The sequence below is a fragment of the Pseudomonas sp. SWI7 genome (genome assembly GCF_006351945.1).
GTDB lineage: Bacteria > Pseudomonadota > Gammaproteobacteria > Pseudomonadales > Pseudomonadaceae > Aquipseudomonas > Aquipseudomonas fulva.
Genome location: NZ_CP040930.1, coordinates 2,229,321 through 2,460,006, shown reverse-complemented (window position 1 = coordinate 2,460,006; position 230,686 = coordinate 2,229,321). Strand labels below are relative to the sequence as shown.

At 62.3% G+C, this 230,686-nt stretch carries 195 protein-coding genes, 17 tRNA genes and 2 pseudogenes (2 of these 214 only partly in view); 137 read left to right on the top strand and 77 right to left on the bottom strand.

Annotated elements, in window-relative coordinates; all coding sequences use genetic code 11:
* The 7 genes from FH041_RS11305 to FH041_RS11275 all read left to right on the top strand — a co-directional run.
* Window positions 1-728, top strand: partial view of a GDP-mannose 4,6-dehydratase gene (locus tag FH041_RS11305; RefSeq protein WP_132579060.1) — the 3' portion only. 169 nt of this gene lie to the left of the window's left edge; only the last 728 of its 897 coding nucleotides appear in the window; its start codon lies beyond the left edge, outside the window; its stop codon occupies window positions 726-728.
* Window positions 725-1,867: a glycosyltransferase family 1 protein gene (locus FH041_RS11300; RefSeq protein WP_049696400.1), complete on the top strand. Its 1,143-nt coding sequence runs from the start codon at window positions 725-727 to the stop codon at window positions 1,865-1,867. Before FH041_RS11305 ends, FH041_RS11300 begins: the two co-directional genes overlap by 4 nt.
* Window positions 1,864-2,973, top strand: a complete 1,110-nt coding sequence (locus tag FH041_RS11295; RefSeq protein ID WP_140174582.1) for a glycosyltransferase family 4 protein — start codon at window positions 1,864-1,866, stop codon at window positions 2,971-2,973. The genes FH041_RS11300 and FH041_RS11295 overlap by 4 nt, the downstream gene beginning before the upstream one ends.
* Window positions 2,974-3,048: 75 nt before the next feature.
* Window positions 3,049-4,020, top strand: a complete 972-nt coding sequence (locus FH041_RS11290) for an SDR family oxidoreductase (protein WP_140174580.1) — start codon at window positions 3,049-3,051, stop codon at window positions 4,018-4,020.
* A complete protein-coding gene (locus tag FH041_RS11285) occupies window positions 4,017-5,021 on the top strand; it encodes a glycosyltransferase family 4 protein (RefSeq protein ID WP_049696398.1) in 1,005 nt (334 codons plus the stop codon). The genes FH041_RS11290 and FH041_RS11285 overlap by 4 nt, the downstream gene beginning before the upstream one ends.
* A gap of 102 nt (window positions 5,022-5,123) precedes the next feature.
* On the top strand, window positions 5,124-7,142 hold the full coding sequence (locus FH041_RS11280) for a nucleoside-diphosphate sugar epimerase/dehydratase (protein ID WP_023535319.1): 2,019 nt from the start codon (window positions 5,124-5,126) through the stop codon (window positions 7,140-7,142).
* 562 nt (window positions 7,143-7,704) lie between these two features.
* Window positions 7,705-8,040: a helix-hairpin-helix domain-containing protein gene (locus FH041_RS11275; protein WP_128610731.1), complete on the top strand. Its 336-nt coding sequence runs from the start codon at window positions 7,705-7,707 to the stop codon at window positions 8,038-8,040.
* 55 nt (window positions 8,041-8,095) lie between these two features.
* Here FH041_RS11275 and FH041_RS11270 read toward each other — a convergent pair whose 3' ends face one another.
* On the bottom strand, window positions 8,096-8,263 hold the full coding sequence (locus tag FH041_RS11270; RefSeq protein ID WP_023535343.1) for a DUF2897 family protein: 168 nt from the start codon (window positions 8,261-8,263) through the stop codon (window positions 8,096-8,098).
* A 216-nt stretch (window positions 8,264-8,479) separates the two neighbouring features.
* Here FH041_RS11270 and pyrF point away from each other — a divergent pair, with 216 nt between their 5' ends.
* Complete coding sequence (gene pyrF, locus FH041_RS11265; protein WP_027914290.1) at window positions 8,480-9,181, top strand: orotidine-5'-phosphate decarboxylase; 702 nt, start codon at window positions 8,480-8,482, stop codon at window positions 9,179-9,181.
* Between the two features lie 69 nt (window positions 9,182-9,250).
* On the opposite strand, the gene FH041_RS11260 is transcribed toward pyrF, so the two are convergent.
* Window positions 9,251-10,252, bottom strand: a complete 1,002-nt coding sequence (locus tag FH041_RS11260) for an NADP-dependent oxidoreductase (RefSeq protein ID WP_027914291.1) — start codon at window positions 10,250-10,252, stop codon at window positions 9,251-9,253.
* A gap of 175 nt (window positions 10,253-10,427) precedes the next feature.
* Between FH041_RS11260 and FH041_RS11255 the strand changes: the two genes are divergently transcribed.
* From FH041_RS11255 to FH041_RS23235, 3 genes and pseudogenes are all read left to right on the top strand, one after another.
* Window positions 10,428-11,189, top strand: a complete 762-nt coding sequence (locus tag FH041_RS11255; RefSeq protein WP_027914292.1) for an SDR family oxidoreductase — start codon at window positions 10,428-10,430, stop codon at window positions 11,187-11,189.
* 481 nt (window positions 11,190-11,670) lie between these two features.
* Window positions 11,671-12,702 (top strand): annotated as a pseudogene (locus FH041_RS23240) (methyl-accepting chemotaxis protein); the annotation flags it as partial.
* 27 nt (window positions 12,703-12,729) lie between these two features.
* Window positions 12,730-13,611 carry a methyl-accepting chemotaxis protein gene (locus FH041_RS23235; RefSeq protein ID WP_373682149.1) on the top strand — a complete coding sequence of 294 codons (882 nt, stop codon included), beginning with the start codon at window positions 12,730-12,732 and terminating at the stop codon, window positions 13,609-13,611.
* Between the two features lie 54 nt (window positions 13,612-13,665).
* Here the strand turns inward: FH041_RS23235 and FH041_RS11245 are convergent, their stop codons facing one another.
* Window positions 13,666-14,856, bottom strand: coding sequence for a benzoate/H(+) symporter BenE family transporter (locus tag FH041_RS11245; protein WP_049696393.1), 1,191 nt, complete (start codon window positions 14,854-14,856; stop codon window positions 13,666-13,668).
* 145 nt (window positions 14,857-15,001) lie between these two features.
* Here FH041_RS11245 and FH041_RS11240 point away from each other — a divergent pair, with 145 nt between their 5' ends.
* Complete coding sequence (locus tag FH041_RS11240) at window positions 15,002-15,604, top strand: glutathione S-transferase family protein (protein WP_028687830.1); 603 nt, start codon at window positions 15,002-15,004, stop codon at window positions 15,602-15,604.
* Between the two features lie 69 nt (window positions 15,605-15,673).
* Here FH041_RS11240 and FH041_RS11235 read toward each other — a convergent pair whose 3' ends face one another.
* The 5 genes from FH041_RS11235 to FH041_RS11215 all read right to left on the bottom strand — a co-directional run bounded on the left by FH041_RS11235 (window position 15,674) and on the right by FH041_RS11215 (window position 18,537).
* Entirely contained in the window at window positions 15,674-16,045 is a 372-nt protein-coding gene (locus FH041_RS11235; RefSeq protein WP_140174576.1) for a glutaredoxin, read from the bottom strand.
* A 61-nt stretch (window positions 16,046-16,106) separates the two neighbouring features.
* Window positions 16,107-16,652: a GTP cyclohydrolase I FolE gene (folE, locus tag FH041_RS11230; protein WP_023535356.1), complete on the bottom strand. Its 546-nt coding sequence runs from the start codon at window positions 16,650-16,652 to the stop codon at window positions 16,107-16,109.
* 69 nt (window positions 16,653-16,721) lie between these two features.
* Window positions 16,722-17,282 carry a Smr/MutS family protein gene (locus FH041_RS11225; RefSeq protein ID WP_023535332.1) on the bottom strand — a complete coding sequence of 187 codons (561 nt, stop codon included), beginning with the start codon at window positions 17,280-17,282 and terminating at the stop codon, window positions 16,722-16,724.
* A gap of 262 nt (window positions 17,283-17,544) precedes the next feature.
* On the bottom strand, window positions 17,545-17,865 hold the full coding sequence (locus FH041_RS11220; protein WP_140174574.1) for a hypothetical protein: 321 nt from the start codon (window positions 17,863-17,865) through the stop codon (window positions 17,545-17,547).
* Between the two features lie 81 nt (window positions 17,866-17,946).
* On the bottom strand, window positions 17,947-18,537 hold the full coding sequence (locus FH041_RS11215) for a cysteine hydrolase family protein (RefSeq protein WP_027914297.1): 591 nt from the start codon (window positions 18,535-18,537) through the stop codon (window positions 17,947-17,949).
* 181 nt (window positions 18,538-18,718) lie between these two features.
* Between FH041_RS11215 and prmB the strand changes: the two genes are divergently transcribed.
* Complete coding sequence (gene prmB / locus FH041_RS11210) at window positions 18,719-19,627, top strand: 50S ribosomal protein L3 N(5)-glutamine methyltransferase (protein ID WP_027914298.1); 909 nt, start codon at window positions 18,719-18,721, stop codon at window positions 19,625-19,627.
* Window positions 19,628-19,717: 90 nt separating this feature from the next.
* Here prmB and FH041_RS11205 read toward each other — a convergent pair whose 3' ends face one another.
* Complete coding sequence (locus FH041_RS11205) at window positions 19,718-20,500, bottom strand: hypothetical protein (RefSeq protein WP_104925938.1); 783 nt, start codon at window positions 20,498-20,500, stop codon at window positions 19,718-19,720.
* A gap of 63 nt (window positions 20,501-20,563) precedes the next feature.
* Window positions 20,564-21,523 carry an alpha/beta hydrolase gene (locus FH041_RS11200; protein WP_027914300.1) on the bottom strand — a complete coding sequence of 320 codons (960 nt, stop codon included), beginning with the start codon at window positions 21,521-21,523 and terminating at the stop codon, window positions 20,564-20,566.
* A 182-nt stretch (window positions 21,524-21,705) separates the two neighbouring features.
* Here FH041_RS11200 and aroC point away from each other — a divergent pair, with 182 nt between their 5' ends.
* The 3 genes from aroC (at window position 21,706) to FH041_RS11185 (ending at window position 24,566) form a co-directional block, all read left to right on the top strand.
* Window positions 21,706-22,797: a chorismate synthase gene (aroC, locus tag FH041_RS11195; protein ID WP_028687835.1), complete on the top strand. Its 1,092-nt coding sequence runs from the start codon at window positions 21,706-21,708 to the stop codon at window positions 22,795-22,797.
* Window positions 22,798-22,878: 81 nt separating this feature from the next.
* Entirely contained in the window at window positions 22,879-24,033 is a 1,155-nt protein-coding gene (locus tag FH041_RS11190; RefSeq protein ID WP_028687836.1) for an MFS transporter, read from the top strand.
* Window positions 24,030-24,566 carry an oxidase gene (locus tag FH041_RS11185; RefSeq protein ID WP_028687837.1) on the top strand — a complete coding sequence of 179 codons (537 nt, stop codon included), beginning with the start codon at window positions 24,030-24,032 and terminating at the stop codon, window positions 24,564-24,566. The genes FH041_RS11190 and FH041_RS11185 overlap by 4 nt, the downstream gene beginning before the upstream one ends.
* Window positions 24,567-24,738: 172 nt before the next feature.
* Here FH041_RS11185 and FH041_RS11180 read toward each other — a convergent pair whose 3' ends face one another.
* Window positions 24,739-25,011 carry a DUF3509 domain-containing protein gene (locus FH041_RS11180; protein WP_023535336.1) on the bottom strand — a complete coding sequence of 91 codons (273 nt, stop codon included), beginning with the start codon at window positions 25,009-25,011 and terminating at the stop codon, window positions 24,739-24,741.
* Between the two features lie 271 nt (window positions 25,012-25,282).
* Between FH041_RS11180 and FH041_RS11175 the strand changes: the two genes are divergently transcribed.
* Window positions 25,283-25,816 carry an ankyrin repeat domain-containing protein gene (locus FH041_RS11175; RefSeq protein WP_028687838.1) on the top strand — a complete coding sequence of 178 codons (534 nt, stop codon included), beginning with the start codon at window positions 25,283-25,285 and terminating at the stop codon, window positions 25,814-25,816.
* A gap of 60 nt (window positions 25,817-25,876) precedes the next feature.
* Window positions 25,877-26,407 carry a hypothetical protein gene (locus FH041_RS11170; protein WP_104925940.1) on the top strand — a complete coding sequence of 177 codons (531 nt, stop codon included), beginning with the start codon at window positions 25,877-25,879 and terminating at the stop codon, window positions 26,405-26,407.
* Between the two features lie 31 nt (window positions 26,408-26,438).
* Here the strand turns inward: FH041_RS11170 and FH041_RS11165 are convergent, their stop codons facing one another.
* Window positions 26,439-27,377, bottom strand: a complete 939-nt coding sequence (locus tag FH041_RS11165) for a ZIP family metal transporter (protein ID WP_027914306.1) — start codon at window positions 27,375-27,377, stop codon at window positions 26,439-26,441.
* Window positions 27,378-27,507: 130 nt separating this feature from the next.
* Between FH041_RS11165 and FH041_RS11160 the strand changes: the two genes are divergently transcribed.
* From FH041_RS11160 to FH041_RS11145, 4 genes are all read left to right on the top strand, one after another.
* Window positions 27,508-27,699, top strand: a complete 192-nt coding sequence (locus FH041_RS11160) for a PLDc N-terminal domain-containing protein (protein ID WP_027914307.1) — start codon at window positions 27,508-27,510, stop codon at window positions 27,697-27,699.
* 153 nt (window positions 27,700-27,852) lie between these two features.
* Entirely contained in the window at window positions 27,853-29,910 is a 2,058-nt protein-coding gene (locus FH041_RS11155; RefSeq protein WP_023535377.1) for an LTA synthase family protein, read from the top strand.
* 138 nt (window positions 29,911-30,048) lie between these two features.
* Window positions 30,049-30,285: a hypothetical protein gene (locus FH041_RS11150; protein WP_023535304.1), complete on the top strand. Its 237-nt coding sequence runs from the start codon at window positions 30,049-30,051 to the stop codon at window positions 30,283-30,285.
* A gap of 173 nt (window positions 30,286-30,458) precedes the next feature.
* Window positions 30,459-30,791 carry a ribonuclease E inhibitor RraB gene (locus FH041_RS11145; protein WP_023535326.1) on the top strand — a complete coding sequence of 111 codons (333 nt, stop codon included), beginning with the start codon at window positions 30,459-30,461 and terminating at the stop codon, window positions 30,789-30,791.
* 30 nt (window positions 30,792-30,821) lie between these two features.
* Here the strand turns inward: FH041_RS11145 and FH041_RS11140 are convergent, their stop codons facing one another.
* Window positions 30,822-31,622, bottom strand: coding sequence for a cytochrome c (locus FH041_RS11140; protein ID WP_028687840.1), 801 nt, complete (start codon window positions 31,620-31,622; stop codon window positions 30,822-30,824).
* Between the two features lie 527 nt (window positions 31,623-32,149).
* On the opposite strand from FH041_RS11140, the gene FH041_RS11135 reads away from it, so the two are divergent.
* Entirely contained in the window at window positions 32,150-32,881 is a 732-nt protein-coding gene (locus FH041_RS11135) for an amidotransferase (protein ID WP_104925941.1), read from the top strand.
* Window positions 32,882-32,914: 33 nt separating this feature from the next.
* Here the strand turns inward: FH041_RS11135 and FH041_RS11130 are convergent, their stop codons facing one another.
* From FH041_RS11130 to FH041_RS11120, 3 genes are all read right to left on the bottom strand, one after another.
* Window positions 32,915-33,886: a magnesium and cobalt transport protein CorA gene (locus FH041_RS11130; RefSeq protein ID WP_023535321.1), complete on the bottom strand. Its 972-nt coding sequence runs from the start codon at window positions 33,884-33,886 to the stop codon at window positions 32,915-32,917.
* 68 nt (window positions 33,887-33,954) lie between these two features.
* A complete protein-coding gene (locus FH041_RS11125) occupies window positions 33,955-34,668 on the bottom strand; it encodes a 1-acyl-sn-glycerol-3-phosphate acyltransferase (protein WP_027914310.1) in 714 nt (237 codons plus the stop codon).
* A gap of 102 nt (window positions 34,669-34,770) precedes the next feature.
* Complete coding sequence (locus tag FH041_RS11120; RefSeq protein ID WP_027914311.1) at window positions 34,771-35,460, bottom strand: crotonase/enoyl-CoA hydratase family protein; 690 nt, start codon at window positions 35,458-35,460, stop codon at window positions 34,771-34,773.
* 198 nt (window positions 35,461-35,658) lie between these two features.
* Between FH041_RS11120 and FH041_RS11115 the strand changes: the two genes are divergently transcribed.
* Window positions 35,659-35,748, top strand: a tRNA-Ser gene (locus FH041_RS11115).
* Between the two features lie 180 nt (window positions 35,749-35,928).
* On the opposite strand, the gene FH041_RS11110 is transcribed toward FH041_RS11115, so the two are convergent.
* Entirely contained in the window at window positions 35,929-38,061 is a 2,133-nt protein-coding gene (locus FH041_RS11110; protein WP_140174572.1) for a TonB-dependent siderophore receptor, read from the bottom strand.
* A 136-nt stretch (window positions 38,062-38,197) separates the two neighbouring features.
* Window positions 38,198-39,388, bottom strand: a complete 1,191-nt coding sequence (locus FH041_RS11105) for an MFS transporter (protein ID WP_140174570.1) — start codon at window positions 39,386-39,388, stop codon at window positions 38,198-38,200.
* A 106-nt stretch (window positions 39,389-39,494) separates the two neighbouring features.
* Here FH041_RS11105 and FH041_RS11100 point away from each other — a divergent pair, with 106 nt between their 5' ends.
* Window positions 39,495-40,385 (top strand): LysR family transcriptional regulator, encoded by an 891-nt coding sequence (locus tag FH041_RS11100; protein ID WP_028687846.1) that lies wholly within the window; start codon window positions 39,495-39,497, stop codon window positions 40,383-40,385.
* Here the strand turns inward: FH041_RS11100 and FH041_RS11095 are convergent.
* The gene (locus FH041_RS11095; protein WP_049696384.1) at window positions 40,382-40,852 is read right to left on the bottom strand and encodes a GreA/GreB family elongation factor; all 471 of its coding nucleotides are present in this window, start codon (window positions 40,850-40,852) and stop codon (window positions 40,382-40,384) included. The two genes, FH041_RS11100 and FH041_RS11095, sit on opposite strands and share 4 nt — an antisense overlap.
* Window positions 40,853-40,854: 2 nt before the next feature.
* On the bottom strand, window positions 40,855-41,244 hold the full coding sequence (locus tag FH041_RS11090; RefSeq protein ID WP_027914316.1) for a hypothetical protein: 390 nt from the start codon (window positions 41,242-41,244) through the stop codon (window positions 40,855-40,857).
* Window positions 41,245-41,373: 129 nt separating this feature from the next.
* On the opposite strand from FH041_RS11090, the gene earP reads away from it, so the two are divergent.
* Window positions 41,374-42,507 carry an elongation factor P maturation arginine rhamnosyltransferase EarP gene (gene earP, locus FH041_RS11085; protein WP_027914317.1) on the top strand — a complete coding sequence of 378 codons (1,134 nt, stop codon included), beginning with the start codon at window positions 41,374-41,376 and terminating at the stop codon, window positions 42,505-42,507.
* Window positions 42,508-42,555: 48 nt separating this feature from the next.
* Window positions 42,556-43,125, top strand: coding sequence for an elongation factor P (efp, locus tag FH041_RS11080; protein ID WP_023535349.1), 570 nt, complete (start codon window positions 42,556-42,558; stop codon window positions 43,123-43,125).
* 144 nt (window positions 43,126-43,269) lie between these two features.
* Here the strand turns inward: efp and FH041_RS11075 are convergent, their stop codons facing one another.
* Together FH041_RS11075 and FH041_RS11070 are read right to left on the bottom strand one after the other, a co-directional pair.
* Window positions 43,270-43,725 (bottom strand): MarR family winged helix-turn-helix transcriptional regulator, encoded by a 456-nt coding sequence (locus FH041_RS11075; RefSeq protein ID WP_027914318.1) that lies wholly within the window; start codon window positions 43,723-43,725, stop codon window positions 43,270-43,272.
* Window positions 43,726-43,782: 57 nt separating this feature from the next.
* Window positions 43,783-44,736 carry a LysR family transcriptional regulator gene (locus FH041_RS11070; protein WP_028687849.1) on the bottom strand — a complete coding sequence of 318 codons (954 nt, stop codon included), beginning with the start codon at window positions 44,734-44,736 and terminating at the stop codon, window positions 43,783-43,785.
* A 114-nt stretch (window positions 44,737-44,850) separates the two neighbouring features.
* Between FH041_RS11070 and FH041_RS11065 the strand changes: the two genes are divergently transcribed.
* On the top strand, window positions 44,851-45,600 hold the full coding sequence (locus FH041_RS11065) for a sulfite exporter TauE/SafE family protein (RefSeq protein WP_027914320.1): 750 nt from the start codon (window positions 44,851-44,853) through the stop codon (window positions 45,598-45,600).
* A gap of 11 nt (window positions 45,601-45,611) precedes the next feature.
* Here the strand turns inward: FH041_RS11065 and FH041_RS11060 are convergent, their stop codons facing one another.
* Window positions 45,612-46,463, bottom strand: a complete 852-nt coding sequence (locus tag FH041_RS11060; RefSeq protein WP_027914321.1) for a LysR substrate-binding domain-containing protein — start codon at window positions 46,461-46,463, stop codon at window positions 45,612-45,614.
* Window positions 46,464-46,560: 97 nt separating this feature from the next.
* On the opposite strand from FH041_RS11060, the gene FH041_RS11055 reads away from it, so the two are divergent.
* A complete protein-coding gene (locus FH041_RS11055; protein ID WP_027914322.1) occupies window positions 46,561-46,779 on the top strand; it encodes a DUF1127 domain-containing protein in 219 nt (72 codons plus the stop codon).
* A 40-nt stretch (window positions 46,780-46,819) separates the two neighbouring features.
* Here the strand turns inward: FH041_RS11055 and FH041_RS11050 are convergent, their stop codons facing one another.
* A complete protein-coding gene (locus FH041_RS11050; RefSeq protein WP_140174568.1) occupies window positions 46,820-48,166 on the bottom strand; it encodes a class II 3-deoxy-7-phosphoheptulonate synthase in 1,347 nt (448 codons plus the stop codon).
* 113 nt (window positions 48,167-48,279) lie between these two features.
* On the opposite strand from FH041_RS11050, the gene FH041_RS11045 reads away from it, so the two are divergent.
* Together FH041_RS11045 and FH041_RS11035 are read left to right on the top strand one after the other, a co-directional pair.
* The gene (locus tag FH041_RS11045) at window positions 48,280-49,035 is read left to right on the top strand and encodes a spermidine synthase (protein ID WP_027914324.1); all 756 of its coding nucleotides are present in this window, start codon (window positions 48,280-48,282) and stop codon (window positions 49,033-49,035) included.
* Window positions 49,036-49,477: 442 nt separating this feature from the next.
* On the top strand, window positions 49,478-51,148 hold the full coding sequence (locus tag FH041_RS11035) for a DEAD/DEAH box helicase (RefSeq protein ID WP_027914325.1): 1,671 nt from the start codon (window positions 49,478-49,480) through the stop codon (window positions 51,146-51,148).
* Between the two features lie 64 nt (window positions 51,149-51,212).
* Here the strand turns inward: FH041_RS11035 and FH041_RS11030 are convergent, their stop codons facing one another.
* Window positions 51,213-51,980, bottom strand: coding sequence for a class III extradiol ring-cleavage dioxygenase (locus FH041_RS11030; RefSeq protein WP_027914326.1), 768 nt, complete (start codon window positions 51,978-51,980; stop codon window positions 51,213-51,215).
* 100 nt (window positions 51,981-52,080) lie between these two features.
* Between FH041_RS11030 and FH041_RS11025 the strand changes: the two genes are divergently transcribed.
* On the top strand, window positions 52,081-52,731 hold the full coding sequence (locus tag FH041_RS11025) for a thiopurine S-methyltransferase (protein WP_104925943.1): 651 nt from the start codon (window positions 52,081-52,083) through the stop codon (window positions 52,729-52,731).
* A 77-nt stretch (window positions 52,732-52,808) separates the two neighbouring features.
* Here the strand turns inward: FH041_RS11025 and htpX are convergent, their stop codons facing one another.
* Both htpX and FH041_RS11015 read right to left on the bottom strand, forming a co-directional pair.
* A complete protein-coding gene (gene htpX / locus FH041_RS11020; protein ID WP_023535364.1) occupies window positions 52,809-53,696 on the bottom strand; it encodes a protease HtpX in 888 nt (295 codons plus the stop codon).
* 268 nt (window positions 53,697-53,964) lie between these two features.
* Window positions 53,965-55,176: a pyridoxal phosphate-dependent aminotransferase gene (locus FH041_RS11015; protein WP_049696379.1), complete on the bottom strand. Its 1,212-nt coding sequence runs from the start codon at window positions 55,174-55,176 to the stop codon at window positions 53,965-53,967.
* Between the two features lie 167 nt (window positions 55,177-55,343).
* On the opposite strand from FH041_RS11015, the gene msrB reads away from it, so the two are divergent.
* Both msrB and FH041_RS11005 read left to right on the top strand, forming a co-directional pair.
* Complete coding sequence (gene msrB / locus FH041_RS11010; RefSeq protein ID WP_025338187.1) at window positions 55,344-55,739, top strand: peptide-methionine (R)-S-oxide reductase MsrB; 396 nt, start codon at window positions 55,344-55,346, stop codon at window positions 55,737-55,739.
* Window positions 55,740-55,752: 13 nt separating this feature from the next.
* A complete protein-coding gene (locus FH041_RS11005) occupies window positions 55,753-56,241 on the top strand; it encodes a glutathione peroxidase (RefSeq protein ID WP_028687853.1) in 489 nt (162 codons plus the stop codon).
* On the opposite strand, the gene FH041_RS11000 is transcribed toward FH041_RS11005, so the two are convergent.
* A complete protein-coding gene (locus tag FH041_RS11000) occupies window positions 56,231-58,585 on the bottom strand; it encodes a response regulator (protein WP_027914330.1) in 2,355 nt (784 codons plus the stop codon). The two genes, FH041_RS11005 and FH041_RS11000, sit on opposite strands and share 11 nt — an antisense overlap.
* A 194-nt stretch (window positions 58,586-58,779) precedes the next feature.
* Here FH041_RS11000 and FH041_RS10995 point away from each other — a divergent pair, with 194 nt between their 5' ends.
* Together FH041_RS10995 and FH041_RS10990 are read left to right on the top strand one after the other, a co-directional pair.
* The gene (locus FH041_RS10995; RefSeq protein ID WP_028687854.1) at window positions 58,780-59,670 is read left to right on the top strand and encodes an ATP-binding protein; all 891 of its coding nucleotides are present in this window, start codon (window positions 58,780-58,782) and stop codon (window positions 59,668-59,670) included.
* The gene (locus tag FH041_RS10990; protein WP_059183212.1) at window positions 59,667-60,149 is read left to right on the top strand and encodes a GAF domain-containing protein; all 483 of its coding nucleotides are present in this window, start codon (window positions 59,667-59,669) and stop codon (window positions 60,147-60,149) included. Before FH041_RS10995 ends, FH041_RS10990 begins: the two co-directional genes overlap by 4 nt.
* A 55-nt stretch (window positions 60,150-60,204) precedes the next feature.
* Here the strand turns inward: FH041_RS10990 and FH041_RS10985 are convergent, their stop codons facing one another.
* Window positions 60,205-60,972, bottom strand: coding sequence for a hypothetical protein (locus FH041_RS10985; RefSeq protein ID WP_027914333.1), 768 nt, complete (start codon window positions 60,970-60,972; stop codon window positions 60,205-60,207).
* 325 nt (window positions 60,973-61,297) lie between these two features.
* Between FH041_RS10985 and FH041_RS10980 the strand changes: the two genes are divergently transcribed.
* The 5 genes from FH041_RS10980 (at window position 61,298) to FH041_RS10960 (ending at window position 61,860) form a co-directional block, all read left to right on the top strand.
* A tRNA-Glu gene (locus FH041_RS10980) sits at window positions 61,298-61,373 on the top strand.
* Window positions 61,374-61,377: 4 nt separating this feature from the next.
* Window positions 61,378-61,453, top strand: a tRNA-Gly gene (locus tag FH041_RS10975).
* A gap of 92 nt (window positions 61,454-61,545) precedes the next feature.
* Window positions 61,546-61,621: transfer RNA gene (locus FH041_RS10970), tRNA-Glu, on the top strand.
* Between the two features lie 2 nt (window positions 61,622-61,623).
* Window positions 61,624-61,699 (top strand) — tRNA-Gly (locus FH041_RS10965).
* Between the two features lie 85 nt (window positions 61,700-61,784).
* Window positions 61,785-61,860, top strand: a tRNA-Gly gene (locus FH041_RS10960).
* A gap of 180 nt (window positions 61,861-62,040) precedes the next feature.
* On the opposite strand, the gene FH041_RS10955 is transcribed toward FH041_RS10960, so the two are convergent.
* The 4 genes from FH041_RS10955 to FH041_RS10940 all read right to left on the bottom strand — a co-directional run bounded on the left by FH041_RS10955 (window position 62,041) and on the right by FH041_RS10940 (window position 72,896).
* On the bottom strand, window positions 62,041-63,522 hold the full coding sequence (locus FH041_RS10955) for a hypothetical protein (protein ID WP_050587307.1): 1,482 nt from the start codon (window positions 63,520-63,522) through the stop codon (window positions 62,041-62,043).
* 74 nt (window positions 63,523-63,596) lie between these two features.
* Window positions 63,597-65,645 carry an autotransporter outer membrane beta-barrel domain-containing protein gene (locus FH041_RS10950; protein ID WP_225806677.1) on the bottom strand — a complete coding sequence of 683 codons (2,049 nt, stop codon included), beginning with the start codon at window positions 65,643-65,645 and terminating at the stop codon, window positions 63,597-63,599.
* Window positions 65,646-65,983: 338 nt separating this feature from the next.
* Window positions 65,984-67,987, bottom strand: a complete 2,004-nt coding sequence (locus FH041_RS10945; RefSeq protein WP_080992894.1) for a hypothetical protein — start codon at window positions 67,985-67,987, stop codon at window positions 65,984-65,986.
* A 37-nt stretch (window positions 67,988-68,024) separates the two neighbouring features.
* Complete coding sequence (locus tag FH041_RS10940; protein ID WP_104925945.1) at window positions 68,025-72,896, bottom strand: RHS repeat-associated core domain-containing protein; 4,872 nt, start codon at window positions 72,894-72,896, stop codon at window positions 68,025-68,027.
* Window positions 72,897-73,090: 194 nt separating this feature from the next.
* Here FH041_RS10940 and FH041_RS10935 point away from each other — a divergent pair, with 194 nt between their 5' ends.
* Genes FH041_RS10935 through FH041_RS10910 form a run of 6 tightly spaced genes read left to right on the top strand, consistent with a single transcriptional unit; the run spans window position 73,091 to window position 86,967 of the window.
* Complete coding sequence (locus tag FH041_RS10935; RefSeq protein WP_140174566.1) at window positions 73,091-74,872, top strand: hypothetical protein; 1,782 nt, start codon at window positions 73,091-73,093, stop codon at window positions 74,870-74,872.
* 28 nt (window positions 74,873-74,900) lie between these two features.
* Entirely contained in the window at window positions 74,901-77,303 is a 2,403-nt protein-coding gene (locus tag FH041_RS10930) for a hypothetical protein (RefSeq protein WP_104925947.1), read from the top strand.
* A gap of 52 nt (window positions 77,304-77,355) precedes the next feature.
* A complete protein-coding gene (locus FH041_RS10925) occupies window positions 77,356-79,641 on the top strand; it encodes a hypothetical protein (RefSeq protein WP_104925948.1) in 2,286 nt (761 codons plus the stop codon).
* A gap of 3 nt (window positions 79,642-79,644) precedes the next feature.
* On the top strand, window positions 79,645-82,533 hold the full coding sequence (locus FH041_RS10920) for a hypothetical protein (RefSeq protein ID WP_140174564.1): 2,889 nt from the start codon (window positions 79,645-79,647) through the stop codon (window positions 82,531-82,533).
* Window positions 82,534-82,549: 16 nt separating this feature from the next.
* Window positions 82,550-83,068 carry a hypothetical protein gene (locus FH041_RS10915; protein ID WP_132578882.1) on the top strand — a complete coding sequence of 173 codons (519 nt, stop codon included), beginning with the start codon at window positions 82,550-82,552 and terminating at the stop codon, window positions 83,066-83,068.
* A gap of 38 nt (window positions 83,069-83,106) precedes the next feature.
* Window positions 83,107-86,967, top strand: a complete 3,861-nt coding sequence (locus FH041_RS10910) for an RHS repeat domain-containing protein (protein WP_104925950.1) — start codon at window positions 83,107-83,109, stop codon at window positions 86,965-86,967.
* 36 nt (window positions 86,968-87,003) lie between these two features.
* Here the strand turns inward: FH041_RS10910 and FH041_RS10905 are convergent, their stop codons facing one another.
* The 6 genes from FH041_RS10905 to FH041_RS10880 form a co-directional block, all read right to left on the bottom strand.
* Window positions 87,004-88,023 (bottom strand): fimbrial protein, encoded by a 1,020-nt coding sequence (locus tag FH041_RS10905; RefSeq protein ID WP_162179779.1) that lies wholly within the window; start codon window positions 88,021-88,023, stop codon window positions 87,004-87,006.
* Between the two features lie 115 nt (window positions 88,024-88,138).
* Complete coding sequence (locus tag FH041_RS10900) at window positions 88,139-90,622, bottom strand: fimbria/pilus outer membrane usher protein (RefSeq protein ID WP_049696358.1); 2,484 nt, start codon at window positions 90,620-90,622, stop codon at window positions 88,139-88,141.
* A gap of 27 nt (window positions 90,623-90,649) precedes the next feature.
* Window positions 90,650-91,405, bottom strand: a complete 756-nt coding sequence (locus tag FH041_RS10895) for a molecular chaperone (RefSeq protein WP_088523028.1) — start codon at window positions 91,403-91,405, stop codon at window positions 90,650-90,652.
* A gap of 91 nt (window positions 91,406-91,496) precedes the next feature.
* Window positions 91,497-92,039, bottom strand: a complete 543-nt coding sequence (locus tag FH041_RS10890; RefSeq protein ID WP_104925953.1) for a fimbrial protein — start codon at window positions 92,037-92,039, stop codon at window positions 91,497-91,499.
* A 366-nt stretch (window positions 92,040-92,405) separates the two neighbouring features.
* The gene (locus tag FH041_RS10885) at window positions 92,406-92,816 is read right to left on the bottom strand and encodes a PA2817 family protein (RefSeq protein ID WP_027914343.1); all 411 of its coding nucleotides are present in this window, start codon (window positions 92,814-92,816) and stop codon (window positions 92,406-92,408) included.
* 66 nt (window positions 92,817-92,882) lie between these two features.
* Complete coding sequence (locus tag FH041_RS10880) at window positions 92,883-95,330, bottom strand: acyl-CoA dehydrogenase (RefSeq protein ID WP_028687690.1); 2,448 nt, start codon at window positions 95,328-95,330, stop codon at window positions 92,883-92,885.
* Between the two features lie 199 nt (window positions 95,331-95,529).
* Between FH041_RS10880 and FH041_RS10875 the strand changes: the two genes are divergently transcribed.
* The 3 genes from FH041_RS10875 to FH041_RS10865 all read left to right on the top strand — a co-directional run bounded on the left by FH041_RS10875 (window position 95,530) and on the right by FH041_RS10865 (window position 98,007).
* Window positions 95,530-96,153 (top strand): glutathione S-transferase, encoded by a 624-nt coding sequence (locus FH041_RS10875; RefSeq protein ID WP_059183203.1) that lies wholly within the window; start codon window positions 95,530-95,532, stop codon window positions 96,151-96,153.
* Window positions 96,154-96,298: 145 nt separating this feature from the next.
* Window positions 96,299-97,231: an ABC transporter ATP-binding protein gene (locus FH041_RS10870; RefSeq protein ID WP_027914346.1), complete on the top strand. Its 933-nt coding sequence runs from the start codon at window positions 96,299-96,301 to the stop codon at window positions 97,229-97,231.
* Window positions 97,228-98,007: an ABC transporter permease gene (locus FH041_RS10865; protein WP_023533108.1), complete on the top strand. Its 780-nt coding sequence runs from the start codon at window positions 97,228-97,230 to the stop codon at window positions 98,005-98,007. Before FH041_RS10870 ends, FH041_RS10865 begins: the two co-directional genes overlap by 4 nt.
* Here the strand turns inward: FH041_RS10865 and FH041_RS10860 are convergent.
* Complete coding sequence (locus FH041_RS10860) at window positions 97,891-98,523, bottom strand: DUF2062 domain-containing protein (protein WP_115933573.1); 633 nt, start codon at window positions 98,521-98,523, stop codon at window positions 97,891-97,893. The two genes, FH041_RS10865 and FH041_RS10860, sit on opposite strands and share 117 nt — an antisense overlap.
* Before the next feature lie 142 nt (window positions 98,524-98,665).
* On the opposite strand from FH041_RS10860, the gene FH041_RS10855 reads away from it, so the two are divergent.
* The 8 genes from FH041_RS10855 to murB all read left to right on the top strand — a co-directional run bounded on the left by FH041_RS10855 (window position 98,666) and on the right by murB (window position 105,477).
* The gene (locus FH041_RS10855; RefSeq protein ID WP_140174562.1) at window positions 98,666-100,882 is read left to right on the top strand and encodes a DNA internalization-related competence protein ComEC/Rec2; all 2,217 of its coding nucleotides are present in this window, start codon (window positions 98,666-98,668) and stop codon (window positions 100,880-100,882) included.
* Between the two features lie 61 nt (window positions 100,883-100,943).
* Window positions 100,944-101,579 carry a MotA/TolQ/ExbB proton channel family protein gene (locus FH041_RS10850; RefSeq protein WP_104925955.1) on the top strand — a complete coding sequence of 212 codons (636 nt, stop codon included), beginning with the start codon at window positions 100,944-100,946 and terminating at the stop codon, window positions 101,577-101,579.
* Complete coding sequence (locus FH041_RS10845) at window positions 101,576-102,010, top strand: biopolymer transporter ExbD (RefSeq protein WP_028687688.1); 435 nt, start codon at window positions 101,576-101,578, stop codon at window positions 102,008-102,010. The genes FH041_RS10850 and FH041_RS10845 overlap by 4 nt, the downstream gene beginning before the upstream one ends.
* A complete protein-coding gene (lpxK, locus tag FH041_RS10840) occupies window positions 102,010-103,011 on the top strand; it encodes a tetraacyldisaccharide 4'-kinase (RefSeq protein WP_104925956.1) in 1,002 nt (333 codons plus the stop codon). Before FH041_RS10845 ends, lpxK begins: the two co-directional genes overlap by 1 nt.
* 42 nt (window positions 103,012-103,053) lie before the next feature.
* Window positions 103,054-103,239, top strand: coding sequence for a Trm112 family protein (locus FH041_RS10835; protein ID WP_003247142.1), 186 nt, complete (start codon window positions 103,054-103,056; stop codon window positions 103,237-103,239).
* Window positions 103,236-103,997: a 3-deoxy-manno-octulosonate cytidylyltransferase gene (kdsB, locus tag FH041_RS10830; RefSeq protein WP_023533083.1), complete on the top strand. Its 762-nt coding sequence runs from the start codon at window positions 103,236-103,238 to the stop codon at window positions 103,995-103,997. Before FH041_RS10835 ends, kdsB begins: the two co-directional genes overlap by 4 nt.
* Window positions 103,997-104,461, top strand: coding sequence for a low molecular weight protein-tyrosine-phosphatase (locus FH041_RS10825; RefSeq protein WP_027914351.1), 465 nt, complete (start codon window positions 103,997-103,999; stop codon window positions 104,459-104,461). Before kdsB ends, FH041_RS10825 begins: the two co-directional genes overlap by 1 nt.
* Window positions 104,458-105,477, top strand: coding sequence for a UDP-N-acetylmuramate dehydrogenase (murB, locus tag FH041_RS10820; protein ID WP_104925957.1), 1,020 nt, complete (start codon window positions 104,458-104,460; stop codon window positions 105,475-105,477). The genes FH041_RS10825 and murB overlap by 4 nt, the downstream gene beginning before the upstream one ends.
* 112 nt (window positions 105,478-105,589) lie before the next feature.
* Here the strand turns inward: murB and rne are convergent, their stop codons facing one another.
* Complete coding sequence (gene rne, locus FH041_RS10815; protein WP_104925958.1) at window positions 105,590-108,946, bottom strand: ribonuclease E; 3,357 nt, start codon at window positions 108,944-108,946, stop codon at window positions 105,590-105,592.
* Between the two features lie 794 nt (window positions 108,947-109,740).
* Here rne and rluC point away from each other — a divergent pair.
* Genes rluC through FH041_RS10795 form a run of 3 tightly spaced genes read left to right on the top strand, consistent with a single transcriptional unit; the run spans window position 109,741 to window position 112,357 of the window.
* Entirely contained in the window at window positions 109,741-110,697 is a 957-nt protein-coding gene (gene rluC, locus FH041_RS10805) for a 23S rRNA pseudouridine(955/2504/2580) synthase RluC (RefSeq protein ID WP_023533098.1), read from the top strand.
* The gene (locus tag FH041_RS10800; RefSeq protein WP_049696349.1) at window positions 110,687-111,361 is read left to right on the top strand and encodes an HAD family hydrolase; all 675 of its coding nucleotides are present in this window, start codon (window positions 110,687-110,689) and stop codon (window positions 111,359-111,361) included. Before rluC ends, FH041_RS10800 begins: the two co-directional genes overlap by 11 nt.
* A 6-nt stretch (window positions 111,362-111,367) precedes the next feature.
* A complete protein-coding gene (locus FH041_RS10795) occupies window positions 111,368-112,357 on the top strand; it encodes a S49 family peptidase (protein ID WP_049696402.1) in 990 nt (329 codons plus the stop codon).
* Window positions 112,358-112,400: 43 nt separating this feature from the next.
* Here FH041_RS10795 and FH041_RS10790 read toward each other — a convergent pair whose 3' ends face one another.
* Entirely contained in the window at window positions 112,401-112,979 is a 579-nt protein-coding gene (locus tag FH041_RS10790) for a nucleoside triphosphate pyrophosphatase (RefSeq protein WP_027914356.1), read from the bottom strand.
* Between the two features lie 95 nt (window positions 112,980-113,074).
* On the opposite strand from FH041_RS10790, the gene FH041_RS10785 reads away from it, so the two are divergent.
* The 13 genes from FH041_RS10785 to FH041_RS10725 all read left to right on the top strand — a co-directional run bounded on the left by FH041_RS10785 (window position 113,075) and on the right by FH041_RS10725 (window position 123,861).
* Entirely contained in the window at window positions 113,075-113,602 is a 528-nt protein-coding gene (locus tag FH041_RS10785) for a YceD family protein (RefSeq protein WP_027914357.1), read from the top strand.
* Between the two features lie 13 nt (window positions 113,603-113,615).
* Complete coding sequence (gene rpmF, locus FH041_RS10780; protein ID WP_008096416.1) at window positions 113,616-113,798, top strand: 50S ribosomal protein L32; 183 nt, start codon at window positions 113,616-113,618, stop codon at window positions 113,796-113,798.
* 3 nt (window positions 113,799-113,801) lie between these two features.
* Window positions 113,802-114,812: a phosphate acyltransferase PlsX gene (gene plsX / locus FH041_RS10775; protein WP_080992891.1), complete on the top strand. Its 1,011-nt coding sequence runs from the start codon at window positions 113,802-113,804 to the stop codon at window positions 114,810-114,812.
* A 147-nt stretch (window positions 114,813-114,959) separates the two neighbouring features.
* Window positions 114,960-115,898, top strand: coding sequence for an ACP S-malonyltransferase (fabD, locus tag FH041_RS10770; RefSeq protein ID WP_080992890.1), 939 nt, complete (start codon window positions 114,960-114,962; stop codon window positions 115,896-115,898).
* A 15-nt stretch (window positions 115,899-115,913) separates the two neighbouring features.
* A complete protein-coding gene (fabG, locus tag FH041_RS10765) occupies window positions 115,914-116,654 on the top strand; it encodes a 3-oxoacyl-ACP reductase FabG (RefSeq protein WP_027914360.1) in 741 nt (246 codons plus the stop codon).
* 203 nt (window positions 116,655-116,857) lie between these two features.
* A complete protein-coding gene (acpP, locus tag FH041_RS10760) occupies window positions 116,858-117,094 on the top strand; it encodes an acyl carrier protein (RefSeq protein ID WP_027914361.1) in 237 nt (78 codons plus the stop codon).
* A 187-nt stretch (window positions 117,095-117,281) separates the two neighbouring features.
* A complete protein-coding gene (gene fabF / locus FH041_RS10755; protein ID WP_023533084.1) occupies window positions 117,282-118,526 on the top strand; it encodes a beta-ketoacyl-ACP synthase II in 1,245 nt (414 codons plus the stop codon).
* A complete protein-coding gene (pabC, locus tag FH041_RS10750) occupies window positions 118,526-119,341 on the top strand; it encodes an aminodeoxychorismate lyase (RefSeq protein WP_027914362.1) in 816 nt (271 codons plus the stop codon). Before fabF ends, pabC begins: the two co-directional genes overlap by 1 nt.
* A gap of 4 nt (window positions 119,342-119,345) precedes the next feature.
* The gene (gene mltG, locus FH041_RS10745; RefSeq protein WP_042139780.1) at window positions 119,346-120,539 is read left to right on the top strand and encodes an endolytic transglycosylase MltG; all 1,194 of its coding nucleotides are present in this window, start codon (window positions 119,346-119,348) and stop codon (window positions 120,537-120,539) included.
* Window positions 120,540-120,548: 9 nt separating this feature from the next.
* On the top strand, window positions 120,549-121,181 hold the full coding sequence (tmk, locus tag FH041_RS10740; RefSeq protein WP_140174560.1) for a dTMP kinase: 633 nt from the start codon (window positions 120,549-120,551) through the stop codon (window positions 121,179-121,181).
* Complete coding sequence (locus FH041_RS10735) at window positions 121,174-122,160, top strand: DNA polymerase III subunit delta' (protein ID WP_028687679.1); 987 nt, start codon at window positions 121,174-121,176, stop codon at window positions 122,158-122,160. Before tmk ends, FH041_RS10735 begins: the two co-directional genes overlap by 8 nt.
* A 27-nt stretch (window positions 122,161-122,187) precedes the next feature.
* On the top strand, window positions 122,188-122,970 hold the full coding sequence (locus FH041_RS10730) for a TatD family hydrolase (protein WP_104925991.1): 783 nt from the start codon (window positions 122,188-122,190) through the stop codon (window positions 122,968-122,970).
* Between the two features lie 735 nt (window positions 122,971-123,705).
* The gene (locus FH041_RS10725; RefSeq protein ID WP_168199536.1) at window positions 123,706-123,861 is read left to right on the top strand and encodes a hypothetical protein; all 156 of its coding nucleotides are present in this window, start codon (window positions 123,706-123,708) and stop codon (window positions 123,859-123,861) included.
* 147 nt (window positions 123,862-124,008) lie between these two features.
* Here FH041_RS10725 and FH041_RS22785 read toward each other — a convergent pair whose 3' ends face one another.
* On the bottom strand, window positions 124,009-124,167 hold the full coding sequence (locus FH041_RS22785) for a hypothetical protein (RefSeq protein WP_154665224.1): 159 nt from the start codon (window positions 124,165-124,167) through the stop codon (window positions 124,009-124,011).
* A gap of 68 nt (window positions 124,168-124,235) precedes the next feature.
* On the opposite strand from FH041_RS22785, the gene FH041_RS10720 reads away from it, so the two are divergent.
* From FH041_RS10720 to FH041_RS10705, 4 genes are all read left to right on the top strand, one after another.
* Window positions 124,236-124,871, top strand: coding sequence for a TetR/AcrR family transcriptional regulator (locus tag FH041_RS10720; RefSeq protein ID WP_023535859.1), 636 nt, complete (start codon window positions 124,236-124,238; stop codon window positions 124,869-124,871).
* A gap of 100 nt (window positions 124,872-124,971) precedes the next feature.
* Window positions 124,972-125,577: a DUF4823 domain-containing protein gene (locus FH041_RS10715; protein ID WP_028688125.1), complete on the top strand. Its 606-nt coding sequence runs from the start codon at window positions 124,972-124,974 to the stop codon at window positions 125,575-125,577.
* Window positions 125,578-125,586: 9 nt separating this feature from the next.
* Window positions 125,587-126,153 (top strand): DUF1285 domain-containing protein, encoded by a 567-nt coding sequence (locus FH041_RS10710; RefSeq protein ID WP_028688126.1) that lies wholly within the window; start codon window positions 125,587-125,589, stop codon window positions 126,151-126,153.
* Window positions 126,154-126,273: 120 nt separating this feature from the next.
* Entirely contained in the window at window positions 126,274-129,210 is a 2,937-nt protein-coding gene (locus FH041_RS10705) for a membrane-targeted effector domain-containing toxin (protein WP_104925992.1), read from the top strand.
* Window positions 129,211-129,429: 219 nt separating this feature from the next.
* Here the strand turns inward: FH041_RS10705 and FH041_RS10700 are convergent.
* Together FH041_RS10700 and FH041_RS10695 are read right to left on the bottom strand one after the other, a co-directional pair.
* Window positions 129,430-129,505 (bottom strand) — tRNA-Asn (locus tag FH041_RS10700).
* Window positions 129,506-129,566: 61 nt separating this feature from the next.
* Complete coding sequence (locus tag FH041_RS10695; RefSeq protein ID WP_028688127.1) at window positions 129,567-130,763, bottom strand: amino acid aminotransferase; 1,197 nt, start codon at window positions 130,761-130,763, stop codon at window positions 129,567-129,569.
* A gap of 283 nt (window positions 130,764-131,046) precedes the next feature.
* Between FH041_RS10695 and uvrB the strand changes: the two genes are divergently transcribed.
* Window positions 131,047-133,062 (top strand): excinuclease ABC subunit UvrB, encoded by a 2,016-nt coding sequence (uvrB, locus tag FH041_RS10690; protein ID WP_023535858.1) that lies wholly within the window; start codon window positions 131,047-131,049, stop codon window positions 133,060-133,062.
* Window positions 133,063-133,079: 17 nt separating this feature from the next.
* On the opposite strand, the gene FH041_RS22780 is transcribed toward uvrB, so the two are convergent.
* The gene (locus tag FH041_RS22780; RefSeq protein ID WP_157852874.1) at window positions 133,080-133,232 is read right to left on the bottom strand and encodes a hypothetical protein; all 153 of its coding nucleotides are present in this window, start codon (window positions 133,230-133,232) and stop codon (window positions 133,080-133,082) included.
* Window positions 133,233-133,250: 18 nt separating this feature from the next.
* Here FH041_RS22780 and gltX point away from each other — a divergent pair, with 18 nt between their 5' ends.
* From gltX to FH041_RS10640, 10 genes are all read left to right on the top strand, one after another.
* Window positions 133,251-134,732 carry a glutamate--tRNA ligase gene (gltX, locus tag FH041_RS10685; protein WP_049696344.1) on the top strand — a complete coding sequence of 494 codons (1,482 nt, stop codon included), beginning with the start codon at window positions 133,251-133,253 and terminating at the stop codon, window positions 134,730-134,732.
* A gap of 273 nt (window positions 134,733-135,005) precedes the next feature.
* Window positions 135,006-135,081: transfer RNA gene (locus FH041_RS10680), tRNA-Ala, on the top strand.
* Between the two features lie 73 nt (window positions 135,082-135,154).
* Window positions 135,155-135,230 (top strand) — tRNA-Glu (locus tag FH041_RS10675).
* 51 nt (window positions 135,231-135,281) lie between these two features.
* A tRNA-Ala gene (locus FH041_RS10670) sits at window positions 135,282-135,357 on the top strand.
* A 42-nt stretch (window positions 135,358-135,399) separates the two neighbouring features.
* Window positions 135,400-135,475 (top strand) — tRNA-Glu (locus tag FH041_RS10665).
* 51 nt (window positions 135,476-135,526) lie between these two features.
* Window positions 135,527-135,602: transfer RNA gene (locus tag FH041_RS10660), tRNA-Ala, on the top strand.
* A gap of 42 nt (window positions 135,603-135,644) precedes the next feature.
* Window positions 135,645-135,720: transfer RNA gene (locus FH041_RS10655), tRNA-Glu, on the top strand.
* A 160-nt stretch (window positions 135,721-135,880) separates the two neighbouring features.
* Window positions 135,881-136,315, top strand: coding sequence for a thioesterase family protein (locus FH041_RS10650; protein WP_027916481.1), 435 nt, complete (start codon window positions 135,881-135,883; stop codon window positions 136,313-136,315).
* A 50-nt stretch (window positions 136,316-136,365) separates the two neighbouring features.
* Window positions 136,366-137,337 carry a tRNA-dihydrouridine synthase gene (locus tag FH041_RS10645; protein WP_104925994.1) on the top strand — a complete coding sequence of 324 codons (972 nt, stop codon included), beginning with the start codon at window positions 136,366-136,368 and terminating at the stop codon, window positions 137,335-137,337.
* A gap of 132 nt (window positions 137,338-137,469) precedes the next feature.
* Window positions 137,470-137,913 carry an Hsp20 family protein gene (locus FH041_RS10640; RefSeq protein WP_027916483.1) on the top strand — a complete coding sequence of 148 codons (444 nt, stop codon included), beginning with the start codon at window positions 137,470-137,472 and terminating at the stop codon, window positions 137,911-137,913.
* Between the two features lie 66 nt (window positions 137,914-137,979).
* Here the strand turns inward: FH041_RS10640 and FH041_RS10635 are convergent, their stop codons facing one another.
* On the bottom strand, window positions 137,980-141,264 hold the full coding sequence (locus tag FH041_RS10635) for a bifunctional diguanylate cyclase/phosphodiesterase (RefSeq protein WP_104925995.1): 3,285 nt from the start codon (window positions 141,262-141,264) through the stop codon (window positions 137,980-137,982).
* 56 nt (window positions 141,265-141,320) lie between these two features.
* Window positions 141,321-142,199, bottom strand: a complete 879-nt coding sequence (locus tag FH041_RS10630) for a LysR family transcriptional regulator (protein ID WP_028688130.1) — start codon at window positions 142,197-142,199, stop codon at window positions 141,321-141,323.
* 130 nt (window positions 142,200-142,329) lie between these two features.
* On the opposite strand from FH041_RS10630, the gene leuC reads away from it, so the two are divergent.
* The 21 genes from leuC (at window position 142,330) to FH041_RS10525 (ending at window position 162,382) form a co-directional block, all read left to right on the top strand.
* Window positions 142,330-143,763: a 3-isopropylmalate dehydratase large subunit gene (gene leuC, locus FH041_RS10625; protein WP_027916486.1), complete on the top strand. Its 1,434-nt coding sequence runs from the start codon at window positions 142,330-142,332 to the stop codon at window positions 143,761-143,763.
* The gene (gene leuD, locus FH041_RS10620) at window positions 143,760-144,404 is read left to right on the top strand and encodes a 3-isopropylmalate dehydratase small subunit (RefSeq protein WP_027916487.1); all 645 of its coding nucleotides are present in this window, start codon (window positions 143,760-143,762) and stop codon (window positions 144,402-144,404) included. Before leuC ends, leuD begins: the two co-directional genes overlap by 4 nt.
* 139 nt (window positions 144,405-144,543) lie before the next feature.
* Window positions 144,544-145,308: a class I SAM-dependent methyltransferase gene (locus tag FH041_RS10615; RefSeq protein ID WP_028688131.1), complete on the top strand. Its 765-nt coding sequence runs from the start codon at window positions 144,544-144,546 to the stop codon at window positions 145,306-145,308.
* A 54-nt stretch (window positions 145,309-145,362) separates the two neighbouring features.
* Window positions 145,363-146,445 (top strand): 3-isopropylmalate dehydrogenase, encoded by a 1,083-nt coding sequence (leuB, locus tag FH041_RS10610; protein ID WP_049696341.1) that lies wholly within the window; start codon window positions 145,363-145,365, stop codon window positions 146,443-146,445.
* A gap of 62 nt (window positions 146,446-146,507) precedes the next feature.
* Window positions 146,508-147,620 carry an aspartate-semialdehyde dehydrogenase gene (asd, locus tag FH041_RS10605; protein ID WP_027916490.1) on the top strand — a complete coding sequence of 371 codons (1,113 nt, stop codon included), beginning with the start codon at window positions 146,508-146,510 and terminating at the stop codon, window positions 147,618-147,620.
* A gap of 193 nt (window positions 147,621-147,813) precedes the next feature.
* Window positions 147,814-148,818, top strand: coding sequence for an aspartate-semialdehyde dehydrogenase (locus FH041_RS10600; protein WP_049696340.1), 1,005 nt, complete (start codon window positions 147,814-147,816; stop codon window positions 148,816-148,818).
* Between the two features lie 71 nt (window positions 148,819-148,889).
* A complete protein-coding gene (locus FH041_RS10595; RefSeq protein WP_027916493.1) occupies window positions 148,890-151,508 on the top strand; it encodes a FimV/HubP family polar landmark protein in 2,619 nt (872 codons plus the stop codon).
* Between the two features lie 111 nt (window positions 151,509-151,619).
* Window positions 151,620-152,474: a tRNA pseudouridine(38-40) synthase TruA gene (gene truA, locus FH041_RS10590; RefSeq protein WP_027916494.1), complete on the top strand. Its 855-nt coding sequence runs from the start codon at window positions 151,620-151,622 to the stop codon at window positions 152,472-152,474.
* Window positions 152,475-152,532: 58 nt separating this feature from the next.
* Window positions 152,533-153,153, top strand: a complete 621-nt coding sequence (locus tag FH041_RS10585) for a phosphoribosylanthranilate isomerase (RefSeq protein WP_027916495.1) — start codon at window positions 152,533-152,535, stop codon at window positions 153,151-153,153.
* A gap of 221 nt (window positions 153,154-153,374) precedes the next feature.
* Window positions 153,375-154,268 (top strand): acetyl-CoA carboxylase, carboxyltransferase subunit beta, encoded by an 894-nt coding sequence (gene accD, locus FH041_RS10580; RefSeq protein ID WP_023535975.1) that lies wholly within the window; start codon window positions 153,375-153,377, stop codon window positions 154,266-154,268.
* The gene (gene folC / locus FH041_RS10575; RefSeq protein ID WP_132578961.1) at window positions 154,268-155,575 is read left to right on the top strand and encodes a bifunctional tetrahydrofolate synthase/dihydrofolate synthase; all 1,308 of its coding nucleotides are present in this window, start codon (window positions 154,268-154,270) and stop codon (window positions 155,573-155,575) included. The genes accD and folC overlap by 1 nt, the downstream gene beginning before the upstream one ends.
* A complete protein-coding gene (locus FH041_RS10570; RefSeq protein ID WP_028688136.1) occupies window positions 155,559-156,215 on the top strand; it encodes an SPOR domain-containing protein in 657 nt (218 codons plus the stop codon). Before folC ends, FH041_RS10570 begins: the two co-directional genes overlap by 17 nt.
* Window positions 156,216-156,373: 158 nt before the next feature.
* A complete protein-coding gene (locus tag FH041_RS10565) occupies window positions 156,374-156,931 on the top strand; it encodes a CvpA family protein (RefSeq protein ID WP_027916498.1) in 558 nt (185 codons plus the stop codon).
* 42 nt (window positions 156,932-156,973) lie between these two features.
* Complete coding sequence (purF, locus tag FH041_RS10560; protein ID WP_023535974.1) at window positions 156,974-158,479, top strand: amidophosphoribosyltransferase; 1,506 nt, start codon at window positions 156,974-156,976, stop codon at window positions 158,477-158,479.
* 17 nt (window positions 158,480-158,496) lie between these two features.
* On the top strand, window positions 158,497-159,708 hold the full coding sequence (locus FH041_RS10555; RefSeq protein ID WP_027916499.1) for an O-succinylhomoserine sulfhydrylase: 1,212 nt from the start codon (window positions 158,497-158,499) through the stop codon (window positions 159,706-159,708).
* Window positions 159,705-160,478 (top strand): SDR family oxidoreductase, encoded by a 774-nt coding sequence (locus FH041_RS10550; protein WP_027916500.1) that lies wholly within the window; start codon window positions 159,705-159,707, stop codon window positions 160,476-160,478. The genes FH041_RS10555 and FH041_RS10550 overlap by 4 nt, the downstream gene beginning before the upstream one ends.
* A gap of 208 nt (window positions 160,479-160,686) precedes the next feature.
* Window positions 160,687-160,762 (top strand) — tRNA-Val (locus FH041_RS10545).
* A gap of 66 nt (window positions 160,763-160,828) precedes the next feature.
* Window positions 160,829-160,905, top strand: a tRNA-Asp gene (locus tag FH041_RS10540).
* Window positions 160,906-161,003: 98 nt separating this feature from the next.
* Window positions 161,004-161,080 (top strand) — tRNA-Asp (locus tag FH041_RS10535).
* Window positions 161,081-161,212: 132 nt separating this feature from the next.
* Window positions 161,213-161,289, top strand: a tRNA-Asp gene (locus FH041_RS10530).
* 196 nt (window positions 161,290-161,485) lie between these two features.
* Window positions 161,486-162,382, top strand: coding sequence for a DUF2242 domain-containing protein (locus FH041_RS10525; RefSeq protein ID WP_140174558.1), 897 nt, complete (start codon window positions 161,486-161,488; stop codon window positions 162,380-162,382).
* Between the two features lie 49 nt (window positions 162,383-162,431).
* Here the strand turns inward: FH041_RS10525 and FH041_RS10520 are convergent, their stop codons facing one another.
* The 4 genes from FH041_RS10520 to FH041_RS10505 form a co-directional block, all read right to left on the bottom strand.
* Window positions 162,432-163,091, bottom strand: a complete 660-nt coding sequence (locus FH041_RS10520; protein ID WP_028688138.1) for a 3-oxoacid CoA-transferase subunit B — start codon at window positions 163,089-163,091, stop codon at window positions 162,432-162,434.
* Window positions 163,092-163,100: 9 nt separating this feature from the next.
* On the bottom strand, window positions 163,101-163,793 hold the full coding sequence (locus tag FH041_RS10515) for a 3-oxoacid CoA-transferase subunit A (RefSeq protein WP_028688139.1): 693 nt from the start codon (window positions 163,791-163,793) through the stop codon (window positions 163,101-163,103).
* Window positions 163,794-164,233: 440 nt separating this feature from the next.
* Window positions 164,234-165,274, bottom strand: coding sequence for an AraC family transcriptional regulator (locus FH041_RS10510; RefSeq protein WP_088523040.1), 1,041 nt, complete (start codon window positions 165,272-165,274; stop codon window positions 164,234-164,236).
* Window positions 165,275-165,278: 4 nt separating this feature from the next.
* A complete protein-coding gene (locus FH041_RS10505) occupies window positions 165,279-166,397 on the bottom strand; it encodes a nitrilase-related carbon-nitrogen hydrolase (protein WP_059184105.1) in 1,119 nt (372 codons plus the stop codon).
* 186 nt (window positions 166,398-166,583) lie between these two features.
* Between FH041_RS10505 and FH041_RS10500 the strand changes: the two genes are divergently transcribed.
* Both FH041_RS10500 and FH041_RS10495 read left to right on the top strand, forming a co-directional pair.
* Window positions 166,584-168,620 carry an NADPH-dependent 2,4-dienoyl-CoA reductase gene (locus tag FH041_RS10500; protein WP_140174556.1) on the top strand — a complete coding sequence of 679 codons (2,037 nt, stop codon included), beginning with the start codon at window positions 166,584-166,586 and terminating at the stop codon, window positions 168,618-168,620.
* Window positions 168,621-168,662: 42 nt separating this feature from the next.
* Window positions 168,663-169,553: a 1-aminocyclopropane-1-carboxylate deaminase/D-cysteine desulfhydrase gene (locus FH041_RS10495; RefSeq protein ID WP_140174554.1), complete on the top strand. Its 891-nt coding sequence runs from the start codon at window positions 168,663-168,665 to the stop codon at window positions 169,551-169,553.
* On the opposite strand, the gene FH041_RS10490 is transcribed toward FH041_RS10495, so the two are convergent.
* Both FH041_RS10490 and FH041_RS10485 read right to left on the bottom strand, forming a co-directional pair.
* Window positions 169,544-170,089 carry a cytochrome b gene (locus FH041_RS10490; protein WP_027916507.1) on the bottom strand — a complete coding sequence of 182 codons (546 nt, stop codon included), beginning with the start codon at window positions 170,087-170,089 and terminating at the stop codon, window positions 169,544-169,546. The two genes, FH041_RS10495 and FH041_RS10490, sit on opposite strands and share 10 nt — an antisense overlap.
* A gap of 128 nt (window positions 170,090-170,217) precedes the next feature.
* Complete coding sequence (locus tag FH041_RS10485) at window positions 170,218-171,150, bottom strand: DUF1853 family protein (protein ID WP_236165962.1); 933 nt, start codon at window positions 171,148-171,150, stop codon at window positions 170,218-170,220.
* Between the two features lie 87 nt (window positions 171,151-171,237).
* Between FH041_RS10485 and FH041_RS10480 the strand changes: the two genes are divergently transcribed.
* From FH041_RS10480 to FH041_RS10435, 10 genes are all read left to right on the top strand, one after another.
* On the top strand, window positions 171,238-172,128 hold the full coding sequence (locus FH041_RS10480) for an NAD(+) kinase (protein WP_027916509.1): 891 nt from the start codon (window positions 171,238-171,240) through the stop codon (window positions 172,126-172,128).
* Window positions 172,128-173,099: a metallophosphoesterase gene (locus FH041_RS10475; protein ID WP_027916510.1), complete on the top strand. Its 972-nt coding sequence runs from the start codon at window positions 172,128-172,130 to the stop codon at window positions 173,097-173,099. Before FH041_RS10480 ends, FH041_RS10475 begins: the two co-directional genes overlap by 1 nt.
* Entirely contained in the window at window positions 173,096-173,983 is an 888-nt protein-coding gene (locus FH041_RS10470) for a rhomboid family intramembrane serine protease (protein WP_027916511.1), read from the top strand. The genes FH041_RS10475 and FH041_RS10470 overlap by 4 nt, the downstream gene beginning before the upstream one ends.
* A gap of 13 nt (window positions 173,984-173,996) precedes the next feature.
* Window positions 173,997-174,257, top strand: a complete 261-nt coding sequence (locus FH041_RS10465) for a YeaC family protein (RefSeq protein WP_023533690.1) — start codon at window positions 173,997-173,999, stop codon at window positions 174,255-174,257.
* Window positions 174,254-175,084, top strand: a complete 831-nt coding sequence (locus tag FH041_RS10460; RefSeq protein ID WP_027916512.1) for a DUF2797 domain-containing protein — start codon at window positions 174,254-174,256, stop codon at window positions 175,082-175,084. Before FH041_RS10465 ends, FH041_RS10460 begins: the two co-directional genes overlap by 4 nt.
* Window positions 175,085-175,097: 13 nt before the next feature.
* Window positions 175,098-177,755: an aminopeptidase N gene (gene pepN / locus FH041_RS10455; protein ID WP_132578962.1), complete on the top strand. Its 2,658-nt coding sequence runs from the start codon at window positions 175,098-175,100 to the stop codon at window positions 177,753-177,755.
* A 281-nt stretch (window positions 177,756-178,036) separates the two neighbouring features.
* A complete protein-coding gene (locus tag FH041_RS10450; RefSeq protein ID WP_027916514.1) occupies window positions 178,037-179,062 on the top strand; it encodes a YCF48-related protein in 1,026 nt (341 codons plus the stop codon).
* Window positions 179,063-179,082: 20 nt separating this feature from the next.
* A complete protein-coding gene (locus FH041_RS10445; RefSeq protein WP_027916515.1) occupies window positions 179,083-181,458 on the top strand; it encodes an RND family transporter in 2,376 nt (791 codons plus the stop codon).
* A 76-nt stretch (window positions 181,459-181,534) separates the two neighbouring features.
* Window positions 181,535-181,825 carry a DUF5629 family protein gene (locus FH041_RS10440; RefSeq protein WP_088523044.1) on the top strand — a complete coding sequence of 97 codons (291 nt, stop codon included), beginning with the start codon at window positions 181,535-181,537 and terminating at the stop codon, window positions 181,823-181,825.
* Window positions 181,791-182,921: a lactonase family protein gene (locus FH041_RS10435; RefSeq protein WP_132578964.1), complete on the top strand. Its 1,131-nt coding sequence runs from the start codon at window positions 181,791-181,793 to the stop codon at window positions 182,919-182,921. The genes FH041_RS10440 and FH041_RS10435 overlap by 35 nt, the downstream gene beginning before the upstream one ends.
* 24 nt (window positions 182,922-182,945) lie before the next feature.
* Here FH041_RS10435 and FH041_RS10430 read toward each other — a convergent pair whose 3' ends face one another.
* From FH041_RS10430 to FH041_RS10390, 9 genes are all read right to left on the bottom strand, one after another.
* The gene (locus FH041_RS10430; protein WP_132578970.1) at window positions 182,946-183,539 is read right to left on the bottom strand and encodes a glutathione S-transferase; all 594 of its coding nucleotides are present in this window, start codon (window positions 183,537-183,539) and stop codon (window positions 182,946-182,948) included.
* Window positions 183,536-187,180 carry an AAA family ATPase gene (locus FH041_RS10425; RefSeq protein ID WP_132578965.1) on the bottom strand — a complete coding sequence of 1,215 codons (3,645 nt, stop codon included), beginning with the start codon at window positions 187,178-187,180 and terminating at the stop codon, window positions 183,536-183,538. The genes FH041_RS10430 and FH041_RS10425 overlap by 4 nt, the downstream gene beginning before the upstream one ends.
* The gene (locus FH041_RS10420) at window positions 187,177-188,412 is read right to left on the bottom strand and encodes an exonuclease SbcCD subunit D C-terminal domain-containing protein (RefSeq protein WP_028688152.1); all 1,236 of its coding nucleotides are present in this window, start codon (window positions 188,410-188,412) and stop codon (window positions 187,177-187,179) included. The genes FH041_RS10425 and FH041_RS10420 overlap by 4 nt, the downstream gene beginning before the upstream one ends.
* Before the next feature lie 132 nt (window positions 188,413-188,544).
* On the bottom strand, window positions 188,545-190,173 hold the full coding sequence (locus FH041_RS10415; RefSeq protein ID WP_027916521.1) for a BatD family protein: 1,629 nt from the start codon (window positions 190,171-190,173) through the stop codon (window positions 188,545-188,547).
* Complete coding sequence (locus FH041_RS10410; RefSeq protein WP_128610648.1) at window positions 190,170-191,888, bottom strand: tetratricopeptide repeat protein; 1,719 nt, start codon at window positions 191,886-191,888, stop codon at window positions 190,170-190,172. The genes FH041_RS10415 and FH041_RS10410 overlap by 4 nt, the downstream gene beginning before the upstream one ends.
* Window positions 191,885-192,961 (bottom strand): VWA domain-containing protein, encoded by a 1,077-nt coding sequence (locus tag FH041_RS10405; protein WP_027916523.1) that lies wholly within the window; start codon window positions 192,959-192,961, stop codon window positions 191,885-191,887. The genes FH041_RS10410 and FH041_RS10405 overlap by 4 nt, the downstream gene beginning before the upstream one ends.
* Window positions 192,954-193,448 carry a DUF4381 domain-containing protein gene (locus FH041_RS10400; protein ID WP_027916524.1) on the bottom strand — a complete coding sequence of 165 codons (495 nt, stop codon included), beginning with the start codon at window positions 193,446-193,448 and terminating at the stop codon, window positions 192,954-192,956. The genes FH041_RS10405 and FH041_RS10400 overlap by 8 nt, the downstream gene beginning before the upstream one ends.
* Window positions 193,445-194,389 carry a DUF58 domain-containing protein gene (locus FH041_RS10395; RefSeq protein ID WP_027916525.1) on the bottom strand — a complete coding sequence of 315 codons (945 nt, stop codon included), beginning with the start codon at window positions 194,387-194,389 and terminating at the stop codon, window positions 193,445-193,447. Before FH041_RS10395 ends, FH041_RS10400 begins: the two co-directional genes overlap by 4 nt.
* A gap of 4 nt (window positions 194,390-194,393) precedes the next feature.
* Window positions 194,394-195,353, bottom strand: a complete 960-nt coding sequence (locus FH041_RS10390) for a MoxR family ATPase (protein ID WP_023533720.1) — start codon at window positions 195,351-195,353, stop codon at window positions 194,394-194,396.
* Between the two features lie 398 nt (window positions 195,354-195,751).
* On the opposite strand from FH041_RS10390, the gene FH041_RS10385 reads away from it, so the two are divergent.
* Complete coding sequence (locus FH041_RS10385) at window positions 195,752-196,978, top strand: MFS transporter (protein WP_140174552.1); 1,227 nt, start codon at window positions 195,752-195,754, stop codon at window positions 196,976-196,978.
* Window positions 196,979-197,082: 104 nt separating this feature from the next.
* Window positions 197,083-197,355, top strand: a complete 273-nt coding sequence (locus tag FH041_RS10380) for a PepSY domain-containing protein (protein ID WP_027916528.1) — start codon at window positions 197,083-197,085, stop codon at window positions 197,353-197,355.
* Window positions 197,356-197,415: 60 nt separating this feature from the next.
* Here FH041_RS10380 and FH041_RS10375 read toward each other — a convergent pair whose 3' ends face one another.
* The 8 genes and pseudogenes from FH041_RS10375 to lysA form a co-directional block, all read right to left on the bottom strand.
* Window positions 197,416-197,664: a CsbD family protein gene (locus FH041_RS10375; protein ID WP_023533700.1), complete on the bottom strand. Its 249-nt coding sequence runs from the start codon at window positions 197,662-197,664 to the stop codon at window positions 197,416-197,418.
* Between the two features lie 120 nt (window positions 197,665-197,784).
* Entirely contained in the window at window positions 197,785-198,249 is a 465-nt protein-coding gene (gene soxR / locus FH041_RS10370) for a redox-sensitive transcriptional activator SoxR (RefSeq protein ID WP_088523048.1), read from the bottom strand.
* Window positions 198,250-198,283: 34 nt separating this feature from the next.
* Window positions 198,284-199,048, bottom strand: coding sequence for a GntR family transcriptional regulator (locus FH041_RS10365; RefSeq protein ID WP_059183183.1), 765 nt, complete (start codon window positions 199,046-199,048; stop codon window positions 198,284-198,286).
* Between the two features lie 85 nt (window positions 199,049-199,133).
* On the bottom strand, window positions 199,134-200,645 hold the full coding sequence (locus FH041_RS10360) for an MDR family MFS transporter (RefSeq protein ID WP_104926006.1): 1,512 nt from the start codon (window positions 200,643-200,645) through the stop codon (window positions 199,134-199,136).
* Window positions 200,635-201,780 (bottom strand): HlyD family secretion protein, encoded by a 1,146-nt coding sequence (locus tag FH041_RS10355; RefSeq protein ID WP_028688155.1) that lies wholly within the window; start codon window positions 201,778-201,780, stop codon window positions 200,635-200,637. The genes FH041_RS10360 and FH041_RS10355 overlap by 11 nt, the downstream gene beginning before the upstream one ends.
* Before the next feature lie 71 nt (window positions 201,781-201,851).
* A pseudogene (locus FH041_RS10350) lies at window positions 201,852-203,156 on the bottom strand (efflux transporter outer membrane subunit).
* Window positions 203,157-203,373: 217 nt separating this feature from the next.
* On the bottom strand, window positions 203,374-204,084 hold the full coding sequence (locus tag FH041_RS10345) for a helix-turn-helix domain-containing protein (protein ID WP_088523051.1): 711 nt from the start codon (window positions 204,082-204,084) through the stop codon (window positions 203,374-203,376).
* 251 nt (window positions 204,085-204,335) lie between these two features.
* Complete coding sequence (gene lysA, locus FH041_RS10340) at window positions 204,336-205,568, bottom strand: diaminopimelate decarboxylase (RefSeq protein WP_027916535.1); 1,233 nt, start codon at window positions 205,566-205,568, stop codon at window positions 204,336-204,338.
* A 124-nt stretch (window positions 205,569-205,692) separates the two neighbouring features.
* On the opposite strand from lysA, the gene FH041_RS10335 reads away from it, so the two are divergent.
* Window positions 205,693-206,598 (top strand): LysR family transcriptional regulator, encoded by a 906-nt coding sequence (locus tag FH041_RS10335; protein ID WP_027916536.1) that lies wholly within the window; start codon window positions 205,693-205,695, stop codon window positions 206,596-206,598.
* Between the two features lie 40 nt (window positions 206,599-206,638).
* On the opposite strand, the gene FH041_RS10330 is transcribed toward FH041_RS10335, so the two are convergent.
* The gene (locus FH041_RS10330; RefSeq protein ID WP_027916537.1) at window positions 206,639-206,992 is read right to left on the bottom strand and encodes a hypothetical protein; all 354 of its coding nucleotides are present in this window, start codon (window positions 206,990-206,992) and stop codon (window positions 206,639-206,641) included.
* 77 nt (window positions 206,993-207,069) lie between these two features.
* Between FH041_RS10330 and FH041_RS23010 the strand changes: the two genes are divergently transcribed.
* Window positions 207,070-207,204: a hypothetical protein gene (locus FH041_RS23010; protein WP_255212324.1), complete on the top strand. Its 135-nt coding sequence runs from the start codon at window positions 207,070-207,072 to the stop codon at window positions 207,202-207,204.
* A gap of 61 nt (window positions 207,205-207,265) precedes the next feature.
* Entirely contained in the window at window positions 207,266-212,131 is a 4,866-nt protein-coding gene (locus tag FH041_RS10325; protein ID WP_059183180.1) for an NAD-glutamate dehydrogenase, read from the top strand.
* A gap of 260 nt (window positions 212,132-212,391) precedes the next feature.
* Here the strand turns inward: FH041_RS10325 and FH041_RS10320 are convergent, their stop codons facing one another.
* A complete protein-coding gene (locus tag FH041_RS10320; RefSeq protein WP_027916539.1) occupies window positions 212,392-213,210 on the bottom strand; it encodes a pyruvate, water dikinase regulatory protein in 819 nt (272 codons plus the stop codon).
* Window positions 213,211-213,387: 177 nt separating this feature from the next.
* Between FH041_RS10320 and ppsA the strand changes: the two genes are divergently transcribed.
* The 9 genes from ppsA (at window position 213,388) to FH041_RS10275 (ending at window position 222,763) form a co-directional block, all read left to right on the top strand.
* On the top strand, window positions 213,388-215,763 hold the full coding sequence (gene ppsA, locus FH041_RS10315; protein WP_140174550.1) for a phosphoenolpyruvate synthase: 2,376 nt from the start codon (window positions 213,388-213,390) through the stop codon (window positions 215,761-215,763).
* 103 nt (window positions 215,764-215,866) lie between these two features.
* Window positions 215,867-216,859: a lysophospholipase gene (locus FH041_RS10310; RefSeq protein ID WP_257225427.1), complete on the top strand. Its 993-nt coding sequence runs from the start codon at window positions 215,867-215,869 to the stop codon at window positions 216,857-216,859.
* A 95-nt stretch (window positions 216,860-216,954) separates the two neighbouring features.
* Complete coding sequence (gene rraA, locus FH041_RS10305; RefSeq protein ID WP_023533704.1) at window positions 216,955-217,446, top strand: ribonuclease E activity regulator RraA; 492 nt, start codon at window positions 216,955-216,957, stop codon at window positions 217,444-217,446.
* A gap of 27 nt (window positions 217,447-217,473) precedes the next feature.
* Window positions 217,474-218,469 (top strand): zinc transporter ZntB, encoded by a 996-nt coding sequence (locus tag FH041_RS10300; protein WP_140174546.1) that lies wholly within the window; start codon window positions 217,474-217,476, stop codon window positions 218,467-218,469.
* 87 nt (window positions 218,470-218,556) lie between these two features.
* The gene (locus tag FH041_RS10295; RefSeq protein ID WP_023533663.1) at window positions 218,557-218,829 is read left to right on the top strand and encodes a hypothetical protein; all 273 of its coding nucleotides are present in this window, start codon (window positions 218,557-218,559) and stop codon (window positions 218,827-218,829) included.
* 2 nt (window positions 218,830-218,831) lie between these two features.
* The gene (locus tag FH041_RS10290; RefSeq protein WP_027916543.1) at window positions 218,832-219,656 is read left to right on the top strand and encodes a mechanosensitive ion channel domain-containing protein; all 825 of its coding nucleotides are present in this window, start codon (window positions 218,832-218,834) and stop codon (window positions 219,654-219,656) included.
* Between the two features lie 114 nt (window positions 219,657-219,770).
* Window positions 219,771-220,337 (top strand): RNA polymerase sigma factor SigX, encoded by a 567-nt coding sequence (gene sigX, locus FH041_RS10285; protein WP_023533721.1) that lies wholly within the window; start codon window positions 219,771-219,773, stop codon window positions 220,335-220,337.
* A gap of 110 nt (window positions 220,338-220,447) precedes the next feature.
* Window positions 220,448-221,485 carry an OmpA family protein gene (locus FH041_RS10280; RefSeq protein WP_023533705.1) on the top strand — a complete coding sequence of 346 codons (1,038 nt, stop codon included), beginning with the start codon at window positions 220,448-220,450 and terminating at the stop codon, window positions 221,483-221,485.
* A gap of 252 nt (window positions 221,486-221,737) precedes the next feature.
* Window positions 221,738-222,763: a quinone-dependent dihydroorotate dehydrogenase gene (locus FH041_RS10275; protein ID WP_027916545.1), complete on the top strand. Its 1,026-nt coding sequence runs from the start codon at window positions 221,738-221,740 to the stop codon at window positions 222,761-222,763.
* A 96-nt stretch (window positions 222,764-222,859) separates the two neighbouring features.
* Here FH041_RS10275 and rmf read toward each other — a convergent pair whose 3' ends face one another.
* Window positions 222,860-223,075 (bottom strand): ribosome modulation factor, encoded by a 216-nt coding sequence (rmf, locus tag FH041_RS10270; RefSeq protein WP_023533691.1) that lies wholly within the window; start codon window positions 223,073-223,075, stop codon window positions 222,860-222,862.
* Window positions 223,076-223,632: 557 nt separating this feature from the next.
* Here rmf and rlmKL point away from each other — a divergent pair.
* Window positions 223,633-225,825 carry a bifunctional 23S rRNA (guanine(2069)-N(7))-methyltransferase RlmK/23S rRNA (guanine(2445)-N(2))-methyltransferase RlmL gene (rlmKL, locus tag FH041_RS10265; RefSeq protein ID WP_027916546.1) on the top strand — a complete coding sequence of 731 codons (2,193 nt, stop codon included), beginning with the start codon at window positions 223,633-223,635 and terminating at the stop codon, window positions 225,823-225,825.
* A 43-nt stretch (window positions 225,826-225,868) separates the two neighbouring features.
* Here the strand turns inward: rlmKL and dacB are convergent, their stop codons facing one another.
* The 3 genes from dacB to FH041_RS10250 all read right to left on the bottom strand — a co-directional run.
* Complete coding sequence (dacB, locus tag FH041_RS10260) at window positions 225,869-227,326, bottom strand: D-alanyl-D-alanine carboxypeptidase/D-alanyl-D-alanine-endopeptidase (RefSeq protein ID WP_027916547.1); 1,458 nt, start codon at window positions 227,324-227,326, stop codon at window positions 225,869-225,871.
* Between the two features lie 241 nt (window positions 227,327-227,567).
* Window positions 227,568-227,912, bottom strand: a complete 345-nt coding sequence (locus tag FH041_RS10255) for a YggL family protein (protein WP_023533709.1) — start codon at window positions 227,910-227,912, stop codon at window positions 227,568-227,570.
* Between the two features lie 41 nt (window positions 227,913-227,953).
* A protein-coding gene (locus FH041_RS10250; RefSeq protein WP_140174544.1) for an ATP-binding protein crosses the window boundary here: on the bottom strand, window positions 227,954-230,686 show its 3' portion. It continues 900 nt past the right edge of the window; only the last 2,733 of its 3,633 coding nucleotides appear in the window; the start codon falls outside the window, past its right edge — the gene reads right to left on this strand; its stop codon occupies window positions 227,954-227,956.

Genomic DNA, 230,686 nt, shown 5'->3' with positions numbered 1-230,686 from the left:
GTGCGTTGCTGGCCGAACTGCAGCCGGATGTGATCGTGCATCTGGCTGCCATTGCGTTTGTCGGGCACGGCGCTGCCGATGCCTTCTATCAGGTCAACCTGATCGGTACGCGCAACCTGCTCGAAGCCATTGCGGCCTGCGGCAAAACGCCAGAGTGCGTACTCATTGCCAGCAGTGCCAATGTCTACGGCAATGTTTCCGAAGGGATGCTGGACGAGCACACCCCGCCTGCACCTGCCAACGACTACGCCGTCAGCAAGCTGGCGATGGAGTACATGGCAAAGCTGTGGTGCGACCGGCTGCCGATCGTCATCACGCGTCCGTTCAACTACACAGGTGTTGGGCAGGCCGAGAACTTCCTGCTGCCCAAGATCGTTTCGCACTTCCAGCGCAAGGCCCCAGCCATCGAACTGGGCAACCTGGATGTGTGGCGTGACTTCAGCGACGTGCGCGCCGTGGTGCGTGCCTACCGTGGCCTGATCGAGGCGCGGGCAGTGGGCCAGACCGTGAACGTGAGTTCCGGCATCACCCATTCGCTGCGCGAAGTCATCGCCAAGTGCTCGGCCATCACCGGGCACACGCTTGACGTGCAGGTAAACCCTGCGTTCGTGCGCGCCAACGAGGTCAAGACCTTGTGCGGCGACAACGCCCGCCTGCGGGCGCTGGTGCCGGGTTGGGAAACACCCGATCTGGACGAAACGCTGGGTTGGATGCTCGCCGGTCAATGAAGGTCATTCTTTCCGTCGAGTCGGTTCGCTTCCCGCTGACCGGTATCGGGCGTTACACCTACGAGCTGGCCTCGCGGCTGCAGCAGTGCGATGACATCGACGACCTGCGGCTGTTTGCCGGGCGCAGCTTCGTGCCAGCGCTTCTCAAGCCAGCAGACCAGTCCGATGCCGTGCATGGGCTCAAGCGTTTCGTCCAGAAAAACGCCTTGGCCGTCGAAGCCTACCGGCGGCTGATGCCGTTTCTGCGTAAGCGCGCATTGCGTGGGCATGATGACTTCATCTACCACAGCACCAATTTTTACCTGCCGCCCTTCGCAGGCCGCAGCGTCGCCACGTTCCACGACTTGTCGCCTTTCACCTGGGCCCATTGCCATACCCCGCAGATCGCCCGGTACTTGCAAAAAGAGCTCCTGCTGACCCTTGAGCGGGCCGATGCGCTGATCACGGTGTCCCATTACATTCGCCAGGAGCTGGCCGATTACTTCAACTGGCCGCTTGAGCGCATTCATGCGGTTCCCCTGGCCAGCTCGCCGCAGTTCCACCCCCGTAGCCCGCAGGCGCTCACACAAACGCTGGCGCGTCATGGTCTCGAACCTGGTGGCTACAGCCTGTTCGTGGGCACGATCGAGCCGCGCAAGAACATCGAAAACCTGCTCGACGCTTATGGCCGCCTACCGCTTGCCCTGCGCCAACGCTGGCCGCTGATCCTTACCGGGTACCAAGGCTGGCGCAGCGAGGCCATCCATGCCCGCATCGCCCAGGCGCAGCAGCAGGGCTGGGCCCGCTACCTGGGCTTCGCCCCCAGTGAAGACTTGCCGTTGCTGTTCGCCGGCGCTCGGCTGTTCACCTTCCCGTCCCACTACGAAGGCTTTGGCCTGCCCGTGCTCGAAGCCATGAGCTCCGGTGTGCCGGTGGTGTGCTCCAACAGCTCTTCGCTGCCTGAGGTCGCAGGCCATGCAGCGCTCATGTGCGCGCCCGATGACGTGGACGGCTTGACCGCACTGCTGCAACGGGGCCTGGAAGACGAAGCCTGGCGCGCCACGGCCATTGCCCAGGGCTTGCAGCATGCCGGTGGTTTCTCGTGGGAACGGTGTGCCCAAGGCACCCTTGAGGTGTATCAAGCGGTCAAGCAACGATGATCAAGGTTCTGCATTTTTTCAAAACCTACTACCCCGATTCCATGGGCGGTATCGAGCAGGTGATCTTCCAGATCGCCGAAGGCACCCAGGCCCACGGTATCGAACCTGAGGTGCTGTACCTGAGCTCACGTGGCGCTGCCCGCAACGAGCCGGTGGCCAACCACCTCACGCACCGTGCCAAGCTGGACCTGCATGTCGCCTCCACCGGCTTTTCGCTGTCGGCCTTCAAGGACTTTGCCGAACTGGCCCGCAAGGCCGATATCGTGCATTTCCACTTCCCTTGGCCGTACATGGACCTGGTGCACTTCGCCACCCGGCTGAACAAGCCGACCGTGGTCAGCTACCACTCCGACATCGTCAAGCAGAAGTGGCTGCTCAAGCTGTACCAGCCGCTGATGAACCGCTTTTTTTCCAGCGTCGACCGCATTGTGGCGTCTTCACCCAACTATGCGGCGCACAGCCCGGTATTGACCCAGTTCAAGGACAAGGTGTCGATCATCCCCTATGGTCTGGACCGGTCCACGTACCCCAAAGCCAGCGCCGAAAAGCTGGCGTACTGGCGGCAACGGTTGGGCGAACGGTTCTTCCTGTTCGTCGGGGCGCTGCGTTATTACAAGGGGCTGGACTACCTGCTGGAGGCCGCGCGTATCAGCGGCTTGCCCGTGGTCATCATGGGCGGCGGCTTCCTGGAGCAGCAGCTGCGCCAGCATGCCAGCGACGCGGGCCTGAGCCAGGTGCAGTTCCTGGGTGGCTTGCCGGACGAAGACAAGGTGGCGCTGCTGGAACTGTGCTATGCCTTTACCTTCCCGTCGCACCTGCGTTCGGAGTCCTTCGGCATCTCGCTGCTGGAAGCGGCCATGTACGGCAAGCCGCTGATCTCCTGCGAAATGGGCTCCGGCACCACCTTCATCAACCTGGCCGACCAGACCGGGCTGGTGGTACCGCCGCGCGATGCACCGGCGCTGGCCCAGGCCATGCAGCAGCTGTGGGACGACCCGGCCCAGGCCCAGGCCATGGGTGCCGCCGCCCAGCAACGCTTCGAGAACGTCTTTACCGCATCGGCCATGGCCAATGCCTACGCCGAGCTGTATCGCAGCCTGTTGTAGCCCGGTCAGTCAGGCACAACGGGCGCGAAGATCGCCGCATGCCGGCCTTGCCGGTGTGAACCGAGAACGGATTTCATGGAACGACGCACGTTATTGATCACTGGGGCCTCGGGCTTTGTCGGCAGCGCCCTGTGCCAGCGCCTGGCGACGGTCGAAGGCCTTACGCCCCGCGCCGCCTTGCGCCACGGCAGCCAATCGCCCCTGGCAGGCATTGACGCGGTCACCGTTGCGGGCCTGAGCGCCGAGACCGACTGGCAGGCGGCCCTTGTCGATGTAGACGTCGTGGTGCACGCGGCGGCGCGTGTGCATGTGATGAAGGAAACCGCCACCGACAGCCTGGCCGAGTTTCGCCGTGTGAACGTGCAAGGCACGCTCAACCTGGCCCGCCAGGCGGCGGCTGCGGGCGTGCGCCGCTTCATTTTCATCAGCTCGATCAAGGTCAATGGCGAAACCAGCCAGCCGGTCCGGCCCCTGCATGCCGATGATGCCCCCGCGCCCCAGGACGCCTATGGCGTTTCCAAGCACGAGGCCGAGCAGGGGTTGCGGGCGGTAGCCGCCGAAACGGGCATGGAGGTCGTCGTGATCCGGCCGGTGCTGGTCTACGGCCCGGGCGTCAAGGCCAACTTCCTGAGCATGATGCGCTGGCTGGAGCGTGGCGTGCCCCTGCCGCTGGGGGCGGTACACAATCGCCGCAGCCTGGTCTCGCTGGGCAACCTGGTCGATCTGATCATCACCTGTGTGGATCACCCAGCGGCAGCGGGCCAGACGTTCCTGGCCAGTGATGGCGAGGCTGTATCCTTGAGCGAGCTGCTGCGGGCCCTAGGCCGGGCGCTGGGCCGTCCAGCCCGCCTGGTGCCGGTGCCCGCCGCGCTGTTGCAAACGAGCGCCGCACTGCTGGGGCGACGTGACCTGGCCCAGCGCCTGCTGGGCTCGCTGCAAGTGGACATCACCAAGAACCACCAGCTGCTGGGCTGGCGACCGCCCTACACGCTGGAGCAAGGCCTGGCCGCCACCGCGCACGCCTTCAAGGAGAACCACCGCCCATGACCGCCATCCTCATCGTGGCAGGCATCGCCACCTGGCTGATGACGGCCGCACTGCGCCGCTACGCGCTGTCGCGCAGCCTGCTGGACATTCCCAATGCCCGCAGCTCGCACACCTTGCCCACGCCCCGGGGCGGCGGGGTGGCCTTCGTCGTGGCGTTCATGGTCGGTGTGCTGGTGCTGGGCTGGGCCGGGTACGTGGCGCCGTCTGTACTGGTTGGCATCCTCGGGGCAGGGGGCCTGGTGGCCGTGATCGGGTTCATGGACGACCACGGGCACATTGCCGCGCGCTGGCGCCTGCTGGGCCATTTCGCCGCAGCCGCCTGGGGGCTGGCCTGGCTGGGTGGTCTGCCGCCGATCAGCGTGTTCGGCTGGCCGTTGCATGCTCTGTGGCTAGCCGCGCCGCTGGGGCTGCTGTACCTGGTCTGGCTGCTGAACCTCTACAACTTCATGGACGGCATCGATGGCATTGCCAGCATCGAAGCCATTTGCGTGTGCCTTGGCGGCACCGTGCTGTTCTGGCTGGCGGGTGCGCCGGGTGCTGCGTGGTTGCCGCTGCTGCTGGCCGCCACCGTCACCGGTTTCCTGATCTGGAACTTCCCGCCTGCCCGCATCTTCATGGGCGATGCGGGCAGTGGTTTTCTTGGCATCGTGCTGGGTTTGCTGGCAATCGTGGCAGGTTGGATAGATCCGCTACTCTTCTGGGGGTGGTTAATACTTTTGGGTGTATTCGTGGTAGACGCTACCTTCACCTTGGCGCGCCGTTTGCTACGCGGTGAAAGGGTCTACGAAGCACATCGTAGCCATGCCTACCAGTACGCCTCGCGGCGCCACGGTCGTCACCGGCCGGTGAGCCTGGCGGTGGCGGCCATCAACCTGGGCTGGCTGCTGCCCGTCGCGTTGGTCGTCGTGGTGCTCAAACTTGATGGGGCAACCGGAACCTTGGTGGCCTATGCCCCTCTGATACTGTTGGCAGTTGCCTACCGGGCAGGGGAGAAGGAATAGCATGCTCCAGCAAGGCGGGCGCAATCAGGGTTGTACAGGGCTGTATGTTCGGCAGTCGCTCTGGTCATTTTCACAAGATGGCGTAGCCATGAGGAAAACCCGATGAGCAATGCGAAGAACGACAGGCTGCGGCAATTTCTGGTCACCCTGTCACGCCGGCAGAAACGCCTGATCCAGGTGTGTGCCGACATTGCCCTCATCTGGTTCGCGCTGTGGCTGTCGTTCATCGTGCGGCTGGGCGTGGAGGAAATGTACAACCCCATCGTCGAGCACACCTGGCTGTTCATGGCCGCGCCGTGCGTGGCCATCCCCTTGTTCATCCGCTTCGGCATGTACCGGGCGGTGATGCGCTACTTCGGCAACGATGCGCTGGTGGCGATCATCAAGGCGGTGACCCTGTCTTCGCTGATCCTGGCGGTGGTGGTGTACTGGTACAGCAACCACGAGGTGGTGGTACCGCGCTCGATCATCTTCAACTACTGGTGGTTGAGCATGGTGATCATCGGCGGCTTGCGCCTGATCATGCGCCAGTATTTCCTGGGCGACTGGTTCACCGGCGCCCATCAGATCCCTTTCGCCAACCGCGACGACGGGCAGATCAAGGTAGCCATCTATGGTGCAGGTACCGCCGGCAACCAGCTGCTGGCGGCGTTGCGCATGGGCCGGGTGATGCGCCCGGTGGCCTTCCTCGACGATGACGGCGACCTGGCCAACCGGGTCATCTCCGGGCTGCAGGTCTACAAGCCCAAGCACCTGCAACAGATGCTCAAGGAAACCGGCGCCCAGGAAGTGTTGCTGGCACTGCCGTCGGCCACCCGCGCGCGGCGACGAGAGATTCTCGCCCTGCTCGAACCGTACCCCCTGCACGTGCGAAGCGTGCCGGCCTTTGCCGACCTGGCCACTGGCCGGGTAAAGGTGGACGATATTCAGGACGTGGACATTGCCGACCTGCTCGGGCGCGACCCGGTGCCCGCGCAGGAAGGCTTGCTGGAGCGCTGCATTCACAAGCAGGTGGTGCTGGTGACCGGTGCCGGCGGCTCCATTGGCGCCGAGTTGTGCCGGCAGATCATCGGCCTTGGGCCCAAGACCTTGCTGCTGCTGGACCATGCCGAATTCAACCTGTACAGCATCCTCAGCGAGCTGGAGCAGCGCGTGGCCCGCGAATCGCTGTCGGTGCAGTTGCTGCCGATCCTGGGCTCGGTGCGCAACCAGCAACACTTGGTCGATGTGATGAGCACCTGGCGCGTGGACACCGTCTACCATGCAGCTGCCTACAAGCATGTGCCGATGGTCGAGCACAACATCGCCGAAGGCATTCTCAACAACGTCTACGGCACCTTGTGCACGGCCCAGGCGGCATTGCAGACCGGGGTGGCCAATTTCGTGCTGATCTCCACCGACAAGGCCGTGCGCCCGACCAATGTGATGGGTAGCACCAAGCGACTGTCCGAGTTGATTCTGCAGGCGCTCAGCCGGGAAGCGGCGCCGGTGCTGTATGGCGATTGCAACAAGATCGCGCGGGTGAACAAGACCCGCTTCACCATGGTGCGTTTCGGCAACGTGCTGGGTTCGTCCGGTTCGGTGATTCCGCTGTTCCACCAGCAGATCAAGACAGGTGGCCCGCTGACGGTTACCCACCCCAAGATCACTCGTTACTTCATGACCATCCCGGAGGCGGCGCAACTGGTGGTGCAGGCCGGGGCCATGGGGCAGGGCGGGGATGTGTTCGTGCTGGACATGGGCGAGCCGGTGCGCATCGTCGAGCTGGCGGAGAAGATGATTCACCTGTCGGGCTTGAGCGTGCGCAGCTCGTCCAATCCTCAGGGCGACATCGCCATCGAGTTCACGGGTTTGCGGCCGGGTGAGAAGTTGTACGAGGAGCTGCTGATCGGCGACGACGTATCCCCCACCGCGCACCCGATGATCATGGCGGCCAACGAGGACTACCTGGCGTGGGAACGGTTGCGCGAAGGGCTGACGCTGTTGCTGGCGGCGGTGGCCGAGGACGACTTCACCCGCGTGCGGCAGTTGCTGCGCGAGATGGTGAACGGGTATTCGCCGCAGGGCGATATCGTGGACTGGGTTTACCTGCAGCGTCGCCAGGGGCCGGTGGAGCGGTAAGTGCTTGAGCCGTCGATTGGGCTCGGTGCCCCGGGGCCGCTTTGCGGCCCATCGCGGCACGAGGCCGCTCCCACCCCGGGAGGCGTTAGCCTTCAGATGCGGTGCTAGGCAGGCGATGACACGGCGTGAAGCACAGGCCTACCCGGACCTGTGGGAGCGGCCTCGCGCCGCGATGGGCCGCAAAGCGGCCCCAAGATCTAAAGCGCGCCTACCATCTCCGCGGCTCTTACCCCGTAGGGCACCCAGCACCCCCGCATTCAGCACCACATCACACACCCTAACCCCCAAGCGACTACCCCGACACGCTTGTCAGACTCAAGACCCCCACCACGTCAGCCCCATTTTCCATCGGCCATCCCCCTGCCCATAAACCCTGCACGCCCCGGCCAACCCAGGCAAAACCACCTCTCCAACCACCCCCCACCCTAAGCCCACCCCCGACCAATCCAGTAACCATTACCCCACCCCCAACCCTGTCCCACCCCCCACCTCCAGCGCTAGGGTTAACCCCGCAGCCCAAGGAACAGGCTGCCAGAAACGACCAACCCTAGGAGTCTTCATCATGCGTAAAAACCTGCTCACCGCGCTGCTGCTCCCACTCATCGCCAGCCTTTCGTTCACCGCAAACGCAGCACCAGGCAATGCCACAACCATGGTCGAACCCATGGCGATGGTCGCCCAGGCAAGCCAGTCAGCAACCCCGCTGGTCGATCTCAACAGCGCAGATGCCCTGACGCTCCAGAAAGAACTCAACGGCATCGGCAAGGCAAAGGCCGAGGCAATCGTCGCCTACCGCGAAGCCCACGGGCCATTCGCGTCGGTCGATGAATTGCTCGAGATAAAAGGCATCGGCAATGCGCTGCTAGAACGCAACCGCGACAAGCTGAAAGTGCAATAAGCACAGGGGGGCGGGCCTTCGACAGGCCCGCTCATTGAAAGGCCATCAACCGCATTCAGCGGTCTTGAGCATCCCGGGCATCGGCCTCGGCGTTGCGTTCATGAACCTTGCGCAACTGCTCGTCAGTCAACGGCAGCTTCTTGGCCGTGTCGCGCAGCATCATCAAACCGCCGACGATCGAGCCAATGGCAACGATGAGTATCAGCCAGGCATACCAAGGCATTTTCCTTCTCCTGTTGCGAATGTAAGCGGCTTGCTCACCTGTTTTGAGCCAGGCGCCGCTTCGTTGGTTCAATGGTACGGCGCCTCACGCAGGCCCAGCACCCACCGGCCCACATCCTGGCCCACCGTCCGACCAATTCCTGGGCCAGCGGCCCCCCCAGCCTGCGTCACATCGTTTACAATGCGCGCCGTTTCCGACTTGCCAAGAGACCCTGCCATGCCTGCTTGCCAGACGCCCCTGATCGTCGCCCTGGACTTCCCTACCCGCGAAGCCGCCCTGAAGCTGGCTGACCAGCTGGACCCTGCGCTGTGCCGCGTCAAGGTGGGCAAGGAGCTGTTCACCAGCAGCGCGTCGGGCATTGTCGAAACCCTGTGTGACAAAGGCTTCGAAGTGTTCCTGGACCTGAAATTCCACGACATCCCCAACACCACGGCCATGGCCGTCAAGGCCGCTGCCGAGATGGGCGTGTGGATGGTGAACGTGCATTGCTCCGGCGGCTTGCGCATGATGGCTGCTTGCCGTGAAGAACTGGCCAAGCGCAGCGGCCCGCAACCTCTGCTGATCGGCGTGACCGTGCTCACCAGCATGGAGCGCGAAGACCTGGCCGGTATCGGCCTGGATGTAGACCCGCAAGAACAGGTGCTGCGCCTGGCGGCGCTGGCCGAAAAGGCCGGTATGGACGGGCTGGTGTGCTCGGCGCTGGAGGCCCCGGCGCTCAAGGCCGCTCACCCTGGCCTGCAGCTCGTCACCCCCGGCATTCGCCCGGCAGGCAGCGCCCAGGATGACCAACGTCGCATCCTCACGCCGCGCCAGGCCCTGGACGCCGGCTCGGACTACCTGGTAATCGGCCGCCCCATCAGCCAGGCCGCCGACCCGGCCCAAGCGTTGGCAGCGGTAGTGGCCGAGATTCGCGGCTGAGCCTGAGCCGCACGCCTTTCAGGCACCGTCATCGGATCGGGACCTGAAAGGCGTGCGTCCAGTCAGTCATTACACCTTCAACACCAGCTTGCCGAAGTTCTGCCCGTTGAACAGTTTCAACAGGGTGTCTGGGAAGGTTTCCAGGCCGTCCACCACGTCTTCCTTGCTCTTGACCTGCCCATTGGCCAGCCAGCCGGCCATTTCCTTGGCCGCTTTGCCGTAGTCCTTGGCGTGGTCCATCACCACGAAGCCCTCCATGCGCGCACGGTTCACCAGCAGCGCCAGGTAGTTGGCCGGGCCTTTGACCGCTTCCTTGTTGTTGTACTGGCTGATCGCACCGCAGATCACGATGCGCGCCTTGAAGTTGATGCGCGTCAGCACCGCATCCAGAATCTCGCCCCCGACGTTGTCGAAGTACACGTCCACGCCTTTCGGGCATTCGCGCTTAAGGCCTGCCTGTACGTCCTCGGCCTTGTAGTCGATGACGCCGTCAAAGCCCAGTTCATCCTTGAGGTACTGGCATTTCTCGGCACCGCCCGCGATACCCACGACGCGGCAGCCCTTGATCTTGGCGATCTGCCCCGCAATGCTGCCCACCGCACCCGCGGCGCCGGAGATCACCACGGTGTCGCCGGCTTTAGGCTGGCCCACTTCCAGCAAGGCAAAGTACGCCGTCATGCCGGTCATGCCCAAGGCCGACAGGTAGCGGGGCAGGGGTGCAAGGCTCGGGTCGATTTTCTGCAGGTTCTGGGGCTCGCCGGTGAAGTAATCCTGCACGCCCAATGCGCCGTTCACATGGTCGCCAGGCTTGAAGTCCGGGTGGTTGGACGCAACCACTTCGCCCACGCCCAGGGCGCGCATCACCTGCCCCAAGGCAACCGGCGGGATGTAGGACTTGCCCTCGTTCATCCAGCCGCGCATGGCCGGGTCCAGGGAAAGGTACAGGTTGCGCACCATCACTTGCCCTTCACCGGGTTGTTCGGCAGGCAGGGTCTCGAACTTGAAGTCTTCACGCGTTACCGCCCCGACCGGGCGTTTGACGAGCAGGAAGCGGCGATTGGTCTGGGTCATGACGGGTCCTTGAAGAATGGGATGTGCACAAGAGGATAAATCTACCTTGTTGATGAAAGCAGGTCCTCAACATCACTGACAAGCATGGTCCTATAAATGTCCATGTGATGATGCTGCGGCCTTACCAGCGGCTGGCTATGCTCGTGTGCCTCACAGGCCCTGACAGGAGCGCGGCATGAGCATGAGTTTTTCGGGCCAGGTAGCACTGGTCACCGGGGGCGGGGCGGGCATCGGCCGGGCAACGGCGCTGGCCTTTGCCGGCGAGGGCCTGAAGGTGGTGGTCGCCGACCTGGACGCCGTGGGCGGCGAGGAAACGGTCGGGCAGATTCGGGCCGCAGGTGGCGAGGCGTTGTTCATCGCCTGCGACGTGACCCGCGAAGACCAGGTCCGCCAGCTGCACGAGCACTTGGTCGCCGCCTATGGCCGGCTGGACTATGCCTTCAACAATGCGGGCATCGAGATCGAGCAGGGCAAGCTGGCCGACGGCAGCGAGGCGCAGTTTGACGCCATCATGGGCGTGAACGTCAAAGGTGTGTGGCTGTGCATGAAATACCAGCTGCCGCTACTGCTGGCCCAGGGCGGCGGCGCTATCGTCAATACCGCCTCGGTGGCGGGGTTGGGCGCAGCGCCGAAGATGAGCATCTACAGCGCGTCCAAGCATGCCGTGATCGGGCTGACCAAGTCTGCCGCCATCGAATATGCCCGCAAGGGCATCAGGGTCAATGCCGTGTGCCCGGCCGTGATCGATACGGACATGTTCCGCCGTGCCTATGAAGCCGACCCCCGCAAAGCCGAGTTCGCTGCCGCCATGCACCCGGTAGGGCGCATCGGCACCGTGGCCGAAATCGCCAGTGCGGTGTTGTACCTGTGCAGCGATGGTGCGGCGTTTACCACTGGGCACTGTCTGACGGTGGATGGAGGGGCCACGGCAATTTGAATCGGTGAGGTTGTGGTGGATGAAGCCCAAAGGCTGCCAGGGGCTGAGCACTTGTCTGAAGAGGCATTATTACGCTGACATCCTGGGGCCGCTGCGCGCCCCATCGCGGCCGGTCCGGCGCCCCGGAAAGGCCGCTCCCACACGGGGCTCAGTAGCCTGTAGATTGCACTTTTGTGGGAGCGGTCTTTGTGCCGCGATGGGCTGCGCAGCGGCCCCAAGTTCTCCGCCCCGAGCCGCAAATCTTCATCCCTCGCGCACCCCCAGCGTGCCGCCACCATGTCCCTCCACCAACCACCGTCGTTGCCAGACAACATCCGGCCACCCATCCCTGCCTTTCATACGTAGGACGACTCCTACAAACCCATTACCGACATACTCATAGCTATTTGACACTATTCTGACGTCAGGCCCTTGTTCAGGGGTTGGCAACGTTGCCACCCTTGGCGTTCGGGATAACCTGACACCCACAAGGGGAATCGGCATGGGCGCGAGCAAGCACGGTGTGTTGGCCAACCTGGGCATGGCGCGCAAACTCGCGCTGGGCTTCACCCTGGTGTTGCTGCTGACCCTGGCGGTGGCTGCCATCGGTATCGCGGCGTTGCACAGTGTCGGACAGCGCTTTGACAGCCTGCGCGCGCTGGCACAATTCAATACCGACCTGTTGCGTCTGCGCCAGCACGAACAGGCATTTGCACTGCGCTCCGACATCAAGCAAGCCGAAGCCTTGCGCGCCGGGTTGCAAGGGTTGGTCGAGCGCGCTCGTGCACTGCCGGCCCTGGCCGCAGCCGAGCCCGAGCTGGCCGCCTATGGCCAGGCATTCGAAGCGTTCGTCGGCGCGGTGCAGGCCAAGGAACTGGCGCTCGATACCGCCAGCTGGTCGGTCTCAAGCGTTGCCAACAACCTCGACGTGCTGCAATCCGGCCTGGCTGATGACGGGGTGTATACCCTCAAGCAATCACAAGGCCAGCAGGGCGGTGAGTTCCTGGAGCAGGCCGCGCAGGTGGCGCAGGTCTCGCGGTTGATGCTCCAGGCCATGGATGAAGCCCGAGTGCGCCTTGAGAAAAGCCGCAAGGGCGAAGACGACGTCAGCCAGGCGCGCATCGCGCAAACGGTCGAGGCCGCCAGCCTTGTGGGCCAGTTACAAGCGGCTGTCACCGACAGTGGCTACCAGAGCGTACTCAACGAGGTGGCGGGGCACATTGGCAGCTTCTCCGAAAAACTCAACGAATACACCGACCAACTGGCCAGCGAACAAGGCCTCAAGGCGCAGCTGCAGGCCTCGGCCGAGCACGTCACAAGTCGCGTCGATCAGGCCTACCTCACCGAAGAGCACGTGCTGCAAGGCGACTTGCAGCGCAACACGGTGGCCATCGCCATCGCCACCGCGCTGGCCTTGCTGGTGGGCGTGCTGGCCGCCTGGCTGATCACCCGCGCCGTAGTTGGCCCGCTCAAGCATGTGATTGCCCGTGCGCAACGCATTGCCGACGGCGAACTGGCGTTCGAGCCCGTCGCCCCGCGCCGCGATGAAGTGGGGCAACTGATGCAGGCCATGCAGCAGATGGCCGCCGGCCTGTCAGGCATCGTCAGCGGTTTGCAGCAAGGCATCGAGCAGTTGGCCGGCAACGCCCAGGCGCTGTCGGCCGTGACCGAGCAGACCAACCGCGAAGTCGGCAGCCAGAAGGAAGAGACCGAGCAAGTGGCCACGGCGATGCAACAGATGACGGCTACCGTGCACGATGTGGCGCGCAACGCCGAGCAAGCCGCGCAAGCGGCGCAGGCTGCGGACGAGAAGGTCGATTCGGGGCAGCATGTGGTGCGCCAGAGCATGCAGCGCATCGAGCAGTTGGCCGCCGCGGCCGAAACCGCCAGCGCGGGCATCGAGAGCCTCAGCTCTGAAATCCATACCATTGGCGATGTGCTCGAAGTCATCAAGAGCGTTGCCGAGCAAACCAACCTGCTGGCCCTCAACGCGGCCATCGAAGCGGCCCGGGCCGGCGAGCAGGGGCGCGGCTTTGCAGTGGTGGCCGACGAGGTGCGTGCACTGGCCAGGCGCACGCGCCAGTCCACCGAGCAGATCGAAACCCTGGTGGCCAGCCTGCGCGGCAATGCGCAGCAGTCCGTCGCGCAGATTCGCGGCAGCACGGAGCTGGTGCGCCTGGCCGTGGCCGATGCCCTGCACACCGAAAGCGCATTGGGCAGTATTGCCGCAGCGGTGTCGTTGATTCAGCAGATGAACCAGCAGATCGCCGCCGCCGCCGAACAGCAAAGCTCGGTCGCAGAAGAAATCAGCCGCAGCGTCACGCAAATTCGTGGCAGTGCCGACCAGGCTGCGTTGGCCATGCAGGACAGCGCCCGGTCCAGCGTCGAGCTGGCGCAGCTCGGCACCGACCTCAAGGGCATGGTGGGGCACTTCAGGCTGTGATGGCGCCGCCCTGGCAGGGCTCCGCCGGCGAGGAGCCTGCCATGGGCGGGTGTCTTACGCCTTGCGTGGGTTCAGGATCAGCAGGGCCAGTACACCGGCCACGATGCCCCAGAAGGCCGAACCGATGGAGAACAGCGTAAGCCCCGAGGCCGTGACCATGAAGGTGATGACGGCCGCTTCACGCTCGCGCGCTTCACTCATGGCTACCGTCAGGCCATTCATGATCGAGCCAAACAGGGCCAGCGCCGCAATCGACAGCACCAGTTCCTTGGGCAAGGCCGCGAACAGCGCTGCCAGGGTCGCCCCGAACACGCCGGCTACACCGTAGAACACGCCGCACCACACGGCCGCGGTGTAGCGCTTGCTCGGGTCTTCATGGGCATGCGGCCCGGTGCAGATGGCCGCGCTGATGGCGGCCAGGTTCACCCCGTGCGAGCCGAACGGCGCCAGCAGCAACGAAGCCAGGCCGGTGGTTGAAATCAACGCAGAGGCCGGCACCTGATAACCGTCTGCCCGCAGCACGGCAATGCCCGGCATGTTCTGCGAGGTCATTGCCACCACGAACAGCGGAATGCCGATGCTGATGGTGGCTGCCAGCGAAAAGTGCGGCGTGGTCCATACCGGCGTTGCCATTTCCAGGGCGAAGCCGCTGAAGTCCAGCAGCCCCAAGGCACCGGACAGGGCCGTGCCCACCAGTAGAGCGGCCAGTACGCAGTAGCGCGGGGACAGGCGCTTGACCAACAGGTAGCTGAAGAACATGCCCAGCACCAGCAAGGTGCGGTGCTGGGCGGCGACGAAGATTTCGCTGCCGATCTTGAACAGGATGCCTGCCAGCAGCGCCGATGCCAGCGAGGCAGGAATCCGCTTGACCAGGCGCTCGAAGCTGCCGGTCAGCCCACAGATCAGCACCAGCGCAGCACAGGTGATGTAGGCCCCGATCGCCTCCCCGTAGCTCACCCCGCCCAGGCTGGTGATCAGCAGCGCCGCGCCGGGCGTGGACCAGGCCACGGTCACGGGCGTGCGGTAGCGCAGGGACAGGCCGATGCTGCAGACCGCCATGCCGATCGAGAGCGCCCAGATCCACGATGATATCTGCGCGTTAGTCAGGCCAGCCGCTTGCCCGGCCTGAAACATCAGCACCAGCGAGGAGGTGTAGCCGGTGAGCATGGCGATGAAGCCTGCAACCACCGCCGAGGGCGAGGTATCTGCCAGGGGGCGAAGACGAGCGGAAGTGGCATCGGTCATGAAAAATCCTTGTAAGGGTGTACGCCGTGGTTTTCAGACTAACGCCAGGCGAGGTGACAGCAGCGATACAGCGATCATTGCTTTTAACCGTACAGTCGTTAACTATCAGGCGCTCTGGTATGACGGCATTGCAGGGGTAGGGGTGATGTACAAGGTTTACGGCGATTATCAATCGGGTAACTGCTACAAGGTCAAGTTGATGCTCAGCCTGTTGGGGCGGCCCTACGAGTGGCACGCCGTGGACATTCTCAAGGGCGAGACCGAGACGCCCGAGTTCCTGGCCATGAACCCCAACGGCAAGGTGCCGGTGTTGCAACTTGAGGACGGTAGTTACTTGTGGGAATCCAATGCCATCCTCAACTACCTGGCCGACGGCAGCGAGTTCCTGCCCGCCGAGCCGCGCCTGCGCACCCAGGTCTTGCAGTGGCAGTTCTTCGAGCAATACAGCCATGAGCCGTATATCGCCGTGGCCCGCTTCATCCAGTTCTACCTGGGGCTGCCGGATGATCGCGTGGAGGAGTACCGCAAGTTGCACAAGGGCGGGTACAAGGCGCTGCGTGTGATGGAGCGGCAGTTGCAGGTGACGCCGTACCTGGTGGGTGACCAGTATTCCATCGCCGATGTGGCGTTGTATGCCTACACCCATGTGGCACAGCAAGGCGGTTTCGACTTGGCGGACTACCCGGCCGTGCGTGCCTGGCTGGAGAGGGTGAGCAGCCATCCGCGGCATGTGCCGATGGTGGGCTGATTCACGAGCAACATGTAGGAGCGACCTGGCTCGCTGGCGGGTGCCAAGGCTGCACCCGCCACCGCTGAATCAACCCTTGCCAAACCGCTCATCCAGGTAGGCAATGATGGTCTTGGACTCATACATCCAGGTCACCTTGCCCGCTTCCTCGATGCGCAGGCAGGGCACCTTTATCCGGCCACCGCCTTGTTCCAAGGCCTGGCGGTGCACAGGGTCGTTCTTGGCATCGCGCAACGCCACCGGCACGTTCAGGCGGTGCAAGGTGCGGCGGGTCTTGACGCAGAACGGGCAGGCATGGAACTGGTAGAGCGCCAGGCCCTTGGCCGCCTCGTCCACGCGGGCCTGGGCCGCCGGGTCGCGCTTGCGCTTGGCCGGGCGGCTGGCCCAGTCGCCGAATACGATAAGCTGGCCGAGGCCAACCCGCAGGGCTTTGACGATCATGTACAAACTCCTGAAATGAAAAAGGCCGACCGGCAGGGGTCGGCCTGGGTGACGCAGCCGGTTACTTGATCAGGCTGAGGAACTCGCTGCGGGTGGCCGCGTTGGCGCGGAACTCACCCAGCATCACCGACGTGATCATGCTCGAATTCTGCTTCTCCACACCGCGCATCATCATGCACATGTGCTTGGCCTCGATGACCACGGCAACGCCGGCGGCACCGGTCACCTGCTGCACGGCATCGGCGATCTGGCGGCTGAGGTTTTCCTGAATCTGCAGGCGGCGGGCGTACATGTCGACGATACGCGCCACTTTCGACAGGCCCAGCACCTTGCCCTTGGGCAAGTAGGCCACGTGGGCCTTGCCGATGAAGGGCAACATGTGGTGCTCGCACATCGAATACAGCTCGATGTCCCGGACCAGCACCATTTCGCTGTTGTCGGAACTGAACAACGCGTTGTTGGTCACTTCTTCCAGTGTTTGCTCATAACCGCGGCAAAGATACTTCATCGCCTTTGCAGCCCGCTTGGGCGTGTCGAGCAGGCCCTCACGGGAGACGTCCTCGCCAATCTGGCTGAGGATCTCGGTGTAGTTCTGTTCCAGGGACATGGATCTACCTGTGGGAAAAATCGCAAAAACGAAGGTTACGGCGGCAAGGGCGGCGCTGCAAGCGCGGCGTTACTCGTCGCGGCCTTCGAGCATGGTTCGTTTGAGCATCACATAGACCGCGCCGGTGCCACCGTGGCGGGCACTGCAGGAGGCAAAGCCGAGCACTTGCGGGTGCTGGCGCAGCCAGGTGTTGACGTGGCTCTTGATCATGGGGCGCTTGCCGTCCAGGCGTGCCGCCTTGCCATGGGTGACCCGCACGCAGCGTACTTCAAGGCGCGTCGCCTCGGCGATGAAATCCCAAAGCGTCTCGCGCGCCTTTTCCACGGTCATGCCGTGTAGGTCCAGGCTGCCTTCGAACGGTATCTGCCCAAGCTTGAGCTTGCGCAGCTGGGTTTCCTGAACACCGTCACGGCGCCACATCAGTTCGTCTTCGGCGCCCACGTCGATGACGAACTGGTCGGACATGCCATCGATGACCAATGCCTTGTCGCTGGACACGGTCGCCGACTGGCGCAGGCCGGCCAGTTTCTGGCGATCGGCCTTGGGCTTGCCGACCTCGGCACGGTCGTGCGTGATCGGCTTGACGCCGCGCACTTCGGCCTTGAACAGGGAAAAATCGTCGTCTTGCATGATGCCTCCGCGTGGGCGGCATAGTTTACGCGAGTGCGCGGCGGTGTGCAGCCATGGTGGTCGGGTGGGGAAGGGCGACGGCGGGCTACTAAGGGGGACGGTGAGCTAAGGGAGACGGTGAGCTAATGTAGGAGCGGCCTAGTGCCGCGATGGGACGCGCAGCGGCCCCGGCGATCTAGGCGGCCAAGCTGAAATCCTGGGGCCGCTGCGCGCCCCATCGCGGCTAGGCCGCTCCTACAGGGGGGCTGCGGTTGCAGGAACCTCACTCATGCTTCTTCATCAAGTGGGGCGACATGTTCAGCTCCCGAGCACGGCGCATGCGAATGCGGCTCAGGCGCCAGAAGCGTACGCCAAGCCACAGCATCAGCAGCCCCACCACCGACAAGGTGGCGGCAAGCGGCTTGTTGGCGTTGAGTTCGGCCAGGGCAGGGTAGTTGCCCAGCAGCCCGGCCACGCCGGCCATGGCCAGTAACACACCAAGGGTGGCCAGCAGCGCGGCAAGCGCAGCACCCAGGCGTGCGCCCCAGCTGCGCGGTTGGCGCGGGCGCAGGCGCTTGGCGTCGATACTGCCTTTAAGCTTCATCCTGCTCTCCTGTTGGGGTCTGGGCCCTTGGACCCACAAACACACCTCGGGTTCCTGCCTGCCGCCACCCTCCTGATCGGATCAGATCAGGCTGGCCGTCGGCGCCACGCAGGCGAAGTTGTCGGCCATCACGGCCATTTCACACCGGTGGATCTGCGCCGCTGGAATCACCTCATTGTTGAAAGCCAGGTCGCGAGTGGCCGACGCGTCTTCCACCAGGGTGCACCGGTAACCATAGTCCTTGGCACGGCGCACGGTGGTGCTGACGCTGGAGTGGCTCATGAAGCCGCAGACGATCAGGTCGAGATGGCCGAGTGCCTGCAACGTCTCGTGCAGCTTGGTGTTCTTGAAGGCATTGGGCATGCGTTTTTCGATCACGGTCTCGCCTTCCAGCGGTTCGAGCCCCGGAATGAACTGACCTGCAGGGCCCTGGGGGTCGAAGCGCCCGCCAACGGTGCCCAGATGGCGAACATGGATGATCGGACGGCCGCTCTTGCGCGCGGCGTCGAGCAACCTGGCGATGTTGGCCACGGCCTCATCCATGCCCGACAGCGCCAGGGGCCCGGTCAGGTACTCCTTCTGCGCATCAATGATGATCAGGCTGGCTTGGCTCAGCTTGGCCGGCGGGTAATCGCGGCCAGTGAGGCGGAACATCGTGGTTGGAACGGACATCAAGGGCTCCTTGGTATAGGGCTTTTGTACGCCTATTCTCCCCTGCCTTGGCGACAATGGGAATGGTTGACAACGCAAGCGGCGTGGTTGCTGGCCTGTGGCTACCGTACAGGCGATTGCAGGGAACAAATCCAGGGCCTGGGCTGTTAGACTTTCGGCCAGTCTGAATTAGGAGTTTCCCGTGATCACATCCCGTCTGCGCACGCTGCGCGACTACATCCGTTGGGCGGTCAGCCGCTTCCATGAGCACGACCTGTTCTTCGGCCACGGTGCCGACAACGCCTGGGATGAAGCCCGGTTGCTGGTGCTGGGGGCAGTCCACCTGCCGTGGGAGGTGGCCGACAGCTACCTGGACTGCATGCTCGAGGATGCCGAGCGTGTACAGCTGCAGCACCTGCTCAAGCGCCGCATCGAAGAACGGGTGCCCACCGCCTACCTGTTGGGCGAGGCCTGGTTCTGTGGCATGTCGTTCATCGTCGACGAGCGCGTGCTGGTGCCGCGCTCACCCATTGGCGAGCTGCTGGAAAAGCGTGTTGAGCCGTGGCTCGGCGCTGAACCAGCCCGCATTCTGGACCTGTGCACCGGCTCCGGCTGCATCGGGATCGTCGCCGCCGACGTCTTCCCGCAGGCCGAGGTGGTGCTGGCCGACCTGTCGTTCGAAGCGCTCGAAGTGGCCAACCAGAACATCGAGCGCCATGGCCTCGATGGCCGGGTGTACACCGTGCAGGGCGATGGTTTCGAGGGGTTGCCGGGCCAGCGCTTCGACCTCATCCTGTCCAACCCGCCCTACGTGGACGCCGAAGACTTCGGCGACATGCCGGCCGAGTACCACCACGAACCGGAGCTGGGCCTGGCCTGCGGTGCCGATGGTCTGGACCTGGTACGGCGCATGCTGGCCGAAGCGGCCGATCACCTGACCGAAAAGGGCTTGCTGATCGTGGAGGTGGGCAATAGCCAGGTTCATGTCGAGGCGCTGTACCCGGAAGTCGACTTCGCCTGGCTCGAATTCGAGCGCGGCGGGCATGGGGTATTCATGCTCACCGCCGAGCAGTGCCGTCAGCATCAGGCGTTGTTCAAAGGCCGCGTCTGAGGCCGAGTGGGGGGCACGGGTGCCAGGCGCCCGTTCCGCCCAAGCCGTCTTCACACCACCTGAGGCTCGCACAACGCCGGCCCCAGGCTTTCAACGCGTGGCGATCCAGATCAGCAGCCCGGCCTGAAACAGTGCAAAGGCCACCAGGCAGGTGATGGTGAACCGCAAGCCGCTGTCTTCGCGCTGGTACTTGGCCACACGCTCGTCGCGCTCGCGCAAGCGGGCTTCGCCTTCCTGCAACTGCTGGTCTGCCTGCTGCAGCAACTGCGCTGCATCCAGAAGGCCCAGGCGCTGCACGCGCTCGCTGTTCCAGCCTACCTCCAACTGGTCTACCCGGGTCTCGGCCGTTCGGCCCTTGAGCACCTGCCCGTCTTCGTATTGCACCTCAAGGCCTACCCCACGCAGGCACTGGTCCCGGCGCAGGCGCGAGTCCTCCTCCAGCGCATCCTTGCTCGGCAGCGCAAAAGCCTCTACTCGGTAATTCGGCCATTTGCGCTGCAGCCACTGGGCAGCCTGGGCCAGCAAAAAGCGGCCCAGGCCGCGATTGACCGGCTCCAGTTGCAGGCCATGTTCATCCCCCAGGTACACGCGCTTCGTCTGGTGATCTACGCGTATGTCCACCTGGTTATGGCCCTTGTGCACCTTCTGGCCGGGCAACCCAATCTGCATGCGCAGCAGGCTGTGGGCCGGGTCGTGGCGCTCGGCATAGCCGAACTGCACGAAACGCAGGGGGCGGGCGCCGGTTGCGCGGTCGCCAGGCAGGGGCGCCAGGCGCAGCAACTGGTGATGTTCGACGGCCAGGTCCGCCCAGGGCAGGGCGGGGGTGTGTTGGGGCTCTTCAGCCGGCTCTGTGGCAGCAGGTGGTGTGGTCATCAGGGCATGTCCTTGGCTATGCACGCTGTATCGGCCGCCTGCGCGCAGACCTGAGCCCGTCGATCAGGCCGGTGGCAACTGGCGAATGAACGCGACGATCTGCTCGCCCAGCTCCCGTGCCAGCGGCAACTGGGGGTTCTGGTAACTCTCGCGCTGTTCGCTCATGTCCTTGGGGCTGATGCGCAGCATATGGTTCATGCCCTCGATCAGCACCAGGTGGGCATCGGGTTTGGCGTCCTTGAGCTTCTGCGCATCCGCCACGTCCACCTGCACGTCGTTGCGCCCCTGCACGATCAGCGCCGGCATGGACAGCCGCGCAAACGCGGCTGCCGGGTCCTGCCGGAACAAGGTGATCAGGTAGGGCTGCACGCTGGGGCGAAACACTTGGCGCAGTGGTGCGGGCACGTCCAGGCTGGTCTGGCCAGCTTCCAGGCGGTCGAGCAGGGCGCTGCCACGGGCCAGCTGCGCAGGCGGCAGGCGCTCGGCCAGCTGCTCACGCACCACCTCGGCCATGGGCCTGCCGCTGCCGGCCAGGCTGATCACTGCGCTGGCCCCGGCCTGCTCGGCGGCCAGGCTGGCGATCAGCGCACCTTCGCTGTGGCCGATCAGGATCAAGGGGCCGAAGCGGGGGTCGGCCTTGAGCTTGTGGCCCCAAGCCACCACATCGGCAACGTAGCGTTCCACGCTCAGGTCGCGCTCATCGGGCGTGGCCGGTTGGCTGGCGGCCACGCCGCGCTTGTCGTAGCGCACGCTGGCGATGTTTGCATTGGCCAGCAGCAGGGCCAGGCGCTTCAGGTTGTCCACGCGCCCGCCGGCCGGGTTGTTGCCGTCGCGGTCGGTGGGCCCGGAGCCTGCGATGATCAGCACCACCGGCGGCGGCGTGTCCTGCTGGGGTAACAGCAGGCTGCCGTGCAGTACCCCCTGACCGGTGTCCAGGTCGATGGGGCGGTGCAGGACGGTGGGGGTGGCGGCATGGCAAAGGCTGGTCAACAGCAGGCAAAACAGGGCAATGAAACGCGGCATCGTGCGCAACTACACAGGGGGAGATAGCACTTTGACCCACAATGGCCAATGAAGGTTCTAGGGCCAGGTCCAAGGCCCTGTATCGTCCGTAACGATGCGCTTGCCAACCGGCCCGCACAGGCAGGCAATCCATCTGTATACTGCCGCTTTCGTTCACTTCAGGCAGATCTCGCGGAGCGTCCATGTCCGGCAATACCTACGGCAAGCTGTTCACTGTCACCACCGCTGGCGAAAGCCATGGCCCGGCGTTGGTCGCCATTGTCGATGGGTGCCCGCCAGGCCTTGAGATCTCTCTCGCCGACCTGCAGCGTGACCTGGACCGGCGCAAGCCCGGCACCAGCCGCCATACCACCCAGCGCCAGGAGCCCGATGAGGTGGAAATCCTCTCGGGCGTGTTCGAAGGGCGCACGACCGGTTGCTCCATTGGCCTGCTGATCCGCAACACCGACCAGAAGTCCAAGGACTATTCGGCCATCAAGGACCTGTTCCGCCCGGCCCATGCCGACTACACCTACCACCACAAATACGGCACCCGCGACTACCGTGGCGGCGGGCGTAGTTCGGCCCGCGAAACGGCCATGCGCGTGGCTGCCGGCGCCATCGCCAAGAAGTACCTGGCCACCCAGGGCATCACCGTGCGTGGCTACATGAGCCAGCTGGGCCCGATCGAAATCCCTTTCAAGACCTGGGACTCGGTGGAGCAGAACGCTTTCTTCAGCCCCGACCCGAGCAAGGTGCCGGAGCTTGAGGCGTACATGGACCAGCTGCGCCGCGATCAGGATTCGGTAGGCGCCAAGATCACCGTGGTGGCCGAGGGCGTGATGCCGGGCCTGGGCGAGCCGATTTTCGATCGCCTGGACGCCGAGCTGGCCCACGCGCTGATGAGCATCAATGCTGTGAAGGGTGTGGAAATCGGCACAGGCTTTGCCAGCGTCGCGCAGCGCGGCACCGAACACCGCGACGAGATGACCCCGCAGGGTTTTCTCAGCAACAACGCGGGCGGCATCCTGGGTGGTATCTCCTCGGGCCAGCCGATCGTTGCCCACCTGGCACTCAAGCCCACCTCCAGCATCACCGTGCCGGGCCGCTCGGTGGACGTCGACGGCAACCCTGTGGACGTGATCACCAAAGGCCGGCATGACCCCTGTGTAGGCATTCGCGCCACCCCGATCGCCGAGGCGATGATGGCCATCGCGCTGATGGATCATCTGTTGCGCCACCGTGCCCAGAACGCCGAGGTGAAGGTGAGCACGCCGGTGCTGGGCCAGCTCTGACCCACCTGGGCCTGTTTTCTCGCGGCGGTGACTCAAGCGGCTGAGTCACCGCCAGCAGGCCCTGCTTTCCAAGGCAACCCCATGCAGCCAATACCCTACTGGCGATTGTCCAGTTTCTACCTCTTCTATTTCGCCTTGCTGGGGTCCACGGCGCCGTTCCTGGCGCTGTACTTCGACCACCTGGGCTTTTCGCCCGCGCGGATCGGCGAACTGGTGGCCATTCCCATGCTGATGCGCTGCATAGCGCCCAACCTGTGGGGCTGGCTAGGGGACCGGACCGGCCAGCGCCTGCTGATCGTGCGGCTTGGGGCGCTGTGCACGCTGGCAACGTTCAGCCTGATCTTCTTCGGCAAGAGCTACGCTTGGCTGGCGATGGTCATGGCCTTGCATGCGTTCTTCTGGCACGCGGTGCTGCCGCAGTTCGAGGTCATTACGCTGGCGCACCTGCACGGCCAGACGTCGCGCTACAGCCAGGTAAGGCTGTGGGGGTCGATCGGGTTCATCCTCACCGTGGTGGGGCTTGGGCGCCTGTTCGAGTGGCTGAGCCTGGACATCTACCCTGTGGCCCTGGTTCTGATCATGGCGGGTATCGTGGCCGCCAGCCTCTGGGTACCCAATGCCCAGCCCGTCGAGCACGGTGAGCGGCAGGCGGCCGGCGGTTTCCTCATGCAGCTGCGTGCGCCTGGGGTCCTGGCGTTCTATGCCTGTGTGGCACTCATGCAACTGAGCCATGGGCCGTACTACACCTTCCTTACGCTGCACTTGGAGCACCTGGGTTACAGCCGAACGGCCATTGGCCTGCTGTGGGCGCTCGGGGTGGTGGCGGAGGTGGTGATGTTCATGCTCATGAGCCGGCTGTTCGCGCGGTTCAGCGTGCGCCGGGTGCTGCTAGCAAGCTTCGTACTGGCCGCGGTGCGCTGGCTGTTGCTGGGTAACCTGGCGGCGGAGCCCAGCGTACTGGTGGGCGCGCAGGTGCTGCATGCGGCCACCTTCGGCTGCTTTCACGCCGCCAGCATCGCCTTCGTACAGGCCAGTTTCGGCGCCAGGCAGCAGGGGCAGGGCCAGGCCCTGTATGCCGCGCTGTCGGGTACCGGCGGCGCCCTGGGCGCGTTGTACGCCGGCTACAGCTGGAACATGCTGGGCCCTGGGCTCACCTTTGGTATGGCCAGCGCCGCAGCACTGGCAGCAGCCGTTATCATGGCCTTTCATTCGCAACCGAACAGGACCTTACGATGAGCATCCTCTGCGTATTCGATCCCTCCACCCCGCAGTTGCCCAACAAGGTGCTGACCCACGCCGAAGACATCACGGCCGCGCTCGCCGAGCATGGGGTGACGCTGACCCAGGCTGAGCACGGGCTGCGGGTGCGTCCGGGCACTTTGCACGATGAGATGATGGAAGCTTGCCAAGCCCATCTGGATCACCTGATGACTACGCACGCCTGCCGGGCATATGCGGTGATCAACCGTGACGGCATCGAGGCGCAAGGCCCTGATCTGCGCGATGAGCATGTGCTCGAGACCAACGAAGTGATCGCTGTGGTGAGCGGACGCGTGCAGGTCGGCTTGCGCCTGGGCGCTGGGGTGTATTCGGTGATGTGTGAGAAGGGCGACCAGTTGCGCGTGCCGGCGGGGACGCGGCGCTGGCTTGAGCTGGGTGAGGCGCCGTTTTGCCTGGCGTTCAGGCTATTTGCAGCGCAAGCGGGGAGTCAGCCGATCTTCACCGGCGATGCGAGCGCGCGAGCGTTTTTGGGGATAGACGAGCTGTAGCATTGCGCCCAAGACATGTGACGCCCGGGTAGGAGCGGCCTTGTGCCGCGATGGGTCGCGTAGCGGCCCCGGCGGTATTAGCTTTTACGCCGAAATCTTGGGGCCGCAGTGCGGCCCATCGCGGCACGAGGCCGCTCCTACCTGGAATGGTCGCTTTCGGGCAGTGAAAGAATCAGCGATACGTCGGCAACGCAAAACGCTGTTGGCTCTGCAGCATCGAAATCACCGGCAGCTCGCTGGCTTGCTCGGCCAGGTCACGGCGGATGGCGCTGATGGCCCAGGACAATTGCTCGGCGCTGTGCAGTTGGGTGTAGGTCAGTACACGGCGGGTAACCTTGCCGTCGGCCGCACGCAGAGTCAGCAAGATGCCGCCGTCAGGACGTGGTTGAGTCGCTACTTGGTAAGCAGGGAACACCGAGACGAATTTTTCCTGGATAAGGTTCATGACTACTCCTGACAAGGTGTGTGGCAATCGATGTCTAGATAGATTGCAGCGACCGTGCCAGAAACAGCGTGTAGAAAAAATCCAATAAAATCAGGGGCTTGGGCTACTTTTGGAGAATGCTTTCCATGCAAGCTGCAAGGTCATGCATTTTGCACAGTGCATTTTGCACGGCGAGCCGATCAACACTATGGGCTCGATAGAAACGGAACCTTTGACGCGCAGGAAGGGCCTGACAAACACTTGGGCAACGATTTCTACCAGGAGGTTCCTTATGTCCACCCAGACTGCGCCCGCTCAGCCTGCTCAAATGTCTACCGATGAAGCGGCGGCCTTCGCCGCACAAGTATTCGACAAGGCCCGTCAAGGCGATGCCCCGATGCTGGAGCGCCTGCTGCAAAGCGGTCTGCCGGTGAACCTGCGTAATCACAAGGGCGACACCCTGCTGATGCTGGCCAGTTACCACGGCCACCATGACGCCGTTCAGGTGCTGCTCAGCCACGGGGCCGATCCGCTGATCGCCAACGACAATGGTCAGTTGCCCATTGCCGGTGCCGCCTTCAAAGGGGACATGGCCATGATCCGCCTATTGCTGGAAAACGGTGTACCGGTCGATGCCGCTGCCCAGGATGGACGCACGGCACTGATGTTGGCCGCCATGTTCAACCGTGTCGAGATCCTCGAGTACCTGCTGGCCCAGGGTGCCAACCCCGCCTTGCAAGATGCCCGTGGTGCCAACGCACTGATGGCAGCCCAGACCATGGGCGCAGTGGACGCCACCGCACGCCTGCAAGCGCTGGCAGGCTAACGGGCAGGGGGCGTTTGCGGCTATCCTTGGCGACTTTGCCATCGCCACAGGCCCCCCCTCATGAAAACTCAGCTGCTCGAATTCATCCGCCTCATCGGTGCAGGCTGCCTGCGCGAAGAAGACATCGAGCGCATTGCCGACGAGGCTGCCCAGGCCTACGCCGACCCCGACGCCTTCCTGGTCGCCAACCCCGACATCAACTACGACGACAGCTTTCCCATCCCACTGGGCGAATGGATAGTGCTCGGCAGCCTGCCCGATACCGTGGTATTCCAGGCCGACACTTATCAGGAGCTGTTCCAGCAGATCAGCGACTCTTTCGACAAGAGCGTGCCGTTCACGCTCAAGCCCAAGCAGCTGGCACGCACCGAACCGCTCGTTGCGCTCAACCGCATCCAGGTGCAGATGGGAGCGCTCAACAAGGAAGCCGGTGGCTACGTACTGCTCGATTTCAGCCAGTTGCTCGATGATGAGTTGCAGATGGTCATGGTGGGCCAGCAGGATCTGGAACGGGTCCAGGCGCTGGCCGCTGAACTCGGCATCAAGGCCGAGCCAGCCCTGGAGGCCCTGAAAATCGCCCTGCACGCCTGACCGTTTCGTACACGGCCGCACACCGGCGCTGTCAGCCCAGTGCGGTGTCCAGGAACATCATCACCGCAAAACCACCCATCAGGCCGAGCGTGGCTGAGGTCTGGTGGCCGTGACGGTGGGTTTCAGGAATGACCTCGTGGCTCACCACGAAGATCATCGCGCCCGCCGCCAGCCCCATGCTGATGGGGTAGGCCACGGCAAAGCCGGTGGAAATGCCCAGGCCGATGATCGCGCCCAAGGGTTCCATCACCCCTGAACCAATCGCCACCAGTGCGGCCTTCAGGTTGGACAGCCCGGTCGCCCGCAGCGCCAGCGCCACGGCCAGGCCCTCCGGGATGTCCTGGATGGCGATGGCGGTAGTCAGTGGCAGGCCGATGTTCATGTCACCGTTGGTGAAGCTCACGCCGATGGCCATGCCCTCGGGCAAGTTGTGCAGGGTAATGGCCAGCACGAACAGCCAGACCCGGCTGAACCGTTCGGTTTCTGGCCCAACCACGCCGACGCGTTCATGTTCGTGGGGTGTGAAACGGTCAAGGCCCAGCATCAGCAGCACGCCCAACCCCATGCCGACGACCACGATCAAAGCCGCACCCGGCCCACTGCCGGTGATTTCCCGCGCCGCGTCCAGACCCGGCAGGATCAGCGAAAACGAACTGGCCGCCAGCATCATGCCGGCAGCGAACCCCAGCATCACGTCCTGGTTACGGCTACTGACATCACGCAAAACCACGGCCAGCACCGCGCCCAGTGCGGTGGCGCCAAACCCGGACAGGCCACCGAGCGCGGCCAGGTGCAGGTTTTCGGAATGATCGCCGTTGACCGCGTTCCACAGGCTTGCACCCAGCAGGATCACGACGGCCACCAGGCTCAGCGCAAGGCCTGCTCCGACCCAGGGGTTGTTGGCTATCTGTTGCCGCCACACGCTGAACGGCGAGGGCGGGGTGGCGCTGTGGCTGTGGGCAGGTGGCATGCAGAACCTCTGATCGAAATGACGATGCATCATAGGCAGTGACCTGCTGGCCAGGCCAAGGATTCCCTTCTATTGAACCGATAGGGGGCTATGCTATGCAGCAATACACTCATCAACTGGAGTACGCGGTATGGGATCGATGTTCAACAGCCTGGTAGGTCTGATCATTCTTGCCCTGGATATCTGGGCCATCATCAACGTCTACAAGAGCGACCGCGAAGTGGGCGTAAAAGTGTTGTGGATTCTCCTGATTGCCCTGCTGCCAGTCGTGGGGCTGGTGATCTGGGCCATCGCCGGGCCGCGCGGCTCGGGCCGGCTTTGAAGTCAGCACAACTACACCCCTGGCGCCACAGGCGCATCCAGGCCGTGACAAAATTTTCACAATGAATTAAACAGAATCCGCACCCGCACAATGCCGCGCTGGTCTTGCGCCAGCGCCTTCTTCGCAAACCGCATTTCTAGGACCTTCCTGTTCATGGCCAACCCGGACGCCTTGAAGCAACGGCGCGCGCGAGCGCCGTTCTCGCCGACCCTCAAATCCCACCTGGCCTATACGCTGCTCAGCGCGCTGGTCATCATGCTGATGCTCAGCCTCGTGCGCCTGGCACTGCTGGTCTACAACAGCGACATGATTGGCGACACGCCAGCGGCCACGGTCGCCGAAGGGTTCGTCAACGGCCTGCGCTTCGACCTTCGGGTGGTGGTGTACATCAGTATACCGCTGCTGCTGGCACTGCTGAGCCCCTGGGCCATGGCCCGCCGGGGTGTGTTCCGGTTCTGGCTGACGCTCACCGCCAGCGTGGTGATGTTCCTGGGCCTGATGGAGCTGGACTTCTATCGCGAGTTCCACCAGCGTCTGAACGGCCTGGTGTTCCAGTACATCAAGGAAGACCCCAAAACCGTCATGAGCATGCTCTGGTACGGCTTCCCAGTGGTGCGCTACCTGCTGGCCTGGGTGTTCGGAACCTGGCTGCTCAGCCTGCTGTTCAAGGGTGTGGACCGGCTGACCCGCGGGATTGGGACCCAGCCGGTGGCTGCCTGGTATTACCGCCTGGCAGTGTTCATGGTGATCCTGCTGGTGGCCGTGATCGCCGCCCGTGGCACCCTGCGTCAGGGCCCGCCCATGCGCTGGGGTGACGCGTTCACCACCGACTCGAACTTCGTCAACCAGTTGGGCCTCAACGGCACCCTGACCCTGATCGACGCCGCCAAGAGCCGCTTTGGCGAGGACCGCGCCAACATCTGGAAGCCGGTGCTGGAGCAGAATCTGGCGACCCAGACCGTACGCCAGCAGCTGCTGACCCCCCATGACACCCTGGTCGATGCCGACGAAGCTGCCGTGCGCCGCGATTTCGTGCCGCCAGCCGAGGGCACCCTGCCCATCAAGAACGTGGTGGTGATCCTGATGGAGAGCTTCGCGGGCCATTCGGTCGGCGCGCTGGGCAGCCCCAACAACATCACCCCTTACTTCGACAAGCTGGCCAAGGAAGGGCTGTTGTTCGACCGTTTCTTCTCCAACGGCACCCACACGCACCAGGGCATGTTCGCCACCATGGCGTGCTTCCCCAACCTGCCAGGCTTCGAGTACCTGATGCAGACCCCGGAGGGCGGTCACAAGCTGTCCGGGCTGCCAGCCTTGCTCAGCGCCCGTGACTACGACGACGTGTACGTCTACAACGGCGATTTCGCCTGGGACAACCAGTCCGGCTTCTTCGGCAACCAGGGCATGACCACCTTCATCGGCCGGCAGGACTTCGTCGACCCGGTGTTCTCTGACCCGACGTGGGGCGTGTCCGACCAGGACATGTTCGACCGCGGCAATCAGGAACTGGCCAAGCACGATGGTAAAAAGCCGATCTATGCCTTGCTCCAGACCCTGTCCAACCACACGCCGTACGCCCTGCCCAAGGACCTGCCGGTAGAGAAGGTGACCGGGCAAGGCCGCCTGGACGAACACCTGACGGCCATGCGCTACTCGGACTGGGCCCTGGGCCAGTTCTTCGAGAAGGCGCGCAAGGAGCCTTACTTCAAGGACACCCTGTTCGTGATTGTGGGTGACCATGGTTTCGGCAACCATCAACAGGTCACCGAACTGGACCTGGGACGGTTCAACGTACCGCTGCTGCTGATCGCTCCAGGCATCCAGGAGAAGTTCGGTGCGGTCAACCACACCGTGGGCACCCAGGTCGATATCGTACCGACCATCATGGGTCGCCTGGGCGGCCAGACGCGCCATCAGTGCTGGGGGCGCGACTTGCTCAACCTGCCTGAGGGCGACCCAGGCATCGGCATGATCAAGCCTTCGGGCAGCGAGCAGATCGTGGGCCTGGTGCAGGGCGACCGTATCCTGATCGAGTCCAAGGACATGACCCCGCGCCTGTACCGCTATCAGTTGGGTCGCGAGTTCAAGGCCGAGCTCATCGAAAGCCCGGACCAGCCGCAGTTGCTCAAGCAGCTCGAAGCCTATATTCAGACGGCCACCAAGAGCTTGCTGGACAACACGGCAGGGGTAGTGCACGGCACGCCGAAGTAACCGTGTCCACATCCCCGACCAGGGCCGCTCCCGGGCGGCCCTGGTCGGGGGTGTTCAACTTTCTGAACATTCCCCAAGGGCCAAGGTCAGTTATTCAGGCATCGCGTAAGGTGTCGTTTGATTGAGAGGGCTCGTTCGATGAAAGAGTGGGAAGTCATCTTTGCCGACCAGAAAGGCGCACCGACCTCGATCGTGCTGCAGGCAGAACATCGCCCCAGCGAGGAAGACGCCGCCCGTGCCATCCGCACGCGGTTGTTCCCGGTCATGGATGAGCTGGACCTCAACGATTTTCAGGATCGCGCGGTTTCCCCCACGGCGCGCTGGCTGAAAGAACACAGCGGCGTCACCATCACCAGCATTGAAGAGGCGCCCTGATTCACGGTTTGCGTAGCGTCCGCCTGGGCACTACGCTGCATGAAGGTGCCCGCCGGCTGCGCAGGCGGCACCGTTCCCACCCGCGTCTTGTATCAGCTCGAACTGCCCGACGATTTGGGGCAGGTGCCCGTGCACGGAAAGTCTATCCACTGCGTTATTCAGGAGGACGATTCATGAGCAGCCAACACGACGATATCAGCAGCAACGTCCTGCGCCAGATGAAGGCAGGCGGTTTCGATTTCACCCAGATTCACCCTATCGAGTTCTATGCCGTTTTCCCGGATGAAGCCGCTGCGCGTCGCGCAGCCGGGGAGTTTCGTGGCGAATCGCTCAACGCTCAGGTGACCGAGCTCGATGACGGTGCCTGGCACCTGGAACTCAGTAAAATCATGTTCGCCACCCACGGTGGCATTGGCGATTTCGAGGAGGCCTTCGAGCAGGTGGTCACGCCTTATGGCGGCGAAGTGGAGGGGTGGGGGGTCAAGCACGAGCGCCTCACGGCCTAGGCCATTGGGCCGTCCTGCGGCCCAATTTTCTCAGGATTTGCGCGTGGCCATGTGCCGCAGATACGCCAGCAGCGCATCGAGTTCCTTATCACTCAGCACACTTGGGGCAAAGCCCGGCATTTTCGCCTGGGGCCATTGCCGCAAGCTTTGTGGGTCCCGAATCAGCCTGCGCAGGTAACCTGGCTGGAAGTACTCGGTCGGGTTATGCGGCACGTTCAGATCAGGTCCTACCTGAGCATCCCCTGCACCGTTAAGGCGATGGCAGGCCAGGCAGTTTTGCTGGAACAGTGCAAAGCCTTGTCGCACGGGACTGCCGCTGGGCAGCTTCGGGTCCGGCAGCAACGCCGGAAACCGCTGCTCGACAGGCGCCAGCTTACGGATCGTGGAAATCTGAAAGGGCCATTGTTCGGGGCGAATGCCGCTTGCTTGCGGCGCGGTCCACACGAGGTAGAACGGCCCTGCACTCGGTTTGCCCTTGCTTAGGGGCGGCCATGGGTCGCCCGGGTCTTCAACGGCTAGCCAGGCCTGCGCCGGGCCGGATTGAAGCAAAGGGCCAGCGGGCATTTCTGCCGCAAAGCCATCGGCTGCAATGGCCTGCAGATGGTCTTCTGGCCCCACACCGTCCAGCAGCACCGCCAGGGGCACTGCGCGATAGCGCATGGGGCGCTTATAGGAAACGTCCTCGCTGATATCTACCGCTTTGGCCTGGGAATGCGCGAGCAGCTGTTCGCTGTTCCACTGTGTTTGGCCAGTGCCCAGTTCAAGGTGCAGTTGGGCCGCCGACAGCGGCAGGCATGACAACAGGGCTGCCAAGGCAATGCATGGGCGCATGGGATACTCCGGCCATCAGGGGCCAGCAGGTTACCGCTATGCAGCCTGCTCCCGCTACCACTGGCCTTAACCGAACACCCGTGTCAGGTTCGGCAGTATCAGCAACAGCGTGGTCGCGAAAAGAATGAGCCCAGCTTGGCGAAGTTTCGATTGTCTGAACATGGCGGACCGCCTTCTTGTTGTTATTCCTCAATACCCGTTGGCTTCCTTGTCACACGTCGGGTCGATCGCAATGGCCCCTACCGGCACCTGTACCGCTTGCCTCATGAATGTGGACATACCTGCAACATTAGGGTGTACACGATTCAGGCTTGAGAACCCTTTGTTCTAACTACCAACGCCTATAAAGCATTTCGATTTAAAGCATCAAGCCATCGCGCTGATAGGCTTCAGCTAGACAGGCTCGCTGTTTTTGTACTGCCTCTACCCTGCGTGCACCGTTCGTCTGCGCGACCCTCTTGCTTGTACGTGCCTTTCGCGTCACGCTCTATAGCTGTTTTCCATCCATGTCGTTCAGGACTATCCCTATGTCGTTACGCATCTGCATCCTTGAAACCGATGTTCTGCGACCGGAATTGACGGCGCAGTACGAAGGCTACGGCAGGATGTTCGAGCAGCTCTTCGCCCGTCAGCCGATCACAGCACAGTTCAGCGTCTATAACGTCATGAACGGTGAATATCCGGCAGAGGATCTCACGTTCGATGCTTACCTTGTGACGGGCAGCAAAGCCGATTCGTTCGGTTCCGATCCTTGGATCCAGACGCTCAAGGCTTACCTGCTCAAGCTGTATGACCAGGGTGAGAAACTGCTGGGCGTGTGTTTCGGTCACCAGTTGCTGGCACTGACCCTGGGTGGCAAGGCGGAGCGGGCCGAGCAGGGCTGGGGCGTCGGCGTGCACCGTTATTCACTGTCTGCACGGGCACCCTGGATGCAACCTCAGGTGTCTGAGCTGACCTTGCTGATCAGTCACCAGGACCAGGTGACCGAATTGCCCAAAGGCGCCACGGTCATCGCATCCAGTGATTTCTGCCCCAATGCGGCGTATTGCATCGGCGATCAGGTACTGTGTTTCCAAGGTCACCCAGAGTTCGTGCATGACTACTCCCGGGCCCTGCTCGACGCTCGACAGGCGCATCTGGGCGATGAGGTCTACCACAAGGCCGTCGCCAGCCTCGCCACCGAACATCAGGGTGACGTGGTAGGCGAGTGGATGTTGCGCTTCATCCAGCAACCGGCCAGCAAGCACAACGCGGCCTGACAGGGCAGGGGGCGCCGGGTGCCCCTTGCTTGGTTACAACCAGCCGGATTTCTTGAAGCTGGCGAACAGCCCTGTGCATCCGGCCGCAATCACCCCCAGCACCACGTAATAGCCGTAGTGCCAGCTCAGCTCCGGCATGTTCTGGAAGTTCATGCCGTAGATGCCGGCAATGGCAGTGGGGAAGGCCAGAATGGCCGCCCAGGCGGCGAACTTGCGCTGCACGATGCTCTGGCGAGACGCTTCGAGCAGCATGCCGATCTCGATGGTCTGGCTGGCAATGTCGCGAATCCCGGCCAGGTCTTCCATCTGCCGGGTGACGTGGATCTGGACGTCGCGAAAGTAGGGGCGCATGTTCTTGTCGATGAAGGGAAAGCTCAGGCGCTGCAATTCCTCGCTCACTTCCACCATGGGCGCCACGTAGCGGCGCAAGCGCAGCAGATCGCGTCGCAGGCTGTGCAGGCGACGGATGTCGGCTTCGAGCAAGGATCCGCCGAGCACGCTCTGCTCCAGCGCTTCGATCTCCCCATGAATCGCCTCGCTGACGGGCTGGTAGTTTTCGGTAACGAAATCCAGCAGCGCATACAACACGAAGTCCTCGCCGTGTTCGAGCAGCAGCGGCCGCGCTTCGCAGCGTTGGCGCACCAGGGCATAGGATTTGGAATGGCCATTGCGACAGGTGATCACGTAGCCATTGCCGGCGAAGATGTGGGTTTCGATGAACTCCAGCCGCCCCTGCTGGCGTACCGGTGAATAGGTGACGATAAACAAGGCGTCGCCGAAGGTTTCCAGCTTCGGCCGGCTGTGTTTCTCCAGAGCGTCTTCGATGGCCAGTTCGTGAAGGTTGAACTGGCGTTGCAGGTTGGCCAGCGCTTCGGCGTCGGGCTCCTCCAGCCCGATCCAGACGAAGTGGCCTGGCTTGCGTGCCCATTCGCTGCCTTCATCGATACTGATGTTGGTGACCTTCCTACCGGCGCTGTACACCGCCGCTGCCACGACTCGCCCCATGATTGCCCGCTTTTTTGTGGTTGAACACGGCCTACAGCTTGGGCTGTAGTGGGCGGGAGAGCAACGGGTCAGGGCAGTTCGTGTTCCATCCGGTCGATGCACTGCTGCATGTGGGTGCGGCACTGCTCGATCAGCGCAGGCAGGTCCTGTTGCGTCATGCCGGTGGTGGCGATGGGAGGCAAGGAGCGTACGATCACCGTCCGGCGCCGCCAGCTGTTGAGGTTCAGCCGGTGGGCATAGCGGCTCACGCACACGGGCACGATGGGTACCCCGGCCTCGATGGCCATGTGGAATGCGCCTTTCTTGAACGCCAATAGCTGTTCACTGGCGTTACGCGTGCCTTCAGGGAATATCCAGATGGAGGTGTCGTTCTGCAGGACGCGGGTGGTCTTTTGCAGCGCCTTGCGGGCCTGGTAGGCGTTCTTGCGGTCGACCAGCACGTTGCCGCCCAGCCAGAACAACTGCCCGAACAGCGGAATCCAGCCCAGGCTCTTCTTGCCGATGGCCACGGTGCGTTGCGGGACCACCTGGCCCAGGACGAACAGGTCGAAGTTGGATTGGTGGTTGGCGATGATGACGCAGCCCGGTGGCTGGTCCCACAAAGGCCCCACCTGCTTCTGGACCTTCAGGCCCATGAGCCAGGTAGCCGGCACGCTGTAGAGCCGGGCGAACACGCGGCTGTTGTCGGGGTTGAACGGGCGGCACAGGCCAATGATCAGCCCCACGGCGCCGACGGCGAGAAAATGCAGCGCCAGCAGGAACATGCGAAGAACGTAAAGCATGGTACGACTCACACCAGACAGTCGCCCGGCAGTGTACGACTGTGCACTGGCCGGGGCAAACCCTGGTGGAGGCGCTCTGGTCGATCTGTGCAGGTGGTGAGGTCACCCCATGTGTTGCTGGTCCAGCTCGATAGCCTTGTCCAGGGCTTCGAGCAGGCCCTTGCGGACCTTGAGCTTGGTGTTCTTGTGGGCCAGCATGTTCAGCTGCTTGAGCGCTTGCGCTGTAGCCAAGGCGGTCTCCATCAGTTGCTCGGCGGGCACCACCTTGTCCAGAAAGCCTGCATCCACCGCCCCCTGGGGGTCGAACACTTCGGCGTTGATCACCGAGCGGTGGAAGGCCGAGCGGCGCAGACGGTCACGGGCCAGTTCGATCCCGGCATGGTGCATGGTCATGCCGATCTGCACTTCGTTCAGGCACACCTTGTACGGGCCTTCGACGCCAATGCGGTAGTCGGCCGACAGCAGCAGGAACGCCCCTTTGGCTACGGCGTTGCCTGGGCAGGCCACCACCACTGGAAACGGATGCGACAGCAGGCGGCGCGCCAGGGTGGAGCCTGCGGTGACCAGCGCTATGGCCTCTTTGGGGCCGCGGGTCATGACCTTCAGGTCGTAGCCGCCCGACAGAATGCCCGGCTGCCCGGTGATGATCACCACTGCCCGGGCCTCGAGGGCGCGATCGAGCGCGGCATTGAACGCGTCGATGACGTCCGGCGAGATGGCATTGACCTTGCCGTTGTTCAGGGTCAGGGTGGCGATGCCGTCTTCGGCATGGTAGGTGATCAGCTCGCTCATGGCAGAGTCCTTTTGTTGGCGTGGCGCCGACGTTACCCAGCAGCGCAGGCCAGGTAAAGCAGCAAGGCTGACTGGCCAGTCAGGCGCTGCCGACGGCGAGATGCAAATGCATGAAAAAACTGAAAAAAATGCTTGCCAAAGGAAACGTCTTTCACTAAATTAGCGCACCTCGACAGGCCATACGGCTTGAAGAGAAACGGTGAAGTGTCCGAGTGGTCGAAGGAGCACGCCTGGAAAGTGTGTATACGAGAAATCGTATCAAGGGTTCAAATCCCTTCTTCACCGCCACATTCTACGAAGAGCCCCTGTGCTGCAAAGCATGGGGGCTTTTTGTTTTTGGGGTGTTTATTGATGGCGCTGCCGACGGTGTGTGAGGCACGGGCTGCAGCTTTGCAGCGGTAATCGCCGGGGCCGCGCCGCGGCCCCGGCGATTCCTGCTGCGAAGCGAGTAATCTCAGCCACTACAACTCAAAAACTCACCGAAGCCGACAACCGTGCCGTACGCGGTGCCCCCTGGAACAGGTAGTTATCCCCCAGATAATCCCCCACATCCCGCCAATAACGCTTGTCGAAGACGTTGTCCACTGTCAGCCGCAGCGCCGTGTCATACCCCCCGACGCGCGTCTGGTAGCGCCCGCCCAGGTCGAACACGGTATACCCACCCACCGCCACGTTGCCGGCATGATCAGCGTACTTGCGGGCGCTGTAGCGTACCCCGCCCAGTATCGCCAGCCCTGGCACCGGCAGGGTGTACTGCGCCTGCAGGGCTGCCCGGAACCTTGGCACGTTGATGGCCTGGTGCCCCTCACGCTCAGCCGTACCACTGCCGACCACCCGCGCATGAATGGCGGCCGCGCTGGCCTGCAACTGTAAGTTGGAGGTCACCCAACCGCTGGCCCCGAGTTCCAGCCCCGTGTTTTTCTGCTGGCCTTGCTGCACATAGGTGAAAGCGCCGTCGCCGTCAGGGCGGGCGTACTGGTACGCCTGACGAATCTGGAACAACGCAGCGCTCACGCTCAGCGCCTCCCAGTCATGCTTGAGGCCCACTTCCAGCTGGTGCGAGAGGGTGGGCGCAAGGATCTGCGCAGCGTTACGGGCAAACCACGGTGCAGTGCCGCCCGCCGAAAGGCCTTTGGCGTAACTGGCGTAGAGCGTCGTGTCTGGTGCAGGTTTGAAGACCAGCGCCGCGTTGGGCAGCAGTTGATACTGGCGAGTGTGCCGCCCGGCGGTGCCGGTTTCATCCCAGGTGCGTTCATCCAGGCGCACTTCCCGGGCGCCGACGATGGCTTGCCAGTGTTCACTGAACGTCACCCGATCAGTGACGAAGAGCCCATACTGGCGGCTATCCAGACGCCTTTCGCGAGCGCCGACGGGTTGGTCCGAGGGGGCAAGGTCGGGCGCGGCTTCATCCAGGTTGCCGGTGCCGAGCCACGCGTTGTAGTACGGACGCTGGTCCAAGGTGCGGCGCTGGACGCTGGTGCCCAGGGTCAACGCGTGGCCCACGCCCAGCGCATCGAAGCGCCCATCGAGCGTGGCCTGCGCCTCGTCGATACGCCGGGTATCGTCGGGGCTGCGAAAATCATAGATGTCGTAGTCGCCGGTGCTGCTGAAGAAGGCGCCTTCCCCAGAGCCCCAGGCAAAGGCACTGTAGTCGTCGATCACCGCCTGGCTGCGTGAGGCGCTGACCGTGCCTGTCCAGGCCTCGCTGAAGCGGTACTCCAGGCGCCCGCCCAGGTTGAGCGAATCGTTCTGCACAGGCTTGGCCCACTGCTGGTAGGCAAGGTGGTTCTCAGGGTCTACGTCGTGGGGCAGGCGCGTGCCGCCCAGCAACTGGTAACCCGGTACCGAGCGCTGCTGGCGGTGCTGGTAGTCGGCGTCCAACTGAAAGGTGGCGTTCGGGCTGATCTGCCAGTCGAAGGCCAGCGCCGCGAAATCACGCTGGCCGTCGGCATGCGCGACATAGGAGCGAATGTCCTCATGCGCCAGGTTCACCCGCAGGCCGAACTGCTGCTGGTCGCCGAACCAGCCGCCGACGTCGGTGGCCAGGTAACGTTCGCCCTGCGCGTTGGTGGACAACGTGACCCGGCGCACAGGCTCGGCCCGCTTGGTCACATAGTTGACCAGGCCCCCGGGCGCCGACACGCCGCTTTGCAGCCCCGACAAACCCTTGAGCAGTTCCACCTGCTGCTTGTTCTCCAGGGCCACGTTCTGCTCACCGACCATGGTATGCCCGTTGAGGCGATAGCTGCTGGCGGCATTGAGCTCGAAGCCGCGCACGTTGAAGTTTTCGTAGTAGCCGACCGGTGCGTAGCTTTCCCCCACCGAAGCGTCGCCTTGCAGCACTTCGCTGAGCAGGCGCACCTGCCGATCCTCCAGCAAAGGCTGGCTGAAAACGCTGATCGATGCCGGGGTGTCAAGCAGGGGGGCAGCCTGAAAGCTGCCTACGGCAGCCTCACGTGCCTGGTAGCCGTCGTTGCCGTAGGTATCAGACACCTCAAGCGGGTCCAGTTGCACCCCGTGGTCTGCGAACACCGCAGGGCATTGCAAGGCCAGGCCCAGGCTTAGCAGGCGAAAGGGCAGGCGAGGGTGACGCGGGGGCATGCGTGGGGCTCCTGAAGGCGCGGCACAGGCCGTGAAAAAGGCCGCATAGTATCAGTCGCTTCAGGTATTGGGCGCGGACAAAAGCCCGGGAGCCCCGACTTGGGGGCTGCGCACCACGCAGCCCCCGTAGGCACGGCTATTGGCGCACCAAGGCTTCGGGTTTGGCTTTACGCGCTGCCACCCACCACACTACCAATGCCAGCGCGCCAATCACCAGGCCTGCCACCACGATCCCTGGCCAGCCCTGGCGCTGGAACAGTTGCGTGCCCAACAGTGACCCCAAGGCGCCACCGATGAAATAGCACGTGATATAGCCCGCATTGAGTCGGGTGCGCGCTTCGGGGCGCAGCGCGATGACCGCGTTCTGGTTGCTCACATGCACCAGTTGCACGGCTAGGTCGAGCATCAGCACGCCCAGCAGCAGGGCCAGCAAGGACTGCTCGGCAAAGCCCAGCGGCACCCAGGACAGCAGCAAGACCACCAGCCCCACCGTGGTCCCCAGCGAGCCTTTGCCATGGTCAGCCAGCCGACCGGCCCAGTTGGCCGAAAGCGCCCCGGCCGCACCTGCCAGGCCGAACAGGCCGATCACCGCATCGGAGTAATGATACGGCTCGTTGGCCAGCAGAAATGCCAAGGGCGTCCAGAACAGTGCGAACAGGCTGAACGCCAACAGGCCGAGCAGCGAGCGCAGGCGTAGCACCGGCTCTTCGATGAACAGGCGGAACACGGAGCCAATCAGGGCGGGATAGCGCAGGCCTGCATGGCTGTGATGCTCCGGCAGGCTACGATGCAGCGCCAGGGCCGTGATCGCCATCAGCACCGCGGCCAGCACGTAGATGCTGCGCCAGCCGCCCAGTTCGGCCATGAAGCCTGCGGCCGTGCGCGCCAGCAAAATGCCCAGCAGCAGGCCGCTCATCAGGGTGCCGATGGCACGGCCCCGTTGATTGGGCTCGCTCAATGAGGCGGCCATGGGCACCAAAATCTGCGCCACGACGGAGAACGGCCCAGTCAATGTGGTGCCGAGTATCAACCAGGGCAGGCTGGGGGCACAGGCACTGATGACGAGGCCAAGCGTGGCGATCACGGTCATCACGGTGATCAGCCGGCGTTGTTCGAACAGGTCGCCCAGCGGTGCCAGCAGCAACAGGCCGGCCCCGTAGCTCAGTTGCGCGGCAATCACGATGCTGCCGGCGCTGGCGGTGCTCAAGCCGAACTGCTGGGCGATGCTGTGCAGCAGCGGTTGAGCGTAGTAATTGCTGGCCACGGCCAGGCCAGTGGCCGTGGCCATCAGCAGAATCAGGGCACGGCTGAGGGTTGGGGTGTGCATGGTGGTTCTCGTGACGGGCAGTGAAGTAGGGAAGATTATCGACGCCCTCGACGCATGACACCAATGTATAGTTCTCACGCCATCCATCTTGAAAGCAGATTGATCCATGAATCTCAAGCAGCTCGAATATGCATTGGCGGTGGCCGAGACAGGTAGCTTCACCCGTGCCGCCGAACGCTGCCATGTGGTGCAGTCGGCGCTCAGTCATCAGGTGGCCAGGCTGGAAAGCCAGCTGGGCGTGAGCCTGTTCGAGCGCACCTCGCGCCGGGTGTTGTTGACCCTGGCAGGGGAGGCGTTCGTGCTAAGCGCCCGGCCAGCGGTGGAGGCCGCGCGACGCATTGCCGACGATGTGGCCGCCGCCTGTGGCCAGGTTCGCGGTCGGCTGACCATCGGTGAAATCAGTTCGCTGACGGCGCTGGACCTGGTCGACCTGCTTGCCGAGTTTCACGTGCACTATCCGGATGTGGATGTACGGTGGCTCACGGCCAAGAGCGAACGGTTGGTCGCCGATGTGCTCGAGCGTCGCCTGGATGTGGGTTTCATCGGGTTGTGGGAAGGCGAGGGCGTGCAGGGGGTACAGCATCGTCTACTGGCTCGGGAGGCTCTGGTCGCCGTGCTTCCACCCACCCACCGCCTGGCCGGACACGGGCAATTGACGCTTGCCGACCTGGTCCAGGAGGTGCTGGTGGATTTCCCGGAAGGCACCGGTGCGCGCCGGCAGACCGACGAAGCGTTCCAGGCGGCAGGGCTGCAACGTCGGGTGCAGTTCGAGATCGGTCATGTGCGGCTGGTGGAGAAGTTCGTGCAGCGCGGCATGGCGATCGGCCTGGTGCCGGAGCGAGTGGCCCAGGGCTTTGACGGCGTGGCCAGGGTACAACTGCTCGATGCGCCGGTGCGGCACCTGTACGCGATCTGGTCCGCCCACCCGACACCCGCCGCCCGGGCTTTTCTAGCGCTCATGGAGCAGCGCCTGGGGGCGCTTGAGCACAGGCGCTAGATCACCTCGACGAGGGTCCAGCCTGTGGCATTGAGACTGACCTCCTCGTCAATGCGCTTGCCCATCAGTTGTTGCCCCAAAGGTGAGCGCGGCGTGATCACCATGACCAACTCATCGCCCAGGCCGATCTTCAACCCAGCCGCCTCGGGCCCGATGATCAGCCTGCGGCATTGGCCCTGTTCATCTTCCAAGGTGACCACCTGGCTTACCTGCACCCCTTGCTGAGGGTCGTAGTCGCGCAGCTTCAGCTGTCGGTAGGTCTGGAGTGCCTGGCGGATCTCGGCGCTGCGCCGGGCCTGGCCCGTGGCCAGGTAGGAGGCTTCCAGGCCCAACGTGTCGTACTTGTTCTCGGCGATGTTTTCTTCGGCAGTGGCAGCTTCATAAGCGCTCTGCGCTGCTCGGGTTACCACATCCAGGTCGTGTTCGAGGGCCGCGATGATCTGCGCTATCAGGTGGGTCTTGTTCATGATCAGTAACAGAACTCCAGCACGTTGGCCTGGCTTTTGTCTGTGGGGGCCGTGCGGTTCTGCTGTAACCAGAACTGGCATTTGGGGGTGTTGAGGTTGCGGGGGTTGCCTTCGGCGGCTTGCTCCAGTTGCTGCTTGTGCAGCGTGTCCTTGTAGCGCTCGAACATTTCGGCCTGGGCGTTCGGTGGCTGCGTCGAGGTCGGCGGCGTAGCGCCGCGGGGGGCGTCCTGCGCGGTGGCTGGCTCCGGTGCCTCGACCGGGGTGGGCATCAGCTGGTCCACAAGCCACAGGCTGGCAGCAATCGCCACAGCGCCCAGCCATAGGCCCAGCGCGATGCTCAGTATCAGTGGCAAGGGTTTGAGCGTGATCGTCAGTTCGCGGCGACGGGGCATGGTTGCTTCCTGGCAAGGTGGGCGTTGGCGCATTGTTGCATGCGCGTTGGCATTTTTACGCGCACGGCTGTCTTTGGTGACAATTTATGCGCAGAATCCGCAGCTTTGGCACGGGTTAGGGAGCCGAGCATGACAGCCACGTGGGACATCTTTTGCAGCGTCGTGGACAACTACGGCGATATCGGTGTGACCTGGCGCCTGGCTCGGCAACTGGTGGCCGAGCACGAGGTCGCCGTGCGCCTGTGGGTTGATGACCTCAATGCCTTCGTGCCTTTGTGCCCGGGCGCAGACGCCACTGCGGCGCAGCAATGGCTACGAGGTGTGCAGGTGCGTCAGTGGTCGTCTACCTGGGTGCCGGTGGAGCCGGGTGATGTGGTGATCGGTGCGTTCGCCTGCCAGTTGCCGGATGCATTTGTCCAGGCCATGCGAGCGCGCCACACCCCGCCTGTGTGGCTGAACCTTGAATACCTGAGTGCCGAGCCATGGGTGGAGGGCTGTCACGGGCTGCCGTCACCGCAGCCAAACGGGCTGCGCAAGGTATTTTTCTTCCCGGGCTTCACCGAAAAAACCGGTGGGCTGCTTCGCGAGCATGACCTGTTGCCAAGGCGTGATGCCTTCGAGCGATCCAGCCGAGCGCGCACAACGTTTCTCGAGGCTTTGAAAGTAACGCCCGCGCAGGGTGCCCTGTTGATCATGCTATTTGCCTATGAGAACCCGCAGCTTGCCAGCTGGCTGCAAGCGCTGGCCACCGACCCGCAGCCGTCTCATGTGCTGGTACCGCAAGGGCGCAGCATCGCCGGGCTTGGGCAGTGGCTGGGGGTAACGCACCTTGAGGCGGGCGATGTGCATGTGCGCGGATCATTGACGGTGCAGGTGTTGCCTTTCGTCAGTCAGGACGATTTCGACCGGCTGTTGTGGAGCTGTGATTTCAACGCCGTACGGGGCGAGGATTCCTTCGTTCGCGCCCAGTGGGCGGCCAAGCCCATGCTTTGGCACATCTACGTGCAGGAAGAAAACGCGCATTGGGAAAAACTCGAAGCGTTCCTGGCGCTTTATCGACGCGGCTTGTCGGACGAGGCGCAAGCGGCCCTGCTCGGGTTATGGCGTGCCTGGAACAGGGATCAGGACATGGGGCAGGCCTGGCGCGCAGCCCGCCCGCATTGGGCGCAATTGCACCAGCATGCCCGTTGCTGGGCTGCCCAGCAGGCCGCTGGGCCGGACCTTGCCAAGGCGCTAGTACACTTTTGTGGAAATTCGCTATGATATGCGGCCTCGATTTTTATAAATCCATCCAGATTCGGATACTGCGTAATGAAAACTGGTAAAGAACTGAAACCCGGTACCGTCCTGCGGATCGACAACGACCCGTGGCTGGTTCAGAAAGCGGAATTCACCAAGTCGGGCCGTAACAGCGCGATCATGAAGACCAAGCTCAAGAACCTGCTGACCGGCTACAAGACCGAAACCGTATACGGTGCGGACGACAAGCTGGACGACGTGATCCTGGACCGCAAGGAAGCCACCCTGTCGTTCATCAACGGTGATGAATACACCTTCATGGACACCAGCGACTACACCATGTACGAGCTGAATGCCGAAGACATCGAAGCCGTTCTGCCGTACATCGAAGAAGGCATGGAAGATGTCTGTGAAGCCGTCTTCTTCGAAGGCCGCCTGGTCTCGGTAGAACTGCCGACCACCATCAGCCGTCAAGTGGTCTACACCGAGAACGCTGCGCGCGGCGATACCTCGGGCAAGGTCATGAAGCCTGCCAAGCTGAAGAACGGTACCGAGATCTCGGTGGCCGACTTCATCCAGATCGACGAGTGGATCGACATCGACACCCGCGACAACAGCTTCAAGGGTCGTTCCAAGAAGTAATGCTTCCTGGATAGCCTGAAGCACCGCTACTGCCTGGTGCTTCTGTGGGGCCGCAAAGCGGCCCCAACTATTGAGCACACGCAAGCGTGGATTTCTACGCCACCGCACCTCGGTAGCGCCGCTCCAGCCCAAGTTAGCCCCCCCTCACAACGTCTTCTGCAAGCTCTCGCGCAGTTCCAGCAAATCGGCTTGCAGCTTTTGCAGCCCCTCGTGAGTGCGCCCACTGGCCTTGAGAATCAGCTGAGGCACCTCTTCGGCTTGCTTGTGCAACTTGCGCCCTTTATCCGTCAGCTGCACCAGCACAACCCGCTCATCTTCACGGCTGCGGGTGCGCTTGAGCAGGCCTTCGCTTTCCAGTCGCTTGAGCAACGGCGTCAGTGAACCTGGGTCAGTGAGCAAGTGCTGGCTGATTTCGCCCACGGTCAAACCATCGTGCTCCCACAACACCAGCATCGCCAGGTATTGCGGGTAGGTCAGGTTGAGGGCCTGAAGCAAGGGCTTGTACACCTTCGTCATCAGTAGCGAGGTGGAATGCAGCGCGAAGCAGACCTGGTTCTCCAGTAGCAGTTCGGCGCCAGAGGCTTTGTTATCGGCGTTCATGCAGGTCCTTGAATTCGTTGAATAAGAAACTAGCACGCTGATGGTGGGGTACGCTTACTACCAGCGTAATTCACTGCGCAGTGCCAAATCCCACGGCGGGACCGGGCTAAAGCGGCTCTTGAGGAATTCGAGCAGCAATCGGCTGCGAGAGTTCGTTTCATGTTCAAGGCGAAGTGCATAAATGCCGCTCGTCTCCGCTTGGGGCAGGCCGGCGTCGCAAAAAAGCGCGATCAATTCCCCACGCAACAGATATTCGCTGATCAGCCAGGTAGGCAAATGGGCGATTCCCAGCCCGGCCAAGGCGCCGAACAGAAGGGTTTCGGCATTGTTGGCAACCATGCGCATGCGCGAGGGCCGGTACAGACGTGTCTGGCCGTCTACCTCGAATCGCCAGGCGAACGGGGGTGCCAGGCCGTCCCAGTCCAGGCCGTCATGGCCAGGCAATTCGCTGGGGCACTTGGGCACGCCCCGTGCCGCCAGGTAGGCGGGGCTGGCGCAGGCGATGCGCACCATGTCGGCAAGGGGTGTCGCCACCAGGCGTGTGTCGGCCAGCGGACCTGCCCGTAATACCAGGTCGACTTCGCCTAAATGGCTGCCGTGCATGTCGACGAAACTGTCGATCAAGCGCAACTGCACATCGAGGCCAGGGTAGGCCACCAGAAAATCGGCGATCGCCGGGGCCAGGTGACGGCGCCCGAAGGCCGCCGGTGCATCGAGGCGTATCAAGCCTTCCGGGGCATTGCTCAACGACACCGCTTCGGCCCGGGCCAGGCGCAACTCATCTATGACGTGCCTGGCGCGTTCGGCAAACGCATTGCCCGCAGGCGTCGGCCGCACAGCGTGGGTGCTGCGGCTGAACAGGCGGCTGCCGAGGGCGCGCTCCAGGTTATCGATGCGCCGGGCAACCGCTGACGGCGTCAGTGGATGACGCCGGGCCGCGCCGGAAAAGCTCCCGGTTTCCAGTACATCGAGAAACAAGCTCAATTGATCGGTCAATGTATCAGGGTTCATGGCCAAGTCCGCTTTTGCAGGAAACGCACAGCCATTGTGCGTGGCTGTGCGTTTCGCTGCCAGCACACAGCCGCTAGCATGACGGTCCCTGTGCACGATGAAAGTTGAAATCTGATGATCGAGTGGGTGCTGTACGGCGTATTGGGCGTCGCCCTGGGAACCGTGGGTGGGCTTTTCGGCATCGGTGGCGGCCTGATTGCCATTCCGGCCCTTGGCGTGTTGTTCGGCCTTGACCAGCAGTTGGCGCAGGGCACGGCGTTGGTCATGGTGGTGCCCAATGTGCTATTGGCGTTATGGCGCTATCACCAGCGCAACCGCATCGAGCTACGGCATGCCCTACCGCTGTCCTTGTGCAGCTTCGTGTTCGCCTGGCTGGGGTCGATCTGGGCCGTGGGGTTGGACGCGCATGCCATGCGCCTGGGTTTTGTGGGCTTTCTGGTGGCGCTGGCGATCTGGAACGTGGCCAGGATGTTCATGAAAGTCAGCCCTGCCAGTACAGAGCTGCGTCATCCCTGGCCTTGGCTTGGCGTACTCGGCAGCTTCGCCGGGACCATGGGCGGGTTGTTCGGCGTCGGTGGCGCGGTCGTCGCCACGCCGATATTGACCAGTGTGTTCGGCGCAACCCAGGTGGTCGCGCAAGGGTTGTCACTGGCGCTGGCAGCGCCAAGCACGTTGGTCACCCTGGTGACCTACGGCGTGCACCACAGTGTGGACTGGAGCGTCGGTATCCCGCTTGCGGTGGGCGGGCTATTGAGCATCAGTTGGGGCGTCAAGTTGGCCCACGCCCTGCCGGAAAAGGCGCTGCGGGCGATGTTCTGTGTTTTCCTGGTGGTCTGCGCGGTCATGCTTGGTTTCGAACTGTAGCCGCAGGCGTGTCACTTGAACCCTTCGATGATGTACTGCGCCATGCAATCGGTGATGGGGGAGGGTGACTGACCGCCACGTACCAGCATGACGTTGGCCAGCGGCAATTCAGGCAAGCCTTCGGCTTCGCCGAGTACCCGCAGATTGCCGCTAATCAGGCTCTGCAACTGCGCGGTCACCGCCAGCCCTGCGGTGACCACTGCAAAAATGGCCGACAGGCTGGGGCTTGTGTAGGCCACCCGGTAGTCGATGCCCTGGGTTTCCAGTGCGTTACAGGTCCAGGCGCGGCAGAAGCACTCGGTGTTGAACAATGCCAATGGCATGGGGCGCTGCTCGTGTGGGCAGAAGCCCTCGGCCGCAGCCCATACCAGCCGCTCCTGGCGCAGCAGTTGGCCGATTTCGTTGCCGGGCTCACGGGTGACGATGGTCAGGTCCAGGTCCTTGCGCAGCATCAGCTGGCGTGAGGTGTCGCAGTGCACTTCCACCTGGACCAAGGGGTAGGCCTTGGCAAAACTGGACAAAATGCTCGGCAGAAAACGCATGGCGTAGTCGTCCGGCGTACCGATACGCACCAGGCCCACCATGTGCGGCATGCGCAGGGTGTTGAAGACCTCACCGTGCAACTTGAGAATGCGCCGGGCATACCCCAGCAATACCTGTCCTTCGGCGGTCAGACGCACTTGCCGCCCCTCGCGTTCGAACAAGGGCCGTTGAAGGATATCTTCTTCCAGGCGCTTCATCTGCATGCTGACGGCCGATTGGGTGCGGTTGACCACCTCACCGGCACGGGTAAAGCCGCCTTGCTCGGCGATGGCAACAAAGGTACGCAGCACGTCGGCGTCGAGACTCTGGTACTGGGACATTGCATCAATCTCCGAGATGCATGGCATCAGAAACATTCGTTGGATTGATCTTAATCGGCGCGTGAGACTGAAGCCATCGATAACGGAGGGCTTCACGATGAAAGGTACGATCAGCCGCGCAGAGGCTTCAGTTGTGTCGTCAAGGGCGTTGTGGCAAGCGACCTGGGGGCGCGTGATCCGGTGGTTGGAGCTGCACCGCCAGCGCCAGCAGCTTGCCAGCCTGAGCGACGCCATGCTCCACGACCTGGGCTTGAGCAGGGCCGATACGCATCAGGAAAGCGAGCGGCACTTCTGGGACGACCCGCTGTGCAAGTGAGCGCAGCGAGATCCCTGCCTTGCCTTTTTCGGAGCGCCGCTTAGCGGCGCACCTGCTTCAGTGTCTCGGCGATCAGGAACGCCAGTTCCAGCGACTGGTCGGCGTTCATCCGCGGGTCGCAGTGGGTATGGTAGCGATCCGACAAGGCGTCCTCGGTGATCGGGCGGGCCCCACCGATGCACTCGGTGACGTTCTGCCCGGTCATCTCGATATGAATACCACCTGCGTGGCTGCCTTCGGCCTGGTGAACCTGGAAGAACTGCTTCACCTCGTCCAGGATCTGGGCGAAGTCGCGGGTCTTGTAGCCGCTGCTGGCCTTGATGGTATTGCCATGCATCGGGTCCGAACTCCACAGCACCTTGCGGCCCTCGCGCTCGACCGTGCGGATCAGCCCCGGCAAATGGTCCCCGACCTTGCCCGCGCCCATGCGCACGATCAGGTTCAGGCGCCCTGGATCGTTGCTGGGGTTGAGGATGTCGATCAGGCGGATGAGCGCCTCCGGTTCCATGCTCGGGCCCACCTTGACCCCGATCGGATTGTGCACCCCACGCAAGAACTCCACGTGTGCGCCGTCGAGCTGACGTGTGCGATCGCCGATCCAGAGCATGTGCGCGGAGCAGTCGTAGTAGTCGCCAGTCAGGCTGTCCTGGCGCACGAAAGCCTGTTCGTAGTTGAGCAGCAGGGCTTCGTGGGCCGTGAAGAAGCTGGTCTCGCGCAGCTGGGGTGCGCTGTCCAGGCCACAGGCGCGCATGAACGCCAGGGTCTCGTCGATGCGGTTGGCCAACTGGTGATATTTGTCGGCCAGCGCCGAATTGGCGATGAAGTCCAGGTTCCACTTGTGCACCTGGTGCAGGTCGGCGAAGCCGCCTTGCGCGAAAGCGCGCAGCAGGTTCAGGCTGGCCGTGGACTGGTGATAGGCCTGCAGCAGGCGCTCGGGGTCGGGGATGCGGCTTTTGGCATCGAAGCCGATACCGTTGACGATGTCGCCACGGTAGGCGGGCAAGGTAACGCCGCCCAGGGTCTCGTCACCGGCCGAGCGAGGCTTGGCGAACTGCCCGGCCATGCGCCCTACCTTGACCACAGGACAGCCGGCGGCAAAGGTCATGACAATGGCCATTTGCAGCAGCACCTTGAAGGTGTCGCGAATCTTGGCCGCGGAAAATTCCGCGAAGCTCTCGGCACAGTCGCCACCTTGCAAGAGAAACGCCCGGCCTTCGGTCACCTCGGCGAACTGACGCCGCAACTCGCGGGCTTCGCCAGCGAACACCAACGGCGGGTAACTGGCCAGGGTTTGCTCGACCTTGTGCAGGTGCGCAGCGTCAGGGTAGACGGGTTGTTGCTGGATCGGCAGGGCACGCCAGCTGTCAGGGCTCCACGTTTGGGTCATTTCAGGCTCGGTCATGTAGGTTGCAGGCTGGCAGCCATGGTAACAGCTGGCACCGTGCTTGTTGCAGCACGGGTGTTGACGGACAATGCAGCTTTTGCGGGGGTGATTTGCACATGGTGGCGCAACGGCAGGAGCGGTTGCTGGCACGCGTGGAGGATGCCTTTGGCGTCATCAGCGTGTACGAGGTGGATGATTACCGTTTCCTCGAATTCGGCGACGCCATCGAGCAGAGCTGCGTGTTCACGGCGGACCCCAGCTGGCTGGAGTACGATTACACCCGCGCCATGCTGGTAGGGGCGCTTTGCCATGAACAGCCGGAAAGTGCGCTGTTCCTGGGGCTGGGCGCCGGAACCCTGACCCAGGCTTGCATGAAGTTTCTGCCCCTCGAAGACATCGAGGCCATCGAGCTGCGCCCGGATGTGCCACGCCTGGCCATGGAGCACCTTGGCCTGGATGATGACCCGCGGTTATATGTGCGCATCGGCGATGCGGTCGAATTGCTGCCGACTGCGGAAACGACCGACTTGTTGTTCGTCGACCTTTATACCGACCATGGGCCTGGCGTCGGGCATTTGGCTTGGAATTTTCTGGAGGGCTGCCAGCAACGCCTCAACCCCGGTGGTTGGCTGGTGATCAACCAGTGGGCCACTGACGAGGGCAAGCCGCTTGGGGCGGCATTGCTGCGCGGGTTGTACCACCGCCATTACTGGGAATTACCGGTCAAGGAGGGCAACGTGATCGTGCTGGTGCCAGCCGACCTGGAGCAGACCCTGGACATGGCGGGGCTGCGGGCGCGGGCCGAGGCCCTGGCGCCACGCCTGGGGTATAGCCTGGACGGGTTGATCAAGGACATTCGGCCGGCCAGTTGAGCCGCAGGGATGGGATGAAATTGCAGGGGGCCGTTGCGCGGCCCCGCCCGCCATACAGAGGGCTTCGGTGGTTTGACCGCAGCGTTCCAGTCACTTGGCGATAACCAAAACAACCCCCCCTGCAGGTGTAAAAGATGTATCGTTTCAGCCGCTGCCCACCGACAGCGCCCTCAAACCCCGCGGCCTGAAAAAATTCCTCCCGCCCCGTTCGATTTCAGGTATAGTACGCGCCGGTCTTTTAGCGGGCCTCAAAAATCAGGCGGTGCAAATCCTCCGAGTCCAGCTTCGGCTGCACGTCCGCTAGGCGGACCTTCCCAAGTATCTTTTTCAATCGTTTTCGCAAATCCCCGCCGCCAAAGCTGCCTGGGTGACCTGTCGGTCTTTCATGGCTTGTGCAGCTTTGGAGCATGGGTCTTTGCGGATGCACTCTAGAGGCAGACCCATGACCCAGGAAATCGCCGGCTTCGCCGCTCTCGATCTCAATCCGAACATTGTTGCCGCTGTCGTGGCCACCGGCTATGAAGAGCCGTCGGCCATTCAGCAGCAATCGATCCCGATCATCCTCGCCGGTCACGACATGATCGGCCAGGCGCAGACAGGCACCGGCAAGACCGCTGCCTTCGCTCTGCCGATCCTCAACAAGATCGATGTGAGCAAGCGCGAGCCGCAAGCCCTGATCCTGGCACCAACCCGTGAGTTGGCGCTGCAAGTTGCAACCGCTTTCGAAACCTACGCCAAGCAGATGCCGGGCGTGAACGTCGTGGCCGTCTACGGTGGTGCCCCGATGGGCCCGCAGCTGCGCGCCATTCGCAACGGCGCGCAAATCGTCGTCGCCACCCCAGGCCGTCTGTGCGACCACTTGCGTCGTGACGAGAAGGTCCTGTCGACCGTGCAGTACCTGGTACTGGACGAAGCCGACGAGATGCTCAAGCTGGGCTTCATGGACGACCTCGAAGTGATCTTCGATGCCATCCCGGCCACGCGTCAGACCGTACTGTTCTCCGCGACCCTGCCGTCGTCGATCCGCTCGATCGCCGAACGTCACCTGCGTGAGCCCAAGCACGTCAAGATCCAGAGCAAGACCCAGACCGTCACCGCGATCGATCAGGCTCACCTGATGGTGCATGCCGACCAGAAGATCCCGGCCGTGCTGCGTCTGCTGGAAGTCGAAGAGTTCGACGCGCTGATCGCCTTCGTGCGCACCAAGCAGGCTACCCTGGACCTGGCTGCCGCGTTGGAAGCCAAGGGGTACAAGGCTGCTGCGCTGAACGGCGACATCGCCCAGAACCAGCGTGAGCGCGTGATCGACTCGCTCAAGGATGGCCGCCTGGACATCGTCGTCGCCACTGACGTCGCTGCCCGTGGCCTGGACGTGCCGCGCATCACCCACGTGTTCAACGTCGACATGCCGTACGATCCTGAGTCCTATGTGCACCGTATTGGCCGTACCGGCCGTGCGGGTCGCGAAGGTCGCGCACTGCTGCTGGTGACGCCGCGTGAGCGCCGCATGCTGCAGGTGATCGAGCGCGTGACGGGTCAGAAAGTCGCCGAAGCGCGCCTGCCCAACGGCCAGGCGGTGCTCGATGCCCGTATCAAGAAGCTGACCAATAGCCTGGCGCCGCTGGTTGCCGAAGCCGAAGCGACCCACGGCGAGCTGTTCGACCGCCTGACCGCCGACCTGGGCTGCAGCGCTCGCGCGCTGGCTTCTGCCCTGCTGCGCAAGGCCACCAATGGCCAAGCCCTGGACCTGGCAGCGGTAGAACGCGAACAGCCCCTGGTGCCAAGCTTCGCCCCGCGTGGCGAGCGCACCGAACGTGGCGAGCGCCCGGACCGTGGCGACCGCGAGCGTCGTGCGCCACTGCCGTTGGCAGAAGGCCGCGTACGCTGCCGTACTGCCCTGGGCGCACGTGACGGTATCGCTGCCAAGAACCTGCTGGGCGCGATCCTCAACGAAGGTGGCCTGGCGCGTGATGCCATTGGTCGCATCCAGGTGCGTGATAGCTTCAGCCTGGTCGAGCTGCCGGAAGACGGCCTCGAGAAGCTGCTGACCAAGCTCAAGGACACTCGCGTCGCTGGCAAGCAGCTCAAGCTGCGTCGCTACCGCGAAGATTGATCCTCAAGCAATAAAACATCCCCGGCCTAGGTCGGGGATTTTTTTGCAAGCCATCAGGCGCGACCTAACCGAATCGGTAGATATCCATCCCCAGCGCGCCCAAGGTGAAGCCCTGGTGCACCACGTCAAAAGCCCCACCCGCGCCTAGGGCAAAGAACAGCGGCAGCAGATGCTCATCGCTGGGGTGATTGCGCACGGCAAACGGCGCCTGCGCCCTGTAGTCGAGCAAGGCCTGGCAGTCGTTGGCCTGCAACGTCTCTACCATCCAGTTTCTAAAGGCCAGCGCCCACGGCGCCATCCTGTCCGGCCCAGCCTGCCAGTCCAGTTCACCAAGATTGTGCGTGATACTGCCAGAGCCAATCAGCAGGACACCTTCTTCGCGCAGCCCGGCCAGGGCCTGGCCAATGCGTAGCTGCCCCGTGGGGCCCAAATGGCTGGGCAAGGACACCTGCACCAGCGGGACCTGTGCCTGCGGATACATCAGCGATAAGGGCACCCAGGCGCCATGATCGAAGGGGCGCTCGGTGTCTGGGTCAGCTGGCAGCCCGGCCGCCTGCAAACGATCACAGATACGTTGCGCCAGGTGCGGATCGCCCGGTGCTGGGTACTGCACCGCATACAGCGCCGCAGGAAAGCCAGCAAAGTCATGCCAGGTCGCCGGCCTCGCGCCGCTCGTCACTGCCAGGTCGCGGCTTTCCCAATGGGCCGATACCACGACAATCGCACGTGGCGTAGGCAGCTGTTGAGCCAACTGCGCCAGTGCAGGCCCGCTGGCGCCGGGCTGCAATGCTAACATGGGTGAGCCGTGGGAGATGAACAAGCTAGGCAGCATGGCAGGGTCCTGAGGGTTAAGATGCTCGCATCTTCGGCCAAGGCTTGATCGAATCCAAATCAAGTTATGGCTGGGAACCATCGAATAATCGGGAGGAAACATGGAACCGGCATTCTGGCAGCAGCGGTGGGCCGACAACCAGATTGGCTTTCATCAAGCCCAGGTGAACCCCTACCTGCAGGCCTATTGGCCTGGCTTGCATCTGGCAGCCAACAGCAAGGTCCTGGTGCCCTTGTGCGGCAAGAGCCTGGACGTACTGTGGCTGGCCGGGCAGGGGCACCGAGTGATGGGTGTCGAGTTGTCTCGTCGGGCGGTGGAAGACTTCTTCCGTGAGCAGGGGCTCCAGGCACAGGTCTCGCACACAGGCGCATTCGAGATCTGGCGTCATGGGCCTATTGAGCTTTGGTGCGGCGATTTCTTCGCGCTGACGAGCGGCGACGTGGGTGACTGTACCGCGCTCTACGACCGAGCGGCCTTGATTGCCTTGCCCTCGGCGATGCGGGAGCGGTATGTCCGAGCGCTGTCGGGCTTGTTGCCTGCTGGCACCAAGGGGCTGGTGGTGACCTTGGACTATGACCAGGCGCTGGTGCCCGGGCCGCCGTTTTCGGTGAGCGACGACGCGTTGCGGCAGGGGTTCACCGGCTGGCAAGTGGATGAGCTCGAAGCGGTGCAGATGATCGAGCAGAGCCCGAAGTTCGTGCAGGCGGGGGCTTCGAGCTTGTGGGAGAGGGTCTATCGGGTCAGCCGTTGAGGTCTGCACCCCGCGTTGTGATTAACAGGCGCTCATAAAAAAGGCGACCGAAGTCGCCTTTTTGCAGGGTGGGTGGATCAACCGCGGCGGCGCAGGGCGTCGATGCGGTCTTCCAGTGGCGGGTGGCTCATCAGCAGGCCGGCCAGGCCCTGCTTGAGGCCCCCATTGATGCCGAAGGCCTTGAGCGTGTCGGGCATGTGAACCGGCAAACCCTGTTCCACACGCAGGCGCTGCAAGGCGCCGATCATGGCCGAGGTGCCGGCCAGGCGAGCGCCGGCTTCGTCTGCGCGATACTCGCGGCGGCGCGAGAACCACATGACGATGATGCTGGCCAGGATGCCCAGTATCAGTTCTGCCACGATGGTCGCGACGTAATAGGCGATACCTTGGCCTTCCTCGTTCTTGAAGATGACCTTGTCGACGAAGTTGCCGATGATCCGGGCGAAGAACATCACGAAGGTGTTCACCACGCCCTGGACCAGCGCCAGGGTGACCATGTCGCCGTTGGCAACGTGGCCGATCTCGTGCGCCAGCACGGCGCGCACTTCATCGGGCGAAAAACGCTCCAGCAGGCCTTGAGAGACCGCCACCAGTGCATCGTTACGGTTCCAGCCGGTGGCAAAGGCGTTGGCTTCATAGGCCGGGAAAATACCCACTTCCGGCATCTTGATGCCAGCCTCGCGGGACAGCTCCTCGACCGTTTGCAGCAGCCACTGCTCGTGCCGGGTACGCGGCTGGCTGATGATCTGGGTACCGGTGCTCATCTTCGCCATCCACTTGGAGATGAACAGCGAAACCAGCGAGCCGGCAAAACCGAACACCGCACAGAACACGAGCAGGCTGCCAAGGTCCAGGTCGACCCCGTTGGCAGCCATGAACCCGTTGAAACCGAACAGGCTCAGGGTAATGCTTGCAACCAGCACCACCGCAAGGTTGGTGGCCACAAACAACAGAATGCGCATCATGGTTGTTACGTTCTCCTGACGGATGAATTGTCGCTTACTGCGGGGTATATAAGGGGCCTGCCGCCGGGATTCAATCGACGGACTATTTCAAACTGTGTAAGCCGCAGTATGGCAGAGGAGGGGAAGCCGGCTGTGGGATAGAGCATTGCAGGATGTAAGAAACATGCTACAGCGCGCGCAGGGCCGTCCTTTTCCTGAGGCGGCCCTGCCAGCGCTCACAGCTGCAACCAGAGTGTCGGCCCTCTGAGAGCGCCAGCGGCGCGTGTGCTTACTGCGAATAGGTCCTGAGGAAATTGCCGATCCGCCCGATGGCCGCTTCCAGGTCATCTACGCGGGGCAGCGTCACTACGCGGAAATGGTCCGGCCAAGGCCAGTTGAACGCAGTGCCCTGGACGATGAGCAGTTTCTCGGACAGCAGCAGGTCCAAGGCGAATTTCTCGTCGTTGAGGATCGGGCAGACCTTCGGGTCGATCCTCGGGAACGCATACAGCGCGCCCATGGGCTTGACGCAGCTCACCCCGGGGATGTCGTTGAGCAGCTCGAAGGTGCGGTTGCGCTGTTCTAGCAAGCGCCCCGGTGGCAGCACCAGGTCGTTGATGCTCTGGTAGCCGCCCAGTGCGGTCTGAATGGCATGCTGGGCCGGCACGTTGGCGCACAGGCGCATGTTGGCCAGCATGTCGATGCCTTCGATGTAGCTCTGGGCATGATGCTTGGGCCCGGAAATGATCAACCAGCCGGAGCGAAAGCCTGCCACGCGGTAGGATTTGGACAGGCCGTTGAAGGTCAGGCACAGCAGGTCCGGTGCCAGGGAGGCCGTGCTGATGTGCACCGCTTCGTCATAAAGAATCTTGTCGTAGATTTCGTCGGAGAACACCACCAGGTTGTGCTGGCGAGCGAGCTCCAGCATGCCCCGCAACAGCGCTGTGGAATACACCGCGCCCGTTGGGTTGTTGGGGTTGATGATGACCAGTGCCTTGGTGTTGGGGGTGATCTTGGCCTTGATGTCCTCCAGGTCGGGGAACCAGTCGGCCTGCTCGTCGCACAGGTAGTGCACCGGTTTGCCGCCGGCCAGGCTTACGGCTGCCGTCCACAGGGGGTAGTCGGGGGCTGGGATGAGCACCTCGTCACCGTTGTTGAGCAGGGCCTGCATCGACATGACGATCAACTCGGACACGCCGTTGCCCAGGTAGATATCTTCGATGCCGACGCCTTCGATGCCCTTTTGCTGGCAGTACTGCATCACCGCCTTGCGTGCGCTGAACAGGCCTTTGGAATCGCTGTAGCCCTGCGCGGTAGGGAGGTTGCGGATCACGTCCTGCAGAATTTCATCAGGCGCCTCGAAACCGAACGGCGCCGGGTTGCCGATGTTCAGCTTGAGGATGCGGTGGCCTTCCTCTTCCAGACGCTTGGCGTGCTTGAGCACAGGGCCGCGAATGTCGTAGCAAACATTGGCGAGCTTGTTCGATTTGCTGAACTGCATGATGGAATCCCGATTGAGAAAACGCGCTATGCCCGGCCGAAAGGTTTGTAAGGGCACAAAGCGGGTGCGAGACTGAACGCCTTGCACACGAAGCCAACTAATATACGTGCCACCCGCGCCCCGGAAAAGACGGCGCAGGGTGAAATTGAGCCTGCCGAGGGAGCCCCATGCAAAAGATCGAGAAAACCCTGGAACAGTGGCGGTCGATGCTCGACCCCGAGCAATACCAGGTGTGCCGTCTGAAAGGCACCGAGCGGCCGTTCAGCGGCAAGTACAACAGCGAGCGCCGCGACGGCATCTATCACTGCATCTGCTGCGGTCTGGCGTTGTTCGATGCCCAGACCAAGTTCGATTCGGGCTGTGGTTGGCCAAGCTTCTACGCCCCCATCGAGGATAGCGCGATGATCGAGATCCGCGACACCTCCCACGGCATGATCCGCACCGAGGTGACCTGTGCCCGCTGCGACGCTCACCTTGGCCACGTGTTCCCCGACGGGCCACCACCGACCGGGCTGCGCTACTGCATCAACTCGGTGTGCATCGACTTGCGCCCTCGTGACTGACCGGAGCTCGAACATGGCCGCATCGCTGCTGGATATTCCCTGTGTCACCCTTGCAGGCGAACACAAGAAGCTGGGCGACTTCCCAGGCAAGGCCGTGCTGGTGGTCAACACCGCCAGCCAGTGCGGCTTCACGCCGCAATACGCCGGGTTAGAACAGCTGTGGCAGAGGTACCGTGATCGCGGGCTGGTGGTGCTGGGCTTTCCCTGCAATCAGTTCGGCAAGCAGGAGCCTGGCGAGGCGCGTGACATCGCGCAGTTCTGCCAGCGCAATTTCGGCGTGAGCTTTGCGCTGTTTCGCAAGGTGGAGGTCAACGGCCCAGGCACCCACCCCTTGTTCGCCGAGCTCAAGCAGCGGGCGCCTGGCATTCTGGGTAGCCAGAAGATCAAGTGGAACTTCACCAAGTTCCTGCTCGACCCGGCCAGCGGCCAGGTGGTGCGTTATGCACCGACCACCAAGCCGCAGGCCTTGGAGGCGGACATCGAGCGTCTGCTCAGCCGCTGACCGGCACCCAGCGATCGACCACGGCCAGCAGGTCCTCGCGCCGGAACGGCTTGGCCAGGTAATCGTCCATACCGGCGGCTCGGCAGCGGTCGCGCTCCTCGGGCATCGCATTGGCGGTGAGCGCGACAATGGGCAGCCCTGGCCAATGGCCGCGCTCACGGATGCGCCGGGTGGCCTCGTAGCCATCCATCACCGGCATGTTGCAGTCCATCAGCACCAGGTCGAAGGCTTCCTCTTCTAGCCGCGCCAGGGCTTCGACTCCTTGCGTGGCCAATTCCACCTGGCACCCCAGCTTGGCCAGCATGCCTTTGGCCACCAGCTGATTGACGGGGTTGTCCTCCACCAGCAGGATGCGCGCCCGGCCTTTGGCTGTAGCGGGGGGTGGGGTTGCCAGTGGGTGCTCGGCATCGTGTCCTTGCAATACCCGATGCAGCGTCTGGTACAGCGCCCCACGGGTCAGCGGGCGTGCGAGCTGATGCAGGGGGGCCATGGCCAAGGCCTGTTCGCTGGGCAGGAAGTTGCCGTAGGCAGTGACGAGCAGGATGGGTACCTGCGAAACCCTGCGCACCTCGGGCAGCGCCTGCACATCGTCGAGTATCAGCAGGTCGGTTGCGCCTGCTACGGTGTCAATGCCGTCGTGCCGTGCATACGCCAGGCCCAAGGCCGGTAACAGGCCAAGCATCAGCTCATGCAGGCCGCTGCCCGCTGCGGTCAGTGCAGCCACGCTGGCGTGCAAAGGCTCGGGTGTATCGGCCTTGGCGCAGGCGTTGAGGGGGAGTTCTGCAGTGAAACGGCTGCCAAAACCGGGCTGGGACCGAATATGCAGATGGCCATGCATGGCCTTGCACAGGTTACGGGTCAGGGCCAGTCCCAGGCCGGTACCGCCGTACTGACGCGTAATGCCTGCACCGGCCTGGGTGAAAGGCTGGAAGATGCGCGCTTGCGCTTCTTCCGGGATGCCGATGCCGGTATCCCGGACTTCCAGGCGCACGCCGCCGATCATAGGCTCAAGCCTGACGTCCACCCGTCCAAAGCGGGTGAATTTCAACGCGTTGGACAACAGGTTGCCGACGATCTGGCGCACCCGCGTAGGGTCGCCCAATACGCTTGCCGGAAAGTCATGGGCAATCAGGCAAGTCAGTTCGACCCCCTGGGCCACGTTCTGCGACAGCAGGCTAGCGGTGTCCTCGACCAGGGTCGCCATGTCGAAGGGGATTCGTTCTAGCTCGAGCTGGCCTGCATCGAATTTCGACAGATCGAGGATATCGTTGAGCAGTTCGACCAGGACTTTCCCGGAGTCGTGTGCAATGGTCAGCTGCTGGCGCTGCTCACCTGGCAGCGGGTTGTCCAGCGCCAGGGCGATCATGCCGAGCATCCCATTGAGGGGCGTACGGATCTCGTGGCTCATGTTGGCCAGGAACGCAGCCCGTGCATGGGCCATGTCCAGCGCCCGACGCCGGGCTTGCTCAAGCTCTTGGTTGGTCAGGCTGAGGTTGTCGTTGCTCGCCTTGAGTTCATCGGTACGGGCCGCAACGATGTTTTCCAGCTCGTTGAGGTACTGGGTGAGCCGATTCTCGGCCGTACGGCGCTGCTCGATCTCGGTGGACATGCTGACGAACTGCTGGTTGGCCACTTTCACCAGCACGCCGATTTCATCGTGCTCATGACCGGGCGGGCATTGCAGTCGTCCCTGCAGGGGCTTGCGCGCATCGCCGCCGCTCAGCGCACCGATCACCGTGACCAACGGCTTGGTCAGCATCATGTAAAACAGGGCCAGCAACAGGCCTGTCAGCACCAGGCTGCGGGCAAAGCCGTTGAGCAGGGTGAGGCCGGCGCGGTCGAGAAAGCGCCGGCCGAAGGGGTAGGTGTCCACGTCCAGGTACAGCGTGCCCAGGTACTCGTCGGGCATGTGGGTGAGAAACAGGGGGTCGCGCAGTTGACGGTGATCGCCGAACAGAAAGTCGCTGATCGGCCTGTAACGGTCTTCGAGTCGCGGCCGTTCCACGTCTGCCAGCACCGTCTCGTTGTTGTCGATCAACCGCGCGCGCACGATGGCAGGCGACTCCAGCAGCCCCCGTGTCAGTTCCAGTGCCAGCTCCGAGTCGATGTTGTAGGCGATGCGCGAGGCCGGGTTGTGGCTGATTTGCAGCAGCGCACGCACTTCGCGGTTGATCGAGGCGTCTTCGCTGGCATAATCGATGCCGATCTGGACAAGACTGAGCAATGTTCCCAGGATGAAGCCAACCAGGACTGTCAACCGGGCTTGCTTGTATGACAGGCGATTGGTGAACTTGATATCCATGAGTCCCGAGCCGGTTCCACATTCCTTGCGCTGCGCAAGCATAGCCGATCGATCGCGGCTGCTGGCGGGTCTGTCACATTTTCAGCCCTGATCAGGCTGAGCGCCTGGGCTGGCCGTTTGATTGCTCAATCGCCTTGTACGCCATGGCACGGTGCTACGTGCCGTCGTGACTTTACTAGGCGGTTCTAGGATAACGGGCCACCCGCCAACCCGAATTCGACTGTGTAGGAGTCGTCATGGACGCCCGCTTGATTACTTTTCTGGACCGCGCCGAAACGGTGCTGGCCCGTCTCGAGCCGCTGCTGCCGGCAGCGCGTCCCGAGATAGACTGGTCCGCGACCCTGGCTGCCCGTTGGCAGCGCGATGGCCGCAGTGGCTACCTGATGCCGCTTGAGGTCAGCCTGGATATCCGCCTGAGCGACCTGATCGGTGTCGACCAGCAACGTGACCAGCTTGGCCGCAACACCCATCAGTTCATCAGTGGCCTGCCTGCCAACCACGCGTTGCTGTGGGGCTCGCGGGGCACAGGCAAGTCCTCGCTGGTGCGTGCGCTGCTGGCCGAGCACGCCGCAGCGGGGCTGCGCTTGATCGAGATCGAGCGCGACCATTTGGCCGACCTGCCGCGGGTGGTGGAGCAACTGCAGAAATTGCCGCAGCGCTTCATCCTGTTCTGCGACGACCTGTCGTTCGAGGCGGGGGAGGGCGACTACCGGGTACTCAAGAGCGTGCTCGATGGCTCGCTTGAGCAGGCCCCGGATAACGTCCTGTTGTACGCCACATCCAACCGCCGCCACCTGGTACCAGAAAAACAGAGCGACAACGAAAACTGGCAGATGGTCGATGGCGAGTTGCACCCCAATGAGGCCGTGGAAGACAAGATCGCCTTGTCCGACCGCTTTGGGTTGTGGCTGTCCTTCTACCCGTTCAGTCAGGAGCACTTCCTCGATGTGGTCGAGCACTGGATCGGCCAGCTCGCGCGCCCGGCCGGACTGCGCTGGCAGCGTGACGAAGCCCTGGACATACTCGCCGTGCGCTGGGCTACCGGCCGCGGCAATCGTAATGGCCGATGTGCCTATCAGTTCGCCCGCTATTGGGTCGGGCTGCAATTGCTGGAGCAAACCCGATGATCGATCTCAATGCCAGTGGTGCTGGCCTGGACGGCTACGCCTTGCTGGCGGCGCAAGTACAGGCGCTGTTCGCCGACGAGCGTGACTTCACCGCCAACGCCGCGCAATTCTCGGCTTTTGTCTATCACCAGATCGAAGACCTGAACTGGGCGGGATTTTACATCAATCGCGATGAACAGCTGGTGCTCGGCCCGTTCCAGGGCCAGGTGGCCTGCGTGCGCATTCCCTTTGGCAAAGGGGTGTGCGGCACCGCAGCAGCCACGCGCCAAACCCAGCGGGTAGAAGACGTGCACGTCTTTGCCGGGCACATTGCCTGCGACAGCGCGTCCAACAGCGAGCTGGTGATTCCACTGATCAAGGCGGGCAGGCTGGTGGGCGTGCTGGATCTGGACAGCCCCACGATCGGGCGTTTCAGTGAAGCCGATCAGGCAGGGCTTGAGCAGCTGGTGGCGATTTTTCTGGAACTGACTGACTGCTGATCGCCCTTGAGCACGTATCGACGGCGCGCCTGCGCCGCCGGTACGAGCACCCGGTTCAGTCGTACATCGCCTTCTTCTTCCAGGTCTCTTCGTCGTCGGTTTTCAAGCCTTCGGTCAGCTCGTTATCTTCGTCCTCGGTCGGCGCCAGCTGATCCAGCACTTGGGCATTCACCCGCGCCAGCAGTTTTTCAAGATACGTCAGCTGCTCTTCGTAGACCTTGGGCTCCGGTTGCTTGCGCAGGTACTGCACGCCCCGTTCGAACGCCAGGCGAGCCTGGCCGGGCTGCTCGTTCTGCAAGGCCTGTTGGCCGAGGTTGTTGAAGAACTCGATGTGCAGCAATACCAGGATGTGGCGGATTTCCTTGAGCCAGTGCTTGGCTTCCAGAGCAGGTAGAAAGCCTTCCTGCGCAGCGCGGGTGATCTGGTTGTGCAAGGCTTCGAGCAGAAACCGCACGTCCTTGGCCTTGGCTTCGGTCAGGATCGGGTTGGGTGGGTTGTTGACCGGTATCTGCTCGCCTTTGGCGATCAGCGCTTCAACTTCGGCGATGCGCGCCTTGATGTCGGCATTGTGCTTGTCCAGGGCAAGCTGACGCTGGTTGACGTTCAGCTCCAGCCGGGTCAGCAGCAATTTCAGCCCAGGGGTCATGTACTGGCCGGGGAAGGTTTCACTGATTTCGCCACAGCGACGCAGGCGATCGGCCAGTTCTATCTTCAATCGAGCGCGCTCGAGCTTGCCGTTCTCGACCACGTTATTGAGGTAGCCAATCAGAATCAGCAGTGCGATACCCGCCACAACGAGCAGGGTGATCAGAAGTGGTGTCACCGTGAATGCCTCATGAAATGGATTGCATCATTGAGTGTAGGGGCGAGGTTGCGTAAACCCTGACAGCCTGTGTTCATTATCGGCCGCATGCCCAGTGGCTGAATGCTGGCACATTTACGCTGCGCTGACGTCAGAAATTCAGCTCGGGCTTCGTTTAGCGCCTGCGCAAGCTGGGGCGGCAGGGCGGGAAGTCATTGATTTAAATAAATTTCTACAAAAGGGTTGACGGCCTATCCATCCCTCCATAGAATGCGCGCCACTTGCAGCGTAAAGCACACAGCAGAACGCAGCAGGGAGTGAAAGCAGGCAGTAATGCCAGCAGCGTGTCCCCTTCGTCTAGTGGCCTAGGACACCGCCCTTTCACGGCGGTAACAGGGGTTCGAGTCCCCTAGGGGACGCCATATTGCGGGAATAGCTCAGTTGGTAGAGCACGACCTTGCCAAGGTCGGGGTCGCGAGTTCGAGTCTCGTTTCCCGCTCCAGTTTCTCCGGCAGTGCCTCGCGGCGCGGCAGGAAAAGAAAATCCAGTCTGGATCGTGAGGTTCATGTACTGGTGCACTGAAAAGTGTTGTGTGTCCCCTTCGTCTAGTGGCCTAGGACACCGCCCTTTCACGGCGGTAACAGGGGTTCGAGTCCCCTAGGGGACGCCATTGCGGGAATAGCTCAGTTGGTAGAGCACGACCTTGCCAAGGTCGGGGTCGCGAGTTCGAGTCTCGTTTCCCGCTCCAGTTTGAATACTGTGGCGTCTATGCGGTGCAGTGGTGGTGAAGGTCGTATCGGCGCTTCACGCCAAGGGTTGTAAAGCTTCACTTTGCGGGAATAGCTCAGTTGGTAGAGCACGACCTTGCCAAGGTCGGGGTCGCGAGTTCGAGTCTCGTTTCCCGCTCCACATAAAGATCTACAGCGTCCTTTGGGCTTGTGTAGATCACCAAAAAAGACGCTTCGGCGTCTTTTTTCGTTTGTGGCCCACGGCAATCGAGCGAGATAGATCCCGCGGTACGCTCACCTCACCCTGAAGGCGATTGATCGCTTCTGGATAACAATACCAGCGCTCGCGCCACCCGCCAGCTCAGGGTTGATCGATCAACGTTGGCGTGATCATCGGAAACTCAACCCACGTGCGTTTATCGTCAAAGCTGACCTTGACCCGTACGTAGAACTGATAGTCCACTTCCAACGCCTGCAGCGCGCTCTTGGTAACCGACCCCACCGCGAGTTCCGTCACTGCACCAGGCACTGCCATGTCGGTGACCACCGGCAGCGTGATTTTCTGGTCGATCGCTCCGCGCTTGACCCCTTCGATGTATACCGTGATGAATTGCCCCGCGTCCATGAACTGCCACCCAGGTAGCGAAAACGCCGCTTGGGCACCCAGTTTCGCCAGGTTCAGTTGGTTGTCCCGAATCGCGTCGCTGTGTATCAGGGGTAGCCCGTGCAGGCGGCCAATGCTGACCTGGTGCGGCGCTGAGTCGTGAAGCTGGCCATCGTACGCCTTGACCTGATAGTGCAGGGGAATGCGGCTGTTCAGGTTCATGGCAATGTACTTGGCAGGTACGGTGTACTCCCTTGAGCCTGGGCTTATCGGTGTGTCGGTCTGATAAGCACCCGGGGCGCCTGGCTCGCCCCAGAATACGGTCACTTGATCATCCGGTTCGAGTGAGGCGCTGGCCGGTATCGTCAACGTCGCTCCTGCCACGGCATCAGCTGGCAGCAAATCGCTGAAATAATCGGAGCCACTGGCCTGGCGCACGAACGGTGGGGGTAGCTGCCGGGGCGGTGGCGTGACCGCCGCGTGCAACGCCACGGCCAACGAGCGTTGAAGGGCGGTGCCTGCGCGGTCCTGGACCTCATAACGGGCAAAACGCAGGCCGTCGCTGAGCTGTAAGATGAAGTCGGCCGGTATCTTGACGTGCAAGGGCATGCCCACTTCGGCCTTGGTCAGGGTGAGGCGGTCGACCAGTTGCTTGCCGACGGGGCTGTCACTCCAGTACCAGCTCACGGTATCGCCCACATCGGCGCCTAAATAGGGCGGTACTTGCGCCGTCAGTTCGCCGTGTTCTTTGAGGTAGCGGTCGGTGACGCCATTGCTTATCACGTCCGGCGGAAAAATCAGCTCATCGTCATCGGCGAGCAACGGGGGCGTCTTGTCGATGTTGATCTCAAGGGCTTCTGAGTCGCTGCGCATGCCGTTGAACAGCTTGACCTGGTAGTGCAGCCGGTGCTGGCCTTCGCTCAGAAACCCCACCGGCACCTCGATGAACAGTTCATCGGGCTGTACCGGTGCCGTCCAGATCAGGGTGCGGACTTCACGGCCGTTCCAGTACAGGGTTAGTGTTTCCGGGTCTTCTTCGGTAGGGTCCGAATTGCCCCACTGGGCGAACTCGACCCGCAATGGCAAGAACACGGCTTTGAACGGCAACAGATTGAGCAGGGAATCTGGCTCATTGGGCAGCAGGTCGGGGACGACAGGCGGTACATAGAACGCTACCTGCTCGAAGCGGTTTGCAAGCGCGGCCGAGGTGTTTTGGGTCGAATGCTTTGAGGTTGGCATAGCCTGTTCTCCATGATCGCGTGATGCGCCAAAGCAAAAAAAAGGAGAACCTCAACGGCTCTCCCTTCGTAAACTCACCAGTTGTAGCGTACCCCCAGGTTCACACCCCAGGGCTGTTCAAGCTTGCTGCCATGGGCGTATTCGAAGTCGGCATGAGCACGCCATTTATCGGCCCAGGCTACCGCGATGCCGGTGCCCACTTCCCCGCGAGAGCCAGAGAGGTCGTTGTTGAAGCCGTTACCATTGACCTTGACGTGGTTGTCATTGGCGAATTCATGCACGGCGGCAACCCTTACATAGGGCTGGATCATTCGCCCGTCCCCCACTTCCAGTTTGCGCCCGACGGTGGCACCGAGCTTGGTTTGCAGGGAATGCGTGCGCCCACCTTCGGCGCGCATGCCATTGTCCAGGGTGTAGTCCTTGCCCTGCACGATCAAGCCGGCCAATTGGGCATGGGGCTCAATGAACCAGCCTTCATCGAGGCTGATGTGGCGGCCTATCTCCAACGCTGCGCCGACACCGAGGTTGTCGTAGCTGCCCTTGGTCTTGGTGCCATCGCTCAAGCGCACATCGGACTGGTTCTTGAATTGATTGAGTCGCGCTACGGCATCGATGTAGTACCCGCTCTCAGGTTCCAGCCAAGTGCTGTAGACACCGAGATGGTAGCTGTCGACCTTGGCTTGGGTACCGCGCGCCAGGCTCAGGTCCGATTGGCTGTAACCGGCCGTGATCCCGGCCAGCCAGTTACCGTCGCCGATCGGCAAAGGAGCGTCCGCACCGAAGGACAGACCTTGCTGGGTTTGCTGGTAAGCCAGGCCTTCGGCACCGGCGACGTTGTACTTGTTGCCGAAGGTGCGCACCCAGCTCCCAGCCTGCCCGGCATCGCGGCGCACTTCGCCCATGCGGCCACGCAAGGTACTCATTTCGCCATACCAAATGGTCGGTGCTGTGTTGAACAAGGCCAGCACTGACTGGGTGCCGGGGCTGATGGTGCGGGTGCTCTTGTCCAGGTACCAGTCGTTGCCGCTGCCTTTAGGGACCAAATCATAGGAATAGGTACCGACATCGACCGGGCCGCCTTCCAGTGAGAAGCGCGCATCGCCGCTGTCTGCATGCACCATGTGCAGGCTGGCATCGGCTTGCAGATCGGTCCCGCTGCTGCGAACCAGCAGCGAATGATCGCCCGTGGCATTGCCAGTGATGTCGAGGAAATCATGCTGGCCGCTGGCGAAGTCGGCGTCCATCACGAATGTGCCGTTGCCCGACAGTGAGCCTAGGGTCAGCGTGTGGAATTCACCGATGTTGCCGAAGCTTACGCGGCCGCCGTTCATGGTCAGCTGCTCGACGGCGGCATTGCCGACCATGGCCCACTCGGCGCCGCTGTCGATGGCCACCTGCGCTACGTTTTCCAGGCGGCCGGTCAGGGTTGCGGCGTTCTCCAGCATCACGTTGGCAGTGCCGCCTTCGGCAACCACGATATCGCCAAGCAGCTGGCTGTCACTCACGCGCAGGCTCGCCGTTGCAGCATCGGCCACATTCACCAACACGCCGTCGCTGGCGCTGAGGGTGCTGCCGTTGAGCACATCGATTTGCGCAGAAGCAGCGCGACCGGCGCCACGGCCGACCGCGATGGCCGACCCATCCAGGCCCTCGACACGGCTGTTGTCCAGCACGATGGTGGCCTTGGCGTCGGTCTGGCCTGAGCCATCACGCACCAGGATACCATCGCGACCGCCACTGATCAGGCTGCTGTCACTGGCCGACACGCTGCCGTCGAACAGCTCCACGGCAACGCCATTGTTGTCGCTGGCATGCACTTCGCTGCGCCTTAGCTCAAGGTGGCTCTGGTTGAGGCTGGCGCCACGTGACCCACCGCGAATTACGCTGTCGTTGGCACTGATGCTTGCACCTTGGCTGCCAGTGAGCGCACGGCTGCTGGCGGTAACGGTCGAGCGCTCGAGCGTTGCGTTCGCACCAGTCAGGGCCAGCGCGACGGCGGACGACCCTGGGGTGACGTCCGAATCGTTGAGCAACACGTGCGCGCCTGCCTCGGCATCGACATACAACAGATTCGCGCCCGTGGCGTTCAGGGTGGCACCACTTAATACACGGTAATTATCCAAGGGCGTACCAAACTGGATATCAGTACGACCTTCTACATTAGTCTGGGCCACCGCCGAGTTACCGATAATCACTAATGGAAGTGCGGTGGTGGCTCGGATCATTACAGTAAAAAGTGTGGGTTTGAAAGCATGGAAACTGGACATTGGATCACCCTGTGAAGAGGCTGTTTGCAGATGGCTGCTACGACTTCCTGTACTGAGCTCGCATCGTTAGGGTGAATTGTAAAAGTGATGTTTCTCTATCTAATGTAGGAATTTTCCTTTCTGTTCTGACCAAAATCCTACAGTGCTCCCTTCGCGGCAGCACCGTGCCGCGCTACCGCGTAGGGAGCTCAAGGTTACGGCATTGCGCAAGAGTCGCTGCCTTCGGCCAGGCTTAACTTATGCACTGCCCATTCCGAGGCTAAATCAGGGTCATCGGCTTTGACGTAGCGCACCCGTGCCCGCGTACGGCCCCCGTTAAGGTTGGCGTCATAGGTTGGCAGAAGGTGGTCGGCATAAGGCTTGATTTCCCAGATGAAGCCCTTGACTGATGTCTCGTCCAGCACCACGAGTTCGATTTTCTCCGCATTGGGTACCGGGTCGTCGCCATCTTCATCTTTGGAGCCGATCAACGGTGCCCACTCCAGTTCGATTATGTCGCCTGCCTTCAGGTAGGCCGACATGTCCGGGATCTCCACCTTCAGGACCATGTTGTTGGTCGGTACCCCCGCGACATCGCGCAATGAATCACAGTTCAGCCAACCGGCCCTAACCCCCAGGAACTGCGGAAGCGGCAGGATCACGGTAACTGCATCCACGTCCACCCACTGTGTCTGCGACATTTGCTCGTTGAGGGCGTCTTGCGATTCGCGCAGGGTATAGTGCACCGGCAACGCGGGGTCGTTACCCTCCGCGAAGATGATGCCCCAATCGATAGGAACGGTGATGCCGCGTGCATCACGGGCCGTGTCCACGGTGTGAGTCCCTGCACACCTGCCATGCCAGTAGACAACGAGCACGTGCCCGTCCTCGGCATTGTCGTAAAAGGGGATGGTCAGTGTGGCGTCTTCATTGGCGTCACTGCGATCGATCACGTTATCCGTTGCCGAACGTGCGCCTCGCACCGTGGGTGCCGACAGGTTAGGGTTGATCGGGTTGGGCCAAGTGGGGTCGGGGTCGGGGCGCTCGGGGCCTACCACGCTGAAGTCGACGTTCACACTGATGGCCTTGGGGCCAAACGGTACGGCACCGCGCATGATCTGGTAGCTGACGTTGGTGGCCAGTTCATCTGAGGCTGTGCCGTATTCAGCGCGCAAGGTTGGGTTGGGCACGTGAACAGGGATTGGAAAGGCTTTGGCACCGACGGTTTCCGGTGGTAATGGCGTGCTACCCCAGGTCACTGCGATAGCGTCGTGGGCTTTGGCTCCGTCGTAGGAGGGAATATCGACCGATACCCCATCAATGGCGTCCTTGAGGTCGACCACGCCGTCGTCGGCGGCGTGCACCAAAGGGTCTTGCAGGTTGGCCGGCAATGAGCCAAGGGCGACGTCGATGCTGGTGATCAGCGAGCCTCGGCTCTTGTTTCCCGCTTTGTCATACAGGTAATAGGCAAGGTAATACTTGCCATCGCCGGCACGTTCTACCACGTCCTTGGGAATAACCACTTGCATTGACGCATCGAGAGGCCCCTCATCGACCTGATTTTCGTAATCCTCATGCTCTTCAGGTGGGCTCTCGAAGTAATACACCTTGTACGTGTCTCCAGGCGCGTAGGTCTCATACTCTGGTACTTGGGCAACGATGCCGGACGGATTGTTTTTGAGGTACTCGTCGTCAATAAAGGCTGCCCCGACGGTCAAGCCGTCGAGTTTCTCGTCGGGATTGACCCTGTTGCGGGGTGCGGTGCGGTCACAGATCAGCGGTACCACTGCCGAAACTGCATGACCGCCGTTGAAGGTCACGATACGGTAACGCAGCCATAGCCTGCCTTCGACGAGTCTGGCCAAGGGCACATGCATTACCAGCGGAAAATCGGCTGAGGTGACTGGGCCAACCACTTCCAGGGGCTGGCCTACGTCTCCAAAGTCAGAGGCAGCATCGCCTGTGGTCGATAATTGCAGATACACGGTTTCAGTGTCGCCATCTTCAGGCAAGTTCACCCACGCGGGGATGCGCACTTCAAGATTGTTGTCCACGGCACTCTTGAGCAGGGTGCCGTCGCTGGGATCGGCGATACCCAGCACGGACGGCGCCAATTCTGCCAGCAGCGATGCGTTGCGCCGGCGCCGGGCTTCGCGCTGGGCCTGGCGGGTTTGTTCGGCAAGTGCGCGTTTGGAGGTGGGGGGTGTTTGTTCGTTCATGTTTTGCTCTCCTAGCCCAATTTTGAAGTTCGAAGCTTCATCTGGTACTTCTAGCCCACGGAAATTTGGGGCGTCTATATCCACCGAATCGACGCCCTAAAAGTGCACCCCCTCCGCCCTGACCCAGCCGATGCACCGTGTGTTGCGGAGGCGGGACTGGAGAGGGGGGGCCGGGCAGTGGGTTATTGTTCGCAGAAGGTGGGGGGAACTGCCATGCATCTCTTCGGTCAATAACCGAAGCGGCATCGTCGGCCAAGATCGACGCCCTCGATCCCGTTGTCACACTGCCGGTAGCGCTTCTCATCATCCTGCCCGCAGCATAAAAGGCCCCTGCACTGGCGAGCCCGACACCGAAGCTCGCGATACCGAGCCACTGAGCCACATCAAAGCTTGTCTGGTTATTCGTGATCGTGCCGTGGACCTGGGCTGCCGTGCCGGCCACAGCCAGTGCGGCTGATACACCCGCAGCCACCGCCTTACCGATGGCCAACGCCGCCGCCGTTTTGGCGGCCGTTACCGCCGTGGCCGCTAAAGCGGTCGCAGCTCCTTTCCAAGCGGCCACCGCCGCCAACGTTGCTTTACCGAACGTCACAATCGCTACAGCGGTCATGACAACGGCAATGCCTACCCACAACCATTTCAGCCAGCCCCCGTCTCCCTGCTTGATCTCTTCTGGCTGGCTTTGCGGCGTGATGTCTTCATCGGGACGCCGCAGGCGACCACTGAAGCCAATCGCTTCATGCCCGGTCGGGTCACGGAACGCGATGGGATTGCCACGGGCGTAGGCGTAGCAGTTGAGGCCGCCAACCCCGAATGGGCTGAGCGAATCGGGGCTGAGGAAGCAGCGCAACTCAGGGTCGTAGGCGCGGTAGCCGCTGCCCAGCAGGTAACGGCCACTCAGTGGGTCGAGGGCTTCGCCGTTAAAGCCCATGGCGCTGCTCACCGGTGTGTCGCTGTAGCGTTCGCCATAGGCGCTGTAGCGCATGCTGCGTAGCGAACCGTGCTGGCCTTCAGCAACCACACTTGCGTTATCCGCCGCGTGAAGCAGCAGCGTCTGGCTAGCGTCATCGAGGGTTTGTTGGCCGACGGGTTGATCATCCAGATCCAGGTATTGAGTGCGCAAGGCTCCGCGGACCGCCAGCGTCAAACGGTGGTTCTGGTACACCAGCACGCTGTCGGCCCCACTGCCGTCGGTGCTGCCAAGCAGGCGGTTATGGGCGTCGTACCGGTATTGGCCAGTGCCGGCGGCCCGCACAAGCGACTGCAGACGGTTCTGGCTGTCATAGCGCAATGTACAACCGTACTGGTCAAGCACCATGTTGCCGTTGCGGTCGTACTTGAAGGTCGGATGGGGGCTGCTGCGTGCAGGGGTGTAAACAATGCTGCGCAACTGGCAAGGGTCATCGTCGGCATAAACGTACTGCGCACGCTCACGGGCAGATCCATCGGCGAACTGGCTGGTGACCATGCTGAGGCTTTCGTAGTTGTTGTAGCTGAAGGTTTGTTGCGTGATCGCCCGGCCCTGGCTATCGCGGGGCAGTTCGATACCTGCACAGTGGTGGTTGAGTAATTGGCCAAGGGCGGTGTAGGTGAATGTTTCCTTCAGCAGGGTAATGGCCCCCTGGTAGAGGTGACGTTCCTTGAGCAGGCCATCGAGATCCCACAGTTGTGTCTGGATGCGCTCAGGGTGGCCGCTCTGTTGCCAGGATCGTTTGATCTCGCGGTCCTGGTCGTCAAATTCGATGACCGTGACCACCGTGGTCCCGTTGTCCGAGTCGTTGCTGGTGATCATTTCAAGCCGCGCCAGTGAGTCATACTGCAGGTTCACGTCGAGCTTGTGCTGCTGCATTCCCCGAGGCAGGCCGTTGTCGTGAAAGTGATAGAGCGTTTCCAGGCCGCTGGCTTCGACGGTGCGTTGCGGGCGACCCTGCAACGAGGGATGGTGCTCAGTTTTCAAAGGCGCATGGCCGCTGACTTGCAAGTGTTCTTCGAGCAAGTGGCCATGGGCGTTGTATTGGTAGTCGCAACAGCCGTGGGCACCGCTGGCGCGTGTCAGTCGTGCCCCGATGGGGTCATAGTCGAAGACTGCGTTTTCCTCCGCGCTGCTGCTTGTGATTGGGTATGTGGTCAAGCTCAGGTCATAGGCGTAGTCGATGCTCTGCCCGGCAGCGTTGCGTTTGCGCCGCGCACGCGATTCACTGCCCTCATAGTGGTAGCGCTCGCTGCGCCAGCCGGTGGTACTGCCCTGCAGTCGGTCAAGGCCGTCGAAGGACTGTGCGCCAACTTGGACGGCCGGCAGTCTGATGTTGCCAGGCTTGACGGTGAGGCCGATGGGCAACTGCGCAGTGGAGTGCTGCGCATAGCGGGTTTCCACGCAGGTGCTGTCGGGCAAAATGCGCTGCAGGGGCCGGTTGAACATGTCGTAGGTAAACCTGGTGGTGTGCCTACGCTCATCGGTTTCGCTCACCAGGCGTCCTAGCCCGTCGTACGTGAAACTGCGTGTGGCCAAGGTCAAGCCTTCGGCATCCTGGCGCAGGATCACATCCGGTTTTTCGAAGCGGTTCATCCAGGTCTCGCTGCGGCTGCTGATCATTGCCGTGGGCCCACTGCCGGCCTGGCGCCAGCGATGAACGATCAGACCGCGGTGCTGGGCGTTGCCCAGCGGGTCCTGGTGTTCATGCTGCTGCACGCCATCTGGCCCGGTTGTACAGCAACGTTGACCCCAGTCGTCGTAGGCGTAGTGCTGGGGCAGGTTCAGGCTGCGCAGGCCCTCCAACCAGTCGATGTGGGTTTCGGTCACTGGCCGGCCTTGGTTGTCGTAGGTTACTGCGAGCGTCGGGTATAGCCGTGGCGCCATGGCCTCATCCACATGGTCACGTTCCTCGCCGCGCACCCTGCCCAGGCCATCGAGCAGGGTCTTGGTGCACACGCCGTGCTCGTCGGTGAACGTCTGGCTGGCCGATTCGCCACTGATCGGCGTCAGTGTGTAGTGGTAATGGCGTGAGGCCTCTGTCGGCAGCCCGGCAGCCACGGTCTCCTTCACCACTCTTTGCAGGCGATCGTAGACGTAGCGGGTTTCGAGACCATCGCTGTCACGCTGCTGCATCACCTGCCCATGGCGCAAGCCATATTGCACGGTGGTGATGGCCTGCGTGCCGTCGTAACCGATACGCAGCTGCTGAACGTTCAGCACAGGCTCGTCGGTGCCTGCACTGCGCTCGAGGCTATAGTGGTACTCGGTAACCGTTTCCAGCCCTTGCAGGTTCTCGATCTTCAGGTATTGGCGACCGTGCAGTGCCCGATCACGCGGGGCATTGACCCACTGGTTACGCAGGTGCGCAAGAGGCGTCTGAGCGCTGGCCTGATCGATCAGGGTTTCACTGCTCACGACATGGTGTGGGTGCTGCAATACTGCCGAGGTGTCAGACGCAGCCAACACGGGCAGCGTCGTGTAACGATAGGTTCGGGTAAGGGTGGCTGCTCCCGGTTGACCCTTGGGTGAAGGGCGCAGGGTTTGTGCCTTGAGGTGACGCACGAACCCTTCAGGATCAGCCGGGTGGCCGTCCTGCTCTGCCGCTGAGTACCATTCATTGCTCTGCTCCGTGCCATCGGCATAGGTATGGATGAGCACATTGCCGTGATTGTCGTACTGGGTGGCGGTCTGTTCGCTACGCCATGGGCGCTCGCCGCTGGTCATCTGCCAGAATCGCTCTTCACTGACGGGCAACTGGCACGTCGGTGGCTGGCTCTTGAATGACGCACCTTCGACCATCCCGTAGGCAGTGACCAGCCGTTGCAGACAGTCGCCCTGAAGCGTCGTTTCATGGGTGAGCAAGTGAAAGCGGTTATAGGTGCGCTCGATACGGCGAACTTCTCTCTCGCCTTCCATGAGTATTTCAACCGAGCTGTAGTCGTAGTCGTCCAGGCGTTGATAAAGGTTGTCACGGCCATCGTCGCTCCAGCTCATATCGCTACCGCCGCCGAGGAAGTTGCGCGGGGTCGGATAGCGGTAGTGAATGTCTGCAGCGGGCTGGTCGAAGTGCGGCTCGATAACGTGACGGGTAACGCGGGGCAACGGCTGGCGACCGCTACCGGTAGGGAATTGATGCCCTCCATCGAGGTAGGACAGGCGTTCAGTAGCCCCGGTAGGCTGAGTCACGCTGGTCATGCACAGGTGTGCAAGCACCTCTTGATAGCCGAACGTCCACCGGGCCTGATCGTCACTGGGGATGACAATCTCCTTTACCCGGCGGTCGTCGGCTTCCAGGTTCATCACGTAACTGGCAAGCGCCTTGCCGTCGCTGCCGGACAGTGGCTGCAATTGCAGTTCGACCTGGTAACCCGTCGGATCACGCAGCACGCGCAGCAGCATGCGGCCATCGCCATCCTGAATGCTTTCCAACAAAGGGTGTTGCCCGGAAAAACGCTGATAGTTGAACGTCAGACGGTGGCCGAGCGGCGAATACTGTGCCACCGGCAAGTAGAGGGAGGCCTGCTGGGTGCCTTGTTCGGTGAGGATCTCCACCAGGCCGGAGCGGTGCACCACCCGCAACCCATCGTCCCCCTCGGGGTAGACATGAAAGTTGTCGATCCGCTGCTCTTCGAGCCGCATTGGGCGGGCGGTGCGGTCGGTGATCTTCAGGCTTTCTCCGGTGCTTAGCGAAAGCACCTGGTTGTGCGGGGTGTACTGCGACAGCTCCAGCGTCCAGCCCATGCCCAGCCCGGAGTCGGTCACGTTGAGCGGCGAATATTGCAAGGTTGGCCTGAATTCTGGGCCAAGCAGGTTGTTGCCGCCCAGCTCGGGCAGCTCGATCTTCAAGCTGTACTGCCCCGTACGCGGGTCAACCCCCCCTTGGATGAAGCTCATGAAATTCAGGGCATTAGAGTGAACGGATGATGTAACGCTCATGACGATTTTCGCTCCCTGTTGCCCCTGGCAGGACGGCTGATCGGGCGTTCAGACACTCGCTTGGACAGAGCCTAGGCGCCGGGGGGGAGGGGCGTCACCTGTCATTTCTATCAGTTTCGCCGAGTGCAATGCCGGACGTATAAAACAGCCAGAACATGACCAATTCAGCGCTTCGGGCGCTAGTGGGGGAATGCATGACGCTACGACCTGACCGGCCCAGCGTGCCGTTACTGGGTACCGGCGATAACCTGGAGCTGAGTAGCTTGGGCGGCGAGCTGCTGGAAACCTTCCTGACCGATCCGGCGCTCAAAGTCGGTGACTGGGTCACCCCTCACTGGCGCGGATGCGCGGCGGACGGCGAAGTGTTGGACATGATCCATCCATTCCGGATCGTGTCCATCGAGCCGCAAGGGGTACGATTCTCCATCGATAACGATCGTCTCCAGCGGCTCTCGGGTGGGTATGTGTTTTATTCCTACCATCCCGGGGTTGAAGCCCGTCCCGATAATGAGTCATTGCGGGTGTTCTTCAGCATCGACCGTCCGGCGGTTGAAGAGCAAACCCTGGCAGTGGCGCAACTGCGTGAAGCCCATGACTTGGTCATCGACCTGGAACTGATCAGCCAGGACCTGACCGTGGCCGTGCCGCCCTACCAAGCGATGACGGTGGGCGATACGCTGATCTTTGAATGGGTGCCGTATTTCGCTGGCGACCCCCAATCCCCCTACAGCCAGTCTCACTCGGTGACCGAACGGGATATTGGCATGGTCGTAGGCATGACCTTGCCGCTCCAGGAGGTCATGCACTTATTCGACGGCGACCATGCCGAGCTGTCCTACCGCATTCGATACGCCTCGGGGGGTGACAGTGAGTCGCCAGTTCAGCGAGTCGACATCGTAGAGTCGGGGCCGCCGCTCAGCCCGCTGTTGCCCAAGCCGTTGATCGAAGGTCATGACGGCAGCAGCGACCTGGACCCGAGGGCATTGATTGGCGGCTTCACCCTGCTTATCGACGACTATGCCGACCTGCAGCTGGGTGACCAGCTGGTGGTGTACCTGGAGGGGCCAGACTTGAGCTTGAGGGGCTTTCGGGCCGACGTCAGTACGGTTGTCAGCCGCCAGCTTCAAGTGCGGGTTGAGGGCAGTTGGTACAGTGACGAGCTGATCGGAAAGCCGCTTCGGGTAAGCTATCAGGTGGCCCGCTTGGGTGCGGCCTGGCACTCGCAGGTGCTTGAGGTCATGGTGCGCAGGCCGCTCTACCTGCCTTGGCCACTGATCGACACTGTCATACCGGAGAGCGGAGATGAAGCCAACCAGGGGACGGTGACGCCAGAGCAGGTTCGCTGGGGCGCCAGGGTCAGGGTCCCACTGGCTGCCGAAACCAATGACGGTGATATCTGGATGCACTGGGACGGGCACGCCAGCACCGGCAAGGTCATCGTCAAGCAAGCCGATCCTGCGGACCCACGGCTGTTTCATATACCGGCAGCGGCGATTCCCGCCAACCTGGGCAAACGCCTGAACGTGTATTACAGCCTGCACTTGCCGGACCAGGCACCTTATGAATCGTCAGCGTTCGACCTGAAAGTGGCCGACTACGCCACTAGGCGTTTTCCAGTGATCCAGGGTCACCGCGATGAACTGATCGACGGCAAGTTGTCCCTATCGGCGCTCCAGGGCGACGACGCCCATTTCAGCCTTGATGTGTGGCCGTTCATGGCGCCAGGGCAGCGCTTGATCATCAGAGCCGCTGGCGTAGCCAAGGTCGGGGGGGGCGAGCTGGATCATGTGATGCGTAACGCGCAGCCAGTCAGCGACGAGGAATATTACCAAGGCCATGTGACAGCCGAACTGCCCAACGTCTTTTTGCAGCGCCTTGAGCTGAACAGGGTACTGCGCGTCAGCGTGCAGGTCAGCTTCGATGACGGCGAAAGTTACAAGTCTTTTCCTCACTTGGAACCCCAACTGATCGCTTGATCCAGTGTAATTAGCGGAGGCGTCAACCATGAGCAACTCGAAGGCCGCCATTGTCCAATGGATGCGCGTCAAGCACCGACTGTCAGGCTGGGGCAGCATCGCAGTCATGGATCGCGCCAAGCTCAACCAGCTGCTGAGCCAGGAATACATCTCCCGCTTCGGTGGCAACGGCATGCTGCCGCCCATCAATGGCGATGCTTCATTGGTTGGCAACTACAAGGTGTATTTACAGAACTTCATCCTCGACCGACCCAGGCTGTCATTCGAAAACGCCGATTTGAACAGTTCCAAGGCACGCTTGCGCATGACGGTGATCGGTGGCAATCAGGTCAATCTGGAGCGGCGGGGCGACTGGTACATCTACCGCATCGACTGGGTCGATCCTTTGGTGGGGCCGCAACTTAGTCTTGAGTTGGACTTGAACGACGTGCCTGGCGATGTCGCCGAGGATGGCGCAGTGTTCCTGGATTTGCAGCGCAGCGATGACTTCCAGTTGTCGTTTCCTGATCACAATCAGATCCAGCAATTGAGTGCGGATTTCTTCAAGCGAAAGTTTCAAGCCCTTGAACCGGCTCAACGTGTTTGGCAATTAGGGCAAATTATACCAGGGTCGGAGCCGCTGCTTGAACCCGCGTCTTTTCGCCTGCGCACTCAGTCTGCGCCCACCGCCGAGGTTGGCGAACAGGGCGACGGTGCAGTACTGGCATTCGTTCGTATGCACGGCTCCCACGAAGGCAACCTGCCGGGTAATGAGTCCGACTTCAAGTACCTGATCCCGAGTGAGGGGAATTACTCGGCAACGGTGTTGTTCGACAAGCAGCGCTTGATGGTGGCGACCTTGCTGCAGGCGCTGCGGCCTCTGTTGAGTGACGATTCGGTCTTTGCCGTGACACACGATGAGCAGGGTCAAATGGAGTCGGTCAGGGCCATTTCGGGGCACATATCGTTCGAGCGGAAGGAGTTTAGCCGATACGGGGCCTCGTTTTTTGCGATTGAGGGTCAGCGTATCAACTACGAGGTGCACTGGGGCCTGACCATCGACCCAATCGTGCTAAAGGACAACTTCAGTATTTCCTTCATCGGTGAGCGTATGGAATTTAAGTTTGTCTTGAACCCGGTCGGCTTCACCGAAGTGTTGAGTTTACGAGATGACCTGGGTTTTCTTGACGAAGATGACTTCCGCCAGTTCGATGATATGCCGGTAACTTACCCCTCCGAATTAGCGGCTGTTTATCAGATGAATGAAAGCGGTGTGATGGAATTACTGGACTTCAGCCTAACGAGACCCGCCGAGCCGCAGCCGCCGGAAGAGGGGACGGAAATCCCGGCCTCGCTCGCCACTTCAGCGATAAATCGGGACCTGGTGCTGAAACTGATCTTTCTTGAAATGTTAATTGTGACATACCTAGCCGTTCGAGATCCCCTGACTAGCCTGGTCCAGTTAGTCATACGCCCAATCCAGCGCAATTTACAAGCTGATATGCTGGTCGAGCAGACGGCCCGCGAGACGCTACGCACGAAATTCGGCGGTGCGATCATAGCGGACGATGTCGTAATGCCTAAAGACATAGCCTGCTTCGGCAGCATCGCACCCCGCCTAACTACCTTCGAGCTCTCGCCCCTGGAGCCGATCATTTCCGCTAGGGCTACCCAACCACTGACCGTTACGCCATTGACCCCGGGGCTCAATTGGTGCGCAGAACTTGTCTGGGGACAGTCTTCAAGCCCAGGTACGGTGATCGACGGCCTCTTCCAAGCTCCCCCAGTCAGCGCAATCGACGGCGATTTCATCCGCGTGAAAGTGACGGCTACCGATCCGCAGACAGGGTTTGCCGCCTCTGCCTTGATAACGGTGGTGACCAATGTGCTGAGCGTCAGCCCATTGGTTGAGTTGTGTGACGCCGAGGACCGAGTGCCGTTGAGCGCAGCGGGCGCCAGCGGCGCTGACCTGGAGTGGCGGATCCTGGGCGACACGCCTGAAGGCCGCTTGGCCAGCACCACCGCTAGCCACAACACCTACTTCGCCAGGCCCGACAGCTCTACATCCGAGCACCTGATTGAACGTATCGAGGTGTGCGACAAAGAGACCGGTCAGACGCGTCAGATATGCATCGTGACGCGCAGTAGAAGTGGCGCTTCGGTGGTGTTGCAAGCCATGGATCTGGCGAAGGGTACGGCCCAGTTGCAGTTGCAGCTCAACGCCAGCGACCTCGAGGCGGATTGGACGGTGTTGGCCGGCCCAGGTCGCATGGAGCAGAACCTCTACCACGCCGACCCGGCGAGCGCCGAGCGTTTCGCGATCGTCGAGGGGCGCTTCGAGTTTCCACCCTTTGGGGTCTTCACCAACGTCATCGTCCTTGCCTTGCCCTTGTTCGATCACGATCAAGCCTATCGAACGCTGTGCGCCGAGGTGACGGGCGTGGCGGGTTGACAGGTCGCTTGGGCGAACGCTTGCACTTAACGTACCGAATCAGGAGACGCTCATGTCTGGTAATTCATTAGGCGCATTGCTGGCCTGGATGCGTGATAACCCGAACCTCTCTGGGTGGGACTTCATCACTGCGTTTTCGGCCGGCCAACTGAATAGTCTGCTGCAGGCCCACCATGTGCAGCGGTGGTTGACTCACACGGCCATTGATGACCTGACTGGGACTCTGCAGATCGCCAATACCAAACTGACCTACCATTTGTTCGGGTACCGGCTGGGCCCTGCAAGCCTGGTGCCTGGCCAGGCGTCCTGGCAGACGCCGCGCCTGACCCAGGCAGTCGCCATGGAAGGGGGGTTGCTGGTAGCTACGGAGCGTGGCGAAGTGACTGCGCTCAGTGCCCACGATGCCTTGGATGCCTTGGCCCTGCAGTATCGCTTGCCTGTTGTCAGCGACGGCCCACGCCTGAGTGTGGACTTGGCTCAGATCGAGCAGGTGCACTTCGCATTGAGCGATCAGGTGGCAGGCAGTGAGGAAAGCACAGCGTTCATCCGTGCATTGTTCAATGCCCTGCCCGAGAGCAAGCGTGTCAGTACGCTGTTCGACTTCCCCAGTGTGCCTGGCAACCGCTTCCTGGGTGTGCGCCAGCTTGCTCTGCGTACCCATGACAGCAAGGCCGATGGCCAGCTGGCAGTGGTGCTGTTCGCATCGCTTGAACAAGGGCCGACCGGCAGCTTACCTAGCGACCGGTCGAATTTTCCGTTCCTGCTGCCCGACGACCTGCCCGGCGATGTGCCAGCCAATGCCTGCGTGTTGCTGTCCAGGCGCGTCCTGCACCGGGCGGCCTACGCCAATGGCTTGACTGGGATGTTCGATGCTGCCGCGTTCAGCTATACCCACGCGGGCCAGGTATTGACTGAGATGCGGGCGACCTCAGGTGTGCTGCGCGGGGCTCGTAGGCAGGTGCGCACACGTGATTTCATGTTCAACTGCGAAGCATTCGAAGTGCCGGCGGCGGGCGGAATCAAGCCCTTGGGCGCGTTGTTCGACGACGATGGGGTGCAGATGACGTGGCGTTCGCAGTTCGCGCTGAAGTGCTCCTATACCCGGCATGACTCGCAGTATCCGCAACTGCTGGCAGTAACCTTTGCGTTCACCATGTCGCACCGCTTCGACCTGTGCCTGGCGACCCCGGCCGAGGACGCCGGTGGGCTATTGCTGGGCTATTTCCACTGGCCCTTGGGTGTTATCGGCGAAGTCACCCCAGTATCGGGCATGCCCACCTTGCCGGCAGCTGAGGTGGCGCAAATCGAACACGCCGCTGGGTTGGTCCTCAAGCAGGCCATACTCGAAGGGCTTTCACGCAACCTGACGGCCTATGTTCCAGAGCAGTTGTTGGCCACCGCCTTGCTGCCCGGGGGAACGTCGTTGTTCGTGGAGCACGCCGAGTACCCCCATGGACTGGCGGCCTTCGTCAAGGCACAAGGCGCCGACGCTTTTCGCTTGATCGACGAGAATGTCCACTTGGCGGCAGGTGCATCCCATGTGTTTCGCGTCTATCCCCCACAGGTCGGTGTGCGTTGGAGCGTTGCAATCTTGCCGGGTGAGCGGGGCGAGCCCGGCAGAATCGACCCGACCACCGGTGTCTACACGGCGCCGCCACGGCATGCGATTGACGAGAATGGGGTGAAGATAAGGATAACCGTCACTCAACCCTCCACCGCAATACAGCAGGTTGGCTTGATCACCGTGTTGCCTCACGCACTGACCGTCAATCCGTTGATCCAGGTGTGTTGGTCGGAAGATCAGGTGGAGTTGTCGGCCGGGACCACCGGCGAGCAGCTTGAGTGGCAAATCATCAACCCGCGTCCAGGCAGCGGTACCTTGGACGTCGTGGAAGGGGCGCCGTTCAAGCGCACCTACATCGCCGGTGCCCAGGTCGCGGACCTGCACTATGTGCTGGACGAGGTACAAGTGCGCGACGTGACCAGCGGGCAGGAGCGCTCACTGCATGTGCTGGTCCGGCAAAAACCATCGAGCCTCACCCTGACGTGTACGCCACTGGCTGCCGGGCGTCGGCAGTTCACTGCGATGTTCAATGGGCAGCCCATGGCCGACGTGAATTGGCGCGTGGCCCTCGGACCGGGCCATTTCGTGCAGCGTGGCCGTTATGAGCCAGGCTCGAACGATGGTGAGCGTTTCCTGCTGGTGTTCGCCGACCTGGACTCCCCCTTCGGTCTTTTGGAAGGGCACCTGATCGTGGTGCTCGATGAGCGTTGGCCGGACGCGGCATGGGTCGGGTCCGAAACCACAACGCACTCAGACATAGATCCACGAGGATAGATCATGGCCTATTCAAAAAGACAAATGCTTGAGCGGCTGGGTAAAGGTTCCGCGACCTTGGGCTGGGGTGCAGTGGCGGCCTATAGCCGGTCCAGGCTTAACCGCTTGCTGATGCAACAGTATCAGCAGCGCTTGGATACACTGAGCTTTCTGCCGCCCTTCAACGATGAGTTGGCGTTCACCGGCGCGCGTGCGGCGGTCATCGAGCTGGAGGGACTGGAGTTCGGTGCACCGCGACTGTCGTTCATCAACGCTTCTTTGACCAATTCGCGGGCGCGGTTGATCATGAACCTGATCGCAGGGCGCTGCACCACCGTGCAGCTGAGCGATGGCGCCTTGATCAACACGTTCAACGTGACCGAGGCCATGGGCTATACCCTGGAGATTGACCTGGACCTGATGCTGGTCACAGGCGAGGTCGATCGCCATGGCCGGGTTAGCCTGGACCTCGCCCATGGCAGCAGCCTGCGCTGCAGCTTGCTGCAAGATCAGCCCTTGCTCAACCAGCAACTGGTGACAGCGCTTGAAACCTGGTTTCATGGCCTGCCTGCACGCATGACCCAGTTCGATCTGGGGATTGTTGATCTTCAAGGCTATCACCCACTGAGCCCACGGCGTTTCATCATCCGCACCCAGGCAGCGCCGGGCGCCAAGTTGAGTCAGGCTGTCAATCAGGGCGATGGCGCGGTACTGGTGTTCATTCGTGTGAGTGCCAACAGTGCCGACGGTTACTACCCCGACAGCAGTTACCCTTACCTGATCCCCGATGGTAACTACTCAGCCAGTTTGCTGTTGGACCGTTCGTTGACCAGGTATGCAGACGGTCAACAACTGGAAATACTCAATAGCCTGTTGTTTCCTGGCACCTATGCCTTCGTGGAGGCCGAGCGCCATGAGCCCTTCGACATGCTGGTGCTGGGCAATATCGACCCGCTGGTTACCACCTATTCGGTGGAGCCCGCCGAAGCGGTTATCAAGGCAGGCGAGGCGCTGAGTTTTACCTTGCATGACGGCCAGGGCAGGGCCGTAAGCGCTAGCCGTTGGCATGCAGTAAGCCTGCACAGCCACTTGCCGCAAGGGCATGGGCAGATCGACTCAAAGGGGCGCTACAGTGCGCCCAGCCCCCAGGACATTGGCCACCAGAGCCTGACCGTGGTGGTGACTGCCGAGCTCGATGGCACAAAGCCGGGCGAGGTCTTCGTCGCCTCCGCTCGCCTGCAAGTGAGTTTCGAGTCGGTAGCGACGTTTCCCAACGCTGCGAGTTACTGGCCAGACCAACAGGAGGTGATTCCTTTGGCTGGCTGGCAGAAGGATGCACAAGGGGTGCAGTGGTCGTTGCTCGAACCGTTTCATGGTGAGTTGTCCGACCAGGACCAGCACCGTGCGCTGTTCGTACCCGACCGCGGGCCTGGCGTACGGCCACTGGTCGTACAACAGGTGCAGGCGCACGCCGGACAAGCTCGCGATGCGGCATTGGTGATGGTCAATAGCCAGCCGCTTTTGAGCCTGTACCCAGCCCATGTGGCGAATGTACAACATGGGCAAACTGCGCAGCTGAGTGAGCCCGTGCAGTTCATGCCAGGCGCCGACCGCCGCTGGCGTGTGTTATCAGGGGAGGGCGAAGTTGACCAGACTGGCGCCTTCTCCAGCCGTGGCCAGCACAGTGGCACCAGCGTGGTGACGTGTGAGGTGGTGAGTAATGGCGTGGTGTTCGCCAGCGGCCATAGCGTTGTGCAGCATAGCGACCTGGAAATGGAAGGCAGTTGGAAAGAGCTGAATCAGTTCACGGTCAGGGTCATGAGCGGCCAGGATGGCAACCGCCAGGGCCGCCAATTCAACAATGGCTTCCAGCAGCTGGAACTGGAAGTCTATGTCGAGACAGCTCAGGTCAATGGTAAGGACTATCCCTTGAGCGTGACCGAATTGGCAACGCTGGGGCTTTACCACGAACGCACGCCTGAGCGCGTGAGCACGCTTGCCCTGGAACGCGAAGGCATCGAACTGGGCGATCCTGAACTCTGGGCGGTCAGTACCCGACCCAATCGCTTTCACCTGGCGAACGGGCGCGCGGCGGCTGCCGCGCCCCGGCGTGCAGTCACTAACCGCGAAAGCATTGTTTACCTGTACTTGCACTGCCGAGCGGGCGCTGGGCAGACCCGGCAATTCTATGCGGGTTTCCAGGCCGATTCCAAACAGATGCATTATTCCACCGACACCACCGTGCATAACGCGAGGATCGAAGTGTCGGCGGCGCAGTTGCAGGTGCTCGAGAACGACTACAGTTTCACGCGCCAACGGGTCGATGGCGGCGGCGGCAATAATGAGCAAGATGATTTCGATTTCTTCCTGACGACCATTGATTACTGGACGTTCCGCTACGCGCACGCCAAATTCGTATCCTGTGAAGTGCTGGGTATGGAAGGAAATCGGGTGTCACCGCTTACAACACCGAACATTTCGATGATCACGTGGGAAGGGCCCAGCCAGAATGACCGGATGTTCAGCTACACAGGGCTGATTTTCCATGACTCTCTTGAACCTTACCCTGAGACTGTAGAGTTTGATACTGCCATGGAATCCATTCGCAAAGATCTTGAGTTGGACGCGCTGCCAGTTGATCGACGGTGGTATGCCTCTGGGTCATTGGTGCTGGTGAACTTGCGCCGGGAAGATGTTTACAGGCTCACTCTCCAGGATTGGGTAAAGCGGTGGTTGACACCATCGCTGGTCGTGTTGCTGCGTGACGAAAATGGCAACAGCCACTACCGTCGCTTCAGTTACTTGTCAACCAGTAAGCCTGAGCACCGTAATTACCTTGATCACATCAGCGTTTCGCCGAACGTTCTGAACGCGCCCCAGCGCGCCGTATTGACCTTGCATAATAACGCTTGAATGAAAGGGGTCGACGATGAAAATCCAGTACTTGATGGTGCCAGTGCTATCGCTGCTCCAGGCGTGTAGTCATGGGACCGATGCGGTAGCTGCACAAGACTACGGCAGGTTGCTGATTGCTGAGCGTTATGAAAATCAGTCACCTGTCAATTCCTGTTCCATCCCGATACCGGCGCCAAGTGATTCGATGCACACCTATAGATTAGAAAATCACGGTTGTAAGAGGAACTCGGATTATTTTTCCATGAGCAACGTCGCCTCGGCGGTGGAGATACGGTTCTATGATCAAGTTGATTGTAAAGAGGTGCCTGTGAAGCCTGTGCATCCGCCCCGTGAAAACAATTGGACTGCCCACGTCGAAACGATAAAACATCCGACGACCACCCGGTGGGTAAAAATGACTGAAGTGCGAGACACGCCGGTCCGCGGTATTGTGGTAGCGGGTGTCCAATTACTTAAAAAAGAAGTGATTTCTACCATCGTTCCTCCATGGGAGCATCAACTCAGCTGCGTAAAGATTCGTAATCTCCCATAGCATCCAACCCACTGTTACCGCCAAGGCCGGGGGGCACCATGTCCGTCAAGCACTCACTCCATTCCAACGCCTTCAACTTCATGAGCTTCATCCAGGGCGGTGTCGATCCGCGCACCGGGCAATACACGATGAAGATCGAACTGCCCGACCTCTGTGCCAATACGTTGCTGGGCCCGGAATTCACACCGACGTTGTCATTCTCGCCCCTCAATATCATCGACTCCGGCTACGGCGCTGGCTGGACGCTCCAGTTATCCCAGTACACACCGGATAACCAGGTGCTGGCCTTGGGCACAGGCGAAACGTACCGCATCACCGACCGGAATGCGCAGCCGATGGTGCTGGCAGAGCAGAAACTGGTCAATTTCAAGGTCTATCGTGACAGTGATGATGCCTTCAGGATTGAGCACCGCTCGGGCTTGGTAGAGATACTGACTCGCCAAGGCAGTAACCAGGCTCCGGTATTCTTGCCGGCTCGGCTGTTCTCGGCCCAGGGCCAGAGCCTGGCTTTCACGTATCGGCTGTTCAACAGCCAGCATCCGGTACTCGACTCCATCAGTGACGACACTCAGCAGAACGATGGCAAGCGCCGTATCCTGTTCCAGACCGCTCGCACGGCCAATGCCGTCGTGTTGAAGCTGCACCCGTTCGTCGGTGCAGACGGAGCGCCCCTGGTCACCTACGACATGCAGCTCAAGGAGGATGATCAACGGGTCGAGCGCATCAGTGTATTGGGCGAAGCGCAGGGCAAGCAGGTCGAACAGGCGCGGTGGGATATGATGTACGTACGTACACACGGGCACCTCTGTCTGAGCCGTGTGACTACGCCAACGGGAGCAGTGGAAATGCTCTCATACGCTGATGCCGGTCACCAATTCCCTGCTGGCAGCGGCCGGCCTTCGCCGCTTCCCCGGGTCACCCGGCATCAAATCGAACCCGGGGCAGGGCAGCCTTTGGTGGATGTGGACTACCGCTACCCTGGCGCGCACAACTTCATAGGTGGCGGCACATCGCTGCCATGGCGCGACGATGGCTTGGATAACCTCTACAAACTCGCCGACAGCGATACCTACGAGTATCAGAGCGTGGAGGTCTGGAAACAGGAAGGCCAGGAGATTCGTAGCATCACCCGCACCTTCAACCGTTACCATCTGCTGACTGAAGTAAAGACCCTGCAAGGCAATTGCCAACAAACCTCTGCCACGGGATACACCATTAACGCAGGTGGCTTCCACCGCCAGCCGCCCACGTTCCAGTTGCCCACCGAGGAAACGCGCCGGTGGGTGGTGGTCGGCAGCGAAGTACCCGCGCGTTCGGAATCGGTTATCAGTACCTACGATAACCATGGCAACGTCTTGACCCGCAAGGAAGCCAACGGCATCGAGGTGCGCAACGAATGGTTCCAGGCGGCGGAGCAAGAAGGGCATCCGCACGACCCCAGTGGCTTTGTGCGGCACCTCAAAAGCACGACCACCTATCCGGCCAGCGACGGGCAGGGCTTGGCACCGGTGCTCAGCCAACGTTTCAGCTATGTGGCCTATGCGCCGCTTGACGACGCCGAGCAGCCCGGTCCAAGGTTGACGGTGCCGTGGTTCGAAGTCGAAAGCGAAACGCTGGTCGATGTGGACGATGGCGAGCGCTGGCTGGAGTGCACGCGTTATGAGTACGAACATCAGGCAGCCAGCTGTATGGGGCGGGTGAGGGAAAAAACCGTGCAGTACCCCGCAGGACCGGAGGATCCACCCGAAGCGACCCTCGATACCGTCACCCATTATGACTACTCTACGCCACTGAGCACCTACACCCGGCAGAGCGTCTTGCACACGCTTGAGACGCTGACCGGGTACGACGGTGAGGTCAAGCAGACCACCCTGGAGCATTCGCTGCACACCGGCCAGCCGCTGCTCAACCGCGATGACAATGACGTCGAAATCCGTTACGAGTACGACCCGTTGCAACGGGTGACCCAAGAGACGGTAGCGCCGGGCAAACCCCACGAAGCCACTCGACGCTATACGTATTTCTTGCGAGATTCCGCTAACGGTGTGCCCGAACAGTGGCAGTTTGACGTCAAGGGCGTAAAGACCATCACCTATCTGGACGGTCTGAACCGGGTGGTCGAGGAACAGCGCATGGACGTCGATCACCCTCTGCTCGGCGAAACGCTGCGCCAGACCTACCGCGCCGGGTACGACGCACTGGGTCAGATGCAGACGCAAACCGAAATCGACTGGCTCGGCGATCAGCAGCTGGAACTGACCAGCACGTTCGAGTACGACGACTGGGGCGAGCAGGACTGCGTGGTTGGGCCAGACGGCGTGCGCGAGTACACGCGCACTGACCCCGTCGGTACCCCTGCTTCCAAAGGCCCTGTTATCACCCAATGGCGTGAGGTACTCGACGAGCAGGGGAACCTCGTCTCCAGCGGTATCACCGTTACGTGGCTCAACCTGTTCGATAAACCCACGCGTATAGAACGCTTTGCGCCTGGCAAGCTGGAGCCAGCTGACGCCATCAGCCTGCAACGCAATCAGTACGACGGGCTCGGGCGCCTGTTCGAGGAGAGCGTAGGCATGGCGGGCAAACCTCAGCGTGTCAATCGATACACCTATGACGCCTTCGAGCGCTTGGTGATCCACACCCTGCCCGATGCTGCCCAAGTGCGGCGAAGCTTTGCCGCCCATAGCCGCGAAGACCTGCCCACGCGTATCAGCGTATCGAGCAGCCGCGGCGGCGATCAATTACTAGGTGAACAAGGCTTCGACGGCCTGAACCGGCGTATCAGCGCCACGACCGGGGGGCGCCTGCAGCGCTTCGAGTACGAACCCGGCCAGCGCAAGCCGTGCTGGGTAACCATGCCCAGCGGCGAGCGTGTCCATTACGAGTACCAGCCCAGCCTCAGCGAGCAGCCTACGGTGCGTACGGTCGGCGGCGTCACCACCCGCTTCACCCACGATCCACAAAATGCGCGCTTGATCGACTGTGAAATCCCTGACCTGCGCTTGACTCGGGATCATTTCAGTAATGGGGACGTGAAAGTGGAAAGGCGCTGGGTTGAGGGCGAGGCTGCGCCCTTCGAGATGCGTTACGACTACAGCTATCGCAGCCGTCTGCTGGAGTACCAGGATGTGCTCGGCCAGGTTCAAAGCAACGACTACGATGCCCTGGGGCAGCTGAAATGCACCACCTTGTACGCCGCACTAACCGACCAGCCGCTGCTTCAGGCCCACTTCAGCTACGACCTATTTGGTCGCCTGCACACCACGACCACCCGGGACATGGCCAGTGATCAGGCGCTGCGTACGCAACTGCGGTATGACCCACATGATCGCGAAGACCTACGCACCTTCGAGTTCGGCCGCTTTGCGCTGGACGAGGATACGGGCGAGTGGGTCTTCGTGGCCGAGCATACTCAGACCCTCAGCCAAGCTTATGATGACGTCGACAAGCTCGTCCTGCGGGTACTGTCCGATGAAACCGGTGTGCTACGCGAAGAATCCTACAAATACGATTTGCGCGGACGCCTGACCGACTACAACTGCGCGGGCGAGCAATGTCCGATTGACCCCTATGGCCAGCAAATCAAGACTCAACTGTTCCGCTTGGATGCGATCGACAACATCGACCTGTTGACGACCACTGCGGCCGACAATAGCCGTTCGCGGGTCATCTACAAATTCGAAAATGCCGCGGACCCAGCGCAGTTGACCTCCATCGAGCATTCATCTCTGCCGGCGGTGCAGCTGCGCTATGATGCCAATGGCAACCTGATCCAGGACGAAGCCGGCCGTACCCTGACGTACGATGCGTTGAACCGGCTGCAGAGTGTCGATGGACCCACCGGTGCTGCTCGCTACCATTACGATCCCGAAGATGTACTCAGCGGTATGAGCCAGTAGAAGGCGCATAGGCGGGGTAGGGCATCGAAGCGCAGTTCAGCGGTAGCGAATGGTGAAGTTGAGTGCTCCGTTGGCGTCACCCGCACGCACGGCGGTGGCCGCTTCCACCTGAATGAACTGCGCACTGAAATGCAGCGGCGTGGTGCCATCGGCCAGGGGTCTCAGCGGCACCTCTTTGTTCAATGCCAGGGGCGTGCCATCTTGCTTGAGAATTCGTATGCCTACGCCTCGCGCCGACGATGTGGTAGTCAGTGAAAAAATACCTTCCAGGGGCGAGCCGATCGGAACTGAACCATTGATGCCGGTGAGCTCGATGGTGGCGTAGGTGTTGTGCTCAGGGTCGACCTCACAGCCGCTGAGCGTGATGGTGAAGGGTTCTAACGGCGTGGTGATTCCGGGCGCGCTAAATCGCGAGCGCTCCCACTCGCCTAGCTTGACCGGGTTAGGGCTGACGCCTGTGCCTGCCAGGCTGCACTCGCTGTTGACCACTTCGGCTTGCAAATAATAGGTCAGCGCCAAGCCAACGGTCGGTTCATCAAAGTACCCTGTGAACATGCTCGTATCGAGTTTGTGGATGCCGGGCGGAATTGGCCCGGTCTTGTACAGGGTCACGTTGTTTTCAATGAATCTCAGCTGAAACGCTGACGTGTTCTCGGCATCGTGATAGGCAGTAAACGGCACCAGCGGTGGGTTGCGCCCGTAAGGTATGAATGTTGTCGGACCTTGGTCACTGAATGGCCAACCCAACTCGATACGTGCACCAATACCCGGGATATTGGTTTGCAAGATCGGGCTGCCATCGATGGTATGGATGGGGAGCAACGGGCGTACCGGTTCAAACTTGAAGTGCCAGCGCGTCCCGCGGTTAAAACACTCCAAGAGGCTGTTCGCCTCGTTATTCGTGAAATCATAAACGTTGAAACCGCCCAGTTGGCGACCTACCTGGGCATCGCGCGGCACATGCACGGTACCGAGTTTACGAATGAACGTCATTGGGCCTGTTGGGTATTTATCGTACCACCAGCAGGCCTTGCTTTTGACTTCGGAGGCGGCCACTGCTGGCTGGCTGCTGATGCTTAGCACCAACGCAGCGCACACTGTCAGGTATTTCATCATTGGGACTCCTTCACAGCCCAGCCTGTGCTCAGGCTGGGCGCTACAAACATAGGGCCTAGCCGCAGACCAGCGATAGCAGGTGATAGCCTTGCTGAGCAGGCGAGTCTTTGGGGTCAACTGCGACTTGGCACATGCCGTCCTCATGCTCGTTCCAGCGCACGCTCAACACCTGCGCCTGGGTATGCGTGGAAAGCATGACTTGGCCCGCCTGGCCGACGATGCCCAGCTGCTTGCCCAGGCTGTCGACTACTTGGGCGCCGAAAGGCAACGGTCTGCCTTGTGCAGTACGCAGCGTCAGCACCAAGCGGGTCACGCGGCGGGCCTCGAAGCGGTGCTTGACCACGGCGCCTCGGCTTGGCACCACGCGTGCCGAACCGTTGTCGATTTCCACCTCCGGGCCGAGGCGGTCGGTCTGCAGCACCAGACTATTGTTGCGGTAGGGTTGCAGGTGCGGTACCAAGGCAAAGCCCTTGGCATTGGTCAGCGCTCCGGTGGCATTGCGCACACCCACATCCGCAATGTCGGGGACCTCGATCAGGGCCGCCGTATCCCCAAGGTACGGGCCAACGGCCAAGCCATCCTCATGGAACAACAACGCACCACTGGCATTGAGGGAAAGGCTGCGGTAATCACCGGCTTCGGTGAAACCTGCGCCCAGCGAGCCACTGCGGCCTTGGTGCGCGATGCTCAATGCTGCGGCCTTCTGCTTGCTTTCGTTCTGACTGAGGCTGGCGCTGTAGCTGATGGGGTACTGTGTGCTGGAACCGTTGAGCGTGGCACGCTGACTGTGGCCCTGGTTGTTGCTCAGCGCATCGAAGGACGCCGTGGCGCTGTGACCGATGTCCAGCGGCATACTCAGCGTCAGGCCGAACAGGCGTTGGGACGGGAAGTCGTCGTTCAATGACTGGGAGGCAAACAGGCTGTAGTTGACCCCGCCATGGTGGGTTGTGAAATTGACCTGATACTGACGCTGGGTGGTCGACCGTTGCCAGTAGTCTTGTTGCGAATAGGTCAGGCTCAGGCCGCTGCGCTGCCCCACAGGCTGGTGAACGGCCGCTTCCAGGCGGCTTCGACGGGCTCCCATGAAGCTGTCTTGTCCGCTATGTTCACGCACGGCTTCGTCGAAGTCGCGGTATCCGCGGGTCGAGTAACGATAGCCGGCAAAGCGCAGGGTGGTCTGGCTGGCAAAGGTCTTGCCATACCTGATCGCGTGGCTTTGGCCTTGTTGGTTGCCAGAGGCCGCTTCGCTGTTGGCCTGGGTGATGTCCAAGCCAAGCGCGCCCCAATCGCCTAAATCCTTGCCCAGGCCGATATTGGCGGCGTGGTAGTAGTGGCTGGCCATCAGCCCACCGTAGAGCGTGGTGTTCCACGGCATGCCCACTGCGGCGGTGGATTGCCATACGGTCGGGCGGTCGAAGCTAGCGGCTGGGTTGTAGCGACCCACGGCAATGCTGTAGCGCCACACGCCTTCACGCAACAGGTTGCTGAGCGTGGCATAGGGCTGGGTATAGCGTTGTACGCGGCCATCGTCCTCGGTCAGGACAATATCCAGCTCACCGCTGCCGCCTGGGCTCAAGTCGTCGATGGCATAGGGCCCAGGGCTCACGTAAGTGGTGTAGATCGGATACCCGTTCTGCCACACCTCGAGCTTGGCCCGGGTTTGCGCCACGCCACGGATGATCGGGGCGTACTGCTGCAGCGTCTCGGGCAGCATGCTCGTGTCCGAGGCAACTTGGACGCCAAGCAGAGGAATACCGCGAAAGACATCGCTGTCGAGAAACGTTTCGCCGATCGTGAGATTGCCGCGCAGCCCTGCGATACCTCGTTGTGCGTAGGTTTGGGACCGGCTCCAGCGTGTTGCACCCGTACCGTTTTCGCGCCATGCCTGGCTGCTGCGCAGCCGCCAGGCGCCAAGGTTGACACCGCTGTTGATGTTCAGGTCAGCGCTCGAATAACGCCCCGAATAGCGGTTGTGGCCTTGGTAGGTGGAGGCTTGGTAATTGATGAAGGCTGCGTTGATGCCATGGTCCCACTGCGCAGTCTCCACCTGGCTGGCCAGATCACGGCGCATGGCGATCTGTGGCACCGACAACGTCAGGCGTAGCGTTGCGGCATCGAACGTCGATGTGGCGCCTGGAATGACGGCAGGCAAATCCAGGCAGGTCGCCGTGGCCAGTGTAGGATCCTGCAGGCTTTCGAGCCGCACTCCCATGCCGACGAGCAAGGGCCCGGGCAAGCAGGCGTCCAGGCGCTCGTCTTGCAGGATGAACGTCAATTCATGGTTGCCCACGAACTCCAGGTTGAGCACGACATCGACCCGGTAGCGGCCAGGCGGCAGCGAGGTCGAGTCGGCAAGGGCGTCCAGTGCGATACTCGACACGCTGTCAGGCTGGGTACCGGCCTGGCGCAAGAAATGCGCATCGAACTGCATTGCAGGTTGGCTGTGGGAGCTGGCATGGGCGACTGGCAGCCAGGGGCTGATGCCGATTAGCAGGCACAAGCAGGCGCCGCACGGGCGTCCGGGCGTGATTAATGGCATGGAAAGTTCCTCGCCTATGACGGCAAGCTAGGGGCGATTGGCGATAGGCAGGGTGAAAGGCTTGGTGTAGCCACCGAAGTCATTGATGATGCTGAACCTGGCCTGCAGGTCAGGGCCAGGCCGAACTCCGTCCAGCGGCAAGTAGTGATCGCCAAACGGTGGCAGCATCGGAAGGTTTTCCAACTTGCCGGAACGCTGCGCACCGACCACCTCCAGCTGACTGAAGGTGACGTGGAACGGGGTGGGGTTGTGTGCCCTCAGTTGCGTCTGGCCGTTGGCCGAATGCAGTGAAAACTGCAAGTGGTTTGCCTGGGTGGCAGGGCTGCCCTTGAGCTGGTGGGGCCGGTAAAACAGCTTCAGACGTGTACGCAGCGCGATGTTCAGGGTGTTGTACTGGCCTGGCACGGCTTGCGGGATTTCCTGGAGGTTCAGGAAAAACAGGCTTTCTCTGTCTTCGGCCAGATCGTTGGGCAAGGCGCTGATCTGCAACAGTTGCTCCTGACCAGGATCGAGGCGAAACAACTGCGGTGAAGGCATCAGCGGCACTGCGGTGACACTGTCGTCAGCCTGGGTATTGATCCAGACTTGCGCTGCATACGTCTGTTTACTGGGGTTACGCACCACGACGGATGTGCTGCGGCTGTCGCTTGGGTAAACGATCCGCGTGTTGCTCAATGTGAGCGCAGCCTGACTGCTGCCAACGGGCAGGATAAGCAGCAATGCCGCTGCGCAGGTGCTGAATATCGCGCGCAGCGAAGCCGCCCGTACTGAAAAACCTGGCATTGAAAGTCGTCCTCTAGACCAGGTGCGCAACGGCACCTGGACGCGATGGGGGTACAAGGTGTGAGCCCGGCCTGTAGCCGGGCTCGGCAGGTCAGATGATGTCGACGGTGAAGTGAATGCTGGCCGACGCTGCGCCTGGCAACACAGGTACGCTGGTTGCGCGGTAGGTCGCGTGGAACACCATGCGAGACTGGCCCGTATCATTCAGGTCGTACTCGGCCGATGCGCTACCTGGGGCGACCGCACTGCCAGTGCGGTCACGCAGCGCGATGGCTACGTTCTTGGCACCATCGGAAGTAGGGGTGACCGCGAAATAGTTGCCGCTGACATCGGCAGTGCCCTCGAAGGTGACGGTGGCTTTGTTGCTGCTGAAACCACACACCGCGCCCTCTTCCACTACCAGTGCGAAGGTGCGTTGGTTGTACTCTTCACCACTGGCCTTGAAGGCGCTGGCTGGCAGCTCACCCATCTCCACGGCGCTGCCGATGGCGCCGGAAGGTGGCGAAATGATGATCGGGCAAGTGTCGGCAGTGATTTTGCCGTCAAACATTACAAGGCCTGTGTTGGCGTTTGCCGATGTGCCAATGGCCGTCATGAGGAAGCCGAGCGATGCGGCCAGGAGAGACGTTTTCATAAGGATCCTTGTTCGAGTGACTAATATTAAATGACTGAAAGGTTAATTGAACGCCAGTGGTATTGGTGTTCTTTAACTTCGGCGCGAATTTTATAGAAGTCACTTTTTTAGTTGCAAGGATAATATGAGTTCGATGTTTGTTATATTTTTTAACTATAAGACTATGTATTAGTTGTGTGTTGATTTTTCTGAGGGGCGGGGGAATTTTTTTCGAGTTAATAATTGAGCGGTGTGGCGCAATAGGCCTATTCTCTACAAAGAGTAAGAAAGCGTGAACCCGGCATCAGCTGAAGGCAACGTATTAATAAGAACACGTTCCATGGGAGGACGAGGTATCCCACGTCCGGCGTGGGATACCTGGGTGAATCAGTGGCTACTGCCTTGGCGTTGTTGGCTCAGCAGCTGCTTGTGCTGATGCCAGTCAAAGGGTTGACCGCTTTCCTGCGCTGCGAAGCGAAGCTCCTCGAGCTGTTGATACATATCCAGCTCTTCATCAGGCATGAAGTGCAGGCAATCACCGGCAAAGAACCATAGCAGATCGCGGGGCACCAAATGTGCGATTTGCGGGTAACGCTGAATCACCTGGCAGATCAAGTCCTGGCCCAGGTACTGGCTTTGCAGTGGGTCTTGTGGCAACACGGTCAGCAGTTCGTCAAAGCGTTCGAGAAACAGGGTATGGCTTTCTTCCGGCACCTGCTCCGCTTCGCCCAGCGCCACGAGGATGGTGCGCAGGTGCTGCAGCAATTGCAGGTGGTATTCCAGGTGTGGGTTGGCCATGGCAGGGGTCCTTGGTATGGCTGAAAGGGGGGCGGAGTATACGCCTCCCCTGTCGTTCGGAAAGACTCAGCGCACTTTCCCGGGTTCGGGTGTCAACTGCACCTTGTCAAAGGCATCCACATCGATGACCTTGCGCCGCGCCTGTTCAGCCGCGTGCAGGCGTTGCCCCTCGTCCGGTTGCAAGACGCCAGCCTCGACCGCTGCATCGATGGTCGACTGGCCAGGCGCAGGGCGGACATCGCCTTGCTTGAGCGCCTGGTGCAAGGCCTTGCTCAGCGGTGCCGTGCTGTCGAGCAGATCGCTGGCCTGCTGGAGGGCGGCAACGGGGTCGTTCTCGCCCTGTGGGCGGTAGCAGCCGGCAAGCAGTTCTTCCAGGGCCGGATCACCCTTTCTACGGCCGATCAGCTCAGCCACTTGGGCATCGAGTTCGTCACTGGGGCCGGTATGGCGCCGACCGAAAGGGAACACCAGTACGCGCAGTGCACAGCCCACGAAGCGATTGGGGAAGTTATCGAGCAGCCGATCCAGGGCGCGTTCGGCTTGCCCCAGACTCTCTTCCAAGGCCCAGCGCAACAGCGGCCGCAGGTGCTCGGCCGAGCCCTGATCGTGGTAGCGTTTGAGCGCTGCGCTGGCCAGATACAGATAGCTCAGTACATCACCCAGCCGCGCGCTCAGTCGCTCGCGGCGCTTAAGTGCACCACCGAGCAGCATCATGGACAGGTCGGCCAACAGGGCAAATGCCGCCGCCTGGCGGTTGAGGGCGCGGAAGTAGCCTTGGCTCAGGGCATCGCCGGGCACCTGCTCGAAGCGGCCCAGGCCCAGTCCGTAGATCAGGGTGCTGGCCGCATTGCCCGTCGCAAAACCAATGTGCTTGGCCAGCAAATCATCGAACTCCACCAGCGCCTGGTCCTGGTCCTGGCGCGCGGCCAGGGCCATTTCCTTGAGTACGAACGGATGGCAGCGTATGGCGCCTTGGCCGAAGATCATCAGGTTGCGCGAGAGGATGTTGGCCCCCTCGACGGTAATGAATATGGGCGCGCCCTGCCAGTTGCGGCCCAGGTAGTTGTTGGGGCCCATGATGATGCCCTTGCCGCCGTGCACGTCCATCGCGTGCTGAATGCACTCACGGCCGCGCTCGGTCAGGTGGTACTTGAGAATCGCCGACAGCACCGACGGTTTCTCACCCAAATCCACGGCCTTGGCCGTGAGCAAGCGGGCGCTGTCCATCAACCAGGCGTTGCCGCCGATGCGTGCCAACGATTCCTGGATACCCTCGAAGGCCGCCAGGGGCACGTTGAACTGCTCGCGGATGTTCGCGTATTGGCCTGTGACCAGGCTGGTGTACTTGGCAGCGCCCGTGCCAACTGCCGGCAGCGAGATGGAGCGGCCTACCGACAGGCAGTTCATCAGCATCATCCAGCCCTTGCCGAGCATGTCCTTGCCGCCAATCAGGTAGTCCAGGGGGATGAACACGTCCTTGCCACTGTTGGGGCCATTCATGAAAGCCGCGCCCAACGGCAGGTGGCGTTTGCCGATCTCAACGCCGGGTGTGTCGGTGGGAATCAGCGCCAGGCTGATGCCAAGTTCTTCTGTCTCGCCGAGCAAGTGGTCCGGGTCGTAAGCCTTGAAGGCAAGGCCCAGCAGGGTGGCGACCGGCCCGAGGGTGATGTAACGCTTCTCCCAGTTCAGGCGCAGGCCTATGACGTCTTCCCCCTTCCACTGGCCTTTGCAGATCACGCCAGTGTCGGGCATTGCCCCGGCGTCGGAGCCAGCGTGGGGACCTGTGAGGGCAAAGCAGGGGATGTCTTCACCGCGAGCCAGGCGCGGCAGGTAGTGATCGCGCTGTTCGTCGGTGCCGTAATGCAGCAGCAACTCGGCAGGGCCCAGCGAATTGGGGACCATGACCGTGGAGGCCAGGTCACCGCTGCGCGTGGCGAGCTTCATCGCCACCTGGGAGTGGGCGTAGGCGGAAAAGCCCTTTCCCCCGTACGCCTTGGGAATGATGAGGGCGAAGAACCCGTGATCCTTGATGTGCTGCCAGGCCTGCGGTGGCAGGTCCATGTCCTGGCCGATCTGCCAGTCGCTGACCATCGCGCAGAGTGCCTCGGTCGGGCCATCGAGGAAGGCCTGCTCCTCTTCGGTGAGCATTGGCGCAGGGTAGGCGAGCAGGGTACGCCAGTCGGGGCGGCCACTGAACAGCTCGCCGTCCCACCACACGGTGCCGGCATCGATCGCCTCGCGCTCGGTCTGCGACATGGGGGGCAATGTGCGCTTGAACCATTTGAACACCGGGCCCGTGAATACCTTGCGGCGCCACTCGGGCAGTAACACGAGCGCGGCGTTGAGCGCGATCACCAGCCACACCACAACCAACAGCCAGCCGGGGGCTTTGCTGAAGATGCCCATCAGCAGCGTGTAGACGGCAACGATGCCAAGTATCTGCAAGGGCGGCAGGCGCCGGTGCATGAGGTAAAGAGTGCCGATCACCAGCACTAGCAGCCACAACAGCAACATAATCACTCCTCCTTGGAACCAGGGGCTTGGCCATCCCACAGAGCTTAGACACCACGCTATGAACGGCACTGTCAGAACAGTGACAGGGTGTGGCAGCGTGAGTTTCAGTTCATGCTCGTTCTTGCCGGTATCTTCGCGCGTACAGCCGGCTAATGTCTGGAGTAGACTGCATGACCTGAGCATTCCTGAGGACGTCGTCATGCTGAAGATCTGGGGCCGCAAGAACTCGAGCAATGTGCGCAAGGCATTGTGGATTGCCCATGAGCTGGGTCTGGATTTCGAGTCGATCGACGCTGGAGGCGCTTTCGGCGTGGTAGATGAGCCGTACTACCGCGCACGCAACCCAAATGGCCTGGTGCCTATGCTGGAAGATGGCGACCTGACCCTGTGGGAATCCAACGCCATCGTCCGCTACTTGTGCGCCGAATATGGTCAGGCGCAGGGCTGGTACCTGGACGATCCGCGCCAGCGCGCCCTGGCCGATAAGTGGATGGACTGGACCACCTCTTCCCTGGCGACCCCTTTCCGTCCGCTATTCTGGGGCATGCTGCGCACCCCTGAAGATCAGCGGGACTGGGTGGCGATCAATGCGGCGCACAAGCAGTGCGCACAGTTGCTGTCCATGGCCGATCAGGCCCTGGCCACACAGCCGTATCTGTCGGGAGAACACATTGGCATGGGTGATATCCCACTGGGGTGCTTCGCCTACGCCTGGTTCGAGATGCCCATCGAGCGTCCGGACATGTACCACCTCAAGGCGTGGTACGAACGCCTCAAGAGCCGCCCGGCCTATCAGGCTGGCGTGATGACTGCGCTGACCTGATCGAACACCGCAGCCGTTTCGATAGTCACTATCGATACACGTGACTGTACTTGTGCGGCCGAGCCTTGCACCATTGGCCGCACTCACTGCGCCAGTGAACCTGTCTGGCGTGTCCTGAACCCTATTCTTCGGTAAGTGACCCGCTATGAGTTCTGCCCTGTCCATCCGACAGCTGACCAAGACCTACGGCAACGGCTTTCAAGCCCTCAATGGCATCGACCTCGATGTTGCCGAAGGCGACTTCTTCGCCTTGCTTGGCCCCAACGGCGCCGGCAAGTCCACCACCATTGGCATCCTTTCTACCCTGGTGAACAAGACCAGCGGCACAGTCAACGTGTTCGGTCACGACCTGGACCGTGCGCCGTCTGCGCTCAAGCGCTGCCTGGGCGTCGTGCCGCAGGAATTCAACTTCAACCAGTTCGAGAAGTGTTTCGACATTGTCGTGACCCAGGCCGGCTACTATGGCATTGCGCCAAAAATCGCCAAGGAGCGGGCCGAGCAATACCTGACCCAGCTGGGCCTTTGGGACAAGCGCGATGTACCGTCGCGTTCGCTTTCTGGCGGCATGAAACGCCGCTTGATGATTGCCCGCGCGCTGATCCACGAACCGCGCTTGCTGATTCTCGACGAACCCACTGCCGGGGTGGACATTGAACTGCGCCGTTCGATGTGGAGCTTTCTCACCGAACTCAACGAGAAGGGCATCACCATCATCCTCACCACCCATTACCTGGAAGAGGCCGAACAGCTGTGCCGCAACATCGGCATCATCGACCACGGCACCATCGTCGAGAACACCAGCATGCGCAACCTGCTGGGCAAGCTGCACGTTGAAACCTTCGTGCTCGACCTCAAGCAGGACCTGGCCAGTGCCCCGGCCCTGCAAGGGTATCCTTGCCGATTGCTGACGCCTCATACGCTGGAAGTACAGGTGGACAAGGACATCGGCATTACCGCGCTGTTCAGCCAGTTGGCGCTGCTGAACATCGAGGTATTGAGCCTGCGCAACAAGACCAATCGACTTGAGGAGCTGTTCGTGTCACTGGTGGAAAAGAACCTGTCGAAGGTGGCCGTATGAGTGTGGAGCTGCGCACCAACTGGGTCGCCCTGAACACCATCGTCTATCGCGAGGTACGGCGCTTCCTGCGCATCTGGCCGCAGACCTTGCTGCCCCCGGCGATCACCATGGTCCTGTACTTCGTCATCTTCGGAAACCTGATTGGTCGGCAGATCGGCGACATGGGTGGGTTCACCTACATGCAGTACATCGTACCGGGGCTGATCATGATGTCGGTGATCACCAACTCCTACGGCAACGTGGTCTCGAGCTTCTTCGGTAGCAAGTTCCAGCGCTCGATCGAGGAGTTGATGGTTTCGCCGGTGTCGCCACACACCATCCTGGTGGGCTACGTACTAGGCGGAGTACTGCGTGGCTTGGCGGTAGGTGTGATCGTGACCATCCTGTCGATGTTCTTCACCGACCTGCAGGTGCATCACCTGGGGGTGACCGTGGTGGTGGTGCTGTTGACGGCGACCATCTTCTCGTTGCTAGGCTTCGTCAACGCGGTGTTTGCTCGCAATTTCGACGACATCTCGATCATCCCGACGTTCGTGCTGACCCCGCTGACCTACCTGGGCGGCGTGTTCTATTCTATCACCCTGCTGCCACCGTTCTGGCAGACCGTCTCGTTGGCCAACCCTGTGCTGCACATGGTCAATTCGTTCCGCTACGGCATTCTAGGGGTGTCGGACATCAGCATTGGCACGGCGATCACCTTCATGCTGGTGGCCACTGCCGTGCTCTACCTGCTGTGCGTGCGGCTGCTGGTCAGTGGCCGGGGCATGCGTGCCTGAAACGTTGCACCGGCATTGGCGACGACGCCATTGCCGGCCCACCCACCAGCGCCAGTACAGCAGGGTGCTGAAATAGCCGAGCATACCCAGCAGCACGGCGCAGACGATTGAGCCGAGCAGGAAGGGTTGCCAGACCGTCGACAGTTGGTCGGTGATCCACTGGAAGGTCAATGTGTCGGGCAGCGCGCGTGGCGGTACCTGCATCAGCCAGGCACCGACCATGTAGGTCACGAAAAACACCGGTGGCATGGTCAGCGGGTTAGTCAGCCACACCAGGCTGACGGCGATCGGCAGGTTACCCCGCAACGGAATGGCCAACGCAGCGGCCAGCAGCATTTGCGCAGGCATCGGGATCAAGGCGGCGAACAGGCCGACGCCCATGGCTCGTGCTACCGAATGACGGTTCAGGTGCCACAGGTTCGGGTCATGCAGCAACGTGCCGAAAAAGCGTAAGGACTTGTGTTCCCGAATACTGCTCGGGTCCGGCATGTAGCGTTTGAATAGTCGGCGCGGCATGGGGGCTCCCGGAGCGTTGACCGAGGCAGTATGCCCTGATTCCCGGTCGGCCTCGTTCAGAGTTTGTGACAATTGTTGAGCAAGCATTGCCGACAAGTGGGCTATGCCTCAGAGGTTGATTCAGCTTCTGGAGCTCTACCTCATGCGCACAGGGATGTTGGCGCTTGCACTCGGTCTGCTCAGCCTCGGCCTGGTGCCTCAACTGCCATCGGTCGGATGGCTGTTATTGCTTGCGGCGGGCGCTGTCGTCAGTCTGTTCACCCGCGGGTGGTTACTGGGCGTGTTCCTGCTGGGCTTTTGCTGGGCTTGCTGGTCTGCCAAGCAGGCCATGGATGATCGTCTGGCGCCAGGGCTCGAGGGTCGCACGTTATGGCTGGAAGGGCGCGTGGTCGGCCTGCCGGCGCGCACCGCGCAAGGCGTTCGCTTCGACCTTGAGGGGGCGCATTCCCGGCGTGCCGAATTGCCGCAACGCCTGCAATTGAGCTGGTTTGACGGGCCACCGCTGCGTGCCGGCGAGCAGTGGCGCCTGGCCGTGACCCTGCAGCGGCCGGGCGGGCTTTTGAACCCCCACGGGCCTGACCGGGAGGCGCAGTTGCTGGCACGCCGGGTCGGCGCCAGCGGAACGGTCAAAGCCGGGCAGTTACTGACGCCCGCGCCAGCCGGCTGGCGCGATGCGCTGCGCGAGCGGCTGCTGGCTGTCGAGGCCAATGGTCGGCAAGCCGCGCTGGTGGCGCTGGTGCTTGGCGATGGGGCAGGCCTGGCACGCGAGGACTGGCAGGTGCTACAGGCAACCGGCACCGTGCACCTGCTGGTGATTTCGGGCCAGCACATCGGTCTGGTGGCGGGTCTGCTCTACGCCGTGGTCGCGTGGTTGGCCCGCTGGGGGCTGTGGCCGGCCCGGGTGCCGTGGCTGCCTTGGGCCTGTGCGCTGGCGATGAGTGCGGCGCTGGCCTACGGCTGGCTGGCTGGGGCAGGGGTGCAAGTACAGCGCGCCTGTCTGATGCTGGCCGTGGTGCTGCTGTGGCGGCTGCGCTTTCGTCATCTGGGTGCGTTTCACCCCTTGTTACTTGCGCTGGTTGCCGTACTGCTGTTCGAGCCATTGGCAGCGCTGCTTCCAGGTTTCTGGTTGTCATTCGGCGCCGTGGCCACGCTCATCTACACCTTCAGTGCCCGGCTAGGGGCTTGGCAACCCTGGCAGGCCTGGACGCGAGCGCAGTGGGTCATCGCCGTCGGGCTGCTCCCAGTGCTGCTGGCGGTGGGCTTGCCGGTGAGCCTGAGTGCCCCGCTGGCCAACCTGGTGGCGGTGCCGTGGGTGAGCTTGGCGGTATTGCCGCTGGCGCTATTGGGCACCTTGTTGCTGCCCTTGGGAAGCGCAGGTGAGGCCTTGCTGTGGCTGGCAGGCGGCCTGCTGGATATCTTGTTTCGCGCCTTGGCGCTGGTCGCCCAGCAGCGCCCGGCATGGGTGCCTCCCGCATTGCCGTTGTGGGCCTGGCTGCTGGTCTGCCTGGGTGCACTGCTGCTGTTGCTGCCACGGGGTGTGCCGCTGCGTGGGTTGGGTGCGGTGATGCTCGTGGCGCTCTGGGCACCTCGCGAGCCTGTCCCGGATGGCCAAGTCGAGGTGTGGCAGCTGGACGTGGGCCAAGGCTTGGCGGTGTTGCTGCGTACCCGGCAGCACAGTCTGCTGTATGACGCAGGTCCAGCCAGGGGTGAAAGCGATCTGGGTGAACGGGTCGTGTTGCCCACCTTGCGCAAGTTGGGGGTCGACAGCCTGGATCTGCTGGTGGTCAGTCACGCCCATGCCGATCACGCCGGCGGTGCAGGTGCAATCGGGCGCGGGCTGCCGATCAGGCGGGCGATTGGCGGTGAGCCGCTGGAAGCGGTTCAGTTACAGCCTTGCGTCAGTGGCGAGCAGTGGGAGTGGGACGGCGTGCGCTTTTCCCTGTGGCGCTGGGCGGATGCGCGCACCAGCAATGACCGCTCCTGCGTGTTGCTGGTCGAGGCGTCGGGCGAGCGTTTGCTGCTGGCCGGGGACATGGAGGCGGGGGCCGAACGTGCGTGGCTGGCTGCCATGGACTCACCACGCATCGACTGGCTGCAGTCGCCTCACCACGGCAGCCGCAGTTCGTCGAGCGAAGCCTTCATCCGCGCTGCAGCCCCGCGTGGGGTACTGATATCCCGCGGGCGCAACAACAGCTTCGGGCATCCCCATGCACAGGTGGTCGAACGCTATCGCAGGCATGGCATGACCCTTCACGACACGGCGGTGGAGGGGGCGTTGCATCTGGTGCTCGGTGTGCAAGGAAAGGTCGAGGGTATGCGCAGCCAGCGTCGGTTCTGGCGTGACGCCAGGGGTGGTTAATGCTGATGAGCCCCTGGCGCGCCTATGGTAAAGTGGCGACCTTTTCCAGAGGGCTTCTACTGTGTGGGAATTGGTCAAGTCAGGCGGTTGGATGATGCTGCCGATCATTCTGAGTTCCATCGCCGCCATGGCTATCGTCGTCGAGCGCCTGTGGACCCTGCGCGCCAGTCGCGTCAGTCCGCCTCACCTGCTGGGCCAGGTGTGGATGTGGATCAAGGACAAGCAACTGACCAGTGACAAGCTCAAGGCCCTGCGTGCCGACTCGCCCCTGGGGGAGATCCTCGCGGCAGGGCTGGCCAACTCGCGTCATGGTCGCGAAATCATGAAAGAGTGCATCGAGGAAGCCGCCTCGCGCGTCATCCACGAGCTGGAGCGCTACATCAGCACGCTGGGCACCATTGCCGCCATGGCGCCGCTGCTGGGCCTGCTGGGCACCGTGCTGGGCATGATCGACATCTTCAGCGCGTTCATGGGGTCGCAGATGGCCGCCAACGCCTCGGTGCTGGCGGGCGGTATTTCAAAGGCCCTGGTAACCACCGCAGCCGGGCTGATGGTCGGTATCCCGGCGGTGTTCTTCCACCGCTTCCTGCTGCGCCGCATCGATGAGCTGGTGGTGGGCATGGAGCAGGAGGCGATCAAACTGGTGGAAGTGATTCAGGGGGACCGCGAGGTGGAAGTGGCGGGAGGCAAGGCGTGAAGTTTCGGCGCAATCGCCAGCGCGAGAACATCGACATCAACCTCGCGTCGTTGATCGACGTGGTGTTCGTGTTGTTGCTGTTCTTCGTGGTCACCACCACGTTCACTCGCGAAACCCAGCTGCGCGTCCAGTTGCCCGAAGCGGCCAGCGCCGAGCGGGCACCGGGCGATGAGGGCAAGTTGGTAGAGATCACCATCAGTGCCGAAGGGGTGTATTCAGTGAATAACCACCTGCTGCCCAAGAGCGACCTGGCCACCCTCAGCGAGGCCATCGAGCGTGAATCAGGTGGCGACAACACACTGCCCCTGGCCATCAGTGCCGACGGCAAGACCCCGCACCAGGCTGTGGTCACCGCAATGGATGCCGCCGGCAAGCTCGGCTTCAGCCAGTTGCGCATGACCACCGTCGAGGCGGCCCAGAGCACACCCTGATGACACTAGCCGATCGCCTGCTTGCTGCCTGGTACACCGGCCATCCTGCACTGGCGTTGCTGCGTCCGCTGGAAGCGCTGTACCGCTGGGTGGTCAAACGCAAGCGCAGGCGTTTTCTCAACGACCAGCGGGCCAGCTACCGCGCCCCGGTGCCCGTCATCGTGGTGGGAAACATCACCGTCGGCGGTACGGGCAAGACCCCCATGATTCTCTGGCTGATCGAGCACTGCCGCCAGCGGCGCTTGAGGGTAGGGGTGGTCAGCCGTGGCTATGGCGCCAAGCCGCCGCAGTTGCCTTGGCGGGTCACGGCCGATCAGGCTGCCGAGCAGGCGGGCGACGAGCCGCTGCTGATCGTGCAGCGTACCGGTGTGCCGCTGATGATCGACCCGGACCGCGCCCGTGCGGTGCAGGCCCTGCTGGCCAGCGAAAACCTGGACCTGATCCTGTGTGACGACGGCATGCAGCACTACCGCCTGGCGCGAGACCTGGAATTGGTCTTGATCGACGCCGCTCGCGGCCTGGGCAACCGCCGATGCCTGCCGGCCGGCCCCTTGCGCGAGCCTGTCGAGCGCCTGAAGGCGGCCGACGCGATCCTGTTCAATGGCGCGGAGCAAGACACTGCCGAAGGCTTTGGTTTTCGCCTGCAGCCCAGCGCATTGGTCAACCTGCGCACGGGCGAGCGCCGGGCACTCGACCATTTTTCCGCCGGCCAGCGCCTGCATGCAGTGGCCGGCATCGGTAATCCGCAGCGTTTCTTCAATACTTTGCAAGGGCTAGGCTGGCAGCCGCTGCCGCACCCCTTTGCCGACCACGCACAATTCAGTGCCCAGAACCTTGCCTTCACACCGCCACTGCCGCTGGTCATGACCGAGAAGGATGCGGTGAAGTGCCGCTCTTTCGCGGCCGAGAACTGGTGGTACCTGGCTGTGGAAGCCCAACCCACGCCGGCATTTGGCACTTGGTTCGACCTGCAGTTGCAACGTTTGCTACCCAAGCCCTGATCCCGTTTTCAATGTCGGCCATCTGGCCAAAGGAAGCCTTTTATGGACACCAAACTGCTCGATATCCTGGCCTGCCCAATCACCAAGGGCCCGCTCAAGCTCAGCGCCGACAAGACCGAGCTGATCAGCAAGGGCGCCGGCCTTGCCTATCCCATTCGCGACGGTATCCCGGTCATGCTGGAAAGCGAGGCACGTACCCTGACCGATGATGAGCGCCTGGACAAATGAGCCTGGATTTCACTGTCGTCATTCCAGCCCGCCTGCGCTCCACGCGCTTGCCAGGCAAGCCCCTGCTGCCCATCGCCGGCAAGCCAATGGTGCAACACGTGTGGGAACAGGCGCGCCGAAGTGCCGCCAGCCGTGTCGTCATCGCAACCGACGATGCCGGCATTTACGAAGCTTGCCAGGCATTTGGCGCCGAAGTGCTGATGACCCGCGTCGACCATGAATCCGGCACTGACCGACTGGCCGAGGTGGCCGTGCAGCTCGGTCTGCCCAGCGACGCCATCGTGGTCAACGTACAGGGTGACGAGCCGCTGATTCCGCCAGTGATCATCGACCAGGTGGCCGCCAACCTGGCGGCTAACCCGCAAGCCGGTATTGCGACCTTGGCCGAGCTGATCCACGAACCGCAAGCGGTGTTCAACCCCAACGCAGTCAAGGTGGTGAGCGACAAGAACGGCCTGGCCCTGAGCTTTAGCCGTGCGCCGCTGCCGTGGGCCCGCGATGCGTTTGCCAAAGGCCAGGATCTGCCACCCGGTGTGCCTTACCGTCGCCATATCGGCATGTATGCCTATCGGGTTGGTTTCCTCCATGATTTCGTCGGCTGGGGCCCATGCTGGCTGGAGCAGACCGAGGCGCTGGAGCAGCTGCGTGCGTTGTGGCACGGCGTGCGTATTCATGTTGAAGATGCCATCGAGGCCCCCGCCGTGGGCGTGGACACCCCTGAAGACCTGGAGCGCGTACGGCGCTTGCTGGAGGCCTGATGCGCGTTCTGTTCGTGTGCCTGGGCAACATCTGCCGCTCGCCTACCGCCGAAGGCGTGCTGCGTCATCAACTGCAGGCCGCAGGGCTTGCCGATCAGGTGCAGGTAGCCTCGGCCGGTACGGGCGACTGGCACGTTGGCAAGGCGCCCGATAGCCGCACCCTCAAGGCCGCGCTGGCACGTGGCTACGACCTGTCGAAGCAGCGTGCCCAGCAGGTCAAGGTGGCGCACTTCGCCGAGTACGACCTGATCCTGGCGATGGATCAGAGCAACCTGCGCGATCTGCGTGCCCTGCGCCCGTCCACGGCAGTGGGTGAGCTCGACCTGTTTTTGCGCCGCTACGGTTCTGCGCTCGATGAAGTGCCAGACCCGTACTATGGCGGTGCCGACGGCTTCGAGCAGGTGCTCGACCTGATCGAAGCCGCCTGCCAAGCGCTGGTCGTGGAAATCAAGGGGCGGTTATGACCGAGCATTGGCAGGAGCAGGTCTCGCTCAAGCCGTACAACACCTTTGGCATCGACGTGAAAGCGCGCTATTTCATCCAGGCCAGAGACGACCTGCAGGTGCGTCAGGCGCTGGACGGTGCGCAGCAGCAGGGTGTACCGGTGCTGGTGATCGGTGGGGGCAGCAACCTGCTGCTGACCCGTGATGTCGATGCCCTGGTGCTGCACGTCGCAACCCAGGGTCGTCGCGTGCTCACTGACGATGGCGAACACGTTGTGGTCGAGGCCGAGGCGGGTGAGGCCTGGCACCCGTTTGTGCAGTGGACGCTCGCGCAGGGGTTTTGCGGGTTGGAGAACCTCAGCCTGATTCCCGGCACAGTAGGCGCTGCACCCATGCAGAACGTGGGCGCTTATGGCGTCGAGATCAAGGATGTCTTCGCTGGCTTGACCGCGCTGGACCGCAAGACGGGTGAAGTCCGTGACTTCGCCTTGACCGACTGTGCGTTCGGCTACCGTGACAGCCTGTTCAAGCGTAACCCTGGTCGCTGGCTGATACTGCGTGTGCGTTTCGCCTTGAGTCGCACCTTGCAGGCGCGCTTGGACTACGGCCCGGTGCGTCAGCGCCTGGCCGAGCAGGGCAGCACCGTGCTCACTGCGCAGGCCATCAGTGATGCTATCTGCAGTATTCGTCGTGAGAAATTGCCTGATCCGGCCGAGCTGGGTAATGCCGGGAGTTTCTTCAAGAACCCCGTAGTCGCGGCGCAGGTGGTTGAGCGCATTCGTGCGCAGCATCCAGATGTCATTGCCTACCCTCAGGCCGATGGCCAAGTGAAGCTGGCAGCGGGCTGGCTGATCGAGCAGGCGGGCTGGAAGGGCTATCGCGAAGGCGATGCCGGAGTGCATCGCCTGCAGTCGCTGGTGCTGGTCAACCATGGCCAGGCGAGCGGGGCGCAAATGCACGCTCTGGCGCGGCGAATCCAGGCCGACATCCTGGAGCGGTTCGGGGTTGAGCTTGAGATGGAGCCCAATCTTTATTGATGCTGCCTACAGCGTCGTCCAGGCGCCGTGTCCGTCCATAAGGGTAAACGCCCGGCCAAGAAAAAGCCCCGCCAGTTCGCACTGGCGGGGCTTTTTCATTCAGCCTTGGCTATCAACCCTGATGGGTTTTCGGCTCGTCGGCGGTCTCTGGCGTTGGCGCGTCGGTAGCGGCGGTAGCCTGGGCGGCTTTGGCGGCAGCCTCAGCCTCACGCTTGCGGCGACGCACTTCACGTGGATCGTTTGGTGCGCGGCCGTTGGACAGCATGACGGTGGCAGGCTCTGCCACGGCGGCTGCGGCGGCTGCTGGCTCAGGCTCAGGCGCGGCCGTTTCAGGCTCGGCCACAACCTCTGGCTCGGCCACCTCTGGCTGGGCCTCGACCGCCGGGGCGGGCTGTTCGGCTACCGGGGCAACCTCGATCACGGAAGGTGCCTGCTCGATTTCGCCGGCTTCGATGGCCGGGGCTTCCGCGGGCACTTCAGTGACTGGTGCTTCAGGTGCCTGAACGTCTGCCGGGGCTTCAACGGCTGCAGTTTCGGTGGCTGCGGCTGGCTCAGCAACGGAGGCTTGTTCAATTGCCGGCTGCGGGACAACCTCAACCACTGGCTCGGCCGAGGCCTCGACAAACGGCGCTGGCTCGCTGACTGGCTGCTCGACCGCCGGGGCCACGGCGGCCGCTTCTGCTTGGGCCACAGCGTCAGCCTGCTCGACCGGTTGGGCGATTTCGCTGCTGTCGGTTGGGGCAACAGCGGCGACTTCGGCGGTAGCGCGCTCGGCCTGCTGATTGGCCTGGGCCTCGGCGTCGGTGCTGATGTTGCTGGTCGCAACCGCAGCGGTCACCGCGACGCCTGCGGCCAGCTCTGCGCCCAGCTCGGTGGCCTGGCGCTGTTGAGGCTGCTCTTCGCTGCCTTCTTCTTCACCGTCGATCAACTCACCATTGGCGTTGCGCTGGCGCTCGCGACGGTTGCTGCGGCGACGCTGGCCACGCGAGCGGCGGCGCGGACGCTCGCCATCGTTGCCGTCCTGCTCATCCTGCAGTTGCTCTTCGTTCGGCAGTTGCTCTTCGGCCAGCTCGGCGGCGTGTTCTGCTGCTTCCTCGGTCGTGCGTGGCTGACGTTCTTCACGAGGTTGGCGCGGGGCGCGTTCTTCCCGGGCTGCACGCTCTTCACGAGGCGCTTGATCTTCACGCGGAGCACGCTCTTCGCGAGGTGCGCGCTCTTCACGTGGGGCGCGCTCTTCACGCGGAGCACGCTCTTCCCGAGGCGCGCGCTCTTCACGCGGAGCACGTTCTTCGCGAGGTGCGCGCTCTTCACGCGGAGCACGTTCTTCGCGAGGCGCGCGATCTTCACGTGGAGCACGTTCTTCGCGGGCTACGCGCTCTTCACGCGGCTGACGCTCCTCGCGTTCTGCTGGCGGTGTAGCGTCCAACGGCTCACGCAGTTCACGCACGCGCTCTTCGCCACGGTTGCCGCGACGGTCCTCGCGCGACTGGCGTGGTGCACGCTCTTCGCGCGGGGCACGTTCTTCTCGTGGTGCACGTTCTTCACGCGCAGCACGCTCCTCGCGTGGCTGGCGTTCCTCGCGCGGGGCGCGCTCGGCACGCTCTTCACGCGGCTTGCGCTCTTCGTCGCGACGACCGTTACGGTTACGGCTCTGCTGGCGTCCGTTACGGCGTTCCTCGTTGCGCGGGCTGCGCTCGGTAGTCGGCTTTTCAGCGGCAGGGGCGACAGGCGCGGCAGCAGGTTCTTCCTTGCCAGCGAACAGGCTCACCAGCGACTTCACCAAGCCCTTGAACAGGCTGGGCTCCGGGGCGCTTGGGGCAGGGGCGGCGGCTGGCGCAGGTTGTGGCTGCTCGGTGGCAGGCACAGGTGCGTTCGCACGGGCCGGGGCGGTTTTCACAGCGGCTTCCTGGCGAACCAGGGTGCGGGTGGCGGTCGGCTGTGGCGCTTCTTCGGTCTCGCTGGCGGCGATTTCGTAGCTGGACTGGTTGTTCAGTACTTCAGGGTTGTCGTCGCGCAGGCGCTGGACTTCGAAGTGTGGGGTTTCCAGGTGATCGTTCGGCAAGATGATGATGCGTGCACGGGTACGCAGCTCGATCTTGGTGATGGAATTGCGCTTCTCGTTGAGCAGGAAGGCGGCCACCGGGATCGGCACCTGGGCACGGACTTCGGCAGTGCGATCCTTCAGGGCCTCTTCTTCGATCAGGCGCAGGATAGCCAGCGACAGCGATTCCACGTCACGGATGATGCCGGTGCCCGAGCAGCGCGGGCAGACGATGCCGCTGCTTTCGCCCAGCGACGGACGCAGGCGTTGACGGGACATTTCCAGCAGGCCGAAGCGCGAGATGCGGCCAACCTGCACGCGAGCGCGGTCGGCCTCGAGGCATTCACGCACGCGCTCTTCCACGGCGCGCTGGTTCTTGGCAGGGGTCATGTCGATGAAGTCGATCACGATCAGGCCGCCGATGTCACGCAGGCGCAGCTGGCGGGCGATTTCCTCGGCCGCTTCCAGGTTGGTCTGCAGCGCGGTTTCCTCGATGTCGCTGCCCTTGGTGGCGCGTGCCGAGTTGATGTCGATGGACACCAGCGCCTCGGTCGGATCGATCACGATCGAACCGCCTGATGGCAGCTCGACCACGCGCTGGAACGCGGTTTCGATCTGGCTCTCGATCTGGAAGCGGTTGAACAGCGGGACGCTGTCTTCGTACAGTTTGACCTTGCTGGCGTACTGCGGCATGACCTGGCGAATGAAGGTCAGGGCTTCTTCCTGGGCATCGATGCTGTCGATCAGCACTTCGCCGATGTCCTGGCGCAGGTAGTCGCGGATGGCGCGGATGATGACATTGCTTTCCTGATAGATCAGGAACGGCGCGGCGCGGTCCAGTGAGGCTTCCTTGATGGCGGTCCACAGTTGCAGCAGGTAGTCCAGGTCCCACTGCATCTCTTCGCTGCTGCGGCCAAGGCCGGCGGTGCGAACGATCAGGCCCATGTCGCCTGGTACGGTCAGGCCATTGAGCGCTTCGCGCAACTCGTTGCGCTCTTCACCTTCGATGCGACGGGAAATGCCGCCGGCGCGTGGGTTGTTGGGCATCAACACCAGGTAGCGGCCGGCCAGGCTGATGAAGGTGGTGAGGGCGGCGCCTTTGTTGCCGCGCTCTTCCTTCTCGACCTGGACGATGACTTCCTGGCCTTCGCTGAGCACTTCCTTGATGTTGACGCGGCCTTCAGGGGCCTTCTTGAAGTATTCGCGGGAGATTTCTTTCAGCGGCAGGAAGCCGTGACGTTCGGAACCGAAGTCGACGAAGGCGGCTTCGAGGCTAGGTTCGATGCGAGTGATCTTGCCTTTGTAGATGTTGGCCTTTTTCTGCTCACGTGCACCGGACTCGATGTCCAGGTCGTAGAGGCGTTGGCCGTCCACCAGGGCTACGCGCAACTCTTCGGGTTGAGTGGCGTTAATCAGCATTCTTTTCATGTTGTACCGTCGGTTTCCGGGCTGCCGGAAACGGCGTTCGGCACACACGACGTCTCATGGTCGGTGCCAAGGTGCGCAAAGGGTGGTTAACCACCCCCGTGTCGAGCGACGTTCGGCACCAGCCGGTTGCCCAGCCTGCCGTTGTCGCGACGACGCGTCCTGTTTTGCTGCGGTGCCAACAAGGCCCCGGAGGCTTCGAATTGTTATCCGAATCAACCAAGCGGGCCTGGTGCACTCAGTCAGGAGGAGGAATCAACCTTCAGCCGTGGACGCCCAGGGGCATCTGTTCAGGACCTTATCCGCTCGCCAGCCGTATGATGGGGCTGGTGGCCGGACGCGGTGCTACACGGTCCGAGGGCTGTGCATCTCCACCCTGCACGTATCCCTGATAATTCGGGTGCTGCCGCGCGCTGAATCCGCAACGGGTTGCATTTTTCGCCAGCGCGATTCTGCGCTGGCGCCATTCATGTCCAAGGCAGGTATTTCCGAGGCATTCGCCATGGGTTGCGTGGAAGCGACGGGCGGGCAGAGGTACTGCGAAAAGAAGCGTGTAAGCAGGTTTGACACCGCACTTGTCGTTTATTTTCGGTCTTCTCTACACGGCGCTGGTGGCGATTCCAGGCAATTCGGTAAACTGGCGAACCCCCGTAGGACGGCCTCGCGTCCTGGAGAATTGCGTAGGTCAGTGACTGGCGCACAGCCTGATTCCACTGGCCTGCCGCTTATGGCGGCGTTCGCGACTATAGCAGCAATGATTAAGTGCTTCAATTCCATAAAAATTGTATGATTGCGCCATGACAACCAATACCTCTCCGACTTCCGGCGTCCAGCTGATTGAAGTCGCGCCGGAACTTGCCGGCCAGCGTATCGACAACTTTCTCATCACAGCCCTCAAGGGTGTGCCCAAGACCTTGGTCTATCGCATCCTGCGCAAGGGCGAGGTGCGAGTGAACAAAGGTCGGGTCAAGCCCGAGTACAAGATCCAGGCGGGCGACATCGTGCGGGTGCCGCCCGTGCGACTGCCTGAGCGCGACGAGCCGGCGCCGGTGGCTCAGGGGCTGCTGCAGCGGCTCGAAGCCGCCATCGTTCACGAAGACAAGGCGTTGATCGTGATGAACAAGCCTGCCGGGATCGCCGTGCATGGCGGTAGCGGGCTGAGTTTTGGGGTGATCGAGGCGCTGCGTCAGTTGCGCCCTGATGCCAAGGAGCTGGAGCTGGTGCATCGCCTGGACCGGGACACCTCGGGCCTGCTGATGATCGCCAAGAAGCGCAGCATGCTGCGCCATCTGCATGCTGCGCTGCGCGGGGATGGCGTGGACAAACGCTACATGGCCCTGGTGCGCGGTCACTGGCCAACCGCGAAGAAGCAAGTCAATGCACCGCTGCTCAAGAGCAACCTGCGCTCAGGCGAGCGCATGGTCGAAGTCAACGACGAAGGCAAGGAGGCGCTGACCCTGTTCCGTGTGCTGCGCCGCTTCGGCGACTTCGCCACCCTCGTGGAGGCGCGCCCGATCACGGGCCGTACCCACCAGATTCGCGTGCATGCCCTGCATGCCGGGCACATGATCGCAGGCGACAGCAAGTATGGCGACGAAGATTTCAGTCGCGAAATCCGCGAGCTGGGCGGCAAGCGTCTTTTCCTGCACGCGTATGCGCTGACGGTGCCGCTTCCGGATGGTGGGGAGCTCAAGTTGGAGGCGCCCGTGGATGAAATGTGGGCCAAGACCGTGGAGCGTTTGAGTGCGCCGTGACTACGCGCTGCTGATCTTCGACTGGGACGGCACCTTGGCCGACTCCGTCGGGCGCATCGTCGAGGCCATGCAGGTTGCTGCCGAGCGCGCCGGCCACGCGCCCAGTCAGGAACAGGCCATCAAGGGGATCATCGGGCTGTCGCTGGCCGAGGCGATCCACACCCTTTATCCGCGTCTGACACCTGAGCAGGTAGAGCGCTTTCGTCAGCACTATGCCGATGTCTACACGGCGCTCGATCAACAGCCTTCGCCGCTGTTCGACGGCGTCGTCGAATCGCTGGCGGCCTTTCGCGCCGAGGGCTATCGAATGGCGGTGGCTACCGGCAAGGCGCGCCGCGGTCTTGACAGGGTGCTCAAGGCCAACGGCCTTGAGCGGTTTTTCGATATCACGCGTGCGGCCGATGAGACGCGCGGCAAGCCCCACCCACTGATGCTCGAACAAATACTCGACCATTGCGGCGTCGAACCGGGTCATGCGCTGATGGTCGGAGATTCTGCGTTCGATCTGCAGATGGCCAGTAACGCGGGGATGCACTGCGTCGCCGTGGGTTATGGCGCAATGTCGCTCCAGGCGCTGGCCGAGTTCGGGCCGCAGGTTTGTATCGATCACTTTGGCCAGCTGCGCGAGTGGCTGTCCGGTTCCGCAGGTTCATTTTCGAGGTAGGTGAGCATGGCAGGCGAATGGAAGGCCCCCGAGGCCGAGCCCGAGGAGCGCGAGGAGCGCAAAAGTTGGAAGCTGCTGGAAAAGACCTTGCTGGCGGGGATCCAGGAACAGCGCCGGTCGCGACGCTGGGGTATCTTTTTCAAGCTGCTGACGTTCATCTATCTCTTCGGCATCCTGGCGCTGTTCCTGCCCTGGGCCGACATGGACAAGGCTGCCTCGGGCGGTGCCAGTCATACAGCCTTGGTGGAGGTACGCGGGGTCATCGCCGACCAGGAGGCTGCCAGTGCCGACAACATCGTCAAGGGCCTGCGCGATGCCTTCAAGGACAGCAAGACCAAGGCGGTGGTCCTGCGCATCAACAGCCCGGGCGGCAGCCCCGTGCAGGCAGGCTATGTGTATGACGAGATTCGCCGCCTGCGTGCCGAGCACCCTGGCATCAAGCTGTACGCCGTCATCACCGACCTGGGTGCGTCGGGAGCCTATTACATCGCCAGTGCCGCCGATGAGATCTATGCCGACAAGGCCAGTCTGGTCGGGTCGATTGGCGTGACGGCTGCGGGCTATGGTTTCGTTGGCGCCATGGACAAGCTTGGCGTGGAGCGCCGGCTCTACACGTCCGGTGAGCACAAGGCGTTTCTCGATCCCTTCTCACCGCAGAAACCTGAGGAGACTCAGTTCTGGCAGGGCGTGCTGGACACCACCCACAACCAGTTCATCGCCATGGTCAAGCAGGGGCGGGGCGAGCGACTCAAGGACAAGGATCACCCGGAGCTGTTCAGCGGCCTGGTCTGGTCCGGCGAGCAGGCCAAGGCGCTTGGCCTGATCGATGGCCTGGGCAGTGCCAGCTATGTGGCGCGTGAGGTGGTGGGCGAAAAGGATCTGGTGGATTTCACCGTGCAGGAATCGCCACTGGATCGTTTCTCCAAGCGCATGGGCGCCAGCGTGGCAGAGCGCCTGGCCATGTGGATGGGTTTCCAGGGCCCGCAATTGCGTTAAGCCCAGTCGCCTCTAGGGGATCGGTGCACGACCCCCGGTTTGGCTATGGTACGCGCACTCCCTCCAGGGCCAGCATGTCGACGAGCCGTATCAGTGGGAGCCCCACCAGGCTGGTCGCATCGCACCCCTCGGTGCTTTCGAACAAACTCACGCCAAGCCCTTCGGCCTTGAAACTACCGGCGCAATCGAGGGGCATTTCCGCTGCCACGTAGCGTTCGATACGCTCTCGGTCCAGCGTCCGCAGCTTCACGGTGAACGGCACGCAGTCCACCTGGCACTGCCCGGTGGCGCTGTTGAGCAGCGCCAGTGCGGTAAGGAACGTTACCTGCTGGCCACTGCAGGCGAGCAGCTGTTCGCAGGCTCGCTCGACCGTGTGGGGCTTGCCCAGAATGTGCTCGCCTAGCACCGCGACCTGATCCGAGCCGATGATCAGGTGGTTTGGGTGGCTGCCCGCAAGGGCTTGGGCTTTTTGCATGGCCAGGCGCTGGACCAGGTCGATTGCAGGCTCTTGCGGCTGGCGCGTCTCGTCTATGTCAGGGCTTGCCCAGGTAAACGGAAGGCGCAGGCGCGCAAGCAGTTCGCGGCGATAAAGGGAACTGGACGCCAGTAACAGTGCAAGCATGGTAAGCTCCTGATTCGGTTGAACCCATCCTATCACGCACGATGCCACCAAATTCCTTTGACAGGGACGGGGGGCATCCCTAGAATGCTGCGCCTATGTTGAATGACCCGATTCCACCTCACGTTGACCCGCGCAAATTGGCTGATCGTGGCGTAACCCTTAGCGGTTCGCTACCACTCGCTGATTTGGAAAGACTCTGCGACCCGCTTTCCGACAATGTCGGTACGGTGCAGGCGAAGTTCGATTTTGAACGAGACGAACAGCACACTGTGGTTATCCACAGCGAGCTGGATGTCGAGGTCAAGATGGTTTGCCAGCGTTGTCTTGAGCTGGTCACCCTGCCGATCCACAGCGAGTGTACCTACGCCGTGGTGAAGGAGGGTGCGAATACCCAGTCGTTGCCGAAAGGCTATGACGTGCTGGAACTGGGCGAAGATCCATTGGATCTGCAGGCGCTGATCGAGGAAGAGCTGTTGCTCGCCTTGCCCATCGTGCCTGCTCATCATCCGGAAGAATGCCAGCAGCCGGCGGGCGCAGACGAGCCCGACTCGAGCAAGGACGAGGTATCGCGGTCCAACCCGTTCAGTGTTTTGGCGCAGTTAAAGCGTGACCCAAACGTTTAGGAGTTAATCAATTATGGCTGTTCAGCAGAACAAAAAATCCCGCTCTGCCCGTGACATGCGTCGTTCGCACGATGCCCTGTCGGAAAACGCGCTGTCGGTAGAGAAGTCCACCGGCGAAGTGCACCTGCGCCACCACGTTTCGCCAGAAGGCGTATACCGTGGTCGCAAAGTGATCGATAAGGGCGCTGACGAGTAATCCTTGTCCGCTCAGATCATCGCGATCGACGCAATGGGCGGGGACTTCGGTCCCCGCAGCATTGTCCAGGCTAGCATCGCCTGCCTGTCGGCTACCCCCTCGCTTCACCTGACCCTCGTCGGTCAACCCTCCCTCTTGGAAGAACTTGTCAGCGGCTATTCAGCTGCCGATCGCGCGCGCCTGCACATTCTCGGTGCCGCAGAAGTGATCGGTATGGACGAGCGGCCTTCACAGGCATTGCGCGGCAAACCGGATTCATCCATGCGTGTTGCCTTGGAGCTGGTGCGTGACGGCAAGGCCCAGGCCTGTGTCAGCGCCGGTAATACCGGGGCCCTGATGGCGCTGTCTCGTGGCGTGCTCAAGACGCTGCCAGGCATCGATCGTCCAGCCATGGTAGCCGCCATCCCGACACGCACCGGCTACTGCCAGCTGCTTGACCTTGGCGCCAATGTCGACTGCACGGCCGAGCAGCTTTACCAGTTTGCGGTGATGGGGTCGGTGGCGGCGCAGTCGCTGGGCGTGCAGCGCCCGCGAGTGGCACTGCTGAACGTGGGCACCGAAGACATAAAGGGTAATCAGCAGGTCAGGCTGGCGGCAAACCTGTTGCAAGGGGCTCGCGGCCTCAATTACGTCGGTTTCATCGAAGGTGACGGCTTGTACGAAGGGGCAGCGGACGTGGTGGTCTGCGACGGTTTCGTTGGCAATATCCTGCTCAAGTCCAGCGAAGGGTTGGCCACCATGATTGCGCAGCGTATCGAGCAGGCCTTCAGGCGCGGACTGTTGTCGCGCCTGGCGGGCGCTGTGGCCATGCCGCTGCTCAAACGTGTGCAGGCTGATCTGGCCCCGGCACGGCACAACGGTGCCAGCTTTCTGGGGTTGCAGGGCATCGTCGTCAAAAGCCACGGCGCGGCAGGCGTGGAGGGTTTTCAGAGTGCAATCCAGCGCGCCCTGATCGAAATTCAGGAGAATCTGCCAAAGCGCCTCCATGGTCGCCTGGAGGATTTGCTCACGTAGTGTGATGCGAGCCCGCGCTTAGCGGTCTTGCCGACGAAATGCTTAAATGTGACCGCACGGTTTCGGTCTTCATCCAAATGTTCAGATTCTGCGCCCGGCATGCGCCAGGCGCCTCTATCCGACGACAAGATCATAAGGGCTTGTTCAATGTCTGCATCTCTCGCATTCGTCTTTCCAGGTCAAGGTTCCCAGTCGCTGGGCATGCTCGCCGAGCTCGGCGCGCAGAAGCCGGTGATCATCGAGACCTTCAAGGAAGCTTCCGAGGCGCTGGGTTACGACCTTTGGAAACTGGTTCAGGAAGGTCCGCAAGAGCAACTCGATCAGACCGATAAAACGCAGCCGGCCATTCTGACCGCCTCCATTGCGCTATGGCGCCTGTGGCTTGAGGAGGGCGGCGCCAAGCCTGCATTCGTCTCGGGTCATAGCCTGGGTGAGTACAGTGCCCTGGTCGCAGCGGGCAGCATTAGCCTCAAGGACGCCGTTCGCCTGGTCGAGCGCCGCGGCCAGTTGATGCAGGAAGCCGTGCCTGCCGGGCACGGTGCCATGGCCGCAATCCTGGGGCTGGACGACGCCGTCGTGGTACAGATTTGCACCGAAGCGGCTGAAGACGAAGTCGTCAGCGCGGTCAATTTCAATTCGCCGGGCCAAGTGGTGATCGCCGGTAACAAGGCCGCCGTGGACCGGGCCATGGAGCTGTGCAAGGCAAAAGGCGCCAAGCGCGCCTTGCCGCTGGCAGTCAGCGTACCGTCGCACTGCGCGCTGATGAAACCTGCGGCCGAACGATTTGCCGCTGCGGTCAATGCCATCGAGTGGCAGGCGCCACAGATTCCGGTTGTGCAGAATGTGACAGCTGCCATCGCACCCGATCTGGAGGCGCTGAAGCGTGATCTGCTGGCCCAGCTGTACCAGCCCGTGCGCTGGGTCGAGTGCGTCCAGGCGCTGGCTGCCAACGGTGCGGTGCACCTGGTCGAGTGCGGTCCGGGCAAGGTCCTGGCTGGCCTCAACAAGCGCTGCGCCGATGGCGTAACCACCTACAACCTCAACACCCCTGACGCCGTTGCCGCCACGCGTGCGGCACTGGCCTGATTTGGAGAAGCTTGCATGAGCCTGCAAGGTAAAGTTGCACTGGTCACTGGCGCCAGCCGTGGCATTGGCCAGGCCATCGCCCTGGAACTGGGTCGCCAAGGCGCCACCGTCATCGGTACTGCGACCTCGGCCTCGGGTGCCGAGCGTATTGCCGCGACCCTGAAGGAACATGGTATTGCCGGTACCGGCATGGAGCTGAACGTGACCAGCGCCGAATCGGTTGATTCGGTACTGTCGGCCATCGGCGAGCAGTTCGGTGCGCCGACCGTTCTGGTGAACAATGCGGGTATCACGCGTGACAACCTGATGCTGCGCATGAAGGACGACGAGTGGTTCGATGTCATCGATACCAACCTGAACAGCCTCTACCGTCTGTCCAAGGGCGTGTTGCGCGGCATGACCAAGGCGCGCTGGGGCCGTATCATCAGCATCGGCTCGGTGGTCGGCGCCATGGGTAACGCTGGGCAGGCCAACTATGCTGCGGCCAAGGCCGGTCTGGAAGGCTTCAGTCGCGCCCTGGCGCGTGAAGTGGGCTCGCGCGGTATTACCGTCAACTCGGTCACTCCGGGTTTCATCGATACCGACATGACCCGCGAGCTGCCAGAAGCGCAGCGCGAAGCCCTGCAGACCCAGATTCCGCTGGGCCGCCTGGGTCAGGCAGATGAAATCGCCAAGGTGGTTTCGTTCCTGGCCTCTGACGGCGCAGCGTACGTGACGGGCGCAACCGTGCCCGTCAATGGCGGGATGTACATGTAATATCGCCGTTCAATGTGACGGATTTCGTAAAAAAAGAGTCATACTGCGAGCCTAAAATCCGTTATAAAGCTGCAATCAGATTCCAGGGGGCTGGTCGTGGGACTAGGCTGAAGGCGCGTTGAGCTTGAAAAGCGGACGTTCTTCTATAAAATTAGCCACCGGCCAGCTGCCTGACATATATCCATTAGGAGTGAAAACTAGGTATGAGCACCATCGAAGAACGCGTCAAGAAAATCGTCGCCGAGCAACTGGGCGTCAAGGAAGAAGAAGTGACTAACGAGAAGTCCTTCGTCGATGACCTGGGTGCCGATTCGCTTGACACCGTTGAGCTGGTGATGGCTCTGGAAGAGGAATTCGAGACCGAGATTCCTGACGAAGAAGCCGAGAAGATCACTACCGTTCAAGCTGCCATCGACTACGTCAACAGCCACCAGGCCTAAGACGCTGTAGTCGACGCTTCTTGTCGGGAAAAACCGCACTGCCTTGACTGGCGTGCGGTTTTTTCTTTGCAAGCTTTGGCTGTCGCCGTGTCGGCTGCCAGGCCCCGCATCGAGAGCTTGTTGCCATTTCATTCCGTCCAACTGGATGCAATGGCAAGAAACTCTGTCATTAGAAAAGGAGAGTACTGTGTCGCGTAGACGCGTCGTGGTCACCGGTATGGGCATGCTGTCGCCACTGGGTACCGATGTACCGAGCACCTGGCAGGGCATTCTGGCTGGCCGCAGTGGCATCGGTCCGATCGAGCATACGGATCTTTCTGCCTACTCCACCCGTTTTGGTGGCTCGGTGAAGGGCTTCGAGGTTGAACAGTACTTGTCGGCCAAAGAGGCTCGCAAGCTGGATCTGTTCATTCAATACGGTTTGGCAGCCGGTTTTCAGGCAGTGCGCAACGCCGGCCTGGAAGTGACCGACGCCAACCGTGAGCGCATAGGCGTGGCCATGGGCTCGGGCATCGGCGGCCTGACCAATATCGAGGAGACCAGCCGTACATTGCACGACGCAGGCCCTCGGCGCATCTCGCCGTTCTTCGTGCCAGGCTCGATCATCAACATGATCTCCGGCTTCCTGTCGATCCACCTGGGCCTGCAAGGGCCGAACTACGCCATCGCCACCGCCTGCACCACCGGTACCCACTGCATCGGCATGGCTGCGCGCAACATTGCGCATGGCGAGGCTGACGTCATGATCGCCGGCGGCGCTGAAATGGCCGCCTGTGGGCTCGGCATGGGCGGGTTTGGCGCATCGCGCGCGCTTTCCACCCGCAACGATGAGCCTGCGCGGGCCAGTCGCCCCTGGGACAAAGGCCGTGACGGCTTCGTCCTGTCCGACGGTGCCGGTGCCTTGGTGCTCGAAGAACTTGAGCACGCCAAGGCACGGGGTGCAACGATCTACGCCGAGCTCGTAGGGTTTGGCATGAGCGGTGATGCTTATCACATGACGTCGCCACCCGAATCGGGCGAAGGCGCAGCCCGTTGCATGGTCAATGCCCTGCGCGATGCCGGCGTGCAGCCGCAGGAGGTCAGCTACATCAACGCCCACGGCACCTCGACGCCGGCGGGGGACTTGGCCGAAGTGGCAGCCATCAAGCGCGTGTTCGGCGAGCACGCCTACAAGCTGGCCGTGAGCTCCACCAAGTCGATGACCGGGCACCTGCTGGGGGCTGCCGGTGCGGTGGAGGCCATCTTCAGTGTGTTGGCGATCAACAGCCAGATGGCGCCGCCGACCATAAACCTGGATGAGCCGGACGAAGGCTGTGACCTGGACTTCGTGCCGCACCAGGCCCGCAGCATGCCGATCGATGTCGTGCTGTCCAATTCGTTCGGCTTTGGTGGCACCAACGGCTCCCTGGTGTTCCGCCGGTTCGCCGAGTGATGCAAAGCTGGGTCGATGGCACGCCTGCGGCTGCGATCAACCTGCACAACCGCGGGTTGGCGTATGGGGATGGTCTGTTCGAGACCTTCGCTGTACGCAAGGGGCAGCCCTCGCTGCTGGATGAGCACATGGCGCGTTTGGCACTGGGCTGTCAGCGCCTGTCCATCGCCACCGACGTGGCCCTGGTGGCCGATGAAGTAAGACGCTATGCCGCTCAGCTGGGTGAGGGCGTGGCCAAGCTGATCCTGACCCGCGGTGACAGCCAGCGCGGGTATGCACCCGCATCTGGCGTCGTGGCGCGGCGCATCCTGCAAGCCAGCCCGTTGCCCATCTACCCAGCCGAACACGCCGAGTTGGGCGTGCGCCTGTTCATGTGCCAGACCCGGCTCGGGGAACAACCCTTGCTGGCAGGGCTCAAACACCTCAACCGCCTCGAGCAGGTGCTGGCACGGTCCGAATGGCAGGGCGGCGAATACGCCGAAGGCCTGATGCGTGACGGTCAGGGCCGGCTGATCGAGGGTGTCTACAGCAATTTGTTCCTGGTCAAGCAAGGCACGCTTCTTACTGCCAAGCTTGATCGCTGCGGGGTAGCGGGCGTGATGCGCGCCGCACTGCTGGCGCGGGCGAAGCTGATGAATATCCCTGTGCAAGTGCGTGACCTGGCGTTCGATGAGCTCGGACAGGCTGATGAAGCATTCGTTTGCAATAGTGTTTACGGCATCTGGCCCGTCCGCACTGCAGGCGCGCTAAACTGGCTGCCTGGCCCGCTCACCCGAACGTTGCAGGCCGTTGCCCGTACGTTACTGGAAACCTGAATTCGTGAGACGTAAATTCCTGCTGCTGCTGGAAATGTGCCTGATCGTCATGGGCCTGGCCCTTGGCTGGTCGGCCTGGAAGGTCCATTCGGTGTTGGATCAACCTGTGCATGTGGCACAGGAGCGCCTGCTGGATGTGCCCAATGGCGCTACGCCCAATCGCATGTTCTACCGCATGCAACAAGAGGGGCTGTTGGACGATGCGCTATGGCTCAGGTTGTACTGGCGCTTCAACATGGCCGGCGTGCCGCTGCATACGGGCGAGTATCGCCTGACCCCCGGCATGACCGTGAAACAGCTTTTCGACGCCTGGCAGCGGGCCGACGTGGTGCAATACAACCTGACCCTCGTCGAAGGCTGGACGTTCCGCCAGGTGCGCGCGGCGGTGGCCAAGCACGAAAAGATCAAGCAGACACTTGATGGCCTCTCCGATGCCCAAGTCATGGAAAAGCTGGGGCACGCTGGCGTGTTCCCGGAGGGCCGCTTCTTTCCGGACACCTATCGCTTCGTGCGCGGCATGAGCGATGTGGAACTGTTGCAGCAAGCCTACATGCGCCTGGAAGAGGTGCTGGCGCGCGAGTGGGCGGAGCGCGCCCGCGACCTGCCTTATCGTGATCCTTATCAGGCACTGATCATGGCCTCGCTGGTGGAAAAGGAAACCGGCATTCCACAGGAACGCGGGCAGATCGCAGGCGTCTTCGTCCGCCGTCTGCGCCTGGGCATGATGCTGCAGACCGATCCAACGGTCATCTATGGCATGGGCGAGCGTTACAACGGCCGCATCACACGCGCTGATTTGCGCCAGCCGACGCCTTACAACACCTACACCATGACTGGGCTGCCGCCGACACCTATTGCGATGGTCGGCCGTGAGGCCATCCATGCGGCGTTGAACCCGGCAGATGGCACCAGCCTTTACTTCGTCGCGCGCGGTGACGGTAGCCACGTCTTTTCCGATGACCTGGACGATCACAACTCTGCTGTACGCGAGTTTCAGCTCAAGCGTCGGGCAGATTACCGCTCAAGCCCCGGCACTGCGCAGCCAACCCCCTCGGACAATGTGGCGCCGTCCGGTTCATCTCAGGCGCCTGAGGCGGGAGCATCGGATGATGCATCTGCTCCGGCCGCTGCGCCTGAACAGGGTAAGGTCGATGGCGATCGGGCGACCGAACCGTCGGCGCCCGACGCCCCCCAATAAGGACTGTATGTGAGCGGCTTGTTTATTACACTGGAAGGCCCCGAAGGCGCGGGCAAGAGCACCAACCGGGAATACCTGGCTGCCCGGCTGCGCGAGCAAGGGCTGGACGTGGTGCTGACCCGCGAGCCAGGCGGCACGCCACTGGCTGAAAAGATTCGTGAGTTGCTGCTGTCGCCGAGCGATGAGGCGATGCACGCCGATACCGAGCTTTTGTTGGTGTTCGCTGCACGCGCTCAACACCTTGCACAGGTGATCCGACCGGCGCTGGCGGGTGGGGCGGTGGTGCTGTGTGACCGGTTCACAGATGCAACTTACGCCTATCAGGGGGGCGGGCGCAGCTTGCCCGTCGACCGTATCGCGACGCTTGAGCAGTTCGTGCAGGACGACCTTCGCCCTGACCTGACGTTGGTGTTTGATCTGCCAGTCGAAGTAGGCCTGGCCCGCGCCGCAGCGCGAGGGCGGCTGGATCGGTTCGAGCAGGAAGGGCAGGCGTTTTTCGAGGCGGTCCGTCGCGCCTACCTGGAACGCGCAGCTGCGGCACCCCAACGCTATACGTTGCTGGATGCGTCGCAGTCGCTGGCGAACGTTCAGCAAGCGTTGGACAGATTGCTGCCAGGTATCGTGGAGCGCTGCTGTGGCTGATGCCTATCCTTGGCAGCAGACGCTATGGGAGCAACTGGCTGGCCGCGCCCAGCATGCCCATGCCTATCTGCTGCACGGTCCCAAGGGGATAGGCAAGCGTGATCTGGCCGAGCGTCTGATGGCGCGGCTGCTGTGCCAGCGGCCTAATGGCACGCTGCCTTGTGGCCAGTGCAAGTCCTGCCATTTGCTCAAGGCCGGTAGTCACCCTGACAACTTCATGCTTGAGCCTGAAGAGCTGGACAAGCCAATCAAGGTGGATCAGGTCCGTGAACTGGTTGCATTCGTCGCTCAGACCGCGCAGTTGGGCGGGCGCAAGGTCGTCATGATCGAGCCTGTCGAATCGATGAACGTGAACGCCTCCAATGCGCTGCTCAAAAGCCTGGAGGAGCCTTCTGGCGACACGGTGCTGCTGTTGGTGACCCACCAACCCAGCCGCTTGCTGCCTACCATCAAGAGCCGGTGCCAGCAGGTCACCTGTCCGCAGCCGACCAAGGCCCAGAGCCATGCCTGGCTGGCCAGCGCCTTGCCGGAGACTGATGAGGCCCGGCGTGACGATCTGTTGACCTTGTCTGCCGGCTCGCCGCTGTTGGCCCTGAGTCTTCATCAACACGGCGTGCATGAACAGCGTGCCCTGGTGACCGACGGTGTGAAGAAGCTGCTCAAGCAGCAGCAGTCGCCCAGCCAGTTGGCCGACGCCTGGACAGCCGTGCCGTTGTTGTTGCTGTTCGATTGGTTTTTCGACTGGGCCCAGCTGATCCTGCGTTACCAGTTGACCCAGGACGATGATGGGCTCGGCATGGCCGACATGCGCAAGGTGGTGCAATACCTTGCGCAAAAGAGCCGTCCGGCGAACGTCCTCGAGGTTCAGGCCTGGATCCTTGAGCAGCGTCAGAAAGTGCTGGGCAAGGCGAACCTGAACCGTGCTTTGCTGATCGAATCGTTGCTGGCCCATTGGCTACAACTGCCAACTGGGCGCTGACTTTAATCCTTATCCGTGTGTGTACCCATGCTTGTAGATTCCCATTGCCATCTTGACCGCCTTGACCTCAGCGCCCACGGGGGTTCGCTCGATGCTGCCTTGAAGGCAGCACGCGCTCGGGGTGTCGGGCACTTTCTGTGCATCGGTGTCAGTGCCGAAAATGCAGGCGCAGTCAAAGCGTTGACCGAGCAATACAGCGATGTGGATTGCTCGGTAGGCGTTCACCCGCTGGACCTGGCGCCGGGTGCAGCGCCTGCCCTGGACTGGCTGTTGACCGAATTGGCCCATCCCCATGTAGTGGCGATCGGTGAAACCGGCCTGGATTACCATTACGAGCCGGAAGCTGCCGAACTGCAGCAGGCGTCATTTCGCTTGCACCTGGAAGCTTCGCGGCAGACGGGAAAACCGGTGATCGTCCATACCCGAGCGGCCCGTGCCGATACCTTGACGCTGTTGCGTGAGGCGGACTTGCCGCAGGCAGGTGTTTTGCACTGCTTTACCGAAGACTGGGAAATGGCCAAGGCGGCGTTGGATCTTGGGTATTACATCTCGCTTTCGGGGATCGTGACGTTCCGTAATGCCGAGGCGCTGCGGGAGGTGGCGCGGCAGGTGCCGACGGATCGGCTTCTGGTGGAAACCGACTCGCCGTATTTGGCGCCGATTCCCTATCGGGGTAAACCTAACCTGCCTCAATATGTGCGGGAAGTCGCTGAATATGTGGCTTCATTACGGTGTGTCAGCTATGAACAGTTGGCTGAGCAGACCACTACAAACTTCAAGCGGTTGTTTCCGTTGGCAAGGGTTTGCTAAGCCGCATACTCTGAGTTAACGCTGCAGTTGCAGTTGCAGTTGCAGTTGCAGTTGCAGTTGCAGTTGCAGTTGCAGTTGCAGTTGCAGTTGCAGTTGCTCTTGCTCTTGCAATTGCTCTTGCTCTTGCTCTTGCTTCTAAGCGCGCTGTAGTCCAGGCGCCGCAGATCGCGACTTCAGGAGGCCGAGCGCAGGGCTTGCGGAGGGAGGTGACAGGCATGGATGCCTGTCAAGCGCTGGGCCCCAGGATGGGGCCTGCAGCGCGGTCCTCCCGGGAGCAAGCCCGGAGCGAGGGAACCCCGGAGCGCAGCGTAGGGGCCGGATGATAGGAGCAGGCGGTTTTTGCTTACTTTTTGACAAGACAAAAAGTGAGCCGCCGTAAGGGCGGAAGGGTGACTGTGCGCCACCCGCGCCAATGAATACCAACTCGATATATGCGCCCACGCTTTGAAGTTTGAAGTTTGAAGTTTGAAGTTTGAAGTTTGAATTTTGAAGTTTGATTGGGTTGGTGTGGGTATCGATAGAGAGCATAGTCCATTTGCGATGGCGACGCTGAATCACCTTTTCGCCCTTACGGCGAGTTACTTTTTGTCAAACGCCACAAAAAGTAACCAAAAAAGGCTGCGCTCCGTTCATACGGCCCCTACGCTGCGCTTCGGGGTTCCCTCACTCCGGTCTTGCTCCCGGGAGGACCGCGCTGTAGGCCCCATCCTGGGGCCCAGCGCTTGACAGGCATCCATGCCTGTCACCTCCCTCCGCAAGACCTGCGTTCGGCCTTCTGAAGTCGCGAAGATCAAGATCAAGATCAAGATCAAGATCAAGAGCAAGAGCAAGAGCAAGAGCAAGAGCAAGAGCAAGAGCAAGAGCAAGAGCAAGATCAAGATCAAGAGCTGAACGGTAGCGTGGGGGTCGCGGGGATCTGCTTTACGCTAGCCACCCAACCCCCCCTCAAAAAAAACCCGGCTTCTGGGGGGGAATCCGGGTTAAGACCATTAGGAGTAGAACAAAGGTACGCGGTCCCTGAGTACCTTTATCGCCGCGTCACTCGGGGGGATGCGCCGCGCCGACCCCTTGAGTATTGCCCAGGCTACGCACAATGCCAGGCAAAATTGATCGTTTTTTAAACAGATTTGGAATACTCCAGGCCAGGCTGCCAACGATCAGGATCACCCGCACACCACCGAAAACAGAGGTGACCACGGATGATCCGTGCAATTTCGCGCAAGTTAGGCATAATAATCCGCTTCGATCGTCAGCCAGTCCTTCCCATGCAGAAAGAACCTCGTAAGGTCCGTGAGTTTCGCCGTCGCGAACAGGAAATCCTAGACACCGCACTCAAGCTGTTCCTCGAGCAAGGCGAGGACAGCGTCACCGTCGAAATGATCGCCGACGCCGTGGGTATCGGCAAAGGCACGATCTACAAGCATTTCAAGTCCAAGGCAGAGATCTACCTGCGCCTGATGCTCGACTACGAGCGCGACCTCAATGAGCTTCTGCATTCGGCCGATGTAGACCGCGACAAGGAAGCCCTGTCTCGTGCCTACTTCGAATTTCGCATGCGCGACCCGCAACGCTACAGGCTCTTCGATCGTCTGGAAGAGAAGGTAGTCAAGGGTAACCAAGTGCCGGAAATGGTCGAGCAACTGCATAGCATTCGCGCCTCCAACTTCGACCGCCTCACGCAACTGATCAAAGGTCGCATCAGTGAGGGCAAGCTTGAAGATGTACCCCCTTATTTCCACTATTGTGCCGCCTGGGCATTGGTCCATGGGGCGGTAGCGCTCTATCACTCCCCGTTCTGGAGCAATGTGCTGGAAGATCAAGAAGGCTTCTTCCAGTTCCTGATGGACATCGGCGTACGCATGGGCAACAAACGCAAGCGCGACCCCGACCCAGCCAGCTGAGTCAGCACCGGCCCAGGCGTGTGGCCAACCCAAAACTGGCGCAAAAGCTGCATTCGTCAGCCATTCGCCGGCTTTTTTGACGCCGGCCCTTGGAGGAATGATGCGGAGCCTGGTCTTGGTGCTGACGCTTGCGGCGTTGGGCGGGTGCATGAAAGTAAGTGATATGGGGGAAGGTGTTCGCTACCACATGAGCGATGCCGGCCTGCTGGATCACAGCGATACCCGTCGTACGCTGTCGATCCGACTGCAGCCCGATTCCTTTATCTTCATTGGGCAAGGTGCATTCGTGCCGCCCGGTAAAGGCCCGGTCCCGCAGCAGAATGCGGTGGCCGAAGAGGCCTTCAAAAGCTTCGTTGAGTATTTCCCGATGCTACGCCGTGCCGAGGCACCGCTGGGCCTGGAAGAGGCCATTGCGCAGGCACGCTCATTTGGGGCCGATTACGTGCTCTATACCCGTTTCGCTCGTACCGATGACCGCATTGGCAATGGGGACGAGTGGTACGACGAACAGGCCGTGGACCGACTGGGTTGGGATAGCGGCGTGGTACAGATGATGCTCATCGAAACCAGTACCCGCTACCTGATAGACACGGTCCGTATCAAAAGCCGTGGCGGTTTGTTGACGTTCCACGACCAGACGCCCAGGGATTTGCTTGCTGCGCCCATGCGCGAGTACGCTCGTAGCCTTCTTGGCATGAGTCGATGAGGCACTGCGATGAATGAGACGGGCAAGGCCAATGACCTGCTGACACAGCTTCCAACGTCCAAGGGCTTGCCGCCTGTGCACCTCTGGAATCCCGATTTCTGCGGCAACATCGACATGCGTATCGCACGGGACGGAACGTGGTATTACTTGGGCACGCCTATCGGCCGCAAGCCGATGGTGAAGCTCTTTTCTTCGATCATCCGCCGCGACGGTGATGATTACTTTCTGGTAACGCCAGTCGAGAAGGTCGGCATCAAAGTCGACGATGCACCGTTCGTTGCCGTGGCCCTGGAAGTGACGGGGGAGGGGGAGCAGCAGGTGTTACGCTTCACCAACAATGTGGATGATCAGGTCGAAGCAGGGCCTGACCATCCGCTGCGGGTGGTGACTGACCCCGTCACCCAGGCGCCTTCGCCTTATGTGCTGATGCGCAGCAATCTTGAGGCGTTGATTCACCGTAATGTCTTCTATCAGCTGGTCGAGTTGGCCGTTGCGCGGCAAATCGCAGATCAGCAATGGTTGGGCGTGTGGAGCCGGGGTGAGTTCTATCCCATAGGGCAGGTGGATTATCCCTGAGTCACGCTTCACCGCACTTCACTGGGGCATGAAGACCGTGTGGAAGGTGGTTGATAACTAGCGCTCAAAACGTACGGTAATGGCTCAACCTCACGGTTTTACACCGTGAGGAACCTCGCCATGGGCCTGCAGATTCTGACCCCACCCGTCGAATCCCAGCTACGCGCCATCGCTGCTCCACTTGTAGCAGCCTGTCCTGATATGCGCCAGTTGGCCCGCGACACAGCTGTTGGGTTGTTGAGCAAACACAACTTGTCACACCTTGACCCTGACCAGGTCTACCTCAACCGTTTCGAAACCGCCCAGAGCAGCCCTCGCACCTTCAGTGGGTGGCAGCACCTGGACCCGCCTGTCCAATCCTTCACACTGCCGCAGTTGGTCATGCACCGTTTCGACGTCCATGACCAGGATAACAGCGACCTGCTCAGTTACCTGACCGGCTTTTACAGTAACGGCCCTGGCCCCGGTTTTTATGACGAGCACAATGAGATCCGTCTGGAGCCCCAGGCTGTGCTCGAGGATTTCTGGCAAATCGACTTCAGTACCCAATTTCACCATCGGCTTCAGGCGTTTTGGCAAGAACATGCTGAGCACTATCGTGTACTGGCGAAAGTCAACTTCCTCGCCAAGGTGATCGAAATTTGCGCGGCCGACAGCAGCACGGCGCTGGCCCAGCATGTTCGCCGCGTCGCCACTGCGCTGGCAGGTCTTGATATTGCATCACCCACGTTGGAGCAACTTCAGGCGGTTGTACCGCCGGCCGCGGGTTATCGCGTGTGTACCTTCGACATTGGCGGGCACATTGCGAGCGACTTTCTGCGCATTGTGCTGGAGGATGGTTCGCAACTGCTGTACACCCCAGGTGAAACCAACGCACTGCATCTTTTCCCAACGCGTAAGGACCTCTACTGGTGGGTGTTGAACAATACCAACGAAGCCGAAAACCGGGCGCGCTTCGTGGCGCACTTTCCGTTGTCCAGCCGTGCCCAAAAAGATGATCGCCTTGGCCTCAATCACCTGATCGATCTACTGTTCTTCAATTGGGGCGGTGATGATCACGAGTGCCTCAATCAGCTCGATGCCACCCTGCCGGGCGATGCGTTCAGTCACCTGCGCGACGCCGCGCGCCAGCGCATGACCGACGACGCACAGTTCGCCCTGCGCAGCAACGCGGACCTGCGCAAACAGCTGTGGATCGGCTATCTCAAGGCGTTCGGTCAAGTAGCAGGGCCCATGGCAGCTGTCGACTGGCCGATCGCACTGGCTGTGGTCGGCGCAGGGCTTGCCGATATGGGGCTGAACATCGACCAGGCTGTCAACGGTCATACCACGAGCGAGCGGCAGGCCGGTGTGACCGGCGCGATCTTGGCGGCCATCGACACCTTGTTCAACGCCGCCATGCTAGCCGGTGCCGTAGGTGCAGGCGCCGAGGAAACGCTGATTGATCCACAGGTGCCTGAGGGCAGCACCCTGGCCGTTGAGCAAGAGGAGGCGGCCCCGGCGACACCCGCCGAAATTGAAGCCTGGGTCCCTGAGCCGTTCCGCCCGGTTAGCCATGAAGACCTGCTGGCACCTTTTGAAACCAACATCATCCTCAGCGCCCAGTCTGGGAGTGGCGGGCAGGAGGGTATCTATCTGCAGGATGGCAAGTTCTATGCGCTGATTGACCAGCAACCCTTCGAGGTCCGTTATGTGCAGCAGATGGGCAGCTGGGTGGTCATCGACCCGCAGAATCCGTACTCGTTCTATCGCAACGTGCCCATCCATATGACAGCGGACGGCCAGTGGCAACCTCTACAGCGCTCAGGCTTGCAGGGTGGCGGATTGCCACGCAAGTTGCTTGGGGCCTGGGGGCGGCCAAGCAACGCAGCTGCTGTGCAGGCCCTGCCCGAAATGCCCTACGAGATTCCGCGTGAAACCCGTCCTCTGCTTGAGCATGCCGCCAATGCCCCGGTAGATGAACGCGCGCTAAGTGGAATCATGAGCAGCTTCGATGCTCAGGTAGAAGCGAGCTACCAGGCATTCCGTGCCAGCCGCGACGCACTTGCCACCGACGCCGTTGCCTATCTTGAAAATGTCATACCGCCCGCGCGGCCCGCAATAACGGCTATGCCTCGTGACGCCAGTGCCAAGCTGATCATCCGCAGCCTCTACCAGAACAGTGAAGGGCTGGTCATCGGTGAAAGCCATTCAGGGCTGGGCAGCAAGCAGTTTCTGATAGACAACATGCCTCTGCTCAAGCGCGAAAAGATCAAGGTGCTCTACCTGGAGCATTTCATGACCGACTTTCATCAGGCCGACCTTGATGTGTTCAAATGCTCGGGCAAGATGCCCGCCCGGTTGAGCACCTATGTGAATAATCTGGATGAAGGTCATGGGGTCGATCTGGCAGGCCGCTACTCGTTTCGCAACGTGCTGATTGCGGCGCAGAAGTCCGGCATCCGTATCCAGTCCATCGACTGCATGGCCAGCTACCGCCAGGCCTGGGACAACCCGCCATCGGCGGTGATCAGGCAGCAAATGATGAACTTCTACGCCCATGAAATCATCGAGGCGGACCAGGCGGTCCGAGGCCCAAGCCGGTGGGTTGCGCTGGTGGGAAATAGCCACGCCAGCGACTTTGAAGGCGTGCGCGGCGTAAGCGAACTTCAGGGCGCAATCAGTTTGCGCGTCGAGGACATTGAGGTAGGTATGCCCGGCGGTATCGGTGCCGACCCTGGGCTGGCGGCCATTGATTACGTCATGGAGGTACGCCGGGTCAAAAGCGATCTTCGCCTGCAAGTACCGATTAAAGCGGCGAAGCCGGTCGGTGAGGAAGTGGCGGCCATGCTCAAGCATAACGGTGCATTCACGTTCGAGAGCACCGATGGCCAGTTGCAGTTGGTGCATCGCAGCCGCACGGGTGGGTTGGTGTACACGCCCATCGTCCAGGAAGGTGAACGTTTTTATATCCAGCGGCCCGAGTGGCCATGGGTCAGTGAGCGACGGCTAGCAAGCCTGCGAGAGATACGTACCCTGCTGGAGCATCATGGGTTGCAGTATGTGTTGACGAGATGAGTCGATGCGCGGGAGGCGTGCATTTGGCCTACGCCTCATGGAGCGCCTGAACGGCACCCATGCCATGCGGATCATGCGATGAGCACTGACCTGGGCAAAAGACACGGGCATATCCACAGCGGGCACAAAAAAGCCGCTTTGGGTATGTCTGTTTGACAACATCCCTCAAAGCGGCGTTTTTGGATTATTTTCAAAACCCTGTGAAGGATCTTGATTATCTGGCTCCGCGACCTGGACTCGAACCAGGGACCCAATGATTAACAGTCATTTGCTCTACCGACTGAGCTATCGCGGAATGTGCACGTATCTTACTCAACAGCAGGGGTAAGTCAAGTCACCCCTGCGAAATCAATCAGTTACAGCACTTCAACAATGGCTTTGGTCACGACGTGGATATTGTTCTGGTTCAGCGCAGCCACGGCTATGCGGCCAGTGTCCAGCGCGTAGATGCCGAACTCGTTCTTCAGCCTAGCCACTTGCTCCACGGTCAGGCCCGAGTAGGAGAACATGCCGACCTGGCGACCCACGAAGCTAAAGTCGCGCTTGGCACCGTAATGAGCCAGCAACTCGACCATCTGCTTGCGCATGCCATGAATGCGCTCGCGCATTTCTGCCAGCTCGGTTTCCCACATCTGCCGCAGCTCTGCGCTGTTGAGCACCGTCGCCACGATGGTGGCGCCATGGGTGGGGGGGTTGGAGTAGGTGGTACGAATAACCCGCTTGACCTGGGACAGCACGCGCGTGCTTTCGTCTTTGGAGGCCGTCACGATCGACAGGGCGCCCACGCGCTCACCGTACAAGGAGAACGATTTGGAGAACGAGCTGGAGACGAAGAACTCAAGGCCCGACTCGGCAAACAGGCGTACGGCAAAGGCGTCCTCGTCGATGCCGTCTCCAAAGCCCTGGTAGGCCATGTCCAGGAAGGGCACATGACCTTTGGTCTTGACCACTTGCAGGACGTTCTTCCAGTCTTCCAGGTCCAGGTCCACCCCGGTCGGGTTATGGCAGCAGGCATGCAACACGACGATGGAGCCTGCGGGCAACGCCTCGAGGTCTTCGAGCATGCCTGCCCGATTGACGCCGTTGGTCGGGGCGTCATAGTACCGATAGGTATGAACCGGGAAGCCCGCTGATTCGAACAGCGCACGGTGGTTTTCCCAGCTCGGGTCGCTGATGGCTACCACGGCCTCGGGGGATACACGCTTGAGGAAGTCGGCGCCGATCTTCAGTGCGCCCGTACCGCCCACTGCCTGGACAGTCACAACCCGGCCATCGGACAGCAACGGGGACTGGGCACCGAACAGCAGTTTCTGCACCGCTTGGTCATAGGTCGCGATGCCGTCGATCGGCAGGTAGCCACGCGAGGCATGCTGGGCGGCACGCTGGGTCTCGGCTTCGATCACAGCCCGCAGCAGCGGAATGCGGCCTTCCTCATTGCAGTAGACGCCCACCCCCAGGTTCACCTTGTCGGTGCGTGGGTCGGCATTGAATGCTTCGTTGAGGCCCAGGATGGGGTCGCGGGGTGCCAGCTCGACAGCGGAAAACAGGCTCATTGTTACCTTGGCTCGGATAGGAGTGTAAGGGGAGGTATCCGCTCCAGCCGAATGCACTGAAGCGGGGCACAAACGGGGAGTCAGTATAGTGATCCGGTACGGTCACGGCGACACTGCGACGCCGCTTTTACGACTATTTGCGCAAAAAATTTTCGACCCTTGCGGCCTTTGCCCTGTCCACCGTAACACGGGGTCACCGTTGGGCCTTCAAAGCGTCCCCCGGCGTGCCCATTTGGGTATAGACTACTGGCTAAATTTACAGTGCAGCACCGCGAGGTTCGACATGTCCGAGTTCCAGCTCGTTACCCGGTTCCAGCCAGCAGGCGATCAACCAGAGGCCATTCGGCAAATGGTCGAGGGCATCGAGGCGGGGTTGGCGCACCAGACTCTGCTGGGGGTGACCGGCTCTGGCAAGACCTTCAGCATCGCCAACGTCATCCAGCAGGTGCAGCGCCCCACGTTGGTCCTGGCACCGAACAAGACGCTGGCGGCGCAGTTGTACGGCGAGTTCAAGGCATTCTTCCCCAACAATGCGGTGGAGTACTTCGTTTCCTACTACGACTACTATCAACCCGAAGCCTATGTGCCCTCATCGGACACCTTCATCGAGAAGGATGCCTCGATCAACGACCATATCGAGCAGATGCGCCTTTCGGCGACCAAGGCGCTGCTCGAGCGGCGCGATGCGATCATCGTCACCACCGTGTCCTGCATCTATGGCCTGGGCAGTCCTGAAACCTACCTCAAGATGGTGTTGCACATCGACCGTGGCGACAAGCTCGACCAGCGCGCGTTGCTACGCCGACTGGCCGACTTGCAGTACACCCGCAATGAAATGGATTTCGCCCGTGCCACCTTCCGAGTGCGTGGGGATGTCATCGACATCTACCCGGCCGAATCGGACCTCGAAGCCATACGCGTCGAGCTGTTCGACGACGAGGTGGAAAACATTGCCGCGTTCGATCCGCTGACAGGCGAAATCCTGCGCAAGTTGCCAAGGTTCACGTTCTACCCCAAGAGCCACTACGTGACGCCGCGAGAAACGCTGCTTCAGGCGGTTGAGGGTATCAAGGAAGAGTTGGCCGACCGGCTTGAGTACCTGCACAAGGCCAACAAGCTCGTGGAGGCTCAGCGTCTTGAGCAGCGTACCCGCTTTGACCTGGAAATGATCATGGAGCTGGGTTACTGCAACGGTATCGAAAACTACTCTCGCTACTTGTCCGGTCGTCCTGCCGGTGCGCCCCCACCTACGCTGTATGACTATCTGCCCGCCGACGCACTGCTGGTCATCGATGAGTCGCACGTCAGCGTTCCCCAGGTGGGCGCCATGTACAAAGGGGACCGCTCACGCAAGGAAACGCTGGTGGAGTACGGGTTTCGTCTACCGTCGGCGCTGGACAACCGCCCCATGCGCTTCGACGAATGGGAGAGCGTCAGCCCGCAGACCATCTTCGTGTCCGCCACGCCCGGCCCTTATGAAGAGGCGCATGCTGGGCGCGTCGTCGAGCAGGTGGTGCGTCCCACTGGCCTGGTCGACCCGCAGATCGAAATACGCCCTGCGCTGACCCAGGTAGATGACCTGCTCTCGGAGATCCGCAAGCGCGTGGCCCTGGGCGAGCGGGTGCTGGCCACCACCTTGACCAAGCGCATGTCCGAGGACTTGACCGATTACCTGGCAGACCATGATGTACGGGTGCGATACCTGCACTCTGACATCGACACCGTGGAGCGGGTCGAGATCATCCGCGACTTGCGCCTGGGCACGTTCGATGTCCTGGTCGGCATCAACCTGTTGCGCGAAGGCCTGGACATGCCCGAGGTTTCGCTGGTCGCCATCCTCGATGCGGACAAGGAAGGCTTCCTGCGCTCCGAGCGTTCGCTGATCCAGACGATTGGCCGGGCTGCGCGTAACCTCAATGGTCGGGCGATTCTATATGCCGACGCCATAACCGGTTCGATGCAGCGGGCCATTGACGAGACCGAGCGACGTCGAGAAAAGCAGATCGCCTTCAACGAAGCGCACGGTATCGTGCCCAAAAGCGTGGTCAAGGACATCACCGATATCCTTGAAGGTGCGACCGTCCCGGGCGCTCGCAGCAAGAAACGCAAGGGGATGGCCAAGGCGGCAGAGGAGAGCGCGCGTTACGAGGCCGAGTTGCGCACCCCAGGCGAAATCACCAAGCGTATCAAGCAGCTCGAAGACAAGATGATGCAATACGCCCGTGACCTGGAGTTCGAAGCCGCCGCCCAGTTGCGTGACGAGATCACCCAGTTGCGAGATCGCCTGATCGCAAGTTGATGCCTGGCGGTCGGCATTCACTGCGCATCGATCAGGCGAGACCGCGCTGCACCCAAGCCACCCACGGTATGGCCTACCGTGGGCTCGGCATCATGGGGGGGCCAGCTCAGGTTCACCGCATCGCTGGAGCCCGGTGCCTGCCACCTGCTAACATCGAGGCTTTGTTTCATCTTTCGTTCGAGACTCCCATGACCACCGTACGCACGCGTATCGCGCCATCGCCTACCGGCGACCCCCATGTCGGCACCGCCTACATCGCCCTGTTCAACTACTGCTTCGCCAAACAGCACGGCGGCGAGTTCATCCTGCGCATCGAGGACACCGATCAGCTGCGCTCCACGCGCGAGTCTGAGCAGCAGATCTTCGATGCGTTGCGTTGGCTGGGCATCGAATGGAACGAGGGCCCGGACGTGGGTGGCTCACATGGCCCGTATCGGCAGAGTGAGCGCGGTGAAATCTATGCCCAGTACGCCAAGCAGCTGGTCGACGCCGGCCATGCGTTCTATTGCTTCTGCACCGCCGAGGAGCTGGAGCAGATGCGCGCCGAACAGCAGGCCCGCGGCGAGACGCCTCGTTACGATGGGCGAGCGTTGCTGCTGAGCGCCGACGAAGTGCAACGCCGGCTGGACGCAGGCGAGCCCCATGTAATCCGCATGAAAGTGCCCGCCGAGGGCGTGTGCGTGGTGCCGGACATGTTGCGCGGTGACGTGGAGATCCCGTGGGATCGCATGGACATGCAGGTGTTGATGAAAAACGATGGCCTGCCCACGTACTTCCTGGCCAACGTGGTCGACGATCACCTGATGGGCATCACCCACGTACTGCGCGGTGAAGAGTGGTTGCCGTCGGCGCCCAAGTTGATCAAGTTGTACGAGTACTTCGGTTGGGAACAACCCAAGCTGTGCTACATGCCCCTGCTGCGCAACCCGGACAAGTCCAAGCTTTCCAAACGCAAGAACCCGACGTCGGTGACGTTCTACGAGCGCATGGGCTTCATGCCCGAAGCCATGCTCAACTACCTGGGCCGGATGGGCTGGTCCATGCCAGATGAGCGCGAGAAGTTCTCGCTGGCCGAAATGGTCGAGCACTTCGACCTGTCCCGCGTTTCGCTGGGCGGGCCGATCTTCGACATCGAGAAGCTCTCCTGGCTCAACGGCCAATGGCTGCGTGAGCTCCCTGTGGAAGCCTTTGCCCAGCGCCTGCAGAAATGGGCGTTCAACAGCGACTACATGATGAAAATCGCGCCGCATGTGCAGGGCCGGGTTGAAACGTTCAGCCAGGTGGTGCCTTTGGGCGGGTTCTTCTTCGAAGGCGCACTGAAGCTTGACGCCAAGCTGTTCGAAAGCAAGAAATTGTCGGCCGATCAGGTGCGCCAGGTCCTGCAGTTGATCCTGTGGAAGCTTGAGAGCCTGCGTCAGTGGGAAAAAGAGCGCATCACCGGTTGCATTCAGAGCGTGGTCGATGCATTGGAACTGAAGCTGCGTGACGCCATGCCCTTGATGTTCGCCGCCATCACCGGGCAGGCAAGCTCGGTGTCGGTGCTCGATGCCATGGAAATCCTCGGCCCTGACCTGACCCGCTATCGTCTGCGTCAGGCCTTGGATTTGCTGGGCGGTGTTTCCAAGAAAGAAAACAAGGAATGGGAAAAGCAGCTGGCTACCATCGCTTGAGATGAGGCAGGCGGGCAGGCTGTCGTTCCCACGACGGTCGGCCGCTGCCGTGTGCAAGGGATCCAGCGTTGCAGGCTGGTCTGGCCCGCCCGATAAACCGATATTGCGGGGCAGGGCGGTAAGTGATTGTTATCTGTGAAAAAACTTTTGGTTTTTTTGAAGATTTAGTTTGACAGGCCTGCACCTGGATCTTAATATGCGTCCCGTCCACAGCGATGAACATAAACGAAACGCCAGACACCCAGCCAGCGTATCGGTTCAGCGTGACTCTGTGGGGCTATAGCTCAGCTGGGAGAGCGCCTGCATGGCATGCAGGAGGTCAGCGGTTCGATCCCGCTTAGCTCCACCAAATTCCTGTTGTCAGCCAATGGCTGACACGTAGAACGGGCACTAGCAGCACGTTCTTGAAGGTAAGAAGGTTCGTCCCCTTCGTCTAGTGGCCTAGGACACCGCCCTTTCACGGCGGTAACAGGGGTTCGAGTCCCCTAGGGGACGCCAGTTTCACACAAGCGATGTTTCGGCATGGCTGGGCCGCGAGGCTAGAAATCTGGGGCTATAGCTCAGCTGGGAGAGCGCCTGCATGGCATGCAGGAGGTCAGCGGTTCGATCCCGCTTAGCTCCACCAATTACTGCCAAGGTTTGCATTGCAAACTTTTGCGAAGGTTATGTCCCCTTCGTCTAGTGGCCTAGGACACCGCCCTTTCACGGCGGTAACAGGGGTTCGAGTCCCCTAGGGGACGCCAGTTTTACACAAGCAGTGTTTCGACATTGCTGGGCCGCGAGGCTAGAAATCTGGGGCTATAGCTCAGCTGGGAGAGCGCCTGCATGGCATGCAGGAGGTCAGCGGTTCGATCCCGCTTAGCTCCACCAATTACTGCCAGGGTTTGCATTGCAGACTTTTGCGAAGGTTACGTCCCCTTCGTCTAGTGGCCTAGGACACCGCCCTTTCACGGCGGTAACAGGGGTTCGAGTCCCCTAGGGGACGCCACGTTTACCCGCGTTTTGCGGGACTTTAAAGGCTCATTCGCATATTGAATGGGCCTTTTGTTTTTTCTACTAAAAAATCCCTAACGCCGCTCTCCCTTCTGGGGTGGACATTTCTGGTCCGCTCACTGCTAAATTCCCTTTTTGCCCCATGGGACATGAACATGAGCTGGGACCTGCCCACACCTTTCATAATCGACGTGCTTGTCGGCAGCGAAGACATCGATGGACTGGGGCATGCCAACAATGCCGTCTACGTCACTTGGCTAGAACGTTGCGCCTGGCGACATTCCCAACGCCTGGGGTTGGACCTTGCGGCGTATCGCCTGCTTGATCGCGCCATGGCGGTGGTCCGTCACGAAATCGATTACCTCGCCGCCGCTTACGAAGGTGACGAATTGGAGTTAGCCACCTGGATCGTCGACTGGGATCAGCGTCTGCGCATGACCCGACGGTTTCAGCTGCGTCGTGCGCGTGATGGGATGACCTTGCTTCGCGCCCGGACCACCTTTGCGTGTATCGAGCTGTCTACTGGCAAACCCAAGCGCATGCCTGCCGAATTTCTGGACGGCTACGGGCCAGCGCTGATGCCCGCCTGAAGCACGCCTAAATTTTGCTAGACTGCCGCCTTTTGCGCCGAGATCATTCCATGCAAATTGCCCTGGCCCCCATGGAGGGGCTGGTCGACAACATTCTGCGAGACGTACTGACCCGCGTAGGCGGCGTCGATTGGTGCGTCAGTGAATTCATCCGCGTCTGTGATCGCCTGCTGCCAGCCTCCTCGTTCCATAAATTGGCCCCCGAGCTGAGCAACGGCGCGCATACGGCGGCAGGCGTGCCCATGCGCGTGCAACTGCTGGGGTCCGACCCAGCGTGCCTTGCCGATAACGCTGCATTGGCCTGCGAGCTGGGCGCCCCGGTCATCGACCTCAACTTTGGCTGCCCCGCCAAGACGGTGAACAAGTCCCGGGGTGGGGCGGTGCTGCTCAAGGAGCCTGAGTTGCTCCACGCCATTGTCCGCGAGGTCCGGCGCGCGGTGCCTGCCGCGATCCCCGTCACCGCCAAGATGCGCCTGGGTTTCGACACCCCGGATGGGGCGCTGGACTGTGGCGTGGCCCTGGCTGAGGGCGGGGCGGCCCATTTGGTGGTACATGCCCGGACCAAGGTTGAAGGCTACAAGCCGCCCGCGCACTGGGAGTGGGTGGCGCGCGTGCAGGACGTGGTCAAGGTGCCGGTGTTCGCCAATGGCGAGATATGGACGGTCGACGACTGGCGTCGCTGCCGGGAAGTCAGCGGCGCTGAGCACATCATGCTGGGGCGTGGCCTGGTTTCTCGCCCTGACCTGGGTGTGCAGATTGCCGCAGCCAATGCCGGAACGCCCTACCAGGCCATGGGTTGGGAGCAATTGCTGCCGCTACTTCAGGCGTTCTGGCTTCAAGCCCAGGCCAAACTATCACCCCGATACGCCCCGGGACGAATGAAGCAATGGGTCGCCATGTTGACGCGCAGCTACCCTGAGGCCGTGCTGCTGTTCGCCGAGCTGCGCCGCGAAGATGACTGCGCGCGCATCGGGCGCTTGCTTGGCGTGGCGTCGACGGCAGATCAAGCGGAGGTGGCGTGACCACCTGGCACAGGCGAAAATTTTTTTTGCACGGCCCTTGAAAGCGCCTTGATGGACCTTATCTCTTGAGTACGCGATGCCGAATTCGGGTCGCGTAATGACTTACTTGCTGATATCTCAGGAGTTATGACCATGACTACCGCTTTCTCTCTTGCACCACTGTTCCGCCACTCCGTTGGTTTCGACCGCTTCAATGACCTGTTCGAATCCGCGGCACGTAATGAGGCTGGTAGCAGCTACCCGCCCTACAATGTGGAAAAGCACGGTGATGACCAGTACCGCATCGTGGTTGCCGCGGCTGGTTTCCAGGAAGAGGATCTCGACCTTCAGGTCGAAAAAGGCGTGCTCACCGTGACCGGTGGCAAGCGTGACAATGGCTCGGCAGAAGTGACATACCTGCACCAGGGCATTGCCCAGCGCGCCTTCAAGCTCTCCTTCCGCCTGGCTGACCACATCGAGGTCAAGGCAGCGGGCTTGGCCAACGGTCTGCTTAGCATCGATCTGCTGCGTATCGTGCCTGAAGAAGCCAAGGCCAAGCGCATCCCAATCAACGGCGAGCAACCCGCGCTGAACTGATCCAGCGCATCACCAAGAAGGGCACCCCAGGGTGCCCTTCTTGCGTTGTGCAGGCGCGCGGTCACTTCAGGGCGCTTGCAACAGTCGCCGGAACGCTTGTAGCGGCAAAGGCCGGCTGTGCAGGAAGCCCTGGTACAGGTGACACCCCAGTTTTTCCAGAAACGCCAGCTGTTCGGTCAGCTCTACGCCCTCGGCGATTACCGCAAGCCCAAGGCTAAGCGCCATGGCGACGATAGCGCGGACGATTTCAGCATCGTTGGGGTCTATCGTTACGTCACGGACGAATGTCTGGTCAATCTTCAGTGCATCGACGGGCAGGCGTTTGAGGTAGGTCAGCGAGGAATACCCCGTGCCAAAGTCGTCCATGGCAAACGTTACCCCGTGGCTTTGCAACTCCCGCATCTTGGCAATGGTGTCTTCCAGGTTCTGAATGACGATACCTTCGGTGATCTCGAGCTTGAGCAGTTTCCTGGGCAACTGACTGTCGTCGAGGCTGCGCAGGACGCGGCCAACAAAATCTTTCTGGCGAAATTGCCGCGGGCTGATGTTGACGCACAGGCTGAAATCGTCGGCATCTATCAAGCCGTCGGCCAGCAGGTGGGCGCAGGCAACGCAAGCCTCATCGAGTACCCAATTGCCCACCTCCAGAATCAACCCGCTTTCCTCAAGGACCTGAATGAACTGGCCCGGCGACTGCTGGCCGAGTTGAGGGTGGTGCCAGCGCAGCAGCACCTCGGCACCGACGATCCGGTTGTCGCGGGCGTCGACCTGCGGTTGATAATGCAGGGCCATTTCGCCACGGGCCAGCGCCAGGCGTAAATCACTCTCCATGCGCAGGCGTTCGCTGGCCGCCTTCTGCATGCTGGCATGAAACAGTTGAGTCGTATTGCGCCCGGAGTCCTTGGCGCGATAAAGCGCGATGTCGGCGCGTTTGAGCAGGTCGGCAGGCGTTGTGCCGTGGTCCGGGATCAAGGCCACGCCGATGCTGGGGGTCACCTGCAGGCGCTGGCCGTCGAGTGACATGGGCTGGGCCAGCAGCGCGCGTAGGGTGTCAGCCAGCTGGCGAACCGTGTCCTCGACCTCATCACGATCGCCTTCCAGGCCGCTGAGCAGTACCACGAACTCGTCACCGCCCAGCCGTGCCACGGTGTCCTCTACACGTACACTGGCCTCTAGTCTGGCCGTGATGATCTTGAGCACTGCATCACCGACCGGATGGCCCAGCGAGTCGTTGATGTGCTTGAAATGGTCCAGATCGAGGAAAAGCAGGGCGCCGCGCAGGTTGCGCTGCTTGAGCAAGGCGATCTGCTGACCCAGCCGCTCCATCAGCAGAGCACGGTTCGGAAGATTGGTCAGCGGGTCGTGGTAGGCAAGGTGACGGATCTGTGCCTGGGCGTGTTTCAGTTGGCTGACGTCCCGCGCGGTCATCAGCAGGCACTGCACGTCGTTGAGCAGGATCTGCTCCACGGACACCTCTACCGTCAGGAGATCGCCGCGCTTGTTGCGCCCCAGCATTTCTCGGTGGTGTACCCGGCCATGCTCGCGCAGTTCGGCCAGCAGGGTGGTTCGCTGTTGCGCATCGGTCCAGATGCCGATGTCGAAAACGGTGCGCCCGACGACCTCGCCCGCCGAGTATCCGGTCAAACGGCAGAAACCGTCGTTGATTTCCAGGTAACGCCCGGTTGCGCATTCAGTGATGGTGATGGCGTCCGGGCTTGAGTGAAACGCCTTGGCGAATTTCTCTTCGCTGGATTTGAGCGCTGCCTCTGCCCGCTGTTGTTGGGTGATGTCGCGCAGCGTGGTGACGCTGCAGGGTTGGCCGTCCACTGTGATCAGGCGGCTGGAGATCAGGCAGGTCAAGGCGTCGCCACTGCGGTGATGGACGACCAACGCAACATTGCTCAGGGCCTGCTCGCGGATGACCCGTTCGATGCGGTGCGCACGCAGGGCCGATTCGGCCCACAAGCCTATTTCTTGGGCCGTGCGGCCGATCAACTGCTCGGTCGTCCAACCGAAGGTATGGGTGAAGGCGGGGTTGATCTCGATGAATTGTCCCGTGTCCTGGCGCGTTACGCAGATAGGGTCGGGGCTGACTTGAAACAGGCTGGCAAACTTTTCCTCCGAGGCACTCAGGCGAAGCTCGCGCTCAACCTGGTCGGTGATGTCGAGCAAGGTGCCGGCCATGCGCAGAGGGTTGCCGTGCTCGTCGCGGTACAAGCGCGCACGGCTTTCGATATACCGCGAAACGCCATTCTCCAACTGTACCCGGTAGGTGAACTGATAATTGCCAGCCGGCCCTTCGCGCAGGCTGCTGTAGGCCTTGCGCATGGAGAGGCGTTCCTGTTCCGGAACGCCTTCGAAAAACGCATCGAAGGACTCGTGAAAGGCTACTGGCGGCAGCCCGTGCAGCTGTGCAGCCCGGGCTGAGCCATAGAGCATGCCGCTGGGAATGTGCCAGTCCCACGTGCCTAGCTGGGCCGAATCCAGCGCAAGGTCAAGGCGCTCCTGGCTGTCCTTGAGGGCAAGATCCGCGCGCTTTCGCTCGGTGGTGTCGACGAAAGTACTGAGCTGATAGGTGGTGCCTTCAAGCTCGATGCCCTGGGTGCAAAGGATGCCGTCGTGGACCTTGCCGTCGCTGCCGCGAAACTGCACCTCCATGGTCAGCGGGCCGCCGTTAAGGCGCGAAGAATCGAGCATGTGCTGGCGTTGCGCGGCGTCGGCCCACAACCCCAACGCCACGCTGGTACGGCCGATGACCTGGCTGGCGGGCCAGGCGAATGTATCCTCGAAGTGCCGATTGACTTCGAAGATCATGCCGTCGTGACGTCGGGTCAACAAGATGGCATTGGGGCTCAGGTGGAAGAGGGTGGCAAGGCGCTTTTCAGAGTTCATCAGCGCAGTTTCCCGCTCGCGCTGGCGCGTGATCTCGCGTACCACCCCAATCATCTGCGGCCTGCCGTGCGGGTCGCAGGTCAGGCTGCCATTGATCTCCAGCCAATGCAGGCTGCCGTCTGGCCAGCGAATGCGGTGGCGCATGGCCCGCCCTACCGGTTCGCCATCGAACACCGCCTGGAACGCCTTGCGTGTTCGCGCGCGGTCCTCTTCGGCAAGCAGGTCCAGGTAATCGATGTCTCCGGGCAGGGCGCGCAGCGGGTCGAAACCGAACAGGGCCTGGGTGCCCCGGGACCAGCTTACCCGGCCGCTTTCAATATCCCAAAGCCACGCACCCAGGCGCGCACCATTCAAGGCGGCCAACAGCTGCGGCGCACTCTGCCAGGCCTGCTCCGACGCCTCGGGGTCTGCCGCATGGATTCGCGGCAGGCGCATGAAGCGGTTTGCTGATTTGGGCATGGTTACCAGACCTTTGGCATGGGGCACATCCTTGAAGGGGCCGGGCAGACGGCTGTTCAGACGCTTGCGGCATGGCCATCGAGCAGGGCCATGAACGCCTTGGCGGCGTTGGACAGGGTCCGCTCGGTGTGCAGAATGTAGCCTAGCTGGCGGGACAACCCAATGCCGGGCAAGGCGATGGGTGCCACCTGGTCGTCAAGCATCGTGCGCGGCAGCACGCTCCAGGCCAGACCGATCGATACCATCATCTTGATGGTTTCCAGGTAGTTGGTGCTCATGGCGATGTTCGGTGTCAGGCCTTGGCTTTCGAACAGACGCTGGACAATGTGGTGGGTGAACGTATTGCCTCCTGGAAACACCGCAGGGTGGCAAGACACATCGGCAAGGGTAACGGCGTCGTTGTTGGCCAATGGGTGCTCGGGGGCGGCTACGAAATCCAGCGCGTCCTGCCATACCGGTACCGCGTTGATCAGGGGGTGGGGCTCAGGTGCGAGGGTAATGACCGCCAGTTCGGCACGACCATGCAGAATCTCATCGTAGGCCTGTTCCGAATCCAGAAACTGAATATCCAACGCCACTGCCGGGTATTGGCGGGTGAAAGCCCGCAATAATGGGGGAAGGCGGTGCAGGCCGATGTGGTGGCTTGTGGCCAGGGTCAACCGCCCCCCCACTTCCCCTGACAAATTGGTCAGCGCCCGTCGGGTATCCTCAAGCACGTTGAGAATTTGGTAGGCCCTGGGAAGCAGTGCACGCCCGGCTTCGGTCAATGTCACCTCGCGGCCCAGGCGGTCGAACAACCGTGTGCTCAACTGCTGCTCCAGGCCAGCAATGCGCTTGCTGACGGCAGGCTGGGTCAGGTACAGACGCTCGGCTGCACTGGAAAAGCTGCCGATTTCCGCAATGGCGATAAATGCACTGAGATTGGCCAAGTCCATTGGGAGAATTCCTTTCGGTTATCCAAAGGATAAAAATTATGAATTTGAGTTATTCACTCTAACCCCCTAGCATCGCCCATACAAGCCAAGGGGTCTTTGGCATAGAAAGACGCTGATGAGGAACAGTCTGATGGCTGGCAAAACGCTCTACGACAAACTCTGGGAAGCCCACGAGGTCAAGCGCCGTGATGACGGCTCGTCCTTGATCTACATCGACCGTCACATCATCCATGAAGTGACCTCGCCGCAGGCTTTCGAAGGGCTGCGCCTGGCCAAGCGCAAGCCATGGCGTATCGATGCCAACATCGCCACGCCCGACCACAACGTGCCGACCACCCCGGAGCGCAAGGGCGGGATCGAAGCCATTGTCGACCAGGTGTCGCGCCTACAGGTGCAGACCCTCGACGAGAACTGTGATGAATACGGCATCGTCGAATTCAAGATGAACGACGAGCGCCAGGGCATCGTCCACGTCATCAGCCCCGAACAAGGCGCTACCTTGCCAGGCATGACCGTGGTCTGCGGCGACTCACACACCTCCACCCACGGCGCCTTCGGTGCGCTGGCCCACGGCATCGGCACCTCCGAGGTCGAACACGTACTGGCTACCCAGTGCCTGGTGGCCAAGAAGATGAAGAACATGCTGGTGCGCGTCGAAGGCCAGCTGCCGCCGGGTGTCACGGCCAAGGACATCGTCCTGGCGGTGATCGGCAAGATCGGCACTGCCGGTGGCAACGGTCACGCGATGGAGTTTGCGGGCAGTGCCATTCGCGAGCTGTCGATGGAAGGCCGCATGACCATCTGCAACATGTCCATCGAAGCCGGTGCCCGTGTTGGCTTGGTGGCCACCGACGCCACCACCATCGCTTATGTCGAAGGCCGCCCTTACTCGCCCAAGGGCGAGCAGTGGACGCGTGCTGTCCAGGCGTGGAAAGACCTGGTGTCCGATGAGGATGCCGTTTTCGATACCGTGGTCGAACTCGATGCCACGCAGATCAAGCCGCAGGTCAGCTGGGGTACCTCGCCAGAAATGGTGCTTGCCGTCGACCAGCGGGTGCCGGACCCGGCTGCCGAAGCCGACCTGGTCAAGCGTGGCTCCATTGAGCGCGCCCTGAAGTACATGGGCCTGAAGGCCAACCAGGCGATCACCGATATCCACCTGGATCGCGTGTTCATCGGCTCGTGCACCAATTCGCGCATCGAAGACCTGCGCGCGGCAGCGCAGATCGCCAAGGGCCGCAAGGTGGCGAGCAGCGTCAAGCAAGCCATCGTCGTTCCCGGCTCGGGCCTGGTAAAGGCTCAGGCCGAGCGTGAAGGCCTGGACAAGATATTCGTCGAAGCCGGCTTCGAATGGCGCGAGCCAGGCTGCTCGATGTGCCTGGCCATGAACCCGGATCGGCTGGAAAGCGGCGAGCACTGTGCATCCACCTCCAACCGTAACTTCGAAGGTCGTCAGGGCGCAGGTGGCCGCACGCACCTGGTGAGCCCGGCCATGGCCGCCGCGGCCGCCGTCACCGGCCACTTCATCGATGTCCGCGAGTTGATCCAAGGGAGCGCAGCATGAAAGCTTTCACTCAGCACATAGGCCTGGTTGCGCCGTTGGACCGTGCCAACGTCGATACCGACCAGATCATCCCCAAGCAGTTCTTGAAGTCGATCAAGCGCACAGGCTTTGGCCCCAACCTGTTCGACGAGTGGCGTTACCTGGACGTAGGCCAGCCCTATCAGGACAACAGCAAGCGCCCGGTAAACGAAGAATTCGTGCTCAATCATCCGCGCTATCAAGGCGCCAGCGTGTTGTTGGCGCGCGAGAACTTCGGTTGCGGGTCCAGCCGTGAGCATGCCCCCTGGGCCCTGGACGAGTACGGCTTTCGGAGCATCATCGCGCCAAGCTTTGCCGATATCTTCTTCAACAACAGCTTCAAGAACGGCTTGCTGCCGATCATCCTCAGCGATGAAGAAGTCGATGAGCTGTTCAAGCAGGTAGAAGCCGCGCCAGGTTACCAGCTGACCATCGACCTGCAGGCCCAGGCGGTGACACGTCCGGACGGCAAGGTGCTGCACTTCGAGATCGACGCATTCCGCAAGCATTGCCTGCTCAATGGCCTGGACGACATTGGCCTGACCCTGCAGGACAGCGATGCGATCAAGGCGTTCGAGGGCAAGCACCGTGCTGCGCAACCCTGGCTGTTCCGTGACGCCTGACTGAAGCGAACGCGCTCACCGGCCTGCTTGCCAGCAGGTCGTTGCAAGCCGGATCGCCCACGCTCTCTGGCGACAGCCTGTACCACTGCCGCCATGGTCGATCCCGTATCGGCAACTCCTCCATCACCAGGACATCCCAATGACTCGTACACAGCATACCGATGTGGTTCAGCGCCAATTTGGCGATCAGGCGGGTGCCTACCTCAGCAGCGCCGTGCATGCTCAAGGCAGCGAGTTCGCGCTGTTGCAGGCCGAGTTGCAGGGGCAGGGCGATGCACGCGTGCTGGACCTGGGCTGCGGGGCAGGTCACGTCAGCTTCCAGGTTGCGCCGCTGGTGGCGCAGGTGGTCGCGTACGACCTTTCCCAGTCCATGCTGGACGTCGTCGCCAACGCTGCCGCCGATCGCGCGCTGACCAATATCATGACCGAGCGTGGCGCGGCAGAATCGCTGCCATTTGCCGATGCGTCGTTCGACTATGTGTTCAGCCGCTACTCAGCCCATCACTGGAGCGACCTGGGCCTGGCGCTGCGCGAGGTGCGCCGCGTGCTCAAGCCGGGCGGCGTGGCGGCATTCATCGACGTCATGTCGCCTGGTAGCCCGCTGCTGGACACGTACCTGCAAGCGGTAGAAGTGCTGCGCGACACCAGTCATGTTCGCAATTACTCTGCTGCCCAGTGGCAGCGCCAGGTCAGCGAGGCTGGCCTGCGTGTTCGCAGTCATGCCCGGCAGTCACTGCGCCTGGAATTCGGCAGTTGGGTCGAGCGCATGCGCACCCCTGAGCCGATGCGCCTGGCCATCCGCGAACTGCAGCAAGCCATGGGCGAAGAAGTACGGCAGTATTACCAGATCGAGGCCGATGGCTCGTTCAGCACGGATGTGCTGGTGCTGTGGGCAGAACGTTAAGCCTTTTTCGGCGCGGCCCGATTCGCCGCGCTGCGTGAATGCATAGAGGAAAGCATGAGCAAGCAGATTTTGATTCTTCCGGGTGATGGCATCGGTCCTGAAATCATGGCCGAAGCCGTCAAGGTGCTGGAGTTGGCCAATGACAAGTACCAGCTCGACCTCAGCCTGACCCATGACGTGATCGGTGGCGCAGCCATCGACAAGCACGGGGTGCCGCTGGCCGATGAAACCCTGGAGCGTGCACGCCAGGCCGATGCCGTGCTGCTCGGCGCCGTAGGCGGTCCCAAGTGGGACAAGATCGAGCGTGACATTCGTCCTGAGCGCGGCCTGCTGAAGATCCGCTCGCAACTGGGGCTGTTTGCCAACCTGCGCCCGGCCATTCTCTATCCGCAGCTGGCCGATGCGTCCTCGCTCAAACCGGAAATCGTCTCTGGCCTGGACATCCTCATCGTTCGCGAGCTGACCGGCGGCATCTACTTCGGTGCCCCACGTGGTCAGCGCGAGCTTGAAGGTGGCGAGCGCCAGGCCTATGACACCTTGCCCTACAGCGAAAGCGAAGTGCGGCGCATCGCCCGCGTCGGTTTCGACATGGCCCGGGTGCGTGGCAAGAAGCTGTGCTCGGTGGACAAGGCCAACGTTCTGGCTTCCAGTCAGCTGTGGCGGGAAGTGGTCGAGAGCGTGGCACAGGATTACCCGGATGTGGAACTGAGCCACATGTACGTCGACAACGCGGCGATGCAGCTGGTGCGCGCACCGAAGCAGTTCGACGTCATGGTGACCGACAACATGTTCGGCGACATCCTGTCGGATGAAGCTTCCATGCTGACCGGTTCCATCGGCATGCTGCCATCGGCGTCGCTGGATGCCAACAACAAGGGCATGTACGAGCCCTGCCACGGCTCGGCGCCGGACATCGCCGGAGCAAGCATCGCCAACCCGTTGGCCACCATCCTGTCCGTGTCGATGATGCTGCGTTACAGCTTCGACCAGTCGGCTGCTGCCGAGGCCATCGAGCAGGCTGTCAGCCTGGTGCTCGACCAGGGCTTGCGCACTGGCGACATTTTCTCCGAGGGCTGCCGCAAGGTCGGCACGCAGGAAATGGGCGACGCAGTAGTCGCAGCGCTGCGGAATCTGTAATCTCTCTGGCCCGCCATCCCCAATCCCGATGGCGGCCCACTTTTAGCAAAGGTGTAGTTGCGATGAAACGTGTAGGTCTGATCGGTTGGCGCGGCATGGTTGGTTCCGTGCTCATGCAGCGAATGCTGGAGGAGCAGGATTTCGACCTTATCGAGCCCGTGTTCTTCACCACCTCCAATATTGGTGGCCAGGGCCCGAACGTGGGCAAGGATACCGCGCCGCTCAAGGACGCGTATTCCATCGAAGAGCTCAAGACCCTCGACGTGATCCTGACTTGCCAGGGCGGCGACTACACCAATGAAGTGTTCCCCAAGCTGCGCGAAGCAGGCTGGCAGGGCTACTGGATCGATGCGGCCTCGTCCCTGCGGATGCAGGATGATGCGGTCATCGTGCTCGACCCGGTCAACCGCAAGGTCATCGACCACCAGCTTGATGCCGGTACTCGCAACTTCATCGGCGGCAATTGCACGGTCAGCCTGATGCTGATGGGCCTTGGCGGGTTGTTCGAGGCCGGTCTGGTGGACTGGATGAGCGCCATGACCTACCAGGCAGCGTCCGGTGCAGGGGCGCAGAACATGCGCGAGCTGATCAAGCAGATGGGTGCCACCCATGCGGCGGTCGCCGAGGACCTGGCCAACCCGGCCAGCGCCATCCTCGACATCGACCGTAAAGTGGCCGAAGCCATGCGCAGCGATGCCTACCCGGCTGAAAACTTCGGCGTCCCATTGGCCGGCAGCCTGATCCCCTGGATCGACAAGGAGTTGCCCAACGGCCAGAGCCGCGAAGAATGGAAGGCGCAGGCCGAAACCAACAAGATTCTGGGTCGCTTCAAGAACCCGATTCCGGTGGATGGCATCTGCGTGCGCATCGGTGCCATGCGTTGCCACAGCCAGGCGCTGACCATCAAGCTGAACAAGGACGTGCCGATCGCCGACATCGAAGGCATGATCAGCCAGCATAATCCTTGGGTAAAGCTGGTACCCAACCAGCGCGAAATCAGCATGCAGGAACTGACCCCCACCAAGGTGACCGGCACGTTGAACATTCCGGTTGGTCGTCTGCGCAAGCTGAACATGGGTTCCCAGTACCTGGGGGCGTTCACGGTAGGTGACCAACTGCTGTGGGGCGCTGCCGAACCACTGCGTCGTATGCTGCGGATCCTGCTGGAACGTTGATACGGCCCCATCTGTACCCGAACCCGCGCTGCTCCCAGCGCGGGTTTTTTATTTTGAGGCGTGCGGTGAAGGTGGCAGGGGATACGAGGCTGCGCACAGGCAGGTGGCGACTACCTGCGACGGGTCGGCGTTGGCCTCGCTTGTGTAATGCGGGTAAAGTGCCGCTCCCGTTTCGCCAGAGGCAGCCTGCAATATGAAACCTTCATTCGATATCGCCGTCGTCGGTGCCACCGGCAGCGTCGGTGAGGCGTTGGTCCAGATTCTCGAAGAGCTGGATTTCCCGGTCGCCACCCTGCATCTGCTCGCCAGCATCGAATCGGCGGGCAGCAGCGTGATGTTCGCCGGGAAGAAGCTCAAGGTACGTGAAGTCGAGGGGTTCGATTTCGCGCAGGTCAAGCTGGCGTTCTTTGCAGCCGGTGCCGCGGTCAGCCGCAGCTTCGCCGCCCGAGCTGTGCAAGCGGGCTGCACCGTCATCGACCTGTCCGGTGCCCTGGACAACGCCCTGGTTGTCGTTCCAGAAGCCAACGCCGAGCAAGTGGCGGGGCTCAAGCGGCCCGCGCTGATCACAAGCCCCTGTTCAGGAGCCGTGGCCGTCGCCGCCACCCTGGCCCCGATCAAGCATTTGCTGGACATCGAGCATGTTCAGGTGGTGGCGTCTTTGGCGGTATCGGCTCAAGGCCGTGAGGCAGTCAACGAGCTTGCGCGGCAAACGGCCGAGTTGCTCAATGCCCGTCCGTTGGAACCGCGTTTCTTCGACCGCCAGGTCGCCTTCAACGTGCTGGCCCAGGTCGGCAAGGTCGACGAACAGGGTCATACCGCCGTAGAGCGGCGGATGGTGCAGGAGCTGCGCGAGCTGCTGGGCCAGCCTGAACTGAGTATTTCAGCAAGCTGCATTCAAGTCCCGGTGTTTTTCGGCGATAGCTTCAATGTGGCGGTGCAGTGCCGCCACGCCGTGGATTTGTCGGCCGTCAACCAGGCCTTGGACGTGGCGGCAGGCATCGAACGGGTAGATCCGGACGACTATCCAACACCGGTTGGCGACGCAGTGGGGCAGGACGTGGTCTATGTTGGACGTGTACGCCATGGCGTTGATCAAACCCGGCAGCTCAACCTCTGGTTGACCACCGACAATGTGCGCAAGGGCGCGGCGCTCAACGCTGTGCAGGTGGCACAATTGTTGATTAAACACGGTCTGTAAAAGATACTGGCAGGCACTTTTGTCCTGCTCTGCCTGCACGTTTCGGGACGATCCATACAAGGGAAGAGTTCATGCTTCGAATCCGCAAACTGGTTCTGGCCATGGCAGCAGCCTCGGCGCTGTCCTCGGGCATGGCCAACGCTCTGGGCTTGGGAGAGCTGACCCTGAAGTCGGCGCAGAACCAGCCACTGGAGGCCGAAATCGAACTGCTCGATGTGCGTGACCTGACCGCGGCGCAGCTGGCACCAAGCCTGGCCCCGCCTGAAGAGTTCGCCAAGGCAGGCGTGAACTTCTCCAGCGCCTTGCAGGACTTGCGCTTTACGCCTGTGATCAACCCCAATGGCCGAAGCGTGCTTCGCGTGACCTCCAGCCAGCCCATGCCGGGGCCGGTGGTCAAGTTCCTGGTACAGGTGATGTGGCCTCAGGGCCGCCTGTTGCGTGACTACAGCGTCCTGTTGGATCAGGCCAAGGCCCAGGGCCCGCAGGCCGCAACGGGCACTGTCGCCGCTGCGACCACCGGCCCTGGCAGCTATACGACCCAGCGCCGCGATACCCTGTGGCAGATCGCGGCGCGCAACGCCCAGGGCGGGTCGATCCAGCAAACCATGATCGCGATCCAGGCGCTGAACCCGGATGCGTTCATCGGCAATAACATCAACCAGCTCAAGGTAGGCCAGGTATTGCGCCTGCCCGATCAGCAACAGATCCAGAGCATCGCCCAAGGTGAAGCCAATCGCGAGGTCGCCGAGCAGTACGCGGCCTGGCGCGAGGGTAGACGCCTGGGGCCACGTGCCCGCCAGCTCGACGCCACCCGCCGTGGTGCAGCAGACGCCGCACCCGCTGCCATCGCCCAAGGCGACAACCTGCGCCTGGTTAGCCCCGGCAACCAGCCGGGTACCGGTCAGGCCAAGGCGCTGAACGACAAGCTGGCAGTGGCCCAGGAAAGCCTGGACACCAGCCGCCGTGACAACGAAGAACTCAAAAGCCGCATGTCCGACCTGCAGAGCCAGCTGGACAAGCTGCAGCGCCTGATCGAGCTCAAGAACGATCAATTGGCCCGGCTGGAAGCTCAAGGTGCGGCTACCCCTGCGCCAGCAGCAGCGGTCCCTGGCGAACCCGGTCAACAGGCCCTGGCGCCTGCGCAGGCGGCTGTGCCTGTGACCGACCCGGTCCCGACGGCGAGCCAGCCGGCCGTTCCCGATCAACCCGTGATCGCGCCAGCGCCCTCGGCTGCGCCAGACGCCCAACCCGCTGCCGCAGACACCCAGGCGGACAGCAGCCTCGACGACGTACTGGCAAGCCGCTGGTTGCTATGGCTGATCGCCGGTTCTACCGTCCTGGTCCTGGCGCTGCTGCTCTGGCTGCTGGCGCGTAAGCGCAGGGCCCAACAGGAAGCCGAGAAGCATTTGCGCATGGCGCGCGCTCTGGAAGAGGAGCAGATCGAGGGTTTCGATCCAGAGGATGACAGCCTGGATGGCGTCGAAGTCGTGTCCCCGACCGTTACGCTCTCGCCAGCGGCGGTCGCCGCCTCGGCGGCAGCGGCAGCGGCCTCTGAAAAACCCGTTGCACAACCTGTGCGTGAGCCCGCGGCAGACCCTTATGGGCCCTTGTTGGCGCAGGCCGAGGTGTGCATTGCCGAGGGTCGCCTGAACCGTGCCACGGAGCTGCTGGAGCCTGCAGTTGCCAGCGCGCCCAGGCGCGATGACCTGCGCTTGAAATTGATGGAGGTCTACGCTCGCCAAGGTGATCAAAGCGCCTTCGCCGAGCAGGAGCGCCAGTTGCCGGCGACGGCGGTGAACACCGCAGAAGTGGCCGGCCTTCGCGAGCGTTACCCGGCGATGCTGGCCTTGGCGGCGGCCGGTGTGGGCGCTGCTGCCTTGGCTGCCAAGCTGGACGAGCAGTATGTGCAAGGGCTGCTCGATGATCAGCCGGTTTCATCACCTGCAGTGGCAGCGGAGCCGCAGGCTCAGGCCGCTGCCGATTCGGACGCCTTCGGGGATATTCCGACGCTCGATACTGCGCAGCTGGATGATCCGGCGCTGGATGACGATTTCGACTTGAGCCTGGACGAGCCTTCTCCCGAGCCCGCGACATCGGCTGCCAGCCCGACCACTGATGCGCTCGCTTCAGAGGCCCAAATGCAAGACCCGGCCGATGCAGACTTCGAAACCTTGCTGGCGCAAGCCAGCGCTGAAGCCACGCCAGCCCAGGATCTGTCCGATTTCGACCTGGACATCGGTGAACCCGAGGGGACGGGTGGTCGGGATGACGCAGCGCCCAGTGCAATCGATCCGGTACCGGCCTTTGATCCGGCCACCGATTTCGACCTGCCGGCCGATTTTGACCTCTCCCTGCAGGACGATTCGCCAGGCGCGCAACAGTTCGCCTCCGAACTCGATGACGTCAACGCCGAGCTGGACAAACTCTCGCAAAGTCTGGAGTCGCCCTCCCTGGAGCCGCACTTCACTGAAGAGGATGCCGCCGCGCAACCTGAGCTCGAACCGATCGACGACCTGGATTTCGACTTCTTTTCGGGCGCCGACGAGGTGGCCACCAAGCTCGATCTGGCCCGCGCCTACATCGACATGGGCGATCACCAAGGCGCCCGCGACATCCTCGACGAAGTGGTCAAGGATGGCGATGAACGTCAGCGCGAAGAAGCAGAGGATATGCTTTCGCGTCTGGTCTAGGCCTTCGCGTGGAGCCCTTTGGTCGTAACCCGTGAACCCGATGGCAGCCCTGTACGGCTGCCATTGTCGTTATAATCCCCGGCATTTCGTACACCAACAGGTTGTAGATTCTTGGACATCATCGACACCGCCTCGGCCGAATCCGCTGCCGAAGGCTGCACGCGTATCGCCTTGGGTGTGGAATACAAGGGCGCCCGCTACCGCGGCTGGCAACGCCAGGCCAGCGGCGTGCCCAGTGTTCAGCAAGCCTTGGAACAGGCACTTTCCAAAGTGGCCAACGAGCCCATTTCAGTCGTCTGCGCCGGCCGTACCGATGCAGGCGTACATGGCTGTGGGCAGGTCGTGCATTTCGACACCCATGCGGTGCGTGACGAACGCGCCTGGACCATGGGCACTAATTTCAACCTGCCCCATGACATCAGCGTCGTATGGTCCAAGCCCATGCCAGCCGATTTCCATGCGCGCTTCAAGGCCTGTGCCAGGCGCTATCGCTACGTGATCTACAACGATCCGATTCGGCCTGCTCACCTGGCCGAGGAGGTGACCTGGAATCATCGTCCGCTGGACATCGAGCGCATGGCGCAGGCCGCTTCGAGCCTGCTTGGCACCCATGATTTCAGCGCGTTCCGCGCTAGCCAATGCCAGGCCAAGTCGCCGATCAAGCACATCTATCACCTGCGGGTTACCCGTCACGGGCAGATGATCGTGCTGGATATCCGGGCTACCGCGTTCCTGCATCACATGGTACGCAACATCGCCGGCGTGCTGATGGCTATCGGCGCGGGCGAACGGCCGGTGGAGTGGGCGCGTCAGGTGCTCGAGGGGCGGGACCGCCGCGAAGGTGGCGTCACGGCCCACCCCTATGGGCTTTATCTGGTCCAGGTGGAGTACCCGGAGGCCTTTGCGCTGCCCGAGCGTTACATTGGCCCGCACTTTCTGACGGGCTACGACGCATTGGCTGACTGACGCACGAAGCGCCATTTGCTAAGATTCCGCCTTTGACCACGCAAACAGGTTGCTGTCCATGAGCATCGTTCGCAGTAAAATCTGCGGGATCACCCGCATCGAAGACGCACTGGCGGCTGCCGAGGCTGGCGCCGATGCCATCGGGCTGGTCTTCTATGCCAAGAGCCCGCGTGCCGTGACCGTACAGCAGGCACGCGCCATCATTGCCGAGCTGCCGCCCTTCGTGACCACGGTCGGGTTGTTCGTCAATGCCACGCGTTGCGAGCTGAGTGAAATACTCGAAGCGGTGCCACTGGACCTCTTGCAGTTCCATGGTGATGAAACCCCGCACGATTGCGCAGGCCATCACCGGCCGTGGATCAAGGCCTTGCGGGTACGTCCGGGTGACGACCTGAAGCTTGCGTGCCGGCAATATGCCGACGCATCCGGCATCCTGTTGGACACCTTCGTGCCGGGTATCCCTGGAGGCACGGGCGAAGCGTTCGACTGGTCACTGGTGCCTGCCGGCCTGGGCAAGCCGATCATTCTGGCCGGTGGTCTGTCGGCGGACAACGTCGGGCAGGCGATCGCCCAGGTGCGCCCGTACGCGGTCGATGTCAGCGGCGGTGTCGAGCAGGCCAAGGGCATCAAGGACGCGGCCAGGATCGAAGCATTCGTACGCGCGGTGAAACAGGCTTGAGCAGATGTGACGGCAGGCAGCGCGCCATCGTCCATAGCTATCTCAGCCCCATGGGCCAGCCGGCCCTGCGTGGGGCGGTCAACCGAATTGTTCAGGGTGGTGCGGCAGGGGTGACGAACCCGGGTTGCCGCATCACCTACGTTTCATAAGCATTTGAGCTCAAAAGGGCAGGGCAGGCCGGCTACGCTGGTCCCCTCCCGCCGATACTGGAGAAAGAAAGCATGAGCAACTGGTTAGTCGACAAACTGATCCCTTCCATCATGCGTTCCGAGGTGAAGAAGAGCTCGGTACCTGAAGGCCTGTGGCACAAATGCCCGTCCTGTGAGGCCGTGCTGTACCGTCCGGAGCTGGAAAAGACCCTGGACGTATGCCCCAAGTGCAACCACCACATGCGCATCGGCGCACGTGCACGCATCGATATCTTCCTGGATGCCGAGGGCCGTGCCGAGCTGGGCGCCGACCTTGAGCCGGTCGACCGGCTGAAGTTCCGCGACGGCAAGAAGTACAAGGACCGTCTGACCGGCGCGCAGAAGCAGACCGGTGAAAAAGACGCCCTGATCTCCATGAGCGGCACCCTGATGGGCATGCCGATCGTGGTCAGCGCGTTTGAATTTTCCTTCATGGGCGGCTCCATGGGTGCCATCGTCGGCGAGCGTTTCGTGCGCGCAGCCAACTATGCCCTGGAACATCGCTGCCCGATGGTGTGTTTCTCGGCTTCCGGGGGTGCCCGCATGCAGGAAGCGCTGATCTCGCTGATGCAGATGGCCAAGACCTCTGCGGTGCTGGCGCGTCTGCGTGAAGAAGGCATCCCGTTCATCTCGGTACTGACCGACCCCGTCTACGGCGGCGTGTCCGCCAGCCTGGCGATGCTGGGCGACGTCATCGTTGGCGAGCCCAAGGCCCTGATCGGCTTTGCCGGCCCACGCGTCATCGAGCAGACCGTACGCGAGAAGTTGCCTGAAGGCTTCCAGCGTAGCGAATTCTTGCTGGAGCACGGTGCCATCGACCTGATCATCTCCCGGGGCGACCTGCGTCCACGGCTGGCGCGCCTGCTGGCCCAGATGACCGGCCAGCAGACCCCGGTCGAGGCCCTCGAGGCGGCTGCTGTCGCGTGATGACCCAACGGACCCTTGGCGAGTGGCTCGCCTATCTCGAGCAGCTGCACCCCTCTGCCATCGACATGGGGCTGGAGCGTTCGCAAGCGGTGCTGGCGCGCCTGGCACTGGGCAAGCTTGCCCCGCGTGTGGTGACAGTAACGGGCACCAACGGCAAGGGTTCGACTTGCGCGTTCCTCGCTTCGCTGCTGCGCACACAGGGGCTGAGGGTCGGCGTGTACAGTTCGCCGCACCTGCTGCGCTACAACGAGCGCGTGCTCATCGACGGCGTTGAAGCCAGCGATGCGCAGTTGTGCGAGGCGTTCGCAGCGGTCGAGGCGGCGCGCGGCGAAATCTCCCTGACCTATTTCGAGATGGGTACCCTGGCGGCGTTCTGGCTGTTCGAGCGTTCGCAGCTCGATGCGGTGGTGCTGGAAGTCGGGCTGGGTGGGCGGCTGGACACGGTGAATGTCGTGGACGCCGACATCGCGCTCGTGACCAGCATCGGGGTCGATCACATCGATTACCTGGGCGATACCCGCGAGCAGGTGGCTTTCGAGAAGGCAGGTATCTTCCGTGCCGGCAAGCCCGCGCTCTGTGGAGACCTCGATCCGCCCCAGCCGTTGCTCGACAAGGCCAGCGAACTGGCAGCTCCGCTGCGGTTGCGGGGCCGCGACTTCGACCTTCAGGTGGCCGAGCATGGCTGGAGCTGGCACGGCACATCCGGCGAAGGTGAAAAAGTCGTCTTGATGGACCTGCCCGTGCTGGATCTGCCCATGGAAAACGCCGCCTTGGCCCTGCAGGCCTACCTGCTGAGCGGCTTGCCCTGGCGTCCTGCGCAGCTGCGCCAGGCACTGGTCGATACGCGCATCACGGGTCGCCTCGATCGGCGCGTGATCCACTGGCGTGGCGCTGCGGTCGAGCTGCTGCTGGATGTCGGGCACAACCCACATGCAGCTCAGTACCTGGCCCGGCGTCTGGCATCCAGGCCACTGGCTGGCCGGCGTCTGGCCGTGTTCGGCTTGCTGTGCGACAAGGACCTCGAGGGTGTGATCGCGCCCTTGCAGGCCCTGGTCGATGAGTGGGCCGTCACACCGCTTGCCACCCCGCGTAGTCGGCCTGCTGCTGAATTGGCACAGGCCCTGACGAACCTCGGCGCCACGGTGAAGTCTTATGCCAGCGTCGACGCTGCCCTGGAGGGGCAGTGCGCGAACGCCACGGCAGATGATCAGATCCTGCTGTTCGGTTCGTTTTTCTGTGTCGCTCAGGCGCTGGAATGGTTGCAGCGGCATCCCCAGGAGGGTGGGATAGATGGCAGTGCTGGATAAAGGAATGAAGCAGCGCATGATCGGTGCGCTGGTGCTGGTCGCGCTGGCGGTGATTTTCCTGCCAATGCTGTTTTCGCGGCAGGATGAAATGCGTGAGGTGCACGTCGATGCCCCTCAGGCGCCTGTTGCACCGTCGGTGCCTGAGGTAAAGGTCGACCCTGTTGCCGTGCCCGAACCCCAGGCCTTGCCAGAGCAAGCGGATCCGGCGCCGGTGGTGGTAGACGAGTCGTCCGCGCCAGCGCGTGCGCCCAGCCAGCCCATCACGCCGTCGCCGCAGGCCCAGCAGGCCCAACCTGCTCCGCCGGCCGTGGCCAAGGTAGAGCCCAAGGCGCCGGCCGCTTCTGCGCCAGCAGCAACGTCGACCAAGGCCGGCGCGCCGTCCAAACTGGACGCCAACGGCCTGCCGGTCAGTTGGTCGATTCAATTGGCGAGCCTGTCCAACCGGGCAGGCGCCGAGAAGCTGCAGCAGACCCTGCGTAGCCAGGGCTACAACGCCTATATCCGCGCAGCCGGTGGCATGAATCGGGTGTATGTCGGCCCGCTGATCGAGCGTGCCGACGCCGAGCGTACCCGCGATGCCATCAACCGCCAAAACAGCCTCAAAGGCTTCGTCGTGCGCTTCCAGCCGGAACGCAGCTGAAGGAGAGGGCGGCATTGCCGTCCCGTCCTAGTCAGCGAGCATATTGGCGGTGCCCAGCAGGCTTGCTGTCCTGGCTGGGCGATCCACTGACATTCCGCTTACCCAAGCCCTCGTCGCTCTGGTAAAATCCGCCGCCTCAACGATCTGCAGGCAGCACCGTGGCATTTACCCTGGTTGATTGGGCGATCATCGCGATCATCGCCATCTCCACACTGATCAGTCTCAAACGCGGCTTCGTCAAGGAAGCCCTGTCCTTGCTCATCTGGATCATTGCCGGTGCGGTGGCGTGGATGTTCGGTGGCTCGCTCTCGGTGTACCTGGAGAGCTATATTCAGACGCCCTCCATGCGTGTGATCGCCGGCTGCGGTATCTTGTTCGTCGCCACCTTGCTGGTGGGGGCGATGCTCAACTTTCTCATCGGCGAACTGATCCGTGTTACCGGCCTATCGGGCACCGATCGTTTTCTGGGCATGGTCTTCGGCGCCGCCAGGGGCGGCCTGCTGGTGGTCGTGGCACTCGGGCTGCTGAGCCTGGGGCCGGTTCAACAAGACGCGTGGTGGCAGGAGTCTCGCCTGATCCCACGGTTTCTACTGGTAGCCGACTGGTCCAAAAACCTGGTCGTGGGCTTCACCAGCCAATGGATGTCCAACGGAGCGATCAGCACACCGGCCGATCTTCCGTTCAAGGAGCAGCTGCTCGGGCCGACCCGGCCTTGAGCGCTATTCACTCAAGTTTCATCAAAGTAGGGGTTGCGTCGCATGTGTGGCATCGTCGGTATCGTCGGTAAGTCGAACGTCAATCAGGCGCTGTATGACGCGCTTACGGTCCTCCAGCACCGCGGCCAGGACGCTGCCGGTATCGTGACCAGCCATGACGGCCGGTTGTTCCTGCGCAAGGATAATGGCCTGGTGCGAGATGTGTTCCAGCAGCGCCACATGCAACGCCTGGTGGGGAGCATCGGCATCGGCCATGTGCGCTACCCGACAGCCGGCAGCTCGACCTCCGCCGAGGCCCAGCCGTTCTACGTCAACTCGCCATACGGCATCACCCTGGCTCACAACGGCAACCTCACCAACGTCGAGCAGTTGGCCAAGGAGATCTACGAGTCGGACCTGCGTCACGTCAACACCAACTCCGATTCCGAAGTGCTGCTCAACGTATTCGCCCATGAGCTGGCCGTGCGCGGCAAGCTGCAGCCTACCGAGGAGGACGTGTTCGCCGCGGTCTCCCATGTGCACAGCCGTTGCGTCGGCGGTTACGCCGTCGTTGCCATGATCACGGGCTACGGCATCGTCGGTTTCCGCGACCCCAACGGTATCCGTCCGGTCGTCTTCGGTCAGCGCCACACCGACGAAGGTGTGGAGTACATGATCGCGTCGGAAAGCGTTGCGCTCGACGTGCTCGGGTTCACCCTGATTCGCGACCTGGCGCCAGGTGAAGCGGTGTACATCACCGAAGAAGGCCAGCTGTACACCAAGCAGTGTGCCCAGGCCCCGAAACTGCAACCCTGCATTTTCGAACACGTCTACCTGGCCCGCCCGGACTCGATCATGGACGGTGTCTCGGTGTACAAGGCGCGTCTGCGCATGGGCGAGAAGCTCGCCGACAAGATTCAGCGCGAGCGCCCGGATCATGGCATCGACGTGGTCATCCCTATCCCGGACACCAGCCGCACTGCCGCGCTTGAGTTGGCTAACCACCTGGGCGTGAAATTCCGCGAAGGCTTCGTCAAGAACCGCTACATCGGCCGCACCTTCATCATGCCGGGCCAGGCTGCCCGCAAGAAGTCCGTGCGCCAGAAACTCAATGCCATCGAGCTCGAGTTCCGTGGCAAGAACGTCATGCTGGTTGACGATTCGATCGTGCGCGGCACCACCTGCAAGCAGATCATCCAGATGGCGCGCGAGGCCGGCGCCAAGAATGTCTATTTCTGCTCCGCAGCACCTGCAGTGCGCTACCCCAACGTCTACGGCATCGACATGCCGAGCGCTCACGAACTGATCGCCCACAACCGTACCACCGAGCAGGTGGCCGAGTTGATCGGCGCTGACTGGCTGGTCTATCAGGACCTGCCTGACCTGATCGATTCGGTCGGTGGCGGCAAGATCAAGATCGAGCATTTCGATTGCGCGGTATTCAACGGTGAGTATGTCACTGGCGATATCGATGAAGCCTACCTTGACCGTATCGAGCAGGCCCGCAATGACCTGGCCAAGGTCAAGACCCAGGCAGTCAGCGCAATCATCGACCTCTACAACAACTGATTTCAGGGAGCGATGGCATGACCGATCAATGGGATGCCGGGCGACTGGACAGCGACCTGGAGGGTGTCGGCTTCGACACCCTGGCAGTGCGCGCCGGTCAGTGCCGTTCACCGGAGGCCGAGCACAGCGAAGCGCTGTTCCTGACCTCCAGCTACGTATTCCGTACGGCTGCCGATGCGGCTGCGCGCTTTGCCGGTGAAACCCCAGGCAATGTCTATTCGCGCTATACCAACCCGACCGTACGGGCATTCGAAGAGCGCCTGGCGGCAATGGAAGGTGCCGAGCAGGCCGTGGCCACCTCCACTGGCATGGCGTCGATTCTGGCCGTGGTCATGTCGCTGTGCAGTGCAGGCGATCATGTACTGGTGTCTCAGAGCGTGTTCGGGTCGACCATCAGCCTGTTCGAGAAGTACTTCAAGCGCTTCGGCTTGCAGGTGGACTACGTGCCGTTGGTCGATCTTGCTGGCTGGGAGCAGGCCATCCAGGCCAATACCAAGCTGCTGATTGTCGAGTCGCCTTCCAACCCACTGGCCGAATTGGTCGATATTGCTGCGCTCAGCGAAATCGCCCATGCCCGTGGGGCCATGCTGGTGGTGGACAACTGCTTCAGCACACCGGCCTTGCAGCAACCGCTCAAGCTCGGTGCCGACATCGTCTTTCACTCCGCAACCAAGTTCATCGATGGCCAAGGCCGTTGCATGGGCGGTGCAGTGGCGGGCCGCGCCGAACAGATGAAGGAAGTGGTCGGTTTCCTGCGCACGGCGGGCCCGACGCTCAGCCCCTTCAACGCCTGGGTATTCACCAAGGGCCTGGAGACGCTGCGCCTGCGTATGCGCGCACACTGCGAGAGTGCTCAGGCACTGGCGCAGTGGCTGGAGCAGCAGGACGGCATCGAAAAAGTGCATTACGCCGGCCTGCCGAGCCATCCGCAGCACGAATTGGCCAAGCGCCAGATGAGTGGCTTCGGCGCTGTAGTGAGCTTTGAGGTCAAGGGCGGCAAGGAAGGGGCCTGGCGCTTCATCGATGCTACCCGGGTCGTCTCGATCACCACCAACCTGGGTGACAGCAAGACCACCATCGCTCACCCGGCCACCACCTCCCATGGCCGCTTGACGCCGCAGGAGCGTGCGGCTGCTGGCATCCGCGACAGCCTGATTCGTGTGGCTGTGGGCTTGGAAGACGTGGCGGATCTACAGGCTGATCTGGCGCGTGGACTGGCGGCATTGTGATCGAAATTGGCCTCAATACGCCCGGCCATAACGGCCGGGTCGCTTTGGTCACCGGTGCCGCGCGCGGTATTGGACTTGGTATTGCCGCCTGGCTGATCTGCGAAGGTTGGCAGGTGGTGCTCAGTGACCTCGACCGCCAGCGGGGGGCGAAAGCGGCCAAGGCACTGGGGGACAATGCCTGGTTCATCACCATGGATGTAGCAGACGAGTCCCAAGTCAGTGCCGGGGTGTCCGAGGTGCTCGGGCAATTCGGCAGGCTTGACGCGCTGGTGTGCAATGCTGCGATTGCCAACCCCCACAGCCAGACGCTTGAAAGCCTGAGCCTGGCTCAATGGAATCGTGTGCTGGCAGTCAATCTCAATGGCCCGATGCTGCTGGCCAAGCACTGTGCGCCTTACCTGCGCGCGCACAATGGCGCCATCGTCAACCTGACGTCCACGCGGGCGCGGCAGTCCGAGCCTGACACAGAAGCTTATGCCGCCAGCAAAGGGGGCCTGGTGGCACTGACCCATGCGCTGGCCATCAGCCTGGGCCCGGAGATTCGTGTCAACGCCGTGAGCCCGGGGTGGATTGATGCCCGAGATCCCTCCCAGCGCCGTGCCGAGCCCTTGAGCGATGCCGACCACGCCCAGCACCCCACCGGTCGCGTGGGCACCGTCGAGGACGTTGCAGCCATGGTCGCCTGGCTGCTGTCCCGGCAGGCAGCGTTCGTGACCGGTCAGGAGTTCGTGGTCGACGGCGGTATGACCCGCAAGATGATCTACACCTGAAGGCCCTTGTGGGCAGGTAGGCAGAGGAGGGGACCGCAAGGTCCCTTTTTCATGTCCAGGCTTGGCTTGGGTCTGAATCAGGATGTGCTCGGCTTTGCACTGGGTACCGGCGACTTGGAAAAAAACTCAACAGGGCTATTGACTTAGCGTCGTCACCTGCGTAAATTTCGCGGCCTCAGCGAAGCAAACGCAACAAGCAACATCGCGAGGGTGATTAGCTCAGCCGGGAGAGCATCTGCCTTACAAGCAGAGGGTCGGCGGTTCGATCCCGTCATCACCCACCACTTCCTGAGATGTTCCTGACGCTCAAGGCTTTGCAAGAAGCTGACAGCTAGAGAGGAATGCACTGCGCAGCGGTAGTTCAGTCGGTTAGAATACCGGCCTGTCACGCCGGGGGTCGCGGGTTCGAGTCCCGTCCGCTGCGCCATTTTGATTAACAGATGGGTGCTTGTCACCGGTCTGAAGCCACAAGGTCGAGCGCCTTGGGCTGACCCAGTTTCAATCGGGCGCAAGCCTGAACGATACGCAGCGGTAGTTCAGTCGGTTAGAATACCGGCCTGTCACGCCGGGGGTCGCGGGTTCGAGTCCCGTCCGCTGCGCCATCTTCGCATCAAGGTCCCTAGAACACCTTGAGGCAACCATGACGAATGGTCATTGAGCCGTTTTTCATGCCTTCCCCCAGGCTGTCTGGTGGGTAGACCCAAGTTTCAATCTGGCGCAAGCCTGAATGATACGCAGCGGTAGTTCAGTCGGTTAGAATACCGGCCTGTCACGCCGGGGGTCGCGGGTTCGAGTCCCGTCCGCTGCGCCATCTTCGCACCAAGGGCCTTTGAACACCTTGGCGCTACGCGAAAGCGACCTTCGGGTCGCTTTTTGCGTTTTTGGCGTTTGCCGTATTGACCTTGCCGCCTGCATGAAACCTTGCGGGTACTTCACCGACCAGCGGTTCCTGTACCTGGCTGCTGTGTTGCACAATAGGCACCTTCTTGAAATACCCGGAACCCTCGATGACAAGATCTTCCGTTTCTGGTGCGCTCGTGCTGGCCGCCCTGTTGGCCGTGTCGAGCGGTTGTGCGTCCAAGAAACCTGCGGTGTACGAGCATGAGAACTTCGACGACTCAGGCACGTTCTCGCGCAGCTTTCCCGTAGGGGATGCCAACTCCTGCGAAGCCGCACGCCGTGCGCTGCTCAGCCAGGGCTATATCATCACCAGCAGCGGCCCTAACCAGGTGGTCGGCAACAAGAGTTTCCAGCAAAACAGCGATAACCACCTGCAGATCAGCTTCAATGTCACGTGTGCGCCCGATGCGAGCGACGAGCAGCACTCGACCATGTTCGCCAACGCCCTGCAGGACCGCTATGCCCTGAAGAAGTCCAATACATCGGCAAGCCTGGGAGTAGGGGTGCTGGGGTCGGTGTCGATGCCGATTGGCTCGAGCGATGACTCCATGGTGAAAGTGGCCAGTGAGACAGTCACCGCCGCGCAGTTTTACGACCGCTACTTCGCGTTGGTGGAAAGTTACCTGCCCAAGACCAAGCCCAAGGCCCAATCCTTGAGCCAGCCCAAAGCTGAACAACCCGCGCCCAAGGCTGAGAAGCCTGCGGTGGAACTGGGCTTGCCGGAGCAGGCTGCGGCAAACCCAGCGCCAGTCCCGGTCGAGGCTGCACCTGCACCTGCACCTGCACCGGCTGGGCCAGACACTGCGCCCAAGGACGGTGCATCGCCCGCGGCCGTCGCGCCTAGCCAGCAGGCTCTCCAGGCACCTGACAGTGGGGATGAATTGAGCTCGCAGCCCGTTGCGCCCCCGGCCGATGCGGCGCCCATCGAGGTGCAGCCGGCTGAGCCGGCCGTGCCAGCCCCGCAGGATCAAACGGCTACACAGGGCCAGCCCTCTACCCCATGAGGCCGTAAAGCCGGCGCCGCCACGCTTCGGGCGTCAAATCGGCCAGGCGCTAGCGATGTTTGACAGACCGGTCGATCAGCGGTACGCCACTGAGCGCCTGCAGCGTTTGGAAGGTGATGGCCGCGCAAATCTCGACCACTTCGAGCCCTGCCGGCGTTACGTCCAGTACCGCGAGGTCCGTGTAGATGCGGCTCACGCACCCGATGCCCGTCAGAGGGTAGGTGCATTCGCTCACCAATTTGCTTTCGCCGGTTTTGGTCAGGTGGTCCATCATCACGAAGACTTGCCGGGCGCCGGTGGCCAGGTCCATCGCGCCGCCCACCGCGGGGATCGACCCCTCGGCGCCGGTGTGCCAGTTAGCCAGGTCGCCGTTCACCGAAACCTGAAAAGCACCGAGCACAGCGATGTCCAGATGCCCACCGCGCATCATCGAAAATGAATCGGCGTGGTGGAAATAGGCACCACCGGTCAGCAGGGTCACGTGCTGCTTGCCAGCATTGATCAAGTCGTCGTCTTCCTCGCCTGGCGCAGGGCTGGGTCCCATGCCCAGCACTCCATTTTCACTGTGCAGGAACACTTCCTTGTCGCCCAGGTAGTTGGCGACCAGTGTGGGGGCGCCGATGCCCAGGTTGACGTAGGCACCTTCCTCAATGTCGGCTGCAACACGCTGGGCCATGGCGGTACGCGAGAGTCGTTGGTTGATGGTCATGGCCAGGCCTCAGAATGGGTGGGTGGTCTGATGGGCGGCGGCGGGGGCCGCTACCACGCGTTGCACGAAGATGCCCGGCGTGACGATATGCTCCGGGTCCAGCTCACCCAGCGCGACGATCTGGTCGACCTGGACGATGGCGGTCTTGGCAGCCATGGCCATGATCGGCCCGAAGTTGCGGGCGGCCTTGCGGTAGATCAGGTTGCCCCAGCGATCACCCTTGTGAGCCTTGATCAAGGCGAAATCGGCGTGCAACGGCATCTCCAGTACGTACTGGCGGCCGTCGATCTCCCGCGTTTCCTTGCCTTCGGCGAGCAAGGTGCCATAGCCGGTAGGTGAAAAGAAGGCGCCGATGCCAGAGCCTGCTGCGCGAATGCGCTCGGCCAGGTTGCCTTGCGGTACGACCTCCAGCTCGATCTTGCCAGCCCGGTACAGGGCGTCGAAAACGTACGAGTCCGATTGGCGCGGGAACGAACAGATGATCTTGCGCACACGCTCGGCCTTGAGCAATGCAGCAAGGCCAGTGTCGCCGTTGCCAGCATTGTTGCTGATGATGGTCAGGTCGCGTGCACCGGTGGCGATCAACCCGTCGATGAGTTCAGAGGGCATGCCGGCCGTACCGAAACCGCCGATCAGCAGGGTCGAGCCATCGGTGATGCCCGCCACGGCGCTGGCAATGGTTGCGTGGGTCTTGTCGATCAAGGCGTAGCTCCCGTCGATGCTTTTGAAAAAAACGCCACCTGTGCAGTGCTCCATGCTCCGAGCACTGACTGGCGCTTGATGGGGAATGAACGTGAAGCTAGCTTGCCGCAAGCCGAGCCGTGGGCGCAGGGGGCAAGGCAATATCTGGGCGATTACCGAACCCTTGTTGCGAGCGCGGTGGCGTCGGCTGTGTGAGGGGCGAATTGGATTAAACGAACGAGCCGGTCCACAGGTCCATGATCCTGACACGCGAGGGCGCGCTGCGCGAAAAGCATCGTCACGTCACCCTCCTGTCACGTCATCGCGCTAGGGTGCCGATGAACTCAGCAAACCGTATTCGGATAAGGACGCAGGAAGATGGACGACTACCAGGAAGAGCTGCTGGAATTTCAGGCCCACGAGATGGACACGCCTGAACCGGCCGAAGACGCTACCGAACTTTAGTCCCCGCGTCGCTGCGTGCGGCGGTAACCGCCAGGCGTGAGCCCAGTCCAGCGCTTGAACGCGCGCTGGAAAGCCTCTGCCGAAGCGAACCCCAGCAGGTAGGCGATTTCGCCGAAGCTCAACTGGGTGTCGCGGATATAGGTCTCGGCCAGGTCGCGTCGGGTGCCGTTCAACAGGTCACGAAAACGCGTGCCTTCTTCTGCCAGCCTGCGACGCAGCGTCCAGGGCGGAAGTTGGAGCTGCAGGGCAATTTCGTCGAGCTCTGGTTCACGTCCACCGTTTAGCAGCGGCCCTAGCAAATGGGTGATACGCTCGCCTAGGCTGCGCACGCGGGTCAGCTGATCCATGTGCGCCTCGCTCAGGGCCAGCAGTTGGTGCCAGGTGCTGGGGCAATGCCTGGGGTTTGGCAATTGCAGCGTGGCGCGGCTCAGGCGCAACTGGTTGCACTCGGCGGCAAAGCGGACCGGCGCGCTGCACAGGGGCTGATAGAGGGCGGCGTAGCTTGGGGCTGCGAACTCGATGTCCATCCGCTCGGCCACCACTGGCGTACCGACCAGGTCGCCCAGCTGGGCCAACCAGCCGGCGAGCAGCGAGTCGACCACAAAGCGGTTGTAGGCGTTGTAGGGGCTGATGGAGTAAAAACGCAGCCAAGCGCCTTCGCCATCTTCGCAGTAAGTGCAATGGCCTCGATAGTTGGACGCGTACAGCGGCTCGAAGCGTAGCAGGGTGCGCGCCGCCTCGCCCAGGGTCGGCGCTTGCCCTGCCGTGACCCCGGCCAGCCCGGTATGGGCCAGCCGGCTCAACTGGCCAATCTGCAAACCCAGTGCAGGCTCGGCGCACAATGCGATGGCGGCGTGGCCCAGGTGCATGTAGCGCGGTATCGACAGGCGCGCATTGGCCTGGGCCAGCCGCGCCGGGTCCAGGCCATAGCGTTCGAGCAAGGGTGCAGGGTCGTGACCCAGCCGTCGAATCGCCTCCGCCAAGGGTTGCACAAAGCCTACCGACAGGTCGCCCAGCCTTACCTGCGGGCGGCTCATGGTGCTAGAGCCATATGTTCAGCAAGCGGGCACCTGGGCTGGGTGGCCCAGCCAACAGGTCGCCGGCTTGCCAGACGAAACCCTGGCCATCGGCGCCGTTCTCCCAGAACTGGCCGCGCATGAAGACGCTCACACTGCTCACCTGGTGACCGATAGGCGCGGTCAGCCGGTGCCAGGCGTCCTGCTCGCTGACTTCGCCACGCTTGACGGCCAAACGCGCGCTGACAGGCTGATGGCGATTTCCCCGCCAGGGCTCCAGCCAGCTGTGCCTGCCGCTCAGGAAGGCAGGGATGGCCACCAGTTCGACCGACTGGGCCAGCAACTGGTGGTGATTCTCCGGATACCAGCTGTCGCTTCCCACCAACACGCCAAGCCGCCCCGCAGGCGTCTGCAGCACCTGCAGAGGCTGGTCCACACCCGGGTGTATGAACCGCCTGTTCTCGCTGTCCGGATAGTGCTGGGGCTGGGGTTGGCCCAGGATGGTGCCGTCGCCGGAGAACACCACGCTGCTGTTGAACAACGGACCGCGCCCGGGGTGCAATGCACCCTCGCTGACGTAGGGTTGCGGCAGCACGATCGAGCCGGCTACCAGGGTTACGCCGAATTCCTTGGCCAAGCCGCCGAACACCTGCTGGTAATCGGCGGCCATCTGATCGGCCTTCATGCGCAGATGAGCATCGGCCCGTCGGTCATCGCCCTCGGCCGCGAGCATGGCCCAGCCATAGCGAAGCGGATTGCTCAGTTCGAACCATTGCAGGGCCTCACGCTGGTGGGTCACCTGGTACAACGCGTTCTTCTCGCCGCGTGCCCACAGCCAGGTACCGATGTGCTCAGGCAATACCACCACGGTGCGAGGCGTGATCAGGCCCAGCGTGCGCGCCTGCTCGAGGTAGGCGGCAAGCTTGCGGTGCAGACGTTGCAGGTCCTGGTAGTCCCCTGGGTACAGCAGCGGCTCGACGCCCAGCAGGTTGCCGTGTTCACCGGGTTGCCCGTGGTTGACTGCCAGCTCGATGCGCAGGTCGGACAGGTAGTGCCCCTGCGGGCGCTGTTGGGTCCAGAAGGCATAACCACACAAGGCGGCGATCACCACCAGCAGCAGGGCAGTTGTCAGGAGTTTTTTCATGAAACAGTAGAAGGCAATGGGCATGAGGGAGCCCTAGGGTAGACGCGCTGTTCGTGATGATCAATAACTTGTCAGTTCCGGTCATTGAGCCGGTTCAAACGGCTGTTTACTGTCTGCTTCATATAACGACAAGGCCGCCTTTAGGCCAGATGCCCGTTTACCGTGATCACCTTGGGAATCCGAACCATGACAGACACCCCTTACCCGCACCTGCTGGCCCCGCTGGACCTGGGCTTCACCACGTTGCGTAACCGTACCCTGATGGGCTCCATGCACACGGGTCTTGAGGAACGTCCTGGCGGGTTCGAGCGCATGGCTGCCTATTTTGCCGAACGGGCGCAGGGCGGCGTAGGGCTGATGGTCACAGGCGGCATTGCACCCAATGACGAGGGCGGTGTGTACGCAGGCGCCGCCAAACTCAGCACCGATGCCGAAGCCGAGCAGCACCGCATCGTCACCGAAGCAGTGCACGCCGCAGGTGGCAAGATTTGCCTGCAGATCCTGCATGCCGGGCGCTATGCCTACAGCCCGCGTCAAGTGGCGCCAAGCGCCATTCAAGCGCCGATCAACCCGTTCAAGCCCCGGGAACTGGACGAGGCGGGAATCGAAAAACAGATTGCCGACTTCGCCCACTGCGCGCTGCTTGCGCAAAAGGCAGGTTACGACGGCGTCGAGGTCATGGGCTCGGAAGGCTATTTCATCAACCAGTTCCTCGCCGCCCACACCAACCACCGCACCGACCGTTGGGGTGGCAGCTACGAAAATCGCATGCGCCTGGCGGTGGAAATCGTCAGCCGGGTGCGCGGCTCGGTGGGCCCGAATTTCATCATCATCTTCCGCCTTTCGATGCTCGACCTGGTCGAGGGCGGCAGCTCCTGGGACGAGATCGAGACCCTGGCCAAGGCCATCGAGCGGGCGGGGGCCACGTTGATCAACACGGGTATTGGCTGGCACGAGGCGCGCATTCCCACCATCGCCACCAAGGTGCCGCGGGCAGCCTTCAGCAAGGTCACCGCCAAGTTGCGTGGAGTAGTGGGTATTCCTTTGATCACCACCAACCGTATCAATACCCCAGAAGTGGCCGAGGCGGTGCTGGCCGAAGGGGATGCGGACATGGTGTCCATGGCCCGGCCGTTTCTGGCCGATCCTGCCTTCGTCAACAAGGCTGCCGCCGGGCGTGCTGATGAAATCAATACCTGCATCGGCTGCAACCAAGCGTGCCTGGACCATACGTTCGGCGGCAAGCTGACCAGCTGCCTGGTAAACCCACGGGCCTGCCATGAAACCGAACTCAACTACCTGCCCGTGCGCATGGCCAAGCGCATTGCCGTCGTGGGTGCCGGCCCAGCAGGCCTTGCCGCTGCAACAGTGGCCGCTGAACGTGGCCATGTGGTGACCTTGTTCGAATCGGCCAGCGAAATTGGCGGCCAGTTCAATGTTGCCAAGCGCGTGCCAGGCAAGGAGGAATTCAACGAGACCCTGCGGTATTTTCGCAACAAGCTACGCACCACGGGCGTTGACGTACGCTTGAACACGCGCGTCGACGTGCCAGCGCTGGTGGCCGGCGGCTATGACGAAATCATCCTCGCGACTGGCATTCTGCCCCGCGCGCCGGCGATCCCGGGGATTGGGCACCCCAAGGTGCTCAGCTACCTGGATGTGCTGCTCGAGCGTAAGCCTGTGGGCAAGACAGTGGCTGTGATCGGCGCCGGGGGCATCGGTTTCGATGTATCCGAATACCTGGTGCATCAGGGCGTATCCACCAGCCTGGACCGCGAAGCATTCTGGAAGGAGTGGGGTATCGATACCCACCTCCAAGCGCGCGGTGGTGTGGCCGGTATCACGCCACACCCCCACGCACCCGCCCGGCAGGTGTACTTGATGCAGCGCAAGACCTCCAAGGTAGGGGATGGCTTGGGCAAGACCACTGGCTGGATCCACCGCACCGGGTTGAAGAACAAGCAGGTGAAGATGCTCAATGGCGTCGAGTACCTGGCCATTGATGACGCGGGCCTGCATGTGCGCATTGGCGGCGGCGAGCCGCAGGTGCTGGCGGTGGACAACGTGGTGATCTGCGCAGGCCAGGACCCGCTGCGCGAATTGCAGGACGGTCTGGTGGCTGCGCGGCAGTCGGTACACTTGATCGGCGGTGCTGACGTGGCGGCAGAGCTCGATGCCAAGCGGGCGATCGATCAGGGATCGAGGTTGGCGGCGCAGCTTTGATTCACGGTCCATACCAGTGGCTGTGCTGATAGACTGGCGCCCATGCCTGTCGAACTCCCCCTGGCCCCTCTGCAACGCCTGACATTGCCCTGGCTGGCGAGGGGGCAGGTCGAGACCGCCATCCTGCGCCTTGACCTGATCGACCCTCTGATCAGTGGCAACAAGTGGTTCAAGCTGCGCCATCACCTTGAGCAGGCGCTCGATGCCAAGGCCCCTGGCCTGGTGAGCCTGGGCGGCAACCATTCCAACCACCTTCATGCTCTGGCCGCTGCCGGCAAGCGGTTGGGCCTGGCCACGGCCGGCCTGCTGCGGGGGCACCCGTGCCAAACACCCACCGTGCAGGACTTGCAGGCAATGGGCATGCAACTGCACTGGCTGGGTTACGAGGGCTACCGACAACGTAACGAGGTGGGGTTCTGGACGCCCTGGCACGCGCGCTATCCCGGCTGGCACTGCATCCCCGAAGGCGGAGGCGGGCAGGCCGGCGCCCAGGGGTGCGCGTCGATCGTGACCCACTTGCACGCGCAGCTTGCGACACTGGGCTGGCCGGACTATGACGCCTGGTGGCTGGCCGCGGGCACCGGCACCACGCTTGCAGGCCTGGTGCTGGCCGAGTCAGGGGCCCATGCCGTGCATGGGGCGTTGGCCGTACCCGACCACTATGGCGTGGCCGAGACCGTGGCGGCACTTGCCGGCACCCAGGGTTACCGCCTGCACAGTGCCAGCCGGGGCGGCTTCGGCAAGTTCGACGAACAACTGCTGGCCTTCATTGCCGACTGCGAGCAGCAGGCCGGGATCCCTTTCGAGGCGCTCTATACCGGCAAGGCATTGCTCGCGCTCAATGCTCAGGTCGAAGCCGGATTGTTCGCGCCCGGCACTCGCTTGGTGTTCGTCCATACCGGCGGTTTACAGGGCCGTCGGGGTTACTTGTAAGGCAGCATGCGCAGCAACGTATTGTCGCGTTTGACATAGTGATGATAAAGGCCGGCCAGCGCATGCAGGCCGATCAGCCAGTAGCCCCAGGTACCCACACGCTCATGCCAGCCCTTGATGAACTTGGCCAGGTCTACGTCAGGGCCGATCAGGTGCGGCAGCTCAAGGCCATAGAACGGTATCGGTTTGTCGGCGGCGCTGAGGATCAGCCAGCCGGCCAGCGGCATGCCGATCATCAGCAGGTACAGCAGCAGGTGAACCAGATGGGCCAGGCCGGTTTGCCAAGCAGGGGGTTTGGGTGAGATGGGAGGCGCGCGATGGAGTACGCGCATGGCCAGGCGCAGCCATACCAGCACGAACACGCTCAGGCCCAACATGAAATGCAGGTCTTTCATCAGGTTGCGCTCTGCGCTGTCGCGCGGGAAGATCCCGCGAAACTCGATACAGGCATAAACGGCGGCCAGCAGCACCAGCATCAGCCAGTGCAGGACAATGGACACGCGCGCGTAATGGGGCGCTGGGGTGCTCGAAACCATGGTTGATCCTCATCGGTCGGTGGGGTAGCGCTCTTGGTGGCGCTCAGGTCCAGTTTACGGGTTACCCGGGCTGCATCATTGCTCCAGGTCGGTGAAAAATATGTTGCCGCCTATGGGAGGATCTGCGGTCAGAGAGCCAGCGCGCCTGGCCACTGATCGGCAACCAGGAACACCCGCTCTACCTCTTGCCAGCTGCCGTCCTGCTGCCGTTGCACGTTGACCAGCAACTGCGCAGGCGCATCGGGCGCCAGCAGGTGCAGCCACGCGGCGAACTGAGCAGCGCTCCAGACCTCGCAGGCCGCACACCGTGCGGGGGCCAGCCAGGCGCTGCGCGCCAGCGGTTGCCAATGCCCGTCTGGTGCGCTGATCCAGTCCTTGCGATGCAACCACCGGCCACGCAAGTGCTGGGGGTGGACGCCCTGCGGCGCCTGGCTCGCGGCCAGCGTCGGGTAGAACAGGTAGCCCCCCATCCACATGCTGGCCTGCACCGTAGGCAGGTCGAGCCGCTCGAGGGCGGTACGGCCCTGGGTGCTGGCTGACATGGGCAACTGGTGGCGGCGGGTGTGTTCCAGCTTGGCTTGCAGGCGATCGTGGCAGCCAGGCCCCAGCCAGCCCCCAGGGTCGGTACCGAAGCGCTCAGGGCCCAGGTACAGCTTGATGGCCAGTTCCAGGTGATGCACCCCATCGCGATCACGCAGCACCACATCCAGCTCGCCCAAGGTCCGGCCGTCTTCGCGGATAGCCAGGTTGGCCGCCAACAGTTCGACGCCGGGCGCCTGTTGCAAGGCAAACTGCCACAGGCGTTCGTAATACAGCCCGAGGCGGCGGCTGCCAAGGCCCTTGAGCCAGTGCTGCAAGGGCGTGTCATCGGCGTCCAGCCCGTGCAGCCAGGCCTGTAACGCCTGCGGCCGCTCCACCCAGAGGCTGCCTGCCAGCGGGTGGCGCTGGGGGCAGCCTGCGTTCTCCAGCAGCGGCGGCGAGAGCAGGGTCCAGGCAAGGTCACGCACCGCGGGGCGCTGGAACAGCCGGGGCAGGTGCACGAGCGAAGGAAATGGCATCATCCTGCGAGCATAGCCGGTTTGCCGCTGCTTCGTGGTTCGCCCATAATCGCTGCATCGTCACCCGTCGCAGAGCCTTGCAGGAGCCCCATGGAGCAATTTCGCAATATCGGTATCATCGGTCGTCTCGGCAGCTCGCAGGTGCTGGACACCATCCGCCGACTGAAAAAATTCCTCCTCGAGCGCCACTTGCATGTGATCCTCGAAGACACCATCGGTGAAGTCCTGCCCGGCCACGGGCTGCAGACTTCCACCCGCAAGCTGCTGGGCGAGGTCTGTGACCTGGTCATCGTGGTCGGCGGCGACGGCAGCCTGCTGGGCGCTGCGCGTGCCCTGGCGCGTCACAATATCCCGGTACTGGGCATCAATCGGGGCAACCTGGGCTTTCTCACCGACATCCGTCCGGATGAACTGGAAGAGAAAGTCTCCGAGGTGCTCGAGGGTCACTATCTGGTCGAGAACCGTTTCCTGCTGCAAGCCGAAGTGCGCCGTCATCAGGAGGCGATTGGCCAGGGCGATGCGCTCAACGACGTGGTCCTGCACCCCGGCAAGTCCACCCGCATGATCGAATTCGAGATCTACATCGACGGCCAGTTCGTCTGCAGCCAGAAGGCCGACGGCCTGATCGTCGCCACCCCGACCGGCTCCACCGCCTACGCATTGTCCGCAGGTGGCCCGATCATGCACCCCAAGCTCGATGCAATCGTCATCGTGCCCATGTACCCGCACACCTTGTCAGGGCGGCCGATCGTCGTCGATGGCAACAGCGAGCTGAAGATCGTGGTGGCCAAGGACCTGCAGATCTACCCGCAGGTGTCGTGTGACGGTCAGAACCACTTCACCTGTGCACCCGGTGACACCATCACGGTGAGCAAGAAGCCCCAGAAGCTGCGCCTGATCCACCCGCTGGACCACAACTACTACGAAGTCTGCCGCACGAAGCTTGGCTGGGGCAGCCGCCTGGGGGGCAGGGACGACTGATGCTGGATCCGGCGCGCAGTTTCGACATCATCGGTGACGTTCACGGCTGTGCCTTGACCCTCGAGCGTTTGCTCGACGCCCTCGGTTACCAGCGCATTGCCGGCGTCTGGCGCCACCCTCGGCGCCAGGCGCTGTTTTTGGGCGATATCGTGGACCGCGGCCCGCGTATCCGCGAAGCCCTGCACATCGTTCACGACATGGTCGCCGCCGGGCAGGCGCACTGCATCATGGGCAATCACGAATACAGCGCCCTAGGGTGGGTGACGCCGGCACTGCCGGGCAGTGGCAAGGCCTTCGTGCGCGAACACACCCCTCGCCACGCCAGGCTCATCGACGAAACCCTCACCCAGTTCGCCCATCACCCTGCGGACTGGCAGGCGTTTCTCGACTGGTTCCAGACGCTACCCCTGTTCATCGATGCCGGTCGCTTTCGCCTCGTACACGCCTGCTGGGATGCACGCCTGATCGAGCCTCTGCGTCGCCAGTACCCCGACGGGCGCGTCGACCGCCACTTCGTCCAGGCGTCGGCGGTGAGCGGCAGCTTTGCCGCCAACGTCTGCAACCGCCTGCTGCGCGGCACCGACATGCGCTTGCCCGATGGCCTCACCCTGACCGGTGGCGATGGCCTGACCCGCGCCTTCTTCCGCACCAAGTTCTGGGAAGACGACCCGCAGACCTACGGCGACATCGTCTTCCAGCCCGATGCGCTGCCAGCGGAGGTGGCCAACACACCGCTGAGCCACAGCCAGAAGAGCGCGTTGCTGCGCTACGCCGAGGACGAGCCCATGCTGTTCGTTGGCCATTACTGGCGCAGCGGCCGGCCCGCCCCGATTCGCAGCAACCTGGCCTGCCTGGACTACAGCGCCGTGTTGTACGGCAAGCTGGTCGCCTACAGGCTGGACGATGAAACCCGTATCGACCCCCGCAAGTTCGTCTGGGTGGATGTCGACCGACCACAGGCTAGCCAATGAACATTATCCAAGTGATGCGCCTGCCGCTGACGGTGGACCTCAGCGGTTTCGTGCAGATGCTGCAACGCTTGCAGGTACCGCACCGGGTCAGCGAGGAGGGCGAGGACCAGGTACTCTGGGCGCCTGAAACCCTGGCCGACGAGGTGTTGCACCTCTACCAGCGCTACCCCGATGGCAACGCCGACCTGCAGGCCGAGCCTGACCCCGCGTTGCCCGACCAGCAGGTGCAAGAGGTGCCACAGCCGTCGCTGCTGGCCCAGGCAAAGGCTTGCAAGGTCACTGCCCTGACGCTGCTGCTGACCTTCATGGTCGCTGGGCTCACGGGCTTGGGCGACAACTTCACCACCATCAGCTGGTTCACGTTTCTCGATTTTCACGTGCAGGGCGATTACCTGTACTTCGCGCCCCTGGCCGAGGGCCTGGCGCACGGGCAATGGTGGCGGCTGGTCTCGCCCATGCTGCTGCATTTCGGCGCGCTGCACCTGGCCATGAACAGCCTGTGGTTCTGGGAGCTGGGCAAGCGCATCGAACTGCGCCAGGGCCCGTGGACGTTGCTGGGGCTCACCCTGCTGTTCAGCCTGGTATCGAACCTGGCCCAACACTACACCACAGGGCCTGGCCTGTTCGGTGGGCTTTCAGGCGTGCTTTATGGCCTGCTCGGGCACATCTGGCTGTATCAATGGCGGGCGCCAAACCCGCACTTCAACCTGCCCAAGGGCGTGCTGGTGATGATGCTCCTCTGGCTGGTGGTGTGCCTGACCGGCGTCGTCGGCACCCTGGGCCTGGGCCAGATCGCCAACGCCGCGCACGTCGGCGGGTTGCTCATCGGATGCCTGACCGGGCTCTTGGGTGGGGCGCTCGCCCGGCGTAAACTGTCGGCTTGAATCAGGAGACAACATGTCCACTTTCGCGCAAATGATCGAAAACATCACCCCGGAAATCTACGAGAGCCTGAAACTGGCCGTGGAAATCGGCAAATGGTCGGACGGCCGCAAGCTGACTGCCGAGCAGAAAGAGCTGTCCCTGCAAGCGGTCATCGCCTGGGAGATGAAAAACCTGCCCGAGGACCAGCGCACCGGTTACATGGGCCCGCAGGAATGTGCGTCCAAGTCCGCCCCCGTTCCCAACATCCTGTTCAAGTCGGACTCGGTACATTGATCGAACTCGCTCGTGGCTCGTTGAGCAAAATGGCCGTCAGCCTGGCGGCCCCCGTGGTGCAATACAGCTTTCGCCTAGGCGATACCCTGGTGCCAGTCAACCCGCTGATCGGCAAGCCGCTGCGCCTGCACTACCTGGGCGCCATCCACTGCAGCCACTGCGGCAAGCGCACCAAGAGCAGCTACAGCCAGGGTTACTGCTACCCCTGCATGACCAAGCTGGCCCAGTGCGACATGTGCATCATGGCCCCGGAGCGCTGCCACTACGACGCAGGCACCTGCCGCGATCCGTCCTGGGGCGAGCAGTTCTGCATGACCGACCACGTGGTCTACCTGGCCAACTCCTCCGGTATCAAGGTCGGTATCACCCGCGCCACCCAGTTGCCCACCCGCTGGCTCGACCAGGGTGCCAGCCAGGCCTTGCCTATCCTCAGGGTGGCCACCCGGCAGCAGTCCGGGCTGGTTGAAGACCTGCTGCGCAGTCAGGTGCCGGACCGCACCAATTGGCGCGCCCTGCTCAAGGGTGACGCCGCGCTGCTTGATCTGCCGGCCTTGCGCGATCAGGTGCTGGAGGCGTGTGCCGAAGGGCTTGGCCAGCTGCAGGCGCGCTTCGGCCTGCAGGCGATTCAGCCCCTGACCGACGCCGAGGTCGTGCACATGACGTACCCGGTCCAGGCTTACCCCACCAAGGTGGTCAGCTTCAACCTGGACAAGACCCCGATCGTGGAGGGCACGCTGCTGGGCATCAAGGGCCAGTACCTGATCTTCGACACCGGTGTGATCAATATTCGCAAGTACACGGCCTACCAGTTGGCCGTGCTCCAGTAAAAGGGACCTGCAGATGCGTACCGAACAACCGCAAGTGATCCATCTCAAGGACTACAAGGCGCCTGAGTACCTGATCGACGAAACGCACCTGACCTTCGAGCTGTTCGAAGACCACACCCTGGTCCACGCGCAACTGATCATGCGCCGCAACCCGGTGCATGGGGGCGGCCTGCCTGCGCTGGTGCTCGACGGCCAGCAACTCGAACTGGTGCGCGCCGCCCTCGACGATGAACCCTTGCAGGCCGGCGACTACCAGATCGACGCAGGCAGCCTGACCGTCCAGCCACGGGCAGCGCAATTCACCCTCGACACCACCGTCAAGATCCATCCAGAAACCAACACAGCGCTCGAGGGGCTGTACAAGTCCGGCAAGATGTTCTGCACCCAGTGCGAAGCCGAGGGTTTCCGCAAGATCACCTACTACCTCGATCGCCCCGATGTCATGAGCATCTTCACCACCACGGTGATCGCCGAACAGCATCGCTACCCGGTGCTGCTCTCCAACGGCAACCCGGTAGGCAGCGGCCCTGCCGAGGATGGCCGTCACTGGGCGACCTGGGAAGACCCGTTCATGAAGCCGGCGTACCTGTTCGCCCTGGTCGCAGGCGACCTGTGGTGCGTGGAAGACACCTTCACCCGCCAGTCGGGCCGTGATGTGACCCTGCGCATCTATGTCGAGCCGGAGAACATCGACAAGTGCGACCACGCCATGGTCAGCCTGAAGAAGTCCATGCGTTGGGACGAAGAGGTGTATGGCCGCGAGTACGACCTGGACATCTTCATGATCGTCGCGGTCAACGACTTCAACATGGGGGCCATGGAAAACAAAGGCCTTAACATCTTCAACTCCAGCTGCGTGCTGGCGCGCGCCGAAACGGCCACCGATGCCGCGCATCAGCGGGTCGAAGCGGTGGTGGCCCATGAGTACTTCCACAACTGGTCGGGCAACCGCGTCACCTGCCGCGACTGGTTCCAACTGTCGCTCAAGGAAGGCTTCACGGTGTTCCGCGATGCCGAGTTCAGCGCCGACATGAATTCACGCACCGTCAAGCGCATCGAGGACGTTGCCTACCTGCGCACCCATCAGTTCGCCGAGGATGCGGGCCCCATGGCCCACCCGGTGCGCCCGGACAGCTTCATCGAGATTTCCAACTTCTACACCCTGACCGTGTACGAAAAAGGCTCGGAAGTGGTACGCATGGTGCGCACGCTGCTGGGGGCCGAGGGCTTCCGCCAGGGCAGCGACCTGTACTTCGAGCGTCACGATGGGCAAGCGGTGACCACCGACGACTTCATCAAGGCGATGGAAGATGCCAACGGCGTCGACCTGACTCAGTTCAAGCGCTGGTACAGCCAGGCCGGTACGCCGCGCCTGGAGGTGAGCGATGCCTACGATGAAGCGGCGCGCACCTATAGCCTGACGTTCCGCCAGAGCTGCCCACCCACCCCAGACAAGGCCGAGAAGCTGCCCTTCGTGATTCCGGTCGAATTGGGCCTGCTCGATGCCCAGGGCAACGACCTGCCGCTGCAATTGGCGGGCGAGTCCTCGGCAGTGGGCAGCACCCGGGTGCTGTCGGTGACCGAGGCCGAGCAGACCTTCGTCTTCCAGGGTATTGAAGCGCGGCCGCTGCCGTCGCTGCTGCGCGGTTTCAGTGCCCCGGTCAAGCTGAGCTTCCCATACGACCGCGACCAGTTGATGTTCCTGATGCAGCACGACAGCGACGGCTTCAACCGTTGGGAAGCCGGTCAGCAACTGGCCGTTCAGGTGTTGCATGAGCTGATCGGCCAGCACCAGCTTGGTCAGGCGCTGCAACTGGACCCGCGTCTGCTCAAGGCGTTGGATACGGTGCTGGGCGACACCTCGCTCGATGCTGCCATGGTGGCCGAAATGCTCTCGCTGCCAGGGGAGGGCTACCTGACCGAGATCAGCCAGGTGGCCGATGTGGACGCCATCCACGCAGCCCGCGAGTTCGCTCGCCGGCAAATTGCCGAGCACTTGTTCGAGCCGCTCTGGACGCGTTACCAGGCCAACCGCGCGGTCTCGCGTAACACCGCGTACGTTGCCTCTGCCGAGCACTTTGCTCGCCGCAGCCTGCAGAACATCGCCCTGTCGTACCTGATGCTCAGCGTCAAACCGCAGGTGCTGGAAGCGACCCTGGAGCAGTTCGAGCAGTGCGACAACATGACCGAGCGCCTCACGGCCCTGGCGGTGCTGGTCAACTCGCCCTTCGAGGCCGAGCGCGCCAAGGCCCTGGAAAGCTTTGCTGAACACTTCAAGGACAACCCCCTGGTCATGGACCAGTGGTTCAGCGTGCAGGCGGCCAGTACCTTGCCAGGTGGCTTGGCACGGGTGAAGGCGTTGATGCAACACCCGGCCTTCACCCTGAAGAACCCGAACAAGGTGCGCGCGGTGGTCGGCGCCTTTGCCGGCCAGAACCTGGTCAACTTCCATGCTGCCGATGGCTCCGGCTACCGCTTCCTGGCGGATCTGGTGATCGAGCTCAATGCGCTCAACCCGCAGATCGCCTCCCGGCAATTGGCGCCGCTGACCCGCTGGCGCAAGTATGACGCCGCCCGGCAGACCCTGATGAAGGGTGAGCTGGAGCGGATTCTGGCCGCTGGTGAACTCTCCAGTGACGTGTACGAAGTCGTGAGTAAAAGCCTGGCATGACGCCCCGGGGGGCGCCTGATGGCCCCCCGATTTCGACTGCCGACGTTGTTACGCTGCACACGCAGCGCCTGCCGGGGGATCCTGTTCGCCTGCAGGCGCTGCATCTTCTGCGCATGAACCACGCGCCTTGCGCTGATAACAAAACATAACACCCCGCCCGTTGTGCTCCTCCAAATCCTCCCGTTACGATCACCGCACGCCCTTGCAGGCCTCTATTGCAGGCATTTGTGCGTTTCTGCAAGGTATTGACCCACCCAACAAAAATACAATCGGGGGCAGTCATGAGGAATTGGAGCAGGCGCGCTGGATGGCCGATGGCGGCCGCAGCAGTGCTCACCCTTGCACTGAGTGGATGGCAAGGCGCGCAGGCTGCGTCAGCCGATGAATACTCCACCGAATCGGCCAAAGCCAGTCAAAGGCTGTTGATCGACGCTGCCCATGCGGGCACGCGCGTGGTCGTGGTCGGCGACCGTGGCCATATCCTGTTCTCCGATGACCAGGGCAGCACCTGGACTCAGGCCCGCGTGCCAACCCGCCAGTTGCTGACGGCTGTCTTTTTCCTTGATGACAAGCGCGGTTGGGCCGTGGGCCACGATGCGCAGATCCTCGCCACCGGCGACGGCGGGGCGACCTGGAGCAAGCAGTTCGAAGACGTGTCGCGCGAAGCGCCCTTGCTCGACATTGTGTTCCTCGATGCCCAGCACGGCCTGGCCGTCGGCGCCTACGGCGCCTTGCTCGAAACCACGGACGGGGGCCAGCATTGGCAGGACGTGGCCGAGCGCCTCGACAACCCCGACCAGTTGCACCTCAATGCCATCACCCAGGTGCGTGACGCTGGTTTGTTCATCGTCGGGGAGCAGGGCAGCATGTACCGCTCCGAGGACAACGGGCAGCACTGGCAGAAAGTGGAAGGGCCTTACCAGGGGTCGCTGTTCGGCGTGATCGGCACTGCCCAGGCGCGTACCCTGCTGGCGTTCGGCTTGCGCGGCAACCTGCTGCGCTCCACCGACTTCGGCGACACCTGGCAATCGATCCCCTTGCAGGCTGCGCGAGGCGAGCTCGAATTCGGCCTGGCCGGTGCCACGCTGCTCGATGACGGCACCGTCGTGGTGGTCGGCAACGGCGGCAGCGTGTTGCGCAGCACCGATGCCGGCCAGACCTTCAGCGTCCACAACCGCCCGGACCGCATCGCCCTGTCCGGCGTCAGCGGCCTGCCCAACGGCGAGCTCCTGCTGGTAGGGCAGGGCGGCGCCCACATCGCCAATGCCAAGGGGCTCGATGCCGCCGGCAGTGAGGCACAGCCATGAGCAGCCAGGAGCACATTCCCATGCAGCCGCATCATCAGGACAAAGCCACACTGCTCGAACGCCTGATCTTCAACAATCGGCCGGCGGTCATCATCCTCTGTGTGTTGGTCAGCCTCTTCCTGTTCTGGCAGGCCACGCAAATTCGCCCCTCCACCAGCTTCGAGAAAATGATCCCGTTGCAGCATCCGTTCATCGAACAGATGATGGAGCACCGCAACGACTTGGCCAACCTGGGCAACACCGTGCGCATCTCGGTCGAGGCGGTCAATGGCGACATCTTCGACAAAAACTACATGGAGACCCTGCGCCAGATCCACGACGAGGTGTTCTACATCCCAGGCGTCGATCGGGCCGGGCTCAAGTCGCTGTGGAGCCCGAGCGTGCGCTGGAGCGAAGTCACCGAGGAGGGGTTCTCCGGTGGCGAGGTGATTCCCAACACCTACGACGGCTCGCAGGCCAGCCTCGATACCCTGCGCGACAACGTGCTGCGGTCCGGGCAGATAGGGCGGCTGGTGGGCAACAACTTCAAATCCAGCATCATCGACGTGCCACTGCTGGAAAGTTACCCCGACCCACAGGACCCAGGGCGGGTGGTCAAGCTCGACTACCAGCAGTTCTCCCACTTGCTCGAAGAAAAAATTCGCGACAAGTTCCAGGCCCAGAACCCCAATGTGAAGGTGCATATCGTCGGGTTCGCGAAGAAGGTCGGTGACCTCATCGACGGGCTGGTCATGGTGGTGATGTTCTTCGGCATCGCCCTGCTGATCACCTGGGTGCTGCTGTACTGGTTCACCTGGTGCATCCGCAGCACCATCGCGGTGCTCATTACCACATTGGTGGCGGTGGTGTGGCAACTGGGGCTGATGCATGCGGTCGGCTTCGGCCTGGATCCGTATTCGATGCTGGTGCCGTTCCTGATCTTTGCCATCGGCATTTCCCACGGTGTGCAGAAAATCAACGGCATTGCCCTGCAATCGAGCGATGCAGACAACGCCCTGACGGCGGCCAGGCGCACGTTCCGGCAACTGTTCCTGCCAGGCATGATCGCCATTCTCGCCGATGCCGTGGGCTTCATCACCCTGTTGATCATCGACATCGGCGTGATCCGCGAACTGGCCATCGGTGCATCCATCGGCGTCGCGGTGATCGTCTTCACCAACCTGATTCTGCTGCCGGTGGCCATTTCCTATGTGGGTATCAGCAAGAAGGCCATCGAGCGCAGCAAGCGCGACGCCACCCGCGAGCACCCGTTCTGGCGGATGCTGTCGCGCTTTGCCAGCCCCAGGGTGGCGCCGGTTTCCATCGCCCTGGCCCTGGTCGCCTTCGCCGGGGGGCTGTGGTACAGCCAGAACCTGAAGATCGGCGACCTCGACCAGGGCGCACCGGAGCTGCGGCCCGACTCGCGCTACAACCAGGACAACAACTTCATCATCAGCAACTATTCCACCAGTTCCGATGTGCTGGTGATCATGGTCAAGACGGCCGCCGAGCAGTGTTCGGTGCATTCGACCCTGGCGCCGATCGACGAGCTGATGTGGACCATGGAAAACACGCCGGGTGTGCAGTCGGCCATTTCCCTGGTCAGCGTGTCCAAACAGGTGATCAAGGGCATGAACGAGGGTAGCCTCAAGTGGGAAACCCTCTCGCGCAACCCCGATGTCCTGAACAACTCCATCGCACGGGCCGATGGCCTGTACAACGGCGATTGCTCGCTGGCCCCGGTGCTGGTGTTTCTCAATGACCACAAGGCCGAGACCCTCGAGCGGGTGACGGCCGCTGCCAAGGCGTTTGCCGACAGCCACGACAGAGAAGGCTTGCAGTTCCTGCTGGCTGCCGGCAACGCCGGTATCGAAGCGGCCACCAACGAGGTGATCAAGTCGGCCGAATTGACCATCCTGATCCTGGTGTACCTGTGCGTGGCGGTCATGTGCCTGATCACCTTCCGTTCCTTCGCCGCGACCCTGTGCATCGTGCTGCCCTTGGTGTTGACCTCCGTGCTGGGCAACGCGCTGATGGCGTACATGGGCATCGGCGTCAAGGTGGCGACGCTGCCGGTGGTTGCGCTGGGGGTAGGCATTGGCGTGGACTACGGCATCTACATCTACAGCCGTCTGGAGAGCTTCCTGCGCGCCGGGTTGCCGCTGCAAGAAGCCTATTACCAGACGCTGCGCTCCACCGGCAAGGCGGTGCTGTTCACCGGCCTGTGCCTGGCCATCGGGGTATGTACCTGGATCTTCTCGGCGATCAAGTTCCAGGCGGACATGGGCCTGATGCTGACCTTCATGCTGTTGTGGAACATGTTCGGTGCGCTGTGGCTACTGCCGGCGCTGGCGCGGTTCCTGATCAAGCCCGAGAAGATGGCAGGCAAGGCGGGGGGCTCGATTTTCGCCCATTGAAACGACCGGGCGTTGCGCGGCCATGGGGGTATAATGCAGGGCTTTTCCAGATGCAATGTCCCGTACAGGTACCCCCATGTCACCACTTGCCAGCGCCTTGCAACACAGCGACATGCTTCTGATAGACGGCCTTCACGCGTTCGATTTCACCTGCGACGAGCAGGGCCTTGCCATCGAATGCATGGACGGCCGCCAACTGCGGCGTTGGGTATTCACCGCCGCGCAGGTCGATGCGGCCAGTAAAGAAGTGAACGACTGGCGCATCTGCACTGCCGAAAGTGAGCACCGACTGATCTGTCTGGATGCATTTCGCGCACCGGAAGAAGAAGACCATGAACCGGACCTGGAAGACTCTGCTGACCGCTAGCTGCATGACCCTGACCTACACTGCCCAGGCTGCCACTCTGCTGGTTGGCACCTACACAGACGGTGCCAGCCAAGGCATCTACCGCTACACCTTCGACAGCGAAGCCGGCACAATCCGCCCCGAACCGCTGCAGGTGGTAGAGAGCGTCAGCCCCTCGTGGCTGGTGCTTTCCGAAGACAAGCGCCTGCTGTTTGCCGTCAATGAAACCGCAGACGGTCACGTCAGCGCATTCAACATTGCCAGCGATGGGAGTGTACGCCTGCTCGATCAAAAGCCCAGCCAGGGCGACGAGCCGACCCACGCCAGCCTCAGCCAGGACCAGCGTTATCTGTTCGTGGCCAACTACGCGGTCGACCCCGACCCAGGCGGCGGCCTTTCGGTGTTGCCAGTCGACAGGCAAGGCGCCTTGCAGTCGGTGGTCCAGCAGGTGCGTCATCAAGCCAGTGGGGTCAACCCCGAGCGGCAGGCCAGCGCCCATGTCCATTCGGTGGTGCCGTCTCCAGACGGCCAGCATGTCTATGCCAGCGACCTGGGTGCAGACAAGGTGTTCGTCTACCGCTACGACGGGGCGAGCACGAAAAAGCCACTGACCCCGTCCCAGCCTGCCTCGGTGTCGTTGCCTGCGGGCAGTGGGCCACGGCATTTGCTGTTCGACGCCAGCGGCAAACATGCCTACCTGACCTTGGAAATGCATGCCGAAGTGGTGGTGTTCGATGTCCAGGAGGGCAACCTGATCGAACGCCAGCGTCTGCCATTGACCGAACGCCAGGAGGCGGCTGCCAAGGCAGGCGCGGGCCTGCACCTGTCGGCGGACGGTCGCTTTCTGTACGTCAGCAACCGCGGCACGGCCAATGAGATCGTCGTGTTCAGCGTGGGCAAGCAGGATGGACGGTTGGCGTTGGTGCAACGTCGCTCGGTCGAAGGTGACCACCCCCGTGAATTCGCGCTGGACCCCACTGACAAGTTCCTGCTGGTTGCCAATCAGAAGAGCAACCAGATCAAGGTCATGCGCCGCGATCCGCTCACGGGCAAGCTGGGGGAAACGGTACAGACTTTCGATCAGCCGGCACCGTCGGACCTGAAGTTCATACGATGACGTTCAAGCGGTACGGCGCTTGAATCACTTGGCCATAATGGCCTTGAACACGTCCGAGGCCAACCAGCCTTGCAGCCAACCACGGACCCTCGGATAGGGGGCTGTGGCAAACCAGTCGGGCTGGACCGCGGCAAACTGCCGGATCAGCGGCAACAGGGCGGCATCAGCGATGCTCGGGTGATCGGCCAACAGGTAGGGGCGGTTTTGCAGCAGGTGCTCCAGATGCTCCAGCCAGGGGTGCGTAGCGTCGCGGTAGACGTGCTGTGACTGCTGGGGATACCGCTCGGCATACTTGTACAGGTTCACCTGGGCCTTGAAGGTGGTGTCGTTCACGGCGATCAGTGCATCGGCTTGCTGCGCCGCTTCGGGCGAGCTCGACAGGCGCCAGTCTTGCGGGTCGTTCTGCGCCAGTGCCCAGCGCATGATATCCAGGCTTTCATCGATTACCTGATCTCCGGTGTCCAGCACCGGGACGGTGCCCTTGGGTGACAGTGCCAACAGGGCGGCGGGTTTGTGCTTCATGGCCACCTCCTGCACGGTCACCTCGCAGCCGGCATAGCGCAACGCAAGCCGGGCACGCATGGCCCAAGGGCAGCGGCGAAACGAATAGAGGATCAACCGCACACCTCAACGTCACTCAAGCCGTTGCCCAGGCGCCGGACTTGAATCTGCACCGGTATGCGTTCATGCATTTCCTGCACGTGGGAAATCACAGCCACTTTGCGACCTTGGGCCTGCAAGCCGTCCAACGCATCCATGGCCAGTTGCAAGGACTCGGGATCGAGGCTGCCGAAGCCTTCGTCGATGAACAGCGACTCGATGCGCAAGGTGCTCGATGCCATCGAGGCAAGCCCCAGGGCCAGGGCCAGGGAAACCAGGAAGGTCTCACCGCCTGACAGCGAGTGCACCGAGCGCAGTTCATCGCCCATTTCGGTGTCCAGTACCAGTAACCCCAGCGCACTGCCGCCGCGCTTGAGCCGATAGCGCCGCGCCAGTTGACGCAGCTGAGCGTTGGCATGGTGCAGCAGCAGATCGAGGTTGTAGCCCTGGGCGATCTTGCGGAACACGTCCCCCGAAGCCGAGCCGATTAGACCACTGAGCCGCGCCCAGCGCTGCCACTGCTGTCGGGCTTGCTCCATCTGCTCGGCCAGGGCCTGCGAGGCGTGCTGTCGCCGCTGGTCATCCGCCTGTTGGGCCCGCAGCTCGGCGCACGTCTGCTCGTGAACGACCAGACGCTCACGCAGTTCGAGCAGCGCCTGGTCCACAGCCTGGACCGAAGTGTCCAGCGTGATCAGCGCCGCGTGCTGGTGCAGGCGCTGCTCGCGTTCCTGAAGCAGCACACGGCTCTGCTCGAGGGTTTTTTCAGCGCCCTGCAGGCGCTGGCGCAGTTCACCGACCTGAGTGTCGTCCATGGCCAGCAGGCGATCGAGCCCTGTATCGTCCAGCTCCGGGTGCGCGTCGCGCCACTGGGCGATCTGATCATGCAGCTGCCTGGCTTCTTGCTCCAGCGCCTGCAACTGCTCGGTGCTGGCCTTGAGCTCACCGGCCACTTGCACAGCCTGGGTATGCAAGCCTTGCAGGCGCTGGGCGAGGTCCGCCTCGACCGCGCGCGCGTGCTCCAGCGCGGTGTCCATGTGCTGTTGCCAGGCCTCGGCACTGATGTGCTCGCCCAGTAATTGCGCGAGCATGGCCATTGCGTGCTGGCGCTGCTCCTCCAAGCCTCTGAGCTGCTCACCAAGCTGCGCGAGGCGTTGCACACGCACCTGGTGTTGATCGTGCAGTTTGTCCAGCTGGACCTGGCGGGCTTGCTGTTCTTCCAGCTCATCGTTGCGTTGGTCGAGCTGGTGCAGGCGCTGGGCGATCTGTTGGTCGAGGGCAAGAAACGCATTGGCCGGATCGTCTTGCAGGGCCTTGAGCGCTTCGTCGGGCAGTACCCCGGCCAAGTCCGCGAGCCCTTGCTGAAGGAGGCGCTCGTCGTTTTCCAGTGCCAGGTGCTGTTGCTCCAGATGGCGCTGCGCTTGTTGGTGCGCGTCCTGGGCGGCTTGCAGCTGCTGGTTGAGGCGAGCGGCCTCTTTTTGCAGGGTGAGCAAGGCCCGCTGGCGCGTCTCGTCGTTGCCGATTTCGGTATCCAGGCGCCGTAGTTGGCCGTCGAGCCAGCTGCTGCGGGCATGATCGTCCTGGGGTGCCAATGCAGGCCAGAGGGCGTGCTCATGAAGCTGCGCGACCAAAGGCTGCAAGTGTTCGTCCAATACCGGCAGCTGTTGCTGATAGTCCTTGAGCTGGGCATTGACCACCCCTAGCTGGGTGCGCAGTTCCACCAGGCGCGTATTGAGCGCTGTGACCTGACGCTGGGCAGCCGCTTCTTCGGCCTGGTCATGTTCGCCCAGGCTTTGCAGCAACACCTCGGGTTGGTGGAACGGGTGTTCGGCGCTGCCGCACACCGGGCAGGGCTCGCCGCCCCGCAGTTGCTCACGCAGGGCTTGGACCGTGGTGTTGCGGGCCAGCCGCTGGCGCTCCAGCAGTTGGCGCGTCAGGTTCAGTGCCTGCTCGGCGCTTTCCAGCTCAGCCTTGGCGGCCGTGCCTTCGCCGATCAGGCGCTGGCGCTCGACCATGGCTTGCTGCTGACGTTCACGCAGGGTGGCCTGTTGCTGATGCAACTCAAGCACGCGGGCGTGTACAAGCGTCAATTGCTCCACGGCGCGATGCTGCTTGCGGTTGTCCTGCAGCATGCTGCCGAGCAGGTCGATTTGTTCTGCCAGGGCGTCGGGCTGCGCCTTGGCTTCCCGGAACAGGGCGTCATGGGCGTCGCGTTCGGCCTGAAGGTGCGCAGTGGCCTGGCTGGCTTGAGCCTGCAGGCCGGGCAGTTCCTCGCGGCCTTTGCCCAGGCGGCCGCCGATCAGCATCACCTGCTTGAGCTGCGGCAGATAGGCATGCCACGCGCTGGCCAGCCCGGCCAGGTGCTGGCTGTGGGCCAACGCCGTGTCGATCTGGGCCAGTTGCTGTTGACTGCGTTCTTGGCTGGCGTGCAGTTGCTGCAACTGCTGTTGGGCCTCAGCCACCTGATGTTCGGCCTGCTGGCTGTCGCTGCGCTGGACGGCCAGTTGCTGATCGAGCCGGGCCAAGTTGTCCTGGGCCGTGAAGGCTTGACGCAGCAAGGGACCGGCGTCGCTATGGGCGGCCTGGGCGGCGGTCAACGCAAGACGGGCTGTTTCCAGCGCCTGCTGCTGCTCGGCCGTACGCTGCTGCAGCTCGGCGAGCTGCCGGGTGTGTTCGTCAAGTTTGGCGGTGATCGGCGCGCGCTGCGCTGCCAGTGCCTGCTGGCGGTGAAACTGATGGCGCTGCGGGGCAAGACGCTCAAGGCGCGCCAGGTCCAGGCGCGGCTCGGCCAAGGCTTGCCAGTCCTGCTCGGCAGCCTCCAGGGCAGTGCGGGCCTGCGCGTGCTGGGCTTGAAGCTGCTCCTGCTCGATCAACCCGCTGCGTTGCTGCTCCAGCTGTCGCTCGCCAGCCTGGTCGGCTTTGAGCTGGTGCTGCGCCTGTTCCAGGCGTTGGTCCAGTTCGGCGCGGGCGTCTACTGGCATGGGCAACAGGTGGCTAGCTCGCTCTTTCAAGGCGGCATGCGCCTCGCCGGCCTCGCGGGCTCGGGCAAACGCCCGTTGGCCCAGCCGCGAATAGATCGAGGTGTTGGTCAGTTTCTCCAGCAGTTCGCTGCGCTCGCGGTCGTCGGCCTTGAGAAACGCGCTGAACTCGCTTTGCGCCAGCATCACGGCGCGGGTGAACTGTTCGAAGTTAAGGCCCAGGCGCGTCTCGATCAGCTGCTTGTATTCGTTCTTGCCGCTGCCCAGCACCTGCTCGCTGTCCAGGTCGTAGAAGCTCTGGCGGCTGAGCTGGAGTTTGCCATTGGCCTTCTCGCGGGCGCGGTTCGCTTCCCAGCGCGCCCGGTAGCGGCGCCCGTCCACGCCGACGAAATCCACCTCGGCAAAGCCACTGCCGGTACCGCGGCGCAGCAGGTTGCGCGGGTCCGAGGTGGGTATCTCGCCATCGCCGTCCGGCACCTTGGCCTCACGGCCGATGTCATTCAGGCGTGGCACCGTACCGAACAGCGCCAGGCACAGCGCGTCGAGCAGGGTGCTTTTACCCGCCCCCGTGGGGCCGGTGATGGCAAACAGACCCGCGCCTGCCAGGGGCTCCTGGGTGAAGTCGATATCGATCGGGCCCGCCAGCGATGCCAGGTTCTTCAGGCGAATGGCAAGAATCTTCATGGTTGCTCTTCTTCGTGCTGTACGTCCTGCAGCAGCAGGGCGAAATCGGCCAGCGTCTGCTCATCGGCAGGGTCGCCATAGGCTTGCGCCCAGGCACGGCTGAACAGGTCTTGCGGGGTCATCTGGGCCAGCTCGACGAACGCCGGGCCTTCGTCATCGGCCGTTCGGCCGGCGTACTCGGCACCTATGCGAATCAACCGTACCGCCTTTTCGTGCAGGGCGGTTTCGATCTGCTGGCGCAGGTCGGGCTGCGGCTCGTTCAGCACGACGCGCACCTCCAGCCAAGGCTGGCGGTTGGGATCATCGAGCAGGTCCACCACCGGCAAGTCGGCCAGTTGCGTCAGGACCTCGTCCAGTGGGGCCGGCCCTATGCGTTGCAACGGCACCGCACGCGGAACTGGGCGAGCCTCGACACTGGCCAGCGCCGCGCCGTCGAAGGTGACTTCCAGCACCTGGTGGGGGTAGTTCACCTCGGCAAACGACAACGGGATGGGCGACCCGCTGTAGCGGATCCGTTCTTCGCGATTGACCTTCTGGGGCTTGTGCAGGTGGCCCAGGGCGACGTAGCTGATGGCTTTGTCGAAGAGCTTGGCCGGCAATGCCTCGGCGTTGCCGATGATCAGGCTGCGCTCGGAGTCTTCGGAGACCGCACCGCCGGCCATGTGGGCGTGGCTGATGGCGATCAGCGCCTGGTCCTTGCGCTGCCTGGCCTGGGCGGCGGCGATCAGTTGCTGGTGGACCCGGGTGATGCCTTGCAGGTAGTCGTCGCCCAGTTGCAGGCCGGTCACCTCCGCCGGCCGCAGGAACGGCAAGGCCAGGCACCAGGCGGTCACCTTGCCGCGCGCGTTGGTCAGCGGAATCAGCAGCCGCTCGACATCCAGTTGTCCATCGTCCAGCCAGTGCACACGGCCCAGTGCATGGGTGCGCAGGCGGCGCATCAAGGGTGCAGGCAGCTCGATGCGCGAGCCGGAGTCGTGGTTGCCGGCGATCATCACGATGTCGAGTTTCGGCTGCTGTTCGTGGGCCCTGACGATGAAATCGTACAAGCGCTCCTGGGCCTTGACCGGCGGGTTGACGGTGTCGAAGACGTCGCCTGCGATCAACAGCGCATCAGGCTGGCGCAGGTGCAGCTGGCCGAGCAGCCACTCGAGGAAGCAGGCGTGTTCGAAGTCGCGTTCCTGGCCATGGAGACTTTGGCCCAGGTGCCAATCGGAAGTGTGAAACAGACGCATGGATGACCTGTGGGTATGAAGTCGGGCGAGCGGGCAAGGGCGTTATGGTACCCCATGGGCGCGGCGCTGTGCGGGCCGGTAAAGCCGGTCGGTACGCGGCGCGAACCCGGTCGATGACGCGCCGCCACATGCTCACTTGGGATACAGCGGTGGCAGGCTGGCGCTCTCGCCGGTGGGCAGCAGCACCTGTTCGGCCGGTGGAATGGTGCCGATCGCCCGCCACAGGTCTTCACCTTGCCAGTGCTGGCCGCTTTCGCTGTACAGCGCGCCGTTCAACCCATCCAGGGCGTCGGACAAGGGTACGAAGCGCGCCGCCATCTCGGCCAGGGTCTGCGGCTGTTGCCGCGCCCAGGCATCCAGGGCCTGGCGCGTGGCCTGGGGGTCGTTGGCCAGGCAGGCGCGCTTGAGGTCGTCCAGCAGGGTGCGCGGGCTCGGCCCTGTCTGCGCCGCACGCAGCACCGCTGGCTGCGAACGGGCGCGCCACCACAGGGTGAAGCCCAGCAGCGTGGTCAACGCAAGCACCAGGGTCGCCAGCTGCCAAGGCCACAGCAGTGTGCTGCTGCCATTGCCCACCACCGGGGCCTCGGCCACCAGGGCAGGGTTGTCCTGCACGGTGATCGAGCGTGCAGGCAGGCCACTGTGCTCGAGGTGATCTTCGCGGGTGTTCCACCACGTCACTTCCAGCGCAGGCAAGGCCAGCGGGCCGCTGTGGGTGGGAATGAGCGCCTCGCGTTCCTCGCGGGTGGCGGTCATGCCCCGTTCGCTGATCTCGTTGCGCAACAACGGTTGATCGGGGTAGCGGCGCAGGCCATTGGCTTCGGTGGGCGGCACTGGCGGCAACTGAGCGCTGGACAGCCCTTCGGCGCGCAGGGTGACGGTGCGGGTCAACGAATCGCCGATCTGGGTCTGCTGCGCGGCAGGATCGGGGCTCCAGCGTTCCTCCAGGGTCAGGCTACGCGCGGGCAGCCAGGGCAGCCCGGCCGGCCACTGGGCCGGGACGGGCCGTACCGTCAGACGCAGCGGCGTAGAGCTTACCTGTACCTGGCGGCCGGCACGGGCAGCGCCGTTGCCGTTCTGCTCGCCCTGGCTATTGGCCGCAGCCGTGGCGGTGAAGGTCAGCGAAGGAATGTCCAGGGTGCCGCTTTGCTGGGCATAGACGGCATAGCGCGTTTCGATCACGCCATGGCGCACACCCTGAATTTCCTTTTCGTAGGTGCGCGATTCGCCCAGGGGCTCGACCTTGGCGTTTTCCAGTTGCAGCGGGCTGAGGCTGCTGTCGTCATACAGCGCAACCGAATGGTAGATGCGCAGGGTCAGTACAGCCTGGGCCTGCACGTAGACATCGGTGCTGTCCAGGGTCGCCTCGATGAACACCTGGGCGTTGTCCTGGCGGTTGGCATCGGCTTGCAGCACTTGCAGGTCTACCGGCTGGCTGAACGACTGCCCCAATTGCAGGGCAGGGATCTGCAGGCTGCCGCTGCGCCGGGGCAGGAGCGTGATGATCCAGCGGGTGCTGGCGCGGGTCTCGCCATCGAGGGTGTGCAGGCTGTTCAACTGCCGGGTACTGCGCACCTCGAAGTCACCTTCCAGTGCCCGCAGGTCAGGCTTGCCGAACTCGGTCACATCCTGGCTTTCGAGGGTCAGCTCCAGGCTCTCGCCGGCTTCCAGACGTGTACGGTCGACACTGGCCTTGAGCGACGGCTCGGCGTGAGCCAGCACGTTCCAGAGCAGCATGAGGAGAAAGACGCCGCAGCGACTCATCGTGGGGTTTCCTGTTGCAATTGCTGTTCGTACCAGAATTTGCGCCGTAGCAACTGCGCGGGATTGTCGGGGATTTCTCGGAGCCATTGTTCCAGCGCCTGGCGTTGCTCGGCATCGAGCGCGGTGGTGACAGGCGCGTGGGGTGGGTCGACCACATCGTCATCCTCGCCTGGCGGGTTGCCAGATGCGCCCTGGTCACCGCCGTCGCCTTGGGCCGAGGCGCCGTCCCCCGCCTGCTCGTCGGAACCGGGCGCAGGCTCTGCCGGGCTACCTTGCGCGCTGCTGTTGCCCTCGGTTTCACGACCAGGCGAATCCTGGGCGTCGGTGCTGCCGGGCTGTTCGGCAGCCTTGCCTTGGCGCTGGGCCAGCATTTGCTCGACCAGTGCCTGGTTGTCCAGCGCCGCCTGCAGGTCTGGCTGACGCTCCAGGGCTTGATCATACGCGTCCAGCGCCGCTTCCAGTTCACCACTGTATGCCAGAGCATTGCCGCGATTGTAGTGCGCGGCGGCCGTGTCGACCTGCAGAAACGCCTCGGCAGCGCCGGCATAGTCACCCGCCTGGTACAGGGCCATGCCTCGCCATTGCGGGTCACGGAAGCGGCCGGCCGCTTCGGCCGCTCGACCCTGCTCGAGCAGGCGCTGGCCTTGCTGGTCGGGGCGCAGCCACAGATCGTCGAGCTCGAACGCCTGGCCGGGCTGGGGCAGGGCCAGCAACAGCGGCAGGCAGAACAGCCAACCCCGCCGACCGGCACAGGCCGCCAGCAGCAGCAACGGAATCAGCAACCAGTAGCCTTGGTCGGCCCAGCTGTCCAGTTGCAGGGTCTGGCCTTCGCTGCGTGTGCTGCGCGGGTTGTCGAATAGCCCTAGGCCGCGCAGGTCCAGGTCATCGATGCGGGCATGCCGGTAACGCCCGCCAGTACCATTGATGAAGCCTTTGAGCGCCGCGCCGTCCAGCCGTGGCAACAGGATCGCGCCCTGGTCGTCCTTGAGAAATTCCCCGTTGGCCTGGCGCACTGGCGCCCCGTCACGGCTGCCGATGCCCAGCATCAGCAGGCTTGGGCCATGGCGACCCAGGGCTTGGCTGATGCCTTGGCGCTCGGCGGCGCTGAGCGAGGACCCGACCAGCAGCAGTCGGCCCTGGCCAAGGCCGCTCTGGGCGAGCAGGGCTAGGCCCTTGTGCACGGCAAGGTCTGCCCGCTGGCCGGGCTTGGGCATGATCGAGGGGTCGAGTGCTTCGAGCAGGTTGCGTGTTGTGGCCAGGTCGTCGGACAGCGGCACCAGGGTATGCGCCGACCCTGCGTAGACCACCAGTGCGGTCTGGCTGTCACGGCGGTGCTCGAGTACGTCGAGTATCTTGCGACGCGCCTGCTCAAGACGATTGGGCGGGCTGTCCTCGGCCAGCATCTGCGGGGTCAGTTCCAGCAGGATGACCAGAGGATCGGCAGGCCGCTGGCGGCTTTCCTCCATGCGTTGCCAGCTCGGGCCCAGCAGGGCCAGCACCACCAGCAGCCAGGCAAGGCCCAGGGCTATCCAGGGTAGCTTGCTGGTGTTGCCACTGCCGCCACCGAGCAGCACGTTATGGAAGGCCGGGGGCAGGATCATTTGCCAGCGCCCGGCGCGCCTGCGCCGGTGCCAAAGCTTGAACAGCAACCAGCCGAGCACGGGAACGCTCAGCAACCACAGCGGGCGCAACCATTGGGGCCATAGATCGATCATCGCGGCCTCCTCAGGCGCAGGCGTTTGAGGCGCTGCCGCCATTGTGGGTGCGGTTGCAGAAAGCGCGGCTTGCGCAATTGTCGTTGCAGCGGGTTGTCCGGCCACTGCACGCTGATCACCAGCAGCACGCTCAGCAGCAGCGCCAAGGCCAGTGGCCAGGCATACAAGGCCTTTGCCGTACGCGCCTGGGTCGGCTGTTGCGCCACCGGTTCAAGCCGGTCAAGCGTGTCACCGATGGCATCGAGTTCGGCGCCATCATGGGCGCGGAAGTACGCGCCCTGGGTGGTCTCGGCGATTTCGCGCAAGGACGCTTCATCCAGGTCCAGGCTTGGGTTCAGGCCCAGTAGGCCAGGGGTGCCGGTGGCTTGCGGATCGGCGCCAATGCCGATGGTGTAGATGCGCACGCCCTCCTGAGCGGCCAAACGGGCGGCGGTGAGGGGGTGGATCAGCCCGCCATTGTTGGCCCCGTCGGTGATCAGCACCAGCACTCGGCTCTGCGAGGGCCGCTGGCGCAGCCGCTTGACGGCCAGGCCGATGGCATCGCCAATGGCGGTGTTCTTGCCGGCGATGCCGATCTGGGCTTCATCGAGAAAGGTGCGCACCGTGCGCCTGTCGAAGGTCAGCGGGGCCTGCAGGTAGGCTTGGCTGCCGAACAGGATCAGCCCCACCCGGTCACCTTCACGGTCCTGCAAGAAGTCGCCCAGCAGCGCCTTGACCAGGTCGAGCCGGCTGATGTCTTCGCCCTGCCACTGCATGTCCGGGAAGTCCATCGAGCCGGACACGTCCACTGCCACCAGCAGGTCGCGCCCACTGGCTGCCACCGGCATCGGCTCGCCCAGCCATTGGGGGCGAGCGGCGGCGCACAGCAACAGCAGCCAGATCACGACGAACGGGGCCTGCTGGCGCCAGGTCGGCAGGTTCAGGCGGGCGCGGCGCCCCGCCAGGCTTTCAAGCTCTTGCAGGAAGCCGACTTTGAGGACAGGCTCTCCACTGTCGGCGGCAGGCAGCACGAGCCGTGCCAGCCAAGGCAGGGGCAGCAAGGCGAATATCCACGGCCAGGCCAGTTCAAACATGCTTGCGAATCCAGGTTTCCACCGCCTGGCTAAGCCCGGCGATGGCCTTGTCGTCCAGGCGGCATTCGGGCTTGTAGGCCCCTTCGACCAACACCATCCAGCGGGTCAGGCCTGCTGCCGGGCAGCGGTTGTCAAGAAAGGCCAGCCATTGCCGGCCATTTAGCGTGTGGCTATTGGCCAAGGGGTAGTGACTGCGACACAGCCGTTTGAGCAGGGCATTGATCTGCTGCAGCCAGGCGCCGGCAGGCGCTTTGTCGTAGGGGCGGGGCAGACGCGCCAGTTCCTCGAGCGCCGCCACGCGCACCGGGTCGAGCGGCTGCTCGGTGCGTGGTAGGGGCCGTTTGCGTGGGCGCCAGCGACGCACGCGCCACAGGCCCCAGGCCAGCACGGGCAACAACGCCAACAGCAGCCACCAGCCAGGCGCCGGTGGCCAGGGGCTGATCGGCGGGGGCGCGATCAATGGCTGCAACTGGTCAAGCGGGTTCACGAGGCGCTGCCCATGCGCTGGGCACTCAGGTAATCGCGCAATTGCTCGATCATCTCGCTTTGCGTGGTCAGTGGCATCAGCAGCACCCTGAGCTTTTGCGCCATCAATTCCCAGCGCTCGATGCGCGCCTCGGCTTGGTGCCGGTAGGCCTGGCGCAGCCCTTCGTCCAGCGTGTCCAGCTCCAGCTGCGCGCCCCGTTGCGCAAACCTCAGCAAGCCGGCCGCTGGCAGAGCGTGGTCCAGCGGGTCCGATACCGGCATCAGCAACAGGTCGCAGTGTCGCGAGAGCATGGCCAGGTGTTGTTCGCACTGGGGCGTCAGCGAGCGCTCATCGCAAATCACGATGGCCAGACTGCCTGGCCTCAATACTTCACGCGCCCTGCGCAGCGCAAGGCCAAGGCTATCGGCCTGGGCGACGCCTTCGGTGTGCAGCGACTGGTTGACCTTGGCCAGACGATTGAGCAGTTGCAGCAGGCTTTGCTTGCTGCGCCTGGGTTTGATCTCGTGGGGATCGTTGTCACCGAACACCAGCCCTCCGATCCGGTCGTTGTGCCCCAGCGCGGCCCAGCCGAACAGGGCCGCCGCCTGAGCCGCCAGTACCGACTTGAACACCAGCCCGGAGCCGAAGAACAGCCGCTGGCTCTGCTCCACGAGAATGAAGATCGGCCGCTCGCGTTCTTCGTGAAATAGCTTGGTGTGAGGCTCCTGGGTGCGGGCAGTGACCCGCCAGTCGATGTTGCGCACATCGTCACCGGCCTGGTACACCCGAACCTGATCGAAGTCCACACCCCGGCCCCGCAGCTTGGAATGGTGCAGGCCCACCAGCGGGCTACGTTGGCCGGGGTTGGAGAACAGCTGGATTTCGCGCACGCGGTGGCGCATGTCGATGAGTTCGGCAAGGGTGATACGAATGCCGGGCTCGATCAGCGGGGTGCTGGACATGGGGTCAGGCAACGGCCACGACGTCGAGGATACGCTGCACGACCCGGTCCTGGTCGACCCCCGCCGCCTCGGCTTCGAACGACAGGATGATGCGGTGGCGCAACACGTCGAACAGTACCGCCTGAATGTCCTCGGGGCTGACGAAATCGCGCCCGGCAAGCCACGCATGGGCCCGTGCGCAGCGGTCCAGGGAAATCGAGCCGCGCGGGCTGGCGCCATAGGCAATCCAGTCGGCCAGTTCGTTGTCGAATTTGGCCGGCGTACGCGTGGCCATGACCAGTTGCACCAGGTACTCCTCCACCGCGTCTGCCATGTACAGGCCGAGGATTTCCTTGCGAGCTGCGAAGATCGCCTGCTGGCTGACCCGCCGCTCGGGCTTGGTCTCACCGCCCAGCGCCTCGCCGCGAGCCTGGGCCAGGATGCGGCGCTCCACGGCAGCGTCGGGGAAGCCGATCTTGACATGCATCAGGAAACGGTCGAGTTGCGCCTCGGGCAGGGGATAGGTGCCTTCCTGCTCGATCGGGTTCTGCGTGGCCATGACCAAGAACAGCGGCGACAGGTCGTAGGTGCTTCGCCCCACACTGACCTGGCGCTCGGCCATGGCTTCGAGCAGCGCCGATTGCACCTTCGCCGGCGCCCGGTTGATTTCGTCCGCCAGCACCAGGTTATGAAAGATCGGCCCCTGCTGGAACACGAAGCTCCCGGTCTCGGGCCGATAGATCTCGGTGCCGGTGATGTCGGCGGGCAGCAGGTCGGGGGTGAACTGGATACGGTGAAATTGCGCCTCGATGCCCTCGGCCAGTTCCTTGATGGCCTTGGTCTTTGCCAGGCCCGGCGCACCTTCCACCAGCATGTGGCCATCGGCCAACAGCACGATCAGCAGCCGCTCGACCAGCTTTTCCTGGCCAAGGATCTGGGAAGAGAGAAAGGTGCGCAGCGCGATCAGCGCCTCACGGTGTTCCATCGGCGACGGTTCCTGATAGAGGACCAGGCGGCTGATGGCAGCGGCCCGGCAAGGGTTGATACTTTAATCCATCCGAGGGGGTGGCGACCAATGGCGGCTTGGAAATTTATCTGAAGGGCGGCCTATCAGAAGATCAGCGCGGTCCTCGGGATAAGTGCCGTAGCGTTGAAATCCTGGGTTTGCTGCGCTGCCCATCACAGTCCATCGCGGCCAGTCCGGCGCCCCGGCCAAGCCGTTCCAAGTCCCGCGTAACCCTGAGCCCTGCGCTCTATCGATCACAGCGATAACCACTATCGAGCGGCCGGCCTCTCGCCTGGCGGCCCGTGCTCTTTATACTCGCGGCCTGATTTAGCCTCTCGTGCGCCTCGTTCAGGCGCCATGTCATGGAATTGTGCACAATGCCAAGCGTCAGTCCGGCCCCTCGTGGTCTGCCCGAACACCAACAGCAAAGCCTGCTCCAGCAGTGGCTGGCCATTCTCTCCGTGGCCGTGGGCGCGTTCGCCTTGGTGACCAGCGAGTTTCTTCCAGTCGGCGTGCTGAACGACGTCGCCAACGATCTGGGCATCAGTGCAGGCCTTGCCGGGCTGATGGTCACCTTGCCCGGCATCATGGCAGCCCTGGCGGCGCCGACCATTTCTGTCGGTGTCGGCAACCTGGACCGGCGCTACCTGCTGATCGGCCTGACCTTGATCATGATCCTGGCCAACGCCATCGTCGCGTTTGCCGGTAATTTTCACCTGTTGCTGCTGGGGCGCGTGCTGCTGGGGGTGAGTATCGGTGGCTTCTGGGCGACCGCCATTGCCTTGAGCAGCCGCCTGGCGCCCGATGGCGTCGGGGTGGCCAAGGCCAACTCGATCATCATGGCCGGCGTTACCCTGGCCACGGTCATCGGTGTGCCGGTGGGTACCTGGCTCAGCGGGCTGATGGGCTGGCGGATGACGTTCCTGGTCACTGCCGTGGTAGGGGTGCCGGTACTGTTGGCGCAGGTCATGCTCCTGCCCCGGTTGATGCCGGAGAAGGCCATTCGCATCAGCGACCTGCCGGCGTTGCTCATCAATCCACAGGCGCGCGTGGGCCTGATTGCCGTGTTGCTGATCGGGCTGGCGCATTTTGCCGCCTACACCTACGTGGCCCCTTTCTTCAAGCAAAACGCCGGCTTCGATGGCCCAACCATTGGCTCATTGCTGCTGCTCTACGGCGTGGCGGGGTTCATGGGCAATATCTTCGCAGGCTTTGCGGCCAACCGCAGCGTGCGGCATACCTTGCTGCTGGTGGCGCTGCTGATTGCCGTGAGCACGGCGCTGTTCCCGCACTTTGCCACTGGCATGACAGGCGCTGCGATGCTGATCGCGTTATGGGGCTTTGCCTTCGGGGCGTTTCCTGCCTGCGCGAACATCTGGATGTTCGTGGTCGCGCCCAAGGATGTGGAGCGGGGCATGCCGCTGTTCGTGGCCATGTTCCAGGTCATCATCGCCGTAGGGTCGTTCTTTGGTGGGCAGGTGGTCGATCACCTGGGCACCGGCGTGCTGCTGAGCATGGCCACGGCACTGGTAGGTTGCGGTTTCGTGACGGTGCTGGTGCTCGGGCGCAGTGTCAGTAATGCACTGGTCAGCCAGCCGGGTTGAGGGCGCTGAGCCACTCGCGTCCGTGCGGCACTGGGAGGATTGGAATGAACGCGGCGTACCGACTGTCGGTCGCATGTTCACACCCTCCAAGAAGGAAACCTGCAATGAAAGCGATGACTCGACTGTTCACTGGCCTGGCCCTGGTTGGCGCGATGGGCGCTTCTGTTGCCTGGGCCGATCAGCCCGGCGCCGACTGGAAAGTGAACAAGGATCAGGCCGAAGCTGCCCTCAAAGGCGCCGGCTACACCCAGATCACCAAGATCGAAGCCGATGACGGTCATTGGGAAGGCGAGGGGATGAAAGCTGACGGCAAGCAGTACGAGTTCAAGGTCGACCCGCGAGATGGCCGTATCGTCAAGGATGAACTGGATAACTGAGTTCAGCCTGCATTGAAAGCCCATCAGGCCCACGCACCCGCGTGGGCCTGATGCATTCGGTCAGCGGCGCAGCAGACGCGACACCACCATGGCCAGCGCGGCACCGATGGCCACGGCAGCAAACGGCTTTTCCTTGACGAAGGACGAGACGCAGTTCACGGCATCGCCGTAAGTCTTGGTCACCTGGCCAGCAGCCTGACGGCCTTCACCTTCGGCTTCCAGGGCCGGATCGTCGATCAGACGGCCTACAGCGCTCTGGGCTTTACCCGCAATGTTCTCTGCTACACCTTCGATCTGTTCGCGTTTCATGGTTCGGTCATCCTTTCGCTAACGGGATTGGTTAAATAGCAAAAGGTTAGGGCGTTAGCGCCGCCGATTGGTTCCAACCAAAGCGGCGCCAGATACTACCGCGCCGTGCACCTGCTGCGGTTACGTGCCCTCACGCACGTGCCGTTCTAAGATCCTGGGCCCGCTGCCTTCCTCGCCCAGTACATCCTGTGGGTTGCGTAGCGGGCATTGCTCCAGCGACAGGCAGCCGCAGCCGATGCAGTTGTCCAGGTTGTCGCGCAACGCCTGGAGCAGGCGAATGCGCTGGTTCAGGTCTTCTCGCCACGCACTGGACATTTCGCGCCACTGGGCTGCCGTGAGCTTGCTGTTGGGCGGGTAGCGCCCCAGCGCCTGCTTGATTTCATCCAGGGCAATACCGGTGCGCTGGGCCACCTTGATGATTGCCAGGGTGCGCAGCACCAGCGACGGATAGCGGCGTTGGTTGCCAGCCGTGCGCGTGCTGGCGATCAAACCCTTGCTTTCGTAGAAATGCAGTGCCGATACCGCGATACCGCTGCGGCGAGCCACCTCACCTACGGTAAGCATCCGTGTCGATTCTGCTGCCATGCGAGTGGATCTCCAATGGGTGTACTGGGGGGCGTCAGAACGCTGGGGGGACAGCCGCGGCGCTTGCGGGCATGCGGTCGCGACGTAACTGGTTGACCAGGCTGTAGCGATCAGCGGGGTAGAGGTTTTCGCAGACCGCCATCAGGTCGCCGTTTTCCTCGCGGTAGTGGCGCACCACGCACAGCGCCGGTGCCCCCGGCTCGGCACTTAATACACGGGCCTGGTCAAGGGTCAGTGACTGTGCCTGAACGTGCTGGTCGATCACGGCGATCACCCGCTCGTAGTGCTGCTCGATCAGGCGGGCGATCAACTGCTCGGGATGTGCCTGGGCCAGTTCGATCACCTGCGCGTAGTCGGATTGGGCATAGACGGCGCTTGCACACACCACCAAGGGGTGGCCCGCAGAGGTACTGTGCAACGCCTCGATGCAGAAGTACTGTTCCCCTGGCACCAGCCCCAGTCGCTCGGCCTCCTCAGGGGCAGCCACGAATTGGCGAACAGCGCGAATCTGACGCACGGGTGCCTGAAGATGATGCGAGAGCTCTGCCAGGCTCGCTATCGACTGCCGGTAGCCGATCTGAGGGTGGCGCGCCTCGACGCGTGTCCCAATGCGCTTGCGCCGCGACACCAGGCCCAGGCTCTGCAACTGCTCGACCGCCGCGCGAACCGTATGCCGGCTCACACCGTAGAGCGCGCACAGTTCGATTTCAGTGGGCAACAAGCCCCCGACCGGATAGCGGCTGCTGGCGATTGCCTCGATCAAGTCCTTGGCCACAGTGGCATAGCGGGCTTGGTGCATGGGTAGAACCTGTCTGGACGTTGTACAAAGGCGCCAGTGTACCAGCCGTTCGTCGCTCCCGAGCCAAGCGCCCGCCATCGCCTCATTACCCCTTGTGCGACCTCAGCAGCAATGCTGCCACCGCACAGCCGAGCAACGCCAGGCAAGCCAGGTAGAAGGCATCGCTGTAGGCCATCAGGTAGGCTTCGCGGCGGATGGTGCCCGACAACCCTTCGAGCCACTGCTGCGAATGCCAGAGCCATGTCTGCACGGTCGGATCCAGGCGTGTGTGCAGTTGCGGCTCGAACACGGTCACATGCTCATGGATGCGCGCACTGTGCAGGCGTTCGCGCGTGGCCACCAGTTGGGTCAGGCCAGCCGTGCCGATGGCGCCACCCAGGTTGCGCAGCATCGAGAACACCGCCGAGGCCGACCCGGCCTCGCGCTTGTCCAGCCCGGCCACTGCCAGCACGGACAACGCAACCATGATGAACGGCTGGCCGATACCCCGTACCACGGTGGAGGGGATGATCACATTGTCGGCACTGTCGGCCGTCAGGCTGGCGCCCATCCAGCAGCCCAGCGCCATGATCAGGAACCCGCTGGCCACCATGAACTTGGCGCTGGTCCACCGCATCAGGCGCGGCATCAAGGGCGCCAGCAGCAACTGCACGAGCCCGTAGGCGATCAACGCCACACCCACGTCCCGGGCACTGAAGCCTTGCAGTTGCGAGAGGTAGTTAGGTACCAGAAACACCAGCCCGAAGGTGGCCGCCCCGAAGATGAACATCGCCAGGCTGGCCACGCCGAAGTTGTAACGGCCCAGCAACCGCAGATTGATGAACGCGCGCGGGCCGAACAGCTGGGTCGTCACAAACAGCACCAGGGCCAATGCTGACACCACGGTCATGCCCGTAATGAACGAAGACCCGAACCAGTCCAACCGGCCGCCTTCTTCCAGCACGATCTGCAGCCCGCCCAGGCCAATCACCATGGCGGCGATGCCGAGCCAGTCACCGTGGCGCAGCAACTGCAACTTCATCGGCCTGGCCTCGATGGACCAGGCAATGGCGCACAGCAGGGCAATACCAGGAAACAGCTGCAGGTAGAAGATCCAGCGCCAGGAGTACGCATCGGTCAACCAGCCGCCGATCGAAGGGCCCGCTGCCTGCGCCACGCTGTTGGCCAGGCTGAACAACGCCATGCCCATGGCCATTCGGCTGGCCGGCAGTTCGGTGATGATCAGCTGGAACGACAGCGGGATCAGCACGGCGCCGGCGGCGCCCTGGATTACCCGGATCACGATCATGGTTTCAAGGTTCGGCGCCCACGAACAGGCCACCGACGCGATCAGGAAGACCAGCGAGCCCGTCCACATCACCCGGCGCAGGGAGAACACCTCCACCAGCCAGGCCGTCAGGGGGATCATCACGATCTCTGCCACCAGGTAGGCGGTGGATATCCATGACCCTTCCTCGAAGCTGGCGCCCAGCGAGCCGCGTATCTCGGGCAGTGCGGCACTGGTGACGTGCACGTTCATGCCGGCCATGAAACAGCCGAACAGCCCGCCCAGCACAGCCACCCAGGCGCGCAGGGATACCGCTTGTTCAGCGCGCATCGGCAGGCTCCGGCGTGCGCGTGTCGACGGTGGTCACCACCGACATGCCGGGCAGTATCTGCGGCCCGTTTACGGGCAGGTCGAGCAGGATGCGCACCGCAAAACGCTGGACGATCTTGGTGAAGTTGCCTGTGGCATTGTCCGACGGCAGCAACGCGAAAACATTGCCCGAGGCCGGCGAGAAGCTTGCTACGTGACCTTCGAATGCCTGGCCAGGGAAACTGTCCACCTGTACCTGTACAGGCTGCCCTGGGCGCATCCGAGCCAACTGGGTTTCCTTGTAGTTGGCGACGACATAGGCCTGCGCGACCGGCACCACTGCCAACAACGGCTGGCCCGGCACCACGTATTGCCCTGCACGCACGTGGCGCTTGCCCACCACGCCTGCCACTGGTGCGCGCAGCACGGTGTCCTGGGCGTCCTGTTCGGCCAGTCGGCGTTCGGCCCTGGCGCTTTCGAAGGCGGCCAGGTGCTGCTGCAGGTCAGCCTTGGCCTGGGCAGCGCCGGCCTTGGCCATCCGTTGCTGCGCCTGTTGTTCCCGCCATGCTGCCTTCGCCCCTTGCTCGACAGCCTTGGCCTGGTTGGCAGCGGCCAGCGCCTGCTCCAGCCGTTGGGTCGTGGCTGCCTCGTCGCGTACCAGGCCTTGGTAGCGTTGCAGGTCCAGCTGGCTGCGACGACGTTCGGCGCTGGCACTGTGCACGGCGGCCTCGGCCTTGAGGGTGGCCTGCGCCTGCTGCTCGATGCGCTGCACGGCCAGCTCGCGGCGAGCCCGCGCCGCGTCTATGGCCGCCTGCGCCTGATGTTCGGCAGCGCGCGCGCGATCCCTGCGGGCCTGGTAATCGCGATCCTGCAACCGGACCAGCACAGCGCCGGCTTCAACCGGCTGGTCGTCTTCGACCTCCACCGTTGCCACATAGCCCGCCACGCGCGAACTCAATGCAACCCAATCGGCGCGGATGTAGGCGTCGTCGGTACTTTCCAGGTAGCGCCCGGTGGAGAACCAGTAGCCAGCGAGCGCCAGTAGCGCCAGCACGCCCAGGCATGCGGCTGCGCTATAGAGCAACCGCCGTCGTGTGCGAAGGGTCGCCTGCTCGGCAGTCGGGGTTGAGGGGTGCGTTTGTGCAGCAGCGTTCATGGTGGGGTTCCATTGTCCAGTGGAGGCGGTTGCGCTTTGCAAGCGTCGGCGGAGCCTTGGGCGTGCCGGCTTCACCACCCGCCGCCCAGTGCGCGGAACAGGTCGATCTGGGCACTGGCCACCTTGCCGCGCGCCTCGAGGAGCTGGTCATGCAGGGCGATCAGCTCGCGTTCGCTGTCAAGCAGGGCCAGCCCGTCCTGGGTGCCCGCACGGTAGCTGGCCTGTGCCAGGGCGAAGCCGCGCTGGCTGTGCTCGAGCGCAGCCTGCAGCGAAGACAGGTGCTGCTGCTCGCCGGCATGGCGGGCCAAAGCCTGGCGCACATCCTTCAGGGCCTTGAGCGCCACGCTGCGGTAGTGAGCGCGCTGGGCCTACTGCAAAGCCTGGGCCTTGCCCAACCGGGCGCGGTTGGCTTTCAGGTTGGGAAATTCCCAGCTGATCAATGGGCCGACGCCAAAGGTGATGGCGCGGCTAGCCCCCAGGCCACTGATGTGACGGTCAGCGCTAGCCAGTTGGGCGCCAAAAAGAACCTTGGGGTACAGGTCGGCGCGCACGATGTCCGTTTCCAGGCCGGCGGCTTCCAACGCTCGTTCAGCCTGGCGTACGTCGGGGCGCCGTTCGAGCAGGTGCCAGCCATCGCCTGTGGGCAGCGTTGCCGTGAGCGAAGGGATGGCAGCGCAGGGGTGTGTGCGATCAACCGTGGCGTCACCGGCCAGGGTGCTCAGCTCGAACAGCGCCACCTGGCGCCGCGCCTCGAAAACAGGTATCCGGGCGCGCACCTGTTCACGCAGGCCGAGCAGCCGCTCGCCGTCCAGCGCCGTGGCGATGCCGGCCTGACGCTGGCGGTCGCTCAACAGCAGGCTGCGATCAAGGGTGCGCAGGGCTTGCCTGGCCTGGCTCAGGCGGGCGGTGTAGACGCATTGTTCGATGTAGGCACGGCTGGTCTGGGCGGCCACCTGCAGTCTCACGGCATCGTGCGCGGCGTTCGCAGCCTGCGCTTGCGCCTTGGCGCGATCGATTTGGGCTTGCACCTGCCCCCACACGTCCACCTGATACGCCAGCGCCACGCCCGGATTGAAGTGCCAGGAGGCGGAAGCATGGCTGTCACGGGCCTGGGCCAGGGTCTGATCGTCACTGTCCCTGCCGTAGGTTGCAGCAATACCCAGCGAGGTAGCCGGCAGGCGCTGCGCCTCAAACTCGCCGATGCCAGCCAGCAGTGCCCGCACGTTGGCTTCGGCCTGGGCCAGGTCCTGGTTGTTGGCCAATGCGCGCTCCACCCAGCGTCCGAGTTGCGGGTCCTGGTACAACTGCCACCAGCGCTCGGGCAAAGGCTGCGCGCTAACCCCGGCCTGGGTCTCGGCCAAAGGGTTGACCCGCATGGCCGCCGGGGGCTGTTCGGAGGCGACAGGGTGCGTGCAACCTGCCAGCAGGCCGAGCGTCAGCACAGCGCAAAGCTGTACGGGGGAGGGGATCATCAACGAAGTGGGCATCATGAACATCGCTTGTCAGTCATGATGCAACGTTAGCGAGACCGGTCAGGTCAAGGCTGCCGTAAGCGGGACAACCGTGCGCGCCAGCGGGACAATTCGAACCGCTTCAGCGGGGGCGTGCGCTCCCGTCCTGCCAGTCGCTGGGCGCGTATCCCAGAATACGCCTGAACATGGCTGCAAAGGCGCTTGGGCTCTGGTAGCCGTGTTCGAGCGCCACGGTGATGATCGGACGGCCTGCCGCCAGGCACTGCTGGCTCAGCATCACCCGCGCCCGAGCGCGCCACTGGCCGTGGGACATGCCCAACTCGCGCTGAAACAGCCGGGCCACATTGCGCGTGCTCATGTTCAGCGCAGTGGCGCACTCTTCAAGCGAATGCGCCTCGGCGGGTGACCGCAGCATGCGCTCGCACCAGGCCCTCAGGCGCGCGTGCGTCGGCATTGCAACGAACGTGTCGATGCGCCTTGCATGGGCGAGCTCGCCGAGAATGAGCGCCCGTACGTGCTCGCCCTCCCGGACACCGAGCATTCGCGAGGCTGCCAGGATCAATTCACGCAGCAACCCCGTCACCACGATCACCTGGCAGTGGCCGACATGGGGCGCCAGCAGCAAGGAGCGCATGCTGACGACGCCTTCCATGACAATGGCATGGCTGACGCCGGCCGGCACCCACAACGCATTACCCCCATGGATCACCCAGCTTCCCGAATCGGTACTCACATGCACAATGCCACTGGCCGCGTAGATCAGTTGGTCGTGGGCGTGGCAGTGGCTGGCGACGTGATCGCCGGGGGCGTAATCCATTTCGAGTGTCTGCATGTGGGGGATCCATCGTTGGAATGGATCCAATTGTAAAGGGGGATCGTGTGTGGAGGTTGCAAAGGGTGGGGTAGTGTGCGGTTTGAATGTGACTGAATTGCTTGATTCTAGGAAAAGATAAGAATTTATTGCGAGCTATTTGGTTTTCACAGTTCACATTCTATTAACGAGCGAAGTGTGTGGGGAGCACTGGGTGGTCTATCCCCGCAATGCCGGCTCGCCATGGCGGCCGGCATGCAGGGAATTGGAAGTTACAAGCCGGCCTCAAGCGCGAGTAGCGCGTCAATGGTCTGCCGACGTCGGATCAAGCGTACGGCTTGGCCTTCGATCATCACCTCTGGCAGCAAAGGCCGGCTGTTGTAGTTGGACGACATGGAGGCGCCGTAGGCACCGGCATCGTGAATCACCAGCAAGTCGCCAACCACGGCCTGGGGCAAGTCCTGAGGGCAGAGCGCCTGTTCATCCTGAGTGAACACGTCCCCCGATTCGCACAGTGGGCCGGCGACCACGGTCGGTTGCCGCGGGCGGTCTACGGGGTGGCCGTCGGCATCGAGTAGGGTCATGGCATGGTAGGCCCCGTACATCGCAGGACGCATCAGGTCGTTGAAGCCAGCATCGACCAGCACGAATGTGTTGCGGCCCACCTGCTTGACGGCACGGACTTCGGTCACCAGATAGCCCGACTCGGCTACCAGAAAACGCCCTGGCTCGATCTCCATGCGCACCGGGTGGCCGAGCACGGCTTCGATTTCCTGCCGTGCCACTGCCCAGGTTTGCGCATAGCGCTGCAGGTCCACCGGCGTGTCGGTATCGCGGTATGGCGTCGAGAGCCCACCGCCGATCGAGAACGCTTCGATGTCGGTGTCCAGGCGCACGATCAGCTCGATCATGGCACGAGCCACCTGTTCCAGATGGGAGTAGTCAACGCCAGAGCCGATATGCATGTGCACGCCTACCAGGTGCAGGCGATGGGCCCGGATGCAGGCGAGCGCCTGCGGCAGGTCCTCGTGCCAGATGCCATGCTTGCTGTTCTCGCCCCCGGTATTGGTCTTGCGGCTATGGCCATGGCCGAACCCTGGGTTGATGCGCAGCCAGACACGGTGCCCTGGCGAGTGCTCGCCCAACTGGCGCAGCATGTCGATGGAGCCTGCGTTGACTTCGATCTTTTCCGCGACCGCGCGCGCCAGGGTGGCGCGGTCCAGCACGTCGCAAGTCAGCACCACCCCCGCAGGCTCGCCCGCCACACTGGCGCCGGCTGCAAAGGCGCGTTCCATTTCCCCGAGCGACACCGCATCGAGCACCAGCCCGTGCTGGCGCATCAAGCGCAATACCTGCAGGTTGGGGTTGGCCTTCTGGGCGAAGCGTACGGTGTCGAATGGCTTGAGCTGTTCTATCCGGCTGATGATGGTGGCGGCGTCGTAGGCCCACAGGGGTGAACCGTGCTGGCGAACGGCGTCGGCAAGCACAGCGTAAGGATGGTTCATGATCGAAGGACTCGGGACAGGGGGAAGTAGCGAGCATGCCCCCATAGACTCGATTCAGAAAAATAGCTATTTTTGCGCCACCCATTCAGACCTGATATGACCTGTGAATACCGTCGGTGCTGCCATGAAACTCTCCGCCCGCCACATCGAAGTGTTCCGCGCCATCATGGTCTCGGGCAGCGTGACGGGCGCGGCGCGTCTGCTGTTCACCTCGCAGCCGACGATCAGCCGTGAGCTGGCGCGGCTAGAGCACGTGACCGGCCTGCATCTGTTCGAACGCACGGCCGGTCGCTTGGAAGCCACCGCCCAGGCGTTGCTGCTGATCGATGAAGTAGAGCGGGCGTATGTAGGCCTTGAGCGCATCGATCGTTTTGCCCAGGCCATTCGCAATTTTCAGCAGGGCCAGTTGGCCGTCACCTGCCTGCCGTTGTTTTCGCAGACGCTACTGCCCAAGGTCTGCCAGCGTTTCCACAAACAGCACCCTGGGGTGAGCGTGAGCATCGTGGCCCAGGAGTCACCGCTGCTGGAAGAGTCCCTGGCCACCCAGCAGCACGACCTGGGCCTGACGGAGGTCGCGCAGATACCCCGCGGGGCGAGCGGGGAATTGCTGTTCAGCGCCAACATGGTCTGCGTGCTGCCTGAGCACCATCCGTTGCAGGCCAGGTCACGGCTGAGCCTGGCGGACTTCCATGAGATCGATTTCATCAACCTGGCCAGCCTGGACACCTATCGCCAGCGTCTGGACCACCAGTTTCGCGCGGCCGGGGTGAACCGTCGCACGGTCATCGAGACCACCAGCGCCGCCTCGGTGTGCGCCATGGTCAGGCAGGGCCTGGGCGTCGCCATCATCAACCCCCTGAGCGGGCTGGAGGCGGCCCAGAGTGGTTTGCCCATCAGGCCGCTGGAGATCTCGATCGCCTACCAAGTGATGCTGGTCAGGCCAGACCACCGGCCGGCCTCGGCGGCGGTCGAGCCGTTCTGTCAGACACTGCGCGAGCAGGCGCAGGCGATGCAGCGCGCACTGGCCTAGCCCCTGCGGCCTATGGCAAGCCTGCGCAGTGATCGGTGAATTAGAGTTCGCAGATGAACGTGCCGGTGCCGCTCAGGATGTTTTCCAAGGTTTGCCTGATCTCGTCCAGATCGCTCAGCGTGCTGGTCAGGTTGATCTGAAGCACCTCATCACCGCGCAAGGCGTCCCGGTCACCTGCCGCCACTTCGATCAACAGGCCAGTTGCGCTCAAGGTCACTTTCAAGCCGTCCAGGGTCGAGGGCTCATCATCCAGGGTCAGGTCGACCGTGTCTTCGTCGGGGTAGCGGGTCAGCAGGAACATCTGGCCTTTGTCGCTGTGGCAGCACAGGGTGGCCATGTTGTCCTCCTCTTCATCGCAGGGGGTGGCGAACAGCACGGCGGTGTCGATTTGCATGGCGGGCTCGGATCAAAGGAAACGGAAGGGAATTCTGACAGTCTTGCTTACATGCATAAACGTAAAGTTACCGCCCCTTGAACGAAATTGTCGCAGCGCTGCAAGCCTTGATGACCGGTCAGTCGTTAAGCTTCGCCCAGTCCTGGGCGTGCATGCGCACGCTCAACGCCTGGTTTTCATCGTTCGCCCTGCCTGCAATCGTCTATCGTTGATCCCGGCACGGCGCACGCAGCGACGCTTCAACTATTACAAAGCCCAAGCGGAGTACCACAGATGGCGTTCTTCACCGCGGCCAGCAAAGCCGACTTCCAGCATCAACTGCAAGCGGCCCTGGCGCAGCACATCAGCGAACAGTCCCTGCCACAAGTGGCGCTGTTCGCCGAACAGTTCTTCGGCATCATCTCTCTGGACGAACTCACCCAGCGCAGGCTTTCCGACCTGGCCGGCTGCACCCTGTCGGCCTGGCGCATCGTCGAGCGTTTCGACCCCGAGCACCCGCAGGTGCGCGTGTACAACCCCGATTACGAACGCAACGGTTGGCAGTCGACCCACACGGTCGTCGAGGTGCTGCACCATGACCTGCCGTTTCTGGTGGACTCGGTCCGCACCGAGCTGAACCGCCGTGGCTACAGCATTCATACGCTGCAGACCACGGTATTGAGCGTGCGCCGCAACGCCAAGGGCGAATTGCTGGAGCTGCTGCCCAAGGGTACCCACGGTGAAGGGGTTGGGCACGAGTCGCTGATGTACCTGGAGATCGATCGCTGCGCCAACGCTGCGGAGCTGAGCGTGCTGGCTCGGGAAATCGAGCAGGTGCTGGCCGAGGTCCGCGTGGCGGTCGATGATTTCGAGCCGATGAAGGACAAGCTGCGTGAAGTCGTGGCGCTGGTCGAGCAGACCCCGTACGGGCCGGCCCAGCACGAAAAGGGCGAGGTCAAGGCGTTCCTGGAGTGGTTGCTGGACAACCACTTCACCTTCCTGGGATACGAAGAGTTCACCGTCCAGGCCGATCAGGCCGGTGGCCAGATGGTTTACGACGCGCAGTCGTTCCTTGGGCTGCCGCGTCGCCTGCGCGTTGGCTTGACCCCCGAAGAGCTGCGCATCGAAGACTACGCCGTGGCCTACCTGGCCGAGCCGCTGCTGCTCTCCTTCGCCAAGGCTGCGCTGCCAAGCCGGGTACACCGCCCGGGCTACCCTGACTACGTGTCCATCCGTCAGCTCGATGCCTCGGGTAACGTGCTCAAGGAACACCGCTTCATGGGCCTTTACACCTCCACGGTGTATGGCGAAAGCGTGCACGCCATCCCCTACATCCGGGTCAAGGTCGCCGAAGTGGAGCGCCGTTCCGGCTTCGATACCAAGGCTCATCTGGGCAAGGAACTGGCGCAGGTGCTCGAGGTGCTGCCGCGCGACGATCTGTTCCAGACGCCGGTCGATGAGCTGTTCAGCACGGTCATGTCCATCGTGCAGATCCAGGAGCGCAACAAGATTCGCGTCTTCCTGCGCAAAGACCCGTACGGGCGCTTCTGCTATTGCCTGGCCTATGTGCCGCGTGAAATCTATTCCACCGAGGTTCGGCAGAAAATCCAGCAGGTGTTGATGGAACGCCTGAAGGCCAGCGATTGCGAGTTCTGGACCTTCTTCTCCGAGTCGGTACTGGCCCGTGTGCAGCTGATCCTGCGCGTGGACCCGAAGAACCGTATCGACATCGACCCGCAGCAGCTCGAGCGTGAAGTCATCCAGGCCTGCCGTTCCTGGCAGGACGATTTCTCGGCGCTGGTCGTGGAGAACTTCGGCGAAGCCCAAGGCACCAACATCCTGGCCGATTTCCCCAAAGGCTTCCCGGCTGGCTACCGCGAGCGCTTCGCCGCCCATTCGGCGGTGGTGGACCTGCAGCACGTGCTGGCCCTGTCGGAAAGCAAGCCACTGGCCATGAGTTTCTACCAGCCGCTCACGCGGGTTGGCGAGCGCACGCTGCACTGCAAGCTGTACCACGCCGACACCCCCCTGGCGCTGTCGGACGTACTGCCGATTCTGGAAAACCTCGGCCTGCGCGTGCTGGGAGAGTTCCCCTATCGACTGCGCCACGCCAATGGCCGCGAATACTGGATTCACGACTTCGCCTTCACCTACAGCGAAGGCCTGAGCCTGAACATTCAGGAACTCAATGACACCTTCCAGGATGCATTCATCCACATCGTCGGCGGCGATGCCGAAAACGATGCCTTCAACCGCCTGGTGCTGACCGCGGGCCTGCCGTGGCGCGACGTGGCATTGCTGCGTGCCTATGCACGCTACCTGAAACAAATCCGTCTGGGCTTCGACCTGGGCTACATTGCCAGCACGCTGAACAACCACACCGACATCGCGCGCGAGCTTACCCGCCTGTTCAAGACGCGTTTCTACCTGGCCCGCAAGCTGACCCAGGACGACCTCGAGGACAAGCAGCAGCGCCTTGAGCAAGCGATCCTCAATGCGCTGGACGAGGTGCAGGTGCTCAACGAGGACCGCATCCTGCGTCGCTACCTGGACCTGATCAAGGCCACCCTGCGCACCAACTTCTATCAGCTCGATGCCAACGGCCAGAACAAGTCGTATTTCAGCTTCAAGTTCAACCCCAAGCTTGTGCCCGAACTGCCCAAGCCGGTGCCCAAGTTCGAGATCTTCGTCTATTCCCCTCGGGTCGAGGGTGTGCACCTGCGCTTTGGCAACGTTGCGCGCGGCGGCCTGCGCTGGTCGGACCGCGAGGAAGACTATCGCACTGAGGTGCTGGGCCTGGTCAAGGCGCAGCAGGTGAAGAACTCGGTAATCGTACCTGTCGGCGCCAAGGGTGGTTTCCTGCCACGTCGCCTGCCACTGGGCGGCACGCGTGACGAGATCGCGGCAGAGGGCGTGGCGTGCTACCGCATCTTCATCTCGGGGTTGCTCGACATTACCGACAACCTCAAGGACGGTGGCGTCGTGCCGCCGGTCGGCGTGGTGCGTCACGACGATGACGACCCGTACCTGGTCGTGGCGGCCGACAAAGGCACCGCCACGTTCTCGGACATCGCCAACGGCATCGCCATCGACTATGGCTTCTGGCTGGGTGACGCCTTCGCATCGGGTGGCTCGGCAGGCTACGACCACAAGAAAATGGGCATCACCGCCCGCGGTGCCTGGGTCGGCGTGCAGCGTCACTTCCGTGAGCGCGGCATCAACGTGCAGGAAGATCCGATCACGGTGATCGGTGTGGGCGACATGGCCGGCGACGTCTTCGGTAATGGCTTGTTGATGTCCGACAAGCTGCAACTGGTAGCGGCCTTCAACCACCTGCATATCTTCATCGACCCCAACCCGGAGCCGGCGTCCAGCTTTGCCGAGCGCAAGCGCTTGTTCGACTTGCCGCGTTCGGCGTGGACCGACTACGACACCAGCATCATGTCCGAAGGCGGTGGCATTTTCCCGCGTAGCGCCAAGAGCATCGCCATCACGGCGCAGATGAGGGAACGCTTCGCCATCGAGGCCGACCGCCTGACGCCCACCGAGCTGCTCAATGCACTGCTCAAGGCGCCCGTTGACCTGCTCTGGAACGGTGGCATCGGCACCTACGTCAAGGCCAGTGGCGAAAGCCACGCCGACGTTGGCGACAAGGCCAACGACGCCTTGCGTGTCAACGGCAACGAGCTGCGCTGCAAGGTGGTAGGCGAGGGCGGCAACCTGGGCATGACCCAGCTTGGCCGAGTGGAATTCGGCCTGCACGGCGGCGCCACCAACACCGACTTCATCGACAACGCTGGCGGCGTGGATTGCTCCGACCACGAGGTCAACATCAAGATTCTGCTCAACGAGGTTGTGCAGGGTGGTGACATGACCGAGAAGCAGCGCAACCAGCTGCTCGGTAGCATGACCGAGGAAGTGTCCGGCCTGGTGCTGGGCAACAACTACAAGCAGACCCAGGCGCTGTCGCTGGCAGCGCGTCGCGTGCGCGAGCGCATTGCCGAGTACAAGCGCCTGATGGCCGACCTCGAGGCCCGTGGCAAGCTTGACCGGGCCATCGAGTTCCTGCCTTCCGAGGAACAGCTGGCCGAGCGCCTCGCCGCCGGCCAGGGCCTGACCCGTGCAGAGCTCTCGGTACTGATCTCCTACAGCAAGATCGACTTGAAGGAGCAGTTGCTCAAGTCCCAGGTGCCGGACGACGATTACCTGACCCGCGACATGGAAACCGCGTTCCCGCCGTCGCTGGTCAGCAAGTTCGCCGACTCCATGCGCCGCCACCGCCTCAAGCGCGAGATCGTCAGCACCCAGATCGCCAACGACCTGGTCAACAACATGGGCATCACTTTCGTGCAGCGGTTGAAGGAATCGACCGGCATGAGCCCTGCCAACGTGGCCGGGGCTTACGTGATCGTGCGCGACATCTTCCACCTGCCGCACTGGTTCCGTCAGATCGAGGCGCTGGATTACCAGGTCCCCGCCGAGATCCAGCTGACCCTGATGGACGAACTGATGCGCCTGGGTCGTCGAGCCACGCGCTGGTTCCTGCGTAGCCGTCGCAATGAGCAAGACGCTGGCCGTGATTGCGCCCACTTTGGGCCGAAGATCGCCCAGCTTGGGCTCAAGCTCGACGAACTGCTCGAAGGCCCGACCCGCGAACGCTGGATGGTGCGCTACCAGAGCTTCGTCGATGCGGGGGTGCCGGAGCTGTTGGCACGAATGGTGGCCGGTACCAGCCATCTGTACACCTTGCTGCCGATCATCGAGGCGGCTGATGTGACCGGTCACGAGCCGGCGCAGGTGGCCAAGGCGTTCTTCGCCGTGGGCAGCGCGCTTGACCTGACCTGGTACTTGCAGGAAATCAGCAATCTGCCGGTGGAGAACAACTGGCAGGCCCTGGCCCGGGAAGCCTTCCGCGACGACATCGACCTGCAACAACGCGCCATCACCATCTCGGTATTGCAGATGGCCGATGCACCGCAGGACATGGATGCCCGCGTCGCGCTGTGGGCCGAGCAGCATCGGGTGATGGTGGAGCGCTGGCGCGCCATGCTCGATGACCTGCGCAGCGCCTCGGGCCATGACTATGCGATGTATGCAGTGGCCAACCGCGAACTGGTCGATCTGGCCATGAGCGGGCAGGCGACTGTAATGCCGTCCTGAGTCATTGCTGAAATGAAAAAGCCCCGGCCGTAATGCCGGGGCTTTTTTGTGGGTGAGGTGTTGGGCGATTGGTTATGGAATGACGGTCAACGGGGCGCGCAGCGGCCCCAGTCATCTGTGATGCAGAACTCAAGTACCGAGGCCGCTGATGCCCGCCGCCGGCACCGAGCAGCACCCATAAGCCAACGATAGAGACAGGCGTTGCTCACGATGTCTGCGCTCAAACCCTACGACATCACCAGACCAAGCCCGCCACTGCCTTACTTGAACCGCCGCTCCACACCCTTCTCCACCAGGATCTTGGCCGATATTTCTTCCACCGAAAAATGCGTGGAATTGATGTTGGGAATGTTCTCGCGGCGGAACAGGCTCTCGACTTCTCGCACCTCGAATTCGCACTGGGCGAAGCTCGAGTAACGGCTATTGGGCTTGCGCTCGTGGCGAATGGCGGTCAGCCGGTCGGGGTCGATGGTCAGGCCGAACAGCTTGCTGTGGTGCTTTTTCAGCACCGCCGGCAGTTGCAGGCGCTCCATGTCGTCTTCGGTCAGCGGGTAGTTGGCCGCGCGGATGCCGAACTGCATGGCCATGTACAGGCACGTCGGGGTTTTGCCGCAACGGGACACACCCACCAGGATCAGGTCGGCCTTGTCGTAGTAATGGGTGCGAGCGCCGTCATCGTTGTCCAGGGCGAAGTTCACCGCCTCGATGCGCTCCATGTAGTTGGAATTGCCACCAATGGAGTGGGATTTGCCCACCGAATACGAGGAATGGGCGGTCAACTCCTGCTCCAGCGGGGACAGGAACGAGGAGAAGATGTCGATCATGAACCCGTTGGAGGTGGCGAGGATCTCGCGGATGTCCTGGTTGACGATGGTGTCGAAGATGATCGGCCGCATGCCGTCGCGCTCGGCCGCCGCATTGATCTGCTGAACCATGTTGCGCGCTTTTTCGGGGGAGTCGATGTAGGGCCGGGTGAATTTGCTGAAAGGAATGCTCTCGAACTGCGCGAGCAGGCTCTGGCCCAGGGTCTCGGCAGTGATGCCGGTGCCGTCGGAGATGAAGAACGCGGTTCGTTTCATTTGCGATCGGGGCCTTAGTGATGATGACGTTTCTTGATTATGATAAGTTCGCTTTGCCGAATGCGGCTGTCGGCATTCTCACTTATTTTCCAGGTACAGGCCACATGCGTCCGGCCCAGTCAAGAAGACAGGCGGGCGCCGTTGAGCTTTTCCAATACAGCTAGTGGAGAGATCACCTTGGTAGAGTACGTAGTTTCCCTCGAAAAGCTCGGCGTCCATGATGTGGAGCATGTGGGGGGCAAGAACGCATCCCTGGGCGAGATGATCAGCAATCTTGCCGGTGCCGGCGTGTCCGTGCCGGGCGGCTTTGCCACTACGGCTCAGGCGTACCGTGATTTCCTCGAGCAAAGTGGGCTCAACGACCGCATCCATGCGGCGCTCGATGCCCTGGACGTGGACGATGTCAACGCCCTGGCCAAGACCGGCGCGCAGATTCGCCAGTGGGTGATGGAAGCCGAATTCCCGGCGCGTCTGGATGCCGAGATCCGTACCGCCTTCGCCGAAATGGCCAATGGCAACGACAACATGGCCGTGGCCGTGCGCTCCTCGGCCACCGCCGAAGACCTGCCAGACGCCTCGTTCGCCGGCCAGCAGGAAACCTTCCTCAACATCCGCGGCGTAGACAACGTGATCCGTGCTGCGAAGGAAGTGTTCGCCTCGCTGTTCAATGACCGTGCCATCTCCTACCGTGTGCACCAGGGCTTCGACCACAAGCTGGTCGCACTCTCGGCTGGCGTGCAGCGCATGGTCCGTTCCGAAACCGGCACCGCCGGCGTGATGTTCACGCTGGACACCGAGTCGGGATTCCGTGACGTCGTGTTCATCACCGGTGCCTACGGCCTGGGTGAAACCGTGGTCCAGGGCGCGGTCAACCCTGACGAATTCTACGTACACAAGCACACCCTGCAGGCTGGCCGTCCGGCCATCCTGCGCCGCAACCTGGGCAGCAAGGCGATCAAGATGGTCTATGGCGAAGAAGCCAAGGCCGGTCGTTCGGTCAAGACGGTCGAAGTCGATCGCGCCGAGCGTGCCCGCTTCTGCCTGAGCGACGACGAAGTCAACGAGCTGGCCAAGCAGGCGATGATCATCGAGCAGCATTATCAGCGCCCGATGGACATCGAGTGGGCCAAGGACGGTGACGATGGCCGGTTGTACATCGTCCAGGCCCGCCCCGAGACCGTGAAGAGTCGCGCCAGCGCCAACGTCATGGAGCGTTACCTGCTCAAGGAAAAAGGCACCGTGCTAGTCGAAGGCCGCGCCATCGGCCAGCGCATCGGCGCCGGCAAGGTCCGCGTGATCAACGACGTGTCCGAGATGGACAAGGTCCAGCCAGGCGACGTGCTGGTCTCCGACATGACCGACCCGGACTGGGAACCGGTCATGAAGCGTGCCAGTGCCATCGTCACCAACCGTGGCGGGCGTACCTGCCATGCGGCCATCATTGCCCGTGAACTGGGTATTCCGGCGGTCGTCGGTTGCGGCAACGCTACCCAGATTCTCAAAGATGGGCAGGGCGTGACCGTCTCCTGCGCCGAAGGCGATACCGGCTTCATCTTCGAGGGTGAACTGGGCTTCGACATCAAGCAGAACTCGGTGGACGCCATGCCCGAGCTGCCGTTCAAGATCATGATGAACGTCGGCAACCCGGACCGCGCCTTCGACTTCGCCCAGCTGCCCAACGCCGGTGTAGGCCTGGCCCGCCTGGAGTTCATCATCAACCGCATGATCGGCGTGCACCCCAAGGCATTGCTCAACTACGCCGGCCTGCCGGCTGACCTGAAGGACAGCGTCGACAAGCGCATCGCCGGTTATGACGACCCGGTCGGTTTCTATGTGGAGAAGCTGGTCGAAGGCATCAGCACCCTGGCAGCGGCGTTTTATCCCAAGAAAGTGATCGTTCGCCTGTCGGACTTCAAGTCCAACGAGTACGCCAACCTGATCGGCGGCAAGCTGTACGAGCCCGAAGAAGAAAACCCGATGCTGGGCTTCCGTGGAGCCTCGCGCTACATCAGCGAGGCGTTCCGCGATTGCTTCGAACTCGAGTGCCGCGCACTCAAGCGCGTGCGCAACGAAATGGGCCTGACCAACGTCGAGATCATGGTGCCGTTCGTGCGTACCCTCGGTGAGGCCAGCCAAGTGGTCGACCTGCTGGCGGAAAACGGCCTGGCCCGTGGCGACAACGGCCTGCGCGTCATCATGATGTGCGAACTGCCGTCCAACGCCATCCTGGCCGACGAGTTCCTCGAATACTTCGACGGTTTCTCCATCGGATCGAACGACCTGACCCAGCTGACGTTGGGTCTGGACCGTGATTCGGGCATCATTGCCCACCTGTTCGATGAGCGAAATCCCGCGGTCAAGAAGCTGCTGGCCAACGCCATCGCGGCGTGCAACAAGGCCGGCAAGTACATCGGCATTTGCGGTCAGGGCCCTTCGGATCACCCAGACCTGGCCAAATGGCTGATGGAGCAGGGCATCGACAGCGTATCGCTGAACCCGGACTCGGTGCTCGAAACCTGGTTCTACCTGGCCGAAGGCCAAAGCGCGACCTGATACCGAAAAACGCGAGGGGCGTCTGGCGTCCCTCGCCTGGTTTTTTCCAGGGCGAGTTCCAGCGATGGATTTCGCCCTTTTTTGTGCGACAAGCAACCGACCTATGCAAAGCAGCAGTACATTATTTCCCGTCGCCTTGCTCAGTGCCGAGCGTCGCGGCGACCTCAGTGAAGACGTCTATCGCATCAAGGCCGGCTTGGGTCCCGATCCCAGCGTGGAGCTGGCCGTGACCCGGCTGGGCTTGGCTGACCAGAACACCGCCCAGGGTATTCCGGTCATCTTGCTGCATGGCAGCTTTTCCAATCGGCGTTTCTGGTATTCACCCAAGGGCGGTGGCCTTGGGGCCTACCTGGCCCGGGCCGGCTTCGATGTATGGATCCCCGAGATGCGTGGTCACGGGCTGTCGCCGCGCAATCGGGATTGGGCACAGAACACGGTGGCCGCCTACGCGCGCGACGACGTACCGGCCATCGGTGCCTTCGTGCATGAGAAAGCGGGCAGGGCGCCCCTGTGGATTGGGCATTCGTTGGGCGGCACTACCTTGGCGGTCGCCCTGGGGAGCGGCGCGTTGGCTGCGCAGCATGTGTCGGGTGTGGCGCTATTCGGTTCCCAGGTAAGCCGCAGCTACTGGCCGTTGAAAGTGCCTCCGGTGGTGTGGGGCATGCGCTGGCTGCTGCGCCGCTGGGGGCATTTGTCTGGCTCGCGCTTTGGGCGCGGGCCAGAGGATGAACCCGTCGGCCTTGCCTTGGAACACATGCGCTGGCACGGATTGTTCGGGCGTTTTGGCGACAAGCAGGGCGACTGGTGGGCAGGCCTTGCTCAAGTCGACGTGCCGACCCTGGCCGTCGCAGCCACGGCCGACCAGCAGAGCCCGCCGTGGGCCTGCCGCACGTTGTTCGAGCAACTCGGTGGCGCGCACAAGCAGTTCCTCTGCCTTGGGCCTGCGGCGGGCTTCGGTGCCTTTGGCCATGCGGACATGCTGGCCAGCCAGGCTGCCCACGTGCAGGTATGGCCGCTGGTAGAACGCTGGCTGCGTGAGCCCAGGTTGCCGGTGCATGCGTCCATCGAGGCCTTGGCGCTCGTGCCCGCGCTATGAAAGGCGCTGACCGTGCGGTCTCGGGTGACTGCGGTGTGCTCCAAGGTGTAGCCTTGGCCCTCAATCGCTTTCGTTGTGACTGACAGGAGCTTGCCATGCAGCATTACGTAACGCCCGACCTGTGTGACGCCTATCCGGACCTCGTGCAGGTGCTGGAGCCGATGTTCAGCAACTTTGGTGGCCGCGATTCGTTCGGTGGCCAGATCGTCACCATCAAGTGCTTCGAGGACAACTCGCTCGTGCGTGAGCAGGTCGAACTCGATGGCCGGGGCAAGGTGTTGGTGGTCGACGGCGGCGGCTCGCTGCGTCGCGCCCTGTTGGGCGACATGCTTGCCGAAAAAGCGGCGAAAAACGGCTGGGAAGGCCTGGTGATCTACGGCTGCGTGCGCGACGTCGACGCACTGATCCAGACCAACGTGGGTGTGCAGGCGCTGGCCAGCCACCCGCTCAAAACCGACAAGCGTGGCATTGGCGACCTCAACGTCGTGGTGAGTTTCGCGGGCGTGACCTTCAGGCCCGGTGAATACGTGTACGCCGACAACAACGGCGTACTGGTCTCGCCAAGCCCGTTGCAGATGCCGGAGTGACGCGCCGCTGGCGCTGATGGAGCTTTGATGTTCGAGGAAGACAACGCGCAGTGGGGGCTGGTGCATGCCCTGGTGCTCGATGGCAAGGGCGGGGCACGCGCCATCGCCCGAACCGAGCTGGCCGATTTGCAACTGCAACCTGAGCAAAGCCTCTGGTTGCACTGGGACCGCAGCCACCCCCAAACCCGGTCATGGCTGCTGAGCGAGAGTGGCCTTAGTGAATTCGCCTGCGAGCTGTTGCTGGAAGAGAACACTCGGCCGCGCTTGCTGCCGATGGCCGACGAGCAATTGTTGCTGTTTCTGCGTGGGGTCAACCTCAACCCTGGTGCCGAGCCTGAGGACATGGTTTCGGTGCGAATCTTCGCCCAGGCCCAGCGCGTGATTTCGCTGCGCTTGCGCCCGCTCCGGGCCAGCGACGAAGTCCTGCTGCAACTGGAGCAGGGCAGGGGGCCGAAGACAGCTTCCGAGTTGCTGTTGCTGATGGGCGAACTGCTGACCGAGAAAGTCCAGGGTTTGGTCAGCGATCTGTCCGAATTGGTCGACCTCGAAGAAGAAAAGGTAGAGGTTGACGAGCGACACCTGCCTGATCAGGGCAGCTTGCAGCAGATCCGCCGCCGCGCGGCTGGGCTGCGACGTTTCCTGGCCCCGCAGCGCGACATCTATGCACATCTTTCACGCAGCAAGTGGAGCTGGTTTGCCGAGGTCGATGCCGATTACTGGAACGAGCTGAACAACAGCCTGATCCGCTATCTCGAAGAGCTCGAACTGACCCGCGAACGTGCGGCATTGGTGCTTGAGAGCGAAGACCGCCGCCGCAGCGAACGGATGAACCGCACCATGTACCGGTTTGGCATCATCACCTGCATCTTTCTGCCAATGAGCTTCATCACCGGGCTGTTGGGCATCAACGTGGGTGGCATTCCTGGGGCGCAGAACCCTTACGGGTTTCTCATAGCGTGCCTGGTGGTGCTGGGGCTGGCAGCAGGGCAATGGTGGTTGTTCCGGCGCTTGCAGTGGGTATAGCCGCCAGCGCGCCAGCAGCCTGGTCGACACAAGGTGTGACCCGTCGCCAGGCCGTCTCGTCTCTTGCTGATACTACGCGAGGTGCCCATGCACGATCCGTTCGAACAATCCCTGCGTGACCTGCTCAAGGCATCCCCGTCCGGCAATGACCGCCATGACCAGGATGATGCCGCCTGCCTGGGTCGCGTGCTCAAGACCGCCAACCGTCAGGTTGGCGCCGGTGATCTGTTCAGCTTGCTTGGCCGTTGGAGCCAGGCGCTGATGATCGCCATCAACAATGGCTCGGCGCACGTCGCGCCGGTGCGCAGACATTCTTCCCGCAACGCTGCCGCTGGCAGCAAAGCTGATAAGGCCGACTGAATATGGAACTCGATCTCTGGACCCAGAGCCTGGTCACCGCCATGACCGCCCTATGGACCAAGGTGGCGAACTTCATCCCCAACTTGTTCGGCGCGTTGGTGGTGGTGCTGCTGGGCTTTGTGGTAGCCAAGCTGCTCGATACCTTGCTCTCCAAACTGCTGGCCAAGCTTGGCCTTGATCGCCTGATGGCCGGTACGGGTCTGACCAAGATGCTGGGCCGGGTTGGCATTCAGGTACCGATTTCTACCCTGATCGGCAAGATCGTCTACTGGTTCGTGCTGCTGATCTTCCTCGTATCGGCCGCCGAGTCGCTGGGCCTGGAGCGCGTCTCGGCCACGCTCGACATGCTGGCCTTGTACCTGCCCAAGGTGTTCGGTGCAGCGTTGATATTGCTCGCGGGCGTGCTCCTGGCGCAGGTGGCCAACGGCCTGGTGCGCGGCGCTGCCGAAGGCGTGGGGCTTGAGTACGCCGCGGGGCTTGGACGCATCGTTCAGGGCCTTGTCATCATCATCAGCATCTCAGTGGCTATCAGCCAGCTGGAGGTCAAGACCGACCTGCTCAACCATGTGATCGTTATCGGCCTGATTACCGTTGGTCTGGCCGTTGCGCTGGCCATGGGCCTGGGTAGCCGCGAGATCGCGGGTCAGATCCTGGCGGGCATCTACGTCCGCGAGCTGTTCCAGGTGGGCCAGCAGGTGCGCATTGGCGAGGTAGAAGGGCATATCGAGGAAATCGGCACGGTCAAGACGGTGATCCTCACCGACGATGACGAGCTGGTCTCCCTGTCCAACCGAGAATTGCTCGAGCAGCGGGTCAATAGCCGCTGACCGCACAAAGCTGTTAATGTATGCCGCCGCAAAAACCGACCCTCCTGGGCGTTTGCGGCGACATTGACCTGACTGTCGGCCAGATTCGTTTTGAATAAAGTCCCCACGCCGCCCATGCGCTACGACCCCCGCGAACTCACCGACGAAGAGTTGGTGGCGCGCTCGCATGAGGAGCTGTATCACGTCACCCGCGCGTATGAGGAGCTCATGCGTCGCTATCAGCGAACCCTGTTCAACGTATGTGCACGTTATTTGGGGAACGACCGGGACGCGGATGATGTCTGTCAGGAAGTCATGTTGAAAGTGCTCTATGGTCTCAAGAATTTCGAGGGAAAATCCAAATTCAAGACCTGGCTTTACAGCATCACCTACAATGAATGCATCACCCAGTACCGCAAGGAGCGCCGCAAGCGCAGGTTGATGGATGCCTTGAGCCTGGACCCTGTTGAAGAGGCGTCCGAGGACAAGGCCCCAAAGGCCGAAGAAAAGGGCGGGCTGGACAAGTGGCTGGTCCATGTGAACCCGATCGATCGGGAAATCCTGGTGCTGCGATTCGTCGCCGAGCTGGAGTTCCAGGAGATCGCGGATATCATGCACATGGGGCTCAGCGCGACGAAAATGCGATACAAGCGTGCGCTTGACAAGCTTCGGGAGAAATTTGCCGGTCTGGATGAAACTTAACGACCAGCAAATATCTCTAACGAACCGGCGAGTTCTGCTAGACTCGCCGACGAGTTGTCCCCCCGGTTTTGGTGGGACTGCTTAACTATCACCAGATGGGGATTTAACGGATGAAACTGAAAAACACCTTGGGCTTGGCCATTGGTTCGCTCGTAGCCGCCACCTCGATTGGCGCTATGGCACAAGGCCAAGGCGCCGTCGAAACTGAAATCTTCTACAAGAAAGAATTCTTCGACAGCCAGCGCGACTTCAAAAACGACGGTAACCTGTTCGGCGGCTCCATCGGTTACTTCCTGACCGACGACGTTGAACTGCGTCTGGGCTACGACGAAGTCCACAACGCTCGTGGCGACGACGGCAAGAACATCAAGGGCTCCAACACCGCCCTGGACGCCGTTTACCACTTCAACAACCCGTACGACGCCATCCGTCCGTACGTTTCCGCTGGTTTCTCGCACCAGTCGATCGGCCAGACCGGCCGTGGTGGTCGTAACCACTCCACCTTCGCCAACGTTGGCGCTGGCGCCAAGTGGTACATCACTGACATGTTCTACGCCCGTGCCGGCGTAGAAGCTCAGTACAACATCGACCAGGGCGACACCGAGTGGGCTCCAAGCGTTGGTGTTGGTCTGAACTTCGGCGGTAGCCCGAAGAACCAGGCTGCTCCTGCACCTGCTCCAGTTGCTGAAGTCTGCTCCGACTCCGACAACGACGGCGTTTGCGACAACGTCGACAAGTGCCCAGACACCCCGGCCAACGTCACTGTTGACGCCGACGGCTGCCCGGCTGTTGCCGAAGTCGTTCGCGTTGAGCTGGACGTCAAGTTCGACTTCGACAAGTCGGTCGTCAAGCCTAACAGCTACGGCGACATCAAGAACCTGGCTGACTTCATGAAGCAGTACCCACAGACCACCACCGTGGTTGAAGGTCACACTGACTCCGTAGGTCCAGACGCTTACAACCAGAAGCTGTCCGAGCGTCGTGCCAACGCTGTCAAGCAGGTCCTGACCCAGCAGTACGGCGTAGAATCCAGCCGTGTTGACTCGGTTGGCTACGGCGAAACCCGTCCGGTTGCCGACAACGCCACCGAAGAAGGCCGTGCTATCAACCGTCGCGTTGAAGCTCAGGTAGAAGCCCAGGCCAAGTAATTGGTTTGAAGCTTCATGAAAAACCCGGCCTCGGCCGGGTTTTTCTTTGCCTGCATGACAGCATGTGATGTCTAGCAGGCAAGCACTGGTGTAAGGCCCAGCCAAGGCAGTGCTTGCCTGCTAGACATTTGTCTGTACGTTCATCTGCCCAGGCAGCCCTCCGCAGAAAACCTGCAGGCCAACATCGGGCTGTCCTGTGCCGTTGGTGATAGCTATAATCGCCCCCTCACTCACCCCGAGTCTTGCCTGCCCATGTATACCCTGGCCCGCCAGCTGCTGTTCAAACTGTCACCGGAAACTTCTCATGATCTATCGCTGGACCTGATCGGTGCCGGCGGCCGGCTTGGCTTGAACGGCAAGCTGTGCAAGCGCCCGGCCTCATTGCCTGTCAAGGTCATGGGCCTGGATTTCGCCAACCCGGTAGGTCTGGCGGCTGGCTTGGACAAGAACGGTACGGCCATCGACGGCTTCGCCCAGCTGGGCTTCGGTTTCGTCGAGATCGGCACTGTCACGCCTCGCCCGCAACCTGGCAACCCCAAACCTCGACTGTTCCGCTTGCCAGAGGCAACTGCCATCATCAACCGCATGGGTTTCAATAACCTTGGGGTTGATCATCTGCTGGGCCGTGTACGCGCTGCCCGTTACAAGGGCGTGCTGGGTATCAATATTGGCAAGAACTTCGACACGCCAGTCGAGCGCGCGGTGGACGATTACCTGATCTGCCTGGACAAGGTCTACAGCGCGGCCAGCTACGTCACTGTCAATGTCAGCTCACCCAACACCCCGGGGCTGCGCAGCCTGCAGTTCGGGGATTCGCTCAAGCAATTGCTCGATGCCTTGGCGGAACGTCGGGCACAGCTGAGCGCCCGTCATGGCCGGCATGTGCCCTTGGCCATCAAGATTGCCCCTGACATGAGCGATGAAGAAACGGCGCTGGTGGCCGCTGCGCTTGTCGAGTCAGGCATGGACGCGGTCATCGCGACCAATACCACGCTCGGGCGCGAAGGCGTGGAGGCCCTGCCGTATGGCGGTGAAGCAGGCGGGCTCTCAGGTGCCCCCGTACGCCAGAAGAGCACACGTATCGTTCAAGTGTTGGCCGGTGAGATGGGCGGCAAGCTGCCAATCATTGCCGCAGGGGGCATCACGGAAGGAAAACATGCGGCCGAGAAGATCGCCGCCGGTGCGAGCCTGGTGCAGATCTACTCGGGCTTCATCTATAAAGGGCCGGCGCTCATTCGAGAAGCCGTGGACGCCATCGCCGCCATGCCCAAGCGGTAAGCTTGCCCGCAAAAAAAGGGCCCCATGAAGGGGCCCTTGGGCCTCAGCCCGCCGCCCTGGTGGGGCGTGCCTGGTAAATCGCGTGAATGTCCTCTATCAGCCTACGGCGTGATTTTCGTTGAGCCTGTGGATACCGGCGGTGCCAGTCATACCGTCCCAGTTGTCACCACGGCCCTCCCGCCAGCCGTTGATCCAGGCTTGACGAACAGATGGCAGGGTAAAGGGGCAAAGCTCCCGGGATTTGCCGGTGACTCCATATTGGTAGCCACGTGAAAATGCTCTTTCCAACGGATCACGCTTAAGTCTTCTCATAGGGTGTTGCCCTCACTTGTTGACTGTAATGTCCCGTCGGCCTCATGGAGGCCGGGCAGAATCGTTCTGCCGGTATGGGCTCGCTGCCGGCGTCGCGAGCCTGAAGTGCCGCTTCGTTGCGATGCGGCCTGTGCTCAGTTCTAACCAATGCAGGTGACGGTGGGAATGATCGATTTGTCATAAGCACGTAACCTTTCCAAGGGTCAGGGGATAAGTAAATAAATGCGACTCATCCTTATTCCCGCCGCAGCCCCGCAGGATCGGGGGTTAGCCGAAGTTTGACGCCATTTTGCCATCGCCTCTGTGAGGCATTTGAAATACCTCGAAATGCGACGAAGGGTCACCTAGGCCCCGGTATCGCGAGAATGTATGTACTGCTCGATGATCTAAGCTGTTTGTGCCGTCAGGCATGGATGGGTAAGTCGGGCGGCCCGGTCATCGCTCTTGCGTAAGGGGAGCGTGGCCACTTGCACACCTGTCGGAAAAGGGTGCAGGTAAACAGGGCGTCGCGATGCGTCGCAGCGCCAGTCTAATAGCCCTACTGTGCTGGATAACTCATGTCGGACCGTTTCGAACTCTACCTCACTTGTCCCAAAGGCCTTGAAAGCCTGCTTGCAGAAGAGGCCCGCAGCCTTGGCCTGGATGAGGTGCGTGAACACACCTCGGCTATTCGCGGGGCTGCCGACATGGAGACAGCCTACCGTCTGTGCCTGTGGTCCAGGTTGGCAAACCGCGTATTGCTGGTGCTCAAGCGGTTTTCCATGAAAAACGCCGACGACCTGTATGACGGTGTCAATGCCGTGGAGTGGGCTGACCACTTGGCCGCTGATGGCACCCTGGCCGTTGAGTTCAGCGGTCATGGGTCAGGGATCGACAATACTCATTTCGGCGCTCTCAAGGTCAAGGACGCCATTGTCGACAAACTGCGCAACCGTGAAGGCCTACGCCCGTCGGTGGAGAAGATCGACCCGGATGTGCGCGTGCACCTGCGCCTTGACCGGGGTGAGGCGATCCTGTCGCTGGACCTCTCCGGTCACAGCCTTCATCAGCGTGGTTATCGCCTGCAGCAAGGTGCAGCACCGCTCAAGGAAAACCTCGCTGCCGCCGTGTTGATTCGTTCCGGCTGGCCACGCATCGCTGCCCAGGGCGGCGCACTGGCCGACCCCATGTGTGGTGTCGGCACATTCCTGGTCGAGGCGGCAATGATCGCCGCGGACATCGCCCCCAACCTCAAGCGTGAGCGTTGGGGCTTCACGGCGTGGCTGGGCCATGTGCCTGCGCTCTGGCGCAAGGTGCATGATCAGGCGCAGGCGCGGGCTGAAGCTGGCCTGGCCAAGCCTGCGTTGTGGATCCGCGGCTATGAAGCCGATCCTCGCTTGATACAACCAGGGCGTAACAACGTCGAACGCGCAGGCCTGAGCGATTGGGTGAAGATCTATCAGGGCGAAGTGAGTACATTCGAGCCGCGCCCGGACCAGAACCAGAAAGGCTTGGTCATCAGCAACCCACCCTACGGGGAGCGTCTGGGTGACGAAGCCAGCCTGCTTTACCTTTACCAGAACCTTGGCGAACGCCTGCGTCAGGCATGCATGGGTTGGGAAGCCGCCGTCTTTACGGGCGCTGCGCAACTGGGCAAGCGCATGGGCCTGCGCAGCCACAAGCAGTACGCATTCTGGAACGGTGCACTGCCCTGCAAGTTGTTGCTGTTCAAGGTCCAGCCGGACCAGTTCGTGACCGGCGAGCGCCGTACCGAACCGGCTGAAGCCCTGCAAGCCCACCAGCCAGCGCAGGTGGCCAGCCAGCCTGCTCGCCTGTCCGAGGGTGCGCAGATGTTCGCCAACCGCCTGCAGAAAAACCTTCGGCAGCTGGGCAAGTGGGCTCGCCGCGAACAGGTCAGCTGCTATCGACTGTACGATGCGGATATGCCCGAGTATGCCCTGGCTGTAGACATGTATCAGGACTGGGTGCACGTGCAGGAATACGCCGCGCCGCGTTCGATCGATCCCGACAAGGCACAAGCGCGCCTGCTCGACGCGCTGGCGGCGATCCCCCAGGCCCTTGGTATTTCGCCACAACGCGTGGTGCTCAAGCGCCGGGAGCGTCAAAGCGGAACCCGCCAGTACGAGCGCCAGGCCACGGAAGGTCGCTTTCAGGAAGTGTCGGAAGCGGGGGTCAAGCTGCTGGTCAACCTGACCGACTACCTCGATACCGGCCTGTTCCTGGACCATCGGCCGATGCGCTTACGCATTCAGCGTGAGGCGGCCGGCAAGCGCTTCCTGAACCTGTTCTGCTATACCGCGACGGCTACCGTGCATGCAGCCAAGGGCGGGGCGCGCAGCACCACCAGCGTCGACCTGTCGAAAACCTACCTGGACTGGGCGCGGCGCAACCTGGCGCTCAACGGCTTTTCAGAGCGCAATCGTCTGGAACAAGGGGATGTCATGACGTGGTTGGAGGCCGAGCGTGAAAGCTACGACCTGATCTTCATCGATCCGCCCACGTTCTCCAACTCCAAGCGCATGGAAGGTGTGTTCGACGTTCAGCGCGACCACGTTCAGTTGCTGGACTTGGCGATGGCGCGGCTGGCCCCGGGTGGTGTGCTGTATTTCTCCAACAACTTCCGCAAGTTCCAGCTCGACGAGCACCTGTCTGCTCGTTACGCCGTGGAAGAGATCACCGCCCAGACGCTTGACCCGGACTTCGCCCGCAACAACCGCATCCATCGCGCCTGGAAGCTGCAGTTGCGGTGATGCGCCGACGCCTGTGCCCTTGCGGGGGCACAGGCCATGCAGGTCACTTGGCGGCTGTACTGGCGTTTGCGCTGGGCTGGCGGTAGAGGTCCAGCAGCACCTGGTCCAGCACCTGCGAGGCGCCCCACGGTTTGGGGTCGTTGAGGATAGCGGCCACTGCCCAGGTATGGCCGTTGCTGTCACGGCTGAAACCCGCGATTGCCCGTACGGTGTTGAGCGTGCCGGTCTTGATGTGGCCCTCACCGGTCATGGCGGTGCGCTTGAGCCGTTTGCGCATGGTCCCATCCATACCCACCAGCGGCAGCGAGCTCATGAACTCGGCCGCGTAGGGGCTTTTCCAGGCCGCTTGCAGCATGGCTGCCATCTCACGCGTGCTCACGCGTTCGGCGCGGGACAGCCCTGAGCCGTTTTCCATCACCAGGTGCGGCGCGGTGATGCCTTTCTTGGCCAGCCACTGACGCACGACACGCTGCGCGGCACGGGCGTCATCGCCATCGGCATCGGTACGGAACTGGGCACCCAGGCTCAGGAACAACTGCTGAGCCATGGTGTTGTTGCTGTACTTGTTGATGTCACGGATGATTTCCACCAGGTCCGGCGAGAAAGCGCGCGCCAGCAACCGTGCGCTTTTAGGCACGTTTTCGATGCGGTCGGTACCTTGGATGGTACCCCCCAGCTCGTTCCAGATGGCACGCACCGCGCCGGCGGCATAGGTCGGATGATCGAGCAGCGAGAGGTAGGTTTGGGAGTTGCAGCCATCGCCCAACTGACCACTGACGGTCACGGTGATGCCGTCGGGCTGTGGCACGGGGTTGTAGCGTACGTCGCCGGCGCAATTCTTGCTGTTGACAGCCTTAACCTGGTTGTCGATGCGAATGCTGGCAATCGGCGGCTCCACGGCAACGCTGACCCTGCCGCCGTCGTTACGCGCCACGAAGCGCAAGGCCTTGAGATTGACCAGCAACGCGTCAGGCTTCACCAGGAACGGCTTGTTCTGATCACCCCCGTCGTCATTGAATTGCGGCAGGTTGGGCTGCACGAAATGGCTGCGGTCGAGCACCAGGTCACCTGTGATGGTGCGCACGCCGTTGGCGCGAAGGTCACGCATCAGCAACCACAGCTTTTCCATGTTCAGCTTCGGATCGCCCCCACCCTTGAGGTAGAGGTTGCCGTTAAGTACACCGTTGCTGAGCGTACCGTCGGTGAAGAACTCGGTTTTCCACTGGTAGGTCGGCCCCAGCAGCTCCAGGGCGGCATAGGTGGTGACCAGTTTCATGGTCGAGGCAGGGTTGACGGACACGTCGGCGTTGAACACCGTGGCTGTACCGGGGCCATCCAAGGGCAGCATCACCAATGACAATGCCGTGTCTTGCAGCTTATTGGCCTTGAGTGCCTGTTGCACCTTGGGTGGAAGGTTTGTATTGACCGCAGCTGCCTGGCTGGTCAGGGCCAAAGGCAGCAACAGGCCGGCGAGTACGATGGGGCGGAGCGTTTTGATCATGATAAACAGATACCCTGCAACGAGGAGAAAGGGCATTGGGGCTATAAATGGATGATGGCCCCAGAACGAATGCACACGCATTATGCCCCAAGCCCCCCGGGGTTGCGCCAGTTCGATGCACATGGGTTTCACATCAGGCCGCCGCGGCGAGTGTGTGTTAAGCACCGCAGCTTTTGCGCAGACCCGAAAGTAAAAAGGCCACCCCTGGGGGTGGCCTTCTGCGAACGAACCCGACAGAGCATTACTCTGCCTTGTTGATCGGCTTTTCCGGGTACCAGGCGTCGAGCAGCGGGCTGACTTCAACCTTGGTCAATTCGCTGCGGCCTTTGAGCCAGCTTTCGACGGCAGCGCGCTGCTCTTCGGTAACCGAGCCACGCTTGACCGAGCACACCAGACCGTAATCGTCACCGCCGACATAGTCGAGGCCGTTGGCATCCATGGCTTCGGCAAGGAACGCGTCGAGGAATGCATCGATTGCCTGGTCATCCAGATCCTCTTTGAATTCCAGGTTCAGCTCGAAGCCCAATTCCTGAAACTCGTCGACACACAGCTTCTTGCGCAGACGACGGGAGCGGTTTGTGGCCATGAAACAATCCTCTTAGGTAATAACGCCGCGCAGTCTATCAGTTAACACGCCCGGTTGCCCGCCTGCGTGCACGTGGTTGTCGACAGGTCCAGCGTCAGCGCTCGGTGCACGCGCCGCATGTGCCGGGCTAGGGCTTGCCGCCGCAGTCGCACTTGGGCAGGTGTGAGTTCGTCACAATCGAGGGCGATGCACGCTCGCATCAGCGCTGCCGCCTCTAGCATGCGTGCTGCGCTCAGGACTTTATGCGCATGGGCGGCGATTGCCTGCTGATCTTTATCAGGCTGCAGCTCCATCAAAAGCGTGAAGTCTGTCTCCAGGCTTTGTAGCAGCGTCTGGAGAAATCGCCTATGGTCAGCCGGGTCATGCCCGACCACCGCGCTGAGCCCATTAAGGCAATACGGCTTGCACCGGTTCTTTTTCCGACGCTGCATGTTCACTGCTGCAAGGCGTTGACTCAGGGTGCTGAGGCTGATGGGCTTGAGCAGGCAATCATCCATGCCCGAGCTCAGGCATTTGCGCCGTACCTCGGGTTGTGCGTTGGCGGTATAGCCCAGGATCGTGCAGCGCCTTCGTCCTGTCCGCTGCTCTTCGGTGCGTACCGCCGTCGCCAACTGGTAGCCGTTCATGTGGGGCATGTTGCAATCGAGCACCAGCACGTCGAAGTCGCCTGCACGCCAGGCCATCAGGCCTTCGCGACCGTCCGTGGCCGTGGCGTGCTGCAGCCCGAGGTAACCGAGCTGCTGTGCCATCAGTTGCAGGTTGGCAGGGTGATCATCGATCACCAGTACGTTGAGGTGGGGGTCAGGTGCCTGCAAACGCTCGACTGCCGGTGTCGATCGCACTGCAGGATCAGCTTGTTGCAACGGCATCTTCACCCGGACCTGGGTGCCCAGGCCTTCCAGGCTTTTGATGCTGAGGTCGGCGCCCATCATTTCGCAGAGTGTACGGCAAATGGTAAGGCCCAGGCCCGTACCGGCGCGTGCCCCCTGACTGTGCGGGTTCGCCTGAACGAAAGGATTGAACAGCCGTTGTACGTCGTCCGGGTGGATACCGATGCCGCTGTCACGCACCTCCATGTCCAGCAGCGAGCTGGCGCTGTCTGTGTCTTGTACAAGCCTGGCGTGGATGCGTACCTGGCCGTGCTCGGTGAACTTGATGGCATTGCTCACCAGATTGGACAGCACCTGCTTGAAGCGCAAGGGGTCTAGCAGCACATGGCAACGTGCCGCTGGCTCGATGATGACTTCCAGCGCCAACCCTTTCTGCCGGGCCTGGCCCTCGAAGATACGCCCCACCGACTCGAGCAATGCAGCCAGATCCACCACCTCGGGGACCAGGGTGAGGTGCCCTGACTCTATGCGCACGATGTCCAGTATGTCGCCAATCAAGCCAAGCAGGTCCTTGGCCGAATGGTGAGCCAGCTGAAGGGCGCCGCGATCGACCTGGCCCTGCTCGGCACGCTTGACGGCGAGTTCGAGCATGCCGATGACTGCGTTCATGGGCGTGCGGATTTCATGGCTGATGGTGGCCAGGAAGGTACTCTTGGCTCGGTTGGCGTCATCGGCCTGCTGCTTGGCCTGGCGCAACTCGTTGACCAACTGGCGGCGGTCGCTGATGTCGATCCATCCGCCAATGATGCCCTGGACCTCGCCCAGCGAATCCCGGTAGGGCAGGATCCAGTGGTAGATGGTGATTTCCCGGCCCTTGATGTGCAAGGGCCTGTCCATGATCAAGGGCGACCCGGCCGCCATCACCTTGCGATAGTCGTCCTGGATCTGTCGGGTCTGCTCGCGGTCGGCAAACAGGCTGCTCTCCAGTTGCTTGCCCAGGACCTCCTCGGCACTGGCCTGCACCGCTTCGAGGTAGCTGTAGTTACAGCTCTGCAGGCAACCCTCTCGATCACGAACGTACATCGGGTGTGGCGTACCGTTGAGCAATGCACGCATGAATGCCACCTGATCGTTCAGGGCGCGCTCCGCTTGCTGGCGTTGATGGATCTGCAAACGCAGACGGGCGTTCCACAGCAATGCCAGCAACAGCAATACCGCTGCACCCAGGGCTACAAGTACCGTCAAGCGGCGAAAGCCCTCGCCCTGGGTATCTTCGAACAGGGTGTAGCCTCGCCAGCGGTTGTTGATCACCCCCAGCTCTTCAGGTGAAATGCTCGAAAGCGCCTTGTCCAGAATCGAAATGAGGGTTTTGGAAGGTGTGCTGGTGGCCATGGCATAACTGGCAGGCTCACTGCCCACTGTGGTGCGGATGATCAGGTCAGGATTGCTGGCCAACGCGTGGTTGGCGTCGATCAGCGTTGTGATGACGGCGTCCACTGCTCCGCTGTTGAGCAGGGCCATGGAATAGTACGAGCTTTCCGTTTCGATCCAGCCGATTTGCGGGTGATAGCGCGAGAGCATGGTGTCCAAGGCGCTGTAGCGTGTGATTGCGATCCGCTTGCCGCGCAGTTCGTCCAGCGAAGTGGCTGCCGCGTTGCCCTTGCGATTGACCAGCACATAAGTGCTGTCCAGATACGCCTGGCTGATCTGCAGATCGTTCTGGTCGATGCTGCCGCTTGCCAAGGCGGCGATGACATCGGCGCGGCCGTCCTTGACCCGTGCGATCATGTCCGCGATGCCACTGGCCCGTTGCACCTCGAAGCGCAAGCCCGTACGCAGGCTGATCAGCTCAAGCAGGTCGGCGGTGATGCCACGAAAATAACCCGAGTTGTCGAAGTAGGACAATGGCGCTGCCGTACCGTCGACAACGACACGCATGACCGG

Bases quoted from the DNA above. Each gene is read 5' to 3' on its own strand.
- FH041_RS11300 (WP_049696400.1), top strand. From the start codon at position 725: ATGAAGGTCATTCTTTCCGTCGAGTCGGTTCGCTTCCCGCTGACCGGT.
- FH041_RS11295 (WP_140174582.1), top strand. From the start codon at position 1,864: ATGATCAAGGTTCTGCATTTTTTCAAAACCTACTACCCCGATTCCATG.
- FH041_RS11290 (WP_140174580.1), top strand. From the start codon at position 3,049: ATGGAACGACGCACGTTATTGATCACTGGGGCCTCGGGCTTTGTCGGC.
- FH041_RS11285 (WP_049696398.1), top strand. From the start codon at position 4,017: ATGACCGCCATCCTCATCGTGGCAGGCATCGCCACCTGGCTGATGACG.
- FH041_RS11280 (WP_023535319.1), top strand. From the start codon at position 5,124: ATGAGCAATGCGAAGAACGACAGGCTGCGGCAATTTCTGGTCACCCTG.
- FH041_RS11275 (WP_128610731.1), top strand. From the start codon at position 7,705: ATGCGTAAAAACCTGCTCACCGCGCTGCTGCTCCCACTCATCGCCAGC.
- FH041_RS11270 (WP_023535343.1), bottom strand. From the start codon at position 8,263: ATGCCTTGGTATGCCTGGCTGATACTCATCGTTGCCATTGGCTCGATC.
- pyrF (WP_027914290.1), top strand. From the start codon at position 8,480: ATGCCTGCTTGCCAGACGCCCCTGATCGTCGCCCTGGACTTCCCTACC.
- FH041_RS11260 (WP_027914291.1), bottom strand. From the start codon at position 10,252: ATGACCCAGACCAATCGCCGCTTCCTGCTCGTCAAACGCCCGGTCGGG.
- FH041_RS11255 (WP_027914292.1), top strand. From the start codon at position 10,428: ATGAGCATGAGTTTTTCGGGCCAGGTAGCACTGGTCACCGGGGGCGGG.
- FH041_RS23235 (WP_373682149.1), top strand. From the start codon at position 12,730: ATGCAGGCCATGCAGCAGATGGCCGCCGGCCTGTCAGGCATCGTCAGC.
- FH041_RS11245 (WP_049696393.1), bottom strand. From the start codon at position 14,856: ATGACCGATGCCACTTCCGCTCGTCTTCGCCCCCTGGCAGATACCTCG.
- FH041_RS11240 (WP_028687830.1), top strand. From the start codon at position 15,002: ATGTACAAGGTTTACGGCGATTATCAATCGGGTAACTGCTACAAGGTC.
- FH041_RS11235 (WP_140174576.1), bottom strand. From the start codon at position 16,045: ATGATCGTCAAAGCCCTGCGGGTTGGCCTCGGCCAGCTTATCGTATTC.
- folE (WP_023535356.1), bottom strand. From the start codon at position 16,652: ATGTCCCTGGAACAGAACTACACCGAGATCCTCAGCCAGATTGGCGAG.
- FH041_RS11225 (WP_023535332.1), bottom strand. From the start codon at position 17,282: ATGCAAGACGACGATTTTTCCCTGTTCAAGGCCGAAGTGCGCGGCGTC.
- FH041_RS11220 (WP_140174574.1), bottom strand. From the start codon at position 17,865: ATGAAGCTTAAAGGCAGTATCGACGCCAAGCGCCTGCGCCCGCGCCAA.
- FH041_RS11215 (WP_027914297.1), bottom strand. From the start codon at position 18,537: ATGTCCGTTCCAACCACGATGTTCCGCCTCACTGGCCGCGATTACCCG.
- FH041_RS11205 (WP_104925938.1), bottom strand. From the start codon at position 20,500: ATGACCACACCACCTGCTGCCACAGAGCCGGCTGAAGAGCCCCAACAC.
- FH041_RS11200 (WP_027914300.1), bottom strand. From the start codon at position 21,523: ATGCCGCGTTTCATTGCCCTGTTTTGCCTGCTGTTGACCAGCCTTTGC.
- aroC (WP_028687835.1), top strand. From the start codon at position 21,706: ATGTCCGGCAATACCTACGGCAAGCTGTTCACTGTCACCACCGCTGGC.
- FH041_RS11190 (WP_028687836.1), top strand. From the start codon at position 22,879: ATGCAGCCAATACCCTACTGGCGATTGTCCAGTTTCTACCTCTTCTAT.
- FH041_RS11185 (WP_028687837.1), top strand. From the start codon at position 24,030: ATGAGCATCCTCTGCGTATTCGATCCCTCCACCCCGCAGTTGCCCAAC.
- FH041_RS11180 (WP_023535336.1), bottom strand. From the start codon at position 25,011: ATGAACCTTATCCAGGAAAAATTCGTCTCGGTGTTCCCTGCTTACCAA.
- FH041_RS11175 (WP_028687838.1), top strand. From the start codon at position 25,283: ATGTCCACCCAGACTGCGCCCGCTCAGCCTGCTCAAATGTCTACCGAT.
- FH041_RS11170 (WP_104925940.1), top strand. From the start codon at position 25,877: ATGAAAACTCAGCTGCTCGAATTCATCCGCCTCATCGGTGCAGGCTGC.
- FH041_RS11165 (WP_027914306.1), bottom strand. From the start codon at position 27,377: ATGCCACCTGCCCACAGCCACAGCGCCACCCCGCCCTCGCCGTTCAGC.
- FH041_RS11160 (WP_027914307.1), top strand. From the start codon at position 27,508: ATGGGATCGATGTTCAACAGCCTGGTAGGTCTGATCATTCTTGCCCTG.
- FH041_RS11155 (WP_023535377.1), top strand. From the start codon at position 27,853: ATGGCCAACCCGGACGCCTTGAAGCAACGGCGCGCGCGAGCGCCGTTC.
- FH041_RS11150 (WP_023535304.1), top strand. From the start codon at position 30,049: ATGAAAGAGTGGGAAGTCATCTTTGCCGACCAGAAAGGCGCACCGACC.
- FH041_RS11145 (WP_023535326.1), top strand. From the start codon at position 30,459: ATGAGCAGCCAACACGACGATATCAGCAGCAACGTCCTGCGCCAGATG.
- FH041_RS11140 (WP_028687840.1), bottom strand. From the start codon at position 31,622: ATGCGCCCATGCATTGCCTTGGCAGCCCTGTTGTCATGCCTGCCGCTG.
- FH041_RS11135 (WP_104925941.1), top strand. From the start codon at position 32,150: ATGTCGTTACGCATCTGCATCCTTGAAACCGATGTTCTGCGACCGGAA.
- FH041_RS11130 (WP_023535321.1), bottom strand. From the start codon at position 33,886: ATGGGGCGAGTCGTGGCAGCGGCGGTGTACAGCGCCGGTAGGAAGGTC.
- FH041_RS11125 (WP_027914310.1), bottom strand. From the start codon at position 34,668: ATGCTTTACGTTCTTCGCATGTTCCTGCTGGCGCTGCATTTTCTCGCC.
- FH041_RS11120 (WP_027914311.1), bottom strand. From the start codon at position 35,460: ATGAGCGAGCTGATCACCTACCATGCCGAAGACGGCATCGCCACCCTG.
- FH041_RS11110 (WP_140174572.1), bottom strand. From the start codon at position 38,061: ATGCCCCCGCGTCACCCTCGCCTGCCCTTTCGCCTGCTAAGCCTGGGC.
- FH041_RS11105 (WP_140174570.1), bottom strand. From the start codon at position 39,388: ATGCACACCCCAACCCTCAGCCGTGCCCTGATTCTGCTGATGGCCACG.
- FH041_RS11100 (WP_028687846.1), top strand. From the start codon at position 39,495: ATGAATCTCAAGCAGCTCGAATATGCATTGGCGGTGGCCGAGACAGGT.
- FH041_RS11095 (WP_049696384.1), bottom strand. From the start codon at position 40,852: ATGAACAAGACCCACCTGATAGCGCAGATCATCGCGGCCCTCGAACAC.
- FH041_RS11090 (WP_027914316.1), bottom strand. From the start codon at position 41,244: ATGCCCCGTCGCCGCGAACTGACGATCACGCTCAAACCCTTGCCACTG.
- earP (WP_027914317.1), top strand. From the start codon at position 41,374: ATGACAGCCACGTGGGACATCTTTTGCAGCGTCGTGGACAACTACGGC.
- efp (WP_023535349.1), top strand. From the start codon at position 42,556: ATGAAAACTGGTAAAGAACTGAAACCCGGTACCGTCCTGCGGATCGAC.
- FH041_RS11075 (WP_027914318.1), bottom strand. From the start codon at position 43,725: ATGAACGCCGATAACAAAGCCTCTGGCGCCGAACTGCTACTGGAGAAC.
- FH041_RS11070 (WP_028687849.1), bottom strand. From the start codon at position 44,736: ATGAACCCTGATACATTGACCGATCAATTGAGCTTGTTTCTCGATGTA.
- FH041_RS11065 (WP_027914320.1), top strand. From the start codon at position 44,851: ATGATCGAGTGGGTGCTGTACGGCGTATTGGGCGTCGCCCTGGGAACC.
- FH041_RS11060 (WP_027914321.1), bottom strand. From the start codon at position 46,463: ATGTCCCAGTACCAGAGTCTCGACGCCGACGTGCTGCGTACCTTTGTT.
- FH041_RS11055 (WP_027914322.1), top strand. From the start codon at position 46,561: ATGAAAGGTACGATCAGCCGCGCAGAGGCTTCAGTTGTGTCGTCAAGG.
- FH041_RS11050 (WP_140174568.1), bottom strand. From the start codon at position 48,166: ATGACCCAAACGTGGAGCCCTGACAGCTGGCGTGCCCTGCCGATCCAG.
- FH041_RS11045 (WP_027914324.1), top strand. From the start codon at position 48,280: ATGGTGGCGCAACGGCAGGAGCGGTTGCTGGCACGCGTGGAGGATGCC.
- FH041_RS11035 (WP_027914325.1), top strand. From the start codon at position 49,478: ATGACCCAGGAAATCGCCGGCTTCGCCGCTCTCGATCTCAATCCGAAC.
- FH041_RS11030 (WP_027914326.1), bottom strand. From the start codon at position 51,980: ATGCTGCCTAGCTTGTTCATCTCCCACGGCTCACCCATGTTAGCATTG.
- FH041_RS11025 (WP_104925943.1), top strand. From the start codon at position 52,081: ATGGAACCGGCATTCTGGCAGCAGCGGTGGGCCGACAACCAGATTGGC.
- htpX (WP_023535364.1), bottom strand. From the start codon at position 53,696: ATGATGCGCATTCTGTTGTTTGTGGCCACCAACCTTGCGGTGGTGCTG.
- FH041_RS11015 (WP_049696379.1), bottom strand. From the start codon at position 55,176: ATGCAGTTCAGCAAATCGAACAAGCTCGCCAATGTTTGCTACGACATT.
- msrB (WP_025338187.1), top strand. From the start codon at position 55,344: ATGCAAAAGATCGAGAAAACCCTGGAACAGTGGCGGTCGATGCTCGAC.
- FH041_RS11005 (WP_028687853.1), top strand. From the start codon at position 55,753: ATGGCCGCATCGCTGCTGGATATTCCCTGTGTCACCCTTGCAGGCGAA.
- FH041_RS11000 (WP_027914330.1), bottom strand. From the start codon at position 58,585: ATGCTTGCGCAGCGCAAGGAATGTGGAACCGGCTCGGGACTCATGGAT.
- FH041_RS10995 (WP_028687854.1), top strand. From the start codon at position 58,780: ATGGACGCCCGCTTGATTACTTTTCTGGACCGCGCCGAAACGGTGCTG.
- FH041_RS10990 (WP_059183212.1), top strand. From the start codon at position 59,667: ATGATCGATCTCAATGCCAGTGGTGCTGGCCTGGACGGCTACGCCTTG.
- FH041_RS10955 (WP_050587307.1), bottom strand. From the start codon at position 63,522: ATGCCAACCTCAAAGCATTCGACCCAAAACACCTCGGCCGCGCTTGCA.
- FH041_RS10945 (WP_080992894.1), bottom strand. From the start codon at position 67,987: ATGAACGAACAAACACCCCCCACCTCCAAACGCGCACTTGCCGAACAA.
- FH041_RS10940 (WP_104925945.1), bottom strand. From the start codon at position 72,896: ATGAGCGTTACATCATCCGTTCACTCTAATGCCCTGAATTTCATGAGC.
- FH041_RS10935 (WP_140174566.1), top strand. From the start codon at position 73,091: ATGACGCTACGACCTGACCGGCCCAGCGTGCCGTTACTGGGTACCGGC.
- FH041_RS10930 (WP_104925947.1), top strand. From the start codon at position 74,901: ATGAGCAACTCGAAGGCCGCCATTGTCCAATGGATGCGCGTCAAGCAC.
- FH041_RS10925 (WP_104925948.1), top strand. From the start codon at position 77,356: ATGTCTGGTAATTCATTAGGCGCATTGCTGGCCTGGATGCGTGATAAC.
- FH041_RS10920 (WP_140174564.1), top strand. From the start codon at position 79,645: ATGGCCTATTCAAAAAGACAAATGCTTGAGCGGCTGGGTAAAGGTTCC.
- FH041_RS10915 (WP_132578882.1), top strand. From the start codon at position 82,550: ATGAAAATCCAGTACTTGATGGTGCCAGTGCTATCGCTGCTCCAGGCG.
- FH041_RS10910 (WP_104925950.1), top strand. From the start codon at position 83,107: ATGTCCGTCAAGCACTCACTCCATTCCAACGCCTTCAACTTCATGAGC.
- FH041_RS10900 (WP_049696358.1), bottom strand. From the start codon at position 90,622: ATGCCATTAATCACGCCCGGACGCCCGTGCGGCGCCTGCTTGTGCCTG.
- FH041_RS10895 (WP_088523028.1), bottom strand. From the start codon at position 91,405: ATGCCAGGTTTTTCAGTACGGGCGGCTTCGCTGCGCGCGATATTCAGC.
- FH041_RS10890 (WP_104925953.1), bottom strand. From the start codon at position 92,039: ATGAAAACGTCTCTCCTGGCCGCATCGCTCGGCTTCCTCATGACGGCC.
- FH041_RS10885 (WP_027914343.1), bottom strand. From the start codon at position 92,816: ATGGCCAACCCACACCTGGAATACCACCTGCAATTGCTGCAGCACCTG.
- FH041_RS10880 (WP_028687690.1), bottom strand. From the start codon at position 95,330: ATGTTGCTGTTGTGGCTGCTAGTGCTGGTGATCGGCACTCTTTACCTC.
- FH041_RS10875 (WP_059183203.1), top strand. From the start codon at position 95,530: ATGCTGAAGATCTGGGGCCGCAAGAACTCGAGCAATGTGCGCAAGGCA.
- FH041_RS10870 (WP_027914346.1), top strand. From the start codon at position 96,299: ATGAGTTCTGCCCTGTCCATCCGACAGCTGACCAAGACCTACGGCAAC.
- FH041_RS10865 (WP_023533108.1), top strand. From the start codon at position 97,228: ATGAGTGTGGAGCTGCGCACCAACTGGGTCGCCCTGAACACCATCGTC.
- FH041_RS10860 (WP_115933573.1), bottom strand. From the start codon at position 98,523: ATGCCGCGCCGACTATTCAAACGCTACATGCCGGACCCGAGCAGTATT.
- FH041_RS10855 (WP_140174562.1), top strand. From the start codon at position 98,666: ATGCGCACAGGGATGTTGGCGCTTGCACTCGGTCTGCTCAGCCTCGGC.
- lpxK (WP_104925956.1), top strand. From the start codon at position 102,010: ATGACACTAGCCGATCGCCTGCTTGCTGCCTGGTACACCGGCCATCCT.
- FH041_RS10835 (WP_003247142.1), top strand. From the start codon at position 103,054: ATGGACACCAAACTGCTCGATATCCTGGCCTGCCCAATCACCAAGGGC.
- kdsB (WP_023533083.1), top strand. From the start codon at position 103,236: ATGAGCCTGGATTTCACTGTCGTCATTCCAGCCCGCCTGCGCTCCACG.
- FH041_RS10825 (WP_027914351.1), top strand. From the start codon at position 103,997: ATGCGCGTTCTGTTCGTGTGCCTGGGCAACATCTGCCGCTCGCCTACC.
- murB (WP_104925957.1), top strand. From the start codon at position 104,458: ATGACCGAGCATTGGCAGGAGCAGGTCTCGCTCAAGCCGTACAACACC.
- rne (WP_104925958.1), bottom strand. From the start codon at position 108,946: ATGAAAAGAATGCTGATTAACGCCACTCAACCCGAAGAGTTGCGCGTA.
- rluC (WP_023533098.1), top strand. From the start codon at position 109,741: ATGACAACCAATACCTCTCCGACTTCCGGCGTCCAGCTGATTGAAGTC.
- FH041_RS10795 (WP_049696402.1), top strand. From the start codon at position 111,368: ATGGCAGGCGAATGGAAGGCCCCCGAGGCCGAGCCCGAGGAGCGCGAG.
- FH041_RS10790 (WP_027914356.1), bottom strand. From the start codon at position 112,979: ATGCTTGCACTGTTACTGGCGTCCAGTTCCCTTTATCGCCGCGAACTG.
- FH041_RS10785 (WP_027914357.1), top strand. From the start codon at position 113,075: ATGTTGAATGACCCGATTCCACCTCACGTTGACCCGCGCAAATTGGCT.
- rpmF (WP_008096416.1), top strand. From the start codon at position 113,616: ATGGCTGTTCAGCAGAACAAAAAATCCCGCTCTGCCCGTGACATGCGT.
- fabD (WP_080992890.1), top strand. From the start codon at position 114,960: ATGTCTGCATCTCTCGCATTCGTCTTTCCAGGTCAAGGTTCCCAGTCG.
- fabG (WP_027914360.1), top strand. From the start codon at position 115,914: ATGAGCCTGCAAGGTAAAGTTGCACTGGTCACTGGCGCCAGCCGTGGC.
- acpP (WP_027914361.1), top strand. From the start codon at position 116,858: ATGAGCACCATCGAAGAACGCGTCAAGAAAATCGTCGCCGAGCAACTG.
- pabC (WP_027914362.1), top strand. From the start codon at position 118,526: ATGCAAAGCTGGGTCGATGGCACGCCTGCGGCTGCGATCAACCTGCAC.
- FH041_RS10730 (WP_104925991.1), top strand. From the start codon at position 122,188: ATGCTTGTAGATTCCCATTGCCATCTTGACCGCCTTGACCTCAGCGCC.
- FH041_RS10725 (WP_168199536.1), top strand. From the start codon at position 123,706: ATGCCTGTCACCTCCCTCCGCAAGACCTGCGTTCGGCCTTCTGAAGTC.
- FH041_RS10720 (WP_023535859.1), top strand. From the start codon at position 124,236: ATGCAGAAAGAACCTCGTAAGGTCCGTGAGTTTCGCCGTCGCGAACAG.
- FH041_RS10715 (WP_028688125.1), top strand. From the start codon at position 124,972: ATGCGGAGCCTGGTCTTGGTGCTGACGCTTGCGGCGTTGGGCGGGTGC.
- FH041_RS10710 (WP_028688126.1), top strand. From the start codon at position 125,587: ATGAATGAGACGGGCAAGGCCAATGACCTGCTGACACAGCTTCCAACG.
- FH041_RS10705 (WP_104925992.1), top strand. From the start codon at position 126,274: ATGGGCCTGCAGATTCTGACCCCACCCGTCGAATCCCAGCTACGCGCC.
- FH041_RS10695 (WP_028688127.1), bottom strand. From the start codon at position 130,763: ATGAGCCTGTTTTCCGCTGTCGAGCTGGCACCCCGCGACCCCATCCTG.
- uvrB (WP_023535858.1), top strand. From the start codon at position 131,047: ATGTCCGAGTTCCAGCTCGTTACCCGGTTCCAGCCAGCAGGCGATCAA.
- FH041_RS22780 (WP_157852874.1), bottom strand. From the start codon at position 133,232: ATGAAACAAAGCCTCGATGTTAGCAGGTGGCAGGCACCGGGCTCCAGC.
- gltX (WP_049696344.1), top strand. From the start codon at position 133,251: ATGACCACCGTACGCACGCGTATCGCGCCATCGCCTACCGGCGACCCC.
- FH041_RS10650 (WP_027916481.1), top strand. From the start codon at position 135,881: ATGAGCTGGGACCTGCCCACACCTTTCATAATCGACGTGCTTGTCGGC.
- FH041_RS10645 (WP_104925994.1), top strand. From the start codon at position 136,366: ATGCAAATTGCCCTGGCCCCCATGGAGGGGCTGGTCGACAACATTCTG.
- FH041_RS10640 (WP_027916483.1), top strand. From the start codon at position 137,470: ATGACTACCGCTTTCTCTCTTGCACCACTGTTCCGCCACTCCGTTGGT.
- FH041_RS10635 (WP_104925995.1), bottom strand. From the start codon at position 141,264: ATGCCCAAATCAGCAAACCGCTTCATGCGCCTGCCGCGAATCCATGCG.
- FH041_RS10630 (WP_028688130.1), bottom strand. From the start codon at position 142,199: ATGGACTTGGCCAATCTCAGTGCATTTATCGCCATTGCGGAAATCGGC.
- leuC (WP_027916486.1), top strand. From the start codon at position 142,330: ATGGCTGGCAAAACGCTCTACGACAAACTCTGGGAAGCCCACGAGGTC.
- leuD (WP_027916487.1), top strand. From the start codon at position 143,760: ATGAAAGCTTTCACTCAGCACATAGGCCTGGTTGCGCCGTTGGACCGT.
- FH041_RS10615 (WP_028688131.1), top strand. From the start codon at position 144,544: ATGACTCGTACACAGCATACCGATGTGGTTCAGCGCCAATTTGGCGAT.
- leuB (WP_049696341.1), top strand. From the start codon at position 145,363: ATGAGCAAGCAGATTTTGATTCTTCCGGGTGATGGCATCGGTCCTGAA.
- asd (WP_027916490.1), top strand. From the start codon at position 146,508: ATGAAACGTGTAGGTCTGATCGGTTGGCGCGGCATGGTTGGTTCCGTG.
- FH041_RS10600 (WP_049696340.1), top strand. From the start codon at position 147,814: ATGAAACCTTCATTCGATATCGCCGTCGTCGGTGCCACCGGCAGCGTC.
- FH041_RS10595 (WP_027916493.1), top strand. From the start codon at position 148,890: ATGCTTCGAATCCGCAAACTGGTTCTGGCCATGGCAGCAGCCTCGGCG.
- FH041_RS10585 (WP_027916495.1), top strand. From the start codon at position 152,533: ATGAGCATCGTTCGCAGTAAAATCTGCGGGATCACCCGCATCGAAGAC.
- accD (WP_023535975.1), top strand. From the start codon at position 153,375: ATGAGCAACTGGTTAGTCGACAAACTGATCCCTTCCATCATGCGTTCC.
- folC (WP_132578961.1), top strand. From the start codon at position 154,268: ATGACCCAACGGACCCTTGGCGAGTGGCTCGCCTATCTCGAGCAGCTG.
- FH041_RS10570 (WP_028688136.1), top strand. From the start codon at position 155,559: ATGGCAGTGCTGGATAAAGGAATGAAGCAGCGCATGATCGGTGCGCTG.
- purF (WP_023535974.1), top strand. From the start codon at position 156,974: ATGTGTGGCATCGTCGGTATCGTCGGTAAGTCGAACGTCAATCAGGCG.
- FH041_RS10555 (WP_027916499.1), top strand. From the start codon at position 158,497: ATGACCGATCAATGGGATGCCGGGCGACTGGACAGCGACCTGGAGGGT.
- FH041_RS10525 (WP_140174558.1), top strand. From the start codon at position 161,486: ATGACAAGATCTTCCGTTTCTGGTGCGCTCGTGCTGGCCGCCCTGTTG.
- FH041_RS10520 (WP_028688138.1), bottom strand. From the start codon at position 163,091: ATGACCATCAACCAACGACTCTCGCGTACCGCCATGGCCCAGCGTGTT.
- FH041_RS10510 (WP_088523040.1), bottom strand. From the start codon at position 165,274: ATGAGCCGCCCGCAGGTAAGGCTGGGCGACCTGTCGGTAGGCTTTGTG.
- FH041_RS10505 (WP_059184105.1), bottom strand. From the start codon at position 166,397: ATGAAAAAACTCCTGACAACTGCCCTGCTGCTGGTGGTGATCGCCGCC.
- FH041_RS10500 (WP_140174556.1), top strand. From the start codon at position 166,584: ATGACAGACACCCCTTACCCGCACCTGCTGGCCCCGCTGGACCTGGGC.
- FH041_RS10495 (WP_140174554.1), top strand. From the start codon at position 168,663: ATGCCTGTCGAACTCCCCCTGGCCCCTCTGCAACGCCTGACATTGCCC.
- FH041_RS10490 (WP_027916507.1), bottom strand. From the start codon at position 170,089: ATGGTTTCGAGCACCCCAGCGCCCCATTACGCGCGCGTGTCCATTGTC.
- FH041_RS10485 (WP_236165962.1), bottom strand. From the start codon at position 171,150: ATGATGCCATTTCCTTCGCTCGTGCACCTGCCCCGGCTGTTCCAGCGC.
- FH041_RS10480 (WP_027916509.1), top strand. From the start codon at position 171,238: ATGGAGCAATTTCGCAATATCGGTATCATCGGTCGTCTCGGCAGCTCG.
- FH041_RS10475 (WP_027916510.1), top strand. From the start codon at position 172,128: ATGCTGGATCCGGCGCGCAGTTTCGACATCATCGGTGACGTTCACGGC.
- FH041_RS10470 (WP_027916511.1), top strand. From the start codon at position 173,096: ATGAACATTATCCAAGTGATGCGCCTGCCGCTGACGGTGGACCTCAGC.
- FH041_RS10465 (WP_023533690.1), top strand. From the start codon at position 173,997: ATGTCCACTTTCGCGCAAATGATCGAAAACATCACCCCGGAAATCTAC.
- pepN (WP_132578962.1), top strand. From the start codon at position 175,098: ATGCGTACCGAACAACCGCAAGTGATCCATCTCAAGGACTACAAGGCG.
- FH041_RS10450 (WP_027916514.1), top strand. From the start codon at position 178,037: ATGAGGAATTGGAGCAGGCGCGCTGGATGGCCGATGGCGGCCGCAGCA.
- FH041_RS10445 (WP_027916515.1), top strand. From the start codon at position 179,083: ATGCAGCCGCATCATCAGGACAAAGCCACACTGCTCGAACGCCTGATC.
- FH041_RS10440 (WP_088523044.1), top strand. From the start codon at position 181,535: ATGTCACCACTTGCCAGCGCCTTGCAACACAGCGACATGCTTCTGATA.
- FH041_RS10435 (WP_132578964.1), top strand. From the start codon at position 181,791: ATGAACCGGACCTGGAAGACTCTGCTGACCGCTAGCTGCATGACCCTG.
- FH041_RS10425 (WP_132578965.1), bottom strand. From the start codon at position 187,180: ATGAAGATTCTTGCCATTCGCCTGAAGAACCTGGCATCGCTGGCGGGC.
- FH041_RS10420 (WP_028688152.1), bottom strand. From the start codon at position 188,412: ATGCGTCTGTTTCACACTTCCGATTGGCACCTGGGCCAAAGTCTCCAT.
- FH041_RS10415 (WP_027916521.1), bottom strand. From the start codon at position 190,173: ATGAGTCGCTGCGGCGTCTTTCTCCTCATGCTGCTCTGGAACGTGCTG.
- FH041_RS10410 (WP_128610648.1), bottom strand. From the start codon at position 191,888: ATGATCGATCTATGGCCCCAATGGTTGCGCCCGCTGTGGTTGCTGAGC.
- FH041_RS10405 (WP_027916523.1), bottom strand. From the start codon at position 192,961: ATGTTTGAACTGGCCTGGCCGTGGATATTCGCCTTGCTGCCCCTGCCT.
- FH041_RS10395 (WP_027916525.1), bottom strand. From the start codon at position 194,389: ATGTCCAGCACCCCGCTGATCGAGCCCGGCATTCGTATCACCCTTGCC.
- FH041_RS10390 (WP_023533720.1), bottom strand. From the start codon at position 195,353: ATGGAACACCGTGAGGCGCTGATCGCGCTGCGCACCTTTCTCTCTTCC.
- FH041_RS10385 (WP_140174552.1), top strand. From the start codon at position 195,752: ATGCCAAGCGTCAGTCCGGCCCCTCGTGGTCTGCCCGAACACCAACAG.
- FH041_RS10380 (WP_027916528.1), top strand. From the start codon at position 197,083: ATGAAAGCGATGACTCGACTGTTCACTGGCCTGGCCCTGGTTGGCGCG.
- FH041_RS10375 (WP_023533700.1), bottom strand. From the start codon at position 197,664: ATGAAACGCGAACAGATCGAAGGTGTAGCAGAGAACATTGCGGGTAAA.
- soxR (WP_088523048.1), bottom strand. From the start codon at position 198,249: ATGGCAGCAGAATCGACACGGATGCTTACCGTAGGTGAGGTGGCTCGC.
- FH041_RS10365 (WP_059183183.1), bottom strand. From the start codon at position 199,048: ATGCACCAAGCCCGCTATGCCACTGTGGCCAAGGACTTGATCGAGGCA.
- FH041_RS10360 (WP_104926006.1), bottom strand. From the start codon at position 200,645: ATGCGCGCTGAACAAGCGGTATCCCTGCGCGCCTGGGTGGCTGTGCTG.
- FH041_RS10355 (WP_028688155.1), bottom strand. From the start codon at position 201,780: ATGAACGCTGCTGCACAAACGCACCCCTCAACCCCGACTGCCGAGCAG.
- FH041_RS10345 (WP_088523051.1), bottom strand. From the start codon at position 204,084: ATGCAGACACTCGAAATGGATTACGCCCCCGGCGATCACGTCGCCAGC.
- lysA (WP_027916535.1), bottom strand. From the start codon at position 205,568: ATGAACCATCCTTACGCTGTGCTTGCCGACGCCGTTCGCCAGCACGGT.
- FH041_RS10335 (WP_027916536.1), top strand. From the start codon at position 205,693: ATGAAACTCTCCGCCCGCCACATCGAAGTGTTCCGCGCCATCATGGTC.
- FH041_RS10330 (WP_027916537.1), bottom strand. From the start codon at position 206,992: ATGCAAATCGACACCGCCGTGCTGTTCGCCACCCCCTGCGATGAAGAG.
- FH041_RS10325 (WP_059183180.1), top strand. From the start codon at position 207,266: ATGGCGTTCTTCACCGCGGCCAGCAAAGCCGACTTCCAGCATCAACTG.
- FH041_RS10320 (WP_027916539.1), bottom strand. From the start codon at position 213,210: ATGAAACGAACCGCGTTCTTCATCTCCGACGGCACCGGCATCACTGCC.
- FH041_RS10310 (WP_257225427.1), top strand. From the start codon at position 215,867: ATGCAAAGCAGCAGTACATTATTTCCCGTCGCCTTGCTCAGTGCCGAG.
- rraA (WP_023533704.1), top strand. From the start codon at position 216,955: ATGCAGCATTACGTAACGCCCGACCTGTGTGACGCCTATCCGGACCTC.
- FH041_RS10300 (WP_140174546.1), top strand. From the start codon at position 217,474: ATGTTCGAGGAAGACAACGCGCAGTGGGGGCTGGTGCATGCCCTGGTG.
- FH041_RS10295 (WP_023533663.1), top strand. From the start codon at position 218,557: ATGCACGATCCGTTCGAACAATCCCTGCGTGACCTGCTCAAGGCATCC.
- FH041_RS10290 (WP_027916543.1), top strand. From the start codon at position 218,832: ATGGAACTCGATCTCTGGACCCAGAGCCTGGTCACCGCCATGACCGCC.
- sigX (WP_023533721.1), top strand. From the start codon at position 219,771: ATGCGCTACGACCCCCGCGAACTCACCGACGAAGAGTTGGTGGCGCGC.
- FH041_RS10280 (WP_023533705.1), top strand. From the start codon at position 220,448: ATGAAACTGAAAAACACCTTGGGCTTGGCCATTGGTTCGCTCGTAGCC.
- FH041_RS10275 (WP_027916545.1), top strand. From the start codon at position 221,738: ATGTATACCCTGGCCCGCCAGCTGCTGTTCAAACTGTCACCGGAAACT.
- rmf (WP_023533691.1), bottom strand. From the start codon at position 223,075: ATGAGAAGACTTAAGCGTGATCCGTTGGAAAGAGCATTTTCACGTGGC.
- rlmKL (WP_027916546.1), top strand. From the start codon at position 223,633: ATGTCGGACCGTTTCGAACTCTACCTCACTTGTCCCAAAGGCCTTGAA.
- dacB (WP_027916547.1), bottom strand. From the start codon at position 227,326: ATGATCAAAACGCTCCGCCCCATCGTACTCGCCGGCCTGTTGCTGCCT.
- FH041_RS10255 (WP_023533709.1), bottom strand. From the start codon at position 227,912: ATGGCCACAAACCGCTCCCGTCGTCTGCGCAAGAAGCTGTGTGTCGAC.